General features: G+C 65.0%; 199 protein-coding genes and 1 pseudogene (2 of these 200 only partly in view). 88 read left to right on the top strand and 112 right to left on the bottom strand.

Annotated features, from left to right (window positions below; genetic code table 11):
- Window positions 1–211, bottom strand: partial view of a peptidoglycan-binding domain-containing protein gene (locus XH79_RS31930; protein ID WP_271584235.1) — the start only. It extends 497 nt beyond the left edge of the window; only the first 211 of its 708 coding nucleotides appear in the window; it begins with the start codon at window positions 209–211; its stop codon lies off the left edge, out of view.
- A complete protein-coding gene (locus XH79_RS31925) occupies window positions 204–2,069 on the bottom strand; it encodes a PAS domain-containing sensor histidine kinase (RefSeq protein WP_212343812.1) in 1,866 nt (621 codons plus the stop codon). The genes XH79_RS31930 and XH79_RS31925 overlap by 8 nt, the downstream gene beginning before the upstream one ends.
- Window positions 2,070–2,481: 412 nt before the next feature.
- On the opposite strand from XH79_RS31925, the gene XH79_RS31920 reads away from it, so the two are divergent.
- Both XH79_RS31920 and XH79_RS31915 read left to right on the top strand, forming a co-directional pair.
- Window positions 2,482–2,940 carry a DUF5330 domain-containing protein gene (locus XH79_RS31920; RefSeq protein ID WP_271584234.1) on the top strand — a complete coding sequence of 153 codons (459 nt, stop codon included), beginning with the start codon at window positions 2,482–2,484 and terminating at the stop codon, window positions 2,938–2,940.
- Window positions 2,941–3,008: 68 nt separating this feature from the next.
- Window positions 3,009–3,437 (top strand): SufE family protein, encoded by a 429-nt coding sequence (locus XH79_RS31915; protein WP_212343810.1) that lies wholly within the window; start codon window positions 3,009–3,011, stop codon window positions 3,435–3,437.
- A gap of 130 nt (window positions 3,438–3,567) precedes the next feature.
- Here XH79_RS31915 and XH79_RS31910 read toward each other — a convergent pair whose 3' ends face one another.
- Window positions 3,568–3,984, bottom strand: a complete 417-nt coding sequence (locus XH79_RS31910) for a MucR family transcriptional regulator (RefSeq protein ID WP_271584233.1) — start codon at window positions 3,982–3,984, stop codon at window positions 3,568–3,570.
- A 156-nt stretch (window positions 3,985–4,140) separates the two neighbouring features.
- Window positions 4,141–4,998: a DUF308 domain-containing protein gene (locus XH79_RS31905; RefSeq protein ID WP_212343806.1), complete on the bottom strand. Its 858-nt coding sequence runs from the start codon at window positions 4,996–4,998 to the stop codon at window positions 4,141–4,143.
- A 312-nt stretch (window positions 4,999–5,310) separates the two neighbouring features.
- Here XH79_RS31905 and XH79_RS31900 point away from each other — a divergent pair, with 312 nt between their 5' ends.
- Both XH79_RS31900 and XH79_RS31895 read left to right on the top strand, forming a co-directional pair.
- Window positions 5,311–6,960 (top strand): glycosyltransferase family 39 protein, encoded by a 1,650-nt coding sequence (locus XH79_RS31900; RefSeq protein ID WP_271584232.1) that lies wholly within the window; start codon window positions 5,311–5,313, stop codon window positions 6,958–6,960.
- 193 nt (window positions 6,961–7,153) lie between these two features.
- On the top strand, window positions 7,154–7,933 hold the full coding sequence (locus XH79_RS31895; RefSeq protein ID WP_212343802.1) for a class II aldolase/adducin family protein: 780 nt from the start codon (window positions 7,154–7,156) through the stop codon (window positions 7,931–7,933).
- Between the two features lie 339 nt (window positions 7,934–8,272).
- Here the strand turns inward: XH79_RS31895 and XH79_RS31890 are convergent, their stop codons facing one another.
- The 3 genes from XH79_RS31890 to XH79_RS31880 all read right to left on the bottom strand — a co-directional run bounded on the left by XH79_RS31890 (window position 8,273) and on the right by XH79_RS31880 (window position 12,928).
- Complete coding sequence (locus XH79_RS31890; RefSeq protein ID WP_271584231.1) at window positions 8,273–9,667, bottom strand: M20/M25/M40 family metallo-hydrolase; 1,395 nt, start codon at window positions 9,665–9,667, stop codon at window positions 8,273–8,275.
- 46 nt (window positions 9,668–9,713) lie between these two features.
- Window positions 9,714–11,042, bottom strand: coding sequence for a glycosyltransferase family 87 protein (locus XH79_RS31885; protein WP_271584230.1), 1,329 nt, complete (start codon window positions 11,040–11,042; stop codon window positions 9,714–9,716).
- Window positions 11,043–11,305: 263 nt separating this feature from the next.
- Window positions 11,306–12,928: a helicase HerA-like domain-containing protein gene (locus tag XH79_RS31880; protein WP_271584229.1), complete on the bottom strand. Its 1,623-nt coding sequence runs from the start codon at window positions 12,926–12,928 to the stop codon at window positions 11,306–11,308.
- Between the two features lie 349 nt (window positions 12,929–13,277).
- On the opposite strand from XH79_RS31880, the gene XH79_RS31875 reads away from it, so the two are divergent.
- From XH79_RS31875 to XH79_RS31800, 16 genes are all read left to right on the top strand, one after another.
- Window positions 13,278–13,643: a DUF2267 domain-containing protein gene (locus XH79_RS31875; RefSeq protein WP_271584228.1), complete on the top strand. Its 366-nt coding sequence runs from the start codon at window positions 13,278–13,280 to the stop codon at window positions 13,641–13,643.
- Window positions 13,644–13,667: 24 nt separating this feature from the next.
- A complete protein-coding gene (locus XH79_RS31870) occupies window positions 13,668–14,075 on the top strand; it encodes a DUF4332 domain-containing protein (RefSeq protein ID WP_212343794.1) in 408 nt (135 codons plus the stop codon).
- 236 nt (window positions 14,076–14,311) lie between these two features.
- On the top strand, window positions 14,312–15,172 hold the full coding sequence (gene folP, locus XH79_RS31865) for a dihydropteroate synthase (protein ID WP_212343793.1): 861 nt from the start codon (window positions 14,312–14,314) through the stop codon (window positions 15,170–15,172).
- On the top strand, window positions 15,169–15,537 hold the full coding sequence (gene folB / locus XH79_RS31860) for a dihydroneopterin aldolase (RefSeq protein ID WP_080136778.1): 369 nt from the start codon (window positions 15,169–15,171) through the stop codon (window positions 15,535–15,537). The genes folP and folB overlap by 4 nt, the downstream gene beginning before the upstream one ends.
- A 1-nt stretch (window position 15,538) precedes the next feature.
- Entirely contained in the window at window positions 15,539–16,030 is a 492-nt protein-coding gene (gene folK / locus XH79_RS31855) for a 2-amino-4-hydroxy-6-hydroxymethyldihydropteridine diphosphokinase (protein WP_212343792.1), read from the top strand.
- An 81-nt stretch (window positions 16,031–16,111) separates the two neighbouring features.
- Complete coding sequence (locus XH79_RS31850) at window positions 16,112–17,983, top strand: methylmalonyl-CoA mutase subunit beta (RefSeq protein ID WP_271584227.1); 1,872 nt, start codon at window positions 16,112–16,114, stop codon at window positions 17,981–17,983.
- The gene (locus XH79_RS31845; protein ID WP_271584226.1) at window positions 17,980–18,444 is read left to right on the top strand and encodes a GFA family protein; all 465 of its coding nucleotides are present in this window, start codon (window positions 17,980–17,982) and stop codon (window positions 18,442–18,444) included. The genes XH79_RS31850 and XH79_RS31845 overlap by 4 nt, the downstream gene beginning before the upstream one ends.
- Before the next feature lie 338 nt (window positions 18,445–18,782).
- Window positions 18,783–20,939 (top strand): methylmalonyl-CoA mutase, encoded by a 2,157-nt coding sequence (gene scpA / locus XH79_RS31840; protein ID WP_271584225.1) that lies wholly within the window; start codon window positions 18,783–18,785, stop codon window positions 20,937–20,939.
- A 36-nt stretch (window positions 20,940–20,975) separates the two neighbouring features.
- On the top strand, window positions 20,976–21,272 hold the full coding sequence (locus XH79_RS31835) for a nucleotidyltransferase family protein (protein WP_212343779.1): 297 nt from the start codon (window positions 20,976–20,978) through the stop codon (window positions 21,270–21,272).
- A gap of 52 nt (window positions 21,273–21,324) precedes the next feature.
- Entirely contained in the window at window positions 21,325–22,077 is a 753-nt protein-coding gene (locus XH79_RS31830; RefSeq protein WP_271584352.1) for an RsiV family protein, read from the top strand.
- 131 nt (window positions 22,078–22,208) lie between these two features.
- On the top strand, window positions 22,209–23,201 hold the full coding sequence (locus XH79_RS31825) for a tripartite tricarboxylate transporter substrate binding protein (protein ID WP_212343778.1): 993 nt from the start codon (window positions 22,209–22,211) through the stop codon (window positions 23,199–23,201).
- Between the two features lie 122 nt (window positions 23,202–23,323).
- Window positions 23,324–23,815 (top strand): tripartite tricarboxylate transporter TctB family protein, encoded by a 492-nt coding sequence (locus XH79_RS31820; protein WP_212343777.1) that lies wholly within the window; start codon window positions 23,324–23,326, stop codon window positions 23,813–23,815.
- Window positions 23,816–23,819: 4 nt separating this feature from the next.
- The gene (locus XH79_RS31815) at window positions 23,820–25,331 is read left to right on the top strand and encodes a tripartite tricarboxylate transporter permease (RefSeq protein WP_271584224.1); all 1,512 of its coding nucleotides are present in this window, start codon (window positions 23,820–23,822) and stop codon (window positions 25,329–25,331) included.
- Between the two features lie 51 nt (window positions 25,332–25,382).
- On the top strand, window positions 25,383–26,372 hold the full coding sequence (gene meaB, locus XH79_RS31810) for a methylmalonyl Co-A mutase-associated GTPase MeaB (RefSeq protein WP_271584223.1): 990 nt from the start codon (window positions 25,383–25,385) through the stop codon (window positions 26,370–26,372).
- Entirely contained in the window at window positions 26,369–27,016 is a 648-nt protein-coding gene (locus XH79_RS31805) for a pyroglutamyl-peptidase I (RefSeq protein WP_271584222.1), read from the top strand. Before meaB ends, XH79_RS31805 begins: the two co-directional genes overlap by 4 nt.
- 206 nt (window positions 27,017–27,222) lie before the next feature.
- The gene (locus XH79_RS31800) at window positions 27,223–28,593 is read left to right on the top strand and encodes a TIGR03808 family TAT-translocated repetitive protein (RefSeq protein ID WP_271584221.1); all 1,371 of its coding nucleotides are present in this window, start codon (window positions 27,223–27,225) and stop codon (window positions 28,591–28,593) included.
- A gap of 27 nt (window positions 28,594–28,620) precedes the next feature.
- Here XH79_RS31800 and XH79_RS31795 read toward each other — a convergent pair whose 3' ends face one another.
- The 4 genes from XH79_RS31795 to XH79_RS31780 form a co-directional block, all read right to left on the bottom strand.
- Window positions 28,621–29,433 carry a TIGR03809 family protein gene (locus tag XH79_RS31795; protein WP_271584220.1) on the bottom strand — a complete coding sequence of 271 codons (813 nt, stop codon included), beginning with the start codon at window positions 29,431–29,433 and terminating at the stop codon, window positions 28,621–28,623.
- Between the two features lie 485 nt (window positions 29,434–29,918).
- Window positions 29,919–31,619: a S8 family serine peptidase gene (locus XH79_RS31790; RefSeq protein ID WP_271584219.1), complete on the bottom strand. Its 1,701-nt coding sequence runs from the start codon at window positions 31,617–31,619 to the stop codon at window positions 29,919–29,921.
- 15 nt (window positions 31,620–31,634) lie between these two features.
- Window positions 31,635–32,330: a hypothetical protein gene (locus XH79_RS31785; protein WP_271584218.1), complete on the bottom strand. Its 696-nt coding sequence runs from the start codon at window positions 32,328–32,330 to the stop codon at window positions 31,635–31,637.
- Window positions 32,327–32,896: a sigma-70 family RNA polymerase sigma factor gene (locus XH79_RS31780; RefSeq protein WP_018647974.1), complete on the bottom strand. Its 570-nt coding sequence runs from the start codon at window positions 32,894–32,896 to the stop codon at window positions 32,327–32,329. The genes XH79_RS31785 and XH79_RS31780 overlap by 4 nt, the downstream gene beginning before the upstream one ends.
- Window positions 32,897–33,335: 439 nt before the next feature.
- Between XH79_RS31780 and XH79_RS31775 the strand changes: the two genes are divergently transcribed.
- Both XH79_RS31775 and XH79_RS31770 read left to right on the top strand, forming a co-directional pair.
- The gene (locus XH79_RS31775) at window positions 33,336–34,493 is read left to right on the top strand and encodes a GGDEF domain-containing protein (protein ID WP_271584217.1); all 1,158 of its coding nucleotides are present in this window, start codon (window positions 33,336–33,338) and stop codon (window positions 34,491–34,493) included.
- A 60-nt stretch (window positions 34,494–34,553) separates the two neighbouring features.
- Window positions 34,554–35,654, top strand: a complete 1,101-nt coding sequence (locus tag XH79_RS31770) for a DUF2336 domain-containing protein (protein ID WP_271584216.1) — start codon at window positions 34,554–34,556, stop codon at window positions 35,652–35,654.
- An 11-nt stretch (window positions 35,655–35,665) separates the two neighbouring features.
- On the opposite strand, the gene XH79_RS31765 is transcribed toward XH79_RS31770, so the two are convergent.
- Window positions 35,666–36,304: a DUF1109 domain-containing protein gene (locus XH79_RS31765; RefSeq protein ID WP_271584215.1), complete on the bottom strand. Its 639-nt coding sequence runs from the start codon at window positions 36,302–36,304 to the stop codon at window positions 35,666–35,668.
- Window positions 36,305–36,306: 2 nt separating this feature from the next.
- Window positions 36,307–36,852, bottom strand: a complete 546-nt coding sequence (locus tag XH79_RS31760; RefSeq protein WP_271584214.1) for a sigma-70 family RNA polymerase sigma factor — start codon at window positions 36,850–36,852, stop codon at window positions 36,307–36,309.
- Between the two features lie 290 nt (window positions 36,853–37,142).
- On the opposite strand from XH79_RS31760, the gene XH79_RS31755 reads away from it, so the two are divergent.
- The 5 genes from XH79_RS31755 (at window position 37,143) to XH79_RS31735 (ending at window position 41,945) form a co-directional block, all read left to right on the top strand.
- Window positions 37,143–37,817, top strand: a complete 675-nt coding sequence (locus tag XH79_RS31755) for a hypothetical protein (protein WP_271584213.1) — start codon at window positions 37,143–37,145, stop codon at window positions 37,815–37,817.
- Window positions 37,818–37,948: 131 nt separating this feature from the next.
- Window positions 37,949–38,728 carry an enoyl-CoA hydratase gene (locus XH79_RS31750; RefSeq protein WP_271584212.1) on the top strand — a complete coding sequence of 260 codons (780 nt, stop codon included), beginning with the start codon at window positions 37,949–37,951 and terminating at the stop codon, window positions 38,726–38,728.
- Between the two features lie 188 nt (window positions 38,729–38,916).
- Window positions 38,917–40,347, top strand: coding sequence for a TolC family outer membrane protein (locus tag XH79_RS31745; RefSeq protein ID WP_333938911.1), 1,431 nt, complete (start codon window positions 38,917–38,919; stop codon window positions 40,345–40,347).
- 25 nt (window positions 40,348–40,372) lie between these two features.
- Window positions 40,373–40,930: a hypothetical protein gene (locus tag XH79_RS31740; RefSeq protein ID WP_212343751.1), complete on the top strand. Its 558-nt coding sequence runs from the start codon at window positions 40,373–40,375 to the stop codon at window positions 40,928–40,930.
- A 52-nt stretch (window positions 40,931–40,982) separates the two neighbouring features.
- Window positions 40,983–41,945, top strand: a complete 963-nt coding sequence (locus XH79_RS31735; protein WP_271584210.1) for an amidohydrolase family protein — start codon at window positions 40,983–40,985, stop codon at window positions 41,943–41,945.
- A gap of 15 nt (window positions 41,946–41,960) precedes the next feature.
- Here the strand turns inward: XH79_RS31735 and XH79_RS31730 are convergent, their stop codons facing one another.
- From XH79_RS31730 to XH79_RS31720, 3 genes are all read right to left on the bottom strand, one after another.
- A complete protein-coding gene (locus XH79_RS31730) occupies window positions 41,961–45,077 on the bottom strand; it encodes an efflux RND transporter permease subunit (protein WP_271584209.1) in 3,117 nt (1,038 codons plus the stop codon).
- A 39-nt stretch (window positions 45,078–45,116) separates the two neighbouring features.
- Window positions 45,117–46,361, bottom strand: a complete 1,245-nt coding sequence (locus XH79_RS31725) for an efflux RND transporter periplasmic adaptor subunit (protein ID WP_212343748.1) — start codon at window positions 46,359–46,361, stop codon at window positions 45,117–45,119.
- A 145-nt stretch (window positions 46,362–46,506) separates the two neighbouring features.
- Complete coding sequence (locus tag XH79_RS31720) at window positions 46,507–47,907, bottom strand: CoA transferase (RefSeq protein WP_271584208.1); 1,401 nt, start codon at window positions 47,905–47,907, stop codon at window positions 46,507–46,509.
- Between the two features lie 53 nt (window positions 47,908–47,960).
- Between XH79_RS31720 and XH79_RS31715 the strand changes: the two genes are divergently transcribed.
- Together XH79_RS31715 and XH79_RS31710 are read left to right on the top strand one after the other, a co-directional pair.
- Window positions 47,961–48,248, top strand: a complete 288-nt coding sequence (locus XH79_RS31715) for a hypothetical protein (RefSeq protein ID WP_018647989.1) — start codon at window positions 47,961–47,963, stop codon at window positions 48,246–48,248.
- A gap of 220 nt (window positions 48,249–48,468) precedes the next feature.
- Complete coding sequence (locus XH79_RS31710) at window positions 48,469–49,239, top strand: SDR family NAD(P)-dependent oxidoreductase (protein ID WP_271584207.1); 771 nt, start codon at window positions 48,469–48,471, stop codon at window positions 49,237–49,239.
- A gap of 141 nt (window positions 49,240–49,380) precedes the next feature.
- On the opposite strand, the gene XH79_RS31705 is transcribed toward XH79_RS31710, so the two are convergent.
- The 3 genes from XH79_RS31705 to XH79_RS31695 are packed head-to-tail and all read right to left on the bottom strand — an operon-like array spanning window position 49,381 to window position 55,095.
- On the bottom strand, window positions 49,381–52,755 hold the full coding sequence (locus tag XH79_RS31705; protein ID WP_271584206.1) for an error-prone DNA polymerase: 3,375 nt from the start codon (window positions 52,753–52,755) through the stop codon (window positions 49,381–49,383).
- Entirely contained in the window at window positions 52,752–54,410 is a 1,659-nt protein-coding gene (locus XH79_RS31700) for a Y-family DNA polymerase (protein WP_271584205.1), read from the bottom strand. Before XH79_RS31700 ends, XH79_RS31705 begins: the two co-directional genes overlap by 4 nt.
- Entirely contained in the window at window positions 54,307–55,095 is a 789-nt protein-coding gene (locus XH79_RS31695; RefSeq protein WP_271584204.1) for an ImuA family protein, read from the bottom strand. The genes XH79_RS31700 and XH79_RS31695 overlap by 104 nt, the downstream gene beginning before the upstream one ends.
- A 161-nt stretch (window positions 55,096–55,256) precedes the next feature.
- Between XH79_RS31695 and XH79_RS31690 the strand changes: the two genes are divergently transcribed.
- The 3 genes from XH79_RS31690 (at window position 55,257) to XH79_RS31680 (ending at window position 59,661) form a co-directional block, all read left to right on the top strand.
- Window positions 55,257–56,492: a putative DNA modification/repair radical SAM protein gene (locus XH79_RS31690; protein WP_271584203.1), complete on the top strand. Its 1,236-nt coding sequence runs from the start codon at window positions 55,257–55,259 to the stop codon at window positions 56,490–56,492.
- The gene (locus tag XH79_RS31685; RefSeq protein ID WP_271584202.1) at window positions 56,492–57,934 is read left to right on the top strand and encodes a UdgX family uracil-DNA binding protein; all 1,443 of its coding nucleotides are present in this window, start codon (window positions 56,492–56,494) and stop codon (window positions 57,932–57,934) included. Before XH79_RS31690 ends, XH79_RS31685 begins: the two co-directional genes overlap by 1 nt.
- 98 nt (window positions 57,935–58,032) lie before the next feature.
- The gene (locus XH79_RS31680; RefSeq protein ID WP_271584201.1) at window positions 58,033–59,661 is read left to right on the top strand and encodes an inorganic phosphate transporter; all 1,629 of its coding nucleotides are present in this window, start codon (window positions 58,033–58,035) and stop codon (window positions 59,659–59,661) included.
- A 73-nt stretch (window positions 59,662–59,734) separates the two neighbouring features.
- Here XH79_RS31680 and XH79_RS31675 read toward each other — a convergent pair whose 3' ends face one another.
- Window positions 59,735–60,907, bottom strand: a complete 1,173-nt coding sequence (locus XH79_RS31675; protein WP_271584200.1) for a M20 aminoacylase family protein — start codon at window positions 60,905–60,907, stop codon at window positions 59,735–59,737.
- A gap of 175 nt (window positions 60,908–61,082) precedes the next feature.
- Here XH79_RS31675 and XH79_RS31670 point away from each other — a divergent pair, with 175 nt between their 5' ends.
- From XH79_RS31670 to XH79_RS31650, 5 genes are all read left to right on the top strand, one after another.
- Window positions 61,083–62,702, top strand: coding sequence for a GMC family oxidoreductase (locus tag XH79_RS31670; protein WP_271584199.1), 1,620 nt, complete (start codon window positions 61,083–61,085; stop codon window positions 62,700–62,702).
- A gap of 191 nt (window positions 62,703–62,893) precedes the next feature.
- Entirely contained in the window at window positions 62,894–63,838 is a 945-nt protein-coding gene (locus XH79_RS31665) for a metallophosphoesterase family protein (RefSeq protein WP_271584198.1), read from the top strand.
- Window positions 63,839–63,857: 19 nt separating this feature from the next.
- On the top strand, window positions 63,858–64,193 hold the full coding sequence (locus XH79_RS31660; RefSeq protein WP_212343731.1) for a cupredoxin domain-containing protein: 336 nt from the start codon (window positions 63,858–63,860) through the stop codon (window positions 64,191–64,193).
- 109 nt (window positions 64,194–64,302) lie between these two features.
- Window positions 64,303–64,851 carry a sigma-70 family RNA polymerase sigma factor gene (locus XH79_RS31655; protein WP_271584197.1) on the top strand — a complete coding sequence of 183 codons (549 nt, stop codon included), beginning with the start codon at window positions 64,303–64,305 and terminating at the stop codon, window positions 64,849–64,851.
- Window positions 64,848–65,615 (top strand): anti-sigma factor family protein, encoded by a 768-nt coding sequence (locus XH79_RS31650; protein WP_271584196.1) that lies wholly within the window; start codon window positions 64,848–64,850, stop codon window positions 65,613–65,615. Before XH79_RS31655 ends, XH79_RS31650 begins: the two co-directional genes overlap by 4 nt.
- Before the next feature lie 18 nt (window positions 65,616–65,633).
- On the opposite strand, the gene XH79_RS31645 is transcribed toward XH79_RS31650, so the two are convergent.
- Entirely contained in the window at window positions 65,634–66,038 is a 405-nt protein-coding gene (locus tag XH79_RS31645; RefSeq protein ID WP_271584195.1) for a GFA family protein, read from the bottom strand.
- A 116-nt stretch (window positions 66,039–66,154) separates the two neighbouring features.
- Window positions 66,155–67,546 (bottom strand): aminobacteriohopanetriol synthase HpnO, encoded by a 1,392-nt coding sequence (hpnO, locus tag XH79_RS31640; protein WP_271584194.1) that lies wholly within the window; start codon window positions 67,544–67,546, stop codon window positions 66,155–66,157.
- Between the two features lie 142 nt (window positions 67,547–67,688).
- On the opposite strand from hpnO, the gene XH79_RS31635 reads away from it, so the two are divergent.
- Window positions 67,689–68,354: a DUF2147 domain-containing protein gene (locus XH79_RS31635; RefSeq protein WP_271584193.1), complete on the top strand. Its 666-nt coding sequence runs from the start codon at window positions 67,689–67,691 to the stop codon at window positions 68,352–68,354.
- On the opposite strand, the gene XH79_RS31630 is transcribed toward XH79_RS31635, so the two are convergent.
- Window positions 68,322–70,910 (bottom strand): MMPL family transporter, encoded by a 2,589-nt coding sequence (locus XH79_RS31630; RefSeq protein WP_271584192.1) that lies wholly within the window; start codon window positions 70,908–70,910, stop codon window positions 68,322–68,324. The two genes, XH79_RS31635 and XH79_RS31630, sit on opposite strands and share 33 nt — an antisense overlap.
- 454 nt (window positions 70,911–71,364) lie before the next feature.
- Between XH79_RS31630 and ispH the strand changes: the two genes are divergently transcribed.
- Entirely contained in the window at window positions 71,365–72,291 is a 927-nt protein-coding gene (gene ispH, locus XH79_RS31625) for a 4-hydroxy-3-methylbut-2-enyl diphosphate reductase (RefSeq protein WP_271584191.1), read from the top strand.
- A 36-nt stretch (window positions 72,292–72,327) separates the two neighbouring features.
- Window positions 72,328–73,488, top strand: coding sequence for an adenosyl-hopene transferase HpnH (gene hpnH / locus XH79_RS31620; protein WP_212343723.1), 1,161 nt, complete (start codon window positions 72,328–72,330; stop codon window positions 73,486–73,488).
- Window positions 73,489–73,938: 450 nt separating this feature from the next.
- Here hpnH and XH79_RS31615 read toward each other — a convergent pair whose 3' ends face one another.
- From XH79_RS31615 to XH79_RS31580, 8 genes and pseudogenes are all read right to left on the bottom strand, one after another.
- The gene (locus tag XH79_RS31615; protein ID WP_271584190.1) at window positions 73,939–74,310 is read right to left on the bottom strand and encodes a hypothetical protein; all 372 of its coding nucleotides are present in this window, start codon (window positions 74,308–74,310) and stop codon (window positions 73,939–73,941) included.
- Window positions 74,311–74,397: 87 nt separating this feature from the next.
- A pseudogene (locus tag XH79_RS31610) lies at window positions 74,398–74,930 on the bottom strand (REP-associated tyrosine transposase).
- A 144-nt stretch (window positions 74,931–75,074) separates the two neighbouring features.
- Window positions 75,075–75,824: a phosphorylase gene (locus XH79_RS31605; protein ID WP_271584189.1), complete on the bottom strand. Its 750-nt coding sequence runs from the start codon at window positions 75,822–75,824 to the stop codon at window positions 75,075–75,077.
- Window positions 75,821–77,773, bottom strand: a complete 1,953-nt coding sequence (gene shc / locus XH79_RS31600) for a squalene--hopene cyclase (RefSeq protein WP_271584188.1) — start codon at window positions 77,771–77,773, stop codon at window positions 75,821–75,823. Before shc ends, XH79_RS31605 begins: the two co-directional genes overlap by 4 nt.
- A gap of 65 nt (window positions 77,774–77,838) precedes the next feature.
- Window positions 77,839–79,095 (bottom strand): hydroxysqualene dehydroxylase HpnE, encoded by a 1,257-nt coding sequence (gene hpnE / locus XH79_RS31595; RefSeq protein WP_271584187.1) that lies wholly within the window; start codon window positions 79,093–79,095, stop codon window positions 77,839–77,841.
- A complete protein-coding gene (hpnD, locus tag XH79_RS31590) occupies window positions 79,095–79,934 on the bottom strand; it encodes a presqualene diphosphate synthase HpnD (protein ID WP_271584186.1) in 840 nt (279 codons plus the stop codon). The genes hpnE and hpnD overlap by 1 nt, the downstream gene beginning before the upstream one ends.
- Entirely contained in the window at window positions 79,924–80,808 is an 885-nt protein-coding gene (hpnC, locus tag XH79_RS31585; protein ID WP_271584185.1) for a squalene synthase HpnC, read from the bottom strand. Before hpnC ends, hpnD begins: the two co-directional genes overlap by 11 nt.
- A gap of 193 nt (window positions 80,809–81,001) precedes the next feature.
- Entirely contained in the window at window positions 81,002–81,235 is a 234-nt protein-coding gene (locus tag XH79_RS31580; RefSeq protein ID WP_008553259.1) for a hypothetical protein, read from the bottom strand.
- 461 nt (window positions 81,236–81,696) lie between these two features.
- Here XH79_RS31580 and XH79_RS31575 point away from each other — a divergent pair, with 461 nt between their 5' ends.
- Window positions 81,697–82,194, top strand: a complete 498-nt coding sequence (locus XH79_RS31575; protein WP_018648252.1) for a hypothetical protein — start codon at window positions 81,697–81,699, stop codon at window positions 82,192–82,194.
- 83 nt (window positions 82,195–82,277) lie between these two features.
- On the top strand, window positions 82,278–83,123 hold the full coding sequence (locus XH79_RS31570) for a hypothetical protein (RefSeq protein WP_212343716.1): 846 nt from the start codon (window positions 82,278–82,280) through the stop codon (window positions 83,121–83,123).
- 28 nt (window positions 83,124–83,151) lie between these two features.
- Here the strand turns inward: XH79_RS31570 and XH79_RS31565 are convergent, their stop codons facing one another.
- The 4 genes from XH79_RS31565 to XH79_RS31550 form a co-directional block, all read right to left on the bottom strand.
- Window positions 83,152–85,518 carry an efflux RND transporter permease subunit gene (locus XH79_RS31565; protein ID WP_271584184.1) on the bottom strand — a complete coding sequence of 789 codons (2,367 nt, stop codon included), beginning with the start codon at window positions 85,516–85,518 and terminating at the stop codon, window positions 83,152–83,154.
- Between the two features lie 206 nt (window positions 85,519–85,724).
- A complete protein-coding gene (eutC, locus tag XH79_RS31560) occupies window positions 85,725–86,510 on the bottom strand; it encodes an ethanolamine ammonia-lyase subunit EutC (RefSeq protein WP_271584183.1) in 786 nt (261 codons plus the stop codon).
- Window positions 86,507–88,093 (bottom strand): B12-binding domain-containing radical SAM protein, encoded by a 1,587-nt coding sequence (locus XH79_RS31555; RefSeq protein ID WP_212343713.1) that lies wholly within the window; start codon window positions 88,091–88,093, stop codon window positions 86,507–86,509. Before XH79_RS31555 ends, eutC begins: the two co-directional genes overlap by 4 nt.
- Before the next feature lie 145 nt (window positions 88,094–88,238).
- Window positions 88,239–89,621 carry an ethanolamine ammonia-lyase subunit EutB gene (locus tag XH79_RS31550; protein ID WP_212343712.1) on the bottom strand — a complete coding sequence of 461 codons (1,383 nt, stop codon included), beginning with the start codon at window positions 89,619–89,621 and terminating at the stop codon, window positions 88,239–88,241.
- A gap of 224 nt (window positions 89,622–89,845) precedes the next feature.
- On the opposite strand from XH79_RS31550, the gene XH79_RS31545 reads away from it, so the two are divergent.
- Window positions 89,846–91,585, top strand: a complete 1,740-nt coding sequence (locus XH79_RS31545) for a methyl-accepting chemotaxis protein (protein WP_271584182.1) — start codon at window positions 89,846–89,848, stop codon at window positions 91,583–91,585.
- A 147-nt stretch (window positions 91,586–91,732) separates the two neighbouring features.
- Here the strand turns inward: XH79_RS31545 and XH79_RS31540 are convergent, their stop codons facing one another.
- Entirely contained in the window at window positions 91,733–92,551 is an 819-nt protein-coding gene (locus tag XH79_RS31540; RefSeq protein ID WP_271584181.1) for a hypothetical protein, read from the bottom strand.
- 314 nt (window positions 92,552–92,865) lie between these two features.
- Here XH79_RS31540 and XH79_RS31535 point away from each other — a divergent pair, with 314 nt between their 5' ends.
- On the top strand, window positions 92,866–93,321 hold the full coding sequence (locus tag XH79_RS31535; RefSeq protein WP_271584180.1) for a DoxX family protein: 456 nt from the start codon (window positions 92,866–92,868) through the stop codon (window positions 93,319–93,321).
- Between the two features lie 106 nt (window positions 93,322–93,427).
- Here the strand turns inward: XH79_RS31535 and XH79_RS31530 are convergent, their stop codons facing one another.
- The 5 genes from XH79_RS31530 to XH79_RS31510 all read right to left on the bottom strand — a co-directional run bounded on the left by XH79_RS31530 (window position 93,428) and on the right by XH79_RS31510 (window position 98,651).
- Window positions 93,428–93,577, bottom strand: coding sequence for a hypothetical protein (locus XH79_RS31530; RefSeq protein ID WP_212343709.1), 150 nt, complete (start codon window positions 93,575–93,577; stop codon window positions 93,428–93,430).
- A gap of 393 nt (window positions 93,578–93,970) precedes the next feature.
- A complete protein-coding gene (locus tag XH79_RS31525; RefSeq protein WP_271584179.1) occupies window positions 93,971–95,293 on the bottom strand; it encodes an epoxide hydrolase family protein in 1,323 nt (440 codons plus the stop codon).
- A 203-nt stretch (window positions 95,294–95,496) separates the two neighbouring features.
- A complete protein-coding gene (locus tag XH79_RS31520; protein WP_271584178.1) occupies window positions 95,497–95,913 on the bottom strand; it encodes a hypothetical protein in 417 nt (138 codons plus the stop codon).
- 116 nt (window positions 95,914–96,029) lie between these two features.
- Entirely contained in the window at window positions 96,030–97,247 is a 1,218-nt protein-coding gene (locus XH79_RS31515; protein WP_271584177.1) for an acyl-CoA dehydrogenase family protein, read from the bottom strand.
- 192 nt (window positions 97,248–97,439) lie between these two features.
- Window positions 97,440–98,651, bottom strand: a complete 1,212-nt coding sequence (locus XH79_RS31510; protein ID WP_271584176.1) for an ABC transporter substrate-binding protein — start codon at window positions 98,649–98,651, stop codon at window positions 97,440–97,442.
- A 195-nt stretch (window positions 98,652–98,846) separates the two neighbouring features.
- Between XH79_RS31510 and XH79_RS31505 the strand changes: the two genes are divergently transcribed.
- Complete coding sequence (locus tag XH79_RS31505) at window positions 98,847–100,364, top strand: M81 family metallopeptidase (protein ID WP_271584175.1); 1,518 nt, start codon at window positions 98,847–98,849, stop codon at window positions 100,362–100,364.
- A gap of 132 nt (window positions 100,365–100,496) precedes the next feature.
- Here the strand turns inward: XH79_RS31505 and XH79_RS31500 are convergent, their stop codons facing one another.
- The 12 genes from XH79_RS31500 to hpaR form a co-directional block, all read right to left on the bottom strand.
- A complete protein-coding gene (locus tag XH79_RS31500; protein WP_212343704.1) occupies window positions 100,497–101,072 on the bottom strand; it encodes an HdeD family acid-resistance protein in 576 nt (191 codons plus the stop codon).
- Window positions 101,073–101,199: 127 nt separating this feature from the next.
- Window positions 101,200–102,720, bottom strand: coding sequence for an FAD-dependent oxidoreductase (locus XH79_RS31495; RefSeq protein ID WP_271584174.1), 1,521 nt, complete (start codon window positions 102,718–102,720; stop codon window positions 101,200–101,202).
- A 78-nt stretch (window positions 102,721–102,798) separates the two neighbouring features.
- Window positions 102,799–103,689, bottom strand: a complete 891-nt coding sequence (locus XH79_RS31490) for an alpha/beta fold hydrolase (RefSeq protein WP_271584173.1) — start codon at window positions 103,687–103,689, stop codon at window positions 102,799–102,801.
- A gap of 113 nt (window positions 103,690–103,802) precedes the next feature.
- The gene (locus tag XH79_RS31485) at window positions 103,803–104,630 is read right to left on the bottom strand and encodes an HD domain-containing protein (RefSeq protein WP_212343701.1); all 828 of its coding nucleotides are present in this window, start codon (window positions 104,628–104,630) and stop codon (window positions 103,803–103,805) included.
- A 320-nt stretch (window positions 104,631–104,950) separates the two neighbouring features.
- Window positions 104,951–105,829, bottom strand: a complete 879-nt coding sequence (locus XH79_RS31480; RefSeq protein WP_212343700.1) for a transglutaminase family protein — start codon at window positions 105,827–105,829, stop codon at window positions 104,951–104,953.
- Window positions 105,826–108,339: a circularly permuted type 2 ATP-grasp protein gene (locus XH79_RS31475; RefSeq protein ID WP_271584172.1), complete on the bottom strand. Its 2,514-nt coding sequence runs from the start codon at window positions 108,337–108,339 to the stop codon at window positions 105,826–105,828. The genes XH79_RS31480 and XH79_RS31475 overlap by 4 nt, the downstream gene beginning before the upstream one ends.
- Window positions 108,340–108,363: 24 nt before the next feature.
- On the bottom strand, window positions 108,364–111,633 hold the full coding sequence (locus XH79_RS31470; protein ID WP_212343698.1) for a transglutaminase family protein: 3,270 nt from the start codon (window positions 111,631–111,633) through the stop codon (window positions 108,364–108,366).
- 309 nt (window positions 111,634–111,942) lie between these two features.
- On the bottom strand, window positions 111,943–113,247 hold the full coding sequence (locus tag XH79_RS31465) for a methyl-accepting chemotaxis protein (protein ID WP_271584171.1): 1,305 nt from the start codon (window positions 113,245–113,247) through the stop codon (window positions 111,943–111,945).
- Window positions 113,225–113,746, bottom strand: a complete 522-nt coding sequence (locus XH79_RS31460; RefSeq protein WP_130368229.1) for a PAS domain-containing protein — start codon at window positions 113,744–113,746, stop codon at window positions 113,225–113,227. The genes XH79_RS31465 and XH79_RS31460 overlap by 23 nt, the downstream gene beginning before the upstream one ends.
- A gap of 172 nt (window positions 113,747–113,918) precedes the next feature.
- A complete protein-coding gene (locus tag XH79_RS31455) occupies window positions 113,919–115,442 on the bottom strand; it encodes a UxaA family hydrolase (RefSeq protein WP_271584170.1) in 1,524 nt (507 codons plus the stop codon).
- 95 nt (window positions 115,443–115,537) lie between these two features.
- Window positions 115,538–116,314 (bottom strand): HpcH/HpaI aldolase family protein, encoded by a 777-nt coding sequence (locus XH79_RS31450; protein WP_260385139.1) that lies wholly within the window; start codon window positions 116,312–116,314, stop codon window positions 115,538–115,540.
- A gap of 241 nt (window positions 116,315–116,555) precedes the next feature.
- Entirely contained in the window at window positions 116,556–117,074 is a 519-nt protein-coding gene (hpaR, locus tag XH79_RS31445; protein ID WP_212343693.1) for a homoprotocatechuate degradation operon regulator HpaR, read from the bottom strand.
- Between the two features lie 111 nt (window positions 117,075–117,185).
- Between hpaR and hpaH the strand changes: the two genes are divergently transcribed.
- The 6 genes from hpaH (at window position 117,186) to XH79_RS31415 (ending at window position 123,764) form a co-directional block, all read left to right on the top strand.
- Complete coding sequence (gene hpaH, locus XH79_RS31440) at window positions 117,186–117,992, top strand: 2-oxo-hept-4-ene-1,7-dioate hydratase (RefSeq protein WP_271584169.1); 807 nt, start codon at window positions 117,186–117,188, stop codon at window positions 117,990–117,992.
- A gap of 32 nt (window positions 117,993–118,024) precedes the next feature.
- Complete coding sequence (locus XH79_RS31435) at window positions 118,025–118,423, top strand: 5-carboxymethyl-2-hydroxymuconate Delta-isomerase (protein ID WP_212343691.1); 399 nt, start codon at window positions 118,025–118,027, stop codon at window positions 118,421–118,423.
- The gene (gene hpaE / locus XH79_RS31430) at window positions 118,416–119,954 is read left to right on the top strand and encodes a 5-carboxymethyl-2-hydroxymuconate semialdehyde dehydrogenase (RefSeq protein ID WP_271584168.1); all 1,539 of its coding nucleotides are present in this window, start codon (window positions 118,416–118,418) and stop codon (window positions 119,952–119,954) included. The genes XH79_RS31435 and hpaE overlap by 8 nt, the downstream gene beginning before the upstream one ends.
- A 130-nt stretch (window positions 119,955–120,084) precedes the next feature.
- Complete coding sequence (hpaD, locus tag XH79_RS31425; RefSeq protein WP_271584167.1) at window positions 120,085–121,068, top strand: 3,4-dihydroxyphenylacetate 2,3-dioxygenase; 984 nt, start codon at window positions 120,085–120,087, stop codon at window positions 121,066–121,068.
- Window positions 121,069–121,242: 174 nt separating this feature from the next.
- Complete coding sequence (locus XH79_RS31420; RefSeq protein ID WP_271584166.1) at window positions 121,243–122,112, top strand: fumarylacetoacetate hydrolase family protein; 870 nt, start codon at window positions 121,243–121,245, stop codon at window positions 122,110–122,112.
- Between the two features lie 26 nt (window positions 122,113–122,138).
- Entirely contained in the window at window positions 122,139–123,764 is a 1,626-nt protein-coding gene (locus XH79_RS31415) for a thiamine pyrophosphate-dependent enzyme (RefSeq protein ID WP_271584165.1), read from the top strand.
- Window positions 123,765–123,813: 49 nt separating this feature from the next.
- Here the strand turns inward: XH79_RS31415 and alkB are convergent, their stop codons facing one another.
- From alkB to XH79_RS31395, 4 genes are all read right to left on the bottom strand, one after another.
- On the bottom strand, window positions 123,814–124,467 hold the full coding sequence (gene alkB / locus XH79_RS31410; protein WP_271584351.1) for a DNA oxidative demethylase AlkB: 654 nt from the start codon (window positions 124,465–124,467) through the stop codon (window positions 123,814–123,816).
- Between the two features lie 9 nt (window positions 124,468–124,476).
- Window positions 124,477–125,223, bottom strand: a complete 747-nt coding sequence (locus tag XH79_RS31405; protein WP_271584164.1) for a 2OG-Fe(II) oxygenase — start codon at window positions 125,221–125,223, stop codon at window positions 124,477–124,479.
- Between the two features lie 255 nt (window positions 125,224–125,478).
- Entirely contained in the window at window positions 125,479–126,165 is a 687-nt protein-coding gene (locus tag XH79_RS31400) for a DUF2848 domain-containing protein (protein WP_271584163.1), read from the bottom strand.
- Window positions 126,158–127,507, bottom strand: coding sequence for an amidase (locus XH79_RS31395; protein WP_271584162.1), 1,350 nt, complete (start codon window positions 127,505–127,507; stop codon window positions 126,158–126,160). The genes XH79_RS31400 and XH79_RS31395 overlap by 8 nt, the downstream gene beginning before the upstream one ends.
- Window positions 127,508–127,685: 178 nt before the next feature.
- Here XH79_RS31395 and XH79_RS31390 point away from each other — a divergent pair, with 178 nt between their 5' ends.
- The 4 genes from XH79_RS31390 (at window position 127,686) to XH79_RS31375 (ending at window position 131,446) form a co-directional block, all read left to right on the top strand.
- Window positions 127,686–128,099: a Zn-ribbon domain-containing OB-fold protein gene (locus tag XH79_RS31390; protein ID WP_200495202.1), complete on the top strand. Its 414-nt coding sequence runs from the start codon at window positions 127,686–127,688 to the stop codon at window positions 128,097–128,099.
- Between the two features lie 3 nt (window positions 128,100–128,102).
- Entirely contained in the window at window positions 128,103–129,242 is a 1,140-nt protein-coding gene (locus XH79_RS31385) for a thiolase C-terminal domain-containing protein (protein WP_271584161.1), read from the top strand.
- 5 nt (window positions 129,243–129,247) lie between these two features.
- A complete protein-coding gene (locus XH79_RS31380) occupies window positions 129,248–130,162 on the top strand; it encodes an SDR family NAD(P)-dependent oxidoreductase (RefSeq protein ID WP_271584160.1) in 915 nt (304 codons plus the stop codon).
- Window positions 130,163–130,279: 117 nt separating this feature from the next.
- Window positions 130,280–131,446, top strand: a complete 1,167-nt coding sequence (locus XH79_RS31375) for an SMP-30/gluconolactonase/LRE family protein (RefSeq protein ID WP_271584159.1) — start codon at window positions 130,280–130,282, stop codon at window positions 131,444–131,446.
- A 57-nt stretch (window positions 131,447–131,503) separates the two neighbouring features.
- On the opposite strand, the gene ppc is transcribed toward XH79_RS31375, so the two are convergent.
- The 6 genes from ppc to XH79_RS31345 all read right to left on the bottom strand — a co-directional run bounded on the left by ppc (window position 131,504) and on the right by XH79_RS31345 (window position 140,385).
- Complete coding sequence (gene ppc / locus XH79_RS31370; protein WP_271584158.1) at window positions 131,504–134,299, bottom strand: phosphoenolpyruvate carboxylase; 2,796 nt, start codon at window positions 134,297–134,299, stop codon at window positions 131,504–131,506.
- A gap of 926 nt (window positions 134,300–135,225) precedes the next feature.
- A complete protein-coding gene (locus XH79_RS31365; RefSeq protein ID WP_271584157.1) occupies window positions 135,226–136,233 on the bottom strand; it encodes an ABC transporter substrate-binding protein in 1,008 nt (335 codons plus the stop codon).
- 253 nt (window positions 136,234–136,486) lie between these two features.
- Window positions 136,487–136,891 carry a YccF domain-containing protein gene (locus XH79_RS31360; protein ID WP_271584156.1) on the bottom strand — a complete coding sequence of 135 codons (405 nt, stop codon included), beginning with the start codon at window positions 136,889–136,891 and terminating at the stop codon, window positions 136,487–136,489.
- Window positions 136,892–136,972: 81 nt separating this feature from the next.
- Complete coding sequence (locus XH79_RS31355) at window positions 136,973–137,767, bottom strand: enoyl-CoA hydratase/isomerase family protein (protein WP_271584155.1); 795 nt, start codon at window positions 137,765–137,767, stop codon at window positions 136,973–136,975.
- Window positions 137,768–137,901: 134 nt separating this feature from the next.
- Window positions 137,902–139,446 (bottom strand): acyl-CoA synthetase, encoded by a 1,545-nt coding sequence (locus tag XH79_RS31350; protein WP_271584154.1) that lies wholly within the window; start codon window positions 139,444–139,446, stop codon window positions 137,902–137,904.
- 129 nt (window positions 139,447–139,575) lie between these two features.
- On the bottom strand, window positions 139,576–140,385 hold the full coding sequence (locus tag XH79_RS31345; protein WP_271584153.1) for a crotonase/enoyl-CoA hydratase family protein: 810 nt from the start codon (window positions 140,383–140,385) through the stop codon (window positions 139,576–139,578).
- A 105-nt stretch (window positions 140,386–140,490) separates the two neighbouring features.
- Between XH79_RS31345 and XH79_RS31340 the strand changes: the two genes are divergently transcribed.
- Both XH79_RS31340 and XH79_RS31335 read left to right on the top strand, forming a co-directional pair.
- Window positions 140,491–141,363: an SDR family oxidoreductase gene (locus XH79_RS31340; protein ID WP_212343658.1), complete on the top strand. Its 873-nt coding sequence runs from the start codon at window positions 140,491–140,493 to the stop codon at window positions 141,361–141,363.
- 201 nt (window positions 141,364–141,564) lie between these two features.
- On the top strand, window positions 141,565–143,145 hold the full coding sequence (locus XH79_RS31335) for a fatty acid--CoA ligase (protein ID WP_271584152.1): 1,581 nt from the start codon (window positions 141,565–141,567) through the stop codon (window positions 143,143–143,145).
- A 117-nt stretch (window positions 143,146–143,262) separates the two neighbouring features.
- Here the strand turns inward: XH79_RS31335 and XH79_RS31330 are convergent, their stop codons facing one another.
- Window positions 143,263–144,537, bottom strand: a complete 1,275-nt coding sequence (locus tag XH79_RS31330; RefSeq protein WP_271584151.1) for an acyl-CoA dehydrogenase family protein — start codon at window positions 144,535–144,537, stop codon at window positions 143,263–143,265.
- A gap of 213 nt (window positions 144,538–144,750) precedes the next feature.
- On the opposite strand from XH79_RS31330, the gene XH79_RS31325 reads away from it, so the two are divergent.
- On the top strand, window positions 144,751–145,530 hold the full coding sequence (locus tag XH79_RS31325) for an enoyl-CoA hydratase-related protein (protein ID WP_271584150.1): 780 nt from the start codon (window positions 144,751–144,753) through the stop codon (window positions 145,528–145,530).
- Window positions 145,531–145,741: 211 nt separating this feature from the next.
- On the opposite strand, the gene XH79_RS31320 is transcribed toward XH79_RS31325, so the two are convergent.
- The 3 genes from XH79_RS31320 to XH79_RS31310 are packed head-to-tail and all read right to left on the bottom strand — an operon-like array spanning window position 145,742 to window position 147,894.
- Window positions 145,742–146,119: a DUF6285 domain-containing protein gene (locus XH79_RS31320; RefSeq protein WP_271584149.1), complete on the bottom strand. Its 378-nt coding sequence runs from the start codon at window positions 146,117–146,119 to the stop codon at window positions 145,742–145,744.
- 3 nt (window positions 146,120–146,122) lie between these two features.
- Window positions 146,123–147,109, bottom strand: a complete 987-nt coding sequence (locus XH79_RS31315; RefSeq protein WP_271584148.1) for a phosphotransferase family protein — start codon at window positions 147,107–147,109, stop codon at window positions 146,123–146,125.
- Entirely contained in the window at window positions 147,106–147,894 is a 789-nt protein-coding gene (locus XH79_RS31310) for an enoyl-CoA hydratase/isomerase (protein WP_271584147.1), read from the bottom strand. Before XH79_RS31310 ends, XH79_RS31315 begins: the two co-directional genes overlap by 4 nt.
- Before the next feature lie 167 nt (window positions 147,895–148,061).
- Between XH79_RS31310 and XH79_RS31305 the strand changes: the two genes are divergently transcribed.
- The 4 genes from XH79_RS31305 to XH79_RS31290 all read left to right on the top strand — a co-directional run bounded on the left by XH79_RS31305 (window position 148,062) and on the right by XH79_RS31290 (window position 151,682).
- On the top strand, window positions 148,062–148,841 hold the full coding sequence (locus tag XH79_RS31305) for an SDR family NAD(P)-dependent oxidoreductase (protein ID WP_271584146.1): 780 nt from the start codon (window positions 148,062–148,064) through the stop codon (window positions 148,839–148,841).
- Between the two features lie 108 nt (window positions 148,842–148,949).
- A complete protein-coding gene (locus XH79_RS31300; protein WP_271584145.1) occupies window positions 148,950–149,330 on the top strand; it encodes a VOC family protein in 381 nt (126 codons plus the stop codon).
- Between the two features lie 325 nt (window positions 149,331–149,655).
- On the top strand, window positions 149,656–150,933 hold the full coding sequence (locus tag XH79_RS31295) for an acyl-CoA dehydrogenase family protein (RefSeq protein WP_212343650.1): 1,278 nt from the start codon (window positions 149,656–149,658) through the stop codon (window positions 150,931–150,933).
- 131 nt (window positions 150,934–151,064) lie between these two features.
- A complete protein-coding gene (locus XH79_RS31290; RefSeq protein ID WP_271584144.1) occupies window positions 151,065–151,682 on the top strand; it encodes a flavin reductase family protein in 618 nt (205 codons plus the stop codon).
- Window positions 151,683–151,886: 204 nt separating this feature from the next.
- On the opposite strand, the gene yghU is transcribed toward XH79_RS31290, so the two are convergent.
- The 3 genes from yghU to XH79_RS31275 form a co-directional block, all read right to left on the bottom strand.
- Window positions 151,887–152,762, bottom strand: coding sequence for a glutathione-dependent disulfide-bond oxidoreductase (gene yghU, locus XH79_RS31285; protein WP_212343648.1), 876 nt, complete (start codon window positions 152,760–152,762; stop codon window positions 151,887–151,889).
- Window positions 152,763–152,863: 101 nt separating this feature from the next.
- A complete protein-coding gene (locus XH79_RS31280) occupies window positions 152,864–154,540 on the bottom strand; it encodes a methyl-accepting chemotaxis protein (RefSeq protein ID WP_271584143.1) in 1,677 nt (558 codons plus the stop codon).
- 172 nt (window positions 154,541–154,712) lie between these two features.
- Window positions 154,713–156,371, bottom strand: a complete 1,659-nt coding sequence (locus tag XH79_RS31275; RefSeq protein ID WP_271584142.1) for a flavin-containing monooxygenase — start codon at window positions 156,369–156,371, stop codon at window positions 154,713–154,715.
- Window positions 156,372–156,624: 253 nt separating this feature from the next.
- Between XH79_RS31275 and XH79_RS31270 the strand changes: the two genes are divergently transcribed.
- Window positions 156,625–157,758, top strand: coding sequence for a nitronate monooxygenase (locus XH79_RS31270; RefSeq protein WP_212343645.1), 1,134 nt, complete (start codon window positions 156,625–156,627; stop codon window positions 157,756–157,758).
- A 114-nt stretch (window positions 157,759–157,872) separates the two neighbouring features.
- Window positions 157,873–159,390, top strand: a complete 1,518-nt coding sequence (locus XH79_RS31265) for an acetyl-CoA acetyltransferase (RefSeq protein ID WP_271584141.1) — start codon at window positions 157,873–157,875, stop codon at window positions 159,388–159,390.
- Between the two features lie 102 nt (window positions 159,391–159,492).
- Here the strand turns inward: XH79_RS31265 and XH79_RS31260 are convergent, their stop codons facing one another.
- The 6 genes from XH79_RS31260 to ltnD form a co-directional block, all read right to left on the bottom strand.
- Window positions 159,493–160,695 carry an efflux RND transporter periplasmic adaptor subunit gene (locus XH79_RS31260; protein ID WP_271584140.1) on the bottom strand — a complete coding sequence of 401 codons (1,203 nt, stop codon included), beginning with the start codon at window positions 160,693–160,695 and terminating at the stop codon, window positions 159,493–159,495.
- Complete coding sequence (locus XH79_RS31255; RefSeq protein WP_271584139.1) at window positions 160,682–163,861, bottom strand: efflux RND transporter permease subunit; 3,180 nt, start codon at window positions 163,859–163,861, stop codon at window positions 160,682–160,684. Before XH79_RS31255 ends, XH79_RS31260 begins: the two co-directional genes overlap by 14 nt.
- Before the next feature lie 259 nt (window positions 163,862–164,120).
- A complete protein-coding gene (locus XH79_RS31250; protein WP_212343641.1) occupies window positions 164,121–165,812 on the bottom strand; it encodes a methyl-accepting chemotaxis protein in 1,692 nt (563 codons plus the stop codon).
- Between the two features lie 164 nt (window positions 165,813–165,976).
- Window positions 165,977–167,254 (bottom strand): 3-oxo-tetronate kinase, encoded by a 1,278-nt coding sequence (gene otnK, locus XH79_RS31245; RefSeq protein ID WP_271584138.1) that lies wholly within the window; start codon window positions 167,252–167,254, stop codon window positions 165,977–165,979.
- The gene (gene otnI / locus XH79_RS31240; RefSeq protein ID WP_271584137.1) at window positions 167,251–168,033 is read right to left on the bottom strand and encodes a 2-oxo-tetronate isomerase; all 783 of its coding nucleotides are present in this window, start codon (window positions 168,031–168,033) and stop codon (window positions 167,251–167,253) included. Before otnI ends, otnK begins: the two co-directional genes overlap by 4 nt.
- A gap of 15 nt (window positions 168,034–168,048) precedes the next feature.
- Window positions 168,049–169,035, bottom strand: a complete 987-nt coding sequence (ltnD, locus tag XH79_RS31235; RefSeq protein ID WP_442869980.1) for an L-threonate dehydrogenase — start codon at window positions 169,033–169,035, stop codon at window positions 168,049–168,051.
- 37 nt (window positions 169,036–169,072) lie between these two features.
- On the opposite strand from ltnD, the gene otnC reads away from it, so the two are divergent.
- Both otnC and XH79_RS31225 read left to right on the top strand, forming a co-directional pair.
- Complete coding sequence (otnC, locus tag XH79_RS31230) at window positions 169,073–169,753, top strand: 3-oxo-tetronate 4-phosphate decarboxylase (protein WP_271584135.1); 681 nt, start codon at window positions 169,073–169,075, stop codon at window positions 169,751–169,753.
- Window positions 169,754–170,107: 354 nt separating this feature from the next.
- Window positions 170,108–170,506: a hypothetical protein gene (locus XH79_RS31225; protein WP_212343637.1), complete on the top strand. Its 399-nt coding sequence runs from the start codon at window positions 170,108–170,110 to the stop codon at window positions 170,504–170,506.
- Between the two features lie 16 nt (window positions 170,507–170,522).
- Here XH79_RS31225 and XH79_RS31220 read toward each other — a convergent pair whose 3' ends face one another.
- From XH79_RS31220 to XH79_RS31195, 6 genes are all read right to left on the bottom strand, one after another.
- Entirely contained in the window at window positions 170,523–171,227 is a 705-nt protein-coding gene (locus XH79_RS31220; protein WP_271584134.1) for an ABC transporter ATP-binding protein, read from the bottom strand.
- Window positions 171,211–171,942: an ABC transporter ATP-binding protein gene (locus XH79_RS31215; RefSeq protein ID WP_212343635.1), complete on the bottom strand. Its 732-nt coding sequence runs from the start codon at window positions 171,940–171,942 to the stop codon at window positions 171,211–171,213. The genes XH79_RS31220 and XH79_RS31215 overlap by 17 nt, the downstream gene beginning before the upstream one ends.
- A complete protein-coding gene (locus XH79_RS31210) occupies window positions 171,939–172,919 on the bottom strand; it encodes a branched-chain amino acid ABC transporter permease (RefSeq protein WP_271584133.1) in 981 nt (326 codons plus the stop codon). The genes XH79_RS31215 and XH79_RS31210 overlap by 4 nt, the downstream gene beginning before the upstream one ends.
- Complete coding sequence (locus XH79_RS31205) at window positions 172,919–173,797, bottom strand: branched-chain amino acid ABC transporter permease (RefSeq protein WP_018648089.1); 879 nt, start codon at window positions 173,795–173,797, stop codon at window positions 172,919–172,921. The genes XH79_RS31210 and XH79_RS31205 overlap by 1 nt, the downstream gene beginning before the upstream one ends.
- 30 nt (window positions 173,798–173,827) lie before the next feature.
- Complete coding sequence (locus XH79_RS31200; protein WP_271584132.1) at window positions 173,828–175,072, bottom strand: ABC transporter substrate-binding protein; 1,245 nt, start codon at window positions 175,070–175,072, stop codon at window positions 173,828–173,830.
- A 92-nt stretch (window positions 175,073–175,164) separates the two neighbouring features.
- Window positions 175,165–175,980, bottom strand: coding sequence for a putative hydro-lyase (locus XH79_RS31195; protein ID WP_271584131.1), 816 nt, complete (start codon window positions 175,978–175,980; stop codon window positions 175,165–175,167).
- Window positions 175,981–176,099: 119 nt separating this feature from the next.
- Between XH79_RS31195 and XH79_RS31190 the strand changes: the two genes are divergently transcribed.
- From XH79_RS31190 to XH79_RS31170, 5 genes are all read left to right on the top strand, one after another.
- Window positions 176,100–177,017, top strand: a complete 918-nt coding sequence (locus tag XH79_RS31190; RefSeq protein WP_212343631.1) for a LysR family transcriptional regulator — start codon at window positions 176,100–176,102, stop codon at window positions 177,015–177,017.
- A gap of 122 nt (window positions 177,018–177,139) precedes the next feature.
- Entirely contained in the window at window positions 177,140–178,390 is a 1,251-nt protein-coding gene (locus tag XH79_RS31185; protein ID WP_271584130.1) for a Zn-dependent hydrolase, read from the top strand.
- 12 nt (window positions 178,391–178,402) lie between these two features.
- On the top strand, window positions 178,403–179,314 hold the full coding sequence (locus XH79_RS31180; RefSeq protein ID WP_271584129.1) for an NAD(P)-dependent oxidoreductase: 912 nt from the start codon (window positions 178,403–178,405) through the stop codon (window positions 179,312–179,314).
- A 147-nt stretch (window positions 179,315–179,461) separates the two neighbouring features.
- Window positions 179,462–180,535 (top strand): malate/lactate/ureidoglycolate dehydrogenase, encoded by a 1,074-nt coding sequence (locus tag XH79_RS31175; RefSeq protein ID WP_271584128.1) that lies wholly within the window; start codon window positions 179,462–179,464, stop codon window positions 180,533–180,535.
- Window positions 180,536–180,688: 153 nt separating this feature from the next.
- The gene (locus XH79_RS31170) at window positions 180,689–181,330 is read left to right on the top strand and encodes a suppressor of fused domain protein (protein WP_212343627.1); all 642 of its coding nucleotides are present in this window, start codon (window positions 180,689–180,691) and stop codon (window positions 181,328–181,330) included.
- Window positions 181,331–181,481: 151 nt separating this feature from the next.
- On the opposite strand, the gene XH79_RS31165 is transcribed toward XH79_RS31170, so the two are convergent.
- A complete protein-coding gene (locus tag XH79_RS31165; protein WP_271584127.1) occupies window positions 181,482–182,555 on the bottom strand; it encodes a tartrate dehydrogenase in 1,074 nt (357 codons plus the stop codon).
- Window positions 182,556–182,712: 157 nt separating this feature from the next.
- On the opposite strand from XH79_RS31165, the gene XH79_RS31160 reads away from it, so the two are divergent.
- Both XH79_RS31160 and XH79_RS31155 read left to right on the top strand, forming a co-directional pair.
- Window positions 182,713–183,489, top strand: coding sequence for an SDR family oxidoreductase (locus tag XH79_RS31160; RefSeq protein WP_271584126.1), 777 nt, complete (start codon window positions 182,713–182,715; stop codon window positions 183,487–183,489).
- 117 nt (window positions 183,490–183,606) lie between these two features.
- Window positions 183,607–185,025 (top strand): amidase, encoded by a 1,419-nt coding sequence (locus XH79_RS31155; RefSeq protein WP_271584125.1) that lies wholly within the window; start codon window positions 183,607–183,609, stop codon window positions 185,023–185,025.
- A gap of 25 nt (window positions 185,026–185,050) precedes the next feature.
- Here XH79_RS31155 and XH79_RS31150 read toward each other — a convergent pair whose 3' ends face one another.
- The 5 genes from XH79_RS31150 to XH79_RS31130 form a co-directional block, all read right to left on the bottom strand.
- Window positions 185,051–187,285 carry a xanthine dehydrogenase family protein molybdopterin-binding subunit gene (locus XH79_RS31150; protein ID WP_271584124.1) on the bottom strand — a complete coding sequence of 745 codons (2,235 nt, stop codon included), beginning with the start codon at window positions 187,283–187,285 and terminating at the stop codon, window positions 185,051–185,053.
- A 14-nt stretch (window positions 187,286–187,299) separates the two neighbouring features.
- Window positions 187,300–187,746 carry a (2Fe-2S)-binding protein gene (locus tag XH79_RS31145; protein ID WP_271584123.1) on the bottom strand — a complete coding sequence of 149 codons (447 nt, stop codon included), beginning with the start codon at window positions 187,744–187,746 and terminating at the stop codon, window positions 187,300–187,302.
- 228 nt (window positions 187,747–187,974) lie between these two features.
- Window positions 187,975–189,411, bottom strand: coding sequence for an extracellular catalytic domain type 2 short-chain-length polyhydroxyalkanoate depolymerase (locus XH79_RS31140; RefSeq protein ID WP_271584122.1), 1,437 nt, complete (start codon window positions 189,409–189,411; stop codon window positions 187,975–187,977).
- Window positions 189,412–189,512: 101 nt separating this feature from the next.
- The gene (locus tag XH79_RS31135; RefSeq protein ID WP_271584121.1) at window positions 189,513–190,622 is read right to left on the bottom strand and encodes an amino acid ABC transporter permease; all 1,110 of its coding nucleotides are present in this window, start codon (window positions 190,620–190,622) and stop codon (window positions 189,513–189,515) included.
- 2 nt (window positions 190,623–190,624) lie between these two features.
- The gene (locus XH79_RS31130) at window positions 190,625–191,809 is read right to left on the bottom strand and encodes an amino acid ABC transporter permease (protein ID WP_271584120.1); all 1,185 of its coding nucleotides are present in this window, start codon (window positions 191,807–191,809) and stop codon (window positions 190,625–190,627) included.
- A gap of 87 nt (window positions 191,810–191,896) precedes the next feature.
- Between XH79_RS31130 and XH79_RS31125 the strand changes: the two genes are divergently transcribed.
- From XH79_RS31125 to XH79_RS31110, 4 genes are read left to right on the top strand one after another with little or no spacing between them, the layout of a single operon-like run.
- Complete coding sequence (locus tag XH79_RS31125) at window positions 191,897–192,769, top strand: MurR/RpiR family transcriptional regulator (RefSeq protein ID WP_271584119.1); 873 nt, start codon at window positions 191,897–191,899, stop codon at window positions 192,767–192,769.
- A gap of 3 nt (window positions 192,770–192,772) precedes the next feature.
- Entirely contained in the window at window positions 192,773–194,122 is a 1,350-nt protein-coding gene (locus XH79_RS31120; protein WP_271584118.1) for an aspartate aminotransferase family protein, read from the top strand.
- A 12-nt stretch (window positions 194,123–194,134) separates the two neighbouring features.
- Window positions 194,135–195,145, top strand: coding sequence for an amino acid ABC transporter substrate-binding protein (locus XH79_RS31115; RefSeq protein ID WP_271584117.1), 1,011 nt, complete (start codon window positions 194,135–194,137; stop codon window positions 195,143–195,145).
- A gap of 49 nt (window positions 195,146–195,194) precedes the next feature.
- Window positions 195,195–195,833, top strand: a complete 639-nt coding sequence (locus XH79_RS31110; RefSeq protein WP_212343615.1) for an aspartate/glutamate racemase family protein — start codon at window positions 195,195–195,197, stop codon at window positions 195,831–195,833.
- Here the strand turns inward: XH79_RS31110 and XH79_RS31105 are convergent.
- Window positions 195,830–196,477, bottom strand: coding sequence for a TetR/AcrR family transcriptional regulator (locus XH79_RS31105; protein WP_271584116.1), 648 nt, complete (start codon window positions 196,475–196,477; stop codon window positions 195,830–195,832). The two genes, XH79_RS31110 and XH79_RS31105, sit on opposite strands and share 4 nt — an antisense overlap.
- A gap of 155 nt (window positions 196,478–196,632) precedes the next feature.
- On the opposite strand from XH79_RS31105, the gene XH79_RS31100 reads away from it, so the two are divergent.
- From XH79_RS31100 to XH79_RS31080, 5 genes are all read left to right on the top strand, one after another.
- Complete coding sequence (locus XH79_RS31100; protein WP_212343613.1) at window positions 196,633–196,842, top strand: ferredoxin; 210 nt, start codon at window positions 196,633–196,635, stop codon at window positions 196,840–196,842.
- Between the two features lie 64 nt (window positions 196,843–196,906).
- Window positions 196,907–198,127 (top strand): cytochrome P450, encoded by a 1,221-nt coding sequence (locus XH79_RS31095; RefSeq protein WP_271584115.1) that lies wholly within the window; start codon window positions 196,907–196,909, stop codon window positions 198,125–198,127.
- A gap of 33 nt (window positions 198,128–198,160) precedes the next feature.
- Window positions 198,161–199,483, top strand: coding sequence for an MFS transporter (locus tag XH79_RS31090; RefSeq protein WP_271584114.1), 1,323 nt, complete (start codon window positions 198,161–198,163; stop codon window positions 199,481–199,483).
- 18 nt (window positions 199,484–199,501) lie between these two features.
- The gene (locus tag XH79_RS31085; RefSeq protein ID WP_271584113.1) at window positions 199,502–200,164 is read left to right on the top strand and encodes a sulfite oxidase-like oxidoreductase; all 663 of its coding nucleotides are present in this window, start codon (window positions 199,502–199,504) and stop codon (window positions 200,162–200,164) included.
- A 25-nt stretch (window positions 200,165–200,189) separates the two neighbouring features.
- Entirely contained in the window at window positions 200,190–201,413 is a 1,224-nt protein-coding gene (locus tag XH79_RS31080) for a bifunctional alpha/beta hydrolase/OsmC family protein (protein ID WP_271584112.1), read from the top strand.
- Between the two features lie 9 nt (window positions 201,414–201,422).
- Here XH79_RS31080 and pdxR read toward each other — a convergent pair whose 3' ends face one another.
- Window positions 201,423–202,853, bottom strand: coding sequence for a MocR-like pyridoxine biosynthesis transcription factor PdxR (pdxR, locus tag XH79_RS31075; RefSeq protein ID WP_271584350.1), 1,431 nt, complete (start codon window positions 202,851–202,853; stop codon window positions 201,423–201,425).
- Between the two features lie 103 nt (window positions 202,854–202,956).
- On the opposite strand from pdxR, the gene XH79_RS31070 reads away from it, so the two are divergent.
- Complete coding sequence (locus XH79_RS31070; protein ID WP_271584111.1) at window positions 202,957–203,871, top strand: DMT family transporter; 915 nt, start codon at window positions 202,957–202,959, stop codon at window positions 203,869–203,871.
- Here XH79_RS31070 and XH79_RS31065 read toward each other — a convergent pair.
- From XH79_RS31065 to XH79_RS30990, 16 genes are all read right to left on the bottom strand, one after another.
- Window positions 203,850–204,905 carry a YeeE/YedE family protein gene (locus tag XH79_RS31065; protein ID WP_271584110.1) on the bottom strand — a complete coding sequence of 352 codons (1,056 nt, stop codon included), beginning with the start codon at window positions 204,903–204,905 and terminating at the stop codon, window positions 203,850–203,852. The genes XH79_RS31070 and XH79_RS31065 overlap by 22 nt on opposite strands.
- Window positions 204,906–204,907: 2 nt before the next feature.
- Complete coding sequence (locus XH79_RS31060) at window positions 204,908–205,912, bottom strand: quinone oxidoreductase family protein (protein ID WP_271584109.1); 1,005 nt, start codon at window positions 205,910–205,912, stop codon at window positions 204,908–204,910.
- A gap of 65 nt (window positions 205,913–205,977) precedes the next feature.
- Complete coding sequence (gene paaK / locus XH79_RS31055) at window positions 205,978–207,309, bottom strand: phenylacetate--CoA ligase PaaK (RefSeq protein WP_271584108.1); 1,332 nt, start codon at window positions 207,307–207,309, stop codon at window positions 205,978–205,980.
- 41 nt (window positions 207,310–207,350) lie between these two features.
- Complete coding sequence (gene paaI, locus XH79_RS31050; RefSeq protein ID WP_271584107.1) at window positions 207,351–207,800, bottom strand: hydroxyphenylacetyl-CoA thioesterase PaaI; 450 nt, start codon at window positions 207,798–207,800, stop codon at window positions 207,351–207,353.
- 51 nt (window positions 207,801–207,851) lie between these two features.
- Entirely contained in the window at window positions 207,852–208,934 is a 1,083-nt protein-coding gene (paaE, locus tag XH79_RS31045) for a 1,2-phenylacetyl-CoA epoxidase subunit PaaE (protein WP_271584106.1), read from the bottom strand.
- A gap of 2 nt (window positions 208,935–208,936) precedes the next feature.
- Window positions 208,937–209,440 (bottom strand): 1,2-phenylacetyl-CoA epoxidase subunit PaaD, encoded by a 504-nt coding sequence (gene paaD, locus XH79_RS31040; RefSeq protein ID WP_271584105.1) that lies wholly within the window; start codon window positions 209,438–209,440, stop codon window positions 208,937–208,939.
- A complete protein-coding gene (gene paaC / locus XH79_RS31035; RefSeq protein WP_271584104.1) occupies window positions 209,434–210,210 on the bottom strand; it encodes a 1,2-phenylacetyl-CoA epoxidase subunit PaaC in 777 nt (258 codons plus the stop codon). The genes paaD and paaC overlap by 7 nt, the downstream gene beginning before the upstream one ends.
- Window positions 210,210–210,497, bottom strand: coding sequence for a 1,2-phenylacetyl-CoA epoxidase subunit PaaB (paaB, locus tag XH79_RS31030; RefSeq protein ID WP_008136594.1), 288 nt, complete (start codon window positions 210,495–210,497; stop codon window positions 210,210–210,212). Before paaB ends, paaC begins: the two co-directional genes overlap by 1 nt.
- Window positions 210,498–210,507: 10 nt before the next feature.
- The gene (gene paaA / locus XH79_RS31025) at window positions 210,508–211,500 is read right to left on the bottom strand and encodes a 1,2-phenylacetyl-CoA epoxidase subunit PaaA (protein ID WP_271584103.1); all 993 of its coding nucleotides are present in this window, start codon (window positions 211,498–211,500) and stop codon (window positions 210,508–210,510) included.
- Window positions 211,501–211,576: 76 nt separating this feature from the next.
- Window positions 211,577–212,443 (bottom strand): phenylacetic acid degradation operon negative regulatory protein PaaX, encoded by an 867-nt coding sequence (gene paaX, locus XH79_RS31020; RefSeq protein WP_271584102.1) that lies wholly within the window; start codon window positions 212,441–212,443, stop codon window positions 211,577–211,579.
- Window positions 212,444–212,640: 197 nt separating this feature from the next.
- Complete coding sequence (locus tag XH79_RS31015; protein ID WP_271584101.1) at window positions 212,641–213,411, bottom strand: alpha/beta fold hydrolase; 771 nt, start codon at window positions 213,409–213,411, stop codon at window positions 212,641–212,643.
- Between the two features lie 189 nt (window positions 213,412–213,600).
- The gene (locus tag XH79_RS31010; protein WP_271584100.1) at window positions 213,601–214,887 is read right to left on the bottom strand and encodes a DUF445 domain-containing protein; all 1,287 of its coding nucleotides are present in this window, start codon (window positions 214,885–214,887) and stop codon (window positions 213,601–213,603) included.
- Window positions 214,888–215,011: 124 nt separating this feature from the next.
- Window positions 215,012–215,467 (bottom strand): phasin, encoded by a 456-nt coding sequence (locus tag XH79_RS31005; RefSeq protein ID WP_212343595.1) that lies wholly within the window; start codon window positions 215,465–215,467, stop codon window positions 215,012–215,014.
- Window positions 215,468–215,686: 219 nt separating this feature from the next.
- A complete protein-coding gene (locus XH79_RS31000) occupies window positions 215,687–216,280 on the bottom strand; it encodes a GNAT family N-acetyltransferase (RefSeq protein ID WP_271584099.1) in 594 nt (197 codons plus the stop codon).
- Window positions 216,277–217,359, bottom strand: a complete 1,083-nt coding sequence (locus XH79_RS30995; protein WP_271584098.1) for a PHA/PHB synthase family protein — start codon at window positions 217,357–217,359, stop codon at window positions 216,277–216,279. The genes XH79_RS31000 and XH79_RS30995 overlap by 4 nt, the downstream gene beginning before the upstream one ends.
- The gene (locus tag XH79_RS30990; protein ID WP_271584097.1) at window positions 217,356–217,739 is read right to left on the bottom strand and encodes a hypothetical protein; all 384 of its coding nucleotides are present in this window, start codon (window positions 217,737–217,739) and stop codon (window positions 217,356–217,358) included. The genes XH79_RS30995 and XH79_RS30990 overlap by 4 nt, the downstream gene beginning before the upstream one ends.
- Window positions 217,740–217,900: 161 nt before the next feature.
- Here XH79_RS30990 and XH79_RS30985 point away from each other — a divergent pair, with 161 nt between their 5' ends.
- Window positions 217,901–218,815 (top strand): alpha/beta fold hydrolase, encoded by a 915-nt coding sequence (locus XH79_RS30985; protein ID WP_271584096.1) that lies wholly within the window; start codon window positions 217,901–217,903, stop codon window positions 218,813–218,815.
- Window positions 218,816–218,941: 126 nt separating this feature from the next.
- The gene (locus XH79_RS30980) at window positions 218,942–219,406 is read left to right on the top strand and encodes a nuclear transport factor 2 family protein (RefSeq protein WP_271584095.1); all 465 of its coding nucleotides are present in this window, start codon (window positions 218,942–218,944) and stop codon (window positions 219,404–219,406) included.
- A 197-nt stretch (window positions 219,407–219,603) separates the two neighbouring features.
- Here the strand turns inward: XH79_RS30980 and XH79_RS30975 are convergent, their stop codons facing one another.
- From XH79_RS30975 to XH79_RS30950, 6 genes are all read right to left on the bottom strand, one after another.
- Window positions 219,604–220,278, bottom strand: a complete 675-nt coding sequence (locus XH79_RS30975) for a spermidine synthase (RefSeq protein WP_271584094.1) — start codon at window positions 220,276–220,278, stop codon at window positions 219,604–219,606.
- A gap of 30 nt (window positions 220,279–220,308) precedes the next feature.
- Window positions 220,309–223,548 (bottom strand): bifunctional cytochrome P450/NADPH--P450 reductase, encoded by a 3,240-nt coding sequence (locus XH79_RS30970; RefSeq protein WP_271584093.1) that lies wholly within the window; start codon window positions 223,546–223,548, stop codon window positions 220,309–220,311.
- Between the two features lie 123 nt (window positions 223,549–223,671).
- Window positions 223,672–224,667, bottom strand: coding sequence for an alpha/beta fold hydrolase (locus XH79_RS30965; RefSeq protein WP_271584092.1), 996 nt, complete (start codon window positions 224,665–224,667; stop codon window positions 223,672–223,674).
- 10 nt (window positions 224,668–224,677) lie between these two features.
- On the bottom strand, window positions 224,678–226,228 hold the full coding sequence (locus XH79_RS30960) for a WS/DGAT/MGAT family O-acyltransferase (protein WP_271584091.1): 1,551 nt from the start codon (window positions 226,226–226,228) through the stop codon (window positions 224,678–224,680).
- 44 nt (window positions 226,229–226,272) lie between these two features.
- Window positions 226,273–227,073: an esterase/lipase family protein gene (locus XH79_RS30955; RefSeq protein ID WP_212343585.1), complete on the bottom strand. Its 801-nt coding sequence runs from the start codon at window positions 227,071–227,073 to the stop codon at window positions 226,273–226,275.
- Entirely contained in the window at window positions 227,073–227,330 is a 258-nt protein-coding gene (locus XH79_RS30950) for a DUF6489 family protein (protein WP_018648137.1), read from the bottom strand. Before XH79_RS30950 ends, XH79_RS30955 begins: the two co-directional genes overlap by 1 nt.
- Before the next feature lie 399 nt (window positions 227,331–227,729).
- Between XH79_RS30950 and XH79_RS30945 the strand changes: the two genes are divergently transcribed.
- The 3 genes from XH79_RS30945 to XH79_RS30935 all read left to right on the top strand — a co-directional run.
- Window positions 227,730–229,325, top strand: a complete 1,596-nt coding sequence (locus XH79_RS30945; protein ID WP_271584090.1) for an ABC transporter substrate-binding protein — start codon at window positions 227,730–227,732, stop codon at window positions 229,323–229,325.
- A gap of 104 nt (window positions 229,326–229,429) precedes the next feature.
- A complete protein-coding gene (locus XH79_RS30940) occupies window positions 229,430–230,410 on the top strand; it encodes an ABC transporter permease (RefSeq protein WP_212343583.1) in 981 nt (326 codons plus the stop codon).
- Window positions 230,411–230,420: 10 nt separating this feature from the next.
- Window positions 230,421–230,686: the beginning of an ABC transporter permease gene (locus XH79_RS30935; protein ID WP_271584089.1), read on the top strand. Its footprint extends 703 nt past the window's final position; 266 of the gene's 969 nt are visible here — the first part of the coding sequence; its start codon is at window positions 230,421–230,423; its stop codon lies off the right edge, out of view.

Raw genomic sequence — 230,686 nt, 5'->3', positions numbered from 1 at the left:
TCGGTGCCGGATGCCGGCCGGTCTGCAGAAACAGCGCATTGGCGACGATCGCACCGATCGCGGCAACGGCAACGAGGCCGGCCATCGTGTCCTTGGGGCTGTGCAGCAGCACGCGCATCACGAGGTTGCGCTCGGTCTCGACATCGATGACCGCAGCCTTGGCACCACGGCGGCGCGGAGCAGCTTCATCCTTGGCAGACTTCTTAGGCACTTTTCTTCACCGGAGCGGGTTGATCGTTGAGTTCTTCGTGAAGTTCTTCGCGAAGCACTTCGTGAAGTTCCTGGCGCGGCACCGGCGTCAAGGTCGTGACCTTGCTCTCGACCGGTTTGGCTTGCGGCGGCGTATAGACGAGCGGCAGCTTGACGGTGACGGCAGTGCCCTCACCCAACCGGCTTTGTACCGTCAATTCGCCGAGATGCAATGCCACGAGACTCTTGACGATGGACAATCCAAGTCCGGTACCTTCGTGACGGCGCTGATAGGTCTTGCCGGCCTGGAAGAACGGCGCGCCGATGCGCTTGAGATCGTCCGGCGCGATGCCGACGCCGGTGTCGCTGATGCGCAGCGTGAGCTGCGATCCGGTCACAGCAGCGGACACGGAGACCTGACCGCCGCGCTCGGTGAACTTGATGGCGTTGGCGACGAGGTTGAGCACGATCTGCTTGAAGGCCCTGGGATCGCCGGTCATGACCGGCAGGTCCTGCGGCGCGTCGGTGACGAGGTCGATGCCGTTCTCCCGCGCCTTCAGCGCCAGCAGATTGCAGCAATGCAATAGCGAAGCGCGCGGCGCGAACGGTTCCGATGCGATCTCGAAATTGCCCGATTCCATCTTGGACATGTCGAGGATGCCGTTGACGACCGAGAGCAGATGCTGGCCGGAATCGTTGATGAGCTGGGCGTATTCCTTGCGCTGGGCCGCGCCCAGCATCAGGGCCTGCTCCTGCGCGATCATCTCGGAGAAGCCGATGATGGCATTGAGCGGCGTGCGCAATTCATGGCTCATGGTGGCGAGGAAGCGCGTCTTGGCGGCATCGGCGGCTTCCGCCGCGCTGCGGGCCTGATCGAGCGCCTGCTCGGAATGCTTGCGATCGGTGACGTCGCGCATCACGGCGACGACTTCGGCCTCGCGGGCGGGATCGCGGCCCTGATCCTGGTCGAGCGGCCGGCAGCGCATCTCGACCCAGATGAAATCGACCTGGCTGCGCTCGGAACCTGCAGGCTCGCGCCGCAACCGGAACTCGACGCTGCGCACCTCGCCGCGCGCGGCGTCCGACAGCGCGGTGAGATAGGCCGGACGATCGGCGACATGGACGCGGTCGAACAGGCCGTGGCCGTGCAGTTGCGCGACTGATAGGCCGAGCATGGCCTCGGCGGCCGGCGAGATGAACTGCACCGCGCCGTTGCGCTGATGCCGCGAGATGACGTCGCTCATGTTGCGCGCGAGCAGGCGGTAGCGCTCCTCCTCGCGCGACAGCAGCGCGACGCTGGTGCGCGCGAGCGATTCCGCGCCGAAGGCAAGGCCCGCTGCATAAAGAGTGGCCGAGGCGACGCCGAAGGCCATCAGCACGCCGCGCTGCGCAGCGCTCGGCTCCTCCACCGGCAGCCAGCCGAGCTGGCTGACGAGGATCAGCATGCCGGCGCAGGACAGCGCGAGCAGCGAGGCAAAGGCGGCGACGCGGCGCGAGGCCGACAGCGCGGCTTCGAGGGGAACCACCACCAGCCAGACCGCGGCGAATGATTCGATACCGCCCGTCGTGATCGCGACCGCCATGATGAGGCCGGAGAGCGCCAGCGATGACAGCACATGCGCGCCCTCGTAGCGGCCGGTCCGCGACAGGAACCAGGACAGCATGATCGGCGCGATCAGCCAGGCAAAGGCCGCGACCTCGACCGCGCTCGGTGCGCCACGCATGGCGAGATAGACGGGGAATGCGGCGAACGCTGCCAGGCTGCCCAGCAGCCGCGGCGCCATGAAGGCACGATGGCGCGCTCGCGTCAGCGCATCGTAACGCGCGGAGGGATGCAGCAGCGCATCGAGACAATCGCGGATGATACTCAAAACTGTCACGGGTCTCGCGCTTCGGCTCAATCGTCTTGAGAAGACGCGCCGGAACGCCTCCTTGTCGTTGAGCCACCGTGTCAGAGCGACCTTAAACGAGTGCTAAGGCGACACCGCGCGCGGCCGGACACCGTGTCGTCGCGGAGCTTTTTAGACGATTTGACGACGTCTTCGGTGAGGATGGTGAACACAGGGTTTCAGCGTCCTCAGCATGGTTTCGAATTGGTGGATGCGCCGCCCCCGGAAGGCCACGGGCGGCGGCATCAATGAAAAATTTACGAGACCGGGGCGTGCGAAGATTTTTGCGTCAATTTTCCGCGAATTAAGCTCAAGGCAATCACTTGCGATTTATCGAGGGTTGCTAGGTCCGACGCGCTCTGCGGACATCGCCGCGGCGGGATCTAACGTACAGGTCGACAAGATGCGCTTTCTGCTCCGCATCACATTCTGGCTCGGGCTGGTGCTGGTGCTGCTGCCGCGGGACAAGACACCCGAATCGGAGAAGCTGCCGCAGATCGGCGCCGCCGATGCGGTGCAGGCTGCGACCGCGGCCGTCTCCGACATGACCCAGTTCTGCAAGCGACAGCCGGCGGCCTGCGAGGTCGGCGGCCAGGCCGCGACCATCATCGGCCAGCGCGCCCAGGACGGCGCGAAGAAGATCTATCAGATCATCAACGACAAGAAAGAGCAGATCACCAACGACAAGAACGACGGCCCCAAGAACGACGGCACCAAGAACGACCATAAGAAGGCACCCGACCATACCGGCTCGATCGCGATGGCCGGCGACGGCGACGCGGCCGCGAGCGAAGCGCCGCGCGACACCCTGACCCAGGACGACCTCGCGCTGGAATGGCGCGGCCCCCAGGCAGCGAATTAGGGCCCAAACCCTATCGATTTCACGGCTTCGCGTCCCTATATTGGCCCTAACGGGAACTGTGGGCCGATATGACGACGATTGACGAAATCAGGGACAATTTCGAGATTCTGGACGAGTGGGACGACCGCTACCGGTACGTCATCGAGCTCGGCCGCACCCTGGAACCGATGCCGGAGGGCGAGCACTCCGCCGAGAACAAGGTGCAGGGCTGCGTCAGCCAGGTCTGGCTGCAGAAGCTGATCGACCGCGATGGTGGCGCGCCGATCCTGAAATATCGCGGCGACAGCGACGCCCATATCGTGCGCGGGCTGGTCGCGATCGTGCTCGCGCTCTATTCCGGCCGCACGCCGCAGGAGATCCTCGCGACCGACGCGATCGCCGTGTTCAACGAGTTCGGCTTCCGCGATCATCTGACCCCGCAGCGCTCCAACGGCCTGCGCTCGATGGTCGAACGCATCAAGACGGATGCGAAAGAGGCGCTGGCGGAAGCTACGTGATGCCGTAGGGTGGGCAAAGCGAAGCGTGCCCACCATCTGAGTGTAATTAAAGCAAGCTCGTGGGCACGGCGCTTCGCGCCTTTGCCCACCCTACGAGACCTATCGAGCGGCGGCCTATCACGCCCCCGAACTACTTCCGCTTCCGCTGCTGCTGCCCGAGTCCCATCTGCTTGGCCAGCTGCGAGCGCGCCACCGCGTAGTTCGGCGCGACCATGGGATAGTCGGCGGGCAGGCCCCATTTCTCGCGATATTGCTCCGGCGTCATGTTGTACTGGGTGCGCAGATGGCGCTTCAGCGACTTGAAGCGCTTGCCGTCTTCCAGACAGACGAGATAGTCGGGCGCGATCGACTTCTTCAGCGACACAGCAGGCTTTGCCGGCTCGAGCGGCGCCGCCTCGGTGCGGCCCGTCGAGACCCGCACCAGGGCGCCATGCACTTGGCTGATCAGGTTCGGAATCTCTGCGGCCGGCGTCGGATTGTTGCCGAGATAGGCCGACACGATGCTCGCCGTCAGCTCGATGAAATTCTTAGCCCCGGCATCCGACATGGGCTTGCCCCTTCCCTGTTGCGCCGCTTGGGATTGACGGCGCCAAAGTATTCCGTGTCAACAATACGTTCGGCGAAAATACGACAACTGGCGAATATGAGCTGACGACTGACGACGAGACAAGAGCGGTCGCGTTTTACTTGCGTGCGCGAGGTCTCAGGACCGTTGATCGAGATGCGCGCGCAACTCGTCGATCGAGGCAAAGCGCATCATGCCCTCCGGCATCTGCGCTTCGATCGAGCCGTCGGAATAGAGCGAATAGGCCATACCGTCGACGATGCCGGACTTGAGCACCGTCACAGGCGGCTGCTCGGCCGCCGGCTCCGGCTCGGCTGCAAGCGGCGGCGGGGGAGCCTCGGTGAAAGTCGAGGGCGAGCGCGGTGGCGGGGACGGACGGCGTGCGACAGCCGGCGGTTCCGGCGGGCGCATGCGATCCGGCTTCGGCCAGGCATCGTCGAAGCTCGCGGGCGGGGTCTCCGGCGCGGCAGGCGCTACGGGCTCCTCAGACGGCGGCGCGCCCTCGGCGGCCTTGGCCTCCGCGCGTTCGCGCTCCTTGCGCGAGGTCGAGGCGAACATCAAGTTGCGACGGCGCGGCGGCTCCGGAGGCGTCGCGGCGACCGGCTCCGGCGGCGACTCGGCGCGCGGACGCTCCCGCGCCGGTGCTTCGCCTAGCCATGGCGGCACCACCGCCGGCGATGGCGGAGGCGTCGGCTCGGCCCGCATGGCCGGAGCAGAGATCGGCTCGGACGAAGGCGCGCCCTGCACCGCCAGGCCCGGCAGCACGGGCCTGACCCGAACCTCGGATGGTGCATCCGCGAGCCGGCGGGCGATCCCCTTCAGCTCCAGCAGCACCAGATGCAGGCCCGCCAGTAACATCCCGGAGCAGACTCCGATCGTGCCGGAGATTATGAGAGTGCTGCCGAGGCTGAATTCCCTGACGGTAAAGCCAAACAGGATCGCAAGGAGGCCCGCCACAACGGCGACAATCCCCACGATCAACATTGCCAAGGTCATCGAACTCACCCCCGGCCGCGCATCCACGCGCGACACCCGTCACGCCACGATACCGTCATACGGCGTTCCACGCCAACGGCGAATTGTGGTCAGCGTTCCTAAAGAGAAGGAAATCAGGGACTTATTCACATTCCCTTCAGCTACGGCTCGCTACTGCTGGTCTGCTCCCGGTTGCAAGGATTTGCTGCGTCGCATCAGGAATTTAGCCATAATGCCCAATTACTTGGTAATGGAACTGCGCTATAGGGAGACCGGGGAAGTGGCCCGCGCGCACCAGCAGGGCCAAGAGGGGATTCCGGGTCACCAATAGCCATGACATCCATCACGACTTCGGCGATCGACACGCCTCTACGGCGCTCGGTTGAACGGACTTGCGACGATCTCGCCATGCTGGTGCTGGCTGCGGTCGCCGTGATTGCAGGCTTGACGTTCCGCGACTACGGGCTCGGCTGGGACGACTACACCCACGCTGAATATGCCGACCTGCTGCTGCGCATGTACGGTTCCGGCTTCAAGGACACCGCGGCGCTCTCCTTCGCCAATCTCTACATGTATGGCGGCGGCTTCGACATGGTCGCGGCCCTCTTGCACAAGGTGCTCCCGCTCGAGCTGTTCGAGACGCGCCGCCTGGTCGGAGCCATCGTCGGCGTGATCGGACTTGCGGTGACCTGGCGGCTCGGCCGCCGCATCGGCGGCCCCCTTGCCGGCCTTGCCGCGCTCCTGCTGCTCGCACTGTGCCCGATCTTCTACGGCCACATGTTCATGAACCCGAAGGATGCGCCCTTCGCGGTGGCCATGATCATCCTGATGCTGGGCCTGGTCCGGCTCGCCGAGGAATATCCGCAGCCATCGCCGCGCACGATCCTCATCGTTGGCTTAGGGGCCGGCCTCGCGCTCGGCTGCCGCGTTCTCGGCGGGCTCGCACTGGTCTACGCCGTCCTGGGCTTCGTCCCGCTGTTCCTGGAGGAACTGCGCACCGAGGGCCTGCGCGAGTCGGTCCGCCGCTTCGCGCACGTCGTCTATGTGCTGCTGCCCGGCCTCGTGTTCGGCTATCTCGTGATGGGCCTGATCTGGCCGTGGTCGATCATGGAACCCGGCAATCCCTTCGAGGCGCTGACCTACTTCTCCCACTTCTTCGAGAAGCCGTGGAAGGAGATGTTCGACGGCGCGATCGTGTCGGTGCCCGACATGCCCTGGTCCTATCTGCCGACGCTGTTCGCGCTGCAGCTGCCCGAGGTGATGCTGGTGCTGATGGGCGGCGCCGTGGTCAGCACCTTCGCGCTGCTGCCGCGCGCCGACGTTCCGGCCCGCCGCAAGACCATCCTGCTGATGCTCACGCTGGCTGCGACCCTGCCGCTCGTGATCGCCATGGTGAAGCGTCCCGCGCTCTACAACGGCATCCGCCATTTCGTCTTCGTGATCCCGCCGATGGCGGTGCTGGGCGGCGTCGCCTTCGCCTGGAGCATGGAGCGCCTGCGCGCCAACCACCGCACCTGGCAGCCGGTGGTGCTCGCCACCTTCTGCTTCGGCCTCGCGCTCTCGCTCGCCGAGATGATCCGGCTGCACCCCTACCAGTACACCCACTTCAACCACATCGCCGGCACCGTGCGCGGCGCCGACGACCGCTTCATGCTGGACTATTGGGGCCTCGCGCTGAAGCAGGCCTCGGACGAGCTGCGCGAGCAGCTGGTCGAGCGCCAGGAAGTGCCGCCTGCAAACCGCAAATGGAAGGTCGCGGTGTGCGGTCCGCAGCGCCCGGCGCAGGTCGCGCTCGGGCCCGACTTCACCATCGGCTGGGATTCCAATGCCGCCGATTTCGCCATGACGCTCGGCGAGTTCTACTGCAAGGGCCTGACCGCGCCCGTCATGGTCGAGATCAAGCGCGACGACGTGGTGTTCGCCCGCGTCTACGACATCCGCGGCCGCAGCATTTCCAGCCTGCTGTCGATCCCCGCGCCGTAAGATCATTGTCCGATCGGACGGTCGCGGAGACGTAACGTCGCGTCGGCTCGAGATCAGTGGTTCTGGAATCCGGAACCTCCAGCGCGCACTCCATGCGGGCTACGCTGAACTGCCGCGCTTGACGCGCCTTGCTGCCAGCCATTTGCAGGACTAGGCTCTCGACCCGCAACAACGAGGTTCGGAGAGAATTGCCATGTCGCCAGCAGAAGCCCGCCTGAGGGAAGTGCCCTCCAACATGACGGAGGCCGAGTGGCAGCAACGCGTCAACCTCGCCGCCTGCTATCGCCTCATCGCGCTGTACGGCTGGGACGATCTGGTCGACACCCACATCTCCGCACGCGTGCCCGGTCCCGACCATCACTTCCTCATCAACCCCTACGGGCTGATGTTCGAGGAAATCACGGCCTCGAGCCTCGTCAAGGTCGACCTGCACGGCCACCAGCTGTCCGAGAGCGAGTACAGCATCAACCCGGCCGGCTTCACCATCCATTCGGCGATCCACGAGGTGCGCGAGGACGCGATCTGCGTGCTGCATCTCCACACCCTCGACGGCACCGCGGTATCGAGCAGCGCCGAAGGGCTGTTGCCGCTGAACCAGACCGCCCAGCTCGTCACCCACGACCTCGCCTATCACGACTATGAAGGCATCGCGCTCGATCACGACGAGCGGCCGCGTCTGCAGAAAGACCTCGGCGACCACAACCACATGCTCCTGCGCAACCACGGCACGCTGACCGTCGGCCGCTCGGTCGCCTCCGCCTTCGAGCGCATGTACCACCTCGAGCGCGCCTGCTCGATGCAGGTGCGCACACGGGCGCTGGGGACACCGGTGTACCCGGTCGAGGAGATCGCGATCGAGAAGAACACCGAGCTGCTCGCCAACCGCGACCGCGCCGAGCTGCGCGCCAACAACCTCGTATGGCCGCCGCTGCTGCGCAAGCTCGACCGCGTCAATCCCGGCTACCGCACTTGAGATTTTCCGGATTTGGTGTAGGGTAGCGCTCAATGGACCTCTACGCCTTTTGGAATGAAACGCCGCCCAATTCCGGGCGGCGTTTTTATTTGGGCGAAGCTTCGTAGGGTGGATTAGCCCGCGGCTGCGCGAAGCGCAGTCCGCTGGCGTAATCCACCTCTTCTCTCGATGCGGACGCAAAAGCTGGTGGATTACGCCTTCGGCTAATCCACCCTACGGCACCGAGGATGAAGGTCTCGTAGGGTGGGCAAAGCGAAGCGTGCCCACGTCTTTCCTCGCGATCGAGACGAATGGTGGGCACGGCGCTTTGCGCCTTTGCCCACCCTACGGCAGCCGCGCCTACTTCACCTCCGCCAGCGCGGCGAGGATGCGGGCCCAGGAGCGGATGCCCTTCTGGAAGCTGCGGAGGTCGTACTTCTCGTTCGGCGAGTGGATGTTGTCGTCGTCGAGGCCGAAGCCGACGAGGAGCGAGTCCAGGCCCAGCGTGCGCTTGAAGTCGGCGACGATCGGGATCGAGGCGCCGGAGCCCATCAGAACGGTCTCCTTGCCCCATTCCTCCGCCAGCGCCTTGCTGGCGGCGGCGAGCGGCTTCATGTTCCAGTCGAGCGCGACCGCGGGCGCGGCGGAGTGGTCGCCGAACTCGACCTTGCAGTCGCCGGGTAGGCGCGCCGTCACGTAGTCGCGGAACGCCTTGCGGATCTTTGCGGGGTCCTGCCCTTCGACCAGGCGGAACGAGACCTTGGCCGAGGCATGCGAGGGGATCACCGTCTTGGAGCCTTCGCCGATATAGCCGCCCCAGATGCCGTTGACGTCGCAGGTCGGACGCGAGGAGGCCTGCTCGATCAGCAGCCGGCCCTTCTCGCCGGCAGGGATCGACAGGCCGATCGGCTTCAGGAACATCTCCGGCGTCAGACTGAGCTTCTTCCACTGCTCCAGGATATCGGGCGGCAGATCCTTCACCCCGTCATAGAAGCCGGGAATGGTGATGCGGTTGTCGTCGTCGAACAGGCCGCCGAGAATCTTGGTGAGCACCCGGATCGGATTCATCGCGCTGCCGCCGAACACGCCGGAATGCAGATCGCGATTGGCGGCGGTGATCTTCAGCTCCTCATAGAGCAGGCCGCGCAGCGAGGTCGTGATCGCGGGCGTGTTGCGGTCCCACATGCCGGTGTCGCAGACCAGCACGTAATCCGCCTTGAACTCGTCCTTGTTGGCCTCGATGAACGGCACGAAATTCTTCGAGCCGACCTCCTCCTCGCCTTCGATCAGGAAGGTGACATCGATCGGCAGCGATCCCGTCACCTTCTTCCAGGCGCGGCAGGCCTCGACGAAGGTCATCACCTGGCCCTTGTCGTCCTCGGCACCGCGCGCGACGATGATCTTGCGGCCGTCGGCGTGGTCGGTGACGACGGGCTCGAACGGCGGGCGATGCCAGAGATCGAGCGGATCGACCGGCTGCACGTCGTAATGGCCGTAGAAGATCACATGCGGCCGTCCGCCCATTGCGGTTTTGCCGACGATCGCGGGATGACCGGCGGTCGGCCTCACCTCGGTCGCGACACCGAGGCTGGCGATGTCCCTGCCGAGATGCTGTGCCGCCGCCTTGCAATCGGCGGCAAAGGCCGGATCGGCGGAGATCGACTTGATCCGCAACAGCGAGAACAGACGCTCCAGGCTGTTGTCAAAATCCTTGTCGATGTGGTCGAGCACGGATTGAAGCTGCGCATTGGCCATGGTCGGATTCCCGATTGTTGATCTCAAGACGTGTTAGGACGTCTTGTTAGGATGTCTTGGCTTTTACCGCCGTCGCAGGCCCGGAGCCAGTCGCAACCGGTGGATGGCGGATGTGCCATGCGAGCGCACCGGCCAGAATGGCGGTCGCGAGCAGGTTGTTGCCCCAGGCCTGCAGGACGTTCGGAAACCACGGCAGCGACAGCAGCATGAGGATGCCCGCAGCGCCGAGCGCAAGCCAGGTTCCCAACCGCACATTCGGTCGCTCGTCGAAGGCGGCGCGATGCATCAGCACCGTCATCGGGAAGAACAGCCACATGAAGTAGTATTGCCGCGCCAGCGGCGAGGCCACGGTCATCAGGCAGAACAGGATGCCTAGCTCCTCGGCATCCGAGCGCAGCGTCCGTCGCGCTTGCGATGGCATCACCGCGACGAAGCCGAGCCCGAGCAGCACCGATACCGCCAGCACGATCCAGTTCGCTGTCCTGTAATCGACGTCGATGACATTCATCGTGCGCGGCAGCTTGTTGGGGTCTTCCTGATTGTAGTTGATCGGGCGGACCAAGCGGTGCGTGACGGCGATGAGCGACTGATTGACCCACGACCAGTTCTGCTCATCGCGCTGGCCAAAGCCTTTTTCGGAGCTCGACCCGACCATGCCTTGATACCAGGTTGCAAGTTCGGCCGCGTTGCGCTCGAAACCGCGGATCGGGGCCGGCACGACATAGAGAAGGATGCCGGTGAAGGCGACCGTCGCGGCGACGGCGGCCCACTTCCTGCGCCACATCAGATAGGGCAGCACCGCGATCGGAAACATCTTGATGGCGGTGGCGAGCGCGAACATGAAGCCTGCGAGCCACGACCGCTGATGCTGCAGGCTCCAGAAGCCGTAGAGCATCATCGCCAGCAGCAGAAGATTCGGCTGACCGAGATCGAACATGTCGAACACGAAGGTCACTGTGACGAAAGCCGGCAGAGCCTCGAGCCAAGGGCCAGCCGTGCGGCCCGAACCGGTCATCGCATTGGACAATGTCCCCGTGTACAACCATGCCAGCGCATTCAGGATCGACAGCACGATGTAGAGCGGGATCTTGCCGAACCAGCTCGGGATCGCCAGCAGGATCGCAGGCAGCGGCGGATAGATGAATTCAAAATACGAGCGGATGTCGGCGGGATAGAGCGACCCGCCGTTCAGAACCTGCTGCCCGGCCCAGTACCACAGCCGGTAGTCCTTGGTCTTGCCGTGGCCGAAGATCTCCGGAACGAGAACGTCGGCCGTCAGGATGACGCAGCAGATCAGGAAGAGCACGTCCAGCGGCGCGCGCAGAGACAGGCGTCTCGGCGCATCAGGCTTGGGGAATGGGTCGGTCGAGGTCACATTATGTCCAGTCGGCAACAAACAGCACGTAGCAGACCGGCGCGGGCTTGGAGAGCCCCTCACTTGAAATTGTGGTGGTGGTGATGGGTCGTTTCCCCGCGGCCATCCTTCGAGATGCCCGCCTTCGGCGGGCTCCTCAGGATGAGGTCTCGTTTCGCGGCAAGAATCTCAGACCCTCATGGTGAGGAGCCCGCGCAGCGGGCGTCTCGAACCATGCAAGTCAAGCCAACCGAACACGGATTGCCCCCAAGAGGGCGCTCTGCCTATCTCCGAAGCAACCCGCCGAGCGCACCCCGGACCAGGGTACGGCCGATCGAGCCGCCGAGCTGGCCGCCGATCGACTTGCCGACATTGGCGGCCAGCCCGCCGATCACCTGGTTGGTGACCGATCGCGTCACGTCGCGCGCAATGACCTGGCCGGTCGAAAGGCGGCCGCGCTTGACGTTGGTGCCGAAAATGGTGCCGACGATCGAGCCTATCTGGCCGAGGATGCCGCCTCCGCTTTCGCCGGCCGGACCGTCGGTCGTGGCCGCTGTGCCGGCGATGCGCTTCTGAAGCATCTCGTAGGCGGATTCGGCATCGACGGCGGTGTCATATTTGCCCTTCACTGGGCTCGCATCCATGATCGCCTTGCGCTCTTCCGGCGTGATCGGCCCGATCCGGGCCGAGGGTGGCCGGATCATCACCCGCTCGACCATCGTCGGCGTGCCGTTGCCCTCGAGGAAGGACACCAGCGCCTCGCCCTTGCCGAGCTCCGTGATCACCTTGGCGGTGTCGAGCTTCGGGTTGGGACGGAAGGTCTGGGCCGCGGCCGCAACCGCCTTCTGGTCACGCGGGGTGAAGGCGCGTAGCGCATGCTGCACGCGGTTGCCGAGCTGGCCGAGCACGCGGTCCGGCACGTCGATCGGGTTCTGCGTCACGAAGTAGACGCCCACCCCCTTCGAGCGGATCAGACGTACCACCTGCTCGATCTTGTCCATCAGCGCCTTGGGCGCGTCGTTGAACAACAGATGCGCCTCGTCGAAGAAGAACACCAGCTTCGGCTTCGGCAGATCGCCGGCCTCGGGCAGCTCCTCGAACAGCTCGGACAGCATCCACAACAGGAATGTCGCATAAAGCCGCGGGCTCTGCAGCAGCTTGTCGGCGACCAGGATGTTGACCATGCCGCGGCCGTCGCGATCGGTCTTCATGAAATCCTTCAGCGCCAGCGCCGGCTCGCCGAAGAACTTGCTGCCGCCCTGATTCTCCAGCACCAGGAGCTGGCGCTGGATGGTGCCGACCGTGGCCTTGGTGACGTTGCCGAAGCCCTGCGCCTCCTTCTTGATATCGCCAAGCGGGCTTTCCTCGGCATCCGTCCCCTTCTTCCCGCTATCGGGCACGATGGCGTCGAGCAGCGCGCGCAGATCCTTCATGTCGATGAGGGTGAGCCCGTTGTCGTCGGCGACGCGGAAGGCGACGTTAAGCACGCCTTCCTGCACATCGTTGAGGTCGAGCATGCGCGCGAGCAGCAGCGGCCCCATCTCGGTGACGGTCGCCCGCACCGGATGGCCCTGCTCGCCGAACACGTCCCAGAACACCGTCGAGAACTGGTCGGGCTGGAATTTCAGCCCCATCTCGGAAGCGCGCTTGACGATGAAGTCCTTAGGCACCCCGACCTCGGAGATGCCGGAGAGATCGCCCTTGATGTCGGAGGCGAAGACCGGGACACCGGCGCGCGCAAATCCTTCCGCCATGACTTGCAGCGACACCGTCTTGCCGGTTCCGGTTGCGCCGGTGACGAGGCCATGGCGATTGGCCAGCGCCAGCGTCAGCCATGCCTGCTCGTCTCCCTTGCCGACGAAGATCTTGTCGTCAGTGTCGCCGAGCTTGCTGTCCTGTGCCGTCATTATTCTCTCTGATCTCTATGCCGTGTTTCGCGTATTGAAACCCAAAGGCGCCAGTTCCGCAGTTTAACGCATGTCGCGCGCCGATTAAAACCGTTCAACGCGCCCCAAACATGCGACATTGTCGGAAACAAGCGGGCGACATCAGCCGAAAGTTGGAACGAGGCGTTCGCACCGCGGTAATTTCTTGCAGATTCCATCTCCGCTCGTGCATCGCTGCAACACTTTTCGCGCGTTCGGGAGTGAATCGGATCGTTCGTCGCGTTCATCGCTTGTATTTCACATCGCACCGGCTCAAGATCATTTTCGAAAACAATACTCCGGCATGTGAACCGGCTGAGGGGCAGGCCATATGGACGAGCTGATCGGGCGGCTGGCGACGAACGCCAGCATAGATAGTGCTGTCGCCGAAAAAACCGTCGGCATTATCCTGGGCTTTCTCCGCAGCGAGGGCCCTTCCGAGAACGTCGAAGCCCTCATCAATCAGATTCCCGGCGCGGAAGCGGCGATCGAGGCGTCCAAGAGCGGCGGCGGACTGTCGCGGCTGATGGGCGGCGGCCTGATGGCCGTCGGCACGCGCCTGATGGGGCTGGGTCTTGGCATGTCCGAGATTCAGACCATTGCCCGTGAACTTTTCCGCTACGGCCGAGACAAAATCGGAGCGGATCAGATGGGCAAGATCATCGCGGGGACGCCGGGCCTCAGCCAGTTCGCCTGAGCGACGCTTTTCATATCGAGCATCATGACATATCCGATCTCCGAGATTGAGGGCCTGCCCGCCTTTGCCGCCAACAAGCTGAAGGCGCAGGGTATCCGCACGACCGAGGCGCTGCTCGAGGCCGCCTCGACCGTGAAGGGCCGCAAGGCGCTGTCCGCCAAGACCGGCATCAGCGAGCAACTGCTGCTGGAATGGGCCAACGTCTCCGACTACATGCGCATCCCCGGCATGGGCCGGGCCAAGGTCGGCCTGGTCCGCGCCGCCGGCGTCACCACCGTGCGCGAGCTCTCCTATCGAAATCCGGCGAGGCTCGCCCAGAGCATGCGCGAGGCCAACGAGAAGAAGAAGCTCGTCCGCATCCTGCCGTCGGAGAAGTCGGTCGGCGACATCATCGCCAAGGCCAAGAAGCTGCCGCCGAAGATCACGTATTAGGCCATTTACTCTCTCCGTCATCCTGAGGTGCGAGGCATGGGACGCAACGCGTCCCATGGGGAGCATCGAAGGATGAGCGGCCGAGATGCAGCAGCGCGCCGCAACAGCCGGGCCGTCGCCCTTCGAGGGCCGCTGAAGAAGCGGCCACCTCAGGGTGACGGTGAGAGAGTGCCGTAGCCATCGACGCCCCCAATCCCGGCTTGACTCCCCCTCCCCGACAGCGCAATCCCACGCGCATGAATGCCTCGCCCTCCCCATCCGTCGCGCCGGCCGGCTCGGCCGGGCCTGATGCGCTGCGGACGCTCGTGGGCCGGCCGATCCCGGCGGTGATGGGCGTGCTCAACGTCACCCCGGATTCCTTCTCCGACGGCGGAAAATTCATCACGCCGGAACAGGCGCTGAAGCGGGCGCGGGCGATGATGGAGGCTGGCGTCGACATCATCGATATCGGCGCCGAATCCACCCGGCCCTACACCGGTGCCAAGGCCGTCACGGCCGCGGACGAGCTTGCCCGGCTGAAGCCGGTGCTGTCAGGCGTCGTCGCGCTCGGCGTTCCCGTGTCGATCGACAGCATGAAGGCCGAGGTGGTGCAATTCGCGCTCGACCAGGGCGCGGTGATCGCAAACGACGTCTGGGGCCTGCAACGCGACGCCGACATGGCGCCGCTGATCGCAGCAAAGGGCGTCCCCGTCATCGTCATGCACAACCGCGACAGCGTCGATCCCGCCATCGACATCGTCGCGGACATGAAAGCATTCTTCCTGCGCTCGCTGGATATCGCCGCAAAAGCCGGCATCGCGCGCGAAAAAATCGTGCTCGATCCCGGCATCGGCTTTGGCAAGACGGCCGAGCAGAGCATGATCGCACTGGCCCGGCTGCGCGAGCTCGACAGGTTCGGCCTGCCGATCCTGGTTGGTGCCTCGCGAAAACGCTTCATCGCCTCGGTGTCGCCGTCGGAGCCATCGGAGCGGCTCGCCGGCTCGATCGCCGCGCATCTGATCGCCGCGCAGCGCGGCGCCAAAATCATCCGGACCCACGACGTCGCCGAGACCTTGCAGGCCCTGCGGGTGGCACACGCAATCGAGAGCAAGCAATGACCGATACGATCTTCGTGACCGGCCTGTCGATCCATGCGCGCCATGGTGTGATGGATCATGAAACCGAAGTCGGCCAGCGCTTCGTCATCGACCTCGAACTCTACACCGACCTGTCGGAGCCTTCGCGCACCGACCGGCTCGCCGACACGGTGTCCTACGCCGAAGTCGTGGCGACCACGACGGCGGCGTTCAAGAACACCAATTACAAGCTGCTGGAAGGCGCGGCCGGCGCGGTCGCCGACGCCATCCTGTCGCACTTCCCGCGCATCCGTGCGGTGAAGATCACCGTGCACAAGCCGCACGCGCCGATCGCGGCGATCTTCGACGATGTCGGCATCATGCTGACGCGCTCGCGGCATCCGTGACATGGGAAACGTGCTGATCGCACTGGGTGGCAATGTCGGCGATGTCCGCGCGACGTTCAAAAAGGCGATCTCGCACATCTGCGGCATGGCGCAGGCCGCACTGATCGCGCGCTCCTCGGACTATGCGACGCCGCCCTGGGGCGACGAGGACCAGGCCCCCTTCATCAATGCCTGCGTCGAGATCGAGACCAGCCTCGATCCGCATGCGCTGCTGTTCGTGATGCAGAAGGTCGAGCAGAAATTCGGCCGCACGCGAGCCAAGGAGCGGCCCTGGGGCCCGCGCACGCTCGATCTCGACATGATCGCCTATGACGATGTCAGCTTGCAGAAGCCCGACCTCACGCTGCCGCATCCGCGCCTGTTCGAGCGCGCCTTCGTGCTGGTGCCGCTGGCCGAAATCGCGCCGGACCGCGTGATCTCGGGCATTCGTGTGCGTGACGGGCTTGCCAGCGTCTCGACGCAAGGCATTGAGCGGCTTCCGGATACCGGTTAACCAAAAACAACCGTTTGCAGGGACGGTCCGCCGTGGCAATTTCGCCTGCGAATAACAAGATTTTCGGGAGCCCCTCGCCGCATGACCTCCGTGACTGACGACCTGCCGCTGGCGGCGGATTTTCCCAAGGCCACCGTCGAAGACTGGCGCAAGCTGGTCGACGGCGTGCTGAAGGGCGCGCCGTTCGAGAAGCTGGTCGGCAAGACCTATGACGGAATCAAGATCGATCCGCTCTATCCGCGCGCCAGTGGCGTTGCGCCCGTGGCGGGCCGGCCGGCGGCGGCGCCGTGGCAGATCGTGCAGCGGATCGACCATCCCGACGCCGCGCTCGCGAATGCGCAGGCCTTGCAGGATCTGGAGAACGGCGCGACGGGGCTCGCGTTGGTGTTCGCCGGCGCCAACGGCGCTCGCGGTTTCGGCCTGGAACCTACGGCCGATGCGGTCGCAAAGGTCCTGAAGGACATCCATCTCGATGCCGGCATCGGTATCGAGCTCCAGATCGGTCCGCAATCGCGGATGGCGGCGATCCATGTCGCGGAATATGTGAAGAGCAACGGTCTCGATCCCGCCGCCTGCAACATCCGCTTCGGGCTCGATCCGCTCGCGGCCGGCGCGGTGTGGGGCCACAGCCCTTATACGTGGGAGGAGATCGTTCCCGCCGTCACCGGTGCCATCAAGGGTCTCGCCGCGCTCGGCTTCAAGGGGCCGTTTGCCTCCGCCGACGGACGCGTGATCCACGATGCCGGTGGCTCCGAGGTGCAGGAGCTCGCCTTCGTGCTCGCCTGCGGCGTCGCGTATCTGCGCGCGATCGAAGGCGCAGGCGTTCCGCTGGAAGCCGCGCAGGCCATGGTCTATGCGCGGCTTGCCGCGGATGCCGACCAGTTCCTGACCATGGCCAAATTCCGCGCGCTGCGCCTGTTGTGGGCGCGCATCGAGACGGCTTGCGGGCTCGCGCCAAAGCCGCTGTTCATTGCCGCCGATACGGCGTGGCGCATGCTGACGCAGCGCGACCCTTACGTGAACATGCTGCGCGCGACCATGGCGACGTTCGCGGCGGGACTCGCCGGCGCCAATGCCATCACCGTGCTGCCGCACACGCTGGCACTCGGCCTGCCCGATCCGTTTGCGCGGCGCGTGGCGCGCAACACGCAGCTCCTGCTGCTGGAGGAGAGCAATCTCGCCAAGGTCAGCGATCCCGCGGCCGGCGCCGGCGGCATCGAGACGCTGACGGCGCAGCTGTGCGAAGCGGCGTGGGCGCTGTTCCAGGAGAGCGAGAGCGCCGGCGGCGCCTTCGCAGCGCTCCAGCAGAGCCTGTTCCAGGGCAAGGTCGCAGCCGCGCGCAAGGCGCGCGATGCCAACATCGCCAAGCGCCGCGACATTCTGACCGGCGCCAGCGAGTTTCCGAACCTGCATGAGAGCGAGACGGCGGTGCTGAAAGCAACGCCTGTTACGCTCGCGCCGTACGGCGAGCAGAAATACAAGTTCGAGGCGCTGCCGCCGATCCGGCTGGCAGAGCCGTTCGAGGCGCTGCGTGACAAGTCCGATGCGGCGCTGAAGGCGCGCGGCGCGCGGCCAAAGGTGTTCTTGGCCAATCTCGGCACACCCACCGATTTCACCGCGCGCGCGACCTTTGCGAAGAGCTTCTTCGAGGCCGGCGGCATCCAGGCCGTCGACAGCGAGGGTTTTATCGATCCGGCCAAGCTGGCCGCCGCCTTCAAGGCCTCCGGCGCCGCGCTTGCCTGCCTTTGTTCCAGCGACAAGGTCTATGCGGAACACGCCGAAGCTGCGGCGAAGGCCCTGCAATCGGCCGGCGGGCGACATATCTATCTGGCAGGCCGCCCGACTAATGCCGAGGCGGCGCTACGGGCCGCCGGCGTCACGGGTTTTGTCTTCGCCGGGGGCGATGCGCTTGCCACGCTGCAAGACGCCTATCGACGGATGGAAATGGCATGACCGAGACCAGCAAACCCGTTCTCACCGGTGGCTGCCAATGCGGCGCGGTGCGCTTTGCGCTGACGGCGACGCCGAACAAGATTTCGATCTGCCACTGCCGGATGTGCCAGAAGGCCAGCGGCGCGCCGTTCGCCTCCTTCGCCGATATCGAGAAGACGGACTTTGCCTGGACCAAGGGTACGCCATCGGCGTTCCAATCCTCGTCGATCGCGATGCGCGATTTCTGCGCCGCCTGCGGCACGCCCCTGAGCTTCCGCCGCATCGATGGCCCGCGCATCGAGATCATGACCGGCGCCTTCGACCGGCCGGACCACGTGGTGCCGACACGGCAATATGGCACCGAATCCCGGCTCGGCTGGGTGGTGGGCATCGCCAACCTGCCGAGCCAGACCACACAACAGAACTACGGCCCGGAGAAGATGGCGACCATCGTCAGCCATCAGCATCCGGATCATGATTGAGCGAATGATGAGGCGCGAGGAGCACGTGCAATCGTGGATGCGCAGGAAGAACTTGCTACTCTCGAGGCGGAACGCGATCGGTTGCTTGCCGTGGTAGCCTACCAGCGCGGGCCGGCATACTCGGAGAGCAAGGACGATGCAAAGCCATGGTCGGTATTCGGCTTTGAGTTTACCCTCTCGGATCTAGTTGGAGCTCTTATTGCACCGACATTTGCCGGCCGCCCCGCAGGAGAGCCTCAAGTACTTCGACGCCTTGCAGAGTGTGAAGCCCGGATTGTAAAATTGAGGACAGCTGGTTCGCCGTCGGACAAGCAAAGACAGGTTTAGGGACTCAAGGAATGAGCCGCATTCCCAATTTCGCTGAAATCGCATTCGAGCGTGGCACCACCGCCGCACCAACCGGCAGCGCCGAGCCGTGGCTGACGCCCGAGGGCATTCTGGTGAAGCCCGCCTATGGTGAGGCCGATGTCGCCGGGCTCGACTTCCTCGAGACCTATCCCGGCATCGCGCCCTATCTGCGCGGCCCCTACCCGACCATGTATGTCAACCAGCCCTGGACCGTCAGGCAATATGCCGGCTTCTCGACGGCGGAGGATTCCAACGCGTTCTACCGCCGCAACCTCGCGGCCGGGCAGAAGGGCCTCTCGGTCGCCTTCGACCTCGCCACTCATCGCGGCTACGATTCTGACCATCCGCGCGTCGGCGGCGATGTCGGCATGGCCGGCGTCGCCATCGATTCCATCTACGACATGCGCACGCTGTTCGCGGGGATTCCGCTCGACCAGATGAGCGTGTCCATGACCATGAACGGCGCTGTGCTGCCGATCCTCGCGCTCTACGTCGCGGCCGCCGAGGAACAGGGCGTGCCACCGGAAAAGCTCTCGGGCACCATTCAGAACGACATTCTGAAAGAGTTCATGGTGCGCAACACCTACATCTATCCGCCCGCGCCTTCGATGCGGATCATCTCGGACATCTTCGCCTACACCTCGCAGAAGATGCCGAAATACAATTCGATCTCGATCTCCGGCTATCACATGCAGGAGGCCGGCGCGACGCAGGACCTCGAGCTCGCCTATACGCTCGCCGATGGCGTCGAATATCTGCGTGCCGGTCTCGCCGCGGGCCTCGACGTCGACCGCTTCGCACCGCGGCTGTCGTTCTTCTGGGCGATCGGCATGAACTTCTTCATGGAAGTCGCCAAGCTGCGCGCCGCGCGCCTGCTCTGGGCGAAGCTGCTCAAACCGTTCAATCCGAAAGATCCGCGCTCGCTCTCGCTGCGCACGCATAGCCAGACCTCCGGCTGGTCGCTGACCGCACAGGACGTCTTCAACAACGTGATGCGCACGACGGTGGAGGCGATGGCGGCCACCCAAGGCCACACCCAGTCGCTGCACACCAATGCGCTCGACGAGGCGCTGGCGCTGCCGACCGACTTCTCGGCACGCATCGCCCGCAACACTCAGCTGTTCCTGCAGCAGGAGAGCGGCACCACCCGCATCATCGATCCCTGGGGCGGCTCTTACTACGTCGAGCGGCTCACGCGCGACCTCGCGGCCAAGGCGTGGGGCCACATCCAGGAGGTCGAGGAGCTCGGCGGCATGGCCAAGGCCATCGAGGCCGGTGTGCCCAAGCTGCGCATCGAGGAGGCCTCGGCCAAGACCCAGGCGCGCATCGATGCCGGCAAGCAGGCGGTGATCGGCGTCAACAAGTACAAGCCGACCGACGAGGTCCCGATCGAGATCCTGAAGGTCGACAACACCAATGTCCGTCGCTTGCAGATCGACAAGCTGACGCGGCTGAAGTCCGAGCGCAACCAGAAGGACGTCGATGCCGCGCTCGCCGCGATCACGCGCTCGGCCGGCGAAGGCAACGGCAATTTGCTCGCGCTCGCGATCGACGCGGCACGGGCAAAGGCAACCGTCGGCGAAATCTCTGACGCAATGGAGAAAGTGTTCGGCCGCCACCGCGCCGAAATAAAATCCATCACCGGCGTCTACAAGCGGGAGGCGTCCAGCATGGGCAACCAGGTCGAGAAAGTTCAGGCGCTGATCGACGCCTTCGAGGAGGCCGAAGGCCGCCGTCCACGCATCCTGGTCGCCAAGATCGGCCAGGACGGCCACGACCGCGGCCAGAAGGTGATCGCTTCGGCCTTCGCCGATATCGGCTTCGACGTCGACATCGGACCGCTGTTCGCGACAGCCGACGAAGCCGCGCGGCAGGCGGTCGAGAACGACGTGCACATCCTCGGCGTCTCCTCGCTGGCCGCCGCCCACCTCACCGCCGTACCGGAGCTGAAGGCCGCGCTGAAGAAGCAGGGCCGCGACGACATCATGATCATCGTCGGCGGCGTGGTGCCGCCGCAGGATTACGACGCGCTCTACGCGGCCGGCGCCGAGGCCATCTTCCCACCCGGCACCGTGATCTCGGATGCGGCCGAGGAGCTGATCCGGAAGCTGAACGCGCGGCTCGGGCATAGCGAGGCGGCGGAGTAAATGCTAGACTGGCCGCGTAACCGGCCAGATTGTGTCATGACACGTGACGAGATCGTCGCTGCGATACGCAAGAACGCAGATGCCATCAAGGGCAAGGGCGTGTCGAAGCTTGCCGTATTGGGTTTACGCGCCAATGAGGATTACCGCCCGGACGATGACATCGACGTCCTTGTCGAGGTCGAACCGGAGACATCCTTCTCGCTGCTCAATTTGATCGATGTCGAGCAGATCATCGAGGATGCGACTGGCTTGCAGACGCAGGCGACCGTCCGGCACTCCATTTCACCTCGCTTTGTGGAGCGCATTGCGGGCGACATTTTCGAAATATTCTGACGCCCACGCAGGAACACTTCCCTTGAAATTCATCACCAGCTTGAGCGTTGCGATGGCGCTTATCGCAACGTGCGCAACAACGGCTTTCGCCGCCGACCCCAAGCCCGATGCCGTCGTCAAGACCAGGAGTATCGAAGCGCGCGTCTTCCTCGACGACAGGATCAAGGCCGAGGCGGCGCTGGCGGCGGATTGCCTGACCGAGGCCAGGAAGTGGCTCGACAAGAACGCGGCCGAGGCGGCCGCCTCGCGCAAAGAGGATCCGCAGCTCTTCAAGGGCGGCGGCTGGGATTTCGAGCGCAAATATGCGATCCGTTCGGTCGTCGCCGACCGCTATGTCAGCCTCCTGCGCAACGACTACATGGACACCCATGGCGCCCACCCCAACTCGGACGTGAATACGATCCTGTGGGATAAGGCCGAAGGCAAGCGCATCTCGATCCGCCCGTTCTTCACCGAGACCGCCGACAACGGCCCGACGATGAAGGCGATGGTGAAAGCCGTGATCGCGTCGCTGAAAATCGAGAAGAAGAAGCGCGACACCAGCGAGACCGCTCCCGACGAATGGTTCAAGGGCGTGGAGCCGAGCCTGCTCAGGATCGGCGCGGTGACGCTCGCCCCGTCGACCGAGGCGGGCAAGAGCTCCGGGCTCACCTTCCACTATCCGCCTTACGCGGTCGGCCCCTACGCCGAGGGCGAATATGTCGCATTCGTGCCGTGGGAGACGCTGAAGTCCTACCTCACCGCGGAAGGCGTGCGCGTCTTCGGCGGCGCACGCCCGAAGGGCGATGCGGACGAGCCGCAGTGATCATGTTTTGAGCAGCACCGCGTTGCTCACAGCGCGGTGGTAGCGCTACCTTGCAGCCGCGCTGCAAAGCCGACTAGAATGCCGCCATTGACAAGAGCGCCCGGTGTTACGGGCGCCGCTGGGAGGCATTCATGTCCAAGATTTCGCGCCGCACCTTTGCGGCCTCGACCGCTGCGGTTGCAGCATCCGCCGCATTCGGCTTCAAGCCGGCACTGGCGCAGGCTTATCCGGCCCGGCCGGTCACCGTGATCGTGCCCTGGGGCGCGGGCGGCGGCACGGACGCCACCGCGCGCATTGTCGCAGCTCTGCTGGAAAAAGACCTCGGCCAGCCCTTCAACGTCGTCAACCGCACCGGTGGCTCCGGCGTGGTCGGCCACAGCGCGATCGCGACCGCGCAGCCCGACGGCTACACCATCGGCATGCTCACGGTCGAGATCTCGATGATGCACTGGCAGGGCCTCACTGAGCTGACGCCGAAGAGCTACACCCCGCTGGCGCTGATGAACGAGGATCCGCCTGGCATCCAGGTCTCCTCCTCCTCGCCTTACAAGACGGTGAAGGAGCTCGCCGAGGCGATCAAGGCGGCCCCTCCCGGCAAGTTCAAGGCCTCCGGCACCGGCCAGGGCGGCATCTGGCACCTGGCGCTGGTCGGCTGGATGCAGGCGATGGGCCTGCCCGCCAACCAGGTCGCCTGGGTGCCCTCGAACGGCGCGGCCCCTGCGATGCAGGATCTCGCCGCCGGCGGCCTCGACCTCACCACCTGCTCGGTGCCGGAGGCGCGCGCCATCATCGAGGCCGGCAAGGCCAGGAGCCTCGCCATCATGGCGCCGGCGCGCAACCCGATCTTCAAGGACGTGCCGACGCTGAAGGAGGCGATGGGCATCGACTACGCGACCGGCGCCTGGCGCGGCATCGGCGCGCCCAAGAACCTGCCGCCGGAGATCGCCACCAAGCTCACCGCGGCGCTGAAGAAGGTCTACGACTCCGCCGAGTTCAAGGACTTCATGAGCAACCGCGGCTTCGGCACCGTGTGGGGCGATGCCGGCCAGTTTGCCAGCTTCATGGACAAGGGCGACGCCCAGATGGGCGAAGCGATGAAGGCCGCGGGTTTGAGCAAGGCTTGATGTTCGGGTGAGAGGGATCTCCGCGACTTCAACTCTCACCATCAGCGCGGAAAGTCCCCTCACCCCAACCCTCTCCCCGTAAGAACGGGGAGAGGGAGAAGAAACCCCACAGGACCCCTCCCATGCGTCTTCCCGACTCCGTCACGGGATCGTTTCTCGTCGTGCTCGGCGCGGCTGCCGCCTATGGCGGCTACATCCTGCCCCCGGTGCCGGGACAGCCGGTCGGCCCCAACGTGTTTCCGCTGGTGATCGGCACGGGCCTCGCACTGTGCGGGGCCGCGATCGTGTTCGGCATCGGGCATTCCTTCGAGGAGGAGGAAGAGCTGGTCCCGCTCGAGGACGGCCAGGCCGCTGCCCCGCCGCCGCAGGGAAAGCTGTACGGGCTGCGCGCGCTGCTGCCGCCGGCGCTGCTGCTGTTCTACGTCTTTGCCGCCGACCGGCTCGGCTTCATCATCACGGCCGCGATCATGGTCTATGTCACCTCGACCGCGCTCGGGGCGAAATGGAAGCTGGCGCTGCCGCTCGCCGCGCTGTCGCCCTTCGCCATCCACCTCATCTTCGGCAAGCTCCTGCGCGTGCCGCTGCCCGCCGGCCTGTTGCCGACGCCCTGGTAATCCCATGCTGAAAACCCTGCTTGACGCCCTCGCGCTGATCTCCACCTGGGAGGTCATCATCGCGATGTTTGCGGCCTCCGTGTACGGCCTCGTCATCGGCTCGCTGCCGGGCCTGTCGGCGACAATGGCGACCGCCCTGCTCGTCCCCGTCACCTTCTACCTGTCGCCGATCGCGGCGATCGCGACCATCGTGGCGGCATCCTCGATGGCGATCTTCTCCGGCGACATCCCCGGCGCGCTCTTGCGCATTCCCGGCACGCCCGCCTCCGCCGCCTATGCGGACGAAGCCTATGCCATGACGCGCAAGGGCCAGGCCGAGCTCGCGCTCGGTGCCGGCGTGTGGTTCTCCGCGGTCGGCGGCATCGCCGGCGTGCTGTCGCTGATGATCCTGGCGCCGCCGCTCGCCGAGATCGCGCTATCGTTCTCGACCTTCGAATATTTCTGGCTCGCCCTGCTCGGCCTGATGTGCGCCACGCTGGTCGCGCGCTCCTCGCCGGTGAAGGCGATCGCCGGCATGTTCATCGGCCTGCTGGTCTCCTGCATCGGCATCGAGAACCCCGGCGGCGTGCCGCGCTTCACCTTCGGGATCACCGACCTGTTCGGCGGCATCGAGCCGATCCCGGCCCTGGTCGGCGTATTCGCGGTGGCGCAGGTGATGCGCGCGATGCTGACGCCCGAACCGCCGCCGCTGCCGCGACGAAAATTCGGAAGCATCATGGCCGGGCAGTGGAAGCTGACGAAGCTCTATCACTGGCAGATGACGCGCGGGAACATCGTCGGCATCATCATCGGCGTGCTGCCCGGCGCCGGCGCCGACATGGCGGCGTGGGTCTCCTACGCGATGTCCAAGCGTTTCTCCAAGGAGAAGGAAAAGTTCGGCACCGGCCATGTCGAAGGCCTGGTCGAGGCCGGCGCCAGCAACAATGCCAGCATCGCCTCCGGCTGGGTGCCCTCGCTGCTGTTCGGCATCCCTGGCGACACCATCGCCGCGATCGCGATCGGCGTGCTCTACATGAAGGGCCTCAATCCGGGCCCGACGCTGTTCACCGAGAAGGCGTCGAGCATGTACGCGATCTATCTCATGTTCATCATCGCCAACATCCTGATGATCCCGCTCGGCATCGCCATGATCCGCGTCGCGGCCTACATCCTGCTGGCGCCGCGCTCGACCGTGATGCCGATCATCATGCTGTGCTGCGCCGTCGGCTCGTTCGCGATCGGCAACAACATGTTCGGCGTGGTCACCGTCGCCGCCTTCGGCGTGATCGGCTACGTCATGGAAGCCAACGGCTATCCGGTCGCCGCGATGGTGCTCGGCATCGTCATGGGCACCATGGTCGAGCAGGCCTTCGTCACCTCGCTGATCAAGTCCGACGGCAGCATCCTGCCGTTCTTCGAGCGCCCCGTCGCGGCGATCCTCGCCGCCATGGCGATCGGCGCCCTGCTCTGGCCGGTGATGGTGTGGGTGTGGCGGAAGGTGAAGCCGGCGCAGACAGTCGCGGCAACGACCCGGTGATATCGGGCGGGCGGGCCTCGCCTGCCCCGCCCGGGCGTTGTAAAGCAGGTCATGACTGAGAAGAAGGCCTCGCTCGACATCAAGACCCTCGCCCGCGACCTGCGCGCCGGCCATCGCGCGGCCCTCGCCCGGGCCATCACGCTGGTGGAGAGCCGTCGCGCCGACCATCAGGCGCTGGCGCGGGAGCTGGTGCAGAAGCTTCTGCCCGACACCGGCAAGGCGTTCCGCGTCGGCATCACAGGCTCGCCCGGCGTCGGCAAGTCCACCACCGTCGATGCGCTCGGGACCTATCTGATCGAGCAGGGCCACAAGGTCGCGGTGCTTGCAGTGGATCCGTCCTCGGCACGCAGCGGCGGCTCGATCCTCGGCGACAAGACGCGGATGGCGCGCCTCGCGGCCTCCGACGATGCCTTCATCCGCCCCTCGCCGTCCTCGGGCACGCTCGGCGGCGTCGCCGCCAAGACGCGCGAGGCGATGCTGCTGTGCGAGGCCGCCGGCTTCGGTGTCGTACTGGTCGAGACTGTCGGCATCGGCCAGTCCGAGACCGCGGTCTGCGACATGACCGACTTCTTCCTCGCCCTGATGCTGCCGGGCGGCGGCGACGAGCTGCAGGGCATCAAGAAGGGCCTGGTCGAGCTCGCCGACATGATCGCGATCAACAAGGCCGACGGCGACAACCTCAAGCGCGCAAAGATCACCGCCGCCGACTATCGCGGCGCGCTGCATATCTTGGCGCCGCGGTCCGAACACTGGCATCCGCCGGTCGAGACCTATTCGGCGCTGACCGGCGACGGCATCGCAAAGATCTGGCAGAAAGTTCTGGATCACCGCAAGGCGATGAATGCCTCCGGCGATTTCGCGGCGCGGCGGCGCGAGCAGCAGGTGAAATGGATGTGGTCGATGCTGGAGCAGCGCATGCTGGCGCGGCTGCGCAGCGAGGCCTCGGTCCGCACCAAGGTTCGCAAGATCGAGACTGAAGTCGCCGATGGCCATCTCACGCCGGCGCTCGCCGCCGAGCAGATCCTGGAGTTGCTGCAATGAGCGACAAGCTCCGCATTCTCCTCACCGGTTTCGGGCCCTTCCCCGGCGCGCCCTATAATCCGACCCAGCCGCTGGTGACACGGCTGACACGGCTGCGCCGGCCGGCGCTCGACGATGTCGCGCTGTCGAGCCACATCTTTCCGGTGACCTATGCCGCGGTCGACCGGCAATTGCCCAAGGTGCTCGCGGCGCAAAGGCCCGACGCGCTGTTGATGTTCGGCCTCGCCGCACGCACGCCTTACCTGCGCATCGAGACCCGCGCGCGCAATGCGGTCACCATGCTCTGGCCCGACGCCGCCAACACCCGCTCGAGCAAGCGCGGCATCGCCGGCCATGCCGACGCGATGATGTTCGGCCCGCACACGGCAAGGCTGCTGCGCGCCGCGCGCCTCACCGGCATCGACGCGCGCCCCTCGCGCGATGCCGGCGCCTATCTCTGCAATTATCTGAGCTGGCGTGCGATCGAGAACGTCAGGGCCGGCGGCCCGGGGCTCGCGGCGTTCATCCATATTCCCCTGCTGGCACGCAGTGGCGCCGTGCGTCGCAAGGGCGCGCCGCGCATCACGCTGGAGGAGCTGGTGGATGCGGGGGAAGCGATGCTGATGGAGATGGTGGGGTTGGCAAGGAAGCGGCGCGCTTCGTAGGGTGGATTAGCGAAGCGTAATCCACCTCTTCTGCATCAACATGTTCCGTGCTCGCGGTGACATGGTGGGTTACGCCTGCGGCTAACCCACCCTACGGCACCTCGCTTTGCGGTAAACATTTAACCCTACCGCGAACAATCCCCGCGCCTTCGGCCACGCTGCGCTACCTAACTCCCGCGGACCCCGCGTCCGCCGGAGGACGCGTCATGGACCTCAATCGCCGTCATCTCATCGGGGCTTCGACCGCCGGCATCGCCGGCGCACTCGCCATGCCCGCCGACGCCGCGCGCGCGGCGCCGCTGACGTCGCTGCTCGGCCGCGATGCCACGCAATTTGGCGTGCGGCCCGGCAGCAGCGAGGACCAGACCCGCGCGCTGCAGCGTGCGATCGACGAGGCCGCGCGGGCGCAAATGCCGCTCGCCCTGCCGCCCGGCATCTACCGCAGCGGATTGCTGCGGCTGCCGAACGGCGCGCAACTGATCGGCGTGCGCGGCGCGACAAAATTCATCTTCACCGGCGGGGCCTCGGCGATCCAGAGCGACGGCTCCGACGCGATCGGCCTCACCGGCATCACCTTCGACGGTGCCGGCATTCCGCTGCCGACGCGGCGCGGACTGGTCCATGTCCTCGGCGGGCGCGATGTGCGCATCACCGATTGCGAGATCACGAACTCCGGCGGCAGCGGCATCTGGCTCGAGCAGGTCGCCGGCGATATCTCCGGCAACATCTTCACCGGCATCGCGGTGACGGCGGTGGTCTCGTTCGACGCCAGGGGTCTCAGTGTTTCCCGCAACACGATTCTCGGCACCAACGACAACGGCATCGAGATCCTGCGCACGGCGGTTGGCGACGACGGCACGCTGGTGGCCGACAATCGTATCGAGAACATCAAGGCCGGCCCCGGCGGCTCCGGCCAGTACGGCAACGCCATCAACGCGTTTCGGGCCGGCAACGTGATCGTGCGCGGCAATCGCATCAGGAACTGCGACTATTCCGCGGTGCGCGGCAACTCGGCCTCCAACATCCACATCACGGGCAACAGCGTCAGCGACGTGCGCGAGGTCGCGCTCTATTCCGAGTTCGCGTTCGAGGCCGCCGTGATCGCCAACAACACCGTGGACGGTGCCGCGGTCGGCGTCTCCGTCTGCAATTTCAACGAGGGCGGCCGCATCGCGGTGGTCCAGGGCAACATCATCCGCAATCTGATCCCGAAGCGTCCCATAGGCACCGCGCCGGATGACGATGCCGGCGTCGGCATCTACATCGAGGCGGATACCTCGGTGACCGGCAACGTGATCGAGAACGCGCCGTCCTACGGCATCGTCGCCGGCTGGGGCAAATATCTGCGCGACGTCGCGATCACGGGCAATGTGATCCGCAAGGCGCTGGCCGGCGTCGGCGTCTCCGTGGTGCCCGGCGCCGGCACCGCGCTCGTCAACAACAACATGATCTCGGAGACACCGCGCGGCGCCGTCGTCGGCCTCGATCACGCCCGCGCGGTGACGGCGGACCTGTCGGCCGACGGCGCGCAACGGTTTGCGCAGGTGGTGATCGGCGGGAATGCGGTGCGGCGGTAGGGCCGACTCGCCTCCAGCTTCTAGGCGCTAGAACGCGTTCCTGAGCAGCGGGTACTTCGCCTCGATACCGTCGAGGCTGAGGGTGAATTCGACGACGCGCTCGGGGGCGGCGACGATTTCGGCGGCGGGCGGGGCGAACTGCGGCAGCAGCGCTGCCATCGCAGCGGGTGCGGCGACCGGCGCCTTCACAGCAGGCGCGGTCGACGTCGCGATTGCGGCCGGAGCGGCGACCGGCCTCACGACGGGTACGGTGAGAGACGCGATTGCGGCAGACACGGCGAGCGGCGGCCTCACGGCAGGTGCGGTGAAAGGCGCCCTCGCAGCGGGCGCCTTGAGCGGCGGGACAGCATGAGGCGCGGTGAACGAGGCAACTGCGGCGGGCGCAGCAAGCGGTGCCAGCGGCACGAGCGGGGCTTCGGGGACTTCGGCGAGAACATCCGGCTTGGGATCGAGCCTGACCGGCACGGCGGTCTCGGGAGCGATGTGGACGGCCTTTGGCTGCAAGGTCGTGGGCTGCACGGTCTGCCCCTGCTGCTCTCGCGGAAACACGCGAGGCATCGTCGCCGGCGACCAGCCGAATGCGGAGGTGACGCTCGCAGCCGCTGCCGCGACGTCACCGCCGGTGGCGATGGCGCGCCAGGTCTGGACGGCGCGCTTGGCTTCCTGGATGTTTTCGAGAAAGGCGAGCTCGGAGTGGTAGCGGCGCCAGCGCCCGGTCTCGAACATTTCGGACAGGTGCTCCAGCCGCTGTTCGGCGAGAGCGCACCAGCGTGCCGCGACTTCGCGACTGCAACCCTCCGCGCGGAAAGGCGCGTGACCAGATTCTTGGCGGTGTGTCATGAACCAGCCCGTTGGGAGAAAACACGGATGCGGGGGACGCAACGCACACGAATCAATTTAGACGCGACATGAATATTTTGTGGAAAAGTTTTGACTTGTCCAGCAACGACACGCCGTCCGTCATGAAACACCGTAGTCCCGCGGAGAATTGCTGTGATTTCGAGTCAAGCTTCGCGCAAGCATGACGGACGTGTGCTGCAATCGATGGACGCCGGCGCCCAGCGCCGCCGCGATCGCTCAACCGGAAGCTGATCCCAGATATCGCTTCAAGGAACCGGATGCCCAAAAAGAAAAGACCCGTCCGGGGGGACAACCGGACGGGTCGAGCCATATGGGCGCTTGGGGTGGATGGGCGCTCGCGCCTGATATGACTGATGGGGAGGGATGACCGCTCCCACATAATTTGGTCGTGCTAGCCGGCTGAACGTTCAATGCGCGGTTTTGATTTTTTAACCTTCGGCGTGCGCGCAAAGTTGTCGCAGCGACTATCGCGTCGCCGGCCTATCCGCCTGAGAAATCGCGGCTTTATCGCCTGTGCTCGACAGCGAAGGCTGCTCGATCGCACGGATGCCGGGCTCGTCGCGACGCTTGTCGGCATCTTCACGTTTTGTTGTACCGGACGCAGCCGCAACCGGCGTCGCATTATCGGCGGGAACAGCCATCACCGCGGCAAACGCGTCGGCCTCGCCGTCGCCAAAGAGATCATCACGCCCGGGTGAGCCGAGATCGCGCGCGGTCTTCGCGAGCGTCATGCGCAGCGCTTCCGGCTTGAGTGCGTAGTTGCGCTCAAGCAGTAGCGCCGCGACGCCGGAGACATAGGCGGCCGAGAACGAGGTTCCCGACGTCATCTGGTATTTGCCGTCGGGCGCCGGCAGGAAGATGTCGACGCCTGGCGCCGCCAGCGCGATGTAGTTGCCGCGGTTGGACGCGGAAAACAGCTTGTCCTGCTGGTCGGTCGCGCTGACCGCGATCACGTTGGGATTGGCGGCGGGATAAAGCGGCGGCGATTTCGCGCCGGCATTGCCGGCCGCCGCGATCAGCACGAGGCCACGCGCGGCGGTTGCCGCAATGGCGCGCTCGATCACGGCGTCCTTCGGGCCGGCAAAGCTCATATTGACGATCTGCGCGCCGTGCTCGGCGGCATAATTCAGCGAACGCAGGATGATATAGGACGAGCTCTCCGCGCCGCCCGTGGTGCCGCCAAAGGCACGGATGGCGATGATGCGCGCCTCGGGCGCGCTGCCCATCAGGCGGGCATGCGCCACGATGGCGCCGGCGATGCCGGTGCCGTGAACATGCGGGCCTTCCGCGCTGCCGAGCGCGTCGAAACTGTCGGCGATCGAATTGGCAAGCTCGGGGTGTTTGGCGTCGATCCCGGAGTCGATCACAGCAACCGTCACATTGGCGCCGTGCGCCAGCGTGTGCGCCTGCGGCAGGCGAAGCTTTGCCAGCGCATATTGCGCGGGGTCGCCTTCGGTCGGCGTCGCCGACTTCTGGTCCTGAAGCAGGTAGCGGAAGTTCGGCTGGACCGAGCGGACACTGCCGTCGGCGGCGAATTCACGCCGCACCGTCTCGGTGGGCCGGCCGTCGGTGATGCGGAACAGGCCGAACGTCGCCCCGATCAGCGGAAAATTCTCGGATGCGACCCGTGCAAGGCCATGGCGGCGCGCGAGCTCGTCAGCCTCCGTCACCGACAGGGCGCCGTCGATCTCGGCGACGAATTCGCCTGCGAAGATGCGCTGGTTCACCGCAACCGGCGTGTTGCTGCCGCGTCCCTTGCTGGCAGCCTTCTTGCCTGATTTGCCGCTGCCGCTGCCCTCGCCGCCTGCGTTCGGCTGCGCCAGGCATTCGCCGTCGGCATCGCGATAGGCTGCGGTGCAGGACGGGTAGAGATTCGGCGAGTAGCGCACATGGGGCAGCACCGGCGTCGGCCCGATCCGGGCCGACGGGATCCGTGCGACCGTCGTCGTGGGGATGGTGCGTGGACCGGAACCGACGCTCACCGCCCGCGCAGTGATGGTGGGAGAGATGGTCGGCGTGCGCGAGGGGACGCTGATCGTGGGCGTGCGCATGATTGCCTGCGCCTGCGCGACCTCGACGCCGAGGCAGGCGGCGAGCAGCAGCGCGGCCCCGACCGACGAAGCGTAGGCCCCGGCTCGCAACTTACTCTCGGACTTGCGCGTCATCGGTTCAGAGGCGCCCTACGGCGCCGCAACAGCGAGGTTGACGAACTTCTCGCGCTGCATCCTGGCGAGCAGCGCGGCGAGCTCGTCCTGGCTCATCGCCTTGTCGAACTGGAGGCGGAACATGCCACCCTTGGCATCGCCGATGATCGACGCCTGGTAGCTGTCGAGCAATGCGGTGATGTCGGCAACACGCGCCTCGGGCGTGAAGCGCACCAGGGCGCGGGCCGGCGCTGCGGATGCACCGAGTTCGCGCGTGATCGGCGCGCCGGTCGAAAGCGAGGCGGTCTGGAAGGTCGCGGTCTGGGTCTTCATCAGCACCGCGCCGATGATGCCGGCCTGCAGCAGCAGCGCGATGGCGCCAAGGCTCGCCGACCAGGCCAGCGTCCGCGGCGACAGGCCCGCGAAGAAGGTCGCGATGCGCGCCGACAGCGGCAGCGAAGTGGCAGCACGCGCCGGCTCGGCATCGATCGCGGCGAACAGCTTCTGCATCGCGCGCGCCGACGGAGCGCCGAGTCTCTCGTTCAGATGGATGGTCTCTTCGTACTCGCCACGGATCGCGGCATATTGCTTGGCAAGCTCCGGATCGCGCGCCAGCGCGTCCTCGACGCGGCGGGCATCGCGCGCGTTCAGCGTGCCGGCGGCGTGCCAGGGCAGCAGCAGTTCAATTTCACTGGGCTCTTGCTCCAGCATCTTCTTGCTCAAAGCCATCATGGCCAGCCTCGCTCAACGCCGGCTGCTTTCAGCAGTTCGGCCAGTTTCTTGCGCGCATAGAACAAGCGCGTCTTCACAGTGTTCTCCGGGATCCCGACGATTTCGGCGACTTCTTCCACGGACTTCTCGTGGTAGTAGACGAGATCGACGATTTCCCGATGTTCCGGCGAGAGGCCCGTCAGGCACTCCCGCAACGCTGCACTGGTATCCTTCTTCTGCACCACCGTTTCCGGATCGTCGGACTGGTCCTCGATCGCGTTCGCAGCGTCTTCGTCCAGTTCAAAATCCTTCCTGCGCCGGAGCGCCGAGAGGGCCTTGAATCGGGTGATTGCCAGCAGCCAGGTGGAAACGGCGGATCGGCCTTCGAACTTGCCGGCTTGACGCCAGACGTCGAGAAACACCTCGCTGATGAGGTCTTCCGCCGCCTGCTCGTCCCGCACGAGCCTCAGCCCGAACCTGTAGACCCTGACATGGTGCCGCCCGTACAGCACCTGCATGGCGAGCCGGTCGCCCTGAGCGATCCTGGCGATCAGGACCTCGTCCGAAGCCGCCTGTGTCACGCTCAAAGCTCGTCTCGCAAGGTTGGTCGGGTCGATGCGGCGGAGGGTTCGACGGGCGGTGCAAAATTGTTCAAGCTACCGCAGTCGTACGGGGACCGGTGTGATCTGCCCCACATACATGCATTTTTCCTGCCCCGCCCGTCGGGGGCGCCCGCCTCAAGCCAGATCGGTAACATAATACTGAAGCACTTTCCTGCGGATCGCCTGCCCGGCACGGGCGGGCCGATCAAGTCCGGTTCCATAGCAGTCCTGCACGACGTATGTCTCACGAACCCCCGCTTTGGCTCGACTGCATCGCAAACGATGCCTAATCGCCGGCAAATTCCCCCGTCCGGCCAATGTCATCCTGTTCTGCGCTGCACGCTTCGGATTCGATTTCAAAGGATACCAAACCTAAAGGCTTGCCACGTAGATTTTTGGGCTGACATCCACCATTGGCGGGACCATGAACACGGCCGCGACGTCGCTTCCCGAGAGGAATGCCGCTGAGGTCGCGGATCTCGTCCGCATGCCCGAGGCGGCGGCGCCGGAGGTCCGGACGCGCCGGGCCTGGCAGCGCCGCCAGATGTATATCGGCCAGGTGGCGAGCTATTCGCTCGGTGCCTCGGTCCTCCTGGTCTACGCCTATGACGGCGTGATCTCGATCGACATTGCCTCGCTGTTCTGGGTCGGCGGCCTCCTGATCATCGGCACCTTCACCGTGCTGTCGGAGGCCGGCATCGGCGACAAATTCACCGACCACTATCTCACAGTCTTCCAGATCTCGGCGCATATGGCGCTGCAATTCGCGTTCCTGCTGACGGCGCCGACCATCGGCATCGCCTTCATCAGCGTGCTGTTCCTGATCTTCGCCTTCGGCACGCTGCGCATGACCTCGACCCAGGCGATGGTGACCTGGGCGCTTGCGACCGCCGGCCTTGCCGCCGTGTTCCTCGCCTCCGACCTGCCGATCGGCATGCCCGTCGCGACCAGGATGCAGCGGACCGCCTCGATGCTGTGCTTCGTGCTGGTGATCGGCCAGTGCGCCTTCCTCGGCCTGTTCGGCGCCACGCTGCGCAAGATCCTGTATCAGCGCAGCATCGAGCTGAAGGCGGCCTATCAGCGCATCGAGGAACTGGCCGAGCTCGACGAGCTCACCGGCTCCTACAACCGCCGCTGCATCATGCGGCTGCTCGACGCCGAGATCGAGACGTCGCGGCGGACATCGAAGCCTTGTGCGATCGCGCTGATCGACCTCGACTGGTTCAAGCGCATCAACGACGCCCATGGCCATCCGGTCGGCGACGAGGTGCTGCGCACCTTCGCGATCACGATCTTCGCCAACATCCGGCCGGCCGACAGCTTCGGCCGCTACGGCGGCGAGGAATTCCTGCTGCTGCTGCCGGACACCGAGAGCGGCGCTGCCTCGCGCATGCTCGAGCGCCTGCGCCGCCTCGTCGCCGACCTCGACTGGAGCGCATTCTCTCCGGGCATGCATGTGACGATTTCAGCGGGCGTCGTGACGCTTTGCGACAATGATACTGCCGACACGTTTCTCGCGCGCGCCGACAGCGCGCTCTATTCCGCCAAGGCGCAAGGCCGCAACCGCATTGTAACGAACTGACCAATCCATTTTCATCCGGTGCGCCAGAGGCTGCCGGACCGAACGCTCCAGGACAGGGCAATGAGATCCAAAGCCGAAAAATCATCCGAGAATTTGCTTGAAGAATTGCAGGCCGCACTCTCGCACGGCACCGTTGCGCGCCGGGTCGAGACACTGCGCCGCGTCACCGATCTCTTCATGGGCAACGCGGTGGATTATTCCGACGACCACATCCGCGTGTTCGACGACGTGTTCGAGTGCTTGATCGAGCAGATCGAGACGTCGGCGAGGGCGCTGCTTGCCGACCGCCTCGCACCGATCGCGGCCGCGCCGCCGAAGATCATCCGCACGCTTGCGCTCGACGAGGTCATCGAGGTCGCAGGACCCGTGCTGACGAAATCGGAACGGCTGGACGAGGCCACCCTGATCGAGATCGCGCGCACGCGGGGCCAGGCCCATCTGAAGGCGATCTCGCTGCGGCGGATTCTGTCGGAAGCCCTGACCGACGTGCTGGTGACACGCGGCAACGAGGATGTCGTGCAATCGACGGTCAGCAATCCGGGCGCGCGGCTCTCCGAGGAAAGTCTCACCGACCTCGTCACGCGCGCCGAGCGCGACGACGGCCTCGCCACCTGCATCGGCCTGCGGCCCAGCCTGCCGCGCCATCACTACCTGAAGCTGGTTGCGAAGGCGTCCTTGAGCGTACGCAGGAAGCTGGAGGCCGCGCATCCCGACCTCGCGGACGAGGTGTCGGGCGTGGTGCAGGAGGCGGCCCAGCGGGCCCGCGCCGCCGCCATGACCAGGCAGACCGAGATGGCGCGCGCGCTGGTGAAGTCGCTGCACGAGGACGGCCGCCTCAACGAATTCCAGATCGCCACCTTCGCCGAACAGGGCAAGTTCGACGAGACCAATGCGGGGCTCGCTGCGCTCGCGGGCGTCGCGATCGAGACCGCCGAGACCATGATGATCGAAAGCCGCACCGAGGGCGTGATGATCCTCGCCAAGGTCGCGGGCATGCAATGGTCGAGCGTGCGCGCGATCATCGCCATGCGCGAAAAACTGTCCGGCGGCACGCCGGCCGACATGCTGGCGCTGCGCGACACCTACGAGGCGCTGCGCTCGTCCACCGCGCAGCAGGTGCTGCGCTTCCACCGCATGCAGAACGCGACGCCGGCGGCGTGACGCCGCCGGGTTCAATACCTGAGCACCCTCGATCCTACCGCCGCGCCGATCGCCGTCACCACCGCGGTCGCGATCGTGTACCAGGTCGCGACGAACAGCGGTGAATCGTCGGTGCAGTGCGAGGCATAGAGCGTCGCGGCAAGTCCGGCCGACACCAGGCCCGCGAGCGCGCCGGCAAGCGCGGGCCGCGATGGCGCGCCATGGCGCAAGCCGAACAGCGCTCCCGCAAGCAGCGGCAGCGACATCGCGGGAATCGCCAGCAGGCAGGTCCTGGAGTTCTTGCCCATCAGCCGCATCGTCATCGGCATCGCCGGGGCCATCATCGCCTCGCTGCCGATCGCAACCGCAAGCAGGCCGATGGGGAGCAGCAGCAACCAGCCCCAGCCGCGCAGCAGGGCTTCCGGCCGCGACAGATGCAGGCTGACGATGATCGCGGGGATCGCGAGCGACAGCGTGACCGCGAACTTCATGTCGAAGAAGGGATTGTGCATCGCGCTCATCACGTCGGCGCGCACGCCGAGGAAGGTCGCGAAGAGGAGGATCGACAGCGGCGCGGCCACCAGCAGCGCCATCGTCAGCACGGCGCCGACGCGGGGCGCACGATGGGCGTTGTCGGCCGCGAGCGAGCGAATGAGTTGATCGGTATCCATGACTAGTGGTCCCGCAGTTTGGCCGTCAGTGCGGCAAGTCCGCGATGCAGCGCGACCCGCACCGCACCTTCGCTCATCGAAAACTTCGCCGCCGTATCCTTGATCGATGCGGCCTCGACCGCGATCGACTGCAGCACGTCGCGCTGACGCTGCGGCAGTGTGTTCAGCTGCGCCGCGACCTCGCCCGCGGAAGCCGTCTCCTGCGGCGCTTCGCCCGGCAGCGTCTCGGCGAAATCGTCGATGTTGACGAAGACGCGCCTGCCGCGCCGCCTCAGCGTATCGATCAGCTTGTTGCGGGCGATCGCGAACAGCCAGGGCGCGAAGGGGGCTTCGCTGTCCCAGGTGTGCCGCTTCAGATGCACCGCCAAAAGTATCTCCTGCACGATGTCCTCGGCCTGGTCGGGAGGCTGCCCGGCCCGCGCCAGGCCGCGCCTCGCGGCGGCGCGCAGCACCGGCGTGACCGCCCTCAGCAGGCGATGATACGCCGCATCATCGCCTGCCATGGCCGACCGCATCAGGCCGGTCCATTCGTCCTCACGTCCGCGCACGCGCGCCCCTCACCATGCAATTCGGCCGCTCTTTCAATTTGTTACGCCGGTCGAGCATGATCACGACTTCGTGATATATGCTGGGAACCGGTGCTCCGATGCGGCCGGAAAACTCGTGACGGCTCATAACACCGATCGTTCCGGTCCGCACCCGGCCCCCAGCCGCAAGGGGACGGCTTGCCCCGCTTTTGCCCAGTGTGGCCCGAAGATTCCCCTTTTCTGCCCCGCTATCGTCACCTCGCGGCGTCTCTGTTCGGTCCCGGGGAGGGGTGAATTGGGGAGATCGTCACATGATGAAAACCAGCGGGCGCGCTGCCCTGATTCTTCTGGCCGGGCTTTTCCTGCTGTTCGGAGGCGCTGCACAGGCGGCGCCAGCGAGCAGCCAATCGGACAGCGCGGGCCAACAGGCCGATGCGGTCAAGCCTAGCAAGCACCGGCAGCACTCTTCTCGCCGCACCAGCAGCAAGACGGCGCAGAAGTCCTCCGACGACAAGTCGAGCAACAAGGAGGCCGCGGCAAAGTCCGACGGCGCCAGGACTGGCGACAAGACTGCCGACAAGGCCGATACCGGTCTGCCCGCATCGCGCCAGATGCCGCCGGAGGTCGCCAACGCCAATGCGCAGCTTGCCGCCGCCGATACGCCGGCAGCTGCCGCCTCCGCCATGACCGGCCGGGCCAACGACAACGTCCAGGCGGCGGCCGATAACAGCGCGGCACCAAACGCCGAGAGCCAGATCGTCGCCCCCGACCAGCCGAACGATCTCGACCGCGCCGTGCAACAGGACAACCCGCCTGCCCAGAAGGCGGTGATTGCCGCGACCGAGGCGCAGCCGCGACCCGCGCCGGTGATGGCCAGCAGCCAGCAGAGCTCGGCCTGGGACCAGAGCTCCCTGATCGGCAAGATCTTCATCGGCGTCGGCACGCTGCTGACGCTGGCGTCCGCCGCGCGCATGTTCATGGCCTGATTTCTTGGCCTGATTTGAAGAAATCCCGTCCGGAACGCGCGACGTGCCGCGTGTTCCGGACCACCTTTGGCTCTTGAAGCCCACCGCGCCAGCGGGCACATTGCCCGCCCAATCAAAAGCGTGGGTGGAGCATGAGCACGTTCGAACACATCATCGTCGAAAGTAAAGGCGCGGTCGGTATCATCAAGCTGAACCGGCCGAAGATGCTCAACGCGCTCTCCTTCGGCGTCTTCCGCGAGATCGCCGCGGCGGTCGACGATCTCGAGGCCGATGACGCCATCGGCTGCATCGTCGTGACCGGCAGCGACAAGGCCTTTGCCGCCGGCGCCGACATCAAGGAGATGCAGCCGAAAGGCTTCATCGACATGTTCTCCGAAGACTTCGCCGCGATCGGCGGCGACCGCGTCGCGCGCTGCCGCAAGCCGACCATCGCCGCGGTCGCGGGTTACGCGCTCGGCGGCGGCTGCGAGCTCGCCATGATGTGCGACGTCATCATCGCGGCCGACACCGCCAAGTTCGGCCAGCCCGAAATCACGCTCGGCACCATTCCCGGCATCGGCGGCACCCAGCGCCTGACCCGCGCCATCGGCAAGTCCAAGGCGATGGACCTCTGCCTCACCGGCCGGATGATGGATGCAGCCGAAGCCGAGCGCTCGGGCCTCGTCAGCCGCATCGTGCCCGCCGACAAGCTGATGGACGAAGTCATGGCTGCCGCCGAGAAGATCGCCTCGATGTCGCGCCCGGCAGCCGCGATGGCCAAGGAGGCGGTGAACCGCGCCTTCGAGACGACGCTCGCCGAGGGCATGAGCGTCGAGCGCAACCTGTTCCACTCGACCTTTGCGCTGGAAGACCGCTCCGAGGGCATGGCGGCGTTCATCGAGAAGCGCAAGCCGGTGAACAAGAACCGGTAACGCGAGCGCGCGGTCAGGCTGGTGTAAGGCTCTGGCGTCTCCTCGCAGAAATGCTGTGACGCACCTGCAACAAGCACGGAATACATGGGAGTTTTCCCCGCGGCAGTTTGCCTGCGCGACCCCGGCTGGTTAAACAGTTAAGAGGCCACCGTCGGCGGGGGCGGACAGCCGGGGTTTAGCGAGATTACATGATTGGGCGAGCCGCCAGAGCTGGTCGCGTGATGACGCGGCGTCGATCGGGCGTGGGTCCTGTGCTTGCGACATGGACCACGCTGGCGCTCTCGTGCGCCCTGCCCGTCCAGGCATGGGCCGAAGCCCTGCCGGAGGCATTGGCAAAAGCCTACCAGACCAATCCGCAGCTCAATGCCGAGCGCGCGCGCCAGCGCGCCACCGACGAGAACGTGCCGCAGGCGCTGGCCGGCTACCGGCCGCAGATCGTGGCCAGCCTCAGCGCCGGCCTGCAATCGGTGCGCAACCTTTTGCCTGACAACACCATCCAGACCGCGAACCTGAAGCCCTGGATCATCGGCGTCACCGTGACGCAGACCCTGTTCAACGGCTTCCGTACCGCCAACAACGTGCGGGCCGCCGAGCTCCAGGTGCAATCGGGCCGCGAGGCGCTGCGCAATGTCGGCCAGGGCGTACTGCTCGATGCGGTCACCGCCTACACCAACGTGCTGGCGAACCAGTCGCTGGTCGAGGCACAGCGCTCCAACGTCGCCTTCCTGCGCGAGACGCTCGCCGTCACCCAGCGCCGCCTCAATGCCGGCGACGTCACGCCGACCGACAGCGCCCAGGCCGAGGCGCGCCTCAACCGCGGTCTGTCCGATCTCAACGCCGCCGAGGTCGCGCTTGCGGTGAGCCAGGCGACCTATGCCCAGGTGATCGGCAACGCGCCGTCGCAGCTCAAGCCCGCCGAAGTGGTCGACCGCTATCTGCCGAAGGGCCGCGAGGATGCGCTGACGATGGCGATCCGCCAGCACCCGGCGGTGATGGCGGCCAGCTTCGACGTCGACGTCGCCTCCACCAACATCCGCGTCGCCGAGGGCGCGCTGCTGCCGAGCGCCAGCGTCCAGGGCAGCGCCAGCAAGAGCCGCAACAACGACCCGACGCTCGGGACCTTCGCCGAGGACCAGGCCTCGGTCGTCGCCAATGTCACCGTGCCGATCTATGACGGCGGCCAAGCCGCCGCGCAGACCCGGCAGGCCAAGGAGATCACGGCGCAAAGCCGGCTCGTGCTCGATCAGGTGCGGAACCAGGCGCGCACGGCAGCCGTCAGCGCCTGGGTCGCCAATGAAGGCGCCAAGATCGCGGTCTCGGCCTCCGAATCCGAAGTGAAGGCGGCGACCGTCGCGCTTCAGGGCGTGCAGCGCGAGGCCGCCGGCGGACAGCGCACGACGGTGGACGTGCTGAACTCGCAGGCCGATCTGATCCAGGCCAAGGCCCGCCTGATCGGCGCGTTGCGTGATCGCGTGATCGCGTCCTACACCCTGCTCAGCGCCGTCGGCCATCTCGACGTCAAGACGTTGAACCTGAACACGCCGGACTACCTGCCCGAAGTGCACTACCAACAAGTCCGCGACGCCTGGCACGGCCTGCGCACGCCGTCGGGGCAGTAGCCTCAAATCTCCTGGGTCGGTGCCGATGAAAAGCCGCCGCATCCATCTGATGGGAGCTTCGGGCTCCGGGGTGACGACGCTCGGCCGGGCGCTCGCCGGCCGGCTTGCGCTGCCGCATCACGACAGCGACGATTATTTCTGGCTGCCGACCGTGCCGCCCTACCAGACGACGCGCTCCGCCGCCGATCGCCTGCGCCTGATGCGCGAGATGTTTCTGCCGCGTCTCGATTGGGTGCTGAGCGGTACCGTCACCGGCTGGGGCAACGAGCTCATCCCGTTCTTCGATCTCGTCGTCTTTGTGACGACGCCGCGCGAGCTTCGCTTGCAGCGCCTGCGTGGCCGCGAGGCTGCGCATTTCGGAGCTGATGCCGTCGCACAGGGCGGCTGGCGTCATGAGGAGACGGAGTCGTTCGTCGAATGGGCCTCGCGTTACGAAGCCGGCGATCGCGAGGGCCGCAGTCTCGCAAGAGATGAAGCCTGGCTCGCGGGCCTGCCCTGCCCGGTCGTGCGCGTCGACGGCTCACGTCCGCTTGCGGACCTCGTCGAGCAGCTATGCAACGAAGCGCAGCTGCTGTCCGGCTGATGTGATAGTGTCCCGGCACACTTCCAAATAGAAAAAACCAGGGAGAGAAACCGTGCTCAACCGACGCAGCGTCCTGCTTGCCTCCCTCGCCGCCGGAGTAGCCATGACCAACAGAGCCCACGCCCGTGCGGCGCAGCCTGCGACGCCGGTCAATTTCGACGTCCCCGCGCATGCCTGCGACTGCCACACTCACATTCATGGCGATGTCGAGAAGTTTCCGTTCTTCGCCGGCCGCGTCTACACGCCCGAGCCGGCAAGCCCCGAAGAAATGGCCGCGCTGCACAAGGCGCTGCATATGGAACGCGTGGTGATCGTCACCCCCAGCGTCTACGGCACCGACAATTCGTCGACCTTGTTCGGCATGAAGGCACGCGGCGCCAATGCGCGCGGCGTCGCCGTGATCGACGACAAGACGACGGAGAGCGCGCTCGACACGATGCAGCAGGACGGCTTCCGCGGCATGCGCCTCAATCTCGCGACCGGCGGCGTCAACGACCCCAACGTCGGCAGGTCACGCTTCACCGCCGCCGTCGAGCGCATGAAGGCACGCGGCTGGCATGTGCAGCTCTACACCACGCTGGCCATGATCTCGGCGATCAAGGACCTCGTCGAGACGGCGCCGGTGCCGGTCGTGTTCGACCATTTCGGCGGCCTGGAGGCTTCGCTCGGCCTGGAGCAGCCGGGCTTCTCCGATCTCGTCGCGCTGGTGAAGTCCGGCAAGGCCTATGTGAAGATCTCCGGCGCCTATCGCTCCTCGAAGCTCGCGCCGGATTACCAGGACATGGTGCCGTTCGCGCGGGCCCTGATCGCGGCGAATCCGGATCGCATCGTCTGGGGCACCGACTGGCCGCATCCGGATTCGAGCCGTGTCGAGGGACGCAAAGCCACCGACATCGCGCCGCTCTACCAGATCGACGATGGGCGCCTGCTCAACCAGCTTCCGGTGTGGGCGCCGGATGCGGAGGTGCGCAAGAAGATCCTGGTCGACAATCCGGCGCGGCTCTACGGATTTTGACGTCGGCGCCGGGCGTTAACGCGCCCGGCGCGAGAAGAACGAGATCAGCACCGGCAGCGTCACCAGGATGACGACCGGCGCCAGCATCATGCCGGTGACGACGACGACCGCGAGCGGCTTCTGCACCTGGGAGCCGATGCCTTCGGACAGTGCCGCCGGCAGCAGGCCGACGCCCGCGACGACGCAGGTCATCAGCACGGGCCGGAGTTGAAGCTCGCCGGTGCGGATCACCGCGCTCATGCGGTCCACGCCCTCTTCGATCAGCTGGTTGAACTGCGACAGGATGATGATGCCGTCCATCACGGCGATGCCGAACAGCGCGATGAAGCCGATCGCCGCGGATACGCTGAAGGCGGTGCCGGTGATCAGCAGCCCCAGCACGCCGCCGAAGATCGCCATCGGGATCACGCTCATCGCGAGCAGCGTGTCGGTCATCGAGCCGAAATTGAACCAGAGCAGGACGCCGATCAGCGCCAGCGAGATCGGCACCACGATCGACAGCCGCCGGATCGCGTCCTGCAGATTGCCGAACTCGCCGACCCATTCCATGTGCGAGCCCGGCGGCAACTGCACCTGGGCGGCGATCTTCTGCTGCGCCTCGCGGATCGCGCTGCCGAGGTCGCGCTCGCGCACCGAGAACTTGATCGGCAAATAGCGTTCCTGCTGCTCGCGATAGATGTAGGCGGCGCCCGAGACGAGGCTGATGGTGGCGACTTCGCTGAGCGGAATCTGCGTGACGGTACCGTTCGGACCGGGCGCGCCGATGCGCAGATTCTGGATCGCCTCGGCACTCCTGCGGAATTCGGGCGCAAGGCGAACGATGATCGGGAAATGGCGGTCGCTTCCCGGCTCGTACAGATCGCCCGCGGTGTCACCGCCGATCGCGACCTTGATGGTGGCGTTGATGTCGCCGGGCGCGAGCCCGTAGCGCGCGGCCTTGGCGCGGTCGATGTCGATCTGGACGGTCGGCTGGCCGAGCGAGGTGAACACCGCAAGGTCGGTGACGCCCTGCACGGTCGCCAGCACCGACTTGATCTTGTTGGCGGTGTCGGTGAGCGCCTGCAGGTCGCTGCCGAACAGCTTGATCGAGTTCTCGCCCTTCACGCCGGAGACGGCTTCGGAGACGTTGTCCTGCAGATATTGCGAGAAGTTGAACTCGACGCCGGGAAAGCGGTCGTCGAGCTGCTTGAGCAGCTCCGCGGTCAGCTCTTCCTTGTCGCGCGTGCCGGGCCATTGGCTGGCGGGCTTGAGCGGTGCGAAGAACTCGGCGTTGAAGAAGCCGGCGGCGTCGGTGCCGTCGTCGGGGCGGCCGTGCTGCGACACCACGGATTCCACCTCGGGCCGGGCCCGGATCACCTTGCGCATCTCGTTGACGTAGCTGTTGCCTTCCTGGAGCGAGATGGTCGGCGGCAGCGTGGCGCGGATCCAGAGATTGCCCTCTTCCAGCTTCGGCAGGAATTCGAGGCCGAGCAACCGGCCCAGCGCCACCGTCATCACCACGAGGCCAATCGCGCCGCCGAGCACGATGCTGCGGTTGGCCACGGCCCAGTTCAGCACCGGCATGTAGAGCCGGTGCAGGATCTGCATCACCTTGGTCTCGGTCTCCTCGACATGCGCGGGCAGGATGATGGCGGACAGCGCCGGCGTGACGGTGAAGGTGGCAAGCAGGCCGCCGGCCAGCGCATAGGCATAGGTGCGCGCCATCGGTCCGAAGATGTTGCCCTCGACGCCGGAGAGCGTGAACAGCGGCAGGAAGGCCGCGATGATGATCGCGGCGGCGAAGAAGATCGAGCGCGAGACGTCGGCGGCGGCGCTGAGGATGGCGTGGCTCTTCATGCCGAACAGCGTCTCGTTCGACATATGCTCGGTTTCCGAGACCGGGGTCGTCTGCGTCAGGCGGCGGAAGATCGCCTCCACCATGATGACGGTGGCATCGACGATCAGGCCGAAGTCGATCGCGCCGACCGACAACAGGTTCGCCGATTCCCCGCGCAGCACCAGGATGATCACGGCGAAGAACAGCGCGAATGGAATCGTGGCGCCGACGATCAGCGCGCTGCGGAGATCGCCGAGGAACATCCACTGCAGCAACACGATCAGCAGGATGCCGACCACCATGTTGTGCAGCACGGTGTGGGTGGTGAGCTCGATCAGGTCGCCGCGGTCGTAGATGCGCTCGATGCGCACGCCGGGCGGCAGGATGCTGGAATTGTTGATGGTCTGAACGAGCTGATGGACGCGCTTGATGGTCGGCGAGCTCTGCTCGCCGCGGCGCATCAGGACGATGCCCTGCACGATGTCGTCGGAATCATCGAGGCCTGCGATGCCGAGGCGGGGCCGTTGCCCCACGGTGACGGTGGCGACGTCCTTGACCAGCACCGGGTTGCCGTTGGTCTGCGAGACCATGGTGTTGGCGAGATCGTCTAGGGAGCGGATCAGGCCGACGCCGCGCACCACGGCCGATTGCTGGCCGATATTGACGGTGTTGCCGCCGACATTGACGTTCGCATTGCCGACCGCCTGGAGCAGCTGCGGCAGTGTCAGGCCGTTCGCGACCAGCTTGTTGAAATCGACCTGGAGCTCGTAGGTCTTGCTCTTGCCGCCCCAGCCGGTGACGTCGATCACGCCAGGCACGGCGCGGAAACGGCGCTGCAGAATCCAGTCCTGGATGGTCTTGAGGTCGAGCACGCTGTAGTTCGGCGGACCGACCAAGCGATAGCGGAAGATTTCGCCGATCGGGCTGAGCGGCGAGATCTGCGGCTGCACGTTGCCCGGCAGCGGCGCGAGCTGCGCCAGGCGGTTCAGGACCTGCTGCAACGCCTCGTCATAGGTATAGGCGAAGGAGAACTGGATTTTGACGTCGGAGAGACCATAGAGCGAGATGGTGCGGATGGTCGTGATGTTCTTCAGACCCGCGACCTGGGTCTCGATCGGGATCGTGATGTAGCGCTCGATCTCTTCCGCCGACAGGCCCGGGCTCTGCGTCACGATGTCGACCATCGGCGGGGTCGGGTCGGGATAGGCCTCGATGTTGAGCTGGTTGAACGCGATCAGGCCGCCGATCAGCACGGCCACGAACATGCCGACCATCAGGAAGCGCCGGTTGACGGCAAGGGCGACGAGGCGATCCATTCAGGTCTTCAGCTTGTCTTCAGTTTCTTGTGTCGTCGATCAGCTGCCGGACGCCGCGCGGTCGATGAACAGGCTACCCTTGACGACGATCTGCTCGCCGGGTTTCAGGTTGCTGGTGACTTCGACGAGGTTGCCATTGATGAGGCCGGTCTTGATCTCGCGCAGCTCGACCGACTTGTCCTCGCGCGCGACCCAAAGACGGACCTTGTCGGCTTCGTAGATCAGGGCCTGCTTGGGCACTGCCGGCGCGGCACGATCGCCGGCGGAATAGATCGTGACGTTGGCGAACATCTCCGGCTTGAGCAGGCCGTCCTTGTTGTCGATGGTGGCGCGGACCAGCAGGCGGCGTGTGTTGGGGTCGATCGCCGCAGCCACGTAGTTGATCTTCGCGGTGAGCGGGCGGCCCGGCAGCGCCATCACGTTGACGGTGATGTCCTGGCCGATGCACACCGCGGCCGCATCGCTTTCGCGCACGAAGGCGGTGAGCCAGACCGTCGAGAGATCGCCGATCACGAAGACCGGATCACTCGCGCCGGAATTGACGAACTGGCCCGGGCCGATCTTGCGCTGCACGACCGTGCCGGAGATCGGCGAGTAGATCGTGATCTCCCGATTGATCGTGCCCTTGTCCTGGAACGCCTTGATGGTCTCGTCGGTGAAGCCGAGAATGCGCAGCTTGTTGCGCGCGGCCTCCAGCGCCGTCACCGAGGAGCGCATGTCGTTTTGCGCCTGGACCTGGGTCGCTTCCGCCTGCTGATAGTCCTTCAGCGGGATGGCGTGGCCCTCATAGAGATCCTTGGCGCGCTTGAACTGGATGTCGGCGAGATCGATCGCCGACTTCGCCTTGTTCTGCGCGGTCATCGCCGCGATGAAATCGTTCTGGGCCTGCACGGTGTCGGCGGCCTCGATTGTGAACAGCGGTTGACCTTGCGTCAGGGTCTCGCCGGGCTTGGCGAGCAGCTTGGTGACCCGGCCCGCATAAGGCGAGAACACCGGCGTCGAGCGATCCTCGTCGACCGCGACCTTGCCCTCGGTGACGTATTCGGCCCGGAAGGTCTTGGCCTTGACCGGCTCGATCGTCAGGGTCGCCCACTCGGACGGCGTCGGCGTGAAATTCTGCGCATTCCTGCGCGACTGGCTGGAAATCTCGGAGTGGCTCTTCTCCTTGGCGCCCGCACGGAGAAAGCCGTAGGCCCCGCCGGCGGCAAGAGCTAGTAAAACTACGGATGTGATCACCCGCCGTTTTGTAAGCACCTGCAATCGCTTGGTATTTTCAACTACCATGGGGCCCGGTCATGTCTGCGACGATGTCGGCAAACGATAGCCTCATCAGTCGCGCTAATAGTGCCGAATTGGGAGTTCAAACAACCTAAAAAACGCGTCGCGCCTTTCCGTTTGCGTTAAAATTTTGCGACGCGTCAGCTCTGCGTCAGCTTCGAGCCGGCCACTGTGCCGGATGACTGCCGAGCGGCATCGCCGGACGGCTCCATTGCGCCGGCGTCTTCGACAGCAGTGCCGAATGTTGCACTGCCTTCAACATGCCAAAGCCAGATGGCATGCGCTCGATGAACGCAGCATGTACAGCTTCACCCGTAAGATCCGGGGTGTTCAGTCCGCCGTCGAGCCGACCGAGATTCCACAGCCAGCGACCGGTCTGCGCCAGCGACACTCGGACGTGCCAGCTGCCGCCTTCGCGCGCCTGGCGTGCTCTGGCCATCATCGCACCGAACGCCATCAGATAGCCGGTCGCGTGGTCGAGGATCTGTGCCGGCAATTCCTTGGGACCGTCGACGCCCGCGGTCTGGCCTTCGGCATGGTTGAAGCCGGTCGTGGTCTGCACCAGTGAATCGAAGCCGCGCCGCTCGGCCCAGGTGCCGGCATGGCCATAGGCCGACAGCGTGACATAGACGATGCCGGGACTGATCGTGGCGACCTCCTCGGGCGCAAAGCCGAGGGCGGCGAGCGCGCGCGGGCGATAACCCTGCGAGAAGATATCGGCGTCCTCGAGCAGCTCGCACAATTGCGCCCTGCCCGCCTCGCTCTTCAGCTCGATGAAGGTGGTGAGCTTGCCGCGGCCGGTATCGATGGTGAGCCACGGGATAGCCGGCAGCTCCGGGCCTGACACCAGCAGCACATCCGCACCGTGCGCGGCGAGCGTGCGGCCCGCGACGGGTCCTGCGATGACGCGGGAGAGATCGAGCACGCGCAGGCCAGCGAGCGGACGATCGCCTTGCGGCCACGGCCTTGGCGGGGCTTCGCCGATCTTCTCGATCGAGAGCAGCGGCAACTCTGCGAGCGCACGCGCCTGCGGCAGCGCCGACCATTCGTCGTAAGAGCGCATCAAGGCGACAACGCCGCCCGCGGCGTAAGCCGCGGCTTCAAAGTCCTCGCCCTTCCACTGCATCAGCGCGGCCTGCACCTTCTCGCGCTCCGCCTCGCAGCCGAGCACCTTGCAGACGGCGTCGCGATGATGCGGGAAATTGGTGTGACAGCGGACGAAGCGGCCATCGCCCGTCCTGTGGACGCCGGCGATGGCATCCCAGGCCGGTGGCGGCGGCTTGTCGTCGAGGCGCAAATAACGCTCGGAACGGCATTCGGCGACGGCGTGGCGCAGATCGACGGAGACAACCTGCTCCTGGCCGCTGCGCAGCTTCCATATTTCGGCGGCGGCGAGGCCGGCCGCGGCGATCGTGGCTTGTCCGGCGACGGCGACGCGAAACGAGGACGGGATTTGTGGCTCGATGCCGGTCAGTCGCACGCGATCGAGCGCGGCTGCGTCGCCGCCTGCAGTGGTCCAGATATCCCTAAGAATGTCGGCGGGGCTTTGCATGACCCTTCTCTCCCTTTAGCCTTCAGCATCCTGTTAGCACATGAGGAAATGCAATGGCTGCCATCGACCCTCTCACCGCAGGTGCCGTGTTCATCGCAACGGCGGCCACAGACGCGGTCTATGTCATGTTCACCTCGGCCGTGATCGCGCGCAAGCGCATGTCCGCGGCGAATTGGAGCGCAGTCTGGTACATGCTCTCCTCCTACGCCGTGATCAGCTACACCGAGAACCCGTTCTATGTCGCTTTCGCCGCAATCGGCTCATGGGCCGGCGCCTACGCCTCGCTGACCTTCCTGCATCGGCCGCCCGGCGGCCCGCCGGTGGGGGCGTCGCCGGAGTGAGGCGGGCGATTTAAGCGAAGCCGTCAATGACACGCACGGTGTCGTCCTGGCGAAAGCCAGGACCCATTACCCCGGTCGAATGTTGTCGGAGCACGCTTTGGCCAGGACATCGCGCAGCCATAGCGATTTGTGGTAATGGGTCCTGGCTTTCGCCAGGACGACGTTCGGGGAGACACTCTCCTCTCATTCGCGCAACGACCAACAACAAGGAAAACCAACAATGGATCTCGGTCTCAAAGGCAAGAACGCCGTCGTGCTCGGCGGTACGCGCGGCATCGGGCGGGCGATTGCGGCGACGCTGACCGGTGAAGGCAGCAATGTCGCGGTGTGCGCGCGCAATGCGGATCAGGTCGCGACCACCGTCACTGAGCTGAGGGCGAGCGGAATCCGCGCCACCGGCAGCCCGGTCGATGTGACCGACGGCGCGGCGCTGAAAAGCTGGATCGAGAGTGCAGCAAAAGAGCTCGGCGGCATCGACATGCTGTTCTCCAATGCCGGCGCGATGGCGCAGGGCGGCGATCCCGCGTCCTGGGAGCAGAATTTCCGGCTCGACGTGCTCGGTGCCGTGCACGCCTTCGACGCCGCGCGGCCATTCCTCGAGACAAGCGGCGCCAGCAGCGGCGACGCCGCCTTCGTGATCATCTCATCGATCTCCGCCGCGCAGGCAGACACGGCGAGCTCCTACGGCCCGATCAAGGCGGCGCTGATCCACATGGCCAAGGGACTGGCGCGGCAATACGCGAAGAAGAAGATCCGGGTCAACGTGGTCTCACCCGGCACCGTCTATTTCAAGGGCGGCGTCTGGGAGATGGTCGAGAAGAACATGCCCGAACGGTACCAGGACGCGATGAAGCGCAACCCGACGGGCCGCATGGCAACGCCGCAGGAGATCGCGAGCGCGGCGGTGTTTCTGGCGAGCCCGGTGTCGGGGTTCACGACGGGATCGAACCTCGTCGTGGACGGTGCGATCTCGAACCGGGTGAATTTTTGAGGGCGGCACGATCATCGAAGAACTTGTAGGGTGGGCAAAGCGAAGCGTGCCCACCGCTTTCGCGACGAGACCCTAGAAGGTGGGCACGGCGCTCACGCGCCTTTGCCCACCCTACGGCAGCTTTGCTGGAGGCGAAGAGCCTCAATGAAAATCCCGCGACGGCGGCAGGATGCGGACGTTGCGGGGGTGGCGGATTTTTTGCGCGGGCATGTCCGTGAGGGCGCGAGGGTCTTCGTTGAGCGGCTCGACGACGGTGGCACCTGCCGGCACCGGATGCTTGCCGCTGAGCGCATCGTTGGCGAGGCCGACCAGATCGTGCGAGCGGTCGATCATGCGCTGGGCGATGAGGTGTGTCACCTTCTCGGGGCTGCTCTGGATGTAGCCCTGAACCTCGATGAGGCGCGCACCCATCACCTCCTTGCGGTACTGCTCCATGATCTTGGGCCAGACCACGACATTGGCGATGCCGGTTTCGTCCTCCAGCGTCATGAACACGACACCGCTGGCGCTGCCCGGCCGCTGCCGCACCAGCACCACACCGGCGCAGCGGACGCGGCGCCGCTCGTTCTCGTGGCTGATCTCCTTGCAGGCGACGACGTGCTCGCGCGTAAACATCTCGCGCAAGAATTCCATCGGATGGCCCTTCAGCGACAGCCGGATGGTCTGGTAGTCCGCGACCACCTGCTCGGAACGCGGCATCGCCGGCAGCGGCTTTGCGCCTTCGTCCGGCTGCTCGCGCGCGGTCGCCGCCTCGAACAGCGGCAGCGGCACGTCGTCGGGAAGCCGCCGCACCTGCCACAGCGCCTCGCGGCGGTCGAGCCCGAGCGAGCGGAAGGCGTCGGCATCGGCCAGCAGGATCAGCGCGCGCTTGGGCAGGCCGGTGTCGCGGGCGAAATCCTCCAGCGAGGTGAAGGGACGATGCTTGCGCGCGGCGACGATGCGGTCGGCCCAGTCATCCGAGCCGGCATAGTCCCTGCCTTGCCGTGTTGCCTGCTCCCTCTTGAGCCTCTCCTCATCCTTGTCGAGCCAATGGAAGCCGTCGATCTGGCGGAAGCCGAGGCGCACGGCGCAATATTTGCCATCTGTATTTTCCAGCGTGTTCTGCGCAAAGCTGAAGGACACGTCGATGTCACGGACCTCGACACCGTTCTTGCGGGCATCGCTGACGATCTGCGCCGGGGCGTAAAAGCCCATCGGCTGCGAGTTCAGGAGGCCGCAGCAGAAGGCATCGGGATGGTAGTGCTTCAGCCATGAGGAGATATAGACGAGCTGGGCAAAGCTTGCGGCATGGCTCTCCGGAAAACCGTAGGAGCCAAAACCCTTGATCTGGTCGAAGCAGCTTCTGGCGAAATTGGGATCGTAGCCGCGCGCCACCATGTTGCCGATCAGCTTCTCCTCGTATTGACCGATGGTGCCGACATTGCGGAAAGTCGCCATCGAGCGGCGTAGGCCGTTGGCTTCCTCGGACGTAAAATGTGCGGCCTCGATCGCGATCCGCATCGCCTGCTCCTGGAACAGCGGAACGCCGAGCGTCTTGTGCAGCACTTTGTAAAGCTCGTCCTTGTCGCCATGATCCGGCGACGGAGACGGATAGCTCACCTTCTCAAGCCCATTTCGCCGCCGCAAATAAGGATGCACCATGTCGCCCTGGATCGGACCCGGCCGCACGATCGCAACTTCAATGACGAGATCGTAGAAGGTCCGCGGCTTCAGGCGGGGCAGCATGTTCATCTGCGCGCGGCTCTCGACCTGGAACACGCCCAGCGACTCCCCGGCGCACAGCATGTCGTAAACCCTGGGGTCATCCTGCGGGACACTCGCCAGAACCCAGCGCTCGCCCTTGTGCAGGTCGATCAGATCAAAGCACTTGCGGATGCAGGTCAGCATGCCCAGCGCGAGCACGTCGACCTTCATCATGCTCAGCGCGTCGACGTCGTCCTTGTCCCATTCGATGAAGGTGCGGTCGTCCATCGCGGCATTGCCGATCGGCACATAGGTGTCGAGCCGGTCCTGGGTCAGCACATAGCCGCCGACATGCTGGGAGAGATGGCGCGGGAATTCGATCAATTCGGTGGCAAGCTCGACCGCGAGGTTGATCATGGGATTTTGCGGATCGAGCCCGGCCTGCCTGACCTGCATGTCGTTGAGGCCCTTGCCCCAGCTGCCCCAGACGGTATCGGCGAGCGCGGCGGTGACGTCCTCGGTCAGGCCCAGCGCCTTGCCGACGTCGCGGATGGCGCTGCGCGGACGATAGTGGATGACGGTGGCGATGATCGCGGCGCGGTGACGACCATAGCGGCGATAGACATATTGCATCACCTCCTCGCGCCGCGAATGCTCGAAATCGACGTCGATGTCGGGCGGCTCCAGCCGTTCCTTGGAGATGAACCGCTCGAACAGCAGGTCGACCTTGGTCGGATCGACCGAGGTGATGCCGAGCACGTAGCAGACGGCCGAATTCGCCGCCGATCCGCGGCCCTGGCACAGGATGTTCTGGCTGCGCGCGTAGTGGACGATGTCGTGCACGGTGAGGAAATAGTGCGCGTATTTCAGCTCGGCGATCAGCGCGAGCTCTTTCTTCAGGGTGGCGCGCAGCTTGTCGTCGATCTCGCCGCCGAAATACTTTTTCACACCCGCCCAGGTCAGATCCTCCAGATGCCCCTGCGCGGTCTTGCCCGGCGGCACCGGCTCGTCCGGGTACTGGTATTTGAGCTGATCGAGCGAGAAGTCGATCCTGTCCGCAAAGCGCATGGTCTCCGCGATCGCCTCAGGAAAATCGCGGAACAGCCGCGCCATCTCGCGTGGCGTCTTCAAAAAGCGCTCGGCATTGGCCTCGAGCTTCCGCCCCACAGCCTCGATCGTGGTCTTCTCCCGGATGCAGGTCAGCACGTCCTGCAGCGGGCGGCGGCCGGGATCGTGATAGAGCACCTCGTTGGTCGCGAGCAGCGGCACTTTTGCTTTGACGGCGAGATCATCGAGCCGCGCCAGGCGCCGCCGGTCGTCGCCGCGATAGAGCAGGCTCGCCGCCAGCCACACGCCGTCGGCGCGGCTGGCTTTGAGCTTGGCGAGGACATCCAGCGCCTGTGCGGGCTCGAAACGATGGGGCAGCGTCAAGACCAGGAGCTGGCCTTGCGAAAACTCCAGGAGATCGGCAAACCTCAGATGACAGTCGCCCTTCTCGATCCGCGTGATGTCGTCGCCGCGCTTGCCCCGGGTGAGGAGCTGACACAGCCGGCCATAGGCCGCGCGATCGCGCGGATAGACCAGAATGTCGGGTGTGCCGTCGATGAAGACGATGCGGGCGCCGATCAGAAGCTTCGGCTTGTGCAGCACCTTGTCATTGTCGAGCTCCTTGTAGGCCCGCACCACACCGGCGAGCGTGTTGTGATCGGCGATGCCGATCACCGGAATGTCCAAAGCGCTCGCCTGATGCACATAGGCGCGCGGATCCGAGCCGCCGCGCAGGAAGGAAAAATTCGTGGTGATGCCGATCTCGGCATAGGCTGATGTATTCATGCGAAAAGACCGTGCACATACCAGCCGGGAGACGCGGGCTTGCCGTCACCGTCGAACACCTCTCCCTCGTAGAGACCGTCGCGAAAGATCCAGAAGCGCAAGCCCTCGGCATCCTCGATGCGAAAATAATCCCGCGTCAGCTGCTTGCCGTCCTGCCGCCACCATTCCATGGCGATACGCTCGGGCCCTTCCACCCGCACCACCGCATGCAGCGCACGCCGCCAGGTGAACTGATGCGGCGGGCCATCGGGCACGGTCGCGAACGGCACCTTGATCGGCTCCGGCTTGTCGAACAGCCGCAAGGGGCGCAGCGGCGGCTCGCTCTCGGTGCGAACAGGCCATTCGGCCTGCATGGCTGCCGTGAGATGATGCTGCGCCGGCGCGGCCAGTACCGCGCTTTCGGGGATATGGGTGTCCTCAGGCAGGTGCACGACGACGCGTTTACCCCCGATGCGCGCGGCGATGCGGTCGATCAGCGCGGCGAGCTCGTCATTGTCGTGGACATGGGCATCGAGGTCGCGCTGCTCCTGCACCACGATTTCGGTGCGGCTCGCCGACAGCCGCACCATGTCGAAACCGAAACCGGGATCGAGCGGGTCGGCGAGCGCATCGAGACGCTCGCGGAACAGGCGGTCGATCACCGCGCTGCGCGTCACGGGACGTCCGGTCTCGACCATGATGGCGCGCACCACACCGTCGGTGCGGAAAAAGGCGGCTTCGAGACGGCGCGCGCCCTTGCCCTGCTTCTCCATGGAGGCGATCAGCGTGTCGGCCAGCCGCGACAGCGTCATCGCGATCATGGTGTCGGTCGCGATCGGCTCGGCAAAGCGCTTCTCGACGATATAGTCGGGCAGCGGCTTGCGCGGATTGATCGGCGCATCGCCCTGCCCCAGCGCGTGCGCGAGCAGGGTGGAGAACCGCGCCCCGAACCGCGCCGTGATCTCGCTCGGCGCGCGCGAGGCGACATCGCCGATGGTCTTCAGGCCGGCGCGGCGCAGGCCGGTGGTGATGGCCTCGCCCGCACCGAGCGCCGAGACCGGAAATGGACTGATCGCCTCCGCCTCCCCGCCATCGGCCACGATGGTGCCGGTCGCCTGCCGCGTCAGCGTGCGCGCGCAGACCGAGGTGCCAGCAATGGCCGCGCTGACGGCAAAGCCCTGACGTGCGAGCGCACGAACCAGTGTCTGCAAAAGTGCCGCTTCGCCGCCGAACAGATGCGCGCAGCCGGTGATATCGAGGAACAGCCCGTGCGACGGATCGAGCGCCACCAGCGGCGTGAAGCGGTCGCACCAGTCGGCGATGTCGCTAAGCGTCTTGGCATCGGCCACGACATCGGCGTCGAACACTTTCAAGTCCGGACACATCGCCCGCGCATTGGCGAGCGGTTGGCCGATATGCAAACCCAAACGAGACGCCGCATCGTCCAGCGCATGGATCACCAGCGCATTGTTGTCCTTGATGACGACAATGCTCGGCTCGTCTTTTTGTTTTGACGCGTTTTCTTCACGCGAACCGGTACCCACTTCGCTTGAAAACGCTTTGGCTTTGGCCTTACCCAGCCCGGCGCTGCCAAGGAACCGCTGGATCCGGTCGATGGGCAGGCGCGGCAGCCACAGGCTGAGAATACGTCGAGGGTTCGCTGAACTGGCACTCATCACAATTCCATTCCATGATCCACCGGCCACAGGGGCCATGACGATTGCGCAAAAGCTCGGCATCGAAGCGCGGCGCGCCCCAGGCACTCCACATCGGGCCCGGCGGCGAATGCGCCGCGCGCAGCATCCATCGTGTCTCCGCAGTCGAAGGCAGCGGCTGTGCGGCCATGCGCAGCATCAGAGCGGTGACGCCCGAGCCTTGCGCGGCCAGCGTCAGCTTGCGGCTCGCCACGAGATCGAACTGCCTGATATCGCCCCAGAGCTCGAGCACGACCGCACCCAGCGCATCGCAGGCGAGCGCATCGGCCGAAGTGCGCAGCGCGCTCTCGACATCGGCCGCGCGCACCATCACCACGCGGCGCGGATCGAGGCCGAGCTCGGCGAGCCCGCTCATCGACAGCGCGCCGGCCTCTAACTCCGAAAAATCCTGCCGCACCCACAGCAGCGGCCGGCGCGCGCTCACGCGTCCGGCAAGGCCCATGACGAAGCCCGTCGCAGCCGCGCCCTGGCGCCCTTCGCAAAACACCTCGTGGACCGCCGCGCGCGCGAGCCCGCCCTTCAACGCGGCGTCGGCCTCGTCATGGCCGAGTGCGATGCGATCCTGCTGATGCACGACCTCCGCCGTCTCGATGCGCTCGATCTGGCCGCGCAAGGTCGCAAGCGCGCTCATACGTGCGCCGCTCATATACGCCGCTCCTTCAGAGGTGATTGCCGGTGGCTCTCAAAAAGAGAACCAGCGGCTGGCTCATTTGTTCATGATATGTTCTAATATAAAGCTAACGGCGGCCGGAGAGTCAATCGAATTGGCAGGCCAAGAATTCATGAGTTGAATCAATGGATTCCAGGATGGACGTACAACGCAAGCTGGAGATTCTGGCGGATGCCGCCAAATACGATGCGTCCTGCGCCTCCAGCGGCACCGAGAAGCGGGATTCCAGCGACGGCAAGGGCATGGGCTCGACCGCGCCCGGCATGGGCATCTGCCATTCCTACGCGCCGGACGGACGCTGCATCTCGCTGCTCAAGGTGCTGCTGACCAACGCCTGCAATTACGATTGCCTCTATTGCGTCAACCGTGCCTCCTCCAACGTGCCGCGCGCCCGCTTCACCATCGAGGAGGTGGTCAAGCTGACGCTCGACTTCTACCGGCGCAATTACATCGAAGGGCTGTTCCTCTCCTCCGGCATCATCCGCAGCCCCGACTACACCATGGAGCAGGTGGTGAGCGTTGCGCGCAAGCTGCGCGAGGAGCATCACTTCCGCGGCTATATCCACCTGAAGACCATTCCGGAGGCCGACGATGCGCTGATCGCGGAAGCCGGCAAATATGCCGATCGTCTCTCAATCAACATCGAGATGCCGCAGGAGACGAGCCTTAAGCAATTCGCGCCCGAGAAGAACGTCCGCGCGATCCGCCGCACCATGGGCCGGCTGCGGCTGAAGCTCGACGAAGCCGAGGACAGCCGCAGTGCAAAGACGAAGGCAAAACCGCAGCGCTTCGCGCCGGCCGGCCAGAGCACGCAGATGATTGTCGGCGCCGATAGCGCCTCCGATCACACCATTCTCCACACCAGCGCCAATCTCTACGGCTCATACAAATTGAGGCGCGTCTATTACTCCGCGTTCAGCCCGATCCCCGACGCGAGCCGTGCTTTGCCTCTGGTACAGCCACCGCTGCTGCGCGAGCACCGGCTCTACCAGGCCGACTGGCTGATGCGGTTCTACGGCTTCGACGTTGCGGAGATCGTCGACGACAGCGCGATGCTGCCGCTCGACATCGATCCGAAGCTCGCCTGGGCGCTGCGTCATCGCGACCGCTTCCCGCTCGACGTCAACCGCGCCAGCCGCGAGGAACTGCTGCGCGTGCCGGGCTTCGGCACCAAGGCGGTCGAGCGCATCATCGCGACACGGCGCACCACCACCATCCGCCTCGCCGATCTCGCGCGGCTGCACGTGCCCAAGCACAAGGCGCTGCCGTTCATCGTCCTCAGCGATCACCGCCCCTCACCGCATCGCCTCGACGCTGCCGGGCTGATCGAGCGGTTCAAGCCGAGGGCAACACAATTAGGGTTTGGCTTCTGATGCAGTACATCACCCTCGACACCGAAACCGATTTCGACGGCTGGCGCAAAGCCGCCCGTAGCCTCGTGCTTCACCACGTGCAGCCCAGCGATGTCACCTGGACCGTGCAAGGCGGCGAAGCGGAGTTATTCGCACCGCCCGCGCCGTCTCCGATCCTCGAGGTGAATGACGGCACCTTCAACGTATCAGGCAAATTCGTCGAGCTCGCCAAGGCGGCGATCCTGCATCGCGATGTCGAGCGTTTTGCGATCCTCTATCGCCTGCTGTTCCGGCTGAAGGACAACCACAATCTCATCGAGGTCGCGACCGACCCTGACGTCGCGCAGGTCACGGCGATGGCAAGAGCCGTCCATCGCGACGAGCACAAGATGCACGCCTTCGTGCGCTTCCGCGAGATCGGCAGGGAACGCCAGGCGCATTACGTCGCCTGGTTCGAGCCGGAGCACCACATCGTCGAGCTCGCCGCGCCGTTCTTCGCCAAGCGCTTCGCCGACATGCCCTGGTCGATCCTCACCCCCGATCTGTGCGCGCATTGGGACGGCCACGCGCTTTCCTTCACGCCGGGCGTGAGCAAGAGCGAAGCCCCCAGTGAAGACCGGCTGGAGGAAACCTGGCGGCGCTACTACGCCAACATCTTCAATCCGGCCCGGCTCAAGGTGAAGGCGATGCAGGCGGAGATGCCGAAGAAATACTGGAGGAACCTGCCGGAGGCTTCGATCATTAAGCCCCTGATCGAGGACGCCGAGCGCATGACCGGCGCCATGATCGCCAATGCCGCAACCGATCCGCACAAGCCTCAGAAGCGGCCGGAGGCTCCGATGACACGCAAGCTTGCTGCCGACGATCTCGAAGCGCTCCGCGAGGAAGCCGCCCATTGCCGCGCCTGCCATCTCTACAAGGACGCGACACAGACCGTGTTCGGCGAGGGCCCGAAGAACGCCAACATCATGCTGGTCGGCGAGCAGCCCGGCGACAAGGAAGATCTCGCCGGTCATCCCTTCGTCGGCCCGGCCGGGCAGATGCTCGATCGTGCGCTGGAGGAGGCCGGCGTCGACCGCAAGAAGGTCTATGTCACCAACGCGGTGAAGCACTTCAAATTCGTGCCGCGCGGAAAGATCCGCCTGCACCAGAAGCCGAACACGCCCGAGATCCGGGCGTGCCGGCAATGGTATGAGCGGGAAGTTTCGGCAATCCAGCCCGACCTCATCGTCGCGATGGGCGCCACCGCCGCGCAGAGCGTGTTCGGCAAGATCACTCCGATCGGAAAGAACCGCGGCCGGTTGATCGATCTTCCCGACGGCCGCAAGGCGCTGGTGACGGTGCACCCGTCCTATCTGCTGCGGCTGCCCGATCCCGAGGCCAAGGTGCTGGAATATCAGCGCTTTGTCGAAGACCTGAAGATCGCCGCCGGCCTGCAGAGGAAATCCGCGCGCGCGGCCTAAATACTGGCAGGAAAGCGCTTTTCAACCGCCGCTTGTCATCCAGCCTTCAAATCCATCGCGGACAATACCCTTACCTGAAAGTTAAGGGGCGTCCTGACATGACCGATGTAGCATTCGACCGCGCGGTAGCCGATCCCGCGCCGATCCAGCCGGCCTCACGGCCCAATCTCGACAAGGGCTTCAACCCGCTGACGATGATCCTGTTCTTCGGCATCCTCGCCGCGGGCCTGCTGTTCGTCGCCTACAGCATCTATGTCGATGTCAACGCCACCGGCACGCGGGTCACGACCTTCCTGCCCTACATCCTGTTGTTCGTCGCGCTGCTGATCGCGCTCGGCTTCGAGTTCGTCAACGGCTTCCACGACACCGCCAATGCGGTGGCGACGGTGATCTACACCCATTCGCTGCCGGCTGAAGTCGCCGTGATGTGGTCGGGCTTCTTCAACTTCCTCGGCGTGCTACTCTCCTCGGGCGCGGTCGCCTTCGGCATCGTCTCGCTGCTGCCGGTCGAGTTGATCCTCCAGGTCGGCTCCAGCGCCGGCTTCGCCATGGTGTTCGCGCTGCTGATCGCCGCGATCCTGTGGAATCTCGGCACCTGGTTCTTCGGCCTGCCCGCCTCCTCCTCGCACACGCTGATCGGCTCGATCATCGGCGTCGGCATCGCCAACGCCGTCATGCGCGGCCGCGACGGCACCTCGGGCGTGGACTGGAGCAAGGCCACCGAGATCGGCTACGCGCTGCTGCTGTCGCCGTTGTTCGGCTTCATCTGCGCCGCCGTGCTGCTGCTCGTGCTCAAGTTCATCGTGCGCAACCCGGCGCTCTATGCTGCGCCCGAAGGCAACAAGGCGCCGCCGCTCTGGATCCGCGGCCTGCTGATCGCCACCTGCACCGGCGTCAGCTTCGCGCACGGCTCCAATGACGGTCAGAAGGGCATGGGCCTGATCATGCTGATCCTGATCGGCACCGTGCCGACCGCCTACGCGCTCAACCGCGCGCTGCCGGAATCCCAGGTCGCCCAGTTCCAGAAGACCTCGGAAGCCGCCGCGAGGGTGATCTCTGCGAAGGGCGCCGGCCACAGCATCATCGGCGATCCCCGTCCGGCGGTGACGCAGTACATCACGCTGCACCACATCAACGAGGGCACCTATCCCTCGCTCGCCGTGCTGGTGAAGGATGTCGGCGACCAGGTTGCCAAATACGGCACGCTGAACAAGGTGCCGGCGGAAGCCGTCGGCAACACCCGCAACGACATGTACCTGACCTCGGAAGCGATCCGCTTCCTGATGAAGGACAAGGAGAACGATCTCAACAAGGAGGAAATCGCGACCCTCAACGCCTACAAGGGCTCGCTCGATGCCGCCACCAAGTTCATCCCGAACTGGGTGAAGATCGCGGTCGCCATCGCGCTCGGCCTCGGCACCATGATCGGCTGGAAGCGCATCGTCATCACGGTCGGTGAGAAGATCGGCAAGTCCCATCTCACCTACGCACAGGGCGCCTCCGCCGAGCTCGTTGCCGCGGCCACGATCGGCGCCGCCGACGTGTTCGGCCTGCCGGTCTCGACCACCCACGTGCTGTCGTCGGGCGTCGCCGGCACCATGGCGGCGAACGGTTCGGGCCTGCAATGGTCGACGATCCGCAATCTGCTGATGGCCTGGGTGCTGACGCTGCCCTGCGCGATCATGCTGTCGGCCACGCTCTACGTGATCTTCTCGCGGATCTTCTGAGCAATCACGTCACTCAAAGACAAAGGGCCCGCGCGATGCGCGGGCCCTTTTCGTTTGCGCGAAGAGCTCGGCCTTACGATCCCGCCAGCGATTCCTCGACCAGCTTCACCCAATACGACGTGCCGAACACGATCGCCTCGTCGTTGAAATTGTAGGCGGGGTGATGCAGGCCGGCGCTATCGCCGTTGCCGCAGAAGATGAACGCGCCGGGGCGCGCTTCCAGCATGTAGGCGAAATCCTCGCCGCCCATCAGCGGCGGCATCTCGTGCACGTTGGCATCGCCCGCAACCTGCCTGGCAATGCGCCGCGCCACCTCGGTCTCGGCCGCGTGGTTGTTCACGACGGGATAATTGCGCTTGTAGTGCAGGTCGATCTTGGCGCCGGTGATCTGCGCCACGCCCGCCACCACCTCGTGCACGCGCTTCTCGACGAGCTTACGCACCTCCGGCGACAGCGTGCGGATGGTGCCCCTCAGCGTCGCCGTCTGCGGAATGACGTTGCGGGCGTTGCCGGCGTGGAATTCGCAGATCGAGATCACCGCCGATTCCAGCGGATCGACGCTGCGCGCGACGATCGACTGCAGCGCGGTGATCACCTGCGCACCGACCAGCACGGAATCGATGCATTTGTGCGGACGGGCGGCATGGCCGCCGAGGCCCTCGATCATGATGTCGACCTCGTCGGTCGCCGCCATGATCGGACCGGGACGGATCGCGAACGAGCCGACCGGGATGCCCGGGCCGTTGTGCATGCCGTAGACCTGCTCGATGCCGAAGCGTTCCATCAGGCCGTCCTTGACCATGGCTGCGCCGCCGGCGCCGCCCTCCTCGGCCGGCTGGAAGATCACGATCGCATCGCCGGCGAAGTTGCGGGTCTCAGCGAGGTAGCGCGCGGCGCCGAGCAGCATCGCGGTGTGGCCGTCATGGCCGCAAGCGTGCATCTTGCCCGGGTTCTTGGAGGCGTAAGGCAAATTGGTCTGCTCCTCGACCGGCAGCGCATCCATGTCGGCGCGCAGGCCGATCACCTTGAGCCCCTCGCCGGCCGGCTTGCTGCCCTTGATCACGCCGACGACACCGGTCTGGCCCATGCCAGTCACGACCTCGTCGCAGCCGAACTCGCGCAGCCGGTCCGCCACGAATGCTGCAGTGCGGTGGACGTCATAGAGCAGTTCGGGATGCTGGTGGATGTCCCGGCGCCAGGCCTGAATATCGGGTTGAAGGTCGGCGACACGGTTCACGATGGGCATGGAGAGTCTCAAGCTTTGTTGGGAATACAGGACTGTCTACCATGCAAGCGTCAGTCCACCCAACTCCCCGGGATCGGGGCCTGGCTCTGACGAACAGGCATGGCCGGGCTTGTCCCGGTCCGGCGGGTCTGCCTATTAGGGCGGAACGTTAAGTGACCATCCGGGTGGAAGCAGAATGCCGAAACGGCTCGAAGGTGAATTTGACTACATCGTCGTCGGAGCCGGCACGGCCGGCTGCATCATCGCCAACCGGCTCTCGGCAGATTCGCGCAACCGGGTACTCATCCTTGAAGCGGGCGGCGACGACAACTGGATCTGGTTCCACATTCCCGTCGGCTACCTGTTCGCGATCGGCAATCCGCGCTCGGACTGGATGTTCAAGACCGAGGCCGAGCCGGGCCTGAACGGCCGGTCGCTCGCCTATCCCCGCGGCAAGGTGATCGGCGGCTGCTCGGCAATCAACGCCATGATCTCGATGCGCGGCCAGGCCGCCGATTACGACCATTGGCGTCAGCTTGGGCTGACCGGCTGGGGCTACGACGATGTGCTGCCGCTGTTTAGGCGGATCGAGGATCACTTCCTGGGCGCGAGCGAGCATCACGGTGTCGGCGGCGGCTGGCGCATCGAGGCACCGCGGCTGTCGTGGGCCGTTCTCGATGCCGTCGGGGATGCCGCAGAAGAAATGGGCATCAAGCGCATCCCGGATTTCAACACCGGCGACAACGAAGGCACCAGCTATTTCCATGTCAACCAGAAGCGCGGACGGCGCTGGTCCTCGGCGCGCGGCTTCCTCAAGCCCGCACTGAACCGCCCCAATTTGCGGCTCGAGAAGCACGTGCTGGTCGACCGTCTCATCATCGAGCAGGGCCGCGCCGTCGGCGTGCGCTTCATCCAGAACGGCGAGGTCATCGAGGCGCGTGCGAAACGCGAGGTCATCCTCTCCGCCGGCGCGATCGGATCGGTGCAGGTGCTGCATCGCTCCGGCATCGGCCCGGCCGACTGGCTGTCGCCGCTCGGCATCGACATCGTCATGGACAAGCCCGGGGTGGGGCGCAATCTCCAGGACCATCTGCAGCAGCGCGCGATCTACAAGGTCGAGGGCGTGCGCACGCTGAACGAGACCTATTATAATCTGTTCCGCCGCGGCCTGATGGGGCTCGACTATGCCTTCCGCCGCCGCGGCCCGCTGACCATGGCGCCGTCGCAGCTCGGCATCTTCACGCGCTCCGATGCCACACGCGCCCGCGCCAACATCCAGTTCCACGTGCAGCCGCTGTCGCTCGACAAGTTCGGCGATCCGCTGCACCGCTTCCCCGCGATCACGGTGAGCGCCTGCAATCTGCAGCCGACCTCGCGCGGCACCGTGCGGCTGCGCGCGCCAACGCCCGATGAGAAGCCGATCATCGCGCCCAACTACCTGTCGACCGACGACGACCGCCAGGTCGCCGCCGACGCCATCCGCACCACGCGACGCCTGATGCAGCAGAAAGCGCTGGCAAAATATCACCCCAGCGAATATCTGCCCGGTCCCTCCGTCGGCGACGACGACGCCTCGCTCGCGAAGGCCGCCGGCGACATCGGCACCACCATCTTCCATCCCGTCGGCACGGCAAAGATGGGCGCGGCGAACGATCCGATGGCCGTGGTCGATGAACGCCTGCGCTTCTACGGTCTCAGCGGATTGCGCGTGGTCGATGCCTCGATCATGCCGACCATCACTTCCGGCAACACCAACACGCCGACCGCGATGATCGCGGAGAAAGGTGCGACGATGATTTTGGAGGATGCGAAGTAAACGAACCCGTAGCCCGGATGGAGCGAAGCGCAATCCGGGACGCCGCCGCAACACTGACCCCGGATTACGCTTCGCTCCATCCGGGCGACAGATCTCCCCCCTCACGAAATCGTCATCGTAACAGGGAATAAGTCTCCCCCTCCCCCGATCACCTCCCCGAAGCCCAATTCCGGGCGACGTGGAGAGGCGCGATGAGCGGACAAGATCACGGGGATGACGGCGTCAGCCGCCGCAAGGTGCTCGAATGCATGACGTGGGCCGGCACCGGGGTGCTCTGGACCGTCACGGGCGGCGTGCCGCGCTCGCTCGGTATCATCGATTCCGCGCAAGCTGCGACCGCGGCGGCGCCCGGCATGAGCTTCCTCCAGATCAGCGACAGCCATGTCGGCTTCGACAAGCCGGCCAACCCCAACGCGCTCGGCACGCTGGAGGAGGCCGTGAACAAGATCAACGCGATGCCGGCAAAGCCCTCGTTCATGATCCACACCGGCGACATCACGCATCTTTCGAAGGCCGCCGAGTTCGACAATGCCGAGCGCATCATCTCGCAGACCAAGCTCGACGTGCACTACGTCCCCGGCGAGCATGATTTCATCGACGAGGAGGTGAAGCTCTATCGCGAGCGCTACGGCCGCGGCACCAAGGGCCACGGCTGGTATTCGTTCGACGCCGGCGGCGTGCACTTCGTCGGCCTCGTCAACGTCGTCGACCTCAAGGCCGGCGGGCTCGGCAATCTCGGCGCCGAGCAGCTCGCCTGGCTTGAGGACGATCTGCGCGGCAAGTCGAAATCGACGCCGGTCGTGCTGTTCGCCCACATCCCGCTCTGGACCGTCTATCCCGAATGGGGCTGGGGCACCGAGGACGGCGGCCGCGCGCTCGAATACGTCAAGGGCTTTGGCTCGGTCACCGTGCTCAACGGCCACATCCACCAGGTGATGCAGAAGGTCGAGGGCAACGTCACCTTCCACACCGCGCGCTCGACCGCCTTCCCGCAGCCGGCGCCGGGAGCCGCTCCCTCGCCCGGCCCCATGAAGGTCGAGGACGCAAGGCTGCGCTCCATGCTCGGCGTTGCCAGCATCAACTTCAAGCAGAACGAGCAGCGGCTCGCGATCATCGACACACCGCTCCAGGGTTAAGGCTGAACGGAAGCTGACAATGAAGACTCTCAACCGCCGCGACTTCGGTGTCGATTTCGGTCTCGCTCTGGCCGCAGCCATGCTGTTGCCCGCAACAAGAGCCCGCGCCGACGACATGGACGTGCACATCGACAACTTCGTTTTCCAGCCGGCCGAGCTCAAGATCAAGGTCGGCACCACCGTGACCTGGACCAACCGGGACGACATCCCGCACACCATCGTGTCCGCCGGCAAGTTCAGGTCCAAGACCCTGGACACCGACGACAGGTTCTCCTTCACCTTCACCAATGCGGGCGACTACAAATATTTTTGTTCGCTGCACCCGCACATGACGGGGATGATCAAGGTTGAGTAACGTCTCCAACCAAGGCATCAACGTCCTGCCCGGCCGGTGGTCCCACGCCGGCCGGGCGCATGTGCCCGCAGTCACGGCAAAAGAAGAAGCGGAGGCAAAGCGAGGAGCGATGCCCGCCACCGACGATGTGCAGAAGGCACGGCGCTTCCGCGAGGCGGCGCTGCCCTATCTCGACGACGTCTACACGCTCGCGCGCTACCTGCTGCGCGATGCCTCCGACGCCGAGGATGCGGTGCAGGAGTGCTATCTGCGCGCGCTGAAGCATTTTGACAGCTATCGCGGCCCGGCGATGAAGCCCTGGCTGTTCGCGATCCTGCGCAACGTCTGCAACGCCGAATACGCAAGGCGCGCGCACCGGCCCAGCGCGATCGAGGACACGCCCGGCGCCGACGAGCAGACGCCGCTCTGGCAGGAGACCGAAGCGGGCCCCGAGACCGAAGTGCTGCGCAGCCGCGACGCCGGCGCGATCCGCAAGCTGATCGACGCACTCGCCGAACCCTTCAAGGAAACCTTCGTGCTGCGGGAGATCAACAACCTGTCCTATCGTGAAATCGCCGAGGCCGTCGGCGCCCCCGTCGGCACCGTGATGTCCCGCCTCGCCCGCGCCCGCGCCATGCTGCGCGCAGCCTGGACGGCGGAAGAGGAGCAAGCGAAATGACCTGCGACGAAGCAAGGATCCTGCTTCATGCGCTGCTCGACAACGAGCTCGACGCCGGCCACGCGCGCGAGGTCGAAGCCCATATCGCGAGCTGCCCGGCCTGCGCTGCCGAGTTTGCCGCACAGCGCCAGATGCAGCGCGTGCTCGCAGATACCAATCTGCGCTACACCGCGCCGGCAAGCCTGCACGCCCGCATCGAAGCCTCGCTGCCGCAGGCGCAGCGCCAGCAGCCGAGCCGCCGCGCCGTGCTGCGCGGCTTTGCGATGGGCTCGGCGGTCTCCGCGCTCGCCGCCTCCGGAATCGTCGCCGTCGTGCTGCGCCAGGATGACCAGCAGCGCATCCTGTCGGAAGTCGTCTCCGCACATCTGCGCTCGCTCCAGGCCGGCCACCTCACCGACGTGATCTCGACCGACCAGCACACCGTCAAGCCCTGGTTCAACGGCAAGCTCGACGTCGCCCCGCCGGTGATCGACCTCACCGCGCAAGGTTTTACGCTGGTCGGTGGCCGGCTCGACTATATCGACGCCCGCGCCATCGGCGCCGTGGTCTACCGGCGCCGGCAACACGTGATCAATTTGTTCGTGTCGCAAACCGCGAGCACCGAGCACCGGCAGCCGAAGACCCAGACCATGCAGGGCTTCAACTGCCGCCGCTGGGGCGACCGCGGCCTGAACTTCTGGGCCGTCAGCGATCTCGGCGCCGACGAGCTCGCCGAATTCGTCGACAAGTTCGAAGCGGCGATGAAGGCGAATGTGGAGGGATAGCTGCGCCGGCGCACGCCGTCATTCGAGCGGAGGAAACCGCTCGAACACGGGCAGTTCGTGAGCACGCTCCATCCAGCCGATCCGCTCGGCAGTCTGGATGTGCATGGTCGCCGGAACGGCGTTGGGATCATCATAGGTGCCGCTCTGGACGTCGATGGTTCCAGGCATCAGGTTTTCGTTGATGTAGAACAGCCCCGTGCCGCAATCGGCGCAGAAGTGCCGGCGTCCATGCTCGGAGGAATGATAGATCTTCGGCTGGCCGCGGACCACTTTGACCGCGTCGAGCGAATACATCGCCCAGCCGACCATCGGTGCCCCGGAATGGCGGCGGCAATCCACGCAATGGCAGAGTGCGTGCACCATCGTGTCGCCGCTCACTTCATAGCGGATCGCACCGCAATGACAGCCGCCAGTCACAGGCATGGCTCACTCCTCTCCCGGTCAGGGTCAATGCCGGGAAAGTAAGTGCCGATTTTGAGTTTCGGGAGGCGGACTGCTTCAGCAGGCCGCAGGTCGCGACACCAGGCCGCGGCGGAGCCTTACGCCGACCGCCGCACCGCGTTGTCCACCAGCGTCTTGCCGAGCGACCAGATCGCGCCGGGGACCTTGTGGCTGCCGGCGATGACGTCGTCGAAGGCGCGCTCGATCCAGCTGCAGTCTTCCTCGGTGATGGTGAGCGGCGGCAGCAGCTTGATGGTGTGGCTGCCGTGGCCGGCGACCTGCGTCAGGATCTTGTGATCCTTGAACAGCGGCACGGTGATGAGCTGGCAGAACAGGCCCTTGTTGGCGGTCTCCAGCACGTTCCAGGAGGCGCGCAGGCGCAGCGATTTCGGCGGGCCGAACTCGATGCCGATCATCAGGCCCTTGCCGCGCACTTCCTTCAACAGCTCGTAGCCGGGCACCATGCGCGTCAGCGCCAGGCGCAGCTCGGCGCCGCGCTTGGCGGCGGACTCGATCAGCTTCTCGGACTCCATGACATCGAGCGTGGCGATGCCCGCGGCCATGGCGAGGTCGTTCTTGGAGAAGGTGGAGCCGTGCACGACCGCACGGTCCATCTGGTTGAAGATCTTGTCGAAGATGCTCTTGCGCGTCAGCACCGCGCCGACCGGCACGTGGCCGCCCGACAGCGACTTCGACAGCAGCACCATGTCGGGCTCGACGTTCCAGTGCTCGACCGCGAGGAAGCGGCCGGTGCGGCCCATGCCGGTCTGGATCTCGTCGGCGACGAACAGCGTGCCGTATTTCTTGCAAAGCGCGGCAGCTCCCGGCAGGAACTCGTCGCTGGGCATGTTGACGCCCTTGCCCTGGATCGGCTCGACGATGAACGCCGCGACCTCGCGCGAGGCCAGCGCCTTCTCGAGCGCGGCCAGATCGTTGAACGGGACCGGGGTGCAGCCCGGTAGCAGCGGCTCGAAACCGGTGCGGAAATTCGAATCACCCGTCAGCGACAGCGCGCCATAGGTCAGGCCGTGATAGCCGTGGGCGCAATAGACGATGCCGGGACGCCCCGTGGCACCGCGCGCGAACTTGATCGCGGCCTCGACGCATTCGGCGCCGGAATTGGCAAAGAACGCCTTGTCGAGATAGGGAACGTATTTCAGCAGGCGCTCGGCCAGCACGCCGGCGAGCGTCGAGACGTCGAACTGGACGAGGTTGGGCAGGTCGGCATCGAGCACGCTCTTGAGCGCCTCGCGCATGACCGGATGGTTGCGCCCGATCGCAAACACGCCAAATCCGGACAACAGGTCGAGGTAGCGCGCGCCCTCGCGGTCGTAGAGGTACTGCCCCTGCCCCTTCTGGAAGCCGACATCGTAGCCGATGGTCTTGAGGACGCGGACGAACTGCTCGTTCAGATAACGATTATGCAGGGCGCTGCGCTGGGCCTGCCGGTCCGCGAACAGCTGAGACATGTCTGGATTTGGACTGTGCATCCGCTACATACTTCGGTTGAGGGCCGTCTCGTCAACTGAAAACGGACCGTTCCTGAAAACGGTCTGTGCGGCCTTTTGCCCTTTTTCGGACCATCTTCGCAAGCACAGCTTTTAGATCATGTTGCACTGCCAAGGAACACTCATGCGTTTGGCCCTTTACACCGGAATAATACTGGCTGGCGGTTACGCCTGCCTGACACCTGCCCTCGCCGCCGATCCCACCGGCGACTGGAGGGTCGCCGATGGCGTCGCCAACATCCGTGTCGCCCAGTGCAATGGCAGCATGTGGGGCGCCGTTTCCTGGGAGAAGAAGCCCGGCGGCCGCGACGAGAACAACCCGGATGTGTCGAAAAAGAACAGGCCGACGCTGGGCATGCCGACCCTGATCGACATGAAGAAGAAGCCCGGCGCCGATCAGTGGGAAGGGCAGGTCTATAACGCGCAAGACGGCCAGACCTACAGCGCGACCATCACACCTGTCGGCACCGACCAGCTCGAAATCAAGGGCTGCGTGATGGGCTTCCTCTGTGGTGGCGAGACCTGGACCCGAGTCGGGCCGCCGATCCCCTTGAGCCCCGCCAACGCCATGGCCAAGGGCGCGCCGAAGTCCACCAGCGCGGCGCCGAAAGCCCAGGGGGCGCAACAAGGAGCGCAACCAGCAGCCCAGGCACCCCAAGCCACGACCGGCGCCACAGCACCCGCACCGGCCGCGAAGACGGCCGCTGCGACCAAGCCCGGTCAGAAGGGCGCCGCCGATCCCGTCGGCGACATCTGCCTACTCCCTGACATTGCGGGGCTTGCCCATTAGGGCCGGCTGGAACAGCAGCACGGCGGCGAGCGTCGTCACCAGCGAGAGCGCGAGCAGCTTGCCCATGCTGGACGTGCCGGGATGGCTCGACAGCCACAGGCTGCCGAACGCGGTCGCCGTCGTCAGCGCGCTGAAGAAGATCGCGCGCGTCAGGCTGGTCTGAAGCAGATTTGTTCTGCCGGAGCGCCAGGCCACGACATAATAGATCTTGAACGCGACGCCGACGCCGAGCAGCAGCGGGAACGCGACGATGTTGGCGAAGTTGAGCGGCAGGCCGATCAACACGCAGATTTCGAGCGTCACAGCGCCGGCAACCAGAAGCGGCACCAGCGTCATCAGCACGTCCACGAACCGGCGCAGCGTGATCCACAGCAAGAGCCCGATCACGAGCAGCGCGTAGATGCCAGCGTGGATGAACGCCTTCACCACGGTGTCGCCGGATTTCAGGATCGAGACCGGCCCGCCGATCGCGGTCGGCTCGGCCTTGAGCACTGCCGCCGCAAATTTGCGCAGCGTGTCGTTGTCGTTGGGATCGCCCTTGGGCAGCGCCTCGACGCGGATGACGCCATCCTTGCTCTTCCAGGCGCTGACGAGATCGGGCGGCAGCGAGCTCAGGGTGACGGGACCCGCCTGCATCGCGTTCCTGAGCTGGTCGAACACGATCTTCATCGGCGTGACGAACACGTCCTGCGCCTTGTTGCGCGTGGCCTCGTCGCCATTGGCGAGCTTCTCGAGCGCATCCGCGAGCCGGCGCGAGGCGACCGCGCCCGGCCCCTTGGCGTCACCGGCAGTCCGGCGCAGATTGTCGACCGAGGATTTCAGCGACTCCACGTTCTCCTGGTCCGTCGGCGCCGCATCGATCTGGTCGGGGTTGAGCGCGGGATTCAGCACCTTGGCGCCCTGCGCGATCAGCTTCAGCTTCGGCTGCTGGTCCTGGGGCACGAAGCTGTCGAGCGACATCACCCGGAGCACTTCGGGCACCTTCTCGAGCCTCGCCTCGACCTGCCTTGCCTGCTCCTCGGACGTGGTCATCACGTTGATGGCATTGGCACCGGTGTTGGGATCCTTGCGCAGGTCGAGGAAGGTCGCGATCGACTCGGCGTGCGGATTGCGCAGGTTCATCGGGTTGAAGTCGAACTTCATGAAGTAGAGCAGCGGCAGGCCGGCAAGCGCGAGCAGCAGCGTGCCTCCGACGACCAGGACCCGGTGCTTCTCCAGGAAGTGATCGAGCGGCGCGAGGAAAGCGTAGCCGACCGGCTCCATCTCGCCGGGCGGGTTCAGCAACTTCAGCATTGCCGGCAGAACGGTGATCGAGGAGAGGAAGGCCACCAGCATGCCGACGCCGGCGATCTGGCCCAGCTCCGCGATGCCCTTGTAGTCCGTCGGCATGAAGCAAAGGAAGCCTGCTGCGGTCGCCATCGCCGCCAGCGACAACGGCACCGCCGAGCGTTTCGCAGCCAGCACCAGCGCACCGCGGAGGTCGTTGTGCTTGTAGCGCTCCGAGCGATAGCGGACGCTGTACTGGATGCCGAAATCGACGCCGAGGCCGACGAACAGCACCGCGAACGCAATCGACAGCAAATTGAATGATCCGACCATCATCAGGCCGGCCGCCGTCGTGATCGCGAGGCCGACGAAGAGATTGATGAACACGGCGAAGATGATCTTCCCCGAATGCAGCGCCAGCCACAGGATGAGCAGCACGACGAGGACGGTGCCGACACCGTTGACGACGGCGCCTTCCTGAACGGTGGCGTATTCCTCGTTCGCGATCGGGACCGGACCGGTCAGCCGCACCCGCGCCTGGAATTTGGTCGGAAAATCGAGGTCGGCGGCGGCCTTGCGGATTGCATCCGTGGCGTCCTTGCCGGGCTCCAGCGCGTTGTAGTCGAGGATCGGCTTGAACTCGATGAAGGCGCGCTTGTCCGAATCCGACAGCGGCTCGTCGCTGACGAGCTCGCGCCAGGAGAACGTCGCATTGCCCTTGTTGAGCACGGTCTCGACGGTCTGCGCGATCTGGTTGAAGGGCCGCTCGGTGCCGTCGAGCTTCACCTGCCCCCGCTTGACGCCGGCAAGCCCGGTCTCGAGCGCGCCGGTCAGGCCGCGGATCGAGGGATCGCCGGCCATGATCTCGATCAGGGGCGCTGCGGATTCGAACTGACCGGTCGCCTTGGCGACCTCTTCGGTCGGCAGGAACAACAGGCCATTGCGCTCGAAGAACTCGCCGGTGCCGAGCTGCTGCATCGACACGAAATTGGTCTTGTCGTCTTTCAGCTTCGCATAGAGCGCGTCCGCCGCGGCGGTCGTCAACTCGGGCGTCTTGGCCTCGACGACCGCGAGAATTGTCGCGTCACGGTCGAAGGCGCGGTCGAATTGCTGGTCGCGCTGCCGCCAGTCGAGATTTTGGGCAATCAGCGAATTGATATCGGTGTTGATGGCGAAATGGCGTGCAGCGTAATGGCCCGCGGCCACCGACAGCAGGAGCCCGAGAACGACGACGAGGGAGGCAAACCGGGTGCAGGCCCTGACGATGGCGACGACTACGCTTTGCAGCACTTCTTTTCTTTCTGCGGTTAACAGCTTGCCGGAAACGCCCGCTGTTTATCGGAGTTCCCGGGCGAAACCTATTGCTGTTTTGGGTGGTTCTCGCCGCAAGAAGGTTCGAGGTAAACGGCGGGAGACCGTGGCAAAATCATGCGGGGCGGTCGGTATAGCCGTGGAGTTGAGGCGGGAAAGTGACGAAGGGGTGAGCACAAATGTCGCCATTTTGCTCACGGCAATTCCTATACTATGGTACCGCGAAATTCAGCCGGCAGGGAACATGGTTTCATCCGAGCTTTCCTTTTTGCCGATTTTTTGACACAAAGTGCTGTGCCTCCATGCGCCGGGGCCCAGTTGGGGTGGGCGGTTACCGCGTGCGCGAGGCCAATGGTGCGTTTATTGCAACCCATTGGTCAGGGCCGCTGGGGACAGAGAAGCGAATTGGTGCAACTTGCGTGATGGGCGTCCTATGGAAGTTTATCTGGCGCAGCCGCGCGGCTTCTGTGCGGGCGTGGTGCGTGCGATCGAAATCGTGGAACGGGCCCTGGAGAAATACGGCCCGCCCGTCTACGTGCGCCACGAGATCGTGCATAACAAATACGTGGTCGAGAGCCTGAAGAACAAGGGCGCCATCTTCGTCGAGGAGCTGTCCGAGGTTCCGCCGAAGGCGGTCACGGTCTTCAGCGCCCATGGCGTCGCCCGCAGCGTCGAGGAAGAGGCCGCCGCGCGCGACCTTCCGGTGCTCAATGCCACCTGCCCGCTGGTCACGAAAGTTCACAATCAGGGGAAGCGGTACACCTCCAAGGGCCGCACCCTGATCCTGATCGGCCATGCCGGCCACCCCGAGGTCGAGGGCACGATGGGCCAGGTCCCGGGGCCGGTGCTGCTTGTTCAAAGCGTTGAAGAGGTTAAGGCCCTGACGCTGCCGCCGGATAGCCCAGTGGCCTACATCACCCAGACCACCCTGTCGGTCGACGACACCAGGGACATCATTGCGGCCCTCCAGGCCCGCTTTACAGATATTCAAGGCCCGGATATCCGGGATATCTGCTATGCGACACAGAACCGCCAATCTGCGGTAAGGGACTTGAGCAAGCTGGTCGACGTGATCTTGGTGGTGGGCGCTGCCAACAGCTCGAACTCGAACCGGCTCCGCGAAATCGGCACCGAAGCCGGCGTCGCGAGTTATTTGATTGCCGACGGCAGCGAGCTCAATCCGGAGTGGTTGAAAGATGCCAGGACCGTCGGCGTCACGGCCGGCGCCTCGGCGCCTGAGGTACTCGTGGATGACGTGATCGAAGCGATGCGGCGGATCGGACCGGTCAAGGTCCAGGTGCTCCCCGGTCGCGAGGAAAACATCGAATTCCGGCTTCCGGCCCAACTGGCTGCGAGCTGACCCACCCAGAATTTCAAGCCCAGAAAGAAACGTGTAATGGCAATCCCCTTCTTCAAGGAAATGCGTATCGGCGGCTATTTGCTCAAGCAGAAACTGCTTGGCCGCAAGCGCTACCCGCTCGTGCTGATGCTGGAGCCGCTGTTCCGCTGCAACCTCGCCTGCGTCGGCTGCGGCAAGATCGATTATCCCGACGCGATCCTCAACCGCCGCATGACGGCGCAGGAGTGCTGGGACGCCGCCGACGAGTGCGGCGCGCCGATGGTCGCCATTCCCGGCGGCGAGCCGTTGATCCACAAGGAGATCGGCGAGATCGTGCGCGGCCTCGTCGCGCGCAAGAAGTTCGTCTCGCTCTGCACCAACGCGCTGCTGCTCGAGAAGAAGCTCGATCTGTTCGAGCCCTCGCCCTATTTGTTCTTCTCCGTGCATCTCGACGGCCTGAAGGACCATCACGACAAGGCGGTGTCGCAGAAGGGCGTGTTCGACCGCGCCGTGTCCGCGATCAAGGCGGCCAAGGCGCGCGGCTTCACCGTCAACGTCAACGCCACCATCTTCGACGGCCATCCGGCCGAGGAGATCGCGAAGTTCCTGGACCTCACCGTCGAGCTCGGCGTCGGCGTCTCGATGTCGCCGGGCTACGCCTATGAGCGCGCGCCGGACCAGGAGCACTTCCTCAACCGCACCAAGACCAAGAAGCTGTTCCGCGACGTCTTCGCCATGGGCAAGGGCAAGAAGTGGAATTTCATGCATTCCGGTCTGTTCCTGGACTTCCTCGCCGGCAACCAGGAATACGAGTGCACGCCGTGGGGCATGCCCGCGCGCAACATCTTCGGCTGGCAGAAGCCCTGCTACCTGCTCGGTGAAGGCTACGCCAAAACCTTCAAGGAGCTGATGGACACCACCGACTGGGAGACCTACGGCACCGGCAAGTACGAGAAGTGCGCCGACTGTATGGCCCATTGCGGCTACGAGCCGACGGCGGCGACCGCAGCGCTCAACAACCCGATCAAGGCGATGTGGGTGTCACTGCGCGGCATCAAGACCTCGGGCCCGATGGTGCCGGAGATCGACATGAGCAAGCAGCGCCCGGCGCAGTACATCTTCTCCGAGCAGGTCCAGAAGAAGCTCTCCGAGATCCGCAAGGACGAAGCCGCTGCCGCGCAGGCAAAGGCCGCGCAGAAGGCTTCGACGGCCGCGTAAAGCGCGGGCTACGAACATCGAAACACAAAAGGCCCGGTCGCTAATGGCGACCGGGCCTTTTGCTTGTTCGGCGCGGGCGCCCCGAGATGGATTGAGTCGATCCGCAGGCCACGCTCCCTGCCCTCCTCGCCTGACCGGCTCGGGGAGCCCTTCTGCAAAAGAATGAAAAACAACCCCATGCACAGTAGAAGCGCACCTGCCGGCCGGCCCATAGCCCGCAACGTCAAGCCATTGCCGCGTCAAGCAAATCAGCGGCAAACTGGCAAGGAGTACGGCATCTGCGGCATGAGTGCGTTTTCGCAGCCAAACATGCCGTCAGCCGGGCGCGATCAAGACCCCGCTGCGAATTTCGTATTTTACGAACACGATTTGACGCGTCGGGCAAAACAGTGGCACTATGCCATGCCGCTCCTTCAAGACTGTCAATGTAACTCCGGCGGCCGAAGCGGCCTATACGACCGTGCTAGCCCACAATCTTATCGGTTTGTCGGCGAGCTCTTGAAGCGGCAAAAGCAAACCATGGTCGTTGTCAATCGCAGCGCGCAGATTAGGTGGCACGGACTGCAATAGGCATTCAACCAGCATGTCCCCCCGCCATTCCAACAAGTAGGTCGCCGGCACGACTACCAGATCGTTTAATCGCGACCTTTCTGCTTGATCGAAATCATCCAGAACTCGATCATCCCGAACAATCGAGAGCCATTGTCCGTCGCGTTCAATCACAAGCTGATTGCCAATGCCGCATCTTCCTCCGTGTTCCGACGCCCATACCTCCGGCGACCATACACCGTCACGTTCTACAATCAGGATTATCGTATTCATGGACGAACGGCCTCAATCAACGCTGTCTCACAATTCGTGGCAGCGCGTAGGATGGGTTGAGCTCTTGCGAAACCCATCTTGTCCCGATTACCGCTCTCCATAATCGCGGCCATCATCCGACTGATCGCCCGCCCAATCGGCTGGATAGTTACCAAGCTCCACGTGGCGATGAAAAGATGACGGCGCCCAGTCGCGGACTCGGTCGACGAGCCTGTGCTTGACTGGATTGACGTGAACATAGTCAACATGCCGGGCGAAATCGATTTCGTCGCGGATGGTATGCTCCCAATATCTGCGTTGCCAGATGCCCCGTTCACCTTTGGCCGAACGGCTTTGAGATATCCTTTCGTTCCGCGCCAGACGACGCGAAAAGGTGGACTTGATCAACTGCCAGCGCATCGCAAAATCGGCGTCGCCTTCGGGCAACGTCCATACTGTGTGAAGGTAATCAGGCAAACCACGATGGCATCGATCGTGAAGGGATGGCGCCGGTGCGTCTCACGAAACGCAGCGCGCAACAACTCGACGTGATCCGTCAGCAACGAGAGCTTCCGCTCCGCCAGATTGACGGTGAAGAAGAAGCATCCACCCGGAACGAAGTTGCGACGGTACCCGGTCATGGCGCGACGCTACCACGAAGCAAGCGCGATGGGTTTCGCGAAGAGCTCAACCCATCCTACGAAGTCGCGCAGAAGCCCCCAAAGCAAAAGGCCCGGACGCCAATGGCTACCGGGCCTTTTGTTTTATCAGCGCAAAGACTCCGCTCAGGCCGCCTTCGACACCAGCGCCTCGCTGTCGATCAGCTCGGTGCCGATCAGATAGTCGCGGCAGCCGCGCAAGGACCGCAGGGCGCGGTTGAAGTCGATGCCGGTCGAGACCAGCGCATGCAGCGTTGCCGGATTGCGCACGATGCCGCGGAGCACGGCGGCGAGGTCGATCTGGCCGTTCGGCTTGATCGCGGCGCGAGCGAGCGCCGGCAGGGCGCGGTGGGCGGGATCGCTGATGACGCGGACCGCGGCGAAGGGCAGCCCGGCCTCGGCGGCGTAGGCGGCGGCGATGTGGCTTTCCATGTCGACGGCGGAGGCTCCGGTCTCGGAGTGGAGGGCCGCCTTGCAGGAGCTCTTCGTGACCACTTCCTCGGCGCCGGCGAGGCTGCCGCGCACCACGCGGCGGCGGCCCGAGGTCAGGCGCTCGATCAGGTCGTCGCCGAGCGACAGGCCGGCGGCCCAGCGGGTGTCGCCGGAGAGCACCTCGGTCGCCAGCACGACGTCGCCGGAACGCAACGTCGGGTCGAGCCCGCCGGCCACGCCGAACGAAATCACGCCGCGAATCGTCTCGGGGTCCACCACCGTCAGCAGCGCCCGCAACTGGGTCGGGCTGCTGGATGAACAGATGACCGCCATGCCAGGCCCGGCCGCAATACGGGCCTCCTGCACCAATCCGGTCACGATCAGTATCGGCCGCGGGTCGATGGCATTACCCGCGGTAATATAGTCCCCCGTCCCCAAAGTCACATTCCGACCCCTACCACCCTGCTGTTGGTGTTCCGCAAGTTCCGATACCGCGCCAACGCCCACAGCGGAAAGAACTTTGGGTAACCATGATACCGTAGATAGAACACGCGGGGGAAGCCTGTGGCGGTATACCGCTGCTCGTCCCACAGTCCTTTTTCGTTCTGTGTTGCAATCAGGTACTCCACCCCGCGGGCGACGGCCGGGTGATCAACCTCGCCAGCCGCCATCAGGGCAAGCAAGGCCCATGCCGTTTGCGAGGCGGTCGAGGGGGCGGCTTCCCATCCCCGGTAGTCCAGCCGGTAGCTGACGGCGTCCTCGCCCCAGCCGCCGTCGTCGTTCTGGATCGAGGCCAGCCAGTCGGCGGCCTTGCGGATCATGGGGTCATCGTGGCGGACGCCGGCCATGTTGAGGGCGCAGAGCACCGACCAGGTTCCATAGATGAAGTTCATGCCCCAGCGGCCGTACCAGGACCCCTCGGGGTGCTGGGTCTTCCGCAAATAGGCAACGCCGTCGGCGACGTGCTTGCTGGTCTTCTCGGTCTCGCCGAGCTGGGCCAGCATGGAGATGCAGCGCGCGGTGACGTCCTCGGTCGGCGGATCGAGCAGCGCGCCATGGTCCGAGAACGGGATGTTGTTGAGGTAATATTCGAGGTTGTTGACGTCGAAGGCGGCCCAGCCGCCGTCGTCGCTCTGCATGCCCTCGATCCACTCCCGGCCGCGGGCGATCGCGGCATCGTAGCCGGTCGCACCGTGCTCCCGGCGCATGCGGTCCATCGACATCACCACCACGGCGGTGTCGTCGAGATCGGGGTAGTGCGCGTTGTTGTACTGGAAGGCCCAGCCGCCCGGACGCACGTCGGGCCGCTTCGCCGCCCAGTCGCCCTTCACCTCGAGCTCCTGCCGCGGGATCAGCCAGTCGAGGCCCTGCTTGGCCGCAGGCACTGCCTTGTCGCCCCCGGCTTCCAGCAGCGCGTGCGCGGTCAGCGTCGTGTCCCACACCGGCGAGACGCAGGGCTGGCAATAGGCTTCGTCCTCGCCGATCACGAGCAGCTTGTCGATGCCGCGGCGCGTGATCGCGCGCGGCGGGAAGTTCTCGTCCTTGCCGAGCGCGTCGTACATCATGACGATGTTGGCCATGGGCGGATAGATCGCGCCCATGCCGTCCTCGCCGTTGAGCCGCTCCTCGGTGAAGGCGAGCGCGGCGTCGATCGCGCGCTTGCGCAGGCTCTTCGGAAACAGCGGCTCGATCACGCGCAGGATCGCATCGAGCGAACGGAACAGCAGGAACCAGGCCATGCTCTGATGCGGCGCCTTCGCGGTCATGCCGATCGAGCGCGGATCCTGCAGGAACAATTCGTCGATGCCGACGCCCTTCGGATTCCTCGCGCGCGGCTTCAGCGCGGCGATCACCATCAACGGCACCATGGTGGTGCGCGCCCAATAGGAGATCTTGTTGAGGTGGAACGGCGACCAGAACGGCAGCAGCACGATCTCGATCGGCAGCACCGGCACCGCGCGCCAGGTCACGACGCCGAAGGTCGCCAGCAGGAAGCGGGTGAAGACGTTGCTGTTGATCGCGCCGCCGCGGGCGTGGATCGCCTCGCGCGCACGCACCATGTGCGGGGCATCGACGGAGTCGCCGATCATCTTCAGCGCGAAGTAGGCCTTCACGCTGGCGCTCATGTCGAACTCGCCGTCATGCACCAGCGGCCAGCCACCATGGGCACCCTGCACGCGACGCAGGTAATTGCCGATCTTGGCCTCGAGCACGGTGTCGACCGGCTCGGCGAGATAGTGGCGCAGCAGGATGTACTCGGCCGGAATCGTGCAGTCGGCCTCGAGCTCGAACACCCAGTGGCCGTCCGATTGCTGGAAGCCGAGGACGCCTTGGGTGGCCGACGCAATGCTCGATTCCAAAGCTTCGCGGCTGGTCGCGTTCACGGAATCCATGTCGCTCGATTGCTCCGATAGTCGATTGAAAGTTGACCGGGACATTTGCCCGTCAGGGCCGCTTTTCAGGATCCTTTGGCGGCCAGAACCAGATCGGCGGCGCGGTCACCCGACCGGACCGATCCCTCGATGGTTGCCGGCAATCCCGTAGCAGTCCAGTCGCCGGCGAGGAACAGGTTTTTCAGCGCAGTGACCGGCCCCGGACGCAGGGCATTCTGGGCAGGCGTCGCCGCAAATGTGGCACGGCGCTCGCGCACGATCTGCCAGGGCGGGAGCTCGCCGGAGACACCGCCCGCCTTGCAGACGTCGCTCCAGATCGCCTGCGCGAGTTCCTCGCGCGGCATGTCGACGAGACGATCGCCGTTGCTGATGGTCACCGAGAGCCGGTTCGGGAACGCGAACAGCCATTCCACGACGCCGCCGATCACGCCGAGGATCGGCGCCGAGCCCGGCGGCGGCTCAAAGCGGAAATGCGCGTTCACGATGGCGCGGAATTCGGTCGGCGTCTTCAGGCCCGGCAGCAGGCTCGCTGCCGCGCGCGGCGGCACCGCCATCACGATCACGTCACCCGCACCGAGCTGGATCACATCCTCGCCGCCGAAATTCAGCGCGGTCACCTTGCCGTCGGTGCTGACGAACGAACGCAGCTCATGGCCGAGCTGAACGGTGTGGCCGCGCTCAGCCAAGAACTTCACCGCCGGCTCGATGAGAACCGCGCTGAGACCATCGCGCGCGATGAGGGGACGGCAGGCCTGCCCGCCCGCAAGCAGCGTCTCGCGCACGATCGCGCCGGCGAGCCCGGCCGAGCCTTCGGGCGGATCGACGTTGAGCGCGGCGAGCAGCAGCGGCTGCACCAGACGCTGGTAGAGGATGCCTTCGGTCGGAATGGACTTGCCGACCAGCGTCTCCTCCGACGCCCAGATCAGCGGCGCCAGCTTGAGATAATCGGTGAGGCCCGTGTCGGGCACGCGGCGGCCTTCATCGAGCACCCAGGTCGGCCAGCGGCCATCGCCGAGATCGATCTGCCAGCGCTGCCCGGTCTTGATATCGACGAAGGGAAACTGTGCGCTGTCAGGGCCGACGAGGCCGGCCTCGGTGCCGATCGCACGCGCATAAGCGCGCGCGTGGCTGTTGCCCGACAGCAGCAGATGATTGCCGTTGTCGATGGTGAGATTGGTGGCGCCGTCGAAATAGGACCGGCAGCGGCCGCCGGCCTGGTGCGTCGCCTCGTGCACGGCGACCTTGAAGCCGGCATTGGCGAGCCGCACGGCGGCGGAGAGGCCGGAAATTCCAGCGCCGATGATGTGAGCTGTGTTTTGCATCAGATGAAAGCGTAACGGAGCAGGATCAAGATGCGTGTGATCTTCGACACACGCACCGGCTCGCGCGGCGCGTTGAAACCGCGCGCGATCAGGAGGTCCAGAATGGAGTGATAGTATTTCGACATAATCCGCGGCGCGCGCACGGCGCGGCGCCTGTTGCGGTTCATGATCTCGTCCGACTTCTCGAAATGCATCTTCGCACGCTGCGTCAGCGGCACACAGACCTTCGGCAGCGCGCGCTCGGCGATCACGCGGTTCGGATCGTTGGAGGTGATGCCGGCATGCAGCAGCGCCTCGCGCGGCAGATAGAGCCGGCCGAGGCCTGCATCCTCGTCGATGTCGCGCAGGATGTTGGTGAGCTGGAGCGCGCGGCCGAGATGGTAGGCGAGTAGGATGCCGTCTTCTTCCGGCATGCCGAACACCCGCACCGACAGCCGCCCCACGGCGCTGGCGACGCGGTCGCAATAGAGATCCAGCGTCGCCATGTCGGGCGCGCGGATGTCCTGCGGCACGTCCATCTCCATGCCGTCGACGATGGCCAGGAAATCCTCGCGCTTGAGCCCGAAGGTCTTCACCGAAGCGACGTAGTCCTTCAGCCGCGGCGGCGGATTGCCCTGGTAAAGCGCGTCGATGTCATTGCGCCAATCCTGAAGCGCGGCGAGCCGCTCGTCGCGCGGGCCGTCGGAATCGGCGATGTCGTCGACCTGGCGGCAGAAGCTGTAGATCTGGAACATCGCTTCGCGCTGGTCGTGCGGCAGGATGCGCATCGCGGCATAGAACGAGCTGCCGGATGCGGTCGAGCCATAACTGGCGCCGGGCGTGGCCGCCTCAAGCGTCATGTGCAGTCCCCGGTCTGGAAATGGCCTTGCGTCCGATCGCGCGACGGCCGACTTCGCCGATCATGCCGGCGAGGCTGAAGATGAGAAGCTCGAACTTGTTCAGATGCACGCGCTCGCGCAAGGGATCGCGCACCTTCAACAGGCGCACGATGCGATCGGCATAGGCCTGGATGACGGCGACGTCGACGCCGAGGCGGAAATCCCTGATTTCCGCGGCTAGAGACCTGCCCTCGTCGAGCAGTGCCTCGTTGCGCGCGGCGAGCGACTGCAGGCAGGCGAGCATCGCCGGCGGCGACTGCGCGAGTCCAAGCTGCTCGACGGAGGCGCCGTGTGCTGCCAGCGCATCGCGCGGCAGGTAGACTCGGTTGAGCTCGCGGAAATCCTTGCCGCAATCCTGCAGGTGATTGTTGATCTGGAGCCCTGCGCAGAGCGCGTCCGATGCGGCCCAGGTCGAGGTACTCTCGCCATGGACGTCGAGCATGAAGCGGCCGACCGGCATCGCCGAATAGCGGCAATAATGGATGACCTCGTCCCAGGTCTCGTAGCGCAGCTTGGTCACGTCCATGCGGAACGCGATCAGCACGTCGAGCGCGTGACGCGGCGGCATGCCGCGCTCGGCCAGCGCACGGCGCAGCGTGACGGCCTCAAGCTGGGTGTCGCCCTTGCCGAGCAGCTCCGCCTCCAGCAGGTCGAGATAAGCGAGCTTCTGGTCGGGGGGCAGCGTGGCGTGGTCGGCGATGTCGTCGGCGGTGCGGACGAAATTGTAATAGGCCAGGATCAGGGCGCGATGACGCGGATGAATGATCCAGGACGCGACGGGAAAATTCTCGTCGCGGTCACCCTTGCCGGATCGCAATTCGCTCGCTGAGGTCATCGAGGGCTGGTTAACAATCGTTTGGACAGGAAGGGCTTTTTCGCTCGCGCGGGCTCATGCCGGCGATGCCGCCGCGGCCCCCATATAGGGGAATACGGCCGCAAAACCAATCCTGTCTGTCGATGGCCGCCCTGCGCGGATCGCCCCCGAACAGGCGGCCCGGGGGCCGCCTTGGGTAGGCCAATGGCCGAGCTTACTGGTTGTGGTTCTTCAGGACCTGGTCGCAGGCCTGGGAGATCTTGGCCCGGTTCTCCTTCAGGCAGGCCAGGATGGTGAAATCGCCCTGGTCGATGACCGGACGGCAGAACTTCTGCACATCGCGCGTGCAGGCCTTCTGCTCGGCGTCCGTGCCACGCCCTTGCTGGGCGAACGCCGCCGTCGAAAGGGATGCCGACAGCAGGGTGAGAGCGACGAGAAGCTTACGCATTGTATTCCTTCATTCTGACGGCAGAATCGCACCGATCCCGGCCAGCACTGGGCGAACGACCGGAACGGATTGTTCTGATGGCAAGTCGCCGCGAAAGTTGCGGCCTCAGAGAAGGCACAAGCACTGGCAAATGCGGCCAAATTGGCGCCGCCCCCACCAAATCAGGTCTTCCCTGCGCCTTCAGGGGCAGATGTAAGAGATTGATACTACATCATAATTCAGAAGGTTCGCATTTTACTGCACGGCTGTTGCAGCGCTGCATCTCTCCGCCCCGCCCTTTCGGCCGGAAACACCCCGAAACAGGGCAAATCGCGTGGCCCGGGCCCTTCGCCGGCGCCCGGTGAACCGCCATCTCTGGTCCCGGCGCGTTGAACCTGACACAGGCTCGGAACACTAAACCTTCGATGTGGCGAGACGTCCTTAACCCTCAACGGACGTCGTTCCAAAACGGGATATTTGTGATGAAATTCTTTGGACGATCTGGACTGGCAATCACTGCGGCCGGCGTTGGCGCTGCGCTGCTCTTCTCGGTTTCTGCAAGCCATGCACAGTCGTCCGGACCGTTTGCCGGCTTCGACGGCGCGTGGACCGGCACCGGCACGGTCTCGCTGTCCGACGGCTCCACCGAGCGCATCCGCTGCAAGGCAGACTACAAGGTCGCCGGCAGCGGCCTCAACCTCAAGCAGGCCCTGCACTGCGCCTCCGACAGCTACAAGTTCGACCTCACCAGCGACGTGACGAGCCAGGGCGACCGCATCTCCGGCAACTGGAGCGAGGCGAGCCGCAACATCTTCGGCAATCTCCAGGGCACCGCCGGCGGCGGCCAGATCGACGTGTTCGTCGAGGCCAACGGCTTCGCGGCCAATCTGTCGCTGCGCACCAACGGCACCAAGCAGACGGTGCAGATCAGCTCGAAAGGCGAGATCCGCGGCGTCAACATCACGATGACGAAGGGCTGATCGCTCTTCCCTGCGTTGGAAGGAACACGCCCCCGGTTCTCGCGAGCCGGGGGCTTTTTGCTGACATCAACCATTTTGCTGACATGAACCATCTCCGCAGAAACCTGCTCAAAGCCATTGGGCTCTTCGCCGCCAGTCGCGCGTGGGCCAATGATCAACCGTCAATCAAGCGGGAGACGGACATGCAGCCTTCTGCGGTAAAGCCGCGCCACGTACTCTGCTTCCTCGGCAAGGATGACAGCCTGCTGCATCCGCCGAAGGCGGTGACCAGGACGATCGCCGATTTCAACTTCGAGATCGATCGCACCTATTCGCAAGCCAAGCCCGATCCGCGCATGGAGAGGTCGTTCGGCGTGTGCTGGGACCGCGTCTTCCCGAAGGCATGGTCCGCGTCCGACGAGGCCGCCGTGATCAACCACAAATCCGTCCTCTACGTGCGGAGCCCGCCGATGGATCAGCAGAAGGCAGTCGCCTATTCGGCGGCGGCCTTGCGCATCGTCGAGGAGATGATCGAGGCCGGCGCCACCGCCGTGAAGGGTGAGAGCGCGGGCATCGCCCACGGGCTTGCGCGGTGGCGCAGCCTCGCCGATCAGGCACGCAACGGCGCCAAGACCGGCCAGGGCCTCGGCATGACGCTCGCCCTCGCCAAGGCCTGTCGCCTTGCCTTCGCCAAGCGCCCGCTCGGCGGCGATCGCTATTACGAGACCGTCGGCTATCACCTCGTCGGCCTGCCGGAGGTCTATGTCGCGAAATCACGCGGCAATGAATGGTCCGCCGTGATGCTGATGGAGGAGATCGCCAACGCCATGGCCGAGCACGGCGTTGAGGCGACACTACGCGACCGCAAGCTCACGCTATCGCGGGAGCAGGACTACGCCGCGGACGATTTCAAGTTCAACCCGTACGGGATCGTCCGCATCGAGGCGTGAGTGCGAGGCGGCGTCTGCCGCCCCACGCTCAGATCGCGGGCTTGTCCGGGCCCTGCAGCTTGCCGTGCAGGTTGATCAGCCACATCGCCGTCGGCCTGAGGATGAAGAGGTCGGCGACGAGCGCCATCACCATCGAGAAGGCGCTGAGCCAGCCGAACAGCCGCAGCGACGGCAGGTCGGAGAACACGGTGACGACGAGGCCGCAGGCCAGCACCACCGTGGTCAGAATCAGGGCCGGGCCGACCAGCACGGTCGCCCGCTCCACCGCGAGCGCCGAGCCGACGCCCGGCTTGCTCTCGAGCCTGAGGCGATTGAGGAAGTGGATGGTGGCGCTGAGCCCTAAGCCGAACGAGACGGTGAGCGCGACGACGCTGGCGAATTGCAGCCCCTCGCCCATCGCCCACAGCACCGTTCCCGACATCACCACCGGGAAGATGCCCGGCAGGATGCACGCGAACATCACGACCCAGGAACGGAAGGCAAGGCCGATGAAGATCGCGACCAGCGCGAATTCGACGGTGAGGCCGCGGTTCAGCTTCTCGATCATGCTGGCCGAGTTGCGTGCGGCAATGGCGGCGAGGCCGGTCACGGCGACTTCGTAGCCGGGATGCTTCTTGCGGACGGCATCGAGCTCGGAATCGAGCTTGTCGACGATCGGCAGGAGCTGGCTGGAATCCTTGTCGGGCACGCGGCCCGCGACCACGACGGCGTCCTGCTCGGCGTCGATGAAACGCCGCACCAGATGCTCGGGGATGACGCTGACATATTCCTTCAGCGTCGCGACGTCGGCGCTACCGGCCTTTTCCGCAAGCCAGCGGCGCAGGGTCTCGATCGACCAGACGTTGCCGACGCCGGCCGCCTTCTCGACGGTCGCATGCACGTCGGCGATGGTCTGTAGCGTCTCCGGTGAATAGAGCGTCTCACCCTTGGGGAACTGGATCAGCACGTTGACGGGGTTGGCGCCGGTGAGCTTGGCGTCGAGCCGGTCGCTGGCGGCGACCGCCTGGCGCTTGTCCGGCACCTGGTCGGCGAGCCGGTAGCGCGGCTCCAGATTGGCGTAGATGACGCCGAGGCCGCCGACGAACAGCACCGCGATCAGGCTGAACAGGCCGGGCCGGCCCACCATGCGCACCGCGATCCAGTAGCAGAAATTGCGCAGCGCCTGGACGCCGGCATCGGCGCCCTGGAACTTGACCGCAAAGACCTTCTCGTTGCGCACGAACAGCACGCCGAACACCGGTACCAGCGACAGCACCGCGACCAGCGCGATGATGGTGGCGGCAAGCCCCGCCTCGCCGAACTTGCGGATCAAATCGGAGTCGGAGAACTGCAGCGCGATGAAGGAAATGCCGGCGGTGCCGTGCGTCAGCACGCAGGCCGGCCCCACCACCAGCACCGCGTTCTTGAACGCGGTGAACTTGTCCTGGCCGGCGATCAGCCGGTCGCGCGCGGCGAAGGTCAGCTGCATCGAGTCCGAGAAGCTGATCACCATGATGAGCGGCGTCATCACGTTCAGGAACATGTTGAGGTTGAAATTGGCCCAGCCGAGCGCGCCCAGCGCCAGCAGGATCGCGATCATCGGCGGGAACGCCGCCGCGATCATGAACGAGATCTTGCGGAAGAAGATGATGGCGATGATGCAGCCGGCGAGGATGCCGAGGATGTTGTAGGTGAGTCCGTCGCGCTCGACCGCGTTGCGGATCTCGAGCTGCATCACCGGCACGCCGGAGAGCTGCACGTTGAGCCCGGTATCGCTGAGATCTTCCTTCATCAGCGCGCGGATGTCGGCGACGGTCTTGGTCAGCTTGCTGGAGGCGACCACTGCGGGATCGAGCGAGAGCACGATCAGCGCCAGCGTGCCGTCCTCCGACAGCAGCTTGCCGCGGATGATCTCGTTGTTCTTGACGGTCTCGATGAACTTGTCATAGGCCGCGCCCTCGGGCAGCTCGGGCGGGAACAGCGCCGCCGGCAGCTTGCCCGGCGCCGGGGCCTGGCGCGCCGAGAACAGCGAAACCAGCCCGCGCGTGCCTTCGACCAGCTGCATGTCGGTGACGAAGTCACGCAGCTTCTCGAGGTTGTTCCGCGCCAGCAGGGTCTTGCCCTCGACCACGACCAGGACGTCGAATTCCTCGGCCGGGAACTTCTTCGTGACCTCTTCATACTGCTTGAATTCGCGTGTGTCGGAACGGAACAGCTGCGACAGCGAATCGTCGATCTTGATCCGGTAGATGCCGAATACGGCGCCGACAATCAGGGCGAGCAGGACGATGCAGGAGATGATCGGGGCCCGGACGGCGATCAGCCCGATGCGCTCCAGCCCGAAGGCGATGGAGGACGCAGGTCCCTGCTCGACCTTGTCGACATGAACCTCACTCTCGCTGTGCTTTTCGAGCATGCCTTGTCCAGTTCCTAAATCGGCTCGGTCTTGTGAGCTTATTGCGCCCCGCGAACGGCTTGAAAACGCCATACCAATGGGAGGCTTGCCCGTTGAAAATGCGCGGAAAATCGCCGGCAGCGGTTTAGCAGGTCAAAAGGCCTTTTCGCAAGCGCACGAAGGGTGGCCGAATCGATCAAGATGCGGCGATTTTGCCGGAATGCCCGTCATTCCGGCAATGCCGTGCCAATTCGACGCGCCGCCCGGTCCGCGCTCTCGTCCTTCAGCGCCACGCCGGTGACCTCCCGGGCCAGGCCCTCGCGGACGAGCCAGGCGATCTTGAAGGCGGCCTCGTCATGGCTCAACCCGGCGTTGTGGATGTTCGACACGCAATTGCGCTCGGCATCGGTGCGGCCGGGCTTCGGCGCGAAGGTCAGATAGGCGCCGAGACTGTCGGGCGCGGACAGGCCGGGCCGTTCGCCGATCAGCATCGCGACCATGCGCGCGCCGAGAATCGCACCGATCTCGTCGCCGAGCGCGACGCGCGCGCCTGAGGCGACGACGACACGGCCGAGCGCGACAGCGTCGCCCTCCGCGAGCAACGGCAGCAGGCGCGCCACCAGCGCCACCGCATGGGCGTGGACCGCCGCCGCCGACAGGCCGTCGCCGATCACGAGCGCGAGCTGGCATGGCCCGGTGACGACTCGCGCGAGAGCTTCGGCGGAACCTGAATCGAGCTGTCGTCCGAGATCGGGGCGCCGCAGATAGTCCCGGCGGTCGAGTGCCTGGCTCCTCGCCTCGCTGACGGCGAGACCGAGCGCGCCGAGATCGGCGACCAGACGCGGCGCATCGAAGGCCGCATGCACGGCATCGCGGGCACGGGCATGGTCCAGCGTGAAGTCGAGCAGCGCTGTGGTCGGCAGGCTTGCGCCGCTACGCCCGAGCGCGACGCGCGCGGGCGTGAACGACCTGAGATCGAGAATGGGGCGGGCCGGAACGGATCTGTCACTCATTCGGCGGGAACGGCAGCCTCGCGCAGCCGGATCGAATAGTTCGAGGCGTTCTGTTTGCCGCTGGAAGCTGCGCGCGCAAAGGTGATGAGATGGTGCGCGATCAGGGTGCAGCCGATCAGGCCTTCCATGTCGCCATGCTTGATGCGTCCGAGCGCGAACTTCCAGAACACGCGCTTGTAGTCGCCGAGCACGCCGACCTTCCAGAAGATGTTGCGCAGCATGACGAGGCCACGCCGGATGTTGGGCCAGGTCTTCATCTCGTCCGGCACCGGCACCTTGAGGCGGTGTACATAGACGTGGTCGCATTGATACTGGAAGCGCGCATAGACCTTCTCGGGCTCGTAAGCGACCGCCATGGCGTGCTTCCAGGATGCGACGACCTCGTCATAGGGCAACAGGAAGTCGACGTTGGAATCGCGCCCGTCGTCCTCGACCAGGCGCCCCTCCTTCTCCAGACGGTCCCACAGCGGCGTCTTCGGCAGCGCCTGGAGCAGGTTGATGGTGAGCAGCGGAATCCGGGATTCCTCGACGAAGGCGAGCAGCGCCTCCGACGTGTTCGGCTTGTCGGTGTCGAGCCCCATGATGATGCCCGAGACGACCTCCATGCCGTAGGAGTTGATGGTGTGCACACCCTCCAGGATCGGGACCATCATGTTGTGGTCCTTGTGCATCGCCTTCAGGGCATCGGGGTCGGGCGTCTCGATGCCGCAGAAGATGGTGATGAAATAGGCCTCGCGCATCTTCTCGAGGATCTCGGGGCGCTTGGCGATGTTGAGCGTCGCCTCGCAGGCGAGCCGCACCACGTAGCCCGTCCGCTTCTGCCATTCGATCAGATGCGGCAGCAGATCCATCGCCGCCTTGCGGTTGCCGATGAAATTGTCGTCGACGAAATAGACCGTGTCGGTCATGCCGCATTCGCGCAGGCGGTCGAGCTCGGCGATGATCTGCTCCGGCGTCTTGATGCGCGGATTGCGCCCGTACAGGCCGGGGATGTCGCAGAACTCGCACTGATAGGGACAGCCGCTGGAATACTGGATGCTGCCGAGGAAGTATCTCTTCACGTCGGCGAGCTCGTAGGCCGGGATCGGGAATTCCGTCATCGGCACCCGGTCCTTGGTGGTGAGGACCACCTGTTCGTCAGGACGCGAGGTGTCGCGCGAGAGGATCTCGATCAGCTGGTTGGTGGCATCGCCGAGTTCGCCGACATGGAGATAGTCGAACGACGGATAATAGTCCGGACAGGCGCTGACGGAGGGACCGCCGAGCGCGACCGGCAGATCGAACTCATGGGCGCGGCGGCAGATGTCGTTCATCTGCTGGCGCTGGATATGCATGCCGCTGACGAAGACAATCTCCGCCCATTCGAACTCTTCCTTGGTCGTGCGGCGGAGGTTCTCGTCGACGAATTTGACCTGCCATTCCTTCGGAAGATAAGCGGAGATCAGCAGCAGGCCCTGCGGCGGCATGAAGGCGCGGACGCCATCGGTCAGGGGATAGGAATGCTCGAACGTACCGAACGAGGACGTGTAGCGCGGAAATACGCAGAGAATCCGCCGGGACGTACCGTTGCTTTCAGCTCGCATCTAAGCTCCCCCGCCACACTCGACCTGGTTGCGGAAATTGCCAGCCAGACACATAGCGTAATGCTGTCGCCGGAATTTCTCAATATTGTGGCATGAGCTTAATTCCGAGGGGGACCAATGGTTTCCTGGGGGACTCCCGGCCGCGTCACGCGATCAGCCGCGAGGCGAAATCGGGTAGCAGGCCTGCATCGCCGGCCAGGCGGAAATCGGCACCCGCAATGCCCGACTGCACCAGCCAGTCGTCGAATTCCGGCGCGCGGCGCAAGGCGAAGACGTCGCGGACATAGAGCGCGTCGTGAAAAGACGTCGACTGGTAGTTCAGCATGACGTCGTCGGCGCCGGGCACGCCCATGATGAAGGTGACGCCGGCAGCCGCAAGCAGCGTCAGCAGATTGTCCATGTCGTCCTGGTCCGCCTCGGCATGGTTGGTGTAGCAGATGTCGATCCCGAGCGGCAGGCCGAGCAGCTTGCCGCAAAAATGATCCTCCAGGCCCGCCCGGATGATCTCCTTGCCGTCATAGAGATATTCCGGGCCGATGAAGCCGACCACGCTGTTGACGAGGAGCGGCGCAAAGGCGCGGGCGACCGCATAGGCGCGGGCCTCGCAGGTCTGCTGGTCGACGCCGTGATGGGCGCCCGCCGACAGCGCCGACCCCTGCCCGGTCTCGAAATACATCACGTTCTGCCCGACCGTGCCGCGCCTCTGCGACAGGCCGGCCTCCTGCCCCTCCTTCAGCAGCGCGAGGTCGATGCCAAAACTGCGGTTGGCGGCCTCGGTGCCGGCGACCGACTGGAAGACGAGATCGACCGGCACGCCCTGCCCGATCAGCGACAGCGTCGTCGTGACATGGGTGAGCACGCAAGCCTGCGTCGGGATTTTCAGCCGCGCGATGATCTCGTCCAGCAGCCGCAGCAATTGGGCGATGACGGCGGGATCGTCGCTGGCCGGGTTGATGCCGATACAGGCATCGCCGGCCCCCAGCAGGATGCCATCGAGGATCGAGGCGGTGATGCCCCTGGCATCGTCGAACGGATGGTTGGGCTGCAGCCGCGTGCTCATCCGCCCCTTCAGACCGATGGTATTGCGGAAGGCAGTGACAACTTCGCATTTCCGCGCTGCCAGGATCAGGTCCTGGTTGCGCATCAGTTTCGACACGGCGGCCGCCATCTCCGGGGTGATGCCGGGTGCCAGCTTGCGCAGGATGTCGGGCGTTGCAGCGTCCGACAGCAGCCAGTCACGAAAGGCGCCGACGGTCAGCGATGCCACCGGCGCAAAGGCCCTGGCGTCATGGCTGTCGATGACGAGGCGGGTGACCTCGTCGGTCTCATAGGGAATGACGGCTTCCTGCAGGAACTGCCCGAGCGGCACATCCGCCAGCGCCATCCGCGCCGCGATCATCTGCTCGGCGCTGGCAGCGGCAATTCCGGCCAGCCGGTCGCCGGAGCGCGGCGGGGTCGCCTTGGCGAGCAGGTCGCGCAGATCGGGGAATGTGTAGGTCGTGGCGTCGATGGTGTGGCGGTAGACCAAGGGCCTCTCCGGGACTCGTCGGCCAACGGCCGACTCCAGCACTATCCTGAAACTCTACCTCGGGATCAAGACGCTGAAATAACTTACCTTTCTTTCGACTAAGGACGAAGGCAGCCAAGGGGCGCGTTAACGCCGCGTCCATCTTCGTTCCGCATAGTTTTGCATCAATTTCGCTCGAACTGCGCTCACCGGCCGCTTCAGGCCATTCCGGGCACCTGAACACCATGACATCCGACCGATCTGGGAATGCCGCCGGCCTGGCTGGCCGTTTCACGCTTGCCACCAAGCTCTACGCGATCTTCGCGCTGTTCGCGCTGCTCACGGCGGCGATCGCGATGCTGTCCGACTACAACAGCCGCCGCAGCGCCGAGCTGACCAGCGCGATCGAGACCGCGAATGCAGCCGCGCTGAACGTCGAGCGCGTCAACTCGCTGGTCTATGCGGTGGTGATGGAATCGCGCGGCGTCTACATGTCGACCGAGCCCGCCGTGGTGAAGAAATACGGCGAGGGCCTGCTCAAGTTCAACGCCCAGATCCTTGATGTCGTGAAGCGCTGGGAGACCATCGTCAAAGCCGACGATGCCGAGCAGTTCGCAACCTTCAAGAAGCGCATCGAGCAGTTCGTCGACTTCCGCAAGGAGCTGGTGCGGCGCGGCGTCGAGATCAACGCGGCCGCAGGCCGCGAATGGGGCGACAACGACGCCAACCGCGCGGTGCGCTCGGCGCTGAACAAGGATCTCGAGGCGCTGTCCAAGGTCTATGCCGAGCGCGCCAGGCAGATCGCCCAGCAAACCGAGACCAACCGCACCCTGTCCTTCGTCCTGACCTGCCTCGGCGGCGTGGCGCTGGCCCTCGTCGTGATCGGCATCGTCATCATCGCCCGCTCGATCGCCCGGCCGCTCGCCGCGATCACCGCGACCATCAAGCAGGTCGCCGACGGCGCCGAGAACGTCGAGGTACCGCACTCCGACCGCGCCGACGAGATCGGCGCACTCGCCCGCGCGATCCAGGTGTTTCAGGACGCGATGGGGCGTAACCGCAACCTTGCCTCGCAGGTCTCGCAGGACTCCGCCGCGCGCGAGGCGCGCAGCCGTCACATCGAGCAATCCGTCGAAGCATTCCGCGAGGCGATCGGCGCGATCATGCGCGGGCTCAGCGACAACGCCTCCGTCATGCGCGAGACCGCGCAGACCATCACCCGCGTCACGGCCGACGCGAGCAGCCGCGCCGGCACGGCGGCGAGCGCCACCGAGCAGGCCTCGCACAATGTCACGGCGGTCGCGGGCGCGGCCGAGGAGCTGTCGGCCTCCGTCGAGGAGATCGGCCGCCAGGTGCGGCAGAGCGCCGGTGCGGTCGAGCAGACCGGCCAGCGCACCGAGAAATCGATAGCGGAGATCGAAAGCCTTGCGGCTGCGACCCAGCGCATCGACGGCGTGCTCAGCCTGATCCAGGCGATCGCCGAGCAGACCAACCTGCTCGCGCTCAACGCCACCATCGAGGCCGCACGCGCCGGCGATGCCGGCCGCGGCTTTGCCGTCGTTGCCCACGAGGTCAAGGCACTGGCGGGACAGACCGCGAAAGCGACCGCCGACATCAGCGAGAACGTCGCGATGATCCAGGCCTCCACCCGCAACGCGGTCGACGCCGTGCGCGAGATCGGCGGCGCGGTGCGCGAGATCAACGAGGTCACGTCTGCCATCGCCGGCGCCGTCGGCCAGCAGGACCAGGCCACGCGCGAAATCTCGTCCAATGCGCAATCGGCCGCGCAAGGCAACGAGACCCTCGTCGCCAACATCACCTCGCTGCGCGACGCCATCGGTGAGACCGACACGGCGGCCGCGTCCGTGCTGACGGCGGCAAGCAGTCTGACCGAGACGGCGGCGACGCTGTCGCGGGAGGTGGAGACGTTCTTCCAGAACCTGCGCTCGGGCGCGGCGGACGGTCGCATCGCCAGGGCTGGGTGACGGACGCGTCACGCGCCGCCGCCAACGCAGCATAGACATGCGCGCGGGCCAAGAAAGTATCCTGCGAGACGCGGGCGGCCATGCGGAGAACACGATCTTGACCGCAGCGATTAGGTCGCGCATCGCCGAAATTCCCGCCGGTCCCGTTCACGGCGGCAGCCGGGCTGCTACCTGCTTGACGACCTCGGTAGTGGATAGGGATCGACGGGACCGCGCGAAGACGAAGCGGGATGTCGTCGGGATGCCCGCTTCGGCTCTGCCGTCCTGGCCGATCAGGATCAATCCGGCTCCACCATTTGCCACATTCAGAATAATCGGCTCGCCACTCCACGTCTTGATCGGCTCCATTGCGATGATGAGAAATTCACCCATCGGCTGGTCGAGATATTGGATGCGCAATTGCGGGCCGACCTCTGCCGCAACTAGCTCAAAGCCGAATTCCCGAGCGCGCGCGTAAACGTCGGCCAAGGTCGCCGTGTCGGACGTAAACCCAAGCTGGACCGGCGATACGACCACGAGCTCCACTTCGGTCTTTTGCGAGCTGACGGTGAATGCCGGTCGAGCGAGGATTTCAGCGGCCTGCCCACCGACATTGCAGCCCATTCCATGCAGCTCGTTGCGCAACCTGATCGGGTTAGCGAAGCCGCCGATTGCAATCGTCTTCCATGTCGCAACATCGCGGGCCGACTTGATGGGCTGCCGGGATGCTTGCGCGGAATGCATCTTGAACGTCAGCTGATTCCGCAGAACGTTGCGGGGCGCACATTGGGCCGACGCGGTGCTTGCGAATTGAACGAGGCAGGCTGCACATGACATGGAAACCATGAGGCAGCGGCTCAATCGTCTTGCATTCAAATGATCGTTGCCTGCCCTGCAATTGGCTCGGCTTGTCGGAATAGACATGGCGAAATCGCTTTTTCGATAGCGCTCGGCAAAGAAGCCCGCCTCCGGGTCGATGGAAAGCACGGAGGGAAATGACGTCCATGAACATTGCCCGGCAACACTGAAATGCGTTCGACGGCGGGCTCGAGGTATTCAAATATTGCAATTTCCAAACGGCAGGCGGCAGTTCTCAAGTCGATCACCCGCCTCATCAGACCTAACGGGAATGATGGAGTTGAAGGATAGCACCGAGGTCACATCGGCTCAACAGCGCGGTACACACCCAGTTCGTGGAGTCCGCTGCGGACAGCTCGGGATTGGCAGACTCGCCGGTCGTGATACGATCACCGATATTGAAGTGCCGTTGTCAGACAGCTAGGCGCGATAGGGCAGTAATCATGCCATTCCGCTCTCCATGGTCCACATCTGCGATCGACAAGTTCGCCACTGGCAGTGCCGACCTGCTGATCCTGGTCGGCCGCATCCTGCTTGCCTGGGTCTTCGTCGGAAGCGTGTACGGTGCGCTTGGCAACTTCAGCGGCTCGGTCGGCTATTTCCGGTCGCTGAACGTTCCCGCGCCGCTGCTGTTCACGACGGCCACCGTCGCGCTGGAAATATTGATGTCGGCTTGTTTGATCCTCGGCGTTGGCACGCGCTACTGTGCAATCGTGATGTTTCTGTTCGTATTCTCGGCGACTGCGATCGGACATCGTTACTGGGAATATCCCGCCGGTGCGCAACAGATCGGTCAGTACAATCATTTCCTGAAGAACATCTCGATCATGGGCGGCGCTCTGTTGATCTTCGTCACCGGAGCGGGCCGGTTTTCCCTCGATCGGAGACTGGCGGGCTAGCGGCGTCGCTGGTTTCAGCCTCACGGCGCAAGTGTCTTCGCCACGCGCAGAGCAGCGAGTGCGCTGAGGCAACACGATGTGGCCTCGGAGGAAGGCCGTTACCGCATCACTTCGCTCTTGGCCTGAAGGCAACCTCGAGCAGATGGCCGAAGCGTTTCGAGAGCGGCTTCAAGAGCTCACCCATGATCCTGAAGAGAAGCATCAGCCACGTCGCCGCCGCGGCACACCACAACAGGCTTTCCAATGTCTCGGGCATGAAAGGCCCCCTTTGAAACAACTACTTGAAATACGAGCAGTGTCGCCGAATGGACCCGGCGCGGCAAGCCCTCCAAAAAGTGGCAACTCGCCGAAACACTCGGAACGGCCATCGCGATGAAATATTCGGCAAGACCCCGGCAACCGGCTGCGCGCTGCCGAGGCAACGAGCGAGCGGCAGTCAGTTACCATTTTCCAGCAACTCGGCGAGATCCCAGTGTTTGATGGTTAGGTCGCAGCCAGGCCAGAAGCCGGGCCATGCATTCCTGCCGCCTGGCCGGGCGAACTTCCTGTGCAAGACGCTGCCGAAGGTCGCCACGGAGATGGCGCGGTGTGCGCTGACCTACAATCTGACGCGCGTGCTCAACATCGTCGGCGTCGAGCCTCTGGTCCGTTATTTGCGCAATGATCTGAAGGCTGCACGTACCTCATCTGAAAACAGCTTCGGCTCCTCCCAGGCGGCGAAATGTCCGCCACGTTCGGCCTCGCTGAAGTAGGCGACGCCGGGGTACATAGTCTCGACCCAACTTCGGGGCGCAGCAAAGATTTCGCCGGGGAACGTCGTAAATCCCACGGGAACCGCGACCGCCGGAGAAGACTTGCCGGCCGCACGGGCCGCGGCCTGTCCGGCCTCCCAGTACCACCGTGCGGCCGAGGCCCCAGTGCCCGTCAGCCAGTACAGCGTGATGTTGTCGAGGATGTTGTCCCGGGTGAGATTGCCCGCGGGCCTACCCTCCACGAACGCTCGGGAAATCTTGTAGTAGCTGTCCGTGTCATGATCGAGCATCCAGCTCGCGAGCCCGAGGGGGGAGTCCAGCAGGGAGTAGCCGATCGTCTGCGGCCGCGTCGACTGTTCCAGGAAGTAGCCAAAGCCACTCACCCTGAACGTCGCGGCCGCCTTCTGCGCCGCGCGTTCCTTCTCGGATTCTGCGGGCAGCTTGTCGGACATTGCCGCCACACCCGCGAGCAAGTTGACGTGGATGCCGAGAAGTCCCTTGGGTGCCTGGCGCCCCATCGCATCCGTGACTGCGGCTCCTACGTCGCCACCCTGGGCGACGTAGCGCGTGTAACCGAGGCGATCCATCAGCACCGCCCACGCACGCGCGATGCGGGCGGCGTCCCAGCCGAGTTCGGTCGGCTCACCTGAGAAGCCGTAGCCAGGCAAGGACGGCAGCACCAGGTGGAATGCATCCTCGGGAGTGCCGCCATACTTGGTCGGGTCAGTCAGGGGACCGACCGTATCCAGGAGCTCGATGACCGAGCCAGGCCAGCCATGCGTCATGATCAGCGGCAGCGCGTTCTCATGCCGGGACTTGACGTGGATGAAATGGATCTTCACCCCGTCGATCACGGTCGTGAACTGTGGCAGCGCGTTTAGCCGCGCCTCGCACTTGCGCCAGTCGTACTCAGTCGACCAGTAGCGGGCGAGCGCCCGCAGCGTCGCCAGCTGCACACCCTGCGACCGATCCTCAACGAGCTCTTTGGTGGGCCAGCGCGTGGACGCGAGGCGCCGGCGGAGATTAGCGAGGTCTTCACCCCGGACATTGACGCGGAAGGGAAGAATCGCGTCGACTTTGGTCGTACCAAGCGGGGACCCTGCTTGCTTCGATTGCGCGCGTGCGGCGACGAAATGTATTGGAAGCAAGCTGACGGCACCGGTTGCGACTGACCCTGCGAGGAGGCGTCGCCGGGTGAGTGAGGAGGAGATTGCAGTCATGTTCGACCTCCTTGTTTGCAAGCCCGCTCCTAGACTTAGTGAATTGCGATGCGTCGGCCAGCTTCGACCGTAAGAATGAGCGCAGCTGTGCCTAGGCCAAGCGTATGAGCAATTGTTCGGATGATACCTTTGGTATGGACTGCCCAGTGACCGTGCTACAAACAATATATCGTAGAATCCACCCACCGTCTGATGACGTTGGGCTAAGCGTCTGTCAGCGAGCGACGATGCGTCAGCCAATAGTCGATCTGCCAGCCCTCGTAGCCAAGCAATTCGCCAAAGCGCCGTTCGCGGTCGTCGGACCAGGCTCCGGGCTCGTTCAGAAGCACAAGCATGGCATCTACCCGCCACTCGTGACCCGGTAAGGTGTAGAACAGCATCCGATATTCGAGCTGGGGCAGGTCAGGACATGGTTCAATCACTTCGCGCCTCATCAGGCGACCTACAGCAACCTGCCTGTCGAACATGCGCCAATACCGAAGACAGGCGTCCGGCTCACGGCCGACGATCTCCATGAAATATGCAAGGGGCTTCACACCCCTCAGCATCAGACCGAGTTCTCTGTTGGTATGGACCAAATAGGGCAGCTGACGACGCCATTCGGAGTGCATGTCGGTCATCTTGACCGCAAGACGTTAATTTCCGCCAAGAGGTCACATGTCGAACTGAGCAGTTCCGGGGCCGCTGCATTCCTCTGCGCATCCGTGAATGCACATGCTGGCGCAGGACAGCACCTCTACCCCGCCATCACTCCGCCGCGTCTGATCAGCTCCTTGCCCAACGCGGCGAGGTGCACCTGGTCCGGCCCGTCGCCGATGCGGATGAAGCGGGCGTAGACGTATGCACGCGCGAGGAACGTGTCCTGCGAGACTCCGGCGGCGCCGTGGACCTGGATGGCGCGATCGATGACGCGGGCGGCCATGCTGGGGACCACGATCTTGGCGGCCGCGATCAAATCGCGTGCGGCCTTGTTGCCTTCGCGGTCCATCCTGTCGGCGGCCTGCAGGGTGAGCAGCCGCGCCTGCGCGATCTCGCAGAAGGAGTTTGCGATGTCCTCGCGCACCGAGCCTTGATCTGCGAGCGGCTTGCCGAAGGCGACGCGCGAGACCGAACGCTGGCACATCAATTCCAGCGCGCGCTGGGCGCAGCCGATCAGGCGCATGCAATGGTGGATGCGGCCGGGCCCGAGCCGGCCCTGCGCGATCTCGAAGCCGCGGCCTTCGCCGAGCAGGATGTTTTCCGTGGGCACGCGGACATTGTCGTAGACGATCTCGGGGTGACCGACCGGAGCGTCGTCATAGCCGTAGGTGAGCATGTCACGGACGATGCGCACACCGGGCGTATTCTTGGGCACCAGGATCATGGATTGCTGGTGGTGACGGTCGGGATGGTCGGGCGCGGTCTTGCCCATCACGATCAGGATCTCGCAATCCTCGTTCATCGCGCCTGAGGTGAACCACTTTCGCCCGTTGATGACGTAATCGCCGCCGTCCCGTTTGATCTCGCACTGGATGTTGGTGGCATCGCTGGAGGCAACCTGGGGCTCGGTCATCGAGAAGCCAGAGCGGATGCGCCCTTCCAGCAGCGGCTTCAGCCAGCGCTCCTGCTGAGCCTTGGTGCCGTAGTTCGCGAGCACCTCCATGTTGCCGACGTCGGGCGCCGAGCAGTTGAAGATTTCGGGCGCCCAGAGGATGCGGCCCATGATCTCCTTCACGGGCGCATATTCGAGATTTGACAAACCCGGGCCGTGCTCGCCTGACAGAAACAGGTTCCAGAGCCCCTGTTCCCTCGCCAGCCGCTTCAAATCCTGAAGCACCTGAGGCGTCTTGTAACGCGTGGCCTCAGGTTTGACCTGCTCGTAATAGTGCTCCTCGACCGGCTCGACATGCGCCCGCATGAACTGGCGGACGCGCTCCTGCAGCTCCAGCGAACGGGCGGAGTGGTGAAAGTCCATTTTAATCCTCCCGCTCGCCGACGCTCGCGTCAGTCCCGTAGGGTGGGCAAAGCGACTTGTCCGCCGTAGCTCGAAGAGCGAAGGCGGAAGCGTGCCCACGCTTTCTCTCGATAATCATTGATAGGCGGTGGGCACGGCGCAAGTGCGCCTTTGCCCACCCTACGATTCCGGGTTCGCGGAGAGAGCGCCGCCTCACGTCCCGCGCAACAGCTCGCTCGCCACCACCCAGTCGTTGCCGTCGAACTGGAGCATGTAGCCGTCCTTGATCGGGCGGAAATCCTGCGGCGTGGTGTTGAGGGTGATGCCGGGCATCAGAAGCGACAGCGGCACGTTCTTCAAATTCGCCGCCTGGGCCATGATGTTCTCGCGCGTCAGATTGTCCTTGCACTGCCTGAGCAGCACCACCAGGGCCTCGGCGACGGTGTAGCCGTAGAGCCCGGCGACGTTGTTGATGTCGGCGTTGGGCAGGCGCTTCTTCATGAAGTCGATATAGGCTGTCATCGCCGGATCGTCCTTAGGCGCCTCGACGAACGGCTTGAGCGCGCCGAGCGACAGCACACCCTTGCCGGCCTCGAGCCCGGCCGGTGCCATCACGGTTGCCTTGTTGGCGCAGCCGCTGGCGAGGAAGCGCGTCGGCTGCCAGCCGACCTCGTGCGCCTTGCGGATCGCCTGCGCGCAGGCGCGCGGCGTCACCGAGTAGATCATGAAGACGTCCGCCTTGGTGTTGGCGAGCGTCAGCACCTGGGAATCGACAGTGGGATCGGCGACCTCGAAGCTCGAGGCCATTGCGATCGCCTTGTCGGCGTCGGCGCCGAGCGCCTCCCTGACACCGCGCAGATATTCCTTGCCGGCGTCGTCGTTCTGGTAGAGCACCGCAAAGCGCGCATTCGGGTTCTTGGCGCGAGCATAGGCGACATCGATCGCGGCCTCGCTGGTGTAGTTCGGCGCCCAGGGCAGCGCCATCGACCAGGGCATGTTGGCGGGGTCGTTCCACTTCGACGCCGAGCTGATCAGGAAGATCTGCGGCACCTTGTTGCTGTTGAGATATTTTGCGATCGCCGAGCTCGGCGCGGTGCCCATGGTGGCGAAGATGAAGGCGACGCCGTCGCCCTCGACGAGTCGCCGCGCGGCTTCCATGGTCTTCGGCGGCGAGAAGGCGTCATCGAGCGAGATTAGGTTGAGCTTGCGGCCGTTGATACCGCCCTTGTCGTTGATCTCGTCGAAATACGCCGCGATCACCCTTCCGGTGATGCTGAGCGGCGAAGCCGGCCCGCTATAGGGCATGGTGTTGCCGATCTTGATCTCGGTGTCGCTGACCCCGGGACCATAGGATTTTTGCGCAGGTGCAGGCGTGGACAGGCAGGCGGCAGCCAAAGCTGCGGCCAGGGCCAAAGCGGCTCTCATGGTGTCTCCCCGATGATCATCGCCGCGGCGAAACGGCCGCGCGGCGCGCTGCTTTTGTCAGCGCGCCAGATCAGCGGAGTTCTGCATGACGGTCTTGCGTCAAGCTGCTGGTAGTGCAGCCCGATTCGATGCTAGCGAAATGCCTCGTGAGGACGCGAGATCGGGCGCGGCTTCCATGAACAACAAGGAGCCCCCATGAGCCAGACGCGACGTGTGCTCTCCGCGCAGATCGCCCACGAGACCAACACGTTCTCGATCGTTCCGACCACGCTCGATGATTATCGCAAGCGGCTGTTTCTCCTGGGAGCCGAGATCGCCCCCGCGCTCGGCGCCACCAAGATGGAGATCGCCGGGCATCTGGCTGCCGCCAAACGCTACGGCTGGACCCTGGTGCAGCCGATTGCAGCCTCGGCCACGCCGTCCGGCAAGGTGACGGCCGACTGCTGGGCCGAACTGCAACGCCTGGTCTACGAGGCCTGCGAGACGGGACCGCTCGACGGCGTCATCCTCGCATTGCACGGCGCGATGGTGACCGAGACCGACGAGGATGCCGAGGGTGCGCTGCTGGAAGGATTGCGCAAGCGGCTCGGCGACACGATCCCGATCGCGGTGACGCTCGACCTGCATGCCAATGTCACCGAACGCATGGGCCGGCTGGCCAACATCATGCTGCCCTACCGGACCTATCCGCATATCGACCAATACGAGACGGCACTCCGCGCGGCCGATCTGCTGCAATCGGCGATGGACGGCAAGATCCGTCCGAAGGTCGTCCACCTGCAAGGACCGCTGCTCGACGGATGCAATCACGGACGAACCCAGGGCGGCGTGATGAGCGATCTCCTGGCGCGCGCCGCGGACATGGAGGCACAAACGCCCGGCCTGTTGTCGGTCGACGTCTGCGCGGGCTTCAGCCGCTCGGACATTGCCGAGGTCGGCCCCAGCGTGCAGGTGACCTACGATGCCTCGCATAACGCCGCCGAGACGGCGGCGCGGCAGGCCGCGGCCGCGCTCTACGACGAGATGTACCGTCGCCGCGCGGAGGTCACTGTCGCGGTGTATGATTTGCCGACCGCGACCAGGCTTGCCGCGGAGGCCGCAGCCGATGTCGCCGATACCCGTCCCTTTGTGATTTCCGACTACAGCGACAACCCGGGTTCAGGCGCCTATGGCGACGGCGTCCGCCTGTTGGAGACGCTTCTGAAGGCCAACGTCAAGGGCGTGCTCCTCGGCGTCCTCGGCGATCCCGAAGCCGCCGCCCGCTGTCATGCCGCGGGTCTCGGGGCCAGCCTCGACGTCGTTGTCGGCGCCAAGCGCGATCCCGCGAGCTACGGGCCGCCACTCACCCTGGCCGGACGCGTCGCCGCGCTGTCGGACGGTGCCTTCGTCTGCGAGGGACCGATGAATGCCGGTCAGCCCATGACACTCGGCCCCTCCGCCCTGCTCGAGGTGAGCGGCATCTCGATCGCCCTGTCGACCAACACGCTGCAAACCTATGATCAAGAAATGTTCCGAATTCTCGGCGCGGAGCCGGCGCAGTTTCGGGTCGTCGCGGTCAAGTCCGCCCACCACTTCCGCGCCGCTTTCGGGCCGATGGCCAAGGAGGTGATCCTGGCCGACAGCGGCGGCCTTGCCACGAATGACTACACGACCCTCATTTATCGCAGGGTTCGCCGCCCGATCTGGCCGCTCGACGAGATGCCACTGGATTGATCTGCTGAAGCATCATCCGGAAAGGTGCGAAGCGGTTGACCGGAAAGGTCATGCGCAAACTTCAACCTGAAGCGCGATGACGATTCATCCGAATCTGATCGCGCTTCAGTGCCGCGCACTTCACCGGAGGTTTCAGCTGCGCCGCTTCAGGCTGAACCCGAGGCTGATCCAGCCGGCGCCGGCCATGATCAGGTCGATGCCGAGGAACAGGCCGAGGATGTAGACGCTGTTCACCGGCCAGCGCGCCAGGATCAAGAGCCCGAGCAGCAGCGTGATGACGGCCGACAGCGCCACCCAGATCCAGGGGCTCTCGCGCTTCATGCTGAAGGCGAGAAACAGCCTGACGGCGCCGGAGGCGATCAGCGAGGCGCCGAGGAACAGCGTCAGCAGAACCGCGGCGAATAGCGGGTTCTCGAAGGTGAGGAAGCCCGCGATGACATAGAGCACGCCGAGCAGGGCCCAGATCAGGAACTTGCCCCAGCTCTTGAGCTGGAAAGCACCGATGATCTCCGTCACGCCGGCGACGATCATCATGGCGCCGACCACGATGACGCTCGCCACCGTCGCCATCACCATGCTGCCGAGCGCAATGAAGCCGGCAATGAGATAAACGACGCCGAGCGCGACGATCCAGCCCCATTTGGCATGCAGCGCCGTGATGCCGGAGCCGAGGCTTGGATGATGAGACGTGTCAGAAGCACTGGTCATGGCTGCCACTCCTGCATCGAAGCCCGGGGGCACACGCCAGAATAGCACGTACCGTGCCGGGACGACAGCCAGCAGAGCACCCTTCCCGGCAGCAACATTGACGCAAATCAAGGTCGAATGCGGTGCATCAGCCGCGCGAGCGCTCCATCTCGAGCTCGGCCTTGAGATTGTCGAGATCGCGATAAATTGAAGCGACGGCAAGCACGTGGCCGCCCTTGCGGTACTTCAACAGGCAGTCCTTGCCGGAAATGCTGCCGTCGATGGCGACCTCGTCGAAGCTCTCGGCGTGACCGACATAGTTGATCGGGACGTCGTAGTGCTGGGACCAGAAGAACGGCACGGCGTCGAAGCGCTCGCGCCTGCCGAGCATGTTGCGTGCCGCGGTCTGGCCCTGGCGCTCCGCCACCACCCAATGCTCGACGCGGATGGTATGCCGCGAATGCGGATCGGGCCAGCGCGCGATGTCGCCGGCGGCGAAGATGCCAGCGACGCTGGTTTCGAGATATTCAGTCACGCTGACGCCGCGATCGGCGGCAAGACCCGCCTGCTCGGCCAGCGCCAGGCGCGGCTTGACGCCGATGCCGACCACGACCAGGTCTGCCTCGATGACGGCGCCGCTCTTCAGCGTGGCGCGGGTGCCGTCGAGCCTCTCAACGGTGTCCTCGAGGTGGAAGTTGACGCCGTTCTCTTCGTGCAGGGCGCGAATGAAGTCGCCCATCTCGGGCCCGAGCACCTTCTGCATCGGCCGCTCTTCCGGCGCGACCACGTGCACGTCGAGCTTGCGCGCCCGCAAGGACGCCGCGACTTCCAGGCCGATGAAGCTGGCACCGATCACCAGCGCGCGCTTCGCACTGCCGGCGGCCTTGATGATGGCGCGGCTGTCGGCGACGGAGCGCAAGGTGTGGTGCGGCTGCTCCGCGCCCGGGATCTGCAACTTGACGGGCTCGGCGCCGGTCGCGAGCAGCAGCCGGTCGAACGGCAGGCTGTCGCCATTGGCGAGGGTCACGCGGCGTGCTCTTGGATCGATCCTCACAACGTTCGTGTTGAGCCTGAGATCGATGCCGGTGCTCTGATAGTAGTCCTCGCCCCGCAGCGGCAGCCAATCCTCCGGCGCGTTGCCGGCGAGGTAATCCTTGGAGAGGTTGGGACGGTCGACCGGCATCGCGCCATCGTTGCTGAGCATGGTGATGGCGCCGGCAAAGCCCTCGCGCCGGAGTGTCTCGGCCGCGGCGAAGCCGGCGGCGCCGCCGCCGACGATCACGAATTTTTCGGGTGTCGGCGCAGTGCGATGCGCTGCCGACGGCTTCGGCGCCTCGCGCTTGCGCTGAACCAAGATCCTGTCCTGGTCCCTTGTCACCTCCCACACCGCCAGCGCGTTCAATGCCGGCGGACGGCTGGCCTCGCCTGTGCGCAAGGAGAAGCAGGCGTGATGCCAGGGACAGCGGATGGTATCGCCGACCACGAGGCCGTCGGCGAGCGGGCCGTGATAGTGGCTGCAGGCGGGCTCGATTGCAAAAATCTCGCTGCCGGCCTGCACCAGCAGGACGTCTTCGCTCCCGACATGGCCGAGCAGCTTGCCGTCCTTGAAGTCGGCGAGCGATACGCCCGTGGTCAGATCCGGCCCGCTCGGCTTCTTGTCCTCGCTCATGGTCACCTCCTGACGGCTTGACGCGCAACTCAGGAATTGGACGGCGGGACGCGCAAAAAGTTCCTGCGATCGCGAAAATCAGGACCCGGCTGCGCGCACATCGCGCACGGCCTGCGCCCATTCGGCCGGCCGCTCCTGCGGCAAATTATGACCGGCGCCGGCGAACACGCGCCGCTCGAAGAAGCCCTCGAACTTTGGCGCATGGTGCGCGGTGCCGGGATTGACGCCGTCGCTGTCGCCGTCGATCGCGATGGTCGGCACGCGGATCGGCGGCTGCGCGGCGAGCCTGGCCTCGATCGCGGCGTAGGCGGGATCGCCTTCGACCAGCGCGTAGCGGTGGCGATAGGAGTGGATCACCACATCGACGAAGTCGGGGTTGTCGAAAGACGCCGCGCTGGTCTCGAACGTCGCGTCGTCGAAGGCCCATGTCGGCGACCACATCGACCACAGCTGGCGGGCGAAGCCGCGGCGGTTGCGTTCCAGCGCGCGGCGGCCGCGCTCGTTGTGGAAGAGATATATATACCAGAGCGCCGCCTCCTCCGGTGGCGAGGCCGGCTCCATGGATCGGGCGATGTTCTGGATGTTGTAGGAATTACCGGAAACGAGCCCGACGACGCGCTCGGGATACAATGCCGAAACAACGCAGGCCGCGCGGCCGCCCCAATCATAGCCCCCGACGATTGCGCGCTCGATGTGAAGCGCATCCATGAAGGATAGGAGATCGGCGCCAAGCGCCGCCTGCTCGCCGGAGCGCAGCGTTGCGGCGGAACGAAAGCGCGTCGGCCCGTAGCCGCGCAGCCAGGGCACCAGCACCCGCGCGCCGGCCTCTGCGATGATCGGCGCGGCCGCGGCATAGGCGTTCACGTCATAGGGAAAGCCGTGGCCCATGATGCAGGACCAGCCGTCGGCGGCGCCGTATTCGAGATAGGCGATATCGAGGACATCCGTGGCGATGGTTTTTTGTTGCATGGTTTTCTCACGGAGTTGGGCCTTCGTAGCCCGGATGGAGCGAAGCGTAATCCGGGGACGCCTGCATCCGCGAATCCCGGATTTCGCTTCGCTCCATCCGGGCTACAAGAGGACTACTTCTGCGGCCCTGACAGCGAGATGTCGCGCTCGGCGCGGAATACGTTGCTGTAGAGATTGGCGATCCACTGCCGGCCGATCTCGGTCTTGTTGAGATAGCCGATCTCGGTCTGGATGTGCGGTGCGACGCTATTCCAGTAGAATTGTGGATAGCGGTTCACAATGTCCGCGGGCGAGTCGTAGCCGAGCTGCCGGTTCATGCCCACTTCCTCGAACTCGTAGTAGAGCGCGTTGGCCTTGCGCAGATAGTTGGGATCGCCGAGCTGGCCGATGAAATCGGCGGCGCGCAGGATCGAGGCTTCGTCGTCATAGTCCTGGCCCTCACGGGCCGGGAAGCGCGTCCCCTCGATGGCGCGGACAATGCGCTCAGAGTCGAGGCCGCGGATCGGCGGCAGCCGCCGCCGCACGAACAGTTGCGAGCGATCGACGTGATACATCATCAGACTGGCATCCGAAGCGCCGCGCGGCAGCGACACCTTGGTCCCGGCTTCGTCGATGATGAAACCATCTTCGTCATCCTCCGGAAACAGGCCGCGGACATAGCCGATGTCGTGCGCAAGGCAGGCGATCAGGACATGAACGTAGTCCTCCGCCTCCAGGTGAGTGTGAAGGTACCGCCCGCTGAGAATGGAATGGCCCGCCAAAGTCACCAGCATCGTATGCTCGATGTTGTGGTAGAGCGCATCGCTGTTGCCGATGCATTCCATGGTGGTGCGGGTGGCGCTCTCGATGACGTTCGCCGACTCTTCGCCGTACCTGCGACGCATGAACGAGCCCAGCAACTTCTCCAGGGATTCAGCCGCCAGTCTCGGCAACGTCAACATGGATGCAGCCCCGCTTGTCGGTGGTGTCCCACGCCAGCTCCCGACGTTATTGTCCTCGACGCGAGAGCCAGCATAGCCCATCTTGGGCCGGGGGGCCAAATCCCGCGCCCCAAATCCGTAAATTAAGTTGCTCTTGTGCCCTGCAAGATTGTGGTGGCGGTCGCGGCGCGATGCAGCCGGGCCGACGGGTGGGAAGGCTCCGGCCGAGGCGCGGAAATCAAATTCGCTTTATCGGACGTCAGCGCAAGGCCGGCGCAATGGACCGCAGCCTGGCGCATGCGCCTGCATCGTCTTCGCGGCCGGGACGGCGGAGGCCGCCGTCACTCCACCAGCAGCACGTCGACGGCGACGCCGAGCTTCTGCTTCGGCGAGCCGACGATGATGCCGTCGACCGGCGAGACGTCGGAGAAGTCGCGTGCGACCGCAAGCACGATATGGTCGTTCGCCACCAGAAGATCGTTCGTCGGGTCGAAATCGACCCAGCCCAGCTCCGCCCCGCACCACAGCGAGACCCAGGCATGGGTGGCGTCGGCGCCCTGCAGGCGCGGCTGGCCCGGCGGCGGGATGGTCCGCAAGTAACCGCTGACATAGGCGGCGGGAAGACCGAGCCCGCGCAGCCCTGCGATCATCACATGGGCAAAGTCCTGGCAGACGCCGTGGCGCTTGTCGAAGACCTCGTTGAGCGGCGTCGAGATCACGGTGGCCTTGGGGTCGTAGCGAAACTCGTTGCGAATGCGATGCATGAGATCGACTGCGCCTTTGAGGATGCCCTCGCCGGGCGGAAAGCTTTCCGCCGCATAGGCGCTGACCGGGCGCAGCACCGGCACCAGGGGGCTCGCAAAGACATAGCCGACCGGCGATGAGGGGCCGAGGCTGGTCGCTTCGAACGCGATATCGCGGATGCTCTCCCAGGACGGACTGACCGCATCGCGCGCCGGCGGCTGGCGCGTGACGGAGACGCGCGAGCGCGAGTCGATGCGCAAATTGCGATGCGCGGCCTCGATCACCACGCTCTCGGTCAGCGTGCCGAAGAAATCGCGACGGACATTGCGTTCGGCGGGGCGCGGACGGATCTCGACCTGGTGCGAAATCAACTCCTGGCCGTTGCCGCCTCTCGGCTCCAGCCGCAGCGTGCAGCGGGCGAAGCTGACCGGACTTTCGTATTCGTAGGTCGTGACGTGACGGATGTCGTAGATCACGCCAGCCCCGTCAGCTTTTCCGGCCGGCTGGCATTGGGGCCGTGCGGGAAATAGTGCAGCCCGATCGCCTCGGCAAGGCTGAGCAGATCCTGCTCCAGCGCGAACAGCGTCTTGACCTCGAGCTTCTCGGCCTCGGCCGTCGCCAGCATCGCCTGCACCGCCACCGCAAGCCGCTGCGGCTGCTCGATCAGGCCGTGCTCCTTCAGGCTCGGCAGCGCCGCGATGTGCTCGTTCAAGGTCGCGACCTGGAACGCCACCGAACGCGGATTGTAGCTGTCGAGCACCGCGAGGTCGCGCACGGGGGCGAGGATCGGCGCCAGCAAATAGCGCGAGCGGTAGGTGATCTGGGAATCCACCAGCGTCAGCAGGATGTCGAGATCCTCGTCGCCGGCCTCGTCATATGCAAATTGACGTGCAAAGCGCGTGGTGTTGATGGCGCGCTCGGTGCGCCGGCCGATGTCGAGGAAGCGCCAGCCGGCGGCGCGGTTCATGTTCTCCTGCGCAAGGCCGGCGAAGCTCGCCAGCTCCTGCAAGGTCAGCTCGGCGGCGCTGAGCACGCTGTCGTCGTCCTCGACCTCATAGGCGAGGCGCTCCGCCATCTCGGTGATGACCTGCCAGGCGTCGGGCGACAGCCGCTCGCGCAAGGACGTCGCGGTGCGCTGCGCCGCGCGGACCAGCGACAGCGCCGAGCCGAAGCGCTCCGCGCTCTGCAGCGCCTCGGCGGCGATACGCCCGGGCGCCGCGCGCGAGGTCTGCGAGATCGCGCCCCAGGCCACCAGCATGCGCTGGATGCGTTCGGACGATTGCAGCGAGGCCGCGGTGCCCTTGTTGGGCCCGCTCGGCGAGCCCAGTGCGCGCACCAGGCGTAGCGTCGCCTCGGCGCGCTCGAGATAGCGGCCGAGCCAGAACAGATTGTCGGCGGCACGGCTCGGCAGCACGCCGGCGATGCGGCGGATGCGGACCTTGTCGGTCGCGGGCAGCAGCGTCGCGGTCGAGACCTGCTTGTCGGAGACGACCCAGACGTCGGCGGCACGCGCGCCGTCGCCCATCGACACCGCGCGCGCATCAGCTTGCTCGGCGATCCGGCAGAAGCCGCCGGGCATGATGACCCAGCCGTCCGGCGTCGCAGCCGCGAACACGCGCAGCACGAAGGGACGCGGCGTGATCTGCCCCTGCTCCCACACCGGCATGGTCGAGAGCCGCACCACCTCCTGGCCGACATAGTCCATGCCGCGCGCGGCGATGGCGTCGAGCAGGCGCTGGCGCCCGGATGCGTCGAGCTCGCTCGCGAGCACCGGGCCGCTCGAATCGAAGCCGGGAACGCCGCGCCGGTAGGCGCCTTCGATCGCGACCTCGTCGAGCCGCGACAGCACCTCCTCGCGCGCGTTGCGCTGGCCGCACCACCAGGTCGCGATGTGCGGCATCTTCAGCTCTTCGCCGAGCAGGCGGCGGCTCAGCGCCGGCAGGAAGCCGAGCAGCGCCCGCGCCTCCAAGACGCCCGAGCCCGGCATGTTGGCGACGACGACGCCATCCTTGCGCAGCACATCGATCAGGCCCGGCACGCCCAACCGCGAGGACGCGTCCAGCTCGAGCGGATCGAGCGAGTTGGAATCGACGCGGCGCAAGATCACATCCAGCCGCTTCAGTCCGGCGACGGTGCGGATGTGGATGCGATTGTCGCTGACGGCGAGATCGTCGCCCTCGACCAGGAGGAAGCCGAGATAGCGCGCCAGCGTCGCATGCTCGAAATAGGTCTCGCTGAAACTGCCGGGCGTCAGCACGCCGATCCGCGGCTCGTCGCGATCGGCGCGGGCGCGAAGACTGTCGCGGAACGCTTCGAAGAACGGCGCGACCCGCGGCACGTTCATCGACTTGTAGAGATCGGAGAAGGCGCGCGAGAGCACCAGGCGGTTCTCCAGCGCATAGCCCGCGCCTGACGGCGCCTGGGTGCGGTCGCCGAGTACCCACCAGCGGCCGTCGGGGCCGCGGCCGACATCGGCGGCATAGATCGAGAGATAGCGCCCGCCGGGCGGCGGCACGCCGCAGACGGGCCGGAGATATTCGGGACTGCCGGCGATCGCGGCCGCGGGGAGCGCGCCTTCCGCAACGAGACGGCCCTCGCCATAGATGTCGCGCAACACGAGCTCGAGCAGCTCGGCACGCTGGGTGATGCCGGCGCAGAGCTGCTGCCAGTCGGCCTCGTCGATCAGCAACGGCAGGTGGCTCAGCGACCAGGGCCGGTCGGCGCTGTCGCCGGGGGCGCGGTAGGTGACGCCGGCCTCGCGGAGGTGCCGGTCGGCCATGCCGAAGCGCCGCTCGATCTCGTCGGGCGCGAGCGCGCCGAAGGCGTCGAAGAAGCGGCTCCAGACCGCGCGGGGCGCACCGTCGGGACCGAGGAACTCGTCGGGGATGCCGGGCAGGCGGCTATAGTCGCGGACCCATTGCGCGAGGCGCTGCTGGGCCTGTGCCCTGCCCGCCTGGTCGTTGTCTTCCGCTGCGCCCTCGCCCATGGGCCTTTCCCTCCACCCTCGTACTCATTGCAGGAGCGGGGTCCGCAAGTCGAGGGTCAGCGGAAATTCATTTGTGCGTTCCTCGGGTGGCGGCTGCATCGGACCCGGGGTGTGGCCGTGATCCTGGAAGCGGGCCAGCCGCCGCGCCTCGGCCTCATAGGTGTTGACCGGCTTGGTGTCGTAGTTGCGCCCGCCGGGATGGGCGACGTGGTAGACGCAGCCGCCGAGCGAGCGGCCGTTCCAGGTGTCGATCAGGTCGAAGGTCAAGGGCGCGTGGACGGGGATGGTCGGGTGCAGGCCGGAGGCCGGCTGCCAGGCCTTGAAGCGGACGCCGGCCACGGCCTCGGCCGAGCGGCCGGTCGAGGTCATCGGCAGGCGCCGGCCGTTGCAGGTGACGACGTGGCGGCCCTCGACGAAGCCTTCCGCCTTGACCTGGAGCCGTTCGACCGACGAGTCGACATAGCGCACGGTGCCGCCGGCCGAGCCCTCCTCGCCCAGCACGTGCCAGGGCTCGAGTGCCTGCCGCAGCTCCAGCGTCACGCCGCCATGATGGACGCGGCCGAAGGCGGGGAAGCGGAATTCGAGCTGGGCCAGATACCATTCCGGCTCGAACGGATAACCGAACTGCTTGAGCTCGGTGAGCACGTCCTGAAAATCTTCCCAGATGAAATGCGGCAGCATGAAGCGGTCGTGCAGCGCGGTGCCCCAGCGCACGAACTTTCCCTGTTGCGGCTCGCGCCACATCTTCGCGATCAGCGCTCGGATCAGGAGCTGCTGCGCCAGCGACATGCGCGGATCGGGCGGCATCTCGAGCGCGCGGAATTCGACGAGGCCGAGGCGGCCGGTGGGCCCTTCCGGCGAATAGAGCTTGTCGATGCAGATCTCGGCGCGATGGGTGTTGCCGGTGATGTCGACGAGCAGGTGCCGGAACAGCCGGTCGACCAGCCACAGCGGCGTCTGGTAGCCCGGCGGCGGCACGTGCGAGAGCGCGATCTCGAGCTCGTAGATGCTGTCGTGGCGCGCCTCGTCGATGCGCGGCGCCTGGCTGGTCGGGCCGATGAAGAGGCCGGAGAAGAAGTAGGACAGCGAGGGATGCCGCTGCCAGTACAAGACCAGACTCTTCAAGAGATCCGGCCGGCGCAGGAAGGGCGAGTCCTGCGGGCTCGAACCGCCGACCACGACGTGATTGCCGCCGCCGGTGCCGGTGTGGCGGCCGTCAACCAGGAAGCGGTTGGCGCCGAGGCGGACTTTCGCGGCGTCCTCATAGAGGCCGGAAGTGATCTCGACCGCATCGCGCCAGCTCTTCGCCGGCTGGATGTTGATCTCGATGACTCCGGGATCGGGCGTCACCTTGATGACCTCGATGCGCGGATCGAATGGCGGCGGATAGCCCTCGACATGGACGGGGAGCTGCATCTCCTCGGCGGTGTCTTCCAGCGCCGAGATCAGTTCGAGATAATCCTCGATGCGCTCGACCGGCGGCATGAAGGCGCAGATCACGCCGTCGCGGATTTCCACGGCCATCGCGGTGCGCACGGGAATCGCCGTGTTGAGATATTCAGGGGCGGTCCGCGGCGGCGATGGTGGGCGCGCCATGCGGGTGAACACCGGCAGCTTGCCGCGCGGCTCCATCGGGTCCTGCTCGACGATGTAGGGATACTGATTCGGCGGGACATAGCCGAGCGAGCCCATCGGCAGGCGCAGGCCGAGCGGTGAATCGCCCGGCGTCAGGAACAGATGGTTGCGCCGGAGCGGCCAGCGCTCGCTGCGCCAGCGCGGCGGCGCATTCCAGCGCTGGATCGGCAGCACGAATCCGCGCGGCGTGGTCAGGCCCTGATCGAACACCCGCGCCATCCGCGCCCGCGCTTCGGGATCGGACAATTTCGAGTCGGTCGGATCGACGTTGATCGGAAGATCGGCTTCCTTCTGCAGCCAATAGGCCGCGTCCTCATAGGCCGGCATGATGTAGCCGAGATCGACACCGAGCCGCGCGGCGGTGCCTTCCATGAAGGCTTCGGCGTCCCTGACCTCGGGCCGCCGCGGATTTTCGATCTTCGCAATGAGATCGGCATTCTTCCAGATCGGCACGCCGTCCTTGCGCCAGTAGAGGCCGAAGGCCCAGCGCGGCAGGCTCTCGCCCGGATACCATTTGCCCTGGCCGTAATGCAGAAGGCCGCCCGGCGCAAAGCGCGTGCGCAGACGGCGGATCAGATCGTCCGCAAGGGTGCGCTTGGTCGGGCCGACGGCTTCCGTATTCCACTCGCCCGCTTCGAGATCGTCGACCGAGACGAAGGTCGGCTCGCCGCCCATGGTGAGCCGCACGTCCTGCGCGGCGAGATCGCCGTCGACCTGCTCGCCGAGATCGTTCAGCCGCGCCCAGGATTCATCGGAGAACGGCTTCGTGATGCGCGGCGCCTCGCGGATGCGCTTGACGCTCATGTCGAAGGCGAACTCGACCTCGGCAAAGCCCGCACCGCCGGAGATCGGCGCCGCCGAGCGATAATGCGGCGTGGCGGCAACCGGGATGTGCCCCTCACCCGCGAGCATGCCGGAGGTGGCGTCGAACCCGATCCAGCCCGCGCCCGGCAGATAGACCTCGGCCCAGGCGTGCAGATCGGTGAAATCGTTCTCGACTTCCGGCGGCCCCTCGATCGGATCGATGTCGGGACGGATCTGGATCAGGTAGCCGGAGACGAAACGGGCGGCGAGCCCGAGATGACGCAGCGTCTGGATCAGGAGCCAGGCGGAGTCACGGCATGAGCCGGCGCCAGAGGAGAGCGTCTCCTCCGGAGTCTGCACGCCGGGCTCCATGCGGATGATGTAGCGGACGTGCTTCTGAAGCTCCCGATTGAGATCGACCAGGAAGTTGACGGTGTTCGGGGCTTCATGCGGGATCGTGTCGAGAAATTTCGCGAACAGGCGATCGGGCTTGATGGTCTCGAGATAAGGCGCCAGCTCCGTCTTCAGGTCTTTGGTATATTCGAACGGGAAGCTGTCCGCATAGGGCTCGACGAAGAAGTCGAACGGGTTGACCGTGGTCATCTGCGCCGTGAAGTCGACCTCGAATTTCAGCTCGGTGGTCTTCTCCGGGAAGACGTAGCGCGCCAGCCAGTTGCCTTGCGGATCCTGCTGCCAATTCACGAAGTGGTTGGCCGGGGTGACCTTGAGCGAATAGCTCAGGATCGGCGTGCGCGTGTGCGGCGCCGGCCGCAGGCGGATGGTCTGCGGTCCCAGATCGATCGGGCGGTCGTATTTGTAGTGCGTGACGTGGTGTAATGCGACGTAGATCGACACGGGGTGCGGTGCTCCAGCAGCTTTTTTGAGCAGAACACCTGACGTCAATGCGATCAAGCACTAACAACGGGCAAAGGGTGCCTAGTAAGTATCCGTCGTGGCCCCGTAGCCCGGATGAAGCGAAGCGTAATCCGGGATCCTTCACCCGCGGATGGACCGCCCCGGATTGCGCTGCGCTCCATCCGGGCTACGCGGGCAGTATCGTAGGGTGGGCAAAGCGAAGCGCGCCCACGCCTTTGCCAAATTGATGCGAAGACGTGGGCACGGCGCAAGTGCGCCTTTGCCCACCCTACGACTCGTGAGAAAGCCCTACGCCGCCGAGGTCAGCCGCTGCAAGAACTGCGTCACCTCGCGCCTCAGCGTCTCGACTTCGCCATGGACGCGCTCGGAGGCGCTGTTGACGCGGCTGGCGACGCGGCCGGTGTCGGCGGCGGCTTCGCTGATGCCTGTGACGTTGGAGGAGACCTGGGAGGTGCCGGCCGAGGCCTCCTGGACGTTGTGGGCGATCTCGCGGGTGGCAAGGCCCTGCTGCTCGATCGAGGTCGCGATCGAGGCAGTGATGCCATCGATCTCCGCGATGGTCTGCGCGATCGCCTCGACGGCCGCGACCGAATTGGTGGTCGATTGCTGCATCTCGCCGACCTTGGCGCTGATCTCCTCGGTGGCCTTGGCGGTCTGGTTGGCGAGGCTCTTGACCTCGGAGGCCACCACTGCAAAGCCGCGGCCGGCCTCCCCTGCCCGCGCCGCCTCGATGGTGGCGTTGAGCGCGAGCAGGTTGGTCTGCGAGGCGATCTCGCTGATCAGCTTGACGACGTCGCCGATCCGCATCGCGGCGTCCGCAAGTGCGCGGATCTCGCTGCCGGCACGATTGGCTTCGTTGACAGCACGTCCCGTGCTCGCGGTCGAGCCGGTCACCTGGCGGCCGATATCGGCGATAGAGGATGCCAGCTGCTCCGCCGCGCTGGCTACGGTGGCGACATTGCGCGAGGCCTGGTCGGAGGCGCTGAGCACGCCGGAGGTCTGCCGGCTGGTCTTGTCGGCTGCCGCTGCCATCTGGTGGGCGTCGGATTCGAGATCGGTCGCTGCGCCCATCAGCGTGCCGGCGACGCCGTCGAGATGAGTGCCGAACTGTTTTGCGAGGTCCGCGATCTCGACCACGCGGCGGCCGAGGCTGTCGGTGCCGGAATTGATGACGGTGGCGGAGCGGCGGAACGAGCCGGGCAGCCCGCGCGCCAGGATCTTGCGGAAATACTTGCCGCGGCTGGCATACTCCATCGATGCCGAGGCTTCGCGCTGGAAGGCATCGGTGATATCGAGCATGTCGTTGACGGATTTCTGGATCGACCCGATCCGCCCGACCTGCCGCTCGCTCAGGATGCGCGCCTCGAGATCGCCATGCGCCGCCTTGCGGCAGACATCGGCGACCTCATCGACGGCCACTGCCGTGCGATGCTGGCACCAGACGGCATAGCCCAGCAGCCCGACCGTCGCGCCAAGCAAGGCAGCGCCCGCGAACCCAGTTACACCGAGAAGCGAGAGAACGAATGCAACGACGGCAAGACCACACGCGAGCGCGGTCGCTCCCTGCGCCTTAGAGAGAGAGCACAAATTCATCGTAACCGACACCCTGTTGCTTGAGCAGTCCGACCATGGCCTCGAAGCTCGCATGCATGCCGTCCCTGGCGTTGGCATGGCGCGCTTCTTCCGCGCACAGCGTCTTGTAGATCGGCTTGATACGCTCGACCTGCGCAGGATCGGGCTTGCGACGGTTGGAGTGATAGCCGACGATGTTGCCGCGTTCGTCGAAGGTCGGCGTGACGTGGGCGAACACCCAGTAATGGCTGCCGTCCTTCGCCAGGTTGACGACGTAGGCGAATATCTCCTGCTTGGACTGCAACGTGTCCCAGAGCAGCTTGAAGACGGCGCGCGGCATGTCGGGATGCCGAATCAGGCTGTGGGGCGCGCCCATCAGCTCGGCGTAGGAGTATTTCGCCATCCGGATGAAGACGTCGTTGGCGTAGGTGATGCGGCCCTTGAGATCGGTCTTGGACACGATCAGCTCCTCCTCACCGAGGAGATTTTCCACGCCAGTCGGCCGTATCGCACGCGTCATCGTTGACGAATCCTGTCGAAGGGCAGCGCCCTCGAAGGAGTCGCCCGCATCGCCTGACGATTACGGTGCGAAATGTTAATCCCGAGTGACCGCAGGAATTCCTGCGGTCATATGACACCTACGTATGACTACGTAGGCGTCCGTGTCTTACAACGAGGGTGCATCAGCACCGTCACATCGTCGCGCCCAGCACCCAGGGCGCGAACTCGGCACCGCCGAAATCGAAGCTCTCGCTCTTGGTCGGCTGGCCCGATGCCGTCTTGAGGATGAGATCGAAGATGCGCTGGCCGCATTGCTCGACGCTCTCCTCGCCTTCGAGGATGGTGCCGCAATTGACGTCCATGTCCTCTTCCATGCGCTTGTACATGGGCGTGTTGGTGGCGAGCTTGATCGAGGGCGCCGGCTTGCAGCCGAACACGCTGCCGCGGCCGGTGGTGAAGCAGACGAGGTTGGCGCCGCCGGCGACCTGTCCCGTTGCGGCGACGGGATCGTAGCCGGGCGTGTCCATGAACACGAAGCCGCGCTTGGTCACCGGCTCGGCGTAGCGCAGCACCTCGACGAGATTGGTGGTGCCGGCCTTGGCCATCGCGCCGAGCGACTTCTCCAGGATGGTGGTGAGACCGCCGGCCTTGTTGCCGGGGCTCGGATTGGCGTTCATCTCGGCGCCTTCGCGCGTCGTGTATTCGTCCCACCAGCGCATGAGATCGACCAGCTTCTCGCCGACCTCGCGGCTGACGGCGCGGCGCGTCAAGAGATGCTCGGCGCCGTAGGTCTCCGGCGTTTCCGACAGGATCACGGTGCCGCCATGGCGGACGACGAGATCGCTGGCAGCGCCCAGCGCCGGATTGGCAGACACGCCGGAATAGCCGTCCGAGCCGCCGCATTGCAGCGCCACGGTCAGTTCGCTCGCCGGCACCGTCTCGCGCTTGACCTTGTTGGCATCGGCGAGCGCCTCGCGCACGAAGGCGATGCCTGCTTCGACGGTCTTGCGGGTGCCGCCGACCTCCTGGATGTCCATCGCGCGCAGGCGTCCGGCGAGCTTCTGCTCTTCCATCAGGCCGCCAATCTGGTTCACCTCGCAGCCGAGGCCGAGCACGATGACGTGGGAGAAATTGACGTGACGCGCATAGCCGCCGAGCGTGCGGCGGAGCAGCGCCAGCGGCTCGTTCTGCGTCATGCCGCAGCCGGTCTTGTGGGTCAGCGCGACCACGCCGTCGACATTGGGGAAATCGGACAGCGGATTGTCACCGGTGAACGGGTTCTTCTTGAAGACGTCGGCGACGAGGCTTGCGACATGCGCGCTGCAATTCACCGAGGTGAGGATGCCGATATAGTTGCGCGTGGCGACGCGGCCGTCCGGGCGGCGGATGCCTTCGAACGTCGCCGGCAGGTCGAAGTTCGGCGTCGGCTTGACGTCGGCGCAATAGGCATAGTCCTTGGAGAAATCGCCCATGCCGCAATTCTGCACGTGCACGTGCTGGCCCGGCGCGATCGGAATGGTCGCAAAGCCGATGATCTGGCCATAGCGGATCACCGGCTCACCGACGGCGATCGGCTTGATCGCGACCTTGTGGCCGGAGGGAATGCGATCGACCGTGGTCACGCCGTCGGCCACCAATGTTCCCGGCGGCAGGCTCGCGCGCGCGATCACCACGCCATCATCGGGATGCAGGCGGATGACGGGGCTGATGGTCATGGGTTATCTCCTTGGTCGAATAGTGAGTAGCGAGTGGCGAATGGAAAAGGGGAGCAGCGCCATTCGCTACTCCCCATTCGCCATTCGCGGGGTTGTTAGGCCTTGCCGGCCGAATCCTTGCGGGTCGCATTGACCTGCATCTTGGCATAGGTCGTCATCAGGCCGACCTCGTTCGAGAGCGTCACCAGCTTGAAGCCCATGTTGATGGCGCGCGCCGCGCCTTCCGCACCGCTGCAATGGATGCCGGGGTTGAGGCCGCGCTTACCGCATTCCTTGATGATCTTCTCGTAGATCGCGAGGATCTCAGGCTCGCTGCGGTCGAGCTTGGGCTCGAGGCCGTAGGAGAAGCCGAGATCGGAGGGACCGATATAGACGCCGTCGATGCCTTCGACGTCGAGGATCGCTTCCATGTTCTCGACCGCGGTCTTGGTCTCCATCATCGGCAGCAGCACGATCTCGTCGTTGGCCGTCTTCTGGTAGGAGCCGGCGGTGCCGTACATGCCGGCGCGGATCGGGCCATTGGAGCGCACGCCCTTCGGCGGATATTTCGCATAGGAGACGAGGTTCCTGGCTTCCTGCGGCGTGTTGACCATCGGGCAGATCACGCCATAAGCGCCGCCATCGAGCACCTTGCCGATGATGCCGGGCTCGTTCCAGGGCACGCGGACCATCGGGGTCACCGGGTGCTTGTCCATGGCCTGGAAGCACTGCACCATCGAGAGATAGTCCTGCACGCCGTGCTGCATGTCCACCGTGACGCTGTCGAAGCCGCATTGCGCGACCATCTCGGCCGAGAAGCCGGAGGGAATTGCCAGCCACGCATTGACCACGGCCTTGCCCGACTTCCAGATCTCTTTGACTTTGTTCGCCACGTTGCCTTCCTTCTTCGTTGTTTGGACCGTCGTCACCATGACGAGCGCCGCGACAAGGCGATGCCGTTATTACCGCGAAGTCGATCCCCGCGCTACGCTCGCAATGACGCAAGATGTCATCCGGCAGGGGGCCGTCATCCGTCCCGGCGCCGACTTTCGAGCGATCGGCCTGGGCGGCACTTTGAGCGAAAAAATGCGGCCATGTCCATGACAGTTGCCGCGCGGGAGCGCATATCTGCTGTCACTCCTCGGCACTTGCCTCGTTGCCGGCTCCGAGCCCCGCAAGACTCTGTTCGAGCTCGCCGAGCATCTCCTGCAATTCGGCGAGTTTGCGGGCGCCGAAGCGGCTGGTGATCTCGGCGTAGATCGCCTCCGAGGTCGGCGCCACGGAGGCCATCAGCTTCACGCCCTCCTTCGAGATCGAGACCATGCTGCGGCGCTGGTCGGCCTTCGCCGTCTTGCGCTCGATCAGATTGCGCGCCTCGAGATCGCGCAGGATGCGCGACAGGCTCGGCCCGAGCAGGAACGCGGTGCGCGCGAGTTCCGTGACCTCGACGGCCTCGATGGACGCCAGCGCGCGCAGGATGCGCCATTGCTGCTCGGTGAGGCCGTGCTCGCGCAGCGATGGGCGGAACTGGCGCATCACCGCCTCGCGCGCCCTGAGCAGCGACATCGGCAGCGAGCGCGAGAAGTCGCGCATCGGCACCTGGCGCGCGGCTGGCGCGCTTCCGTTCGCGGGATCGGCCGGTCTCTTGCTCATGACGCCCTTTCAGACCGCAAAACGTTTGCAGTGCAGCAATCTCAGATTCTGTTTGACGCATTCACTTAACATGTTAAGTATCTCCGGGCACCACGATTTGTAAGATCACGAATGGCGCTTTCCAACGACGATATCCAGGCTTGCGCGAGGCGTCTCCACCAGGCGGAGAAGACCCGCTCGCAGATCCGCCAGCTCTCGCAGGATTTCCCCGAGATCAGCATCGCTGATGCCTATGCGATTCAGAAGGCCTGGGTCGACGTCAAGATCGCCGAGGGCCGCATCGTCAAGGGCCACAAGATCGGCCTGACCTCGAAGGCGATGCAGAGCGCGCTCAATATCGACGAGCCGGATTCCGGCGTGCTGCTCGACGACATGTTCTTCGCCGATGGCGGGATCATCCCGACCGAGCGCTTCATCGCGACGCGTGTCGAGGCCGAGCTCGCCTTCGTCATGAGCAAGCGGCTCGCAGGGCCCGACTGCACCATGTTCGACGTGCTCAATGCCACCGACTTCGTGGTACCGGCGCTGGAGATTCTGGATACGCGGATCGAGCGCGTCGATCCCAAAACCAAGGCGACGCGCAAGATCTTCGACACCATCGCCGACAATGCGGCGAATGCCGGCATCGTGCTCGGGGGACGGCCGATCCGTCCGCTGGACGCCGACCTGCGCTGGATCGGCGCTTTGTGTTTCAAGAACGGCCAGCTCGAAGAGACCGGCCTTGCCGCCGGCGTGCTCAATCATCCTGCGACCGCCGTTGCCTGGCTTGCCAACAAGATCGCGCCGCTTGGGCTGGCGCTGGAGCCCGGCCAGGTCGTACTCGCCGGCTCCTTCATCCGTCCGATCGAGACCCGCAAGGGCGACACAATCCAGGCCGATTATGGCGCCTACGGCTCGGTGAGCTGCTACTTCGCTTAAGACGACAAGACGACACAGGGAGCGAAACCGCGATGCCGCATTTCACGATCGAATATTCGGCCAATCTCGATGGCCGCCTCGACATCACCGCGGTCTGCGAAGTCGTGCGCAAGGCGGCGGTGGAGACCGGCATCTTCCCGCTCGGCGGCATCCGCGTCCGCGCCGTCAGGTGCGAGCATTATGCGATCGCCGATGCGCGGAACGACTACGGCTTCCTCGACATGGTGCTGCGCATCGGCGAGGGCCGCGATCTGCCCACACGCCAGAAGGCCGGCGAGCATGTCTTCCAGGCGCTGTCAAAACATCTCGATCCCGTTTTCGCCGCCAGCAAGTTCGCTTTGTCGTTCGACATGCAGATCAACGACAAGGACACGAGCTGGAAGCGCAACAACATCCACGATGCCCTGAAAGTGGAGGCCGCCCATGGATAAGCCCACTCCGAAAGCCGATGTATTCCGGGCCAACCGCGAGCGCGTCGCCCCGCTACTGAAGAAGCTCCGCGCCGACGGCATCGGTCACATGATCGACGGCAAGATCGTCCCGTCGATCTCCGGCGAGACGTTCGAGACGAAGTCGCCGGTCGATGGCGCAGTGCTCGCCAGCGTCGCGCGCGGCAATGCGGAGGATATCGATCGCGCGGCAACGGCCGCTTCGCTCGCGTTCAAGTCCTGGCGCGACATGGGGCCGGCGATGCGGCGCAAGCTGCTGCATCGTGTGGCTGATGCGATCGAGGACAATGCCGACGACATCGCCGTGCTCGAATGCATCGACACCGGGCAGGCCTATCGCTTCATGGCCAAGGCCGCGATCCGCGCCGCCGAGAATTTTCGCTTCTTCGCCGACAAATGCGCGGAAGCGCGCGACGGGCTCAACACGCCGAGCGACGAGCACTGGAACATCTCGACCCGCGTGCCGATCGGCCCGGTCGGCGTGATCACACCGTGGAACACGCCGTTCATGCTCTCGACCTGGAAGATCGCCCCTGCCCTCGCCGCCGGCTGCACGGTCGTGCACAAGCCGGCAGAATGGTCGCCGGTGACGGCGTCCATTCTGGCGAAGCTCGTCAAGGAAGCCGGCGTTCCCGACGGCGTGCTCAACACCGTCCATGGTTTTGGCGAAGAGGCCGGCAAGGCGCTGACCGAGCATCCCGCCATCAAGGCGATCGGCTTCGTCGGCGAAAGCGCGACCGGCTCGGCGATCATGGTTCAGGGCGCGCCGACCCTGAAGCGCGTGCATTTCGAGCTCGGTGGCAAGAACCCGGTGATCGTGTTCGACGATGCCGATCTCGACCGCGCGCTCGATGCCGTCGTGTTCATGATCTACTCGCTCAACGGCGAGCGCTGCACCTCCTCGAGCCGCCTGCTGATCCAGCAGAGCATCGCCGAAAAGTTCGTGGAGAAGCTGACCGCGCGCGTGAAGGCGCTGAAGGTCGGCCATCCCCTCGATCCCGCCACCGAGATCGGACCGCTGATCCACGAACGGCATCTGGCAAAGGTCTGCTCCTATTTCGACGTCGCGCGCCAGGACGGCGCGACCATCGCGGTCGGCGGCAAAGCCCATGACGGGCCGGGCGGCGGGCATTATGTTGAGCCGACGCTGGTGACCGGCGCGCACGGCAAGATGCGCGTGGCCCAGGAGGAGGTGTTCGGGCCGTTCCTCACCGTGCTGCCCTTCAAGGACGAAAAGGACGCCATCGAGATCGCCAACGACATCCGCTATGGCCTCACCGGCTATGTCTGGACCAACGACGTGGGCCGCGCACTGCGCGTTGCCGATGCGCTGGAGGCCGGCATGATCTGGCTGAACTCGGAGAACGTGCGCCATCTGCCGACGCCATTCGGCGGCATGAAGGCCTCGGGCATCGGCCGCGACGGCGGCGACTATTCGTTCGACTTCTACATGGAAACCAAGCACGTCTCGCTGGCGCGGGGCACGCACAAGATTCAGAAGCTGGGAATTTAGGGAAACGGTCGTTCCGGGGCGTGCGCAGCACGAGCCCCGAATCCATCTATCCACCAACTCTGCTGCGCGATGGATTCCGGGTTCGGTCCTGCGGACCGCCCCGGAATGACAGGACCGAGGGGAAACGCCAATGCCCGTACCGCAACACGTCTTCGAGCCGCCGTTCAACATCATCCGCTCCAGCCACGTCGCGCTCGACGTCACCGACCTGAAGCTGAGCCGCGAGTTCTACGAGACCATCGTCGGCATGCATGTCGAGGACGCCGACGACAAGGTCGTTTACTTGCGCGCTGCGGAGGAGCACCAGCATCACTCGCTGGTGCTGCGCAAAGCGGCCGTGCCCGCCTGCAACCGGCTCGGCTTCAAGGTCGGCAACGACGGAGATCTCGACAAGGCCGCCGCATTCCTGTCCGAGAACGGCCTCGCCTACGCCTTCGTCGACCAGCCGTTCCAGGGCCGCACGCTTCAGTTCACCGATCCCTTCGGCTTCCAGATCGAGCTCTATGCGTCGATGGACAAGCGGCCGCATCTGCTCCGCCGCTACGACCTCTACCGGGGCTGCCATCCGCAGCGGCTCGATCATTTCAACGTCTTTGCCGCTGAGGTGCAGGACACCGTCGATTTCTATGCGCGGCTCGGCTTCCGCCTCACCGAATATGCCGAGGAGGACGGGCCGAACGGCCGCATCGCCGCGGCCTGGATGCACCGCAAGGGCAACGTCCACGACTTCGCCATCACCAACGGCAAGGGCCCGCGGCTGCACCACTTTGCCTACTGGACGCCGACGGCGATGAACATCATCCATCTCTGCGACGTCATGGCCTCGCAAGGTTTCGTGAAGAACATCGAGCGCGGCCCGGGGCGTCACGGCATCTCGAATGCGTTCTTCCTTTATGTCAGGGATCCCGACGGCCACCGGCTGGAGCTCTACACCAGCGATTATTTCACCGGCGATCACGACCACGAGCCGCTGCGCTGGTCGCTGCGCGATCCACGGCGCCAGACATTGTGGGGCGCACCCGCGCCGCGCTCATGGTTCGAGCAGGGCTCGCCCTTCGCTGGGCAGGCCGTCCGCGAGCCGAAATTCGTGGCCGACGTGCTGGTGGCGGATTGATGCGAGTTACCGAGCAAAACTCTCTCCCCGTCGTCCCGGCGAAGGCCGGGACCCATAACCACAGGGAGTCGTTTGGCGGAGACTGGTCGTTCGGGATTGTCCGCGCGCCCTCACGATAGATCACACGGTATGGGTCCCGGCCTTCGCCGGGACGACACGAGAGATAGATTGCCCATGAAACTCCCCCGCCTCGCCACCTATTCCGTCAAGGGTGCTGTCAGCTACGGCGCCGTCCTGGAGGGCGGCATCGTCGATCTCTCCGCGCGCTACGCAAAGGACTATCCGACGCTGCGCGAGGTGATCGCCGCCGGCAAGCTCGTGAGCCTCGCCGAAGAAGCTGCGGGCCGCTCACCGGATCATGCGCTCGCCGACATCACTTGGCTGCCGCCGGTGCCGGCGCCGGAGAAGATCATCTGCATCGGCGTCAACTATCCCGATCGCAATGCCGAGTACAAGGACGGCCAGGAGGCGCCGAAATATCCGAGCATGTTCATGCGCTCGCCCCGCTCCTTCGTCGGCCACGACGCGCCGCTGGTGCGCCCGCGCGCTTCGCACCAGCTCGACTACGAGGGCGAGATCGTGCTGGTGATCGGCAGGCAAGGCCGGCACATTGCGGAAAGCGCGGCGCTCGACCACATCGCGGCACTGACGCTCTGCAACGAAGGCTCGGTGCGCGACTGGCTGCGCCACGCAAAATTCAACGTCACCCAGGGCAAGAATTTCGATTCCAGCGGCAGCCTGGGTCCGTGGCTCGTACCCTACACGCAGGAAACGCAGATCGCCGACATCAGGCTGACCACGCATGTCAATGGCGAGCTCAGGCAGGACGATCGTACCAGCCGGCTGATGTTTCCGTTCCGCTATCTCATCAGCTATATCTCGACCTTCGCAACGCTCGTCCCCGGCGACGTCATCGTGACGGGCACGCCGACCGGCGCCGGCGCGCGGTTCGATCCGCCGCGCTATCTCAAGCCGGGCGATGTCATCGAGGTCGCGGCCGAGGGCATCGGCTCTTTGCGCAACGGCGTCGTCGACGAAGCCTAAGACAACAATCGAAGTGGAATGATGCAATGACCACCCTCACCGGCGGCGAAGCGATCGTAAGCGGGCTTGTCGCCCATGGCGTCGACACCGTGTTCGGCCTGCCGGGCGCGCAGATCTACGGCCTGTTCGACGCGTTTCACCAGGCCCAGCTCAAGGTGATCGGCGCGCGGCACGAGCAGGCCTGCGGCTACATGGCGTTCGGCTATGCGCGCGCCAGCGGCCGGCCCGGCGTGTTCAGCGTGGTGCCCGGCCCCGGCGTGCTCAACGCCAGCGCGGCTCTGCTCACCGCCTATGGCTGCAACGAGCCCGTCCTGTGCGTGACCGGCCAGGTGCCGACGCAATTCCTCGGCAAGGGCCGCGGCCATCTGCACGAAATGCCGGACCAGCTCGCGACCTTGCGCACCTATGTGAAATGGGCCGATCGCATCGAGACGCCCGGCAACGCGCCGACCACGGTGGCGCGCGCCTTCCAGGAGATGGCCTCGGGGCGGCGCGGTCCTGCTTCGATCGAGATGCCCTGGGACATCTTTACCCAGCGCGCGGACACCGCCGCCGCGCAGGTGCTGGAGCCGTTGCCCGCACCATTGCCCGATCCTGATATGATCAAGCAGGCAGCCGCGCTGATCAAGGCGAGCAAGGCGCCGATGATCTTCGTCGGCAGCGGCGCGATCGATGCAGGCGAGGAGATCCTCGAGCTCGCCGAGATGATCGATGCGCCCGTGGTCGCCTTCCGCAGCGGCCGCGGCATCGTCTCCAACACGCACGAGCTCGGCCTCACCATGGCCGCCGCCTACAAGCTGTGGCCGAACACCGATCTCATGATCGGCATCGGCACGCGGCTGGAGCTGCCGACCATGTCGCGCTGGCCGTATCAGCCCGCCGGCCTGAAGAGCATCCGCATCGACATCGATCCGGTCGAGATGCGGCGGTTCTCGTCCGACACCGCGATCGTCGCCGATGCCAAGGCCGCGACGGCCGACCTCGCCGCCGCCGTGCGCAAGGCCGGTTACAGCAAGACCGCCGGCCGCCGCGGCGCGATCCGCGAAGCGACCGCAGCCGCGCAGGTCGAGATCCAGCGCGTCCAGCCGCAGATGGCGTATCTCAACATCCTGCGCGAGGTTCTGCCGGCGAACGCGATCGTCACCGATGAATTGTCGCAGGTCGGCTTCGCCTCCTGGTACGGCTTTCCGATCTACCAGCCGCGCACCTTCATCACATCGGGCTATCAGGGCACGCTCGGCTCGGGTTTCCCGACCGCGCTTGGCGCCAAGGTCGCGAACCCCGACAAGCCGGTGGTCGCCATCACCGGCGACGGCGGCTTCATGTTCGGCGTGCAGGAGCTCGCCACCGCCGTGCAGTTCAACATCGGCGTGGTGACGCTGGTGTTCAACAACAACGCCTATGGCAATGTCCGCCGCGACCAGCGCGAGCGCTTCGACGGCCGCGTTGTGGCGTCAGATCTGGTCAATCCGGATTTCGTCAAGCTCGCGGAGTCCTTCGGCGTTGCCGCTGCGCGCGTCACCGCGCCTGACCAATTCAAGGCGGCGATGGAGAAGGCGCTTAGCCACGGCGGGCCGTATCTGATCTCGGTCGAGGTGACGCGCGACTCCGAGGTGAGTCCCTGGGCGTTCATTCACCCGCCGAAGCCTTGATGTCGTTCCGGGGCGATGCGTAGCATCGAACCCGGAATGACGAGAAGGATCACCGCGTCCTGCGAAACGTCAGATTGATCCGCTTCCGTCCCAGCAGCGCGTGCTCGCCATCGGCGAGCGGCGCGACGCCGTGATACGCGAGCCGGCTCGGCCCACCCCAGACCACGACATCGCCATGGACGAGCCGAAAGCGGCGCGGCTTGTCGCTGCGCGCAAGGCCCCCGAAGAGGAAGGTCGCGGGCAGGCCGAGCGAGACCGAGACGATCGGTGCCGAAAAATCCAGCTCGTCCTTGTCCTGATGCAGCGACAGCCGCGTGCCGGGCTCGTAGCGATTGACGAGGCAGGCATCGGGCGCGAAGCCCGTGAAACCGCCCTGCTCCGCCGCGCGGCGGGCGAGATCGCAAAACACCGGCGGCATCGCCGGCCATGGCGCGCCGGTTCGCGGATCGATGGGGTCATAGCGGTAGCCGGTGTGATCGGTGATCCAGCCGCGCTCGCCGCAATTGGTCATGGCCACCGACATCTGGTAGCCGCCGGGCGTGGTCATTCGCCGGAACGGCGACTGCGCCACAATGGCCCGCACGGCGTCGATCAGTTCGCGCTCGACCGGCTTGACGAAGCCGCGCAGCAGCACGGCGCCATCGGCGATCTCCTCGCGCGACGGCTGCGCCTCGGCGACCGTGTCGAACAGATCACCCGTCAATCGCAGCACTCATTTGGCATCGTGAAAAATCACACCCAGCGTATGGCGATGGCCAGAGCGAATCCGGCTAACGCCGTGGCGGAGATTAACGCGGTAGGTGCCGCGTGTCCCCTGCACCGGGCGGTGATGCACGGCGAAGGCGACCGCATCGCCCTGCGCGAGCGGCACCACTTCGGCGCGGGACTGCATGCGCGGACGCTGCTCGGTCAGCACGAACTCGCCGCCGGTGAAATCGCGTCCGGGCTCGGACAAGAGGATCGCGACCTGGAGCGGGAACACGTGCTCGCCATAGAGGTCTTGGTGCAGGCAATTGTAGTCGCCGTCCCTGTATTGCAGCAGCAGCGGCGTCGGCCGCGCCTGCCCGGCCTCGTGACAGCGCTTCAGGAATGCCGCATGCGCCGTGGGATAGCGGATGTCGATCCCCATCGCCTCGTTCCAGCGGTTGGCGACGGCTTGAAGATGCGCGTAGAGCGCCGGGCGGAGCTGTGCGATCAGGTCGGGCAGCGGATAGGCGAAATACTTGTACTCGCCGCGGCCAAAGCCGTGGCGGCCCATGACGATGCGGCTGCGGAAGTGCGCGTCGTCCGGATAGAGCGCAGAGATGGCGCGGCACTGGTCGGGCGTCAGCAGGTTCTTCAGGACGGCGCAGCCCTGGGCGTCAAGCTCGGCGGTGATCTGCGGCCAGTCGAGGGTGTCGACGTGGGCGGCGAGGTCGGCCGATGGCTCTTGGGGCGATTTGTGTGCGGTCATTGACATAGCAATCACCTTTGCAGCCCGGTGTTCACCCCGCCACCCGATTTCCGATGACTATCTCCCCGTCATCGCGAGCGAAGCGAAGCAATCCAGGGTCCTTCCGCGGAACCAGTCTGGATTGCTTCGTCGCAAGCGCTCCTCGCAATGACCCAGGAGGGATCTCGTAGGGTGGGCAAAGGCGCGAAGCGACGTGCCCACGACCACGAAGTGGTGGGCACGCTTCGCTTTGCCCACCCTACGGGACTGTTGCTTGTGGAGCTAACCCCGCACCGGCAGCGTCGCCACGTCATAGCCGTGCCTGATCGTCCGCTTCAGCACGGGGTCTTCGAGCTCGAAGTCGAACCGGTCCGCCGGACGGATGCCGCCCTTGGCCGCAAACGTGCCGCCGAACATGGCGCAGCCGTCGGGGAATTTGCCGCCTTCGAAGCCGCGCGCGATCAGGTCAGTGACCGGCAGCATCGCGTCCAGTGTGCCCTCCTGGTAGAGCACGCGCTCGCCCTTGATGGTGGCGTAGGAGCGCAGGATCATCCTGTCCCAGTGACCGATGACGTCCTCGAGTTCCCACAGCGTGGAGGCAATCGGCTTGTCGCACATCTGCTTGGACACCGTGACGTTATAGGCCTCGACCTTGCGGTCGGTATGGTCGGAGCCGCAGCCGACGAAGATGCGGCCTTGCCAGCCGATCAGCACGAACTCGACCTCGCCGGAGGAATCGCCGCCGGTGCATTCGATGCTGCCTTCCTGAGTGAGCCGCCGCGCCGAGGCGCGGTAGTAGATCGGCGTCGAGGCCGGCGGGGCGATGCCCATCTCCTGCAGCTCGGCGATGTGCTTGTCGCGCGCGACGGGGTCGCGGCCGGTCCAGCCGGCAATGACCATCTGGTCGATTGCGAGGGTCAGCGGCGTGGTGGTGTCCTGGGCGTCAACGGTGAAAGTGAGGTCAAACACGAATGACGGCCTCCATGCCGGCAGCAAGTTCAAAGATACGACGGTCCGAGCCGCCCGCGCCTGCCAGCATCAGGCCGACCGGGACCTCGCCCGCGCGATGTGCGGGCAGCGAGATGGCGCAGCCATCGATCATGTTGATGAGGGTGCAATTGCGCAGCGCGCGCAGGTTCTGGGTGGTGAACGCCTTGTCGTCGGCAAGGTCCGCGATCTTCGGCGGCGTGTTGGCGGTGGTCGGCAGCACCAGGGCGTCATAGGGCGCGATGCGCGCGTTGACGCGGGCGATCAGCGAGCGGCGCTCGTTGAGGAGATCGATGTAGTCGGCCGCGCTCTGTGCCTCGCCGCGCATGATGCGGACCGACACGCGGGGATCGTAGACGTCGCCTTTGGCCGTGATGAGATAGCGGTGCCAGGCGTAGCTCTCGGACGCCGCAAAGCCGCCCTTGGCGTTCATCGGGCCGATGTCGTGGAATTCGGCCGTCTCGATCCGCTCGATGATGGCGCCGTGGTCGGCCAGCGTCTTCAGCGCGCGCTCGAAGGTCTCGGAGACCGCCGTGTCGAGATCGTCGAGCGCGATCGTGGTCGGCACCGCGAGCCGCATGCCCCTCACGGGCCGCGGCCTCAGCGCGACGATAGGCTCGTCGGCGAGCACGGCATCGAGTATGGCACAGCAGCTGACCGATCGCGCCAGAGGCCCGATACTGTCGAGCGAGAAGGACAGCGGCACGGAGCCATCGAGCGGCACGCGACGCTGCGTCGGCTTGTAGCCGACGATGCCGTTGAAGGCCGCCGGAATGCGGCACGAGCCACCGGTGTCGGTGCCGAGCGCGCCGTGCGCCATGCCGTCTAGCACGGAGACCGCGGCGCCCGAGGAGGAGCCGCCGGGCACATGGCCCACGGCCCGGTTCCAGGCGCCTTTGGGCGTGCCGTAATGCGGATTGATGCCGATGCCGGAATAGGCGAACTCGGTCATGTTGGTGCGCCCGATCAGCACGAAGCCGGCATTGCGCAGCCGCGCGACCGCCGCCGCATCGTGCTCGGCCGGATCGGAATCGTCGAGCGCACGGGAGCCGGCGCGCGTCGTCTGCCCCTTGATGTCGAAGAGATCCTTGATCGAGATGGGGATGCCGGCATAGCGCGAGGGCGCCGCCTTGACCTTGCGCAGGGCATCCATGGCGTCGGCGGTCGTCAGCGCGGCGTCCTTGTCGACGTGGATGAAGGTGCGCTGCCCCTCGCCGGCGGGATCGGCGATCCTGGCGATGCACGCTTCGACGAGCTTGCGGGAGGTGGTGCGGCCGTTTTCGAGGTCGTCGGCGAGCTTAGCCAGTGTCGGAAAATCGGGCATGTCTGTCTCACGGAATATTTGCGCGCGCAATCTACAGCGCTGGCTCAGTCCGACACAAGCATTGTGCGCATGATGGCATGCATGCGCATTGCTGGACCGTTGACGCGCCATGGTCAATTGTCGCATCACAATCGAAACAGGCGGGCGTCAAGCCTGCCTTTTGGGAGAGCGTTCCGAGATGGCCGAACCGCAGCGCGCGCGACCGAAACCGACGCCGGAGACCCAGCATTTCTGGGACGGCACCAAGGCGGGCGAACTGCGCCTGCAACGCTGCGACGCCTGCGCGCATGTCTACTTCCCGCCGCGCCCGTTCTGCCCGTCCTGCGCCTCGCGCAAGGTCTCGGTGTTCAAGGCGAGCGGCAAGGGTTTCCTCTACAGCTACGTGATCAACCATCGCCCCGCCGCGCCCGGCTTCACGCCGCCTTACGCGATCGCCGTGGTCGAGCTCGACGAGGGGCCGCGGATGATGAGCAACATCATCGACTGCCCGCAGACGCCTGAGGCGCTCGAGCTCGACATGAAGCTCGAGGTCGCCTTCGAGGCGCTCGACGACAAGATCACCCTCCCCGTGTTCCGTCCGGCGAAGGGGTAGAGCATGCGCAGGAACCAGGTTGCCGTCGTCGGCGCGGCCGAGACCACCGAGCTCGGCGTCATCCCCAACGCCTCGCAGCTCCAGCTCCATGCGGATGCGGCGCTCAATGCCATTGCCGATGCCGGGCTGAAGCTGTCCGACATCGACGGCTTTGCCACCGCGGTCGAAACGCCGCAGCAGGTCTGCCACTATCTCGGCATCAAGCCGACCTGGGTGGACGGCACCTCGGTCGGCGGCTGCTCGTTCATGCTGCACGTCCGCCATGCTGCCGCGGCGATCGAGGCCGGGCTGTGCAAGACCGTGCTGATCACCCATGCCGAAAGTGGCAAGTCGATGATCGGCAAGCCGCCGCGCTCGATCCCCGCCGACAGCCTGCAAGGCCAGTTCGAGGCGCCCTACGGCGTCTACGGCCCGCCCAGCATGTTCCCGATCCCCGTGCTGCGCTTCATGAAGACCTACGGCATCACCCATGAACAGCTGGCTTCAGTCGCGGTGGTGCAGCGCGAGTGGGCGGCGAAGAATCCGCGCGCGATGATGAAGGACCCGATCACGGTCGCCGACGTCCTCAACTCGCGCATGATCGCCTATCCGTTCCGGCTTCTGCAGTGCTGCCTCGTCACCGATGGCGGCGGCGCGCTGATCCTGACCTCGGCCGATCGCGCCAGGGATTTTCCAAGGAAGCCCGTCTACATCATGGGCGCCGGCGAGAGCGTGGAAACGCCGATGGTCAGCCAGATGGAGACGTTCAACTCATCGCGCGCCTTCAAGGTTGCCGGCCCCCTCGCCTTCAAGGAAGCCGGCATCGCCCACAAGGACGTCGATCATCTCATGATCTACGATGCGTTTGCGCATCTGCCGCTGTTCGGGCTCGGCGATCTCGGCTTCATGCCGTACGAAGAAACCGGCAAGTTCATCGCGGACGGCAATACGCGGCCCGGCGGGAAGCTGCCGCTCAACACCAATGGCGGTGGATTGAGCTACATGCATTCGGGCATGTACGGCATGTACGCACTCCAGGAGAGCGTGCGCCAGATGCGCGGGATTGCGCCGGCGCAGGTGCCGAATGCGAAGATTTCGGTGTGCCACGGCGTCGGCGGCATGTTCGCGGCATCAGGCACGATCGTGTTTACGAACGAGAGGTAACCCACATGAGCAAATCACTGCAAGACAAGGTCATCATCGTCACCGGCGCAGGACGTGGCATCGGGCGCGAGATCGCGCTCTTGTGCGCCGGCGAAGGCGCCAAGGTCGTGGTCAACGATCCAGGCGGGGCCGCCGACGGCGCCGGCTCGAACGCTGCTCCGGCCGAAGAAGTGGTCGAGGAGATCAAGAAGCGCGGCGGTACCGCGGTCGCCAATTTCGAAAGCGTTGCCGAAGCGATCCCCGCCAGCAAGATCGTGAAGACCGCGACCGATCATTTCGGCCGGCTCGACGGCGTCGTCAACAATGCCGGCATTTTGCGCGACATGATCTTCCACAAGATGAGCGTGGAAGCCTTCGAGGCCGTCATCAAGGTGCACCTGATGGGCTCGTTCTACGTCAGCCACGCCGCGGCGCGGATCTTCCGCGAGCAGGAGTCGGGCTCCTTCGTGCACTTCACCTCGACCTCGGGCCTGATCGGCAATTTTGGCCAGGCCAACTACGCCGCGGCCAAGCTCGGCATCGTCGGGCTGTCGAAGTCGATCGCGCTCGACATGGGCCGCTTCAACGTCCGCTCCAACTGCGTCTCGCCGTTCGCCTGGACTCGCATGATCGGCACCATCCCGACCGAAACCGAGGCCGAGAAGGCGCGCGTCGAGAAGATCAAGCAGATGGGACCAGAGAAGATCGCGCCGCTGTGCGGCTACCTGCTCGGCGATTCCGCCAAGGACGTCACCGGCCAGATCTTCGGCGTGCGCATGAACGAGATCTTCCTGTTCAGCCAGAACCGGCCGATCCGCTCGGTGCAGCGGAACGAAGGCTGGACGCCGCAATCGATCGCGGAACACGGCATGCCGGCACTGAAGGGCTCGTTCTACAAGCTCGACCGCTCCGCCGACATCTTCACCTGGGATCCCGTCTAGCTGGATTCCAAGCTATTGCTGCATTGCGATCTCCGGTTGCTCGACCGGGGATCGCCTGCTTTACGCCCGATTGGCGGCGGATGGTTTCCTCCCGAACAAAAAATATGGGAGGCGACTATGACGAAGCCACTGACCATTTCTGCCGAACCCAGCGAGCCCTTTCTCGCGCGCCGCACCCTGTTGAAGGGAGCGGCGGCCGCAGTTGCGGCGACGGGCGTTACCTTGAACGCGACCTTGGCGGCATCCGTTGCGCCCTTGGGCCAGACGGGCGCGCCGACGAGATCGACGGCGCCATTGCCCCTGGGACCACTGCCGGGGAGCCGCTACCCCGACTCCCACCTGGAATCCGCCAAAAAGGGACCGCCATCATTCGGGCCCCCCGGTTTTCCGGCCTTCGCCGGCACCATGGCCGTCGAGCGCGTCGCGACCGGCTTTCGCTGGGCTGAGGGACCGGTGTACTTCCCGGCCGGGCGATACCTGTTGTTCAGCGACATTCCGAACAACCGCATCATGCGCTTCTCGGAGGATGACGGTCACCTCAGCGTCTACCGCCAACCCTCGATGAACTCGAACGGCAACACCATCGATCGCGAAGGACGCCTGATCACGTGCGAGCATAGCGGCCGGCGCGTGACGCGGACCGAACTCGACGGCTCGATCACCATCATTGCGGACAAATTCAACGGCAAGCGACTGAATTCGCCCAATGATGCAGTCGTCACCGCCGATGGGGCAATCTGGTTCACCGATCCCGCCTACGGCATCGGCGGCTTCTATGAGGGTATCAAAGCCGACCCCGAGCAAGAGAAGAAGAATGTCTACCGGGTCGACCCCAAGTCCGGAGAGGTCAAGGTCGTGGTCGACGATTTTGTGGAGCCCAACGGGCTCGCCATCTCACCCGACGAGAAGAAGCTCTACATCTGCGACACCGGCTTCACCGATGGGCCGGACAACCCATCCCATATCCGCGTGTTCGACCTCGACGTGGCTGGCGGGAGGGTATCGAACAGCAAGGTCTTCGCCGATATGCCCAAACCTGGAATCACCGACGGCGTCCGCTGTGACACCGAAGGTCGGGTCTGGTGTTCGGTCGGCTGGGGCGACCCGAACGAAGACGGCGTGCGCTGCTACACGGCATCGGGCGAATTGCTCGGCAAGATCCATATCCCGGAGACCGTGGCAAACTTGGCCTTCGGCGGCCAGCAGCGAAACCGGCTTTATATTTGCGGCTCGACATCGCTCTACGCCGTCTACACCAGTGTGCAGGGCGCGATGAAGCCATGACCGAATAGCGCGTGGGGTAGCGAAGAGCGGGCGGCCACGCCCATCTGTTCGCTATCCCTAGCCCGTATTCCTCAAGCCCGCCGAGATGCCGTTGATCGTCAGCTGAATCCCGCGCAGCACCTGCTCGTCGGGATTCTGCGCGCGATGCTCCTTCAACAGCTCGACCTGCACGTGGTTGAGCGGATCGAGATAGGGGAAGCGGTGGCGCACCGAACGCTCCAGCAGCGGGTTGCCCTGGAGCAGCCGGTCCTGGCCCATGATGTCGAGCAGCGTCTCGATGCAGGAATGCCATTCGCGGCGGATGCGGCCGAAGATTTTTTCACGCAACGCTTCGTCCGGCACCAGCTCGGCATAGCGCGAGGCGATCGCGATCGAGCTTTTCGCGAGCACCATGTCCATGTTCGACAGCAGCATGCGGAAGAACGGCCATTCCTTGTAGAGCTCTTTCAGGAACGGCATGCCCTGTTGCGGATGCTCGGCGATCCACTGCTCGACCGCGCTGCCAAAACCGTACCAGCCCGGCAGCATCAGGCGGCATTGCGCCCAGGAAAACACCCAGGGAATGGCGCGCAGATCCTCGATCGCGCGGGTCTTCTTGCGCGAGGCCGGACGGCTGCCGATGTTCAGCGTCGCGATCTCGTTGATGACGGTCGAGGCCCAGAAATAATCGACAAAGCCTTCGGTCTCGTAGACGAGACCGCGATAGGCCTTGAAGGCGAGATTCGAAAGCTCGTCCATCGCAACCAGATATTCGCGGCGCGGAGCGCTCTGGCGCGGATGCAGCAGGCTTGCCTCCAGCGTCGCGGCGGCCAGGATCTCCAGGTTGTTGCGCCCGACCTCGGCGTTGGAATATTTCGACGAGATGATCTCGCCCTGCTCGGTGATGCGGATCTGGCCATTCACCGCGCCGCCGGGCTGCGCGATAATGGCGTCATAGCTCGGCCCGCCGCCGCGGCCGACCGAGCCGCCACGGCCGTGGAACAGGCGCAGCCGCACGTGGTGACGCTCGAATACCTCGACGAGGCCGATCTCGGCCTTGTAGAGCTCCCAGCCCGAGGTGACGAAGCCGCCATCCTTGTTCGAGTCGGAATAGCCGAGCATGACCTCCTGCACGCTGCCGCGGCTGTCGACGAGGCGGCGGTAATCGTGCAGCGACAGCATGCGGTCCATGATCCCGCTCGAGGCCTGCAGATCCTCGATGGTCTCGAACAGCGGCACGATGTTGATGGCGCTGCGCCCGGAGGGATGGACGAGGCCGACCTCCTTCAGGAGCACCGCGACCTCGAGCATATCAGACATGCCCTTGCACATCGAGATGATGCATTGGGGAATGGCGTCCGAGCCGAACTTCGCATGTGCTTCAGCGGCGGCATGGAAGACGTTGAGCTCGCCCATGGTCTCGTCGCTGTACTTGACGAATGGCGAAACCAGCGAACGCGTCGAGCGCAGCTCGTTGGTGAGCAGCGAGATGCGCGCCTCCTCGCCGAGCGCCAGATACGACATGCCGGGGTTGGCGGCATCCATCAGCTCGGCGATGGTGCGCTCGTGCACCGCCGAGTTCTGGCGGATGTCGAGCCGCGCCAGATGGAAGCCGAAGCAGTCCACTGCGCGCCGCAAGAGCCGCAGCCGGCCGCGGGCGATGACGCGGGCATTGTTGGAGATCAGCGAGCGGTGCAGCACGTCGAGATCGGCCTGCAACTCCCTGACGCTCTCGTAGGGCGCGCCCTTGCCGACCGGCCGGCGCGTGATCTCGACCTCGAGCTTCTCGGCCGTCGCCGTCAGCCGGGCATAGATGCCTGACACGGCGAGGCGATAGGGCTCGCCGCTCCGGTGCGGCGAGGTATCCGGCGAGCGCTCCGCCAGGTTGCGCAGCTCCTCGGAGACGTCGGCGAGGTGGGCTGCGATCGACAGCTCCGCACCGAGCACGTGCAGCTCGTTCAGATAGAACTGCATCACCCGGCTCGACTGCAGCCGCAGCGTGCCGCGCATGACGTCGGCGGTGACGAAGGGATTGCCGTCGCGGTCGCCGCCGATCCAGCTGCCCATGCGCAGGAACGAGGCGAGCTCGCCCGCCGCCTGCTCGCCCTCCTCCAGCCGGTCCTCCAGCACGTTGACCAGCCGCGGCACCTCGCGCAGGAAGGTATAATCGTAGAACGATAGGCCGTTGCCGACCTCGTCGAGCACGGTGAGCTTGGTCCGGCGCAGGAGGTTGGTCTGCCACAGCGTCAGCACCTCGCGGCGGAGCTGCTCGTCGCTGGCGGCGGCCTCGTCCGCGGTCAGCGCGACGCGCTCGCGGCGATCGAGCAGGCCAGCGATCTCCATCTCGCGGTCCATGGTGCTCTTGCGGCGGACCTCGGTCGGGTGCGCGGTCAGCACCGGGCTGACGAGCGCGGTCTTGAAGAAATTGCGGAGCTGGTCGGGACCGATGCCGGCCGCCTTGGCGTGCGCCAACGTCTCCGCCAGCACGCCGGATCCGCCATTCTTGGCCGCCGCGCGAGCGCGCATCTGGCGGATGTTGTTCTGGTCCTCGGCGATGTTGGCAAGGTGCGAGAAATAGCTGAAGGCGCGGACGATCCGCACCGTCTCGGAGGTCGACATGCTGTCGAGGATCTGCTCGAGCTCGCGGCGGGCGAGCCGGTCCTCGTCGCGGTGGAACCGGATCGAGGTTTGCCTGATACGCTCGACCAAGTCGAACACATCAGCCCCTTCCTGGTCGCGCACCGTGTCGCCCAGGATGCGCCCGAGCAGGCGGATATCGTCCCGCAGCCGGGCATCGGCCTCCAGCGCCTGGGCGTCCTCAGGGCGATTGGGGCGATGCTCGGTGCTGTCGGAAGTTACGGTCTGGAGGGACATCGGCTCGCTCCCCTGCTCGCGCCCTTGGCGGCCCGGTCCAGCCGAGTGTGCGATATTTTTCTGCCGCAGTGCAAGATGAACTTGGTGGCGGCGCGGCAACATGGCTGACCGTGTGGTGTCGCAAGCGGCGGGCACACGTCCTCGGTCTCGCGGCGCAGACGCCCGAAGCTTTGCTGTCCGTTTCACCCTCGTCGAGAAGAGAGGGCGCAGGGAAGGCCGGGCGCCGGCTGGCACCCAAGGTCCGCACGCGAGAAACGCACGCGGGGCGACCACAGGTGATGCCGGGACATCCGGCCTTCCCTGCGCAATGGTTTTACGGCTTATGGCGCGCTCTCCCCGGGGAGCGATGCACTATTGCCCCCGTCGCCTTGCGGATGACTGATGCGCGCACCCGGTCGGGCCGCTTCACCACCGCAAGCCTTGACGCACAGACCCCGGGCGTCAGGACCACACGCTTTTGCCGTCCGCGGACGTCCCTCCCAAGCCATTCGAAAGCTCGCGCGTGCTCGCCCCCGAAACTGAAAAGGAAACGCTGTGACAGCGCCGTGTCGATCCGCGGAAGGTGATGGCTCACGAGGCTCGCCCGCCCTGCCACCCCGTCACGCGCCGGCGCTGCCGCGTCCATCGCATCCCGGCCTACGTATCGTGACGATCGCGAAACGTCCCTTTGACGGGCCAGGATGCCTTGCGGTTTAGCCGAAACCGAAAATTCGGTCAATCAGAATAATTCGCACCGGATCTCTTGACCTTCATGTGGCGTGTTTTGCCCGACGGTAACGCGAGGAATTGGGCGCGCAACAGCGGCCCAGCACTGCCGTGCCGAGGACAGACCGATGTCCGCTCCACCACGGACAGCCGACCCCGCGGCTGCCGCCTCTCTGTTCGTCTTAGGGCCACAAGCGGAAATGCTCATGCTCCCGAGCCTGCTACTCGACAAATGCGGTCGCGGCTGCAATCAGCCCTGCGGGCATCTCAAGTCCCAGCTCCTTGGCCGTCTTTAGGTTAATAACAAGGTCAAACAGCACCGCTTGAGAGTACGGGATGTCGCCCGGATTGGCTCCTCGAAATATCTCGACGATCTGAGCTACCTGCCTTTGAATCAGAGACTTGAGGTCGGAGCTATAGGTCATCAATCCGCCTGCTTCCGCAAAGTCACGGTATGGATAAATGGCGGGAAGCCGCATCTGCTGGATCAACTGGACCAACAGGGGCTTTTTAGGAAGATGCACCTGCCCCTCATCCGAAAGGATCAATCCGTCTAGCTGATCTCGCTGGAGCGATGAAAATGCGCCGCGGAATTCCGCTTCGCCATATGGACTGCTGACGATACCTCGCACCAGGGAGATCCCCAGCTTTTGTGCCGCATCGCGAACCGCTTGGCCACCTGCGCCCGCCCAAGCCCCCTCCGACGAGACGAAAACGACATTGTGCAATTTGGGAACGGCGCTGGAAAGCAGTTCAAGGCGTTTGGCCCAGACTTCGACCCCGGCGTCTACGCTCACACCCGTAACGTTGCCGCCGGGACGTGCGAGATTCGAAACCAGTCCGAACCGAATAGGATCGCCCGTGGCCGCTACGATGGGGATCGTCGTCGTCGCCGCTTTGAGGCGAAGAGTTATCGGCGTTCCCTGGCAGGCAATCACATCGGGTTTTGTGTCAACCACTTCGCGTGCAATCTCCTCAAGACGTCCCGGCTGTAGTTGCCACCGGTCAACAATGAGGTTTCGACCTTCGACATAGCCAAGGCGCTGCAGTTCTTCGAGGAAAGTCGTCGAATTCGGCTCGCGTCCGATCCTCATGTCTTCGACTCTCGCAGCAGCAATAACTGCAAGTCGCTTCTTCGTAGCGAGCTGCTGCGCCGAGGCACGCGGTATAGCCGGCACGAACATCGCGGTGGCAAACAAGAAGTCGCGGCGCTTGATCAATCGCCTCATTGGATGATCCTCATCCTCGTCGCGCGCCCGAGCAGAAATATTATCAAAGCCAACAGCGCAGGGCTGTTGGGGTCAATGTCCCGCTGGTTGCTCCGGTCGATTACGTTCCTCGTGTGTCGGTGATGCCACACGTCCGAATTGGATCACAAGCAAGCGTAGGATGGGTTGAGCTCTTGCGAAACCCATCATGCTTCGTCATCGGCGGACGGATTGATGGGTTTCGCTGCCGCTCTACCCATCCTACGAGTTCACCCTAAGCCGGCACGATCACCTTGCCGATCGGCCAGAGCGCGATGCCCGCGAGCTTCAGATGAGCCCAGGCGAAGGGAATGCCGATGATGGTGATGGCGAGCACTAGCGCGGTCACGAGGTGGCCCAGCGCCAGCCACCAGCCGGCCAGCACGAACCAGATGATGTTGCCGATCACCCCGAGCGGCCCGGTGCCGATATCCTCGACACCGGTGACCTCGTAGCGGCTGACCGCCCGCGAGCCGAACGGCAGCAGCGTGTAGACGGCGATGTTGAACGCCGCCCGCGCCCAGGGCAGGCCGATGATGGTGATGGCCATGATGACGGCAGCCACCAGCCAGCCGAACGCCATCCAGGCGCCGCCGATGAGAATCCAGAGGATGTTGAGCAGGATGGAAACGGGGGTCATGGCATGATCCGCAAGAGGATGACGCCGTCTATATAGGATCGAAATCTGTCCCTGCTAAGATGGTCCGATAGGCGCAACCGGCTACCGTCCCTCGAATTTCGGCTCCCTCTTTTCCATGAAGGCCTTCATGCCTTCGGCCATGTCCTCGGTCTTGAACAGCGGCAGGAGCTGGAGATAGACGTGGTGGACGTGATCGGAGAAGTTTTCGTTGAGGCCCATCCGCATCATGCGCTTGGAGGCCTGCACCGCCAGCGGCGCATTGGCCGCGATTTCCCGGGCGATTGTCATGGCGCGGGTCATCAGCTCGGCATCCGGCACGACCTCGTTGGCGAGGCCCCATTCCAGGCATTCCCGCGCGCTCAGCGTGCGGCCCGTGAAGATCAGCTCGGAGGCCTTGGCCCAGCCGAGCATGCGCGGCAGCAGCCAGGTGCCGCCGGATTCCGGCACGACGCCGCGCTTGACGAAGGCGGCGGCGAGCTTCGAGGACTCCGCCATGATGCGGATGTCGCAGCCGAGCGCGGTGTCCATGCCATAGCCGGCCGCGCCGCCATTGACGGCGCAGATGGTCGGCTTGTCCATCGCCTGCAAGACCGTCGGCGGGGTATTGCGCAAATTGATCGTGGTCGGCGACGACGCGGCGCTGAGGCCGTTGCCGTCGCGCTCCTTGCGCAGGTCGAGACCGGCGCAGAACGCCCTGCCCTTGCCGGTGAGGATCACGACGCGGACGTTGTTGTCCTCGTTGGCCTCGGTGAGGAGCCGCGCCAGATCGTTCAGCATCGGGCCGGAGATGGTGTTCATGCGCTCCGGCGCGTTCAGCGTGATGGTCGCGATGTGGTCGGCGACTGTGTAGAGGACTTCTTTTGCGGAGTCGGTCATGACAAATGTTTCCCCATCCGTTGTCTCGTAGGGTGGGCAAAGGCGCGTTTGCGCCGTGCCCACCATCTGTCTCCGTAAGCAAATTTTGGTGGGCACGCTTCGCTTTGCCCACCCTACGGCACCTCGTCAAATTGTCAGATTTTCCGGCCCGCCTGCTCCCAATAGGGATCGCGCAGCCGGCGCTTGAATATCTTGCCGGAATCTTCGCGCGGCAGCCCCGAGCGGATCTCGATGTGCTTGGGCACCTTGTAATCTGCGAGCGAGGTCTTCAATCTCGCGCGGACATCGGCGGCCTCGAGCGTGACGCCGGCTTGCGGCTCGACCACCGCCATCAGCGCCTCGCCGAACTCGGCATCGGGGATGCCGAACACGGCGCAATCATGCACGCCCGGCACGGCGTGCAGCACGGATTCGATCTCGGCCGGATAGATGTTGACGCCGCCCGAGATCACCATGTCGCGCTTGCGGTCGCAGATGAAGACGTAGCCGTCCTCGTCGATATAGCCGACGTCGCCGGAGGTGATGAAGCCGTCGCGGTCGATCTCGGCGCGCTTCTCCGGCTTGTTGTGGTAGGTGAAGTCGGCCAGCTCCGCCATGCGGGAATAGATCTCGCCGATCTCGCCCACGCCGAGCACGCTTCCGTCCTCGCCGAGGAAACGAAGCTCGGCGCCGGGCGAGATCTTGCCGACAGTGCCGGGCTTCTTCAGGGCGTCCTCCGAGGTCGCGAAGGTCACGGCGCCGGATTCGGTCGAGCCGTAGAATTCGTAGATCACCGGCCCCCACCACTCGATCATGGCGCGCTTGACATCGGCCGGGCATGGCGCGGCGGCATGGATGATGTGGCGGAGCGAAGAGACGTCATATTTCCGGCGCACGCACTCCGGAAGCTTCATCAGGCGGATGAACATGGTCGGCACCATGAAGATGGTGTCGATTTTGTAGCGCTCGATCAGCTGCAGAAACTCCTCCGCCTCGAACCGCGGCATCAGTACCAGCGCGCCGCCGAGCTTGCCGGCGCGGATGCCGAACGAGTTCGGCGCCGAATGATAGAGCGGCCCGGGCAGTAGTGCACGAGCGCCCGGCTTCAGACCATAGATCATCGCGCGCATGCGTTCGCCGGCCGCCTGCTGCTCCGGCGTCGGCGCATTGCGCCGCACGCCCTTGGGATGGCCCGTCGTACCCGATGTGTAGATCATGTTCATGGGCTGCGGCACGATGGGGCCGTCATAGGGCTGGAACTGTGCGAGCCAGGATTCGAGATCGATCGCAAAGTCCGGCGTCTTCAGATGATCGGGATCGATCTTGTAACTGGACAGGATCTCCGGCGGCGTCGGCACGCTGAGCACGGTGACGCCCTCTGGGATTGCATCGCGCAGGGCGTGCAGCATGTCGGCATGACCGATCAGCACGGACGTGCCGGTATCGCCGAGGATGTAGTTGATCTCCTCCAGCTTGAAGTGCCAGTTGATCGGCACGCCATAAGCGCCGAGCCGCATCGCCGCGTAGGCGGCCTCGATGAAGGCGATGTCGTTGCGCATCAGCATGCAGACGCAATCGCCCTGGCGGACGCCGATTGTGGCGAGGCCGCTTGCGATGCGGTCGGCGCGGGCGGTGACTTCAGCATGGGAACGACGGCGGTCGCCGGAGACGATGCCGAGGAATGGGGACGTTTCGCTCATTTTTGTTTTTCTTTGTTGTTTGAAGTCGACCCTCATGGTGAGGAGGCGCAAAGCGCCGTCTCGAACCATGAGAGCCCGTAGCCCATCCCTCGAGACGCCGCTTCGCGGCTCCTCGGGATGAGGTCTGTGCTAATCCGCGAACTTCGGCGCACGCTTCTCCAAATTGGCCCGCACCGCCTCGGTCTGGTTCGCGCTGCCGATCAGCTCCTGCTGCTCGACGGACTCCGCGAGCAGCGCGGGGCCGGGATCGACCGAGAGATTGTTGAGCAGTCGCTTCGCCGCACGGATCGCATCAGGACTCTTGCCCGCGATCTCGCGCGCGACCTCGAGCGCTGCCGCGCGAGGATCGTCGCAGATGCGCGTGGCGAGGCCGTAGGTCAACGCCTCCTGCGCGGAGAAGATGCGCCCCGTGTAGGTGAGATCGCGCAGGATGTCGTCGCGCACGAGCGAAGCCAGGATCGGCGTGCCCGCCATATCGGGCACGAGGCCCCATTTGATCTCCATCACCGACATCCGCGCGTCGGCGCTGAGGAACCGCATGTCGGCGCCGAGCGAGAGCTGGAAGCCGCCGCCGAAGGCGACGCCATGCACCGCCGCGATCACGGGAACCGGAAGCTGCCGCCATCCCCATACCGCCTGTTGCGGAAAATTCGCCTGGCCATGCGTGCGCTTGGTGAGATCGCGATTTTCGCCACCCGGAATTCCGTTGCCGCCCTTCTCCTTCATGGCGGCAAAACGCCCCATGTCGAGACCGGCGCAGAAGGCCCGGCCTTCACCGGACAGCACGACGACGCGCACGCTCTTGTCCTTCGAAAGCCGGTCGGTTGCGGCAACAAGGGCCTCGAACATGGCCTGATCGAGCGCGTTCATCTTGTCCGCGCGCACCAGGCGGACATCGGCGACGCCTTCCGAGATCGAGATCGAGACGCGCTCTTCCATGGATGAATTCTCCCCTGTTCTTGTTCAGTGCCGCTTTACAGGAAGCCGGCGGCCGGATTTAGTCAATCGACCAATTAACTGACAATCCGTACGGGAGAAACAGCGATGTTCAAGGAAAATCTTCTGGCCGGACGGCGCATTCTCGTGACCGGCGGCGGCACCGGGCTTGGCAAGTCGATGGCGGCGCGCTTTCTCCAGCTCGGCGCCGAGGTCCACATCTGCGGCCGCCGCAAGATCGTGTGCGACGAGACCGCGACCGAGCTGATGGATCTCTATGGCGGCCGCGTCACCAGCCACGGCGTCGACATCCGCAATGCGCTTGCGGTCGACGAGATGATCGAGAACATCTTTCGCGACGGCCCCCTCACCGATCTCATCAACAACGCCGCGGGCAATTTCATCTCGCGCAGCGAGGAACTCTCGCCGCGCGGCTTCGATGCCGTCGCCAACATCGTCATGCACGGCACGTTCTACGTGACGCATGCGGTCGGCAAGCGCTGGATCGCCTTGAAGCAGCCCGGCAATGTCGTCTCGATCACCGTGACCTGGGTGCGCAACGGCTCGCCCTACGTCGTGCCGTCGGCGATGAGCAAGTCGGCGATCCACGCCATGACGATGTCGCTCGCGACCGAATGGGGGCGCTACGGCATCCGCCTCAACACCATCGCGCCGGGCGAGATCCCGACCGAGGGCATGAGCAAGCGCATCAAGCCCGGTGATGAAGCGGGCGCGCGCACCAAGGCGATGAATCCGATGGGCCGCGTCGGCACCATGGACGAGTTGCAGAACCTCGCGGTGTTCCTGATCTCCGGCGGCTGCGACTGGATCACCGGCGAGACGATTGCGATGGACGGCGCGCAGGCGCTCGCGATGGGCGGCAATTTCTACCAGCTCCGCGACTGGAGCGACGACGATTGGAAAACCGCGCGCGAAAGCATCATGGCGCAGAACGAGAAGGATCGGGCGAAGCGGGGGTAGTTGTTGTCGTCCCGGCGAAGGCCGGGACCCATAGCCACCGAATTCTATTTGGCGAAGATTGGTCATGACCAGTCTTCGCCAAATTGCGTTTTGTTGCTATGGGTCCTGGCTTTCGCCAGGACGACGGCGAGGCCCGATCTTGTCTTCGCCCGCGGATGACGCCACACTCCCAGGCATAAAAACAAGACGTACGGGAGAAACATGTCCGCATCACCGAAACTGGCTGACCTCGCCGACATGGTGCGCGAGCGCGCGAAGAGCCGCGGCGGCGCCATTGCCTATGAGTTCGAGGGCCGCGCCACCAGCTTTGCCGAGTTCGACATCAAGACCAACAAGGTCGCCAACGCGCTTCTCGCGATGGGTGTCAGACACGGCGATCGCATCGCCTATCTCGGCAAGAACAGCGATCTCTATTTCGAGCTGCTGATGGGCGCGATGAAGGCCGGCGTGGTGATGGCGCCGGTGAACTGGCGACTCGCGGGGCCCGAGGTCGCCTTCATCGTTTCGGATTGCAAGGCGCCGGTGCTGTTCGTCGGGCCGGAGTTCATCACGCAGGTCCTCCAGATCAGGGATCAAATTCCGGGCGTGCGCACGATCATCACCACCGAGGGCGGCGCACCGGAATGGCGGGACTTTACCGCGTGGCGCGATGCGCAGAGCGGCGATGATCCCAAGGTGCCGATCGACACCAGGGACATCGCGATCCAGCTCTATACGTCAGGCACCACGGGCAAGCCGAAGGGCGCGATGCTGAGCCACGCGAACTTCCTCAATCTCGTGCAGACCGGCAATGCCGAGGACAAGCCGGAATGGAACCGGTGGTCGACCGACGACGTCTCGCTGGTGGCGATGCCGATCTTCCACATCGGCGGCTCCGGCTGGGGCGTGATGGGGCTCTATCACGGCGCCCGCGGCGTGATCGCGCGCGAATTCGATCCCACCAAGGTTTTGGATTTCTTCGAGCAGTCGGGCATCACAAAGCTGTTCATGGTGCCGGCGGCGATGCAGTTCGTGGTGCGGCAGCCGCGCGCGAGAAGCGTGGACTTCTCGCGGCTGAAATACATGCTGTACGGCGCCTCGCCGATTCCGGCGGCGCTGCTCAAGGAGTGCATCGAGGTCTTCAAATGCGGCTTCGTGCAGATGTACGGCATGACGGAGACGACGGGCACCATCGTCGCGCTGCCGCCGGAGGACCATATCGAGGGCCTCGAGCGGATGCGCTCGGCCGGCAAGGCGCTGCCGGGGGTCGAGATCGCAATTCTCGACGCCGACGGCAAGCCGCTGCCACCGCGCCAGGTCGGCGAGATCGCGACGCGCTCGGGCTCGAACATGGCCGGCTACTGGAATCTGCCTGAGGCGACCGCCGCCACGCTACGCGGTGACGGCTGGCTGCGCACCGGCGATGCCGGCTACATGGACGAGGACGGCTACCTCTACATCCACGACCGCATCAAGGACATGATCATCTCCGGCGGCGAGAACATCTACCCCGCCGAAGTCGAGAGCGCGCTGTGCGATCATCCAGATGTCGCAGAAGCCGCCGTGATCGGCGTACCCGACGACAAATGGGGCGAGGCGGTGAAGGCCGTCGTGGTGATGAAGCCCGGCAAGCAGGCGACCGCCACCGACATCATCAACTTCACCCGCGAGCGCATCGCCGGCTACAAGACGCCGAAGAGCGTGGAGTTCTTGCCGGCGCTGCCGCGGAATCCCAGCGGCAAAATCTTGCGGCGGCAATTGCGCGAGCCGTATTGGGCGGGAAAGGATCGAAGAGTGAATTGATCGCGAGGTGCCGTAGGGTGGGCAAAGGCGCAAAGCGCCGTGCCCACGACCTCGTTCCGTATCGAAAGGATCGTGGGCACGCTTCGCTTTGCCCACCCTACGATAGCGGTGGAAGCCTCAATGTTTCCCCGGTCCCATATACCCGAACAAGAACCCCGCTACCTTCCGCATCTGGATCTCCTCGCTGCCCTCGGTGATCCGGTAGCGGCGGTGGTGGCGATAGATGTGCTCGAACGGTTTGTGGCGTGAGTAGCCCATGCCGCCATGGACCTGCATGGCGCGGTCGGCGGATTCGCAGCAGAGGCGGTTTGCAAAATAGTTGCACATGGAGACGCGGTCGGAGAGCGTGCGCTCGATCTGCTCCTCGGTGAGCTGGTCCATCTCCCAGGCCGTCTTGCGGATCAAGAGGCGCAGCATCTCGGCCTGCGTGGCGAGCTCGACCAGCGGGAACTGGATCGCCTGGTTTTCGGCGAGCGCCCTGCCGAACGGCTTTCGCTCGCGTGCGTATTTGACGCTCTCGTTGATGCAGTAGACGGCCGCGCCCAGCGAGCTCGCCGCCTGGCGGATGCGGTTCTGGTGCACGAAGCACTGCGCCAAGGACAGTCCGCGGCCGACCTCGCCGAACTGCGCATCTTCAGGCACGAACACATCCGTGAAGCTGACGCGGGGATGGTCGGTCGGCATGTTAAACGTCCACATGTACTCCTCGACCTTGACGCCGTGGCTCCTGGCCGGCACCAGGAAGCAGGTGATGCCGCGGGCATCGCCGTCATTGCCGCTGGTGCGCGCGAACAGCGCGCAGTGCGTGGCGACGTGCATGCCCGTCGTCCACATCTTCTCGCCGTTGATGATCCAGCCCTTGACGTTGTCGCGGGTCGCCGGCACCGCGCGCGTCTCCATGTGGGTGGCGTCCGAGCCGTGATGCGGCTCGGTCAGGCCAAAGGTGATGCGGTACTTGCCCCTGATCGAACCGTCGATCATCGCCTTCTGATCGTCGCGGCCGTAGCGATCGAGCATGGTGACGACGGGGAAATTGCCGACGATGGAATGCTCGTTCTGGAGATCATTGTGCAGGCCGAGGCCCTTTGCGGCAAAATGCTCGCGGATCACCGCCATCCAGAGATTGGAGCCGTCCTTGCCGCCATACTGCTTCGGTACCGGAAAGCGCAAGTGCCCGGCAGCGTCGGCGAGATCCTTCGCCTTGCGCAACAGCGCCTCCCATTCGTGCCGCGGCAGGCCGCCATTCTCGAAATCGGTGCGGGCCCACTCGCGGCGATGATCGAAGAAGCGGATGTTGTCGTCGGCCTCCTCCAGCGGCTTGATCTCGCGTTCGATGAAACGGTCGAGCTCTCCGAGATAGGCGACGAGATCGGCAGGCAATGAGAAATCCACAGGTTCTCTCCCGGATTGATTTTATCGTTTTGCGTTAAGGCGCTAGGCGCGTCTTTGCTTCACACGATTAAGGTGAGAAGAGCCTCGCCGAGTCAAGCAAGCCGAGGCGTGCCGGCCATGCAAGGCGCGCCCGCGCAATTCGATGGTGCTCCGGCGCGAACGCACGGTAGTATGACGCCAATATTCCTTCACGAGAAAATGCGGGAGCGCGCGATGGAGCTGAAATTTTCCAAGGTGGAACGCAAGGGGCCGATCACGATCGTCACGCTGTCGCGGCCCGAGGTCTACAACGCGCTGCACACCGATGCGCATTTCGAGCTGCAAAAAGTGTTCGACGATTTCTCCGCCGATCCCGAGCAGTGGATCGCCGTCGTCACAGGCAGCGGCGACAAGGCGTTCTGCGCCGGCAACGATCTGAAGTGGCAGGCCGCCGGCGGCAAGCGCGGCTGGGACAAGGGCGGCTTTGCCGGCCTCACGGCGCGATTCGACTGCGACAAGCCGATCATCGCCGCGGTGAACGGCGTCGCGATGGGCGGCGGTTTCGAGATCGCACTCGCCTGCGATCTCATCATCGCCGCGGAGAACGCGACCTTCGCGCTACCGGAGCCGCGCGTGGGCCTTGCCGCGCTCGCCGGCGGCCTGCACCGGTTGCCGCGCCAGATCGGGCTGAAGCGCGCCATGGGCATGATCCTCACCGCGCGCCATGTCAGCGCCAAGGAAGGTCTTGAGCTCGGCTTCGTCAACGAGGTGGTGCCGCAGGGCGGAGCGCTCAACGCGGCGCTGCGCTGGGCCGAGACGATCAGCAAGAACTCGCCGATGTCGATCCGGGCCTCCAAGCAGGCCATTCAGCGCGGGCTTGGCGTATCGCTAGAGCAGGCGATCGAAGAGCAGCGGGAGTACCCGGCGGTGAAAGCGATGGCGGCCTCGCAGGATTACATCGAGGGACCGAAGGCGTTTTCCGAGAAGCGGCCGCCGAAATGGGTGGGGAAGTAGGCGGCTCCTCCGTCGTCATTGCGAGCGCAGCGAAGCAATCCAGGATCCCTCCGCGGAGACACTCTGGATTGCTTCGTCGCTGCGCTCCTCGCAATGACGGGGAGAGGTCTGACCACCTCGCGACAGGTGCGTAGGATGGGTAGAGCGCAGCGAAATCCATCAATGACAGAACGAGACTTGAGACGATGGGTTTCGCTGCGCTCTACCCATCCTACGGATTTCGCCCCAGCTCCCGCTTGTAGGAGGCATAGTTCGGCTGATCCACGGCCAGCTTATCCATCGTGGTCTCCCACAGATGCTCGGCAAGGCCGGGCGTTGCGAGATCGACTTCGCCCCTCGCGATGTGATCGGCGAGCACGCGGTTGAGCTCCGTCACCGAGCCGTCGATGCCGAGCAGCGCGCGCAGGCGCTCCACCTCGCTCGCATCGCTCCCCTCTTCCTGCGTCAGCTGCCGCGTGACGAGATCGAGGATGTTGATGGCGACGCGGAGCTTGAAGGCCTGATGGCCGGAAATCAGCGGCGTGATGTCGCTGCGGAGGAAATCGGCGACTGATTTGGTCAGCTCGACCGGCGTGGGTTCGTCCTGCATGTGTCAGCTCCCGCGCGGCGCCAGAAGCCGCAACAGATCGATCTCGGTTTCGGAGGCACGGCGGCCGATCATGGCGCGCTCCATGGAATGGTCCGGGCTCTCGCGAAAGCGCTGCATCATGCCGCCGCACATGATACCCCAGCGCAGCGTGCCCATCACCTCCCAGAACTTGACGCGCGCGGGATCGACCTTGCGGCTTGCCGCTTCGTAGCCGGCGAACAGCTCCTCGCGCGAGCCAAAGCCGCCGACAGGCTTGTCGATCTCGCCGAAGCGCCAGGAGTTGACGCAGACCCAGCCGAGATCCTCCATGGGGTCGCCGAGATGGGCGAGCTCCCAGTCGAGCACGGCGCGGACGCCATCTGCGCCGATGATGAGATTGCCGTTGCGGAAATCGCCGTGCACCAGCGTGGTCTCGACCGAGGGGCCGGGATCGTGGTCGCGCAGCCAGCGCAGCGCCAGCTCGAACACGGGCTTCGGCCAGTTCAGGCTGCGATAGTCGCGCTCGAACTCTGAGATCTCCTGGGTCGCATTCCGGCTGCGCAGCTCGGGCAATTTATTCTGCGGCAGCCTGTGCAGGCCCGCAAGCACGCCGCCGATCTGCCGCGCAAGCAGTGGCCGCGCCGCGGCAAACTCCTCATCGCGAAGAATTTTGCGGGCGATGGTCTCGCCCTCGACCCGCTGCATGATGAAGCCGGTGCCGAGATCGTCCTCGGCCGTCAGCACATGCATCACGCGCGGCGACGGCACGCCGGCCTCGAAGGCGAGCTGCATCAGCTGCGCCTCGGCGGCGAGGCCCGCCGCACGCGTCGGCGCTGCGCCATACCCCTTCGGCGAGCGGCGCAGGATTGCGCCGATCGGCCCGTCGGGATGCACGATGTCGAAGCGCCAGGTTTCCTGGCTGGCACCGCCGGACAGCTTTGCCACTCCGGTGACGCCGGTCGCGCCCGGGTACCAGCGCGCGACGCTGCGCGAAAGCTCGGCCTCGATCATTTGCCCTTGAACTGCGCGGGACGCTTCTCAAGAAACGCGCCGACCCCCTCGCGGAAATCCTGGGTATCGCCGGCGCGCAGCTGGCACTGGAATTCGAGATTGAGCTGGTCCTCGAAGGAATTTTCCGGGCTGTCCCAGTAGAGTTTGCGGATCAGCGACAGCGCCACCGTCGGGCCGCCAGCGAGGTCGCGCGCGAGCTTCATCGCCTCCTCCATCAGCACGCCGTCATCGTAAACGCGGTTGACGAGGCCCCATTCCAGCGCCTTCTCGGCCGGCAGCCGCTCGCCCATCAGCGACAATTCGATCGAGCGCGCCTTGCCGATCAGGCGCGGCAAGAGCCAGGTCGAGCCGCAATCCGGCACGAGGCCGATGCGCCGGAACGCTTGAAGAAAGTAAGAGGAACGCGCGCATAAGATCATGTCGCCGAGCAGGGCGAAGCTCATGCCGGCGCCGGCGGCCGGCCCGTTGACCGCGGTGATGATGGGGCAGTGCAGATTGCGGATGCGACGCAGGAAGGGATGAAAGCCGGTTTCCAGCGTCAGGCCGGCCTTGGTCTTCTTCGACTGGTTGTTGCGCCCTTGCAGATTGGCGCCGGTGCAGAAGGCGCGGCCCGCGCCGGTCAGCACGACGCAGCGGACCTCGTCCTTCTTCTCCTCGATCGTGTCGAGCGCCTCGGCGAGACCGCCGAGCATGTCCATGGAGACCGCGTTCATCACCTCCTGATGGTCGAGCCTGAGGATCGCGACCGAGCCATCGAAATCGAGCGTGACGTGTTTGAACTGCATGGGTTTCCTCGTCAGTTGCGGCCTGCGTCAGTTTCGCAGGCCGGAATTAGTTTTGCCGGGGCGCATATTTGATTTTTGGCGCGCTCTTGTCCATGGTGATCGGAGCTTAGCAAGCAATCTTGTGCGCAGCGGCTGATGCGCCTTATGCCCAAAACAGGAAACGCTCCATGAACCTTTTCGACCTCACCGGACGCGTCGCCGTGATCACTGGCGGCAATGGCGGCATCGGGCTCGGCATCGCACAGGCGCTCGCCGGTCAGGGCTGCAACGTCTCGATCTGGGGCCGCAATGCTGACAAGAACAAGGCTGCTGCCGCGAGCATGGCGGGGCTGTCAGGCAAGGTCGATACCCGCGTCTGCGACGTCACCGATCCGGCCTCGGTCAACGCCGCGATGAAAGCCACGCTCGACACATTCGGCCGGGTCGATGGCTGCTTCGCCAATGCCGGCATCGGCGGCGGCGGACGACGCTCCTTCATCGAGCGCACCGAGGAGGAATGGCGCACGATGTTTGCGACCAATCTCGACGGCGTGTTCCACGCGTTCCAGGCGGCGGCCAGGCACATGACCGAGCGCGCCAATGCCGGCGATCCCTTCGGCCGGCTGGTTGCGACCTCGAGCCTCGCTTCGATCTTCGGCACAGCGCGCAACGAACATTATGCGGCGACCAAGGCCGCGATCAACGCGCTGGTGCGCGCGCTCGGCGTCGAGCTGGCGCGCCACGGCGTCACCGCGAACGCGATCCTGCCCGGCTGGATCAAGAGCGACATGACATCAAGTCTCATGGCCAACGAAAAATTCGTCGCCAACGTGATGCCGCGGATTCCGCAGCGCCGCTTCGGCGAAGCATCCGATTTCGGCGGCATCGCGGTGTACCTGATGAGCAAGGCGTCGTCGTATCACACGGCGGATACGTTCGTGATCGACGGCGGCTACACCGCGTTTTGATTTCGTAGCCCGGATGGAGCGAAGCGTAATCCGGGATTCCTAGAAGCAAGCAAGACCCGGATTTCGCTACGCTCCATCCGGGCTACAAACTCCGAGGGGACAGGGCAAATGTTTTCACACGTCATGATCGGCACCAACGACCTCGACAAGGCCAAGGTGTTCTACGACCAGCTGCTGAGCACCCTCGATGTGCGGCCGGCCAGGGTCGACGGCCATCGCATCTTCTACATCACCAAGACCGGCGTGTTCTCGGTCTCGAAGCCGATCAACGGTGAGCCCGCGACCTGCGCGAACGGCGGCACCATCGGCTTTGCCGCCAACTCGCCTGAGCAGGTCGAGAAATGGCACGCCGCCGGTGTCGCCGCCGGCGGAACGCCGATCGAAAATCCGCCCGGCATCCGCGAGGGCGCGGGAAACAAGCTCTATCTCGCCTATTTGCGCGACCTCGACGGCAACAAGATCTGCGCGATGCATCGGATGCCGAACTAGGCCGGTCACACCCTCGGTGTCTGTCGTCCCGGCGAAGGCCGGGACCCACAACCACGCAACGATGTTGTTGCGCGAAACAGGTAACTCCGAGTCCCCGTAACCACAGCCGCCTGTGGTTATGGGTCCCGGATCTACGCGCGCTTAAGGCGCGCTTGTCCGGGACGACGTAGGGAGAGAGTTCGCGGCCCCATTCAAACAACATTTCAAACGCCTCGCGAAATTCCATCGCATGGCATAGCCCGCGTGAGAAAATACGCGCTCGCACTTTGGCGTCGCTACGACTATTCTTCCGGCCAGCACGAACTCAGCGCTCCCGGGAGGACCAATGACAAAACACACCTACATTCCCCGCACCACCAACTACACGCTCAATCCGGGCGACGAGCTCAACGATCTGCGCATGTCGGACCAGGTCCGGCCGCTCTACGATCACGTCAAGAAGTTCATCCGCGACACCGTCGAGCCGATGTCGATCGAGTTCGCCAAGGCCGGCGAAGGCAAGGAGGATCGCTGGAGCTTCACGCCGAAGCAGCTCGAGGTGCTGGAGAAGGCCAAGAACAAGGCCAAGCAGGAAGGCCTCTGGAACTTCTTCCTGCCCGACGACGAGACCGGCCAGGGCCTGAAGAATCTCGATTACGCCTATATCGCCGCCGAACTCGGCAAGAGCCCGCTGGCCTCGGAGACCATGAACTGCTCGGCGCCCGACACCGGCAACATGGAGGTGCTGGAGCGCGTCGGCACCAAGGAGCAGAAGGAAAAGTGGCTGAAGCCGCTGCTCAACGGCGAGATCCGCTCGGCCTATGTCATGACCGAGCCGAACGTCGCCTCCTCCGATGCCAAGAACATCTCGACGACAGCAAAGCTAGTCGGCGACGAATGGGTCATCAACGGCGAGAAATATTACATCTCCGGCCTCGGCGACCCCCGCTGCAAGATCCTCATCGTGATGGTGAAGACCAATCCGGATGCGGCGCCGAGCAAGCAGCAATCGCAGATCCTGGTGCCGCGCGACACGCCCGGCGTCGAGGTGCTCGGGCCCATGTATGTGTTCGGCCAGGACCACGCCCCGCGCGGCCACATGCATATGCGCTTCAACAATGTGCGCGTGCCGAAGGCTAACATGCTGCTCGGCGAAGGCCGCGGCTTCGAGATCTCGCAGCTCCGCCTTGGACCGGGCCGCATCCATCACTGCATGCGCACCATCGGCAAGGCCGAGAAGGCGCTCGATCTGATGGTGCAGCGGGGCCTCACCCGCGAAGCCTTCGGCAAGAAGATCGCCCATCTCGGCGGCAACATGCAGATCATCGCGCAGGCCCGCTGCGAGATCGAGGCGATGCGGCTGATGGTGCTGAAGGCCGCCAAGGCGATGGACGTGCTCGGCAACAAGGAGGCTCGCGTCTGGGTCTCCATGGTCAAGGCCATGGTGCCCGAACGCGCCTGCAAGATCATCGACCAGGCGATCCAGATGCACGGCGCCACCGGCATCTCGCACTGGACCCCGCTCGCCGAGATGTACCAGGACGTCCGCCACCTGCGCTTCGCCGACGGTCCGGACGAGGTGCACTGGATGGTGGTGGGACGGCACGAGCTGAGCATGGCGTGATCGACGAGATGCCGTAGGGTGGGCAAAGGCGCGCTCTTCGCGCGCCGTGCCCACCATTATGGCTTCGCTGGAAGTGGTGGGCACGCTTCGCTTTGCCCACCCTACGAAGCTCTCCCTCTCACGGAGCTCCCATGGACTACGCCGCCAGCGAGCTGACGCCACGCGAGCGCTACAAGGTGCTGACGTCCTTCATCCTGCCGCGGCCGATCGCGTGGGTGACCTCGGTCGGGCCGACCGGCGCCGTCAACGCTGCGCCGTTCAGCTTCTTCAACGCCTTCTGCGAGGATCCGCCGCTGTGCATGTTCGCGGCGAACCGCAAGCCGAACGGACAGGACAAGGACACGTTCCTCAACATCCAGCGCACCGGCGAGTTCGTGGTCAACATCGCCGATGAGCCGCTGGCCAAAGCCATGCATGAGAGCAGCGGCGACTTTCCGCCTGAGATCGGCGAGCCGGATTATCTCGGCCTGAAGCTCGCGCCTTCAACTGAGATCGCCGTACCGCGGCTTGCCGACGCGCCCTGGGCGATGGAGTGCAAGCTCTGGAAGCTGATCGACGTCAACGACGATCGCCGGCTGATCATGGGTGAAGGCATCCACTTCCACATCCGCGACGAGCTCTGGGACGACAAGGCGATGCGGGTGCACATGGACCGCTATCATCCGATCGGCCGCATGTTCGCCGACCGCTACTGCCGCACGGATGATCGCGTGGTGTTTCCGGCCGCGGAGGGTGTGAAGAAATCGTAGGCCGTAGGGTGGGCAAAGGCACAGAGCGCCGTGCCCACGTCTTTTGTGCGTACGGATGCCGGTCGGTGGGCACGCTTCGCTTTGCCCACCCTACGAGATCGCAGTGAGACCTGTACCCCTCACCCGGATCGCGCCGGACGATGCTTCGCATCGCCGGGGGCATTCCGACCTCTCGCCGCAAGCGGGGAGAGGTAAGCAACCGCCCTACGTCGCGGGCGCGAGCTTGTCCTGCGTCTTCGTCTCGAAATCGCTGGCGTCGTGGCGCTCGTGGAGCTGGCTGGCGGGGTCGCCGGAGACGCGGTTGACCATGCGGCCGCGCTTCACGGCCGGACGCTTGGCGATCTGGTCGGTCCAGCGCTGCACGTTCTTGTAGTCCTGCACTGACAAAAATTCGCCGGCGCCGTAGACCAGCCCCTTGGCGAGCGCGCCGTACCAGGGCCATACCGCGATGTCGGCGATGGTGTACTCCTTGCCCGCGAGGTACTCATTGTCGGCAAGGCGCCGATCGAGCACGTCGAGCTGGCGCTTGGTCTCCATCGCGAAACGGTCGATGGCGTATTCGATCTTGAACGGCGCGTAGGCATAAAAATGGCCGAAGCCGCCGCCGAGATAGGGGGCGCTGCCCATCTGCCAGAACAGCCAGGACATCGCTTCGGTACGGGACTTGATATCTTTCGGCAGGAAGGCGCCGAACTTCTCGGCGAGGTAGAACAGGATCGAGCCGGACTCGAACACCCGGATCGGCTCCGGACCCGAGCGATCCATCAGCGCGGGGATTTTCGAGTTCGGATTGATGTCGACAAAGCCGCTGCCGAACTGGTCGCCATTGCCGATCCTGATCAGCCAGGCATCGTATTCGGCCCCCTTGTGGCCGAGCGCCAGCAGTTCCTCCAGCATCACCGTGACCTTCACCCCGTTCGGCGTCGCCAGCGAATAGAGCTGCAGGGGATGCTTACCGACCGGCAGTTCCTTGTCGTGGGTGGGGCCGGCGATCGGGCGGTTGATGCTGGCGAACTGCCCGCCATTCTCCTTGTTCCAGGTCCAGACTTTGGGCGGCACGTAGGCGGGGGCGTCAGTCATGCGGGGGCTCCGGCGGAAAGATGCGCCTGCATTAATTAGCCCTGGGATGGCCGATGACAAGCCCTGCCGGCTCTGCGTCCGGCGCGGACCTCAAGCCGGCGTCATGCAGCCTTGACCTTGCCGAGGAAGTCCTGGACCAGGGAGCGCATCTGGTCGGCCTCATGTGACAGCGAGGTGGCCGCGGAGAGCATCTCCTGCGCAGCGCCGCCGCCGGAGCGGGCCGACTGGCTCACGCCCTCGATGTTCTTGGTCACCGTTCCGGTGCCGGCGGAGGCCTGCTCGGCGCTGCGGGCGATCGCCTGCGTCGCCGCGCCCTGCTCTTCCACCGCCGAGGCGACCGTGGTGTTGATCTGGCTGATCTCCTGGATGGTGCCGCCGATGGCGGTGATCGCATCGACCGCCTGCGCGGTCGCCTGCTGCACCGAGGCGATCTGCTGGCTGATCTCGTCGGTCGCCCGCGAGGTCTGCGCGGCGAGGCTCTTCACCTCGTTGGCGACAACGGCAAATCCGCGGCCGGCATCGCCCGCCCGTGCCGCCTCGATGGTCGCGTTCAGCGCCAGAAGGTTGGTCTGGCTGGCGATCTGGTTGATGAGGTCGATCACCTCGCCGATGCGGCGCGCCGCTTGCTGCAGGCCGCCGACGATGTCGTTGGTGCGGTTGGCCTGGTCCACCGCCTTGTGGCTGACCTGGGAGGCCAGCGAGACCTGCCTGGAAATCTCGTGGATCGACGAGGTCAGCTCCTCGGCAGCCGAGGCCACCGTCTGCACGTTGGCCGAGGCCTGTTGCGCGGCCGCGGCCACCGTCATCGCCTGCTCGCCGGTCTGGCCGACGGTGGAGGACAGGCCGCCCGCGGTCGCCTGCATGCGGCTCGCCGCATCGGCCACGCCGCCGATGGCGGAGCTTGCCGCTGTATCGAAGTCCTGCGCCAGCCCCATGATGTAGGCGGCGTGCCGCTCCTTGGCCTGCCGCTCCTCCTCCTGGCGCGCGCGCATCTGATCGGCCGCGATCATGCCTTCCCTGAACACGAGCACCGCACGGGCCATGGCGCCGACCTCGTCGCGCCGCTCCGTCGCCGGCACTTCGGTCGTGGTGTCGTTCTGGGCGAGCCGTCCCATCGCCTTGTCGAGCGCGAGCAGCGGCCTGGCGATCGCCGAGCGCAGCACGAAGCCGGCCGCGGCCGCGAGCGCCATCATCACCAGCAGCACGATCACGATCACGGTGCGCGCATTGTCATAGGTCCATTCCGCCGTGGCGACGGAACGGCCGGCGCCATCCGTGTTGACCTTCACGAGCTTGTCGGCGTCTTCGAGCAGCTCGCGAAACTGGTTTCTGCCGGCAAAGAAGGCTTCCCTGGCGCCATCGGGATTGGTGGCAAGCATATCCAGCGCCTTGTCCGATTCCAGGAAGGCGGTGTAGTGGGCGCTGAGACGCTTGAGCGCGGCCTGCTCCTCCGGCGAGGTCACGAACGCCTCATAGGATTTGAGGCTGTCGGTCACGGTCTGCTCGATCTTGCGCAGGGTCTGGCGGATCTCCTCGCGATCGCTTTCCTTGGCCATCAGCACCGAGAGCTGGTTGGTCCGGATGCGGGCGATCTGGTATTGCAGACCCCTCGCCTTGTCGACGCTGGGGAGCCAGTTGCCGGACAGCTCACGCGCCGCGCCTTGCAGGTCGGACAGCGATTTCAGCGCGAAGCCGCCGAGCACGACGACCAGCAGCACGACTGCCGAAAATGTGAGCAGGAGCTTGCGCCCAACAGACATGTTGTTGAACCAAGCCATCACACTCTCCATTCCAGCTAGACATTCGCGTCTACGCGCAATCGTTGTAATGGAGGTCGCTTACCGAATAATTACGTTTCGCTTCCTGGATGCGCTGAAATGTTGAGCGCGCCGGCATCACTGCCGACGCGCTCTTCGGATGCTTTGCGCCGCCTCTCGCGGCATCCGCAAACTAGCCTGACATTGCCCTGCGAGGCTGGGCCTCGGCCTCCATCACGAAGCCTTCATACCCCTTCGCCGCGACCTCGTCGCAGATCCGGCGGTAGGCGCCGACGCCGCCGATATAGGGCATGAAGATGCGCGGCTTGCCGGGGATGTTGGCGCCCATGTACCAGGAATTGGCCTGCGGATAGAGCGTGCCCTGGGCGACCTCGTTGACGTGCGCGACCCATTTCTCCTCGGCATTGCTGTCCGCCTCCAGCGCGGCAAGGCCGTGCTCGCGCATGTGGGTCAGACAATCGGCGATCCAGTCGACATGCTGCTCGATCGACACGATCATGTTCGACAGCACCGACGGGCTGCCGGGGCCGGCGATGATGAAGAGGTTCGGAAAGCCGGCGCTCATCAGGCCGAGATAAGTTTTCGGGCCCTCCGCCCATTTCTGGTTCAGCGTCTGCCCGCCCGGGCCGCGAATGTCGATCTTCGCGACCGATCCGGTCATCGCATCGAAACCGGTCGCCAACACCAGCGCGTCGACTTCGTGATTCCTCCCCGCGACGCGAACCGCATTCGCGGTGATCTCTTGAATCGGATTGGTCTTGATATCGACCAGCGAGACGTTCGGCCGGTTGAAGGTGGCGAAATAGTCCGTGTCGATACAGATGCGCTTGGTCCCGATCGGATGGCTGTTCGGCTGCAGCAGCTTTGCGGTCGCGGGGTCTTTCACGATCTCGGCGATCTTGCCACGCACGAAATCCGCTGCGGTGTCGTTGGCGGTTCGGTCGAGGCCGAGATTGTTGTAGACATACATGAAGGTGAGTCCGCCACGGTCCCAACGCTTCTCGTATTTGCCGCGCCTGGTCTCGTCGCTGTCGTCGAGCGCACCGCGGTCGGGCTGCTCGGCATAGATGCCGTTGCGTGCGACCTCGCGGGCGAAGCGGCGGATCTCCGGATAGCTCTTGCGGAACGCATCGCGTTCCCCCGTGGTGAGCGCGGCGTTACGGGCCGGAATCGAGAAGTTCGCGGTGCGCTGGAATACGGTGAGATGTTTCGCCTGCTCGGCGATGATGGGCGCCGACTGGATGCCTGACGATCCCGTGCCGATCAGGCCGACGCGCAAGCCGGTGAAGTCGACGTCTTCGTGCGGCCAGCTTCCGGTGTGGTAGACGGACCCCCCAAAGTTTTCGAGGCCTTCGATGTCGGGCTTGCGCGCGTTCGAGAGGCAGCCGGTGGCGAGCACAACGAACTGCGCTTGAACCGTTCTGCCGTCGGAGACAGTCACCGACCAGCGCTTCGCTTGCTCGTCGAAGACGGCGCGCTCGACGCGGGTGTTGAACTGGATGTCGCGGCGCAGATCGAAACGGTCGGCGACATGGTTGGCGTATTTCAGAATCTCTGCTTGCGGCGCATAGCGCTCGCTCCAGTCCCATTCCTGCTGGAGCTCGTCGGAGAAGGAGTAGGAATATTGCATGCTCTCGACATCGCAGCGCGCGCCGGGATAGCGGTTCCAGTACCAGGTGCCGCCGACGCCATCGCCCTGCTCGTAGACCCGTGCCGAGAAGCCGAGCCCGCGCAGGCGGTACAGCATATACATGCCGGCAAAGCCTGCGCCGACGACGACAACGTCGTAGGACTCCTCGGCCTCGGCCGGACTCGACTGCGCTGGCGACATCGGTTGGCGCTCCCTCGTTGTTTTCTGTTGTTGTGCGCCAGCATTCTCTGAGGGATGCCGAAGCGCAAGAGGCAAATCGGCGGACCCAGGCCTGCTTATTTTGTGCAGCGGAATGGGCCGCGCGTCATGCGGCGCCTGCACGCAAGATGCGCAACCGAATCCGGCATGGCATCGCGGGCGATGATGAGTTAGCGTCGAACGGCCTTCGCAGGGAAAGCAACAACAGCAACGCGAGGGCCGCCGGGAGAGAACCATGAAATCGCCGATCTGCGACATGCTGGGCATCGAGTTCCCGCTGCTCGCATTCAGCCATTGCCGCGACGTCGTTGCCGCCGTCAGCCGCGCCGGCGGCTTCGGTGTGTTAGGTGCCACCGTGCACACGCCCGATACGCTCGAACGCGAGCTGAAATGGATCGACGATCACATCGACGGCAAGCCCTACGGCATCGACGTGCTGATCCCCGAGAACATCTCCACGGCGGGCGAGAAGGACGTCACCTGGAAGAGCCTGGAAGCGCGCGTGCCGCAAGAGCACCGCAACTACACGCGCGACCTTCTGAAGAAATACGATATCGAGCTGACCACCACCGACGTGGCAGACAATCAGCCGCAGCCGTTCGACGGCAAGACGGCGCTTCAATTGCTCGAGGTCTCCTTCAATCATCCGATCCGCCTGATCGCCAATGCGCTGGGCGTGCCGCCGAAGGCGATGATCGAGATGGGCAAGAAGCACGGCGTGCCGGTCGCAGCGCTCGTCGGCGCCAAGGAGCATGCTTTGCGCCAGGTCGCAGCCGGCGTCGACATCCTCGTGGTGCAGGGCACCGAGGCCGGCGGTCATTGCGGCGAGGTCTCGACCATGGTGCTGGTGCCGGAGGTGATCAAGGCGATCAAGCCGATCCGCGACGTGCCGGTGCTGGCTGCCGGCGGCATCATGACGGGACGGCAGATGGCGGCCTGCATGGCGATGGGCGCGGCCGGCGCCTGGACCGGCTCGGTGTGGCTCGCCACCGTCGAGGCCGAGACCACGGAGATCTTCCGCGAGAAGATGATCGCGGCCTCCTCGCGCGATGCGGTGCGCTCGAAGGGCCGCACCGGCAAGCCGGCGCGGCAACTACGTTCGGTCTGGACCGATGCCTGGGACCGCGCGCCGGACAGCCCGGGCGCGCTGCCGATGCCGCTGCAAAGCATCGTCAGCCGCGACGCCTTCAACGCCATCGACCGCGCGGCCGCAAGCGGCAACGCCAAGGCGCGCGACCTCGTCAGCTATTTTGTCGGCCAGGGCGTCGGGCTGATCGACAGCGTGAAGTCGGCGGGAGCGGTGGTGCAGGAGTTCAAGGAAGAGTTTGCCGAAGCCGTCGAGCACATGAATGCGCTGGTGGCGGAGTAGGCCCCTCCTGTCATTGCGAGCGCAGCGAAGCAATCCAGGCTGCCGCCGCGGAACGATTCTGGATTGCTTCGCTACGCTCGCAATGACGAAACAACTGACATCGTGAATTGAAGCATGACAGACAAGACCAATATCCCCGAAGACCGCATCCCCGTCATCGTCGGCATCGGCGAGATCGTCGACCGCCCCAGGGAGATCACCGAGGGCCTCGAGCCGCTCGATCTGCTCGAGCAGGCGCTGCGACGCGCCGAGCAGGATGCCGGCGCAAAGCTGCTCGGTGAGGTGCAGTCGCTCGACGTCGTCAACTTCCTGAGCTGGCGCTATCGCGATCCGGAGAAGCTTTTGGCTCAGCGCCTCGGCGTCTCGCCCCAGCATTGCTATTACGGCCCGGTCGGTGGCGAGAGCCCGATCCGCTACATACACGAAGCGGCAAAGCGCATCGCGCGCGGCGAATGCAGCGTCGCCGCGATCTGCGGCGCGGAGGCGCAGTCGACAGCGACCAAGGCGGAGCGCGCCGGGACAAAACTGCCATGGACACCGTTCGCCCATGACGTCGAGGAGCCCAAACGCGGCGCAGCGTTCCAAAAGCCGCTGGCGGTCAAGCTCGGCGTGTTCCGACCGGTCACCGTCTATCCGTTCTATGAAGCCGCCTCCGCCGCGCATTGGGGCCAGACGCCGCGCGAGGCGATGGCCGAGTCGGGCACGTTGTGGTCGCGCTATTCGGAAGCCGCCGCACAAAATCCCAATGCCTGGCTGAAGCGGCGCTATGCGCCTGAGGAGATCACGACGCCGACGGCGGACAACCGGCTGATCGCGTGGCCCTACAACAAGCTCATGGTCGCCAACCCCAGCGTCAACATGGGCGGCGCGCTGCTGCTGACCAGCCTGGCCAAGGCGCGCGCGGCCGGCATTGCAGAAGACAAGCTGGTCTATCCGCTCGGCGGCGCCTCGGCGGAGGAGCCGCGCGACTATCTGCTACGCGACCAGTTCTACGAAAGCCATCCGCAGAATGCGGTGCTGAAGGCGGTGATGGACCTCACCGGTGGCGACGGCAGGAAGTTCGACGCGATCGAGCTCTACAGCTGCTTCCCTTGCGTGCCCAAGATGGCGCGACGGACGTTGGGCTTAGGTGCCGACGTGCACCCGACCGTGACCGGCGGCCTCACCTTCTTCGGCGCGCCGCTCAACACCTACATGACGCATGCGGCCTGCGCGATGGTGCGGCGTGTGCGCGATGGTGCAAAGCTCGGCCTGCTCTATGGCCAGGGCGGCTTCGTCACCAAGCATCATGCGGTGGTGGTCTCGAAGACGCCGCCGCGCGAAGCGCTGGCGCAGGAGACGATCGTGCAAGGCGAGGCCGACCGCAACAAGCGCGCGGTGCCGGAGTTCGTGACGGAGGCCTCGGGCAAGGGCAAGGTCGAGAGCTTTACGGTACTCTACGGCCGTGGCGGCGAGGTCGAGCACGGCGTGGTGATGCTGCGGACGCAGGACGATCGCCGTACGCTGGCGCGGATTCCGGCGAGCGATAGCGCGACGCTGGCGCACTTGCTGAACATGGATCGCACGCCGGTGGGCTCGACTGGCGAAATCATCATGGCAGCCGATGGCGTGCCGGAGTGGCGGGTGGCGTAGCTCTCGTAGGGTGGGTTAGCCGAAGGCGTAACCCACCAACTTTGTTCCCGCGCAAGAAGTGGTGGGTTACGCCTTCGGCTAACCCACCCTACAAGACCGCCCCTAGCTTTTCGGCGGTTGCTTCTCCGACGCGGTCGCCGGCTTGCCCTTGGCGCCGGCGCCGACGACGCGGACCTGATCGCCATCCGACAGGCCGTCCGGCGGGGCCGTGATGACGCGGTCATCGGCAGCTATGCCCGAGGCGAGCTCGATCTCGCGGCCGAGATCGCGGGCGATGGTCACGGTCTTGAACAGCACCTTGTCGTCCGCACCGACGGTCGCAACGCGCAGGCCGCTGCCGTTGAAGATCAGCGCACTGGCGGGAATGCTGAGCGGCGCGGAGTCGCGCTGCAGGCTCAGCTTCACGCTGGCATAACCGCCGGGCATCAACTCGCCCGAAGAGTTATCCAATCCAAGCTGCATTCGTGTCGTGCCCGAGGCGACGTCGACGGCCTGCGAGGAGGCCTCCACCGTCGCCTGGAAAGTCCGGTTCGGGTACTCCGGCAGCGCGATGGTGGCCTTGGCGCCGATCTTGATCGCCGGAACGTAATTTTGGGGCACGTTGACGTAGACGCGCAGCTTGGTGATGTCTGATATCACGAACATCGCCGGGCCCGAGCCGCCGCCGGCATTGATCAGCGCGCCGACGTCGGTATCGCGCGCCGTCACCACGCCGTCGAATGGCGCGGTGATCTTCTTGTAGCCGGCGAGCGCTTCCAGCCGCTCGACATTGGCCTTGCCCGAATTGACGGCGGCGTTCTTGTTGGAGAGATCGGCGGTGCGTTCGTCGATTTCCTGCGCGGAGACGAAGTTGGAGGCGACCAGCGTCTTGCGCCGGTTCAGCGTTGCTTCCGACAGCCTGGCGCTGGCCTGCTGGCTGGCGAGGTCGGCGCGGGCCTGAAGCAGCTGCTGGTCGAGATCCGGCGCCTCGATCTCGGCGATCACCTGCCCTGCCTTGACGCGGGCGCCGATGTCGGCGCTCCAGCTTTTGAGATAGCCGCTCACGCGGGCGAAGATCGGCGCGCGATAATAGGCCTCGAGCCGCCCCGGCAGATCGATGGTGGCGTTCAGGGCCTTGGCATTCGGCAGTGTCACCGCGACACTGGGAACCGCCTGATCATCGGTCCATTCCTTCAGCTTGGAGCCTTGTTCCTCGCGGGCGCGGATGCCGGTGCCGACGACAAGGCCTGCCGCAATCAGCGCCACCACGCCCAAAATGCCCAGTTTCCGGTGCGACACCGCCGAGCGGGATTCAGTGGGCGACATGCGGGGTCTCCAATGAGGCGGCGGCTTTGGCGCCTTGTTTCTTATGGACCATGCTGAATACCACGGGAACGAACATCAGCGTGGCGAAGGTTGCAAAGATCAGGCCGCCGATCACGGCACGGCCGAGCGGCGCGTTCTGCTCGCCGCCCTCGCCCAGCCCCAGCGCCATCGGCGCCATGCCGATGATCATGGCGAGCGCGGTCATCAGGACGGGGCGGAACCGGACGAAGCCGGCTTCCAGCGCCGCGGCGATGGGATCGCCGAGCTCCTCATAACGCTCGCGCGCAAAGGAGATCACGAGCACGCTGTTGGCGGTGGCAACGCCCATGCACATGATCGCGCCGGTGAGCGCCGGAACCGAGAGCGTGGTCTCCGTTGCGAACAGCATCCAGACGATGCCGGCAAGCGCGGCCGGCAACGCGGTGATGATCACGAACGGGTCGGACCACGACTGGAAATTCACCACGATCAGGAAGTAGATCAGCACGACGGCACCCAGCAGGCCGAACAGCAGGCCGGTGAAGGCGCTGTTCATGGTCTGCACCTGGCCGAGCAGGACCACGGAGGAGCCCTTCGGAACCTCCTTCGCGGTGTCGGCGATCACCTTGCGGATGTCGGCGGCGACCGCGCCGAGATCGCGGCCCGAGGTCGTCGCGAAGATCTGCACCATCGACTGGATGTCGTATTGCGACACCACCGCGCTGGAGGTCGAGCGCTTGATGTCGGCGATGCCGCCGAGGATCGGCGACTGCGCATTGCCGGCCGCGGTGATCGGCAGGGTCTGCAGCGCGCTGAGCGAGTCGATCTGGTATTGCGGCGTCTGCATCACGATCGAATAGGACACGCCGTTGTCGGGGTTGAGATAGTAGGTCGGCGCGACCTGCGAGGATCCGGCGAGATTGACCACGAGGCTGTTGGTGACGTCGCGCTCGGTCAGGCCGACATACTGGGCGCGGGTGCGGTCGACATCGATGTTGAAGGTCGGGTTGCTCGGCGATTGCTGGATGCGCGCATCGGCCACGCCCGGAATGCGCCGGACCTTCGCCAGCAGATTGTTGGCATAGGCAAAGTTGGCGGCAAGATTGGCGCCGCGGATCTGCAGGTCGATCGGCGCCGGCGCGCCGAAATTCAGGATCTGGCTGACGATGTCGGCCGGCAGGAAGGCGAAGCTGACGCCGGGGAACAGGCGCGGCAGCTGCTCGCGCAGCACCTTCACATGCTCCTCGGTCGGCTTGTGGCCCTCCTTCAGCTTGATCTGGATGTCGCCGTCCTGCGGGCCGATCACGCCGGTGTTGTTGTAGGTCATGTTGATGCCGGAGATCGGCATGCCGATGTTGTCGGTCATGGTCTCGATCTCGCCCGGGATCAGCTTGCGCACCGCCTTCTGCACGTCGGCGAGCTGGTTGGCTGTCTCCTCGACGCGGGTGCCGACTTGGGTGCGGACATGCATCAGGATGTTGCCGGCATCGACCGCGGGGAAGAAGTTGCGCCCCAAGAACGGCACCAGCGCGAAGGACGCGCCGACCACGCAGATAAAGCCGATCACGAACACGGCGCGATGCGCCAGGGCGAGCCCGAGGAAGTTATGGTAGCCGCCGCGAATGCGCTCGAACCGCTTCTCGAAACCGCGCTGGAACCACACCAGCGGATTACGCGACTTGGGCGGCTCGCCCTCGTGATGGACATGCGCCTTGAGCAGATAGTTCGCCATGGTCGGCACCAGCGTGCGCGACAGGATGAACGACCAGATCATCGCGAACATCACCGCTTCCGCCATTGGCACGAACAGGAAGCGCGCGACGCCGGTGAGGAAGAACATCGGCACGAACACGATGCAGATGCAGAGCAGCGAGACGAAGGCCGGCGTCACGATCTGGTTGGCGCCGTCGAGGATCGACTGCTCGACCGGCTTGCCCTGCTCCAGATGGTAATTGATGTTCTCGATCGTCACGGTGGCATCGTCGACGAGGATGCCGACCGCGAGTGCGAGGCCGCCGAGCGTCATGATGTTCAGCGTCTCGCCGATCGCCGACAGCATGATGATGGCGCCCAGCACCGAGAGCGGGATCGACACCGCGATGATGATGGTCGAGCGCCAGCTGCCGAGGAACAAGAGGATCATGACGCTGGTCAGCAGCGCCGCGATCACGCCCTCGAAGGCGACGCCTTGAATCGCCCCGCGGACGAACACCGACTGGTCGCCGATGAAGCCGATCTTTAGGGCGTCCGGCAGCTGGTCCTTGACCTCGATCACCTTCTGCTTGATGCCGGCGATGATATCGAGCGTCGAGGTCGCGCCCGCCTTCAGCACCATCATCAGCACCGAACGGTTACCGTCGACATGGACGATGTTGGTTTGTGGCGGATTGCCGTCGCGCACGGTCGCAACGTCGCGCACATAGACCATGGCGCCGTTGACGGTTTTGATCGGCAGATTGCCGAGCTCGTCGATCCGCAGCGGCGAGTTGTTGAGCTGGATGTTGTATTCGAACTGGCCGATCTTCTGGGTGCCGACCGGCGTGATCAGGTTCTGGGCGGCCAGCGCATTGGCAACGTCCTGGCCTGACAGCCCGCGGGCCTGGAGCGCGGTCGGATCGAGGTCGATCTGGACCTGGCGCTGCTTGCCGCCGAACGGATACGGGATCGCCGCGCCCGGTACGGTGACCAGCGGCGTGCGCAGATTATTGATGCCGATGTCGGCGAGGTTCTGCTCGGTGAGGCCGTCGCCCGACAGCGCCACCTGGATGATCGGCACTGTCGAGGCGGAGTAGTTCAGGATCAAGGGCGGCGTTGCGCCCGGCGGCATCTGCTTGAGCAGCGTCTGCGAGATCGCGGTGACCTGCGCATTGGCGGTGCGGATGTCGACATTCGGCTGGAAGAAGATCTTGATGATGCCGAAGCCGTTATAGGAGTTGGCGGTGATGTGCTCGATGTCGTTGACGGTCGTCGTCAGCGCGCGCTGGAACGGCGTGGTGATGCGGCCGGACATCTGGTCCGGCGGCAGGCCGGTGTACTGCCAGACCACGCCGATCACGGGGATGCGGATATCCGGGAAGATGTCGGTCGGCGTCCGCAGCGCTGCCAGCGGTCCGATGATCAGCAGCAGGAGCGCCAGCACGACAAACGTGTAGGGCCGGCTCAGGGCAATGCGAACCAGAGCAATCATGCGCTAGGCAATTCCAGGTCAGGCAGGGATACGGAATCCGCCCCCCACGGGGATCCTGTTTCCCCTTTAACCGAGCACCGCCGGAAACGCTAATAACCAGGCACTATCCTGCATTCACTTCCCTGCTACCGCACTGCGAAATCGACATCGCAGCTATGCGAGGGGAAGCACATCACGGCGTCGTCCCAGCCTAGTGCGCAATTGCGCACGGGGGGCCGGGACGACATAGGGGAGACAGTTGGAGCCCGACGTCGGCAGCTTACGCCGCGCGAACGTTGGTCAGGAACTTGCTGACCTCGGTCCTGAGCCGGTTCGAATCGTTCGACAGCATCTGCGCCGCCGACAGCACCTGCGAGGAGGCCGTGCCGGTCTCTGTGGCACCGCGCTGCACGTCGGTGATGTTGGAGGAAACCTGCTGGGTCCCCTGCGCCGCCTGCTGCACGTTGCGGGCGATCTCCTGCGTCGCCGCGCCCTGCTCTTCCACGGCCGCCGCGATCGCAGAGGAGATTTCCGACAGGCGCTCGATGGTCGAGGAGATCTCCTTGATCGCGCCGACCGAATCGTTGGTTGCCGCCTGGATGCCGGAGATCTGCTGGCCGATCTCGCCTGTCGCCTTCGCGGTCTGTTCGGCCAGCGCCTTCACCTCGGAGGCGACCACGGCGAAGCCGCGGCCGGCTTCGCCCGCGCGCGCCGCCTCGATGGTCGCATTCAGCGCCAGCAGGTTGGTCTGGCCGGCGATGGTGTTGATCAGCTCGACGACGTCGCCGATGCGGGAGGCCGCCTTGGAGAGCTCGCTGACGCGCTCGGTGGTGGCACGGGCCTGGCCGACGGCATCGCCCGCCATCCGCGCCGATTCCTGCACCTGACGGCTGATCTCGCCAACGGACGAGGCCATCTCCTCGGTGGCCGAGGCCACCGACTGCACGTTGGTCGAGGCTTCCTCCGAAGCACCGGCAACGGTCGTCGCCAGCCGCTGCGAGCGGTCGGCGGTCGAGGTCAGCGTCGAGGCGGAAGCTTCGAGCTGGGACGAGGCCGATGAGACGGTCTGGACGATCTCGCCGATCATCGTTTCGAATTCGCGAGTGATGTTGTCGACGCGGCGGCCGCGCTCGATCTTGGCCTCGGCATCGGCCGCGGCGGCCTCGTCGGCGGCCTTCTTGGCGATCAGCGCCTCCTTGAAGACCTGGAGCACGTCAGCCATGGCGCCGATCTCCGTCTTCTCACCGCGGTGCGGGACCTCGGCAGAGAGGTCTCCCCTGCCCAGCGCCTGCATCGGCAGGGTGATGGAGTTGATACCGCTGGAGACGTCGTGGACGAGATAGAAGCCGACACCGATGCCGGCGATGACGGCGACGCCAAGGATGATCGAGAGCAGCATGAACGCGAAGGAATAGCTGTTGTCTGCATCCCGGGCGGCCTGGTCGCCACCTTTGGTGTTGAGATCGATGTCCTTGCGCAGAACCTCGTCGGACTGGATGCCGATCCTGTTGGCGGTCTTGACGTTCAGCTCATGCGCCTCGTGCGGGATCTTGCCGACCTCTTTGCGCGACAACGCAAAGACCTCGTCCGCGCTCTTCTTGTAGTCGTCCCACAGCTTGGACCATTCGGTATAGAGCGCCCGCTCCTCCGGCGAGGTGATCATGGTCTCGTAGCTCTGGCGGGCCTTGGCCAGGGTCTCGCCGGTGGTGACCGCGGTCTTTTCCATCGCGAGCTTTTCTTCCATGGTCTCGGCCAGCATGTGCTCGCGGACCACGCTGCGATAGGTGATGACAGAGGCCCGGAGCTCGCCCAGCACCCGCACGCTCGGCATCCAGCTCGTGGTGATGTCGACCGTGTTGGCGTTCATCGACCGCATCTTCGTGACGGCGAGCAGACCCATGCCGGCCATCGCGACCAGCAGGAACGCCACGACACTGATGATCTTGGCGCGGATGGAAATGGTGGCGAGCATAATCGGAGTCTCTTTGTGCTGGCGCGGTGCCAGAAGTTTACGAATCAACCAAAGGGAGCAGCACCGACATCCGACACCAGAGCACCTGCGCAGATGTTAACGACGACTCCGTACGAGTACGGAAGCCAGAAACAAATGAACAGGCAGCTAAGAATGCTCTGCGCTCAGCGCATGAGCCTAAGCGCGTCCGAGAAAAACTCCGCGCCGCCGAAATTTCCGGACTTCAGAGCGAGCAGCATGTCGCCCGCCTCTGCGCCGACCGCGCGCAGCACCGGAACTCCCGCGGCGATCTCTACTCCTACGAGAAATCCCGGAATTCTCAACCGGTCGACCACCGCGCCGGATGTCTCGCCACCGGCGACGATCAAGCGCCGGACGCCGGCCTGCGCCAGTCCCTCGGCGATATCGGCCATGGCCTGCTCGATGGCGTGGCCAGCGGCATCGCGACCGTGGCGTGCCTGAACGGCGGCGACGGCTTCCGGCGTCGCGCTCGAAGCGATCAGCACCGGACCATCCGCCAGCCGCGGTTTCGCCCAGGCGAGCGCGCGCTGTGCTTCGCCGGCGCCCGCGACGATCTGCTCGGGATCGAGATGCAACACCGGCATGACACGCTCGGCATTCGCGATCTGCTGAAGCGTCGCCTGCGAGCAGCTTCCGGCAAGACACGCCACCGATCCGCCGACCGCAGCGCCGGCTTCGTTGCTCGACGCAGCCGACTTGACCTTGCCGGTCGAGACCAGCGCCCGCGCCAGCCCGAGGCCGATGCCGGAGGCGCCGACCGACAACCGATGTTCGGCGGCCACGAGACCGATGGTCTCGAGGTCACGGTCGAAGACGGCGTCGATGATCGCAGCGCCGATGCCCTTGGCCGCGAGCTCCGCCAGCCGCGCCCGTACGGCGTCCGCGCTGCGCGTGACAGTGGCGAGATCGACGAGGCCGATTTGCGTCCTGCTCTGGCGCGCCAGCACGCGCACCAGGTTGGAATCGTGCATCGGGTTGAGCGGATGGTCCTTCAGCGGGCTCTCGTTCAGCGGCACCGCGCCGACGAAGAGGTTGCCCTGGTAGACGGTGCGGCCCGTCTCCGGAAAGGCCGGCGTCACCAGCACGTTCGCCTCGCCGCAGTCGGCGCGCAGCGCGTCCATGACGGGGCCGATATTGCCGGCGTCGGTGGAATCGAAGGTCGAGCAGATCTTGAACAGCACATGGCTCGCGCCGCGGCCGCGCAGCCATTTGTCCGCCGCGCGCGAGCGCGATACGGCAAGGCCGGCCTCGATCGATCGGCTCTTCAAGGACACCACGACGGCATCGACCTCCGGCAGCGCCAGATCGTCGGAGGGCACGCCGATGGTCTGCACCGTGCGCAGGCCCGCGCGCGTCAGCGTGTTGGCGAGATCGGAGGCGCCGGTGTAGTCGTCGGCGATGCAACCAAGCGCAAGAGTCACGGCTTCACTCCCGCATAGGGCTTGAACCAGGCAAGGCCATCAGTGGTCTTGCCGCGCGGATTGTATTCGCAGCCGACGAAGCCGGCATAGCCGAGCCGGTCGAGCTCTTCGAACAGGAATGGATAGTTCAGCTCCTCGCCGTCGGGCTCGTTGCGCGAGGGAATGCTGGCGATCTGGATGTGTCCGATGATCGGCATCATCTCGCGCAGCCGCATGGTGACGTCGCCGTGGATGATCTGGCAGTGATAGATGTCGAACTGGAGCCTCAGGTTCGGCAGCCGCAGCTCCTGGATCAGGTCGCGCGCGAAGCCGAAATCGTTGAGGAAGTAGCCCGGCACGTTGCGGGCATTGATCGGCTCGAGCACGATGTCGATGCCGTGCGGCGCGAAGAATTCGGCGGCCCACGCCACCGACTTGTAGAATGCCTCGATCGCGACGCGCTCGCCGCGATTGGCGATGCCGGCCATCAGGTGCAGTCGCTTGACTCCGGTCGCCTTGGCGTAGGGCAGCGCGGTCTCCAGGCTCGCCTTGAGATCATTGAAGCGCGCCGGCAGCGCCGCAAAGCCTTTCTCGCCGGCATTCCAGTCGCCCGGCGGCAGGTTGAACAGCGCCTGGGTGAGGCCGTTGCGCTTGAGCCGCTCGCCGACCACATCGGCCGGATGCTCGTAGGGAAAGAGGAATTCGACGGCCGTGAATCCCGCTTGCGCGGCGGCATCGAAGCGGTCGAGGAACGGCACCTCGGTGAACATCATCGAGAGGTTGGCGGCGAAACGGGGCATTGCAAATCCTCTGGTTTACTTGTCGCCGGGCAGCTTCACGCCGGTGACCTGCGCATACATGCGCGCGACCGACGCGTCGTCATCGCGGCCCATGCCGGCGGCAGCCGTCATCAGGAACATCTGGAGGGCGGCGGCCGAGACCGGCACCGGGAATCTGGCGCTACGCGCCATGTCCTGGATGATGCCGAGGTCCTTGACGAAGATCTCGACGGCACTGCGCGGCGTGTAGTCCCCGTCGAGCACGTGCGGCATGCGGTTCTCGAACATCCAGGAATTGCCGGCAGAGGCGGTGATCACCTCATAGACCTTGCGGATGTCGAGCCCCTGCTTGGCCGCGAACGCCATCGCTTCGCTGGCGGCGGCGATGTGCACGCCGGCCAGCAATTGGTTGATCATCTTGAAGGCGGCACCTTGGCCAGCGGCATCACCAAGCTCGTAGAGCTTTGCGGCCATGGCATCGAGCGCCGGCCGCGCCTTTGTAAAGGCGGCAGGGCTGCCGGAGGCGAGGATCGTCAGCTCGCCCTGCGCGGCGCGCTGCGCGCCGCCGGAGATCGGCGCATCCAGATAATGCCGGCCGCTCGCCTCCAGCTGTTTTGCGAGGCGTCGCGCCACGTCCGGGTCCATGGTGGCGGAGGAGACGAACACGCTGTCCTTCGGCATGGTTTCGGCCGCGCCATCCTTGCCGAACAGGATCGCCTCGGTCTGGGCGGCATTCACGACGACGCTGACGACGATGTCGGCGCTCTTGGCCGCCTCGGCCGGCGTCTTGGCGCCTGCGCCGCCGTCCTTCACGAACCGCGCCACCGCATCAGCCGAGACATCGCAGCCGGTGACGGCATGGCCGGCGCGCTGCAGCGAGGTCGCCATGCCAAATCCCATCGAGCCGAGCCCGACGACGGCGATACGCTGATTTTGTGACGTGGAGGCGGACATATGCAACTGACCCTTGCGAACGTTTCCCGAATAGCCGCCCTTTGCGGCAGCTTGGCAACCGCATAACACGGCTTGGCCGCGCTGCCAAAGCGTGAGACAAGCAGGCATGACGGCCATGAGCAACGAGACAAGGCTGCGTGAGGATATCTGCCGCTTCGGACGGTCCCTGTTCGAGCGCGGGCTGACGCCGGGCTCCTCCGGCAATATCAGCGTCAGGCTGGACGGCGGCGGCTGGCTGGTGACGCCGACCAACGCCTCGCTCGGCTTCCTCGATCCCGCAAAGCTGTCGCGGCTGGACGAAACCGGCCGGCTGATTTCGGGCGATGCCCCAACCAAGGAAGTTCCGCTGCATACCGCGCTCTACGACACGCGCGGCAGCGCGCGCGCGATCGTGCACCTGCATTCGACCCATTCGGTGGCACTCTCGATGCTACCCGAGATCGACCCGCGCGCCGCGCTGCCACCGATGACCGCCTATTACCTGATGAAGTGCGGCGCCACCGCGCTCGTGCCCTATTACCGCCCGGGCGACCCGGCGGTGGCGGATGCGATCAAGGGCCTGGCCGGGAAATACTCATCCGTGCTGCTCGCCAATCACGGCCCCGTCGTCGCAGGCGACACGCTGGAAGCCGCGGTGTTCGCCACAGAGGAGCTGGAGGAGACGGCGAAGCTGTACCTGCTGCTGCGCGGGATGAACCCGCGGTATCTGTCGCCGGAGCAGGTGACGGATCTCGTGAAGGTGTTCGGGGTAAAGTTGCCAGAGCATGGGCACGAGCACGGACATTAGCCGCATACTCCGCCGTCATCCTGAGGTGCGAGCCTTGCGATGCCATGCATCGCAAGGTGAAGCCTCGAAGGATGGGCTACGGGCGCTTGCGGCCCATCCTTCGAGGCGCGCAAAGAGCGCGCACCTCAGGATGACGGCAGAGATTGTGGAACGAGACGATCGTAGATGGGGTAACGGCCCCCCGCATGAGCGGAGCGATATGCGGGACCAGCGGCCCCGGATATCGCTTTGCTCATCCGGGCTACGACACCGTCTGACACTGCCGGAATTGATTTGCATCACCGGGATCGCGAGCACATGATCCCCCTGTAATTGACTGAAGGAGTTGTTTTATCGATCGCTAGGAGAACCGTCATGGATTTCAGAGTATCCTGCGCCCTCCTCTTCGCTGCCTGCTTTATTGCCCAGCCAATTTCCGCAAGCGCGCAGACGTCTACGCGCGGCGTCCCCGATCTCAAGGTCGAGGCCAACTGCAAGGCAACTCAGGAGATCGACAAGTCGCTGACCGAGCCGCAGTCCTACGAGGCCTGCATGGGCGACGAGCAAACCGCACAGCAACAGCTCGGGCCCATCTGGCCGACAACGCCGGAGACAATTCGCACCCAATGCACCGCCGAGGCCTCCGCCGCCGGCATCGAAAGCTATGTCGACCTGCTCGCCTGCATCCAGATGAATGGCTTCGGACAACCCTCGGCACCCGCGTCAGCGCTGCGCGGCGCAAGCAAGAACCGGAACAAGAAGCAATCAGGATAGGGATCGCAGCGAGCGGCTACAATCCGAGATACGCCTTCCTCACGTCCGGATTGGTCATCATCTCCGAGGCCGAGCCCTGCATCAGCACGCGGCCGGTCTGCAGGATGTAGGCGCGGTCGGCGATCTCCAGGCACTCGGACATGCGCTGCTCGACGATCAGCACGGTCATGCCGGCGTCGCGGATGCGCTTCACCGCCTGGAAGATTTCGTCCACCAGCTTCGGCATGATGCCCTGCGAGGGCTCGTCCAGCATCAGCAGCCGCGGGCGCGTCATCAGGGCGCGGCCGATCGCAAGCATCTGCTGCTCACCACCGGAGAGCGTCTCGGCGCGCTGCTCCAAACGTTCCTGGAGACGCGGGAACAGGTTGAAGACTAGGTCGAGCGGCCCCTCGCGGTTCGCATCACCGCGGTAGAGGTAGCTGCCGAGGCGGAGATTGTCCCGCACCGACAGGCGCGGGAACAGGCGACGGTTCTCCGGCACATAGGCGATGCCGGCTGCGGTGATGAGATGCTGCGCCATGCCGTCGAGGCGCTTGCCGTCGAACGTCACCGTGCCCGAGCGCGGACGCTCGGCGCCGGCGATGGATTTCAGCAGTGTCGACTTGCCCGCGCCATTGGCGCCGGCGACGCAGACGATCTCGCCCTTCTCGACCTCGATCGAGACCGCCGAGATCGCGACCAGGCCCTGATAGGCGGTCGTGACTTCACGCACCGACAGCATGACGATCTCCCAGATATGCCTTGATCACCTTGGGATCGCGGACGACGTCGGCAGGCTTGCCCTCGGCCAGCACCTTGCCGAGGTCGAGCACGATGGCACGGTCGACCAGCGGCATCACGATTTCCATGACATGCTCGACCATCAGCACGGTGATGCCGGTCTCGCGCACCTTGCGCACCAGCGCCACGCCGGTCTGTGCCTCGGTCGGCGTGAGGCCGGTGAGGCATTCGTCGAGCAGCAACAGTTTCGGTTCGGTCGCGAGCGCACGCGCGACTTCGAGGCGGCGCTTCTCGGCCGGCACGAGTTCGCTCGCGAGCACGTCGGCGCGCGCTGCAAGGCCGGTGAACTCCAGCACCTCATGCGCCTTGCGGCGGGCCTCGCGCATCACGGTATTGCGCACGAGAGCGCCGACGATGACGTTGTCGATGACCGTCATGGTCTCGAAGCTCTTGACCACCTGGAAGGTGCGCCCGATGCCGCGCTGGCAGCGTGCGGCCGCCGGCAGATTGGTGACGTCCTCGCCGTCGAAGATGATCGAGCCCTGGGTCGGCGGCAACACGCCGGCGATCAGGTTGAACAGCGTCGACTTTCCGGCGCCGTTCGGGCCGATCAGGCCGACGATCTCGCCGCGCTCAACCGAGATCGAGACGTCGCTGTTGGCGATCAGGCCGCCGAAGCGCTGCCAGACGCCGCGGGTTTCCAGGAGCGCTGTCATCGCGTGGCCTCCTTGCGCCGGCGCGAGAACAGGCCGACCAGCCCTTCCGGCCGCGCGAGCGCGATCAGGACGATCAGCGCGCCGTAGACGATGAGGTCGACGCCGCGGCCGGAGCCGCCGATATAGGACCGCGTCAGCTCGGTGATCGGGATCAGGATGACGGCGCCGAGCAACGGCCCCCACAGCGTGCCGATGCCGCCCAGCACGGCCGGCAACGCCATCAAGAGCGAGAACTGGAAGCCCATGACGCTTCCAGGATCGATGTAGGAAACGAACTGCGCATAGAAGCTGCCGCCGACCGCGACCAGGAAGGCGGAGACCGCCGCCGCGCCCATCTTCGAGTTGAACACGACGACGCCGAGGCTCTCGGCCGCCTGCGGATTGTCCTTCACCGCGCGCCACCAATAGCCCCATTTGGAATCTTCCAGCCACCAGGTGACGAACCAGGCGATGCAGGCGAGTACCAGCGCGAAGTAGAAGTATGGCAGTTTCGAGCGCGTGAACTGGAATTTCAGCCAGCTGTCGCCGCGCACGGGAATGTCGATACCGAGGGCCGCGCCCGCCCAATCCCAGTTCTGGATCAGCAGCAATCCGATCTCGGCGATCACGATGGTGGCGATCGCAAAGTAATGGCCGCCGAGGCGGAAGCAGGGATAGCCCAGCGCCATCGCGATTGCGGCCGAGATCAGCCCGCCGGCGATCATGCCGAACCAGGGCAGCACGCCCAACTTGGTGAACAGCAGCGCGGTGGTGTAGGCACCGAGCCCGAAATACAGCGCGTGTCCGAGTGATATCTGCCCGCAATAGCCGGACAGGATGTTCCAGCTCTGCGACAACGCCGCATACATCAGCGTCAGCACCATGATGTTCTGGACGTAGACGTCCTTGACGAACAGCGGCACGATCGCGGCGACGGCGGCGAGACCGGCGGCGGTGATGAGGTCGCGGCGGCGCCGCTCGACGAATTGCTTGTCCATCACATCGACCCGAACAGGCCACGCGGCCGAATGAACACGACGAGCAGATAGACCGCGTAGATGCCGACCGACTTCAACGATGGCGGCAGGATCAACGCAGTGGTGGCTTCGACCAGACCGACGACGATGCCGCCGGCGAAGGCGCCGAACACGCTGCCGAAGCCGCCGAGCGCCACCGTGACATAGGCGATCAGTGCGAAGGATGCGCCGACGTCGGGATAAATGTAGAAGAAGGTCGCCATGATGGCGCCGGCAAGCCCGACCAGCGCGCCGCCGAGGCCCCAGCCGAGCGCGAACACGCGGTTCTTGTCGATGCCGACGAGGGCCACCGCGCCGGGGTCCTCGCGGGTCGCCTCCAGCGCACGGCCGAAATCGGTGCGGTTGATGAACAGATAGAGCCCACCGAACGCGGCGATCGCGACCAGCGCGCCGAACAGCTGCGGCTGCGGCAGGAAGATGCCGGCGACCGACACCGTCTTGCCGCCGAGCCATGAGTTGGGGACGCTGCGGTAGTCGGCCGTGAAGAACAGCTGCGCCAGGCCGCGCATCACGATCGCGAGGCCGAAGGTCGCGAAGATCTGCACCATGCCGACATTGGCCTTGGCACGCATCGCAAACCGCACGATCACGAGATAGACCGCCGCCCCCAGAACAAACAGGGCGGCGGCGGCGAGCGGCGCCGACAGCAGCGGATCGATCGCGAAGAACGTGAACAGGAAGAATGTCACGTACATCGCCAGCATCAGGAATTCGCCATGGGCGAAGTTGACGACGTCCATCAGGCCAAAAATCAACGCCAGGCCGACGGCGATCAGTCCGTAAAGCAGCCCCATCAGCAGGCCGCTCGCAAGACTCTGGATAATAGTTTCAGCTGTCACGTCGCTTCGTCCCCACCGCAACCTGATCGCTTACTTCATCGGCCAGATCGGCTCAGCCACCGCCGCCTGCGACGGGAAGACGGTGACGAACTTGCCTCCGACATATTGCAGCAGGACCGGATCGGCATCGTTGTTCTGGCCCATCTCGTCGAACTTGACGCGCTTCCAGGGCATGATGGTCTGCTCGCCCGACATCTCGGTCGCGGCCAGCGCGTCACGGATCTTCTCGCCGTCGGTCGATTTGGCGCGGTTGATGGCGTCCGCCATGATGATCATGGCCATGAACTGCCGCGACGTGTTGTCGTTGAGGTCCTTGCCCGACTTCGCCTTGAACAGGTCGTTGATCTTGCCGACCATCGGCCGCTTGGCGGCGAGATCGAGCGAGAAGCTGCCGCGGGTGATCGCACCCTCGAGCTTGTCGCCGACCGCATCGTAGAGCGCTTTCTCGGAGAAGCCGGCCGCCTGGGCTACGATCGCGTTCGGCTTGTAACCGAGTTCGGCCATGGTCTTGACCAGCAGGATGCCGTCCGTGGTGTAGCTCGAGGGCATCAGCACGTCGGCATTGGCGGCCTTGAGCTGCTGCACCTCGGCCGACAGCGACGGCGAGTTGGCGCGGTACTTGATGTCGGCGACGATCTTGTAGCCGCGCTCGGTTGCGAGCTTGGTCTGGGCGTTGGCGGAGTCGGTGCCGAAGATGGTGTCTTCGTGGAACAGCGCCAGCGTCTGGGCCTTGGCGCCCTTCTTCTTCATCGCATCGAGGAAGTCGAACATCCCGGCCGAGAACATCTCGTCATGCGGCGAGGCGCGGAAGTAATACTTCAGACCGCGGCGATGCAGGCTCGGGGAGGAGTTGTCCGCCGACATGAACGGAATCTGGTAGCGTTCGCAGATCTGGCTGATCGTGACTGCCACCGCGCTTTGGTAAGAACCGAGGATGGCAGAGACCTTTTCCTGCGTAATCAGGCGCTCGGCTTCGGCGCGCCCCTTCTGCGGGTCGCCCTGGGTGTCGGCGTAGACGATACGGATCTTGGCACCGCCGAGGCCGGGCAAGCCTACGCCCTTTGCCAGCGGAAGCTCGAAATCCTGGTCGTTGTTGATGATGTCGATCGCGGTCTCGAACGCACGCTGCGCATCGACACCCACCTGAGCGCCGGAGCCCGACAGCGGATAGGTTGCGCCAATCACCACTTCGGACGTTTGCGCGCGCGCAGCTAGCGGCAGCAGCGCAGCAGCGGCGGTGGCTCCGAGCAGTACGTCGCGGCGAGTGATCGTCATTGGCAAAGTCCCCTGTTATCCGAATTTTGCGCGTATCGAATGAAACGATTGGCAGATAGCGTAAAGCCTGAAGAAGCAGCAAACGCTGCCTACTAAATCACGGCCATGTTCCTGTTTTTCAGATCCGTCACCAGCATCAGGCCGGGCGAATGCGTGATCGCGAACGGTACCTTGGCGGCGTTGATCACCGATTGCGGCGTCACGCCGCAGGCCCAGAATACCGGAATCTCGTCGTCAGCGACAGGTACGGGATCGCCATAGTCGGGCTTTGCGATGTCCTTGATGCCGATCAGGTGCGGATGGCCGAGATGCACGGGCGCACCATGCACTGCGGGATAGCGCGAGGTGATCTGCACCGCGCGAATCGCATCGGCCGGCTTGAACGGACGCATCGACACCACCATGGGGCCGGCAAACGGACCGGCTTCGCCACAGGCGATGTTGGTGCGGTACATCGGCACGCGCACATCGTGCTCGATGTGGCGGATCGGCATGCCCTCGTCGAGCAGCGCCTCTTCGAACGAGAAGGAGCAACCGAGCACGAAGGTCACGAGATCGTCGCGCCAGTAGCTCTTCACGTCGGTCGGCTCGGCGACGACTTCGCCGTCGCGCCAGACGCGGTAGCGCGGAACATCGGTGCGGATGTCGAGATCGGCACCCAGCGCCGGGATATGCGGGCTGCCGACATCGGACATGCCGATGATCGGGCACGGTTTCGGATTGAGCTGGCAGAAGCGGTGGAAGGCGCTGGCATATTCGGCCGGCAGGATCGCCAGATTGCCTTGGACGAAGCCGGGGGCGACGCCGGCGGTGGAGCCCACCTCGCCGGCGCGATAAGCGAGCCGCGCTTGACGGCTCGGAAGGGCGTCGGTTGTTTCAGTTTGCTGCGCTGCCACCAAAACAGTCATGTGATCGACCTGCCTATAAACTCGACAAAGACAGCCAACACCAAGCGTGCTATAAAGTCTAATCTTCGTTTCTAATCAATCTCGATAAATCCAATTTATCGACTGGGAAAATCCTTCCAATGCTGGACTTCAGGTCGATCGAGACGTTCCTTTGGGTTGTGAAGCTCGGCAGCTTCCGCGGCGCCGCACAAAGGCTCAATACGACCCAGCCGGCGATCTCCCAGCGCATTGCCCAGCTCGAGCGCGAGATGGGCGTGAAGCTTTTGAACCGCGACCATCGCGTCGCCTCGCCGACCCCGAGCGGCCGGCAGATGATGGTCTACGCGGAGAAGCTGATCGGCTTGCGCGCGCAGATGATGGCAGAGATCGGCGATCGGTCGGCGATGCGCGGCGTGATGCGGCTCGGCGTCGCCGAGACCATCGTGCACACCTGGCTGCCGCGCCTCGTGAAGAGCGTGAACGAGCTCTATCCAAACCTGTCGCTGGAGATCGAGGTCGACATCACACCGAACCTCACCGCGCGCCTGCTCGCACAGGAGATCGAGCTCGCCTTCGTGGTGGGACCGCTGTCGGCCTCAGGCGTGCACAACCGCGTGCTCGCCGACTACCCGATCGGATTCCTCGCAAGCCCTTCGCTCGGGCTCGGCAAGGGCCCGGTCACGCCGGCGGAGCTCGCTCGGTTTCCGATCATCACCTTCCCGCGCAAGACCAAGCCCTACGAGGTCGTGCGCGAGGTATTCGACCGGCCGGAGCTGCCGCCGATCCGGCTGCATGCGTCCGCTTCGCTGGCGACCGTCATCCACATGGCGGTCGAGGGGCTCGGCATCGCAGTGATCCCCGACGCCATCGTCGAGAACGAGCTTGCCGACGGGCGGTTGCAACTGCTCGACACCGAGCTCGCGATCGCGCCGCTGACGTTCACGGCAAGCTGGCTCGCCTCGCCCGACGTCGTGGCGGTGGAGCGCGTCGCCGAGCTTGCATGTCAGATTGCGCAGAGCAGCCTCGCGGTTGACGCGCCCGCGCTGGCGCGTCATTGAAAAAGTGCCGGACAACCTTCAACGTCATTCCGGGGCGATGCGACAGCATCGAACCCGGAATCTCGAGATTCCGGGTTCGGCTCTTCGAGCCGCCCCGGAATGACAACTGAGAGACCGACCGCATGAGCCGAGCCGCCACCAACCTGCAAATCGATTCCGCCCGCCTCTGGGGCTCCATCCACGAGACCGCACAGTTCGGCGCGACGGCCAAGGGCGGCGTGCGACGGCTGACGCTGAGCAACGAAGACAAGCAGGTGCGCGACTGGTTCCGCAAGGCCTGCGAGGATGCCGGCCTCGAGGTGCATGTCGATGCGCTCGGCTCGCAGTTCGGCCTGCGCAAGGGCCGCGACATGTCGAAGCTGCCCGTCGGCATCGGCTCGCACCTCGACACCCAGCCGACCGGCGGCAAGTATGACGGCATCCTGGGAACACTCGGCGCGCTGGAAGTGATCCGCACGCTGAACGACGCCGGCATCGAGACCGAGGCGCCGATCTGCGTCGTCAACTGGACCAACGAGGAAGGCTCGCGCTTCGCGCCGGCGATGATGGCCTCCGCCGCCTATGTCGGCGATTTCACCACCGACGACATCCTCTCGCGCAAGGACATCGACGGCACGACCGTCGGCCAGGCGCTCGACAGCATCGGCTATCGCGGCGACAAGCCGGTCGGTTTCCAGAAGCTCGGCTGCTTCGTCGAGCTGCACATCGAGCAGGGGCCGATCCTGGAAGCCGAAGGCAAGACCATCGGCGTGGTCGATTCCGGCCAGGGCGTGCTCTGGTACGACGGCAAGATTTCCGGCTTCGAGAGCCATGCGGGCTCGACCCCGATGCCGCTGCGGCGCGATGCGCTGGCAACGCTCTCCGAGATCGTGCTGGCGATGGAGGCAATTGCGAAGAAGCACGGGCCGAACGCAGTCGGCACCATCGGCGAGGCCGTGATCGCAAACCCCTCGCGCAATGTCATTCCCGGCGAGATCGCCTTCACCATGGACTGCCGCAGCGCGGACGGCGCCATCATGGATGCGCTCGACCGTGACCTGCGCGCCGCCATTGCCGAGATCGCCGCGCGACGCAAGGTCGAGGTCAAGATCGACCTGGTCTGGCGCAAGCCGCCGACGCATTTCGACCCGAAGCTGATCGCGGCGGTCGAGAACGCGGCGAAAACGCTCGGCTATTCCTCCCGCCGCATCACCTCCGGCGCCGGCCACGACGCCTGCAACCTCAACACCGTCATGCCGGCGGCGATGGTGTTCGTGCCCTGCAAGGACGGCATCAGCCACAACGAGCTGGAGGATGCCACGCAGCCCGACTGCACCGCGGGCACCAACGTGCTGATGCATACCGTGCTGGCGATTGCCGGCGTCGCATCCTGACCGGAGAGAGTCATGCGCGGAGTTTTCGTCGACGCCAACGAAACCCTCGCCATGATCATGGAGGGGCTGGAGAAGCCGGGTGATCCCAAGGTGCGGATCCACAGGGACCCCGATATCAAGCCCGCGCAATACCCTGAAATCCTTGATGGCGCCGAGATCGCGATCGTCGACCACACGGCGCTGCCGACCGAGGTGGCGAAGAAGTGCACCGGCCTGAAGCACGTCGTGTTTCTCGGCACCGGGGCGCGCAGCTACATGAACCCGGAGGAGCTCGCCGAGCTCGGCATCTCCGTGCATCTGATCAAGGGCTATGGCGACACCGCCGTTGCGGAATCCGCGATCGCGCTGATGTGGGCCTCGGCCCGCGTCATCGCGATGATGGACCGCGAGATGCGCGCCGGAAGCTGGCTGCGCGAGGACGGTATGCAGCTCACCGGCAAGACGCTGGGCCTGATCGGCTTCGGCGGCATCGCCGCGGAAGTCGCGCGCATCGCATCCGGCAGCGGCATGAAGGTGATCGCCTGGAACCGCACGCCCAAGAGCCATCCCGGCGTCGAGTTCACCGACCTCGACACGCTGCTGGCGAGGAGCGACGTGGTGTCGCTGCATCTCCTTCTCAACGACGAAACGCGAGGCATGATCACGCGCGAGAGGATCGCGAAAATGAAATCGGGCGTCATCTTCGTCAACACCGCGCGCGCCGCAATCGTCGACGAGCAGGCGATGATCGACGCACTGAAGTCGGGCCATATCCGCCATGCCGGTCTCGACGTCTTCAACATCGAGCCCCTGCCCGGCGATCATCCGCTGACGAAGATTCCGAACGTGACCCTGTCGGCGCATTCGGCCTTCCGCACGCCTGAAGCCAGCGAGAACCTGATTGAGGCGGCATGGGTCCACTGCCGTCGGATCGTTAATTCGTAGGGTGGGTTAGCCCTGCAGATGCGCGAAGCGCATCTGCTCGGCGTAACCCACCTCTTTGGTCTCCGCGGAGACAGAAGTGGTGGGTTACGCCTTCGGCTAACCCACCCTACGCCCCCACCAAATCATGAAGAGATAAGAGCAACAGCAATGGCCGACTATCGCACCATCAAGGCAGAGCCGCTCACCAACGCCATTCGTGCCATCGTCAAGGCCGGCGGCTCATCGGACCGCGAGGCCGAGCTCGTATCCACCAATCTCGTCGAAGCCAACCTCAAGGGACACGACTCGCACGGCGTCGGCATGATCCCGCGCTATGTGCAGAGCGTCACCAATGGCGGCCTCGCCGTGAACGCGCGCGTCAAGATCGTGCTCGACACCGGTCCGCTGCTCACCCTCGACGGCCTCACCGGCTACGGCCAGGTGATCGGCCATGAAGCGATGGAGCTGGCGGCCGAGCGCGCCAAGCGCAACGGCGTGTGTCTGGTCGGCCTTTCCAACTCGCACCATATCGGCCGCATCGGCCACTGGGCCGAGCAGTGCATCGACCACGGGCTGGTCTCGATCCACTTCGTCAACGTGATCTCGCGCCCGATCGTGGCGCCCTGGGGCGGCAGCGATGCCCGCCACGGCACCAACCCGTTCTGCGTCGGCATCCCGCGCAGGGGCAAGGACCCCATCGTGCTCGACTTCGCCACCAGCAGGATCGCGCAGGGCAAGACCCGCGTCGCCCACAACAAGGGCGTCGAGCTCGAGCCCGGCACCATCATCGACAACGAAGGCAAGCCCACCACCAACCCGCGCTACACCGTGATCCCGCCGCACGGCGCCATCCTGCCGTTCGGCGAGCACAAGGGTTCGGGGCTCGCGCTGGTGTGCGAAATCCTCGGCGGGGCGCTCTCCGGCGGACAGGTGGTCAAGGGACCCTCCGACGGCAAGTACAACGTCCTCAACGGCATGCTCTCGATCGTCATCGACCCGGGCAAGCTCGGCACCGGCGAAAACCTCGCGCGCGAAGTCGAGAGCTTCGTCGCCTGGCACACCGGCTCGCCTCCCGGCCCCGGCGTCGACAAGGTCAAGATCGCCGGCGAGCCCGAGCGCGAGACCAAGAAGAAGCGGCTCGCCGAAGGCATTCCGGTCGATCCGACCACTTGGCAGGAGATTCTGGAAGCCGGGAAGAAATTTGGGCTGGATCAGGCCGCGATCGAGAAGATCGTGGGTTGATCGAGAGCGAATAGTTCCTGCCGAGTGCACAATTGCGCAAGGGAGGCTGGACCACAGCGAAACATCGGCTCGCCTGCGGGACGGATTTGAACCAGCCCGCGTTGCCTTGCGACAACGCGGATATTCCGGCTCATAACCGCCTCCGAGGTTCACATGCTCTCCCGTCTCGCAAAATTCATGTCGGGCTCCGCGGAGCCGTCACGCCCAGCCGACCTCTACCGGCATCGGCTCGCCATCTATGAAAGCGAGCTTGGCGAGCCCGAGCATAGCTTCACCGACAGCACGGAGCGCCGCATCGACATCCACGCCTTTGGCCGCGATTTCGTGCCGGTGTGCCAGGAGGGATCTGACGAAGGCTATGTGCTTCTGACCAACGGCATGAGCGAGCAACGGATGCCGGGGGTGCACGGGGATGCGAAACCGCGTGCCGAGCTGATGTGGTATGTCCGCGAGCCGACAGAGGATGTTTGCGCCAACCTGCGCTGGCTGGCCAATCTGCCGTTCATCGACACGACCTGGTTCGGCTTCGGCCATCGCGTCGCGCTGCCGTGGCCGCCGGTTGCAGGAACGGACTTCCAGACGTTCCTGTTTCTCACGCCGATCATCGGCCCCGACAAGCAGATCGCCGAGGCGCTGGAGATCGCGGGCGATCCCGTGGAGATTTTGACCGTGAACCTGATTTCGCATCAGGAGCTCGGGCTCATCGTGTCCAGGGGGCTCGACCCGTTTCTCGACCTGCTCGACGAGAACGATTATCCGCCGATCTTCGATCCGGCGCGGAAGTCGTATGTTTGAGGCGTAGGGTGGGTTAGCTGAGCGGATGCGCAAAGCGCATCTGCTCGGCGTAACCCACCTCTTCTGCCTCCGGATACGAACAGTGGTGGGTTACGCCCAGCGGAACACGCTTGGCGTGGCCGCAGGGCCAACCCACCCTTCGTAATTCGCCTCAGTCCACCATATCCGCGACCGCCTTGCCGCAGGCGGTGGTGTCGGCGTTGCCGCCGAGGTCCTTGGTGCGGAGCGTGCGTTCGGCGAGCGTGCGCTCGATCGCCTCGACGATCGACTTACCGGCTTCCTTCTCGCCGAGATGCTCGAACATCATCGCACCCGACCAGATCATGCCGATCGGGTTGGCGATGCCCTGACCTGCGATGTCAGGCGCCGAGCCGTGCACCGGCTCGAACACCGAGGGGAAATCGCCCTCGGGATTGATGTTGCCTGACGGCGCGATGCCGATGGTGCCGGTGCAGGCAGGGCCAAGATCGGAGAGGATGTCACCGAACAGGTTCGAGCCGACCACAACGTCGAACCAGTCCGGATGCAGCACGAAGTTCGCCGTCAGGATGTCGATGTGGTACTTGTCCCACTTCACACCCGGGAACTTCTTGGCCATCGCCTCCACGCGCTCGTCCCAATAGGGCATGGTGATGGAGATGCCATTGGACTTGGTCGCCGAGGTCAGGTGCTTCTTCGGCCGCGACTGGGCGAGCTCGAAGGCGAATTTCAGGATGCGGTCGACGCCGGTGCGGGTCATCACCGTCTGCTGGGTGACGAACTCGCGGTTGGTATCCGGGAACATGCGGCCGCCGACCGAGGAATATTCGCCTTCGGTGTTCTCGCGCACCACCCAGAAATCGATGTCGCCGGGCTTGCGACCCGCCAGCGGCGACGGCACGCCGGGCATCAGCCGCACCGGACGCAAATTCACGTACTGGTCGAACTCGCGGCGGAACTTGATCAGCGAGCCCCACAGCGAGACGTGATCCGGAATCTTGGCCGGCCAGCCGACCGCGCCAAAATAGATCGCGTCGTGCTTGCCGATCTTCTCCTTCCAGTCGTCGGGCATCATCTGGCCGTGCTTCTCGTAATAGTCGTAGGACGAGAAGTCGAAATGGTCGAACTGCACGGAGACGCCATGCTTCTTCGCGGCTGCCTCCAGGACGCGCAGGCCTTCCGGCATCACTTCCTTGCCGATGCCGTCGCCGGGAATGACCGCGATCCGGTATTGTTTCTTGCTCATCGAGAACGTCCTTGGTTGGTCCGGCAGCCGCCGTCTTTTTTGACCGCACTGCAATGGACCAAAGTCGGCGGCAGTGCAACGCTGCACTGCAATGTTGACCATGGCGCAGCCGGACGCCTACTGATTTCATCCTGTTCCCATCCTGCGAGTACTCCCCATGGATCTGCATCTGCGCGGCAAGCGCGTCCTGATCACCGGCGCGTCCAAGGGCATCGGCGCGGCCGCCGCCGAGGCATTTGCCGAGGAAGGCGCGCATCTCCTGCTCGCCGCCCGCAGCGGCGACCAGCTCAAGGCGTTGGCCGACCGCTTGCGCGCCGCGCACCAGATCGACGCCACGACGAGCATTGTCGACTTGCGCAAGGAAGAGGATGTGGCACGGCTGGCGAAGGAAGCGGCCGACATCGACATCCTCGTCAACAACGCCGGCGACATCCCCGGCGGCTCGATCGACAAGATCGACGAGGCGGCCTGGCGGCACGCCTGGGAATTGAAGGTGTTCGGCTATATCAACCTCACGCGGTACATCTACGCCCAGATGAAGGCGAAAGGCGGCGGCGTCATCGTCAACGACATCGGCGCCGCCGGCGAGAAGTTCGACGCCAACTACATCTGCGGCAGCGCCGGCAATGCCGCGCTGATGGCCTTCACCCGCGCGCTCGGCGGCAAGAGCCTTGCCGACAACATCCGCGTCGTCGGCATCAATCCCGGACCGGTCGGCACCGACCGCCACGTCACCCTGCTCAAGACGCGCGCGAAGCACCAGTTCGGCGACGAGAGCCGCTACAAGGAATTCCAGAAGAGCCTGCCGCTCGGCCGCCCCGCACATGCGCGCGAGATCGGCGATCTCATGGCGTTCCTGGCGTCGGATCGCGCCGGCTATACCTCGGGCGTGATCTACACAGTCGACGGCGGCATCAGCGCGGGCTGGGGTTAACTCTATCCTCGTCATTGCGAGCGCAGCGAACCAACCCAGGAATGTATCCGCGGGTAGCAGTCTGGATTGCTTCGCTACGCTCGCAATGACGAATGAATAAGCACAGGAGTAAAATAATTGTCTCAAGACCTGATCCGCGAAACCGCCTGCACCGTCGTCGACAAGCTGCGCTCCGGCGACGTGTCACCGCTCGAGCTCCTGGACGTGCTGGAGAAGCGCGTTGGTGAGGTCGACGGCAAGGTGAACGCGCTGCCGATACTGTGCTTCGATCGCGCGCGGACCAATGCGAAAGCGATGATGCAGAAGCCGGCCGGTGCGCGCGGACTGCTCGCGGGCCTGCCGGTGCCGATCAAGGACCTGACCGACGTCGCGGGCGTGCTGAACACGCAGGGCTCGCCGATCTTCAGGGACAACATTCCCGCGAAGTCCGACCTCATGGTCGAGAACCTCGAAGCCAACGGCGCGGTGGTCTACGCCAAATCCAACACGCCGGAATTCGGCGCCGGTGCCAACACCTTCAACGAGGTGTTCGGTGCAACGCTCAATCCCTGGGACACGACGAAATCGGCAGCGGGCTCGTCCGGCGGCGCGGCGGTGGCACTTGCGACCGGCATGGCCTGGCTCGCGCAGGGCTCCGACATGGGCGGATCTTTGCGCAGCCCGGCGGCATTCTGCGGCATCGTCGGCATGCGGCCGAGCATCGGCCGCGTCGCGCATACACCCAAATCGGGTATCGATCGCAATCTCGGCGTCGTCGGCCCGATGGCGCGCAACGTCGAGGATCTCGCGCTGCTGCTGGATGCCATGAGCGGTGACTATGCGGACGATCCGCTGTCGCTGCCGGCCCCCGCAACCTCGTTCCTGTCGGCGGCCCAGGCGGGCAAGAAGCCGAAGCGCATCGCCTACTCGCCCGATCTCGGCATCACCCCGGTCGATCCCGAAGTGAAGGCGATCACGCGGAAGGCGGCGGAACGTTTCGCGGAAGCCGGCGCCATCGTCGAGGAGGCGCATCCGGACTGGCGCGAGGCGCATGAATGCTTCCACGTGCTGCGCGCCTTCGATTTCGCGATCACCAAGGCCAATCTGCTGCGTACCAAGCGCGACCTGCTCAAGCCCGAGGTGATATGGAACATCGAGGAAGGCCTCAAGCTCACCGTCGAGCAGCTCGCGCGCGCCGAGGCACAGCGCGTCGGCATGACCGCCCGCGCGGTCGAGTTCTTCAAGACCTATGATCTGTTGCTGACACCGACGACGATCGTGCCGCCCTTCCCGATCGAACACCGCTACGTCGCCGAATGCGACGGCAAGAGGTTCGAGAACTACATCGAATGGCTCGGCATCGTCTACGCCATCACGCTTGCCTGCTGCCCCTCGCTGTCGCTGCCGTGCGGCTTCACGGCGTCGGGCCTGCCGGTCGGCGTGCAGGTCGTCGGCGCCCCGCGCGCCGACGCGCAAGTGCTCGCCGGCGCGAAGGTGCTGGAAGACATTCTCGGCCTGCGCGGGACGACGCCGATCGATCCGAAGGTGAAGGTCTAAGGCGAAAGGCGCGGTAACCCGCGCCTCAGGTCGCCCCGAACTTCATCTTCGACAGCGGCAGGCTGCGGACACGCTGGCCCGTCAATGCGGCAACCGCATTGGCCACGGCCGGCGGCACGCCGGGCAGCCCCGGCTCGCCGATGCCGCCCATCGGCGCGCCGCTTTCGACGATGCGGACGTGGACACGCGGCATGCGGTCCGGCGGCAGGATCGGATAGCCGTCGAAGTTGCGCGCCTGCGGCACGCCCTTGGCATAGACGACTTCCTCCAGCAGCGCCGAAGACAGGCCGAGCGCAACCGCCGAATTGACCTGCGCTTCGATGATGCCGGGGTTGACGATGCGGCCCGGGTCGATCGCCACCCAGACGTCGTGCACGTTAACCGCGCCTCCCCTGAGCGACACTTCCGCGATCGTCGCGACCTCGCTGCCGAACGGCGACGCCATCGCGACGCCGCGTGCGCGCTTGCTGCCGTCGGGCGCAGTGAAGGGACCGCGCTTCCAGCCGCCGGAGAGATCGCCGACCGCCTGCAGCAGCGTCTTGTGGCGCGGCTTGTCCGCGAGCAGACGCAGCCGCAGATCGAACGGATCCTGCTGGCCGGCGTCGGCGACCTCGTCGAAGAACGTCTCGTAGAAGAAGTCGTTCATGGAGTGGCCGACCGAACGCCAGAAGCCGATGATCGCGGGGTCATCGACGAGGACATGCGCAACGCGGCGATTGTTGATGGCATATGGCTTGCCGGCGATGCCTTCGACCGCCGAGCCGTCAGCCGCATCCGGCTTGCGGCCGAACCAGCGATCACGCGGTCCCTCGCCGACGGCCTCCGCTTCCAGCGCCACCGGCAACCCCTTCGCATCGAGGCCGGCGCGGAAACGCACAAAGCCCATCGGCCGCAGCGCATCGCGCAAAAACTCTTCCTCGCGGCTCCAGATCAGCTTGACCGGCCGACCGACCGCCTTCGACAGCTGGATCGCCTGCGGGAACGGATTGGCGGTCTCGTAGATGAAGTGGCGGCCGAAGAAGCCGCCGAGCATCGGCGAGTGGATCCTGACCTTCTCCGGCGGAATACCGGCTGCCTTGGCTGCGAGCACCTGGAACATTTCCGGGGCCTGGTTGGGCACCCAGAGATCGAGCGTGCCGTCCTCGTTCCAGCGCGCCAGCGCCGAAGGCGGCTCGAGCTGGCCGTGCGCCAGATAGGGCGCATCATAGGTCGCGGTGACGATTTTCGCCGCGCCTTTCAGCGTGGCGCCAGCATCGCCAACCGTCTCCGCGGCAATCCCCGGTCCCGGCGTGGCCGCGAGCTGCGCTTTGCGGCCCTCCGACGAGAAGTCCGACGGCATCGCGCGGCGCGCCCCCGGCGCCGCGTCGGTCCACGTCACCTGCAACGTTTCCACCGCGCGCCGCGCATGCCACCAGCGGTCGGCGACGACAGCGACGGCGCCAGGAAGGCGATGGATCGAATGCACGCCCGGCATCGCCTTCACCTCCGCCTCGTTGGCGAAGGCGCCGGGCTCGAGATCAAGGCGCGGCGCGTGCTGAACGGCGGCACGCAGCATGCCGTCGACCTGCATGTCGATGGCATAGGCAGCCTTGCCGGTGGACTTGTCGCGCGCGTCGAGACGCGCCACCGGCTTGCCGATCCAGCGGAAATCCTTGTCCGCACGCAGCGTGACATTCTCGGGCACCGGTAGCGCGGCGGCGTCCGCGGCGAGCGCACCATAGTCGAGCGTGCGGCCCGTGGCAGCGTGGCGCACGCGGCCGGGCTCGGTCGTGAGACTAGCCATTGGCACCTTCAGGCGGGAGGCCGCGGCCTGGAGCAGCATCTGCCGCGCCGATGCGCCGACGCGGCGCATGATCTCGTAGCTCGACCGCACCGAAAAGCTGCCGCCGGTGAAACGGCGGCCGCCAACCACCTGGTAGTCGGCGCCGGGCGGCGCGCATTCCACCGTGAAACTTGCCGGGTCAGCATCAAGCTCTTCGCCGACGATCTGCGCCATCGCGGTGGCGACGCCCTGCCCGCCCTCGACGAAGGGGCTTCGCAAGAGCACGGTGCTGTCCGTGCGGATTTCGAGGAAAGCGGAGACGCGCGGCGCCGACTTTGCCGCCGCCGCTGCACCCTGCGCCCTTCCAGCGGCGGGCAATGCGACGCCGAGCACCAGCGCGCCGAGCGAAGCGCCCAGGAAGCCGCGGCGCGACAGGTTGACGGGCTTCTCTTCCGGCAGCTCGCCGGCCGGAGCGAATTCATGGCTCATGCTGTTCATGATCGTGCGCTCCCTCAGCCCTGGGCAACCTGGCGCACCGCCGCAGCGATCGCGTTGTAAGTGCCGCAGCGGCAGAGATTGACCATCGCCGCCGCGATGTCCTGCTCGCTGGGCTTCGGGGTCTGCTTCAGCAGCGCCGTCGCGGCCAAGACCTGACCGGACTGGCAATAGCCGCATTGCGGCACCTGGTTCGCCACCCAGGCGTCGACGACGCGACGGCCGATGGCGTCGTCCGTGACGGCCTCGATGGTGGTGATGGCCTGGCCGGCGACGCTGCCGACCGGCGTGATGCAGGATCGCGTCGCCTGGCCGTCGATCAGCACGGTGCAGGCGCCGCATTGGGCGATGCCGCAGCCATATTTGGTGCCCGTCATCCCGAGCTCGTCGCGGATCACCCAGAGCAAAGGCGTATCGTCCTCCGTCTGGACCTGATGAGTCTTGCCGTTGATGATGACGTCCATGGAAAGCCGCTCCTCGGATTGCCGCCCCGCGACCCTCCGGTCGCGCTGGGAATGCCAGACACACCGTCTGACAAGAGACGACACTTAACGCGGGCGGCTCCCTGGGATAACCGGCTCAATTTCGCATGGACTTATGAGCCGTATTGATAAATCGCCGGCGAGCGCGGCACGACCTCCCGTCGCACCCTGCTGGCCATCGCGCGGCACGCGGGACGGTTACTCGGTTCGCTATTTGGCGATCGGGCAGGAGCCGGGAGTATCGCAGCGAGGAGGCGTCGATCGCGTGGTGCCGGTCGCATCGTCGGAGCTGGGGCCCGCCGCTCCGTTCAGAATGACCGAGACACGCCAGCGATATGTTGTTTGCGGCGTCAGGCCGGAATCCCCAAAGCTCGCTCCTGTCACGTCGCCAATCGCCTGGAACGCGCCATCTGGCCCCGCACGCGAAACCCGGTAGGTTGTTACGCCATCCACTGGAGACCAGGCCAGGTCAGCGCCGCGATCCGACGTATCGATCACCGTGAGCGACTGCGGTGCCGATAGCGATGGCGCGGTCGCGCCGGCGGGCGCTGCGGCCCCGGCCGTGAGCGCATCCAGCATGGCCTTGATCGCCTTGATTTGCGATCCGGACTTCGTCACGTAGCTATCCTGATGATCGACGTAGCTCCACCAATCCCAACAGGCCTGCGGATTGCTCGGCCAGTATGAGCTGGTCTTGGTCTGCGGATAGAGAATGATCAGGTGGTTCGTATCCGCCCACGCATTGTAGCCGGCCTCATCCACGAATTTGCGTCCGATATCGGCGACGTCCTGCTTGCATCCGTGGAGCGCGACGTGAACGCGACACGGACTGCCCTGCTCGCAATCCTGAGGTACGAACACATAGCCGGTATCGCCCATGCTCAGCGCGTCGGGCAGATGCGGCGTGGTATAGATCGATTGATCAAAGCTCTTCACCGAGCCTGCAAGCTGCGCGGGACTGGGCGGATTCAGGTGGCCGTAAATATGCTGCAGGATGACGCCGGCCTGGTCATAGCCGCATTGGTCGATATAGGGCTCCGCATTGGCCTTGCAGTCGTTGAGCCCGGGTGCGCCCTGTTTCGTCACGACGAACGAGTGGCCCGCGCCGAGCGTGGCCTGATAGAACAAGTTGCCGCGATTGGCATCCCCCAGATAATGGCGATAGAAATCGGCGGCCGCATCGGTCGCGGCCTTGTCGACGACCGCGTCATTGTAGCCGTGAAAGAGATAGATTTTCTGCCTGCCGACATTGCTGAGCGGGTCGATCTCGCCCGCTGCCGCCTTCGCGTCGGCCTTGGCCGTAAAATCCTTCGGATCCAGATCCGACGCCGGCCCTTTCATGCATTGACCCGTGGCCCGCCAGATCGGCCCCCAGTACCAGGTGACAGCATCGAGCGCGTCCGCCTTCGCACACCAGTAAGGGCCGCCTGCGACCACGCCGACGCCCTTGATCACCGACGACCACGCCGTGCCGAACTGAACGGCCATGAACGCGCCCGACGAAATTCCTGAAATCGAACTCTCACCGATCGGCGCGCGATAGCCCCGTAACCCCTCGGCGGCACGCGACGACAGGCCGAGAGTGGTTGTGAAGATCAGGACGCAGATCAGGGCGGCGGTGAATTGCCGCAAAACGGCCACGCGCATGACTGCCTCGCCAAATCGACCGCAGGAGCAACCTCTGGTAATTACAGCTCCAGATCGGCAATCGGTGCAAGCGCAAACAAGCGGCACCAGACGAGGCACCGTCACTTCGGCGCTGTCGGCGCCTCCAGGCTCCGGCTGTAGCGTGACATCGCGAAGCAAAAGACGAAATAGATCGCGGCCACGAAGATGTAGACCTCGACCGAGAACTGCTGCCAGGCCGGATCGATGATCGCGGTCTTGGCCGTGGTGAGCAGGTCGAAGATGCCGATGATCAGGACGAGACTGGTATCCTTGAAGAAGGCGATGAAGGTGTTGACCAGCGGCGGGATGACGTGGCGGATCGCCTGCGGCAGCACGATCAGCCGATGCTTGCGCCAGTAGGACAGCCCCAGCGCGTCGGCGGCTTCATATTGCCCGCGCGGCACGGCCTGGAGACCGCCGCGGATCACTTCGGCGAGGTAGGCGCCGGCGAACAGGATGATCGCGATCTGCGCGCGCAGCAGCTTGTCGATGTTGAAGCCGGCGGGCATGAACAGCGGAAACATCACGCTTGCCATGAACAGCAGGCTCACCAGCGGCACGCCGCGGATCAGCTCGACGTAGAGCACGCTGAGCGAGCGGATCGCCGGCAGCTTCGAGCGCCGGCCGAGCGCCACGAGGATGCCGAGCGGGAAACCGAACGCCAATCCAAATGTCGCCAGGATCAGCGTCACCGGCAGTCCGCCCCAACGGTCCTGCGAGACGAAGGACAGCCCGAACACGCCGCCCCACATCAGCACGCTGATCAGCGCCAGCGCACCGATCCAGAGATAGACGAGTTCGCGCCGCCAGAGGGCGCGACGGGTCGAGAGGTAGTACAGCGCGACGAACAGTATGACCGACAGCGCCGGCCGCCACTGCTCGTCGAACGGATAGGTGCCGAACAGGATGAAGCGGTACTTTTCGGGGATGATCGCCCAGCAGGCGCCGAGGCCGCGCGCCGCCTTGCAGGCACTGGAATCGTTCGTGGGCGTGAGCCAGACCGCATTCGCGATGCCCCATTGCACGAAGCTGAAAATGCCCTTGGCGAGCAATGCCAGCAGCACGACCGTGAGAATCCCGTTCGGGATCGAGGAGAACAGATTGGTGCGGAGCCAGCGCAGCACCGGATTTCCCATCTGCGGACGGCGGGCGGCGCGCGGTGCTTCCGGAATATCGGTGATCGCGGTCATGCTCAGCGCTCCACCAGCGCGATACGCGCGTTGTACCAGTTCATGAAGAAGCTGATGGAAAGGCTGATGGTCAGGAACACCGCCATGATCAGCGCGATCGCCTCGATCGCCTGCCCGGTCTGGTTCAGCGTGGTGTTGGCGATCGAGACCACGTCCTGATAGCCGATCGCGACCGCGAGAGAGGAGTTCTTGGTGAGATTGAGATACTGGCTCGTCATCGGCGGCACGATCACGCGGAGTGCCTGCGGCAGGATGATCTGCCGCAGCATGAAGCTGCGGCGCAGGCCGAGCGCATTGGCGGCGTCCCACTGGCCGCGCGGCACCGACTGGATGCCGCTGCGCACGATCTCGGCGATGAAGGCCGACGTGTAGGTCACTAGCGCGATCAGCAGCGCGAAATATTCCGGCGCGAGCGTCAGCCCGCCGACGAAGTTGAAGCCGCGCAGCTGCGGCCATTCGATCGTCCAGGAGACACCGAGCACCAGCGAGACGGCCGCCGGCACCGCGACGATGAGGCCGAGCGCAAACGGCCAGGCCGGCCGCGGCCTGCCGTCGCGCATCTGTTGGGCGATCAGCCATCGCCGGATGACATAGAACACGGCCAGACCCAGCACCGCCGTGCCGAGCACCCAGAGCTGTGGCGGCCCGAACGGGATCGCCGGCAGGATCAGGCCGCGATTGGAGAGGAATACGCCCTCGACCGGTCGCCACGCCGCGCGCGCGGCCGGCAGCGCCTGCATCAGCACGTACCAGAACAGCAGCTGGAGCAGCAGCGGGATGTCGCGGAGCGTTTCAACATAGACGGCGGCAAGCCGCGACAGCAGCCAGTTGGCCGACAGCCTGGAGATGCCGACCAGCGTGCCGAGGATGGTCGCGAGCACGATGCCGATCACCGCGACCCGCAGGGTGTTGGCGATGCCGACGACGAAGGCCCAGAGGTAGGTGTCCCTCGGATTGTAGGCGAGCAGGCTGTCGGCAATGGGCATCCCGGCCTCACGGCCGAGGAAGGCGAAGCCAGTGGTGATGCGGCGGGCCGACAGATTGGTGACGGTGTTGGACCAGAGGAAGGCGACAACACCGACGGCGATCCCGACCACCAGGACCTGCCAGAACAGGCCCTTCAATTCGTTGCGCCCGAGCGCAAGGAAGCGGCGGCGCGGCGGCGGTCTGGGATGATCGGCGGTCACAGCACAAAAATCCTTCTCAAATGCAACGATTTCCGGCGGCGCACGTCAACTGTTGCACCAAACTCCATTTCATGCAACAAATGTTTCATGGCCGAGCCCGCGAAATCCTCGCCCCTGAGCGAACTGCGCATCGCATTGCCATCGCTCCCCCTGCGCCTGCAGGAGGTCGGCCGCTTCGTCGCCGCCAATGATTACGACGCCACCACCCGTTCGATGCGCGACCTCGCGGCGGAGGCCGGCGCCGACCCCGCTGCTTTCACCCGGCTCGCCAAGGCGATTGGCTATTCCGGCTGGGACGAGCTGCGCGCGGCGCTGACCGAAGCCAGGCGTCCCTCACAGACCTCGCCCTTCTCCGGCAGGGCGAAGAGCCGGCGTCATGGTCCCAACGCCGACGTCGCGCTCGTCATCGACAAGCTCGAAGCCGAGGCCGCCGGCCTTCCGCGCATTCCGGCACATCCCATTGCGGAAGCGGCGCGCGCGCTGCACGACGCCAAGCGGATCTGGATCGCAGGCTATCGCAGCTGCCGCAGCGTGGCAGAGCTATTGAACTACGAGCTGCGACTCTTCCGCCCCGAGCAGGTGCAACTCGTCGGCGCATCTGGTCCTGACGATCTCGATCTCGGCGCGTTCCGTCCCGGCGAAGCCGTCATCGTCGTCGGCTTCCTGCCTTACACGCATGCGAGCGTCCGCGTCGCGCAGGCCGCTCATCGCAGCGGCGCAACGCTGATCGCTATTGCGGACAGCCTCTCGGCGCCGATGGCCGAGGGCGCCGACCACGTGCTGCTGTTCGAAGCAGCCTCCTCGCCCGGCTTTTTCCCCAGTCTCACCGGCGCGATCGCGATCGCGCAGTCGCTCGCGGCGGTCACGTTCTCGCTCGGCGGCGTCGCTGCGAAGAAGCGTTTGGAAAATACCGAGGCGCGGCTTGCCGCGACCTCGACTTACGTCTCGGAGAAAGGTTGATCCATGAGCACCCGCACCAGCCGCGTGCTGCATCGTTCGCTACGCGAAACCCCGCCCAAGGCGATCGGCGGCGAAGGCGTCTATCTGTTTGCCGAGGACGGGCGCCGCATCATCGACGCCTCCGGCGGCGCGGCCGTCTCCTGCCTCGGCCACCAGCATCCGCGCGTGATCGCAGCGATGGCGAAACAGGCCTCGACGCTGGCCTATGCCCACACCGCCTTCTTCTCCTCCGAGCCGGCCGAGGCGCTGGCCGAGAGGCTGGTCGGGCATGAGCCCGGCGGCCTCGCCTACGCCTATTTCGTCAGCGGCGGATCGGAGGCGATCGAAGCCAGCATCAAGTTGGCGCGGCAATATTTCATCGAGCGCGGCGAGCCGCAGCGGCAGCATTTCATCGCACGGCGGCAGAGCTATCACGGCAACACGCTCGGCGCGCTCGCCGCCGGCGGCAATGCCTGGCGCCGCGCGCCCTATGCGCCGCTGCTCTCCGCAGCCTTCAGCCACGTCACGCCGGCCTTTGCCTATCACGAGAAGCGCGAGGAGGAATCCGACGCGCAGTTCGTGGCCCGGCTCGCGGCCGAGCTTGAAGCCGAGTTCCAGCGGCTTGGTCCCGATACCGTGGCGGCATTCCTCGCCGAGCCCGTCGTCGGCGCCACCGCCGGTGCCGTGACGGCGCCCGACGGCTACTTCAAGGCCGTGCGCGAGATCTGCGACCGGCACGGCGCGCTGCTGATCCTCGACGAGGTCATGAGCGGCATGGGCCGCACCGGCACGACGCACGCCTGGGAGCAGGAAGGCGTCGCCCCTGATATCCAGGCGATCGCAAAGGGGCTCGGCGGCGGCTACCAGCCGATCGGCGCGATGCTCGCGAGCGGCAAGATCATCGACACCATCCGCTCAGGCTCCGGCGCATTCCAGCATGGCCATACCTATCTGGCTCACCCCCTCGCCTGCGCAGCCGCGCTCGCGGTTCAGGATGTGATCCGTGACGACCAGTTGCTCGACCGCGTCAAGGAGCGCGGCAAGCAGCTCGAGCAGCGGCTGACCGAGCGCTTCGGCAATCACCGTCATGTCGGCGACATCAGGGGCCGCGGCCTGTTCTGGGCGATCGAGCTGGTCGCCGACCGCGCGACGCGCGCCTCGTTCGATCCGGCGCTCAAGCTGCACCAGAAGATCAAGGCCGAAGCCTTCGCCAACGGGCTCGGCTGCTATCCCGGCGGCGGCACCGTGGACGGCGTGCGCGGCGACCACGTGCTGCTCGCGCCGCCCTATATCGCTTCGGCAGATGAGATCGATCAGATCGTCGACAAGCTCGGCACGGCCGTCGACAACGTGTTGCGTAGTGTCAATCACTGAGGGGAGAGTAGTATGAGGAAAGTGGTTATCGCAGCGAGCGTGCTCGCAGCATCGACGGTGATCGCATCGGCGGCGACGCTGGATACGGTGAAGAGCCGCGGCACGCTGGTGTGCGGCGTCAGCGCAGGCTTCGCCGGCTTCTCGGCACCGGACTCGCAAGGCAACTACAAGGGTCTCGACGTCGACTATTGCCGCGCGCTTGCGGCCGGCATTCTCGGTGATCCCAACAAGGTGCGTTACGTCTCGCTGACCGCACAGAACCGCTTCACCGCCCTGCAATCGGGCGAGATCGACGTACTCTACCGCAACTCGACGCAAACGTATCTGCGCGGCGTCACGCTGGGCCTGCGCCAGGGCCCGATCAACTTCTACGACGGCCAGGGCTTCGTCGTGAAGAAGGACCTCGGCGTGAAGGAGCTGAAGGACCTCAAGGGTGCGACCGTCTGCGTCGCGCAGGGCACCACGCACGAGGTCACGCTCGGCGATTACGGCCGCGCCAACGGCATCGACTGGAAGCCGCTGGTGTTCGACCGCGTCGACACCATGTACCAGACCTTCTTCGGCGGGCGCTGCGATGCCATGACCCAGGACGCTTCCGCACTCGCCGGCGCGGTGACCACCGCGGCGCCGAACCCGGCCGACTACGTCGTGCTGCCGCAGACCATTAGCAAGGAGCCGCTCGGTCCCTTCACCCGCAACGGTGACGAGGTCTGGAGCGACATCATCACCTGGCTGCATTACGGCCTGATCGAGGCCGAAGAGCTCGGCGTCACCCAGGCCAATGTCGATGAGATGACGAAGTCGCAGACGCCGGCGATCCAGCGCCTGCTGGGCGCCTCCGGCGACCTCGGCTCGCGGCTCGGGCTGGACAACAAATGGCTGGTCACCGCGATCAAGGCCACCGGCAATTACGGCGAGATCTACGAGCGCAATGTCGGCAAGGCGAGCCCCCTCAAGCTCGACCGCGGCCTCAACGGCCTCTGGAGCGAGGGCGGCTTGATGTACGCGGTGCCGTTCAAGTAAGGAATTCTCCCTCTCCCCCGCTTAGGGGGAGAGGGAGAAGAGACATCCCATGCGCATCGCCCTCATCCACGCTCTCAAGCACTCCATTGCGCCGATCGAGGCGGCGTTCGCGCAAGCGTGGCCGCAGGCGCGGCTGATGAACCTGCTCGACGACAGCCTGTCGGCGGACCTGGCCCGTGACGGCCAGCTCAACGATGCCATGACCGAGCGTTTCCTTGCGCTCGGCGACTACGCTGTGGCGACGGGAGCCAACGGGATCCTGTTCACCTGCTCCGCGTTCGGTCCTTGCATTGAGGCCGTCGCACGAGCGCATGCGCCGATGCCGGTCTTGAAGCCGAACGAAGCCATGATCGAGCGCGCGGTGACGATGGGCAAGCGGATCGGCCTGCTCTCGACCTTCCCGCCAACGCTGGTCTCGATGCCGCCGGAATTCCCCGCCTCGGTCCAGGTCGTGCCGAAGCTCGCCGAAGGCGCGTTGGCGGCACTCGACCGGGGCGATCGCGCCACGCATGACCGGCTGATCGCGGACGCCTCGCGCGACTTACGCGATTGCGACGTCATCGCGCTGGCGCAGTTCAGCATCGCGGCGACGGCGCCGCTGGTCGCGGAGGCCACCGGTCGCCCGGTCGTCACCACGCCAGATAGTGCAGTCGACAAGCTGATGAAGCTGCTGAAAGTGAAGGCCTAAGCGCCAGCCTTTTTCCGACGCCGCGCGTCCTTGATCGCGGTCGTCAGCGCGGCCTTCGTCTCATTGACAAAATCCTCGACCAGCTCCTCACGCGTGGTATGCGCCGCCTCGCCGGTGAAAAGCCCCTGCTCGGCCAGCATCACCACGCCATGCAGCGCTGCCCAGATCTTGAGAGCCTGTCGCTCGCGTAAAAAGCCAACGGCAGGCACTTCCAGGGCCTCGATGACAAGCGCAAACGTCTCGCGCGTGGCCTCATGCAGCTCGCTGCCCTTGGCGGCGCAAGACACGGTGCGGGACGCAAACATCAGGCGATAGATGCCGTTGCGGCGCAATCCGAAGTCCAGCATCGCCTGCGCCAGCAACGACAGCTTCGACTGCTTTGACGGTTTCGCCATCGCCGCCCGAAAGGTTGCGCTGAGCTGCCGGAACGCCTCCGCCGTCACCGCCGTTAGCAGCGCATCACGGTCGGCGAAATGCCGATATGGCGCCGGCTGCGAGACGCCGAGCTGCTTCGCCAGTGCCTTGATGCTGATCGCTTCCGCCCCGCCCTGCTCCGCCTCGCGCAACGCGGCCTTGATCAGGGCGTCGCGAAGGTCGCCATGGTGGTAGGTCTTCTCCGATTTACGAACGAGTTGTGAACGCATCCTGCGCCAAACCTATAAGTTTGCGCTTGACAGGGGAAGCCCACCGCGAATGTAATAGTATATAACTTAGACCGAGCGGCAAATGCCGCCGATAAAATTGACATGAGGAACGCGGGCCGCTCTTCGCGCGCACGCAAGCGACCAAGGAAGCCGCCATGGCAGAGCGACTGAAGGTTCACGTCGATCCCGACAAATGCCAGGGCCATGCCCGCTGCAAGGCGCTGGCGCCGGAGCTGTTCGAGCTCGACGAATACGGCAACGCGCATGAAGCCGGCGATGGCACGGTCCCGCCGGGACTTGAAGACAAGGCCTGGCTTGCCAAATCCAACTGCCCGGAAATCGCTATCGATGTGATCGAGGACTAGCGCGGCGGCCCCTGTCCGCTCCGCTGCCTTCAAGCAAACACGAGCCCCGAGGGATCTCACTGACATGTCCGACGTCGGCCAGCCTGTCGCCCATCCGCCCGTCACCGACTGGGTCAACGATTTCGACCACACCGATCCGCAATGGACGGACGATCCCTTCCCGATCTGGGATGAGCTGCGCGCTGCAAGCCCGGTTGTGCACACCGAGCGGTTCCTCGGCTGCTACATGCCGACGACCTACGAGGCGGTGCGCGAGATCGCCAACGACACCGAGCATTTCTCCTCGCGCCGGATCATCGTCCGCGACGTGCGGCCGGAGATTGCCAGGAACGCGGCCCCGCCGATCACCTCCGATCCGCCCGTGCACAAGCCGGCCAAGCAGTTGCTGCTGCCGCCATTCACGCCGGACGCAATGAAGAAGCTGGAACCGCGGATGCGCGCGATCTGCAACGAGCTGATCGACGGGTTCATCGCGGACGGCAGGGTCGACGCCGCCGCGCGCTACAGCAAGTACATCCCGGTCCAGGCCATCGCGCACATGCTCGGCATCCCCGAGAGCGACAGCGATCTCTTCATCAACTGGATCCACATGATCCTGGAGCTCGGCATCAAGGACGAAAATATGCTGCTCCAGGCCGTGCACGAGATGAGCGACTATTTCAGGACGCATATCGAGGAGCGCAGATCGAGGCCCACCGACGATCTCATCTCCTATCTGATGAACGCCAAGGACAAGGAAGGCCAGCCGCTGGAAGAGTCCCACGTGCTGGGATCGTTGCGCCTGCTCCTGATCGCCGGCATCGACACCACCTGGAGCGCGATCGGCTCCTCGCTGTGGCACCTCGCCCGGACACCGGCCGACCGCGAGCGGCTGATCGCCGAACCTGCGCTGATCCCGACCGCCGTCGAGGAACTGCTGCGCGCCTACTCGCCGGTGACGATGGCGCGCGAGGTGGTCAAGGAAACCACGGTCTCGGGCTGTCCGGTCAAGGCGGGCAACATGGTGCTGCTGTCTTTCCCGGCCGCCAACCGCGACCCAAAGATGTTTCCGGACGCTGACAAAGTCGTGATCGACCGTCGGGAGAACCGCCACGCCGCTTTCGGCCTCGGCATCCATCGCTGCGTCGGTTCCAACCTCGCGCGCATGGAGATGCAGGTCGCAATTGAGGAATGGTTGAAGCGAATCCCGGACTTCCGGCTCGACCCGGCGGGCACCGTGACCTGGTCGCAAGGGACCGTGCGCGGCCCCCGCCAGTTGCCATTTCTGCTTGGAAAGTCCATGTAGCCTCCAGACTGCAAATGTCTTGGGAGGCCGGCGATGACAGACGAAGCAATCAAGCCGGCCTCCGAGCACTTCGACATTGCCGACGCCGAGCGCCGCATCAAGGCGATCTTCATCGGCTCGATCGGCAATCTCGTCGAATGGTATGACTTCTACGCCTACACCGCGTTCGCGCTCTATTTCGCCCCCGCCTTCTTCCCCGGCAACGATCCCGTCGTCCAGCAACTGAACGTCGCCGTCGTGTTCGCGGCGACCTTCCTGATGCGCCCCCTGGGTGGTTGGTTCTTCGGCTATCTCGCCGACCATTTCGGCCGGCGCATTTCGCTGACGCTCTCCGTCGTCTTCATGTGCTTCGGCTCACTGATCATCGCGGTGACGCCGACCTATGCCTCGATCGGTCTTGCCGCCCCGGCCATCCTGGCGGTCGCGCGCGTGATCGAGGGCCTAAGTCTTGGCGGCGAATACGGCGCCAGCGCCACTTACCTCAGCGAGGTCGCCGATCCCAAGCACCGCGGCTTCTATTCCAGCTTCCAGTACGTCACGCTGATCGGCGGCCAGCTCACCGCGATCATCGTGCTGCTGCTCCTGCAAAAGGTCTTCCTGACGCCGGAGGAGCTGAAGGCCTGGGGCTGGCGCATCCCGTTCGCAATCGGCGCGGCGCTCGCAATCTTTGCCGCAGTCATGCGCCGCGGCCTGCATGAGACAGAAGCGTTCGAGGAAGCCAAGAAGGTGGTGAAGCCGACCGGCTCGATCACCAATCTGCTGCGCTATCCGCGCGAGCTGCTGCTGGTGGTCGGCCTCACCGCCGGCGGCACCGCGGCGTTCTACACCTTCACCACCTATATGCAGACCTTCGTAAAACTCTCGGTCGGGCTGACCGAGGACCAGACCACGTTCGTGATCTTCGGCACGCTGATCTTCGCGACCATCCTGCAGCCGATCTACGGCGCGATCTCCGACAAGATCGGCCGCAAGCCGCTTCTGATCTTCTTCGGTGTCGCCGGCACGCTCGCGACCGTTCCGCTGCTGATGACGCTGAAGGAGACCAAGTCGCCCTTCATGGCGTTCATCCTGATCTGTTGCGCCTGGCTGTTCGTCGCCGGCTACACCTCGATCAACGCGGTGGTGAAGGCCGAGCTGTTCCCGACCAACGTCCGCGCGCTCGGCGTCGGCCTGCCCTACGCCATCACGGTCTCGATCTTCGGCGGCACCGCTCCGGCGATCGCGCTCTACTTCAAGAGCATCGGGCACGAGGACTGGTTCTACTACTATCTCGCCGGCATCATCTGCCTGTCGCTGATCATCTATTCCACCATGCGCGACACCAAGCACGCTTCCGCAATGCACCGCCACGAGTAGCCCATTCACGAGTAGCCCATGGCCGACGACGAGCCGCTGCCCGACAGCAAACTGACGCGCACCAAGGAGAAATGGGCGCGCGAGGGCCGTTTTCTCACCGGCAAGATCACGCGTCCGGAAGACCAGCGCCTGCCGCCGGGCCAGCACCTGACCAAGGACTGGCCGGTGCTCGATCTCGGGGTCATGCCGCCGGTGTCGCGCGAGCGCTGGCGGCTCGACGTCTATGGCGCGATCGAAACCCCCGTGTTCTGGACTTATCCCGAGTTCGCCGCGCAGAAGCAGGTCCAGTTCACTTCCGACATCCATTGCGTGACGACCTGGTCGCGCTACGACAATGAGTGGGAAGGCTTCGCCACGCGCGAACTGCTCGCCATCTGCCGGCCGCGCGAGGATGCACGCTTCGTGGTACTGCATTCCTACGACGGCTACACCACCAACCTCGCGCTCGAAGACTTCGCCGCCGAGGACGCGCTGCTCGCCCATAGCTGGTCAGGACAGCCGCTGACGGACGAGCACGGCGGGCCGGTGCGGCTGGTGGTGCCGCATCTCTATTTCTGGAAGAGCGCGAAATGGCTCCAGGCGATCGAATTCCTGACCGAGGACGCGCCGGGTTTCTGGGAAGTCCGCGGCTATCATAATCGCGGCGATCCCTGGGCCGAGCAGCGCTATTCGGGCGACTAGAATTCAAACAGAACGGGGGAATCCCATGCCCACGGAACGCTTTCAATTCAGCGGAGAAGGCGGCCATCAGCTCGCGGCCGCGCTGGAGCTGCCGGACGGCGAGCCCGCCGCCTACGCGCTGTTCGCGCACTGCTTCACCTGCGGCAAGGATACGCTGGCAGCCAAGCGCATCTCGGTCGCCCTCGCGGCCAGGGGCATCGCGGTGCTGCGCTTCGACTTCACCGGGCTCGGCTCCAGCGAGGGCGATTTCGCCAATTCGACCTTTTCTTCCAACGTCGCCGATCTCGTGCGCGCAGCCGATCATCTGCGCAGCGTCCGCAAGGCGCCGTCGATCCTGATCGGCCACAGCCTCGGCGGCGCCGCGATCCTGGCCGCGGCCGGGAAGATTCCTGAGGCGAAGGCGGTCGTCACCATCGCCGCACCCTCCGATCCCGCCCACGTCACCGGCCTGTTCAAGGAGCATATCGACAACATCCGCACCCAGGGGGAGGTCGAAGTCTCACTCGCGGGACGCCCGTTCCGGATCAAGCGCGAATTCCTCGACGACATCGTCGAGCACGAGCTGATGAAGGATGTCACCGGCCTGCACAAGGCGCTGCTGGTGATGCATTCGCCCGTTGACGATACCGTCGGCATCGACAACGCGACCAAGATTTTCGTTGCGGCAAAGCATCCCAAGAGCTTCGTCTCGCTCGATCACGCCGATCATCTCCTGACCAAACCGGCCGATGCACTCTACGCGGCCGACGTGATCGCGGCCTGGGCGAGCCGCTACATCGATACGGCAAAACCTGCGAGAGTGATGGATCTCCCCGAGGAACCGCGGAAGGTCGTGGTGCAAGAGACCCGCAAGAGCAAGTTCAACCAGATCATCCGCGTCGGACCGCATCATCTGGTGGCAGACGAGCCGGTCGCGGCCGGTGGCGAGGATGCCGGGCCCGGTCCGTATGACTTCCTGCTCGCCGGCCTCGGCGCGTGCACCTCCATGACCATGCGTCTCTATGCCGATCGCAAGTCGCTGCCGCTCGACCGCGTCACGGTCACGCTGAAGCATTCAAAAATCTACGCCAAGGATTGCGCGGAGTGCGAGACGCGCGAGGGCATGCTCGACCAGATCGAGCGCGACATCGCAATGGACGGCGCGCTCGATGCCGAACAGCGCAAGAAGCTGATGGAGATCGCCGACAAGTGCCCGGTGCACCGAACGCTGACATCGGAGATCCGCATCGTGACCAAGGCGCTGGAATGAATCGGTGGGCTAGAAGCACGACGCCATCGTCCGCACCGCCGCGCTGATCTCGTTCTCGCGCCACGCCGCAAAGCCGAGCAGCAGGCCGTGATCGCGCGGCTTGCCGAGCGCCAGGCTGGACAAGGCTCGCGTGACAACGCCCGCCTCGACCAGCCGCTTCACCGCCGCCTGATCGGCGCGACCGCGCTTGAGGCGCGCCACGAGCTGGATGCCGCCCGAGGGCACTTCGGCGGTGAGCACCTCGCCGAGATGGCGCTCCAGTCCCGCGGCGAGATGATCGCGGCGCCCGTGATAGAGCCGGCGCACCCGACGCAGATGCGCCAGGAAATGGCCATCGGCAATGAATTCAGCAAGCGCCTCCTGAACGTGGCTAGAAGCGATCAGCCCGATATGCCGCTGCGCGATCTCCAGCGTGCTGACCAGCCCCGGCGGTGCGACGAGATAACCGAGCCGGATGTCCGACGTCATCGCCTTCGAGAAGGTGCCGACATAGAACACGCGGCCGTGTACATCGAGGCCCTGCAACGCCGGCACCGGCCGGCTGTCGTAGTGGAATTCGCCGTCGTAGTCGTCCTCCACGATCCAGGTCTTGCCGGGCCGGCTTGCCCTGAGAAACCCGGTGCGGCGTGCCAGCGACATCAGGCGCCCGGTCGGATGCTGATGCGAGGGCGTCATGAAGATCAGCGTTGGCGCCGCCAGACCCGCAATCCGCTGCATTCCCTGCTCGTCCAGCTTGATGCCGGTCACGCGCGCCCCGGAAGCACGGAAGGCCGCCGCGGCACCGGGATAGCCGGGATCCTCGACCCAGACCTCATCGCCGGGCGAGATGACGGCAGCCGCAATCAGGGTGAGCGCGGCCTGCGCGCTCGGCAGGATCAGGATCTGCTCCGCCGTGGCGCGAACGCCTCTGCTGGTTGCGAGGTAATGCGCCAGCGCCTCGCGCAAACGCGGCCGGTTGACCGGCCCGAGCTCGCGCCTGGCCGCCCCCATGGCGCTGCGGCGCAGGCAGCGTCCCCAGATGTCGTTCGGAAACTCCCTTGCATCGCCGTGCCCCGGACGCAACGGCTTGAGCGGCGCCAGATAGGACATCGGCCAGTCCGTCTGCTGGAGCTTCGAGGCCCAGGGCGAGAGCCGTGGTCTGGCAGTGCGTGGGCTCGACGCGGCTGTGCGCGCCCCTTCGATGCGTTCGCCGCCGTCGATCGTCACCACCGGGCGGCGACCGCGCGACGCCGCGAGATATCCCTCTGCGGCGAGTTGCTCGAAGGCATAAGTGACGGTGTTGCGCGAGACCCCGAGGTCGCTCGCGAGCTGGCGGCTCGACGGCAGCGCCCAACCCTTGCCGAGCCGACCGCTCGAAATCAGGCTTCGGAGCTGACCCGTCAGCTGGGCCGTCAGCCCCTCCTCGTCGGCTCGCTTCAGATCGATCAGGCCGGTTAGCATGCCCTCGGAAACTGGCACCTTGCTCTTCTCCAATCTGGCACTTTTTCAGGTGCCAGGCGGGATGCTATCCGCCGGACTGGATTGCTTCAAGGATGATCCTGCGATGAACTCCCTGTCCCCTCGCACCGCCGTCGGCCTGTTCCTCATCGTCGTGCTGGCCTGGGGCGTGAACTGGTCGGTGACGAAACAGCTCGTCCAGTTCCTTCCGCCATTATGGACGTCAGCGATCCGAAGCTGGATCGCGCTGGCTGGATTGTTCGTGATCCTCGGACTGAGCAGAAACCTCGTGATCCCGGAGCGGCGCGACATTCCCGTGATCCTGAGCGTGGCGCTGCTGCACATGACGATATTTTCGGTCCTGGTCGCGGCCGGTGTGCGCTTCCTGCCCGCGAGCAAGGCCATCGTGCTCGGCTACACCACGCCGCTCTGGGTCGCGATCGCCGCGCCCTTGCTGGGGAAGGATACGCTGACCGCGCCAAAGCTCGCCGGCGCACTGCTCGGATTGATCGGCCTTGCCGTGATCCTGAACCCCGCCTCCATCGACTGGACCAATGCGAACGTCGTGCTCGGCGCCGGCATGGTCATCCTGGCCGCGATCTCCTGGGCCGCCAACATCATCTATATCCGCGCGCACCGCTGGATAGCCTCGCCGCTCCAGCTCCTGATCTGGCAGGTGCTGGTGGCGACGGTCGTGCTCACTGGATCGGCTGTGGTCACGGACGGCCTGCCGCACGCGGAATGGTCGTGGAGGCTCGTCTTTCTGTTTCTGTACTCCGGCCTGATCGGGACGGCGCTGGCCTATTGGGCGATGTCGATGGTCAACAAGAGCATCTCGGCGCTGACGACGTCGCTCGGCACCACCTGGACGCCGCTCGTCGGCATCGCCAGCGCCGCTATCCTGCTAGGCGAGCCGATTGACATGAGCCTTGCGATCGCGGCCGGACTGATCGTCACCGGCATCGGTCTTGCGACGCTGGGCGACCGGCTGTTGCGCAGTCAGGCCACCGCGAGCGGCTGAACGCGCAAGCTTCCGCGCAGACCAGCGGCTGTACCGAGAAGGATGCCGGCGACCGCAATGAGCGAGCCCAGCGCGAGGGTCGAGAGACCGGTGAGCCCCTGCCCGATCGAGCAGCCGAACGCCATCACGCCGCCGATCCCCATCAGCGCGGCACCGGTGCCCGAGCGCAGCATGTGGCGTGGCGATGAATAGCCTTCAAGCTTGAAGCGGCCCGTAGCGAGTGCGGTGACCAGACTGCCGGCGAAGACGCCGGCAACTGTCGCAATGCCGAAGTTGAGCGTCAGTCCGGTCGAGAGCATGGCGTATTGCAGGGCGTCCGCGATCGGCGCGATGAAGGTGAGCGAGGTCACCGGGACGGGATTGAAGTCGTCGGCACCGAGATAGCCGGTGACGTACCAGCCGCCGGCGACGAGGAGGCCCACGATGATGCCGGCTGCGATCTGGCCGGGCGAGCGGCGGAACGCCGGATGCGCAAATGCGAACAGGATCAGCGCGACGACAATCGCGGCAGCGGCAAGCGAGCGCGAAAGCGCATCCGTGAGACCCAGCGTCGCCAGCACGGACGGCAGCGAATTCGCGTTGACGGTCGTCTGCGAGGCCTGAACCAGCGCAATGCGCGCCGGTGCGATCAGGCCCTTGAGCGTCATCTGCGCAGCGATGGCCAGCACAATCACGACGACGAACGAGCGGAGATTGCCGCGCCCGAGCAGCACCAGCGCGCGCGAGCCGCAGCCGTTCGACAGCACCATGCCATAGCCGAACAACAGCCCGCCGAGGAACAGCACCGGCACCGAGAAGGTCTGTTGCAAATAAATCGACTTGCCGAGATCGACCATGCCGCTTCCCGCAAGGAACTGGCTCGCGGCAATCGCAACCGCGATCGCCAGCGCGTAGGTGCGCACCAGTCGCCCGTCGCCCTCCGCCAGAAAGCCGCGCATGCTGCTCATCAGGCAGAAGCCGCTGAGCAGGCCGACGGCGCCGTAGACGAGGCCGATGGCGAGACCGGCGAGGATAACGAGCTGGGCGGATTCCATCGTCACGGCTTCAGGATCACCCGGTCACGCGACGAGCCGGCGACGGCGACATACGCCTCCTTCGCGCGCTCCAGCGGATAGATCGCGTTCGCCTTGATCGGGAACGGCTTCAGACGGTCGCTCGCAAAGCCCGGGCCGAGGTCGCGCAGCACCGCGCCCGTCGCGGCGGAGGACAGGCCGAGCGTGTCGATGCCGACATAGGTGTGCTGGCCGCGGTAGAATTCGAGGATGTTGAACTGCACGATGCGGTCGATCGCGGCGATCAGGATCTGGCGGCCGCGCAAGGCAAGCGACTTGTGCGCGGCCTGGAAATAGGGATCGCCGACCGTATTGAAGACGATGTCGGCGCCTTTGCCGCCGGTCAATTCGCGCACGCGCGTGGCAACGTCGGTGGCGGAGGCGTCGATCACCTCGATGGGCGCGTTGGCGTGGCCTTCATAGGCTTCCGCCTTGCGCACCACGCCGATGACGCGCGCGCCCTGCCAGGTCGCGATCTGCACTGCAGCCTGGCCGACCTTGCCGTTGACGCCGAATACCAGAACGGTCTCGCCGCTCTTCGGCACGCCGGCGCGGCGAAAGCCTTCCATCGCGGTGACGAAGGGCACGCCGATGCCGGCGGCCTCTTCCCACGACACCGTCTTTGGCTTCTCCACGACCGCATCGGCCTCGACGACGAGATGGGTTGCGTGGGTGCCGTCGCGGCGGATGCCGAGATCGCCGGACGAGCCGAACACTTCGCGCCCCACTGTACCCGCGGGCCCGTCGATCACTACGCCGGCGTAGTCGCGGCCGGGGGTCCGGGGGAACACGGCATAGGCCATCAGCCCGGTCGCAGCCTTGACGTCGGAGGGATTGACGGCTGCGGCCTTCACCTCGATGAGGAGGTCGTTCGGCCCGCGCGCAAGGATCTGGCGCTCGACGACTGGCGCAAGCGCCGTGGCGTTTTCAGCTTTGGCGTTGAGGCGCACACAGCGCGCTTCGACGGTTTTGGCATCGGCTGGCGACATAGGAAAGACCCGCGATTTCTCGCGGGCCTTGTCGCCTTTGGGGCCGTTCAAGTCAATCCGCCAAGTCAGTCCTTGGGCCGCTTGTCGTAGAGCCGCTTGGCCTTGCCGAGCGAGCGCTCCAGCGTGGCCGGCGCGACCACCTGGACCCTCGAACTGATGCCAATCGTGTTCTTGATGTGGGTCGCGATCCGCTCCGCATGATCGACGAGCCCGCGGCCGTCCCAACTCTCGGGCCGAGCCTCGGCGATGATGGTCAGTTCGTCCATCCGGCCCTCGCGGGTCAGCTCGAGGATGAAATGGCCGCCGCACCAGTCGGTCGCCAGCAACACCTCCTCGATCTGGGTCGGGAACAGATTGACGCCGCGCAGGATGATCATGTCGTCCGAGCGGCCCGTCACCTTCTCCATCCGCCGCATGCCCGGCCGCGCCGTGCCCGGCAACAGCCGCGTCAGGTCGCGGGTGCGATAGCGGATCACCGGAAAGGCTTCCTTGGTGAGCGAGGTGAACACCAACTCGCCCTTTTCTCCGTCCGGCAGCACCGCACCGGTCTCGGGATCGATCACTTCAGGATAGAAATGATCCTCCCAGATATGCAGGCCGTCCTTGGTCTCGATGCACTCCTGCGCGACGCCGGGGCCGATCACCTCGGACAGGCCGTAGATGTCGGTCGCGTCCATGTCGAAGGCGTCCTCGATCTCGCCGCGCATCGCATTGGTCCAGGGCTCGGCGCCGAAGATGCCGACCTTGAGGGAGCACTGGCGCGGATCGAGCTTCTGACGCTTGAACTCGTCGAGAATCGCCAGCATGTAGCTCGGCGTCACCGTGATGATGTCGGGCCGGAAGTCGTTGATGAGCTGCACCTGCCGCTCGGTCATGCCGCCGGAGATCGGCACCACCGTGCAGCCGAGTTTTTCGGCGCCGTAGTGCACGCCGAGACCGCCGGTGAAGAGGCCGTAACCATAGGCATTGTGGATGATCATGCCGGTGCGGCCGCCGGCGGCGCGGATCGACCGCGCCATCACCTCGGACCAGGTGTCGATGTCGGCTTGCGTATAGCCGACCACGATCGGCTTGCCGGTCGTACCGGAGGACGCATGCACACGCACCAGCTTCTCGCGAGGCACGGCGAACATGTTGAAGGGATAGTTGTCGCGCAGGTCCGTCTTCACCGTGAACGGAAACTTTGCGAGATCGGAGAGTTCGCGAAAGTCCGATGGATGCACGCCGGCCTTGTCGAAGGCCTTGCGGTAATGCGCGACATTGTCGTAGGCGTGCTTCAGCGACCAGGCCAGCCGCTGCTTCTGCAGCGCCACGATCTCGTCGCGCGACGCGCGCTCGCGCGCGTCCATCTCGGCACTATAGGTACTGGCACCTTCCTTGCGCCTCGTCAGAGCCATGCTCGTTTCCCCACATTGGTTTGTTCTTTTCTTCTTTCGTCTTATTGATCTTGCGCCGGCAGCCACGTGCCGGGAATGACACGCGAGTGCCCGCGGAATTCCGCGATGACAGTATCACCGACGGTAACGCGCACGTCGTAAATGCCGGAGCGGCCGCTGCGGGTGATCTCTCGCGCCTTCGCTATGAGGCGGTCGCCGAGCTTGCCCGGCTTGATGAAGGTGACCTGCCCCTGCGCCGCCACCACGCGTTCATTGTGCGAGTTGCAGGCGAACGCGAAGGCGGAATCGGCGAGCGTGAAGATGACGCCGCCATGCGCGATGCGCTGGCCGTTGACCATGTCCGGCCGCACCGTCATGGCCAGCGTCGCAAAGCCCGGGCCGATCTCGACGATCTCCATGCCGAGACCTTTGGAGGCATCGTCCTCGGCCCACATTGCGTCGGCGCAGGCGCGGGCGATATCCTGAGGCGACAGGGCGGCTTTGACGTTCACGCGCTTCTCCCGGCTGTTTGCACGCAATGTTCTGCTGGTTGGACAACACTGTCAAACGTGGTCGTAATCGACGACGACCCGCGCCGTAGAAGGCTTGGCCTGGCAGGTGAGAACAAAACCGGCCTTGAGCTCCCACGGCTCCAGCGAATAGTTGATGTCCATCGGCGCCTCGCCCTCGACCAGTTTTGCACGGCAAGTCGAGCACATGCCGCCCTTGCAGGCGAAGGGCAAATCGACTCCGGCGCGCAGCGCGGCATCGAGAATCGCTTCGTCCTCGGCGACCGGCACGTCGCGGCGCTTGCCGTCGATGATCAGCGAGGCGATCGCCTTCGGCGGCGCGTCGGGCGCGACGGCCTTCTTCGGCCGCGGCTTGCCGCCGAATTCGGAGACGAAGCGCTCGACGTGAATGCGTTCGTCCGCGATGCCGAGAGCGCGGCAGGTCGCCTCGATCTCCTCGCTCATGCCTGATGGACCGCAGATGAAGACGTGATCGACGCTTCCTGCCGGTACCAGCGAGCGGAGCAGCACCCTCACCTTCTCACCGTCGAGCCGGCCATGCAGGATCGGGATGTCCTGCTCCTCGCCGGAAATGACGTGGAAGATCGAAAGACGATCGATGAAGCGGTCCTTCAGCTCCTCGAGCGCTTCGAGGAACATGATGTTGTCGGTGGTGCGGTTGCCGTAGAACAGGAAGAAGCGGCTGTCCGGCTCCCGCGCGAGCACGCCCTTCACGATCGACAGGATCGGCGTGATACCGGAGCCCGCGGCAAAGCCGACATGGATGCGCCCGGCGTCGGCAGGCGGCACAACGCCGAAACGGCCCGTCGGCGTCATCACATCGAGCTCGTCGCCACACTTGAGATCTTCGGCTGCCCAGCTCGAAAACGCGCCGCCATCGACCTTCTTCACGGCAATGCGGATCTCGCCGTCATCGGGGCCGGAACAGATCGAATAGGAACGGCGCACCTCTTCACCGTCGAGCGTGGTCCGCAGCGTCAGGTACTGGCCGGGCGTGAAGGCGTAGTCGCCGGCAAGCTCACCGGGAATGACAAACGTCATCGAGACAGCGTCGGAGGCCTCGCGGCGGAGGTCGCTGACGATCAGGCGGTGGAAGCGCGGTGCGGCTGCGGACATGATCAATGACACTTGAAGTAGTCGAACGGTTCGCGGCAGGCCTTGCAGCGCCACAGCGCCTTGCAGGAGGTCGAGCCGAATTCGGACAGCAGTTCGGTCTTGTCGGAGCCGCATTGCGGGCATGCCACCGCCTGCTCGCCGAACAGCGCACGGCGCGAGCTTGAGGCTTGCGGCGGCGCGATGCCATAGGCGCGCAGCTTCTCGCGCCCCTCCTCGCTCATCCAGTCCGTCGTCCAGGCCGGCGACAGCACGGTGCGGACTTTGGGCCGAATGAAGCCGGCGCGCTCCAGCGCGATCTCGATTTCGAGCGCAATCATGTTCATGGCCGGGCAGCCCGAATAGGTCGGGGTAATCGCGACTTCGACATGGCCGCCGTCGAGAGCGACATCACGCAGCACGCCGAGATCGGCAATGCTCAGCACCGGGATTTCCGGATCGACCACGCTCGCGGCGGCATCCCAGGCGCGCTGGCGCAGCACGGCGTTGTCATTGACGACCGTCACCATGTCAGCCCCGGAAAAGTTCGCTGCATCGATTGCAGCTCGGACAGGAGATGGCCGAGATGTTCGCTATGGCGGCCCACGCGGCCGCCCTGCTGCATCCAGTCGTTCTGCGGCAGCTTGAGCGTTGCTTCACGGGCGACACCCGAGATCGTCGTCAGCCAGCGGCCGCGCAAGGTGGCGGGATCGACGACAACGCCGGCATGGATCAGCGCGCGCTCGCCGTCGTCGACGGCAAACATCTCGCCCGTGAAGGCCCAGAGGTGATCGATCGCTTCTTGCGCGCGGGCGTGGCTTTCGTCCGTTCCGTCGCCGAGCCGGATGATCCATTCCGAGGCATGGCGCAGATGATAGGCGCTCTCCTTCTCCGACTTGGCGGCAATCGCCGCCAGCGTCGCATCACGTGAGGTCATCATAGCGCGCCAGTAAAGATCGGCGAAAGCGGAGTAGAAGAACTGCCGCACCAGCGTCTGCGCAAAGTCGCCATTCGGCTGCTCGACCAGCAGCAGATTGCGGTACTGCCGGACGTCGCGCAAGTATGCGAGCTTATCCTCGTCGTTGTCCTTGCCTTCGGTCTTGGCGGCAAAGGAATAGAGCTCGCGCGCCTGGCCGATCAGGTCGAGCGCGATGTTGGAGAGGGCCATGTCCTCTTCCAGCATCGGCGCGTGCCCGCACCATTCCGACAGCCGGTGGCCGAGGATCAGCGCATCGTCGGCACGGCGCAGCGCGTAGAGCACCAACGGCGTTTCGGAGACCTGGATGTTGGCGACCGCCATCACATGTGCCCCACTTCTTCCGGCACTTCGTAGAACGTCGGGTGCCGGTAGATCTTCGACTCCGCCGGCTCGAACATCATGCCCTTCTCGGCAGGATCGCTCGCGGTGATCGCGGTGGACGGCACGACCCAGATCGACAGGCCCTCACCGCGGCGGGTGTAGATGTCGCGCGCAGCTTGCAGCGCCATCGTCGCGTCGCTCGCATGCAGGGATCCCACATGCTTGTGCGCGAGCCCGTTGCGGCTGCGAATGAAGACTTCCCACAGCGGCGTGTTCGGCGTGGCCATCTTGATCTCCCTATTCCGCAGCTTGTGCAGTCTGGCGCTGTGCGCGCTTGGCCGCGTAAGCGGCTGCAGCCTCGCGCACCCAGGCGCCCTCAGCATGTGACTTGCGGCGCGCAGTCATGCGGTCGCGGTTGCAAGGGCCGTTGCCGGCGAGCACCTGCTTGAACTCGGTCCAGTCGATCTCGCTGTAGCGCCAGTGCCCGTCCGCATCCTGGGTCATGCCGGGATCGGGAATGGTGAGGCCGAGATATTGCGCCTGCGGCACGGTGGCGTCGATGAACTTCTGGCGCAGCTCGTCATTGGAGAAGCGCTTGATCTTCCATTTCGTCGAGGTGTCGCTGTGCTGGCTGGTCGCATCCGGCGGGCCGAACATCATCAGCACCGGCCACCACCAGCGGTTCAGCGCGTCCTGCGCCATCGCCTTCTGCTCGTCCGAGCCGCGGCACAGCGTCAGCATGATCTCATAACCCTGGCGCTGGTGGAACGATTCCTCCTTGCAGACGCGGATCATGGCGCGGGCATAGGGGCCATAGGAGCAGCGGCACAGCGGGATCTGGTTCATGATCGCGGCGCCGTCGACCAGCCAGCCGATGGTACCGATGTCGGCCCAGGTCAGCGTCGGATAATTGAAGATCGAGGAATACTTTGCTTTCCCGGCGAGCATCGCATCGACCAGCTCCTCGCGCGAGGAGCCGAGCGTCTCGGCGGCGGCATAAAGATAGAGCCCGTGACCGCACTCGTCCTGCACCTTGGCGAGCAGCGCGGCCTTGCGGCGCAGTGTCGGCGCGCGCGTGATCCAGTTGCCCTCGGGCAGCATGCCGACGATTTCGGAATGAGCGTGCTGGGAGATCTGGCGCGTGAGCGTCTTGCGATAGGCCGCCGGCATCCAGTCGTTCGGCTCGATACGCTCCTCGGCATCGATGCGGGCCTGGAACTGCGCGGCTTTGCCTGCGTCCTCCAGACCGCGATCATCGGTCTCGGCCGTGTTCAGCGCCTGGGTGTACATGCGCGTCCTCCCGTTTTATTGGAAGGCAATATATAACAAAAATTACATCATGCAAGATATTTCTGTAACATAAAAATCAGACGCCGAACCTCCGTTCCAGCAGCTTTCGCGCCGGCGACAATGGCCCCTTTTCATTGGTTCCATGGCCATCAAGCCATTGTTCGGACGGGGCAAGCAGCGCGCGATAGATCTCGCCGCAGAGCGCGCGGGCCGCCCTGCCCGGCCAGTCCGCCGGCAGCAGGCTTTCGGGCAGCAGAGGATCGCGCAGCACGACGCGGCGGTAATAGTGGATCAGGAGGATGCGCGCGGTGAAGGCGTCGGCTTCGGACAAGTCCGTGCCGCGGCCGATCGCGGCGCGCAGCGGCTCGAACGTCTTCATGAATTTCAGATAGGCGTCCGCAGTTCGCTCCAGCGGCCAGCTCGCGCTGAGCAGGCGGCGGCCACTGTCGTCCTCCGCGGAGACTTCCAGACGGATCGCGCCGGCAGCCTCGTCCGGCACCGGCACGCCTGATGGTGCCACCCACACACCCGGCAGCGGGCTGCCGAAGCCGGCATTGCGCAGCGCTTCGCGCGAGGCGTCGCGGTCCCCGCCATTGCCGATCAGCAGCAGTTCGAAGCGCCCGGTCCAGTCCGATGGCGGCGGATCGTAGATATGGCGCGTGGCAGCTTCAAACGTCTGCCGCCCCTTGTCGGCCAGGCGATAAAAACTGTTCCGGCCGACCTTTTCGCGCGTCAGCCAGCCGTCGGCCGCAAGGCGCGACATCGCGGTGCGCACGACGCCGCTGTCGATATCCAGGCTTTCGAAGAATTCCAGCAGCGTGCCGAGCCACACCGAACCGCCGCGCGGCACGATGGCATCGCCGAACACGGTGATGACGATGGAGCCGGTGCGTGACGGCTCGCGCTTGAGCTGGTCGATGATGCGGGATAGTGGATGCGCCATGCGCGAGGCATAGCGCGTTTGATGCGGGCGCGACAATGGACGGGAGCGACAATGCGAGAGCCGGGCTCGATCCTTCGAGACGGCGCTTCGCGCCTCCTCAGGATGAGGTCTGATCGCTTTCGTGCGGCGTCATTTACTGTCAACCCTCATGGTGAGGAGCGCGGCAAGGCCGCGCGTCTCGAACCATGCAGGCCCGGCTACCTGTGCGGATCGGGATAGGCGAGGCTACGCCAGCCGCTGCGGTCAAAGGGACGCCACTGGCCTTCCTTCTGCGCAAGCCGGTCGGCTACGGCGTAGACCGCGGCCGGATGATGGCCCATGCCGCAATGGCTGCTCTCGATCTCGATGCTCTCGGTCTGCGCGCCCGACTTCTCCATGCAGCCCTGCCAGGCGCAGACGCCGTCGGTGCGGCTGAAGATAGCGGTGGTCGGCACCGGCGGCGGAACGGCGAGCTCGCCGCCGAACTCCGGATCGACCTCGTCGGACCTGCGCCCGCTCGCCCATTCATAGACGCGCCAGGCATTGGTCGAACGCGGATCGCCGGCGAAGGGGCTGCCGAGCGTGATGACCTGGCGCACGCGCTCGGGCATCATCTTGGCGAGCTGGCGCGCATAGAGGCCGCCGAGGCTCCAGCCGACCAGGCTGATCTTGCGCCCGTGGGTGTCGCTGAGCTCTTCGACCAGATCGACCATCGCATGCTGCACGCCGGGGCGCAGGCCGTAATTGCGGCCCTGACGCCAGCCGCTCACCGCATAGCCCTTGCCGGACAGGAACGTGCGCAGCGCGCGCGTGGAGGCGTCGGACGCCACAAGGCCCGGCAGCACCAGCACCGGATGCCCATCGCCGCGCGGCGCGAGGCTCAGCAGCGGCAGCGCGCCGAGGAATGCGCCGAACTCGTGGATCGCGCGCCCTTCCAGAAACATCAAAGTGCGGGAAGGCGGACGCAGCGTCTGGGCAGTAGCGGTCATCAATGTATCCCCTGAGGAAGGCGCCGGCCGCGAATGCCGGCAATGGGCATGAATTCCAATACGCCGGCTTCTTGAACGTTCCGCAGCGCAACATGAATCAGCTAGGCGGCCGGTTCCCGACATTCAAGCGGGAGAGATGCAGGGCGACAATAGGCCCGCGCGTTAATGCTAACGGCCGTGACGCAAAAGTCACAGCCATCGAAGCAGGAATTCTACGGAGTACAGCGCGAGCCCGGCGAGCCCGCCGATCAACGACCCGTTGAAGCGGATGTATTGCAGGTCGCGGCCGATGTTGATTTCGATCAGCGAAATCAGCTGCGCCATGTCCCACGCCTTGACCTGGTCGGAGATGAAGGTCGAGACGCCGCTTTTCTGGTCCGCGACGAAGCTGCGCAGCACTGTCACCAGGCCCTTGTTGATCTCGCCGCGCAGCTCGGCATCGCCGGCAAGCACCTCGCCCGCGGAGACGAACATGCCGGCGAGATGATGCTGCAGCACCTGGGTCTCGCCGCTCGCGCTGCGCTCGATGAAGGAACGCGTGTTGGCCCAGACGGTGCGGGCGAGGTCGGCAAGCTCGGGCCGTGCGAGCAGATCGCGCTTCAGCCCGTCGATGCGATCGACATAGGCCTGATCGGTGCCGAGCCTATCGACGAAGCTCAGCACCATGCGGTCGAATTCGCCGCGGAACGGATGCTTGGGGTCGCTGCGCACCTCGTTGAAGAAAGCGGTGGCGGAGGCCACGATCTTGTTCACCAGAAATTTGTCGGCGCGATAGAGATTGAGCAAGGTCGGCAACTCCGCCCGCACCTTCTCGCGGATCATCGCCATCGTCTCTTTCTGGTTCAAGGTCTCGTGCATCACGCGCAGGAGATCGTCGAACAGGATCTGGTGCCGCCCCTCCGCAACGAAGCCGCGCAGCGTGCCGGCCGCCAGCGGGGCGAGATCGATCGCCTGAAGCTGCGAGGACATGCGGCGGATGATGAAGGTCATCAGGCCGGAGCTTTCCGTGGCGGATACGGCCTCCGGCAACAGACGCAGCGCGAAGCGCGCAAGGTCATCGCTGCGCTTGCGGTCGCGAAGCCAGTCCGCGACGAAGGAGCCGAAATCGATCTCGTTCAGCTTGGCCTCGACGGGACCGGCCTCGAGGAAATGCACCTGGATGAATTCGCCGAGCTTGTCGGCGATGCGGGCCTGGTTGCTCTGGATGATCGCGGTGTGCGGGATCGGCAGGCCGAGCGGCCGCTTGAACAGCGCGACCACCGCGTACCAATCAGCGAGCCCGCCGATGGTCGCGGCCTCCGCGAAGGCTGCAATGAAGCCGAACACGGGATGCACGGGCAGCAGCCATTTCGCGACGATGAACAGGGCGAGCGTCGAAGCCAGCACCAGCGTTGCCAGCGCTTTCACGCGCCGCAATTCGGCCGCGCGTTCGGCATCGCCGGGGGTGTCGAAGGAGAAGGTGGCGGGTGCGTTCATGGTTGCATCACCCTACCCGTCATTGCGAGCGAAGCGAAGCAATCCAGCTCGCGACGACGGCAGCGCAAAAAACAAAAGGCCCGCCGAAGCGGGCCTCAAATTCAGTTTCTACTCAAGCGCCAGATCAGGCGGTCTTGTTGTAGACCTTGGCAAAGTTGTCCTGAGCGGACTTCGCACCGTTGGCGGCCAGCTTGCCGAAATAGTCGGCGGTCGCCTTGGCGCGCGAGACGAACACTTCGCCGCGGGCGCGGAGCAGGCTCGACTGGATCTCGACGGCTTCGCTGACCGACTTGGCGGACGCGAGCTTGTCGATGCCCGAGAAGAACGCCTCGGCGTCCTCGTAGATCGCCTGCTGGATGTTGCGGCTGATCTTGCCGGCTTCAGTGACGGACTCGGTCACCGCGTTCTCGACGGCGGCGGTCACACGCTCGGAGCCAGCGAACACCTCGGCAGCACGGTCCTTGGCGGTGTTGGCAGTCTTCTTGACGAATTCGCGGGCGGCCTCGGGAACTTCCAGGTTTTGGATGTTCTTGAAAGCGTCCTTGAAGCCCTCGAAAGCGGTGTTGGTTTCAGTGGTCATGGGGTTCTCTCCATCCTCATTGGTCTGAGCTATGGGCTCACCCCGTCCGCATTGGCCCGGGGCACGACCTATATGGCACGGTTAATTGTGCAATGCAATATTCGTATTGCACTGCGATATCACGAAATCGTGAACAGCCTTAACGAGAGGCATTCTGATGCCTCCCTAGCCAGCGCCCCGGTGATCGGCTCGATTTGGACCTAATACTGAGCGGCCGCTTCAGTGCTGGACGGCGCCTGGCAGCCCATAAGCCTCCATCTGGGCCTGGACCTGCGCGATGTTGTGGCCGAGCACGACGATGTCGTGCGTCTTGCCGTCGACGTCCCGGACATGATCCCGCAGCAGGGCTTCGGCCTTGAAGCCGAGGCTCTCGAACAGCGCAATCGCCGCCTGCTGATCAACGGTCATCTGAACCGAGAGCTTTTCCAGGCCCGCCCCGAGCGCGAGGGCGAAGGTCTCCTGCGACAGTGCCTTGCCCACTCCCTTGCCACGCACTTCCTGTGAGACCACCATGCGGATCTCACCGACATGGGGCGACCAAGAGTGTGGATCACGCACCAGCGTGCCACAGCCAACGACCTTGCCGTCCCTGACCGCGAGCAGGCTGGTGATGGCACCGCGCTCGATCTCCTTGACCCAGGCCGACAGCACCCTGGGCTCGCTGATGTTGCGGGGCAGGAACAACAAATCGTGGGTCGGCAAGCCCTTGCCGAAGGCCAGCACCGCGGCTTCGTCCGCCGGCGACATCAGGCGGATCTCGATATCGCCGGCGTCGGTCTTGACGTGGCGCGGATAGGAACGCTGCTCGCTCATGTCGATCTCTTCCCCAACCAGGAATCCAGTTTCGGCCACAGCCGCTTCACGGCGTTGGCGCCGGCGACCAGCGAGACGTGACCGCCCTTCAGCATCACCTCTTCCTTGTCCGCCGAGCCGATCTTCGCGATCAGGTGCTTTGCGGCGTCATAGGGGACGATGTGGTCGTGCTCGGCGACAGCGTGCAGGATCGGCACCTTGATGTCCTCGAGCTTCGCCGCACGGCCGCCGACCGACATGGTGTCGTTGAACAGCTTGTTGTCCCACATCAGGTCCTTGGTGATGGTGCGGAAATACTCGCCCGCGAGCGGCAGCGTGTCGGTCGCCCAGCGGTCGAACATGCGATACGATTTGACGAACTCGTCGTTCCAGATGTTTTCCCAGAGCTGGATCTGGCTCACCGTGCGCGAGGCCGGCCGCAGCATCTCGAACGAGGACAGGATCATCTCCGGCGGCACATTGCCGACACTGTCAACGAGGTGGTCGACGTCGAAATAGCGGCGGTCGGAGAAATTCGAGAACAGCTTCATCTCGCGAAAATCAATCGGCGTGGTGAAGCAGATCAGGTTCTTCATCGGCCCATCCTTGTGGATCGAGCCGTAGAGCAGCGACAGCACGCCGCCGAAGCAATAGCCGATGACGGAGACGTCCCGCTCGCCGGAATCGGCCTGCACGCGGCGGACGCAATCCGGGATGAAGTCGAGGACATAGTCCTCCATGCGCAGGCTCTTCTCCTCCGGCCGCGGGGCGCTCCAGTCGAGCATGTAGACGTCGTAGCCGCGCCTCAAGAGGAACTCGATGAAGCTCTGCCCGGGCACGAGGTCGAGAATGTAGCCGCGGTTGGTGGTCGCCATCACGATCAGCACCGGCACGCGGTAGATCTCGTCCGACATCGGCCGGTAGTGATAGAGGCTCATCGTGCCGCGCGAATGCAGCACGTCCTTCGGCGTCGAGCCGAGCGTTGGACCGGAGGTCGAAAAGTATTCGACGCCCTTGATGCTGCGCTGGATGGCGCGCTGCACCTCGGACTGGATGCGTTCCGGGATGGAAGCGAAATCAAGTCCCGCCGGCGCGTTCATGTCTGTCCTCCGTTTTCGGAGGGCGGACGCTTGGTGCGCGGCGGCCGCGGCGCAGCATCGAGGCTTTGCGAGATTCCGGAACTTGCCGCAATCTGGCTCAGCATCGATTTCATCTCGCTGAGCTGGGCCTCGACGGACTGCAGCCGTTCCGCAAGCCCCGTCACCTGCTCGCGGCTCGGCAGATTCATCGCAACGAGATATTTCTCCATGAGCTCGCCAAGCTGCTTCTGAGCACCTGCAGCAACGCCGCCAGCCCGATTCATCGCTTGAGAAAACTCTGGCGACGACATGGCCTGGTTGGCGAAGGAGTTGAACCCCTTCTCCATCTCACCCATCATCTTCTGCCACATGGCGACCGGATCATTGGTCTTGTCGGTCATCGGCGTCCTCCTGGTATCGAGAGCTGCGATGCCCTTCTTTTCCGCCATACCACACCGTTGCGCGGGGCCGGTCAACCGGCAAGCGGCGGACGCGTCGTCGCGCATGCGCTTCTTTGCGGCGGCAAACCGTGCGATACAGCAGCGATCAGCAGGAGGGACCCGTGACCGCTCATCAGCCGCCCCAGACCGTCCGCGCCAACGGCATCGACATCTGTTACGAGATCTTCGGGAACGACAATGCCGAGCCGCTGCTGCTGATCATGGGGCTCGGCGCGCAGATGATCCATTGGGACGATGCGTTCTGCGAACAGCTCGCCGCGCACGGCTTCCGCGTGATCCGCTTCGACAATCGCGACATCGGCAAGTCGAGCCATCTCACCGGCGGGAAGCGCCTGACGCCGTTCGAGCTGCTGAAGCTGCGCTTCCTCCGGATTCCCGTGGCCGCGACCTACAAGCTGATCGACATGGCCAGGGATACGGTCGGCCTGATGGATGCGCTCGGTATCAAGTCGGCGCATCTCGTCGGCGCATCCATGGGCGGCATGATCGCGCAGGAGGTGACGCTGTCGTTTCCGCAGCGCGTGCGCTCGCTGACCTCGATCATGTCGACCACGGGCAATCCGCGCATACCGCCGCCGACACGCGAGGCCGCGGCGATGCTGATGGCGCCGCCGCCGCGCAGCAAGGATGAGTTCATGGTCCGCTTCGGCCAGACCTGGAAGGTGCTGCGCGCCGGGTCGTTTCCGGAAGAGGAAGCGCTCGACCCCGGCCGCGCCGAGCGCGTGTTCGCGCGCGGGCTCAATCCGGCCGGCGTCGGCCGCCAGCTTCGCGCCGTGCTTGCCTCCGGCAGCCGCAAGGAGCGGCTGCACGCCGTGACGACGCCGACGCTCGTCATTCACGGCACCGTCGATCCGCTGGTCCATCCCGAAGGCGGCAAGGACACGGCGGCGTCCATTCCGAACGCCAAGCTGTTGATGATCCCGGGCATGGGCCACGCGCTGCCGATGCGCTTCTGGCCGGAGATCATCGGCGCCATCGACAAGCACGCGCATGGCGCAGCCGCGCGGGCGGCGTAGACCCTCGCGGGCGGTCTCTCCGCGGTGACCATGTGAGCTGCCGGTGACTGTCTTAACGGAAGCCGGCACGAAAGCTATAGAGGCTTCCCTCGATCACAACAGAGGCTGCGGCCTCTCGGAGCTCACATGCATTCCATCGTCCGATCGGCGGCAATGATCGCCGCTTCCATTCTCATGCTATCTCTCGGCAACGGCGCGGCGATCGCCGCAAGCGCGCAGGAAGAAGCCAACCGTACCGCCGTGCTTGCCTTCTACGAAAAGGGCCTCAACCAGAAGGATGCGGATGCAGCCCTCGCCTATGTCGGCAACCGCTATGTGCAGCACAATCCGAACGCCGCCGACGGCCCGGACGGCTTCCGGAAGTTCGTCGGTTTCCTGCGTGAAAAATTTCCGAACTCGCGCAGCGAGATCAAGCGCAGCTTCGCGGACGGCGACTACGTCATCCTGCACGTCCACTCCGTTCGCGAGCCCGGCACCAGGGGCCGCGCCATCGTCGATATCTTCAAGCTGGAGAACGGCAAGATCGTCGAACATTGGGACGTCGTTCAGGAGATTCCTGAGAATCCGGCGAACAGCAACACGATGTTCTAGCTCGCAGGCATAACTACGTAGGGTGGGCAAAGGCGCGCGCTCTTCGCGCGCCGTGCCCATCATCCATCCGCATCGAGGACAAAGATGGTGGGCACGCTTCCGCCTTCGCTCTTCGAGCTACGGCGGACAGGTCGCTTTGCCCACCCTACGATTCCGACATCGTGGATACGGGGCTCGGCGCAGCACAAAGAAACTACCTAGCTCTTCCTTGCCATCCAGATCACGTGACGCGCGCCGCCGCCTCTTCCGGTGGCGCGGACGTTGACTTCGTTCACATCGAAGCCGGCGGTCCGAAGGCGCCTGGTGAATGCCGGATTGGGTCCCGACGACCAGACGGCGAGCACGCCTCCCGGTCGCAGCGCCGTCTTGGCGGCCGCCAACCCGCTCGCATTATAGAGCGCATCATTGCCCTTCCGGGTCAGTCCCTCCGGCCCGTTGTCGACATCGAGCAAAATGGCATCGAAGGCCGACCGCTGCGCGCGGATGATTTCGCCGACGTCGGTCTCCCGGATGCTGACCCTGACATCATCGAGGCTGTCGCCGAAGACCTCTGCCATCGGCCCTCGCGCCCAGGCGACGACCGATGGCACGAGCTCGGAGACCATGATCTTGGCCTTATCTCCGAGCACGGCCAGCGCCGCCCGCAGCGTAAAGCCCATGCCGAGGCCGCCGATCAGGACGACTGGCCTTGCGACCTTCTCGATCTGCTTTGCCGCGAGCGTTGCCAGCGCGGCCTCCGAACCCGACAGGCGGCTGTTCATCAGCTCGTTGGTGCCGAGCTTGATCGAAAACTCCTTGCCCCGCCGCATCAGGCGGAGCTCCTCGTCGGAGCCGGGGATTTTGGCGGTGTCGATCTTTTCCCAGGGAATCATGGGAATGCTTTAGCACGGTCGGACGAACAATCACCCACCCGCCCAGACGTCGAGCACATAGCGGTTCTTCGCGCCCATCTCCTCGATCCACCGGGCGCCGGTGGTGGCATCGCTGCCGCTCTTCTCGCCATGGATCGCGACGAGCGCGGCCTTCACGTCGGGCTCCATTTTTCCACCATCGCCGCAGACATAGATGATCGCGCCCCGCTCGATCAGCGGCCAGATCTTGTCCTTCTGCGCGGCGAGCACGTGCTGCACATAGGTCTTCGGCCCATCCGCCCGCGAGAATGCGGTGAAGAGCTCGGTGATGCCAGCCGCCGCCAGCGCTTTCAGCTCGTCCGCATAGAGAAAATCCTGATCGGGATGGCGACAGCCGAAGAACAGCGTGGCCGGGCCGAGCGTGGTCCCTTTCGCCTTGCGCGCCGCGCGTTCCTGGAGGAAGCCGCGGAACGGCGCAAGTCCCGTACCCGGGCCGATCATGATGATCGGCACGGACGGATCATCCGGCAGCCGGAAGCCCGCCTTGGTCTCGCGCACGGTGGCGTAGATGGTATCGCCCGCGCGGCGATTGGCGAGATAGTTCGAACAGATGCCTTTGTAGACACCGCGTCCCGAGGCCGCCGGCCCCTCGACCACTCCGACCGTGACACTGCACAGCGCCGGGTCGACCGATGGCGAGGACGAGATCGAGTAATAGCGCGGCGCCAGCAGCGAGAGCATTTCCAGGTACGCGTGGAACGGCAATTCGCAGGCGGGATATTCCAGCAGCAGGTCGAACACCGACTTGCGCCTCGCCAGGATCCCGGTGCGGTAACGCTCGAGCGTTTCAGGCTCCTCGCCGACAAAGCCCAGCAGCTTCGGCTTGGTCATCGGGCAGCGGGTGTGATCGGCCATGATCTGAATCTGCTTGCGGGTCGCGACCTGCTGCAGCTCGACGAACTCGCTGAGCAGGCGGCCGACCGACACGGCCTCGCCGACCGGCAATTGCGCACGGCGGCCCTCGGCGACCTGAAGCCTGATCTGGTCGGCAGGCAGGAAGCCGAAGCGGCGAGCGACTGAGTCCACAAGCGTCGGATCGTTCCGCGGGACGACGCTCAGATGATCCCCGACGCGGTAGCTGACATTGGCCGGCAATTGCACTTCGATATGACGCGTCGAACGCTCCGAGGGATTGGGGCCGCTCTTGTTCTGGAGTTCGTTGTTGACGAGCACCTTCATCGCCACCGCGCCGCCCTGGGCGACGATGGTGTTGACGGCCGTCACCGCGACCGGCTCGATCGCATAGAGCGGGTCGTCCTCCGCCGTGCGGGTGAAATTCCAGTCGATGCCGAATTCCTTGGTCGCGACCTGGGCCGCCGCCGGGAACCATTTCTGGAACTGGCCATCGAGATCGCTGCGCGCATCGCCCTCGCCGCGCGGATAGACCGCGCGCGCACCATGCGCCGACAATTGCTCGTCGATATAGCGCGGTACCGACTGGTAAGTCGCGGCCCAGTCGCTGTTGCCGCAGCCGAACACGGCGTAGCGCACGCCGGCGAACGCATCCTTCGGCAGATCCTCGCCGAGCCATTTGACGAACTGCGTCGCATTGTCGGGCGGCGCGCCGTTATAGGAGGCGCAGATGATCAGCACGCCGCCCTCCTGCGGCAGCTTGCCGACGTATTCGTCGAGCGGGCCGAGATGCACGGCAAAGCCGTTGATCTCGGCGAGGTCCGCCATGCGCGTTGCGAGTTCCTCCGCAGTGCCGAGATTGGAGCCGTAAAGCACCAGCATCGGCGTGTTGTGGCCCGGGCGCGTGGTGGGCTGGCGCGGTGTCTTCGGCGCCGAGGACGCAACCGCGACAGGCCCGCCATAGGCGCCGCGCTCGCGGTCGGCGCGCGGACGCACCTTGATCTTGAAGCCTTCCGGCTTCATCGTCAGGGTTTCCTTCAGGTGCATCTGGTAGCGCTGGTGGTCGATCAGCTTGAAGCGCTGCAGGATCATGCCGAGCGCAAGTGCCGCCTCGTGCATGGCGAAGCCGCGGCCGATGCAGGCGCGCTGGCCGTTGCCGAACGGCTTCCAGGCATTGATCGGCCGCTTGGCCTCCGCCTCGCGGCTGAAGTTCTCGGGATCGAAGGCGTCGGGATTGGGACCCCACACGCTGGGATCGCGATGCAGCGCCGTCACCAGGATGGTGACGAACGTGCCCTTCCTGAGCTTGTACTTGCCGCTGCCGATGGTCTCGTCGTTCAGCGGCGAGATGCCATAGGCCGGCGCCGGCGGCCACAGCCGCAGCGCCTCCTTCAGGATCTGCGTGATGTAGGTGAGCTGCGTCACCTGCTGATAGGTCGGCTTCGCGTTGATATCAGGACCGAAGATGCGGTCGACCTCGTCATAGGCCTTCTTGAGAATCTCGGGGTGCTTCAGCAGCGCATACAGCGTGTAGGACAACAGGCCGCTGGTGGTCTCGTGCCCCGCGATCAGGAACGTGTTGATCTGGTAGCGGATGTTGATGTCGTCGAGCTGCTCGCCGGTCGAGCGATCGACGCCGGTCATCATGGCCGCGAGCATGTCCTTCTTGTCGTCGATTCCTTCGGTGCTCTTGCGGCGCTCGGCGATGATCTCGTCGACCATCCTGTTCATGAAGGCAACGTCTTCGGCGAGCGTCTTGCGCCGCTTCTGCATCCAGAGCTGCTCGAGCGGCAGGCCGCGCGTCATCATGATGGTTTCGAGCGAGCGCACCAGCGACTCGACGAAGGGATGGTAATCGCGCCGGTAGAACGAGTTGAATCGGTACTCGAAGCCGCACAGACCGATCGTATCCAGCGTCAACGCCGTCATGTCATGGACGACGTCGATCTCGTCGTCGGCGTTGAGCCGCTCCCATTTCTGGACGAGCTGCTCGGCGATGTCGACCATGCTCGGATGATAGGACTGCATGGCGCGGTTGCCAAAGGGCTGGAGCAGGATGTTGTGCGCCTTGCTCCAGTTCGGCTCACGGGTGTCGGCCGTGAACAGGCCGTCGCCGCCGACCGCACGCACGCGCCGCAGCGCGCCGCGCACCGTCTTGTCGAAACGCTTCTCGTCGGAGAGCTCGTCGACGAGATCATGGCCGGAGACGATGACGATCGGCGAGCCCATCATGTCGAGCCAGAAGATCGGACCGAGCTCCTTGGCGAGCCGCGTCAGGTGCTGCACGGGCGCGGCCGGGTCCAGCGACAGCATGTTGCCGACCACCGGCTTGGTCGGCGGGTGCGGAATCGGGTCCAGACGGTTCTTGGATGACGACATTAAATGCGCTTCCCCCTGCATCGGTCTTCAACGTCGTCATTGCGAGGAGCGAAGCAACGAAGCAATCCAGACCGTCTCTGCGGATGCATTCCTGGATTGCTTCGCTTCGCTCGCAATGACGAGCTAGCCAAACCGCCTTCTACGCCATTCGATCAGCTTGGCGCTGACCTCTTCCGGCTTCTCCTGCTGCGTCCAATGGCCGCTGTCCTTCACCAGATACTTCTCGAGGTCGGCGATCAGCTTTTCCATGCCGTCGGCCGCCGAGGGCGGCAGCACCGCGTCGTTCTCGGCCATGATCATCAAGGACGGCACGTGGATGTGATGGTCCAGCCCCTTCGCACGCTCCCAATTGCGGGTGAAGTTGCGATACCAGTTGATGCCGCCGGTGAAGCCGGTCTTCGTGAAGGTGTCGACGAACACCTTCTTGTCCTCCACCGACAGGATCGGCGTGCGCGGATCATGCTTCGCATCGTAATTCGCGATCATCTGCGGGAACGCGAGGTTGATGCGGGGCGAAGCACCAATGCCGGCAATCGGCTGCTCCTCGGGCGCACCCGGAGGGCGCGCGGCCGGCTTGCGCATGAACGCGTCAAAGGTCTGCTCGACGCGGCTGCCAAAAATCCTGTCCGGCTCGCGCGCGGGATCCTGGAATTGGACGATGTACATCTGGTCGCCGAAGCGCTGACGAAACAGCGCGATCGGGTCGATCGGCGCGCGGTCCCAGTGCGGGGTGTTGACTCCGACGACGCCGGCGACGCGCGTGGGGTGCCGCAGCGGCATCTGCCAGACGATGAAGCCGCCCCAATCGTGGCCAACGAAGATCGCCTTCTCGATCCCGAGATGATCGAGCAGCCCGACGAGATCGCCGGTCAGATGCTCCATGTCGTAGTCCTCGACCGGCTCGGGCCGGTCGCTCGCGCCATAGCCGCGCTGGTCCGGCGCGATCACGCGGATGCCGGCCTCGCTCAACGCCTTGATCTGGTGGCGCCAGGAGAAGGCGAGCTCGGGCCAGCCGTGACACAGCACGACCGGCGGTTTGTCATCGGCCGGGCCGGCCTCGTAATAGCCCATGCGGATTCCGTTCGTCTGCGCGAACTTGAGCGGCGGCATTTCAATCATGGCGAATTTCCTACTCAGCAGCGCCCTTGACGTCGGCTGCCGGCGGCGCATAGGCCGCCTCCAGCGCGGCGAACTCCTCGGGCAGCATGTCGCACATCACCTGCACGTGCGGAATGATGTTGGCGCCGACGATGAAGCCGAAATCGAGCTGGTCGCGATAGCTCTGCACGGTGATGTTGAGCGCTTGTCCGTGCGTCGAGATCGACACCGGGAAGATGTGCAAGAGCTCGGCGCCGGCGGCATAGAGCGTCTGCCGCGGCCCGGGCACGTTGGACACCGTGATGTTGGCGGCGGGCGGCAGCACGTCGGAGAGATTCGAGCGGCTGTAGAGCAGCGCCAGGATCTGCACCATGATTGGCGCGCCCAGCATCGAGATGTTGGAGACCTGCGGCATCAAGGCGCGCAAGGGATGCGACATCTCCTTGGACTTGGTCGATTGCGCGACGATCGCCTCCAGTCGCGCCTTGGGGTCATCGATGTTGGTGGCAATCGCGCAGATCATGCCGAACACCTGGTTGTTGGCCTCGGTGTTTCCCTCCTCGCGCAGCGAGATCGGCACGGCAGCGGTCAGGGATTTCGCCGGCAGCGTGCCATATTGCTGGAGGTAGCGGCGGACCACGCCGGAGGCGAGCGCCAGCACGACGTCGTTGAGCTTGCCGCCGGCCTGCTTGGCCAACGCCTTCGCCCGCGACAGCGAAATCGACACGCCGGCAAAGCTCCGCTCGGACGAGATCGTCTTGTTGAGCATGGTCGGCGGCGACACCATGCTGGCGAGGCTTTCGCGCGATTTGGGATCAGCGACCTTGCCGAGCACGTCTGACACGCTCTTCAGCACGGTCGGGATGTTGCCGGCGAAACGAACGGCGCTCTCGATCTGGTACATCGCGTTGTCGAACAGGATCGAGCCGATGTCGCTCTTGCCGGTGCGGGGCAATTGCAGGTTCTTCGCCGCCGCCGAGGCATCGAGCGGCTGGCTGAACAGCTGCTGATAGGAATCGAGCAGGTTCGCGGCGATGTCGCGCGGCTCCTGTCCGGGCTTGGCTCCGGCCGTGGGCGGATCGACCTTCCGCGGGATCGGCGAGATGTCGTAGATCATGTTGGTCAGCGCCGCACCGGCGCCGCCGTCGATCGCGGCGTGGTGCATCTTGGAATAGAGCCCGACCTCGTTGTCCTTCATGCCCTCGAAGACGTAGAATTCCCAGAGCGGACGGGCGCGATTGAGCAGCTTGGCATGCATCCAGCCGACGATGCGCTCGAGCGTGGCGCGGTCGCGGGGCTGCGGCAGGCTGGCGCGGAAGATGTGACGGTCGATGTCGAACTGGTCGTCCTCGACCCAGGAGGGATGGTCGATGTCGAGCGGCGCCTTCTCCAGCCGCGCCTTCAGGATCGGCGCGATGTGCAGGCGCGAGACGATCATCGCCTTGAAGTCTTCGAAGAAGTCGCCCTTGTAATCGTCGGGCAGGCGGAAGATCGCCATGCTGCCGACATGCATCGGCATCTCAGGTGTTTCCAGATAGAGAAACGACGCGTCCAGCGACGACAGTTTCTTCCCGTCAGCCATGGTTCCCTCCCGATATTCGACGGGCGCCTTGGCGGCGCTTCTCGTCAGGCCGATACTGCCCGCTCCGGAGGGGCATATGCAATGGCAAAGGGCCCGGCCCGGTCAAATGGCCAGAACTCTCCCTCCGGTTGCGCCAGGCGGTCCGCCACGGCCCACAGCACCGCGGGGTTCACGCCGAGCCCGATATGGCTCGCCAGGTGCACCTCGATGTTCTCGGCACGGTCGGAGGGACGGAGCAGGCAGGTCCGCCAGTTCACGACACCGTCGGCGCGCGAATAGATCGACGTCGCCGGCACCGGCAGGTCGCCGGCGATCGCTTCGCGCGCCTCCGCGAAATCCTCGACCCGCTCGCCGGACAGCGCCTCGTAGAGCCGCGTGGCGTTGGTCGCCCGCACGTCGTTGGCAAACGGGCTGCCGAGCGTAATGACATAGCGGACCATGTCGGGCGCGCAGAGCGCGAGATCACGGGCATAGACGCCGCCGAGGCTCCATCCGACCAGGCTGACCTTGCGCCCGGTCGCGGCATGGATTTCGGCGAGACGCGCACGCAGCGAATCCCGCATCCGTTCCAGCCCGCCGAGATTGCGGCCCATCCGCCAGGCATGAGCTTCATAGCCGAGCTCGCTGAGATAGCGCCGCAGCGGCACCATCGAGAGGTCGCTGGCGAGAAAGCCCGGCAGTGCCAGCACCGGATGGCCGTCGCCTTTGGGCGCACGCATCAGGAGCGGCGAGAGCAACAGGCTCGCATTGAACTCGAACAGTCCACGGGCTTCGGCCAGCAGCAGGCCGAGACCCGGCGGACGAAGCCGGCCTGGATCCTGCGCCCCGTCCCGCCCGGACTGCACTATTTCTTCTTGTCGCTGCTGCGCGGGCTGCCGAGACCGGCCATGGTGACGAACATGTCCTGAAACCGCTCGGCGATCTTGGGATCGAAAGTGAACCAGCTCTGGATCAGCGATTCCGGCGAGACCTTCTCGATATTGCTGAGGACCTGCTGCTGCAGCTTGTCCATCACGGCCGTCTGCATCGGCGCCACGTCGGGCAAGCCGAAGAACTGGCGGGCTTCAAGGGGGGTGCAGTCGATTTCGATATTAACCTTCATGTCCCCTCCGGATGAGATTCGAGCGGCCTGCTGGCAGTATCACCGCGACACAGTGTGCAACGCAAGCGACCTGAGGGGAAGCCGCTAGGACCGGCTTCTGCAATCGACGGGTATGGTCAATCAAATCGCCCGGCCGCGACCGCGGCGGACGGCTGAAACGCAGAAGGCCGGCAGAGCCAATCTCCCTTCCTCCGGAGACTTCACAGGTCGAAAGTCGAATGTCGTCCGCGCGCCGGCCTCCCCTAGATTGCCGGGCAGCATTGCTGCACAGCGGTGCAACTTGGCGCGTTCCTTGCTGGAATGGCGCTTGCACGGGTCGTGAACTCTGGGCAACATGGATCAGTCAGCCTCGCCGAACAATCAAAAATCACCGGCGCGGCGGTGTGGAGAGGGTCAAGAATGTCAGTCGGTCGAAGTCTGTTTGCGGCGACGCTCGCCGGTACGCTTGCGTTGGCGGTCTCGCCGGCGTCGAGCCAGACGCTACGTTATGCCAACCAGGGTGATCTGAAGTCGCTCGATCCCTATACGCTCAACGAGAGCACCACCCACGCCCATCTCGGGCACGTCTATCAAGGCCTCACCGCGCGCGACAAGGATCTCAAGATCATCCCGGCACTGGCGGAAAGCTGGGAAACTCCAGAGCCGACCCGCTGGCGCTTCCATTTGCGCAAGGGCGTGAAGTTCCACAACGGCGATCCCTTCACCGCCGACGACGTGGTGTTCTCGGCCGATCGCGTCCGCAAGAAGGGGTCGAACATGCAGACCCGCCTTGCGCCCGACGTCAAGGTCGTCAAGGTCGACGACTACACCGTCGATTTCGTCCTGCCCTCGCCCAATCCCATCCTGCATAACTCGTGGGATGTCTGGTACATCATGGACAAGAAATGGGCCGAGGAGAACAACGTCGTCGATCCGACGCCGGTGGCGGCGACCACGCCGAGCTACGCCTCGCTCCATGAGAACGGCACCGGTCCCTTCACCATCGAGAGCCATCAGCCCGGCGTGAAGACGGTGTTCAAGGCCAATCCCAACTACTGGGGCAAGGTCGAAGGCAATCTGAAGGAGATCATCTTCACCCCGATCTCCTCCGACGCCACCCGCGTCGCGGCCCTGCTCTCGGGTGAGGTCGACGTCATCGAGCCGGTTCCGATCCAGGACATCTCCCGCGTCGATTCCAGCCCGAACGCCCAGGTACTGAAGGGGCCGGAGCTGCGCACCATCTTCATCGGCTTCGACCAGATGCGCGATGAGCTGCTCTACTCCAACATCAAGGGCAAGAATCCGTTCAAGGACGCCCGCGTCCGCGAGGCCTTCTACAAGGCGATCGACATCGAGCTGATCAAGACGCGCGTCATGCGCGGGCTGTCGACGCCCTCGGCCCTGATGATCGCGCCGGAGTTGTTCGCACTGTCCAAGAGCTTCACGCGGCCGAAATTCGATCCTGATGGAGCCAAGAAGCTGCTGACCGAAGCCGGCTACCCCGACGGCTTCGAGGTCACCATGGACTGCCCGAACGACCGCTACGTCAACGATGCCGCGATCTGTCAGGCTGTGGTCGGCATGCTTGCCCGCATCGGCGTCAAGATCAATCTCCTGGCGCAGCCGAAGGCGCAGTACTTCGCCAAGGTGCTCAAGCAGGGCGGCTACCAGACCTCGTTCTACCTGCTGGGCTGGACCCCGAGCACGATGGACTCCCACAACGTGCTCTACGACATCATGGGCTGCCGCGACGATGCGAAATCCTCGCGAGGCGAGGCCAATCTCGGCGGCTACTGCAACAAGGAGTTCGACACCATCACCGACAAGGTGCTGGTCGAAACCGACACCGAGAAGCGCAACCAGCTGATCAAGGAGGCCTACGAGATCGGCATCAAGGACTGGTCCTACATCCCGCTGCACCAGCAGGCTCTCGCCTGGGGCGTCTCGAAGAAGGTCAACCTGCCGCAGCGCGCCGACAATCTCGTCATGTTCCACTGGGCGACCAAGAAGGAATAGCGTTATTTGAACACGAGGTCCCGGCAGCGTCAGGCTTCCGGGACCTTTCCTTTTCCGGCTGACAAGGACGTCGGCCGTACGCACACCTAAGGAAAGTGGAAGGCATGCTCGCTTTCACGCTTCGCCGCGCCGTTCAGGCCATCGGCGTCATGTTCGCCGTCGGCATCATCGCGTTCTCGATGTTCCGTTTCGCCGGCGACCCCGTCAACCAGATCGTCTCGATCGACACCTCGGCGGCCGAACGCGCGGTCGTGCGCAAGTCGCTCGGCCTCGACGATCCCGTGCCGGTGCAATTCGTGCGCTATTTCGCCGACGCCGCGCAGTTCAAGTTCGGCGTCTCCTACCAGTTCCGCCAGCCGGTCGCGGCACTGTTGATGGAGCGCATGCCCGCGACGCTGGAACTTGCGATCTGCGCTACCGTGTTCGCAATGGTGTTCGGCATCCTGATGGGCGTCTATTCCGCACTCAAGCGCGACACCGTGCTCGCCAAATTATTCCAGGCGGTCTCCCTGATCGGCATCTCGCTGCCGACTTTCCTGATCGGCATCCTCCTGATCTACCTGTTCGCAGTGACGCTGGGCTGGCTGCCCTCGTTCGGCCGCGGCGAGGTGGTGAAGCTCGGCTGGTGGACGACGGGCCTGCTGACGCTGTCGGGCCTGAAGGCGCTGATCATGCCCTCGATCACGCTCGGCCTGTTCCAGATGACCCTGATCATGCGGCTGGTGCGCGCGGAGATGCTGGAAGTGCTGCGGACCGACTATATCCGCTTCGCCCGCGCGCGGGGGCTGACCACGCGTGCGATCCATTTCGGCCACGCGCTGAAGAACACCCTCATTCCCGTGATCACGGTGGCCGGACTGCAGTTTGGCTCGGTTATTGCATTTTCGATCATCACCGAAACCGTGTTCCAGTGGCCGGGCATGGGACTTCTGTTCGTCCAGGCCGTGCAAAACGTCGATATCCCGATCATGGCCGCCTACCTGCTGATGGTCTCGCTGATTTTCGTCACCATCAACCTGGTGGTCGACATCCTCTACACCGTGGTCGATCCGCGCCTGCGCGCGACGGTCGGCCGCGCCACCTAAGGCAGCCTGCATGTCCGACGCAGTCGTCTCCAATTCCGATCGGCAGAGCGCGCATCCGCCCCACGCCCGCAGCTGGCTCAGCCGCGCGCTCGACAGCGACGTCTTCTATTCGTTCCGCCGCTCCAAGCTCACCATGGTCGCGGCCGCCATCACGGTGCTGTTCTTCCTGCTCGCGATCTTTGCATCCGTGCTTGCGGTGCAGAACCCGTTCGATCCGGCACAGCTCCAATTGATCAATTCGCGGATCTCACCGCTCTGGACCGCCGATGGCCAGAG

Origin of the sequence: Bradyrhizobium sp. CCBAU 45389, from assembly GCF_028128625.1 — a bacterium.
In the GTDB taxonomy this organism is placed as follows: Bacteria; Pseudomonadota; Alphaproteobacteria; order Rhizobiales; family Xanthobacteraceae; genus Bradyrhizobium; species Bradyrhizobium liaoningense_B.
Note: the sequence above shows the minus strand (reverse complement) of the source record. Positions and strands in the feature narration are given on the sequence as shown.

Excerpts from the sequence above, each read along its gene's own strand:
- XH79_RS31920 (WP_271584234.1), top strand. The coding sequence starts at position 2,482 with ATGCGCTTTCTGCTCCGCATCACATTCTGGCTCGGGCTGGTGCTGGTG.
- XH79_RS31915 (WP_212343810.1), top strand. The coding sequence starts at position 3,009 with ATGACGACGATTGACGAAATCAGGGACAATTTCGAGATTCTGGACGAG.
- XH79_RS31910 (WP_271584233.1), bottom strand. The coding sequence starts at position 3,984 with ATGTCGGATGCCGGGGCTAAGAATTTCATCGAGCTGACGGCGAGCATC.
- XH79_RS31905 (WP_212343806.1), bottom strand. The coding sequence starts at position 4,998 with ATGACCTTGGCAATGTTGATCGTGGGGATTGTCGCCGTTGTGGCGGGC.
- XH79_RS31900 (WP_271584232.1), top strand. The coding sequence starts at position 5,311 with ATGACATCCATCACGACTTCGGCGATCGACACGCCTCTACGGCGCTCG.
- XH79_RS31895 (WP_212343802.1), top strand. The coding sequence starts at position 7,154 with ATGTCGCCAGCAGAAGCCCGCCTGAGGGAAGTGCCCTCCAACATGACG.
- XH79_RS31890 (WP_271584231.1), bottom strand. The coding sequence starts at position 9,667 with ATGGCCAATGCGCAGCTTCAATCCGTGCTCGACCACATCGACAAGGAT.
- XH79_RS31880 (WP_271584229.1), bottom strand. The coding sequence starts at position 12,928 with ATGACGGCACAGGACAGCAAGCTCGGCGACACTGACGACAAGATCTTC.
- XH79_RS31875 (WP_271584228.1), top strand. The coding sequence starts at position 13,278 with ATGGACGAGCTGATCGGGCGGCTGGCGACGAACGCCAGCATAGATAGT.
- XH79_RS31870 (WP_212343794.1), top strand. The coding sequence starts at position 13,668 with ATGACATATCCGATCTCCGAGATTGAGGGCCTGCCCGCCTTTGCCGCC.
- folP (WP_212343793.1), top strand. The coding sequence starts at position 14,312 with ATGAATGCCTCGCCCTCCCCATCCGTCGCGCCGGCCGGCTCGGCCGGG.
- folB (WP_080136778.1), top strand. The coding sequence starts at position 15,169 with ATGACCGATACGATCTTCGTGACCGGCCTGTCGATCCATGCGCGCCAT.
- folK (WP_212343792.1), top strand. The coding sequence starts at position 15,539 with ATGGGAAACGTGCTGATCGCACTGGGTGGCAATGTCGGCGATGTCCGC.
- XH79_RS31850 (WP_271584227.1), top strand. The coding sequence starts at position 16,112 with ATGACCTCCGTGACTGACGACCTGCCGCTGGCGGCGGATTTTCCCAAG.
- XH79_RS31845 (WP_271584226.1), top strand. The coding sequence starts at position 17,980 with ATGACCGAGACCAGCAAACCCGTTCTCACCGGTGGCTGCCAATGCGGC.
- scpA (WP_271584225.1), top strand. The coding sequence starts at position 18,783 with ATGAGCCGCATTCCCAATTTCGCTGAAATCGCATTCGAGCGTGGCACC.
- XH79_RS31835 (WP_212343779.1), top strand. The coding sequence starts at position 20,976 with ATGACACGTGACGAGATCGTCGCTGCGATACGCAAGAACGCAGATGCC.
- XH79_RS31830 (WP_271584352.1), top strand. The coding sequence starts at position 21,325 with ATGGCGCTTATCGCAACGTGCGCAACAACGGCTTTCGCCGCCGACCCC.
- XH79_RS31825 (WP_212343778.1), top strand. The coding sequence starts at position 22,209 with ATGTCCAAGATTTCGCGCCGCACCTTTGCGGCCTCGACCGCTGCGGTT.
- XH79_RS31820 (WP_212343777.1), top strand. The coding sequence starts at position 23,324 with ATGCGTCTTCCCGACTCCGTCACGGGATCGTTTCTCGTCGTGCTCGGC.
- XH79_RS31815 (WP_271584224.1), top strand. The coding sequence starts at position 23,820 with ATGCTGAAAACCCTGCTTGACGCCCTCGCGCTGATCTCCACCTGGGAG.
- meaB (WP_271584223.1), top strand. The coding sequence starts at position 25,383 with ATGACTGAGAAGAAGGCCTCGCTCGACATCAAGACCCTCGCCCGCGAC.
- XH79_RS31805 (WP_271584222.1), top strand. The coding sequence starts at position 26,369 with ATGAGCGACAAGCTCCGCATTCTCCTCACCGGTTTCGGGCCCTTCCCC.
- XH79_RS31800 (WP_271584221.1), top strand. The coding sequence starts at position 27,223 with ATGGACCTCAATCGCCGTCATCTCATCGGGGCTTCGACCGCCGGCATC.
- XH79_RS31795 (WP_271584220.1), bottom strand. The coding sequence starts at position 29,433 with ATGACACACCGCCAAGAATCTGGTCACGCGCCTTTCCGCGCGGAGGGT.
- XH79_RS31790 (WP_271584219.1), bottom strand. The coding sequence starts at position 31,619 with ATGACGCGCAAGTCCGAGAGTAAGTTGCGAGCCGGGGCCTACGCTTCG.
- XH79_RS31785 (WP_271584218.1), bottom strand. The coding sequence starts at position 32,330 with ATGATGGCTTTGAGCAAGAAGATGCTGGAGCAAGAGCCCAGTGAAATT.
- XH79_RS31775 (WP_271584217.1), top strand. The coding sequence starts at position 33,336 with ATGAACACGGCCGCGACGTCGCTTCCCGAGAGGAATGCCGCTGAGGTC.
- XH79_RS31770 (WP_271584216.1), top strand. The coding sequence starts at position 34,554 with ATGAGATCCAAAGCCGAAAAATCATCCGAGAATTTGCTTGAAGAATTG.
- XH79_RS31765 (WP_271584215.1), bottom strand. The coding sequence starts at position 36,304 with ATGGATACCGATCAACTCATTCGCTCGCTCGCGGCCGACAACGCCCAT.
- XH79_RS31755 (WP_271584213.1), top strand. The coding sequence starts at position 37,143 with ATGATGAAAACCAGCGGGCGCGCTGCCCTGATTCTTCTGGCCGGGCTT.
- XH79_RS31750 (WP_271584212.1), top strand. The coding sequence starts at position 37,949 with ATGAGCACGTTCGAACACATCATCGTCGAAAGTAAAGGCGCGGTCGGT.
- XH79_RS31745 (WP_333938911.1), top strand. The coding sequence starts at position 38,917 with ATGATTGGGCGAGCCGCCAGAGCTGGTCGCGTGATGACGCGGCGTCGA.
- XH79_RS31740 (WP_212343751.1), top strand. The coding sequence starts at position 40,373 with ATGAAAAGCCGCCGCATCCATCTGATGGGAGCTTCGGGCTCCGGGGTG.
- XH79_RS31730 (WP_271584209.1), bottom strand. The coding sequence starts at position 45,077 with ATGGATCGCCTCGTCGCCCTTGCCGTCAACCGGCGCTTCCTGATGGTC.
- XH79_RS31725 (WP_212343748.1), bottom strand. The coding sequence starts at position 46,361 with ATGGTAGTTGAAAATACCAAGCGATTGCAGGTGCTTACAAAACGGCGG.
- XH79_RS31720 (WP_271584208.1), bottom strand. The coding sequence starts at position 47,907 with ATGCAAAGCCCCGCCGACATTCTTAGGGATATCTGGACCACTGCAGGC.
- XH79_RS31715 (WP_018647989.1), top strand. The coding sequence starts at position 47,961 with ATGGCTGCCATCGACCCTCTCACCGCAGGTGCCGTGTTCATCGCAACG.
- XH79_RS31710 (WP_271584207.1), top strand. The coding sequence starts at position 48,469 with ATGGATCTCGGTCTCAAAGGCAAGAACGCCGTCGTGCTCGGCGGTACG.
- XH79_RS31705 (WP_271584206.1), bottom strand. The coding sequence starts at position 52,755 with ATGAATACATCAGCCTATGCCGAGATCGGCATCACCACGAATTTTTCC.
- XH79_RS31700 (WP_271584205.1), bottom strand. The coding sequence starts at position 54,410 with ATGAGTGCCAGTTCAGCGAACCCTCGACGTATTCTCAGCCTGTGGCTG.
- XH79_RS31695 (WP_271584204.1), bottom strand. The coding sequence starts at position 55,095 with ATGAGCGGCGCACGTATGAGCGCGCTTGCGACCTTGCGCGGCCAGATC.
- XH79_RS31690 (WP_271584203.1), top strand. The coding sequence starts at position 55,257 with ATGGACGTACAACGCAAGCTGGAGATTCTGGCGGATGCCGCCAAATAC.
- XH79_RS31685 (WP_271584202.1), top strand. The coding sequence starts at position 56,492 with ATGCAGTACATCACCCTCGACACCGAAACCGATTTCGACGGCTGGCGC.
- XH79_RS31680 (WP_271584201.1), top strand. The coding sequence starts at position 58,033 with ATGACCGATGTAGCATTCGACCGCGCGGTAGCCGATCCCGCGCCGATC.
- XH79_RS31675 (WP_271584200.1), bottom strand. The coding sequence starts at position 60,907 with ATGCCCATCGTGAACCGTGTCGCCGACCTTCAACCCGATATTCAGGCC.
- XH79_RS31670 (WP_271584199.1), top strand. The coding sequence starts at position 61,083 with ATGCCGAAACGGCTCGAAGGTGAATTTGACTACATCGTCGTCGGAGCC.
- XH79_RS31665 (WP_271584198.1), top strand. The coding sequence starts at position 62,894 with ATGAGCGGACAAGATCACGGGGATGACGGCGTCAGCCGCCGCAAGGTG.
- XH79_RS31660 (WP_212343731.1), top strand. The coding sequence starts at position 63,858 with ATGAAGACTCTCAACCGCCGCGACTTCGGTGTCGATTTCGGTCTCGCT.
- XH79_RS31655 (WP_271584197.1), top strand. The coding sequence starts at position 64,303 with ATGCCCGCCACCGACGATGTGCAGAAGGCACGGCGCTTCCGCGAGGCG.
- XH79_RS31650 (WP_271584196.1), top strand. The coding sequence starts at position 64,848 with ATGACCTGCGACGAAGCAAGGATCCTGCTTCATGCGCTGCTCGACAAC.
- XH79_RS31645 (WP_271584195.1), bottom strand. The coding sequence starts at position 66,038 with ATGCCTGTGACTGGCGGCTGTCATTGCGGTGCGATCCGCTATGAAGTG.
- hpnO (WP_271584194.1), bottom strand. The coding sequence starts at position 67,546 with ATGCACAGTCCAAATCCAGACATGTCTCAGCTGTTCGCGGACCGGCAG.
- XH79_RS31635 (WP_271584193.1), top strand. The coding sequence starts at position 67,689 with ATGCGTTTGGCCCTTTACACCGGAATAATACTGGCTGGCGGTTACGCC.
- ispH (WP_271584191.1), top strand. The coding sequence starts at position 71,365 with ATGGAAGTTTATCTGGCGCAGCCGCGCGGCTTCTGTGCGGGCGTGGTG.
- hpnH (WP_212343723.1), top strand. The coding sequence starts at position 72,328 with ATGGCAATCCCCTTCTTCAAGGAAATGCGTATCGGCGGCTATTTGCTC.
- XH79_RS31615 (WP_271584190.1), bottom strand. The coding sequence starts at position 74,310 with ATGAATACGATAATCCTGATTGTAGAACGTGACGGTGTATGGTCGCCG.
- shc (WP_271584188.1), bottom strand. The coding sequence starts at position 77,773 with ATGGATTCCGTGAACGCGACCAGCCGCGAAGCTTTGGAATCGAGCATT.
- hpnE (WP_271584187.1), bottom strand. The coding sequence starts at position 79,095 with ATGCAAAACACAGCTCACATCATCGGCGCTGGAATTTCCGGCCTCTCC.
- hpnD (WP_271584186.1), bottom strand. The coding sequence starts at position 79,934 with ATGACGCTTGAGGCGGCCACGCCCGGCGCCAGTTATGGCTCGACCGCA.
- hpnC (WP_271584185.1), bottom strand. The coding sequence starts at position 80,808 with ATGACCTCAGCGAGCGAATTGCGATCCGGCAAGGGTGACCGCGACGAG.
- XH79_RS31580 (WP_008553259.1), bottom strand. The coding sequence starts at position 81,235 with ATGCGTAAGCTTCTCGTCGCTCTCACCCTGCTGTCGGCATCCCTTTCG.
- XH79_RS31575 (WP_018648252.1), top strand. The coding sequence starts at position 81,697 with ATGAAATTCTTTGGACGATCTGGACTGGCAATCACTGCGGCCGGCGTT.
- XH79_RS31570 (WP_212343716.1), top strand. The coding sequence starts at position 82,278 with ATGAACCATCTCCGCAGAAACCTGCTCAAAGCCATTGGGCTCTTCGCC.
- XH79_RS31565 (WP_271584184.1), bottom strand. The coding sequence starts at position 85,518 with ATGCTCGAAAAGCACAGCGAGAGTGAGGTTCATGTCGACAAGGTCGAG.
- eutC (WP_271584183.1), bottom strand. The coding sequence starts at position 86,510 with ATGAGTGACAGATCCGTTCCGGCCCGCCCCATTCTCGATCTCAGGTCG.
- XH79_RS31555 (WP_212343713.1), bottom strand. The coding sequence starts at position 88,093 with ATGCGAGCTGAAAGCAACGGTACGTCCCGGCGGATTCTCTGCGTATTT.
- XH79_RS31545 (WP_271584182.1), top strand. The coding sequence starts at position 89,846 with ATGACATCCGACCGATCTGGGAATGCCGCCGGCCTGGCTGGCCGTTTC.
- XH79_RS31535 (WP_271584180.1), top strand. The coding sequence starts at position 92,866 with ATGCCATTCCGCTCTCCATGGTCCACATCTGCGATCGACAAGTTCGCC.
- XH79_RS31530 (WP_212343709.1), bottom strand. The coding sequence starts at position 93,577 with ATGCCCGAGACATTGGAAAGCCTGTTGTGGTGTGCCGCGGCGGCGACG.
- XH79_RS31525 (WP_271584179.1), bottom strand. The coding sequence starts at position 95,293 with ATGACTGCAATCTCCTCCTCACTCACCCGGCGACGCCTCCTCGCAGGG.
- XH79_RS31520 (WP_271584178.1), bottom strand. The coding sequence starts at position 95,913 with ATGACCGACATGCACTCCGAATGGCGTCGTCAGCTGCCCTATTTGGTC.
- XH79_RS31515 (WP_271584177.1), bottom strand. The coding sequence starts at position 97,247 with ATGGACTTTCACCACTCCGCCCGTTCGCTGGAGCTGCAGGAGCGCGTC.
- XH79_RS31510 (WP_271584176.1), bottom strand. The coding sequence starts at position 98,651 with ATGAGAGCCGCTTTGGCCCTGGCCGCAGCTTTGGCTGCCGCCTGCCTG.
- XH79_RS31505 (WP_271584175.1), top strand. The coding sequence starts at position 98,847 with ATGAGCCAGACGCGACGTGTGCTCTCCGCGCAGATCGCCCACGAGACC.
- XH79_RS31500 (WP_212343704.1), bottom strand. The coding sequence starts at position 101,072 with ATGACCAGTGCTTCTGACACGTCTCATCATCCAAGCCTCGGCTCCGGC.
- XH79_RS31495 (WP_271584174.1), bottom strand. The coding sequence starts at position 102,720 with ATGAGCGAGGACAAGAAGCCGAGCGGGCCGGATCTGACCACGGGCGTA.
- XH79_RS31490 (WP_271584173.1), bottom strand. The coding sequence starts at position 103,689 with ATGCAACAAAAAACCATCGCCACGGATGTCCTCGATATCGCCTATCTC.
- XH79_RS31485 (WP_212343701.1), bottom strand. The coding sequence starts at position 104,630 with ATGTTGACGTTGCCGAGACTGGCGGCTGAATCCCTGGAGAAGTTGCTG.
- XH79_RS31475 (WP_271584172.1), bottom strand. The coding sequence starts at position 108,339 with ATGGGCGAGGGCGCAGCGGAAGACAACGACCAGGCGGGCAGGGCACAG.
- XH79_RS31465 (WP_271584171.1), bottom strand. The coding sequence starts at position 113,247 with ATGAATTTGTGCTCTCTCTCTAAGGCGCAGGGAGCGACCGCGCTCGCG.
- XH79_RS31460 (WP_130368229.1), bottom strand. The coding sequence starts at position 113,746 with ATGACGCGTGCGATACGGCCGACTGGCGTGGAAAATCTCCTCGGTGAG.
- XH79_RS31455 (WP_271584170.1), bottom strand. The coding sequence starts at position 115,442 with ATGACCATCAGCCCCGTCATCCGCCTGCATCCCGATGATGGCGTGGTG.
- hpaR (WP_212343693.1), bottom strand. The coding sequence starts at position 117,074 with ATGAGCAAGAGACCGGCCGATCCCGCGAACGGAAGCGCGCCAGCCGCG.
- hpaH (WP_271584169.1), top strand. The coding sequence starts at position 117,186 with ATGGCGCTTTCCAACGACGATATCCAGGCTTGCGCGAGGCGTCTCCAC.
- XH79_RS31435 (WP_212343691.1), top strand. The coding sequence starts at position 118,025 with ATGCCGCATTTCACGATCGAATATTCGGCCAATCTCGATGGCCGCCTC.
- hpaE (WP_271584168.1), top strand. The coding sequence starts at position 118,416 with ATGGATAAGCCCACTCCGAAAGCCGATGTATTCCGGGCCAACCGCGAG.
- hpaD (WP_271584167.1), top strand. The coding sequence starts at position 120,085 with ATGCCCGTACCGCAACACGTCTTCGAGCCGCCGTTCAACATCATCCGC.
- XH79_RS31420 (WP_271584166.1), top strand. The coding sequence starts at position 121,243 with ATGAAACTCCCCCGCCTCGCCACCTATTCCGTCAAGGGTGCTGTCAGC.
- XH79_RS31415 (WP_271584165.1), top strand. The coding sequence starts at position 122,139 with ATGACCACCCTCACCGGCGGCGAAGCGATCGTAAGCGGGCTTGTCGCC.
- XH79_RS31405 (WP_271584164.1), bottom strand. The coding sequence starts at position 125,223 with ATGTCAATGACCGCACACAAATCGCCCCAAGAGCCATCGGCCGACCTC.
- XH79_RS31395 (WP_271584162.1), bottom strand. The coding sequence starts at position 127,507 with ATGCCCGATTTTCCGACACTGGCTAAGCTCGCCGACGACCTCGAAAAC.
- XH79_RS31390 (WP_200495202.1), top strand. The coding sequence starts at position 127,686 with ATGGCCGAACCGCAGCGCGCGCGACCGAAACCGACGCCGGAGACCCAG.
- XH79_RS31385 (WP_271584161.1), top strand. The coding sequence starts at position 128,103 with ATGCGCAGGAACCAGGTTGCCGTCGTCGGCGCGGCCGAGACCACCGAG.
- XH79_RS31380 (WP_271584160.1), top strand. The coding sequence starts at position 129,248 with ATGAGCAAATCACTGCAAGACAAGGTCATCATCGTCACCGGCGCAGGA.
- XH79_RS31375 (WP_271584159.1), top strand. The coding sequence starts at position 130,280 with ATGACGAAGCCACTGACCATTTCTGCCGAACCCAGCGAGCCCTTTCTC.
- ppc (WP_271584158.1), bottom strand. The coding sequence starts at position 134,299 with ATGTCCCTCCAGACCGTAACTTCCGACAGCACCGAGCATCGCCCCAAT.
- XH79_RS31365 (WP_271584157.1), bottom strand. The coding sequence starts at position 136,233 with ATGAGGCGATTGATCAAGCGCCGCGACTTCTTGTTTGCCACCGCGATG.
- XH79_RS31360 (WP_271584156.1), bottom strand. The coding sequence starts at position 136,891 with ATGACCCCCGTTTCCATCCTGCTCAACATCCTCTGGATTCTCATCGGC.
- XH79_RS31355 (WP_271584155.1), bottom strand. The coding sequence starts at position 137,767 with ATGACCGACTCCGCAAAAGAAGTCCTCTACACAGTCGCCGACCACATC.
- XH79_RS31350 (WP_271584154.1), bottom strand. The coding sequence starts at position 139,446 with ATGAGCGAAACGTCCCCATTCCTCGGCATCGTCTCCGGCGACCGCCGT.
- XH79_RS31345 (WP_271584153.1), bottom strand. The coding sequence starts at position 140,385 with ATGGAAGAGCGCGTCTCGATCTCGATCTCGGAAGGCGTCGCCGATGTC.
- XH79_RS31340 (WP_212343658.1), top strand. The coding sequence starts at position 140,491 with ATGTTCAAGGAAAATCTTCTGGCCGGACGGCGCATTCTCGTGACCGGC.
- XH79_RS31335 (WP_271584152.1), top strand. The coding sequence starts at position 141,565 with ATGTCCGCATCACCGAAACTGGCTGACCTCGCCGACATGGTGCGCGAG.
- XH79_RS31325 (WP_271584150.1), top strand. The coding sequence starts at position 144,751 with ATGGAGCTGAAATTTTCCAAGGTGGAACGCAAGGGGCCGATCACGATC.
- XH79_RS31320 (WP_271584149.1), bottom strand. The coding sequence starts at position 146,119 with ATGCAGGACGAACCCACGCCGGTCGAGCTGACCAAATCAGTCGCCGAT.
- XH79_RS31315 (WP_271584148.1), bottom strand. The coding sequence starts at position 147,109 with ATGATCGAGGCCGAGCTTTCGCGCAGCGTCGCGCGCTGGTACCCGGGC.
- XH79_RS31310 (WP_271584147.1), bottom strand. The coding sequence starts at position 147,894 with ATGCAGTTCAAACACGTCACGCTCGATTTCGATGGCTCGGTCGCGATC.
- XH79_RS31305 (WP_271584146.1), top strand. The coding sequence starts at position 148,062 with ATGAACCTTTTCGACCTCACCGGACGCGTCGCCGTGATCACTGGCGGC.
- XH79_RS31300 (WP_271584145.1), top strand. The coding sequence starts at position 148,950 with ATGTTTTCACACGTCATGATCGGCACCAACGACCTCGACAAGGCCAAG.
- XH79_RS31295 (WP_212343650.1), top strand. The coding sequence starts at position 149,656 with ATGACAAAACACACCTACATTCCCCGCACCACCAACTACACGCTCAAT.
- XH79_RS31290 (WP_271584144.1), top strand. The coding sequence starts at position 151,065 with ATGGACTACGCCGCCAGCGAGCTGACGCCACGCGAGCGCTACAAGGTG.
- yghU (WP_212343648.1), bottom strand. The coding sequence starts at position 152,762 with ATGACTGACGCCCCCGCCTACGTGCCGCCCAAAGTCTGGACCTGGAAC.
- XH79_RS31280 (WP_271584143.1), bottom strand. The coding sequence starts at position 154,540 with ATGGCTTGGTTCAACAACATGTCTGTTGGGCGCAAGCTCCTGCTCACA.
- XH79_RS31275 (WP_271584142.1), bottom strand. The coding sequence starts at position 156,371 with ATGTCGCCAGCGCAGTCGAGTCCGGCCGAGGCCGAGGAGTCCTACGAC.
- XH79_RS31270 (WP_212343645.1), top strand. The coding sequence starts at position 156,625 with ATGAAATCGCCGATCTGCGACATGCTGGGCATCGAGTTCCCGCTGCTC.
- XH79_RS31265 (WP_271584141.1), top strand. The coding sequence starts at position 157,873 with ATGACAGACAAGACCAATATCCCCGAAGACCGCATCCCCGTCATCGTC.
- XH79_RS31260 (WP_271584140.1), bottom strand. The coding sequence starts at position 160,695 with ATGTCGCCCACTGAATCCCGCTCGGCGGTGTCGCACCGGAAACTGGGC.
- XH79_RS31255 (WP_271584139.1), bottom strand. The coding sequence starts at position 163,861 with ATGATTGCTCTGGTTCGCATTGCCCTGAGCCGGCCCTACACGTTTGTC.
- XH79_RS31250 (WP_212343641.1), bottom strand. The coding sequence starts at position 165,812 with ATGCTCGCCACCATTTCCATCCGCGCCAAGATCATCAGTGTCGTGGCG.
- otnI (WP_271584137.1), bottom strand. The coding sequence starts at position 168,033 with ATGCCCCGTTTCGCCGCCAACCTCTCGATGATGTTCACCGAGGTGCCG.
- otnC (WP_271584135.1), top strand. The coding sequence starts at position 169,073 with ATGACGGCCATGAGCAACGAGACAAGGCTGCGTGAGGATATCTGCCGC.
- XH79_RS31225 (WP_212343637.1), top strand. The coding sequence starts at position 170,108 with ATGGATTTCAGAGTATCCTGCGCCCTCCTCTTCGCTGCCTGCTTTATT.
- XH79_RS31220 (WP_271584134.1), bottom strand. The coding sequence starts at position 171,227 with ATGCTGTCGGTGCGTGAAGTCACGACCGCCTATCAGGGCCTGGTCGCG.
- XH79_RS31215 (WP_212343635.1), bottom strand. The coding sequence starts at position 171,942 with ATGACAGCGCTCCTGGAAACCCGCGGCGTCTGGCAGCGCTTCGGCGGC.
- XH79_RS31210 (WP_271584133.1), bottom strand. The coding sequence starts at position 172,919 with ATGGACAAGCAATTCGTCGAGCGGCGCCGCCGCGACCTCATCACCGCC.
- XH79_RS31200 (WP_271584132.1), bottom strand. The coding sequence starts at position 175,072 with ATGACGATCACTCGCCGCGACGTACTGCTCGGAGCCACCGCCGCTGCT.
- XH79_RS31195 (WP_271584131.1), bottom strand. The coding sequence starts at position 175,980 with ATGACTGTTTTGGTGGCAGCGCAGCAAACTGAAACAACCGACGCCCTT.
- XH79_RS31190 (WP_212343631.1), top strand. The coding sequence starts at position 176,100 with ATGCTGGACTTCAGGTCGATCGAGACGTTCCTTTGGGTTGTGAAGCTC.
- XH79_RS31185 (WP_271584130.1), top strand. The coding sequence starts at position 177,140 with ATGAGCCGAGCCGCCACCAACCTGCAAATCGATTCCGCCCGCCTCTGG.
- XH79_RS31180 (WP_271584129.1), top strand. The coding sequence starts at position 178,403 with ATGCGCGGAGTTTTCGTCGACGCCAACGAAACCCTCGCCATGATCATG.
- XH79_RS31175 (WP_271584128.1), top strand. The coding sequence starts at position 179,462 with ATGGCCGACTATCGCACCATCAAGGCAGAGCCGCTCACCAACGCCATT.
- XH79_RS31170 (WP_212343627.1), top strand. The coding sequence starts at position 180,689 with ATGCTCTCCCGTCTCGCAAAATTCATGTCGGGCTCCGCGGAGCCGTCA.
- XH79_RS31165 (WP_271584127.1), bottom strand. The coding sequence starts at position 182,555 with ATGAGCAAGAAACAATACCGGATCGCGGTCATTCCCGGCGACGGCATC.
- XH79_RS31160 (WP_271584126.1), top strand. The coding sequence starts at position 182,713 with ATGGATCTGCATCTGCGCGGCAAGCGCGTCCTGATCACCGGCGCGTCC.
- XH79_RS31150 (WP_271584124.1), bottom strand. The coding sequence starts at position 187,285 with ATGAACAGCATGAGCCATGAATTCGCTCCGGCCGGCGAGCTGCCGGAA.
- XH79_RS31145 (WP_271584123.1), bottom strand. The coding sequence starts at position 187,746 with ATGGACGTCATCATCAACGGCAAGACTCATCAGGTCCAGACGGAGGAC.
- XH79_RS31140 (WP_271584122.1), bottom strand. The coding sequence starts at position 189,411 with ATGCGCGTGGCCGTTTTGCGGCAATTCACCGCCGCCCTGATCTGCGTC.
- XH79_RS31135 (WP_271584121.1), bottom strand. The coding sequence starts at position 190,622 with ATGACCGCGATCACCGATATTCCGGAAGCACCGCGCGCCGCCCGCCGT.
- XH79_RS31125 (WP_271584119.1), top strand. The coding sequence starts at position 191,897 with ATGGCCGAGCCCGCGAAATCCTCGCCCCTGAGCGAACTGCGCATCGCA.
- XH79_RS31120 (WP_271584118.1), top strand. The coding sequence starts at position 192,773 with ATGAGCACCCGCACCAGCCGCGTGCTGCATCGTTCGCTACGCGAAACC.
- XH79_RS31115 (WP_271584117.1), top strand. The coding sequence starts at position 194,135 with ATGAGGAAAGTGGTTATCGCAGCGAGCGTGCTCGCAGCATCGACGGTG.
- XH79_RS31110 (WP_212343615.1), top strand. The coding sequence starts at position 195,195 with ATGCGCATCGCCCTCATCCACGCTCTCAAGCACTCCATTGCGCCGATC.
- XH79_RS31105 (WP_271584116.1), bottom strand. The coding sequence starts at position 196,477 with ATGCGTTCACAACTCGTTCGTAAATCGGAGAAGACCTACCACCATGGC.
- XH79_RS31100 (WP_212343613.1), top strand. The coding sequence starts at position 196,633 with ATGGCAGAGCGACTGAAGGTTCACGTCGATCCCGACAAATGCCAGGGC.
- XH79_RS31095 (WP_271584115.1), top strand. The coding sequence starts at position 196,907 with ATGTCCGACGTCGGCCAGCCTGTCGCCCATCCGCCCGTCACCGACTGG.
- XH79_RS31090 (WP_271584114.1), top strand. The coding sequence starts at position 198,161 with ATGACAGACGAAGCAATCAAGCCGGCCTCCGAGCACTTCGACATTGCC.
- XH79_RS31085 (WP_271584113.1), top strand. The coding sequence starts at position 199,502 with ATGGCCGACGACGAGCCGCTGCCCGACAGCAAACTGACGCGCACCAAG.
- XH79_RS31080 (WP_271584112.1), top strand. The coding sequence starts at position 200,190 with ATGCCCACGGAACGCTTTCAATTCAGCGGAGAAGGCGGCCATCAGCTC.
- pdxR (WP_271584350.1), bottom strand. The coding sequence starts at position 202,853 with ATGCTAACCGGCCTGATCGATCTGAAGCGAGCCGACGAGGAGGGGCTG.
- XH79_RS31070 (WP_271584111.1), top strand. The coding sequence starts at position 202,957 with ATGAACTCCCTGTCCCCTCGCACCGCCGTCGGCCTGTTCCTCATCGTC.
- XH79_RS31065 (WP_271584110.1), bottom strand. The coding sequence starts at position 204,905 with ATGGAATCCGCCCAGCTCGTTATCCTCGCCGGTCTCGCCATCGGCCTC.
- XH79_RS31060 (WP_271584109.1), bottom strand. The coding sequence starts at position 205,912 with ATGTCGCCAGCCGATGCCAAAACCGTCGAAGCGCGCTGTGTGCGCCTC.
- paaK (WP_271584108.1), bottom strand. The coding sequence starts at position 207,309 with ATGGCTCTGACGAGGCGCAAGGAAGGTGCCAGTACCTATAGTGCCGAG.
- paaE (WP_271584106.1), bottom strand. The coding sequence starts at position 208,934 with ATGTCCGCAGCCGCACCGCGCTTCCACCGCCTGATCGTCAGCGACCTC.
- paaD (WP_271584105.1), bottom strand. The coding sequence starts at position 209,440 with ATGGTGACGGTCGTCAATGACAACGCCGTGCTGCGCCAGCGCGCCTGG.
- paaC (WP_271584104.1), bottom strand. The coding sequence starts at position 210,210 with ATGGCGGTCGCCAACATCCAGGTCTCCGAAACGCCGTTGGTGCTCTAC.
- paaB (WP_008136594.1), bottom strand. The coding sequence starts at position 210,497 with ATGGCCACGCCGAACACGCCGCTGTGGGAAGTCTTCATTCGCAGCCGC.
- paaA (WP_271584103.1), bottom strand. The coding sequence starts at position 211,500 with ATGTACACCCAGGCGCTGAACACGGCCGAGACCGATGATCGCGGTCTG.
- paaX (WP_271584102.1), bottom strand. The coding sequence starts at position 212,443 with ATGGCGCATCCACTATCCCGCATCATCGACCAGCTCAAGCGCGAGCCG.
- XH79_RS31015 (WP_271584101.1), bottom strand. The coding sequence starts at position 213,411 with ATGACCGCTACTGCCCAGACGCTGCGTCCGCCTTCCCGCACTTTGATG.
- XH79_RS31010 (WP_271584100.1), bottom strand. The coding sequence starts at position 214,887 with ATGAACGCACCCGCCACCTTCTCCTTCGACACCCCCGGCGATGCCGAA.
- XH79_RS31005 (WP_212343595.1), bottom strand. The coding sequence starts at position 215,467 with ATGACCACTGAAACCAACACCGCTTTCGAGGGCTTCAAGGACGCTTTC.
- XH79_RS31000 (WP_271584099.1), bottom strand. The coding sequence starts at position 216,280 with ATGAGCGAGCAGCGTTCCTATCCGCGCCACGTCAAGACCGACGCCGGC.
- XH79_RS30995 (WP_271584098.1), bottom strand. The coding sequence starts at position 217,359 with ATGAACGCGCCGGCGGGACTTGATTTCGCTTCCATCCCGGAACGCATC.
- XH79_RS30990 (WP_271584097.1), bottom strand. The coding sequence starts at position 217,739 with ATGACCGACAAGACCAATGATCCGGTCGCCATGTGGCAGAAGATGATG.
- XH79_RS30980 (WP_271584095.1), top strand. The coding sequence starts at position 218,942 with ATGCATTCCATCGTCCGATCGGCGGCAATGATCGCCGCTTCCATTCTC.
- XH79_RS30975 (WP_271584094.1), bottom strand. The coding sequence starts at position 220,278 with ATGATTCCCTGGGAAAAGATCGACACCGCCAAAATCCCCGGCTCCGAC.
- XH79_RS30970 (WP_271584093.1), bottom strand. The coding sequence starts at position 223,548 with ATGTCGTCATCCAAGAACCGTCTGGACCCGATTCCGCACCCGCCGACC.
- XH79_RS30965 (WP_271584092.1), bottom strand. The coding sequence starts at position 224,667 with ATGATTGAAATGCCGCCGCTCAAGTTCGCGCAGACGAACGGAATCCGC.
- XH79_RS30960 (WP_271584091.1), bottom strand. The coding sequence starts at position 226,228 with ATGGCTGACGGGAAGAAACTGTCGTCGCTGGACGCGTCGTTTCTCTAT.
- XH79_RS30950 (WP_018648137.1), bottom strand. The coding sequence starts at position 227,330 with ATGAAGGTTAATATCGAAATCGACTGCACCCCCCTTGAAGCCCGCCAG.
- XH79_RS30945 (WP_271584090.1), top strand. The coding sequence starts at position 227,730 with ATGTCAGTCGGTCGAAGTCTGTTTGCGGCGACGCTCGCCGGTACGCTT.
- XH79_RS30940 (WP_212343583.1), top strand. The coding sequence starts at position 229,430 with ATGCTCGCTTTCACGCTTCGCCGCGCCGTTCAGGCCATCGGCGTCATG.